A 230,220-nucleotide genomic window follows, 5' to 3' on the forward strand; every position below is an offset into this window, starting at 1 on the left:
TCTGCTTTTTGCGTGTTCCGGGCATGGAGCTACTGGTAAAAAATTACGGCATTATGCTGCGTATCCAGTACAAGCAAAAACTCTCACAGTGGATAACGCCACTGTTGGCACAGGATGAGCATGTCTATCAGTTATCGGGTAATGACTTAGTTTTGCGTTTTAACACTGAGTCGTATCAGGAGCGCATTGAAGCCCTGGACAGGCATATCAAGCAGTTCCGTTTTATTTGGGATGGCATGCTTTTACAGCCGCAGGTGGGGATCAGTTTTTGCTGTGTCCGTTCTCCTGTTAACCATATCTATCTGTTACTGGGAGAGTTAAGCACCATTGCCGAGCTTTCTCTGGCGACCAATTCACCAGAGAACTTGCAGCGCCGAGGCGTCATGCACTTGCAACGTGACCTGAAAGATAAGGTTGCGATGATGAATCGTCTACAGCTGGCGTTGGAGCACAATCGTTTTTTCCTGATGGCGCAGCCGATTTTTGGCGTACGCGGCGACGTTTATCATGAAATCCTGCTGCGCCTTGAGGGAGATGACGGTGAAACCATCCCGCCTGATTGCTTCTTGCCGATCGCGCATGAGTTTGGCTTGTCGTCCAGCATCGATATGTGGGTGATTGAAAATACGCTGAAGTTTATGGCACAGAATCGGGAAAAAATGCCCGCCCGTCGGTTTGCCATTAACTTGTCACCCACGTCGATATGTCGCGCCCGACTTCCGCATGACATCAACCAGCTACTGGTTAAGTACAAGGTTGAAGCGTGGCAGTTGATTTTTGAAGTCACGGAAAGCAACGCCTTAACCAATGCGGAACAGGCACAGGCAACGTTACTGCAGCTGCAATCACTGGGCTGTCAGATTGCGATTGATGATTTTGGGACGGGTTACGCCAGCTATGCGCGGCTGAAGAATGTGAGTGCCGATATCCTGAAAATTGATGGCAGCTTTATTCGCAGTATCGTTTCGAATAGCCTCGACTACCAAATCGTGGCCTCTATTTGCCATCTGGCTCGGATGAAAAGAATGCTGGTGGTTGCAGAGTACGTCGAAAGTGAAGAAATACGCAGTGCGGTAATTTCGCTGGGGATTGACTACATGCAGGGGTACTTGATTGGTAAACCACAGCCATTGCATGAAACGCTGGAAGAACAGGCGCCAGACGCGCTGGCACCTGTTCTGAGTTTATGCGGCGATATCGGGTGAGGTTTCTTCTTCAATTTTGAGACGCCAGCCGGTTACGCCCTCCCAGTATTGCTGCTCTTTTTCCAGATCGAGCAGCACCAGCGCATTTTGGCTAAACCAGTCATGCGGGAAACGTAAGGTCCAGTGGTTGTCGTCGGTTATCAGAGTCAGGGTTGGCGGCGTGGTGGTCGCCTGACGCTGATTATTCAGCAGCACGCCCAGGCGTAACAGTTGAATTAACGGCAGAAACTGTTTTTTCTTGAACAGTGTAAAGCGGGGCAAGTCATCCAGTTTCACCGCTTTGCGATGATAACGAACTAATGTTGCCATCATCAGTTGTTGTTCCTGATTAAACCCCGGTAAATCGCTGTTTTGTAAGATATAAGCAGAGTGGCGATGTAAGCCGCTGTGGTTGATGTTCAGCCCAACCTCATGCAGCATCGCTGCCCAGCGCAGTAATGCTTCCAGTTGAGGATTGGCCAGTTTGGGCTGTTGCGTATGCCACTGGTCGTACATTTGCATCGTTGTTTCCAGCACGCGCCGGGCCTGTTCACTGTCAATGTTGTACTGGTTCGCCAGACTACTGGCGGTACGACTACGAACGTCCTGGTGGCGAAAACGTCCTTCCATCTCGTACAGTACGCCTTCGCGTAGCGCGCCATCAGAAAGGCGAAGTTCGCGGATAGCCAGCGCGTCAAAAACGCCGCACAGAATCGCGAGCCCAGGAACAAATACCGCTTTTCGCTCCTCTGACAGCCCCGGCAGGCTGAGCGCATCAAATGACGCATGCTTCAGCACTTCAGATGTCAGTTTGTCCAGGCGTTCGGGGGTGATAAAACCGTCTTTTTCACCCATCTCCAGCAGCACTTCGTGTGCCGCTTTAATCGTGCCTGACGCGCCCATTGCGACGTTCCAGCCCTGAATGCGAAACTGCCACGTTAAAGTTTCAAGCTTTTGCGCTGCCGCCATGCGGGCACGCTGGAAGTTTTCCCGGCTGATAACACCGCCCGGGAAATACATCTGGGCAAAACTGACGCAGCCCATACGGCGGCTTTCGACCAGCTTGGGTTCGAAATCTTCGCCGATCACCAGTTCTGTTGAGCCACCGCCGATATCGATAACCAGCTTGCGGCCTTTTTCCGGCTGAGTATGCTCCACGCCCATAAAAATCAGTCGGGCTTCTTCGTTACCGGAGATAATCTCAATCGGGTAGGGGATGACTTTTTCCGCTCGCTTGAGAAAATCGGTCGCATTCAGCGCCTGACGCAAAGTATGGGTTCCCACGATGCATACGCTTGACGGGGGAAAGCCCTGCAGGCGTTCGGCGAACAGCGACAGGCAGCTTAATCCGCGTTCCATTGCCTCTTCGCTCAGCTTGTTATCTTCGCCGAGACCATCCGCCAGATGAACGCGCTGTTTCAGCCGCCCGATAATCTGCATTGCGCCATCAACCACGCGGGCAATGACCATATGGAAACTGTTTGAACCAAGGTCGACCGCAGCAAATTCCTGCGGTCGTGGAGTCTTGTCGTGTATTGGCATATCTTTAGTCAGGTTGCTCGAGTGATTTGATGTAGTCGTAAATCGCCAATTGTGACTGAACCTTACGGCGGTTTCCGCGTGGTACGTAGCGATTACTGAGTTCTTTATCGATGAAGCGGGCCTTCACCGTGTCGCTGAACAGGATATCGATAATATCCAGCACGCGCTGCTTAAGGCGCGGGTCAAGAAGCGGTGTAGCAACTTCGATACGATAATCGATGTTTCTTGTCATCCAGTCTGCGGAGGAGAGATACACCTGCTTGTCGCCCCCGTTCTCGAAGATGTAGACCCGGTCATGTTCAAGATAGCGATCAACGATGCTGATAACACGAATATTGTCGCTAATGCCTTCCAGGTTCGGGATCAGAGAGCACATACCGCGAATCAACAAATTAACCGGTACGCCTGAGCTTGAGGCCGCATAGAGACGATCAACCAGGCCTTTATCGACCAGGTTGTTCAGTTTTAGCGTGATACCGGAAGGCTGGCCTTGCTGCGCATTGGCGATCTCTTTGTCGATCATCGCGTACAGCAGACGGCGTGAGTTCTGCGGAGAAACCAGCAGATAATCGAACGTCACCGGACGATACGGGTTTTCGATGAAGTTGAACACCCGACGCACTTCGTTGGTGATGCGTGAATCAGCGGTCAGCAACGAGTAGTCGGTGTACAGCCGCGCCGTTTTTTCGTTGAAGTTGCCCGTCCCGATATGCGCATAGCGCACGACTTCATCACCTTCTTTACGCGAGATAAGGAACAGTTTGGCGTGAATTTTCAGACCCGGCGCGGAGAAGATGACGTGAACGCCCGCTTCGGTCAGACGCTTGGCCCAATGAATGTTGGCTTCTTCATCAAAGCGCGCCTGCAATTCCACTACCACGGTGACTTTTTTACTGTTATGCGCGGCATGGATCATCGCGTCGATGATGCGCGAGTCTTTTGCCACACGGTAGATGTTGATCTTTATCGCCAGCACGCTCGGGTCGAAAGACGCCTGGCGCAACAGTTCAAGAACGTGCTCAAAGGTGTGATACGGGTAATACAGCAGCACATCGCGCTCGCGGATTGCATCAAATCCGTTACGGAATTTCTCATTGTCGAACCAGATGTGGCGCAGACGCGGCAGCGGCTTATTAACCAGGTTGGCTTTGCCAACGTTGGGGAAGTTAATAAAGTCTTTGAAGTTATGGTAACGCCCGCCGGGAACAATTGAGTCGTAGCGAGAAATCGTCAGTTTTTCACGTAGCACCTCGACCAACGCATTGGGCATGTCGCGCTGATAGACAAAGCGTACAGGTTCTGCGGTCAGACGCTGTTTCAGGCTGGAGGACATCAGCTCCATCAGGCTCGATTCCATCTCGTGCACCAAATCGTATTCGGCGTCACGGGTCATTTTCATCGAATAGGCGTTAAGTGCGTCGTAATCAAAGAACCCTTTGAAAATATCGTCAAGGCAATAACGTAAAATGTTGTCCAACAGGATCATCGGCTTGCGACGACGCGGAGTTTCCGGCGGCAGATTCACAAAACGGGGAACCTTGTCAGAAGGGATTTCCAGCAGCGCGTAGCGGATTGTATCGCCGCGGATAATCTCTACCGCCAGATATGTGTAGTCATCTTTCAAAAACTGGACTAAATCCGTCTCGCGGTTAATCAGGATCGGCGTGATGTGCTGGCGAAGATATTGCTTGAAGTAATGACGCAACCAGCTCTGCTGATTGGCCGATAGCTGGCGTTCATTGATTAAGAAAATCTGATTGCGCGCCATCTCCAGCAGCAACTCGTTGTACAGACCGTCAAATTCCTGATCGGCTTTTAATACGCGGGCCTGGATTTTGCCTAACAGATGGCGGGAGTGAGAGTTTGAACCCTGTTCTTCGCTAATAATGATTCGGCGCTTCAGTTCGGCAAAACGAACCTTATAAAACTCGTCGAGGTTATTGGAATAGATGCCTAAGAAACGCATCCGTTCGATCAACGGGTTTGACTTATCAGCAGCTTCCTGGAGTACGCGTTCGTTGAACGCTAACCAACTGAGTTCTTTCTCGATGTATAGCTTTTCCTGACCCATTACCACTTTTACTCCGTTTCATTCACGGGACACTACCGATTTATTATGGCGAGCATTGCTCTCAGATGTCCAACTGTGCCAGAAAAATATGACAATAAACCGTCTGATAGCAAAGAGAAAGGGGGAGCGTAGATGAATACCGGTGGTATTAACCGGAAAAGGTAGTTATGCCTGTAAGCCGGATGGTGACATGCGGCTTACAGGTTGAATTTTATTATTCGTCGGCGGCGTAGCCTTGCGGCGGTAGGCGGATGCCATCCAGCCATGCAGCGTTATCACGCATTTTCAGGCGACCATCAATAAACCAGCTTACCACCAGTGGGTAAATGGTATGTTCCTGAGCCTGAACCCGCGCCGTGACATCATCTTCGCTGTCGCCTTCAAATACCGGAACTTTGGCCTGGAGAATAACCGGTCCGCCGTCCAGTTCATCAGTGACGAAGTGGACGGAGGTACCATGCTCTTCATCGCCGTTTTCCAGTACCTGGCGGTGCGTATGCAGGCCGGGATATTTTGGCAATAAAGACGGGTGGATATTCAGCAATCGTTCAGAATAGTGCGCGACAAACGCCGGGCTGAGGATGCGCATATAACCGGCCAGCACCACTACATCCGGCGCCCAGGCGTCAATTTCTTGCATCAGTTGGCGGTCGAAGGCTTCGCGACTGGCAAACTGGGCGGCTTCCAGCGAGTGTGCCGGAATATTCGCTTCGCGTGCGCGCTCAAGGCCGAACGCATCGGCCTTGTTACTGAATACTGCACGTATGGTGCCATTGATTTTTTTCTGTTCACAGGCGTCTATTATCGCCTGCAAATTGCTTCCGTTACCGGAAATGAGCACCACAATGTTTTTCATTCAATGACCACACGCTGTTCGGAATCAGAAGCTTTGATGATACCGATTTTCCATGCGTTTTCACCTTTCTCATTGAGCAAAGTCAGGGCTTTGTCCACTTCCGGAGCTGGCAGGGCGATAACCATACCTACGCCGCAGTTAAAGGTGCGATACATCTCATGCTGGCTGACGTTACCCGCCGTTTGCAGCCAGTTGAAGACGGCTGGCCACTGCCAGGAAGACTCGTCGATCACGGCCTGCGTGTTGTCTGGCAGAACGCGTGGAATATTTTCCCAGAAGCCGCCGCCGGTCAGGTGGGCAATGGCGTGCACATCAACCTTCTCGATCAGTTCCAGAATGGATTTTACGTAAATGCGGGTCGGAGCCAGCAAGTGATCGGCCAGCGACTTGCCTTCAAGCTCGGTGGTTTCCGGGTCACAACCGCTGACTTCAACGATTTTACGCACCAGAGAGTAACCGTTAGAGTGTGGACCGCTGGAGCCGAGCGCAATCAGTACGTCGCCGTCAGCCACTTTAGAACCGTCGATAATCTCTGATTTCTCGACGACGCCAACACAGAAACCTGCCACGTCGTAATCTTCGCCGTGGTACATCCCCGGCATTTCAGCTGTTTCCCCACCGACCAGCGCACAGCCAGACTGCAGGCAGCCTTCGGCAATCCCGTTAATGACGCTGGCTGCGGTGTCCACATCCAGTTTGCCGGTTGCATAGTAGTCGAGGAAGAACAGCGGCTCAGCGCCCTGAACCACGAGGTCGTTGACGCACATTGCGACGAGGTCAATGCCGATAGTGTCGTGGCGTTTCAGATCCATCGCCAGACGCAGTTTTGTACCAACGCCATCAGTGCCGGAAACCAGTACCGGTTCACGATATTTTTGCGGCAATGCGCACAGCGCACCGAAGCCACCCAGACCACCCATAACTTCCGGACGACGCGTTTTCTTTACTACGCCTTTGATTCGATCAACCAGAGCATTACCTGCATCAATATCAACACCGGCATCTTTGTAGCTAAGAGAGGTTTTATCGGTCACTGCCTGCTTCCCCACATGTTTACTTGCAGTAAAAGTTAAATTCGGCGCAATTCTAACAGGGAAAGCAAACGTTTGCGAGCCTGCTCTGCATCAAGTTTTATCTGCTGGTTTTTTCAGCATTTTACAATCATTTATCTATTTGTTTGAACTGCGCCACGAAAATGAAACCGGGTACAGTCTTGTGCTTGAAACCTACCAGCCGAATGCACAGTATCGTACTGAAACCGGTTTCTGTTTTTTGTTGCGGGCCTCATTTGGAGTGTTTTGCGCAGAGTCATCACGATAGGGGAAGGGGATGTCAGGATTTAAAGCAGATTTCATGTGGGGTGGCGCTGTCGCCGCTCATCAACTGGAAGGTGGCTGGCAGGAGGGCGGTAAAGGAATTAGCGTTGCCGATGTCATGACGGCGGGGGCGCATGGCGTGGCGCGTGAAATTACTGACGGTGTGATTGCCGGTAAAAACTACCCTAACCACGATGCCATCGATTTTTATCATCGCTATAAAGACGACATCAAGCTGTTTGCCGAAATGGGGTTTAAATGTTTTCGCACTTCTATTGCCTGGACGCGGATTTTCCCTTTAGGTGATGAAGCGCAACCCAATGAAGCTGGCCTGCAGTTCTATGATGATCTGTTCGACGAATGTCTGAAATATGGCATTGAACCGGTGATTACGTTGTCGCACTTCGAGATGCCCTACCATCTGGTGACGGAGTACGGCGGCTGGCGCAACCGTAATCTTATCGACTTTTTTGTCCGTTTTGCCCGGGTGGTTTTCACTCGTTACCAGCACAAAGTGAAGTACTGGATGACGTTTAATGAGATTAACAATCAGGCAAATTATCACGAAGACTTCGCGCCCTTTACTAACTCTGGCCTGAAATATCTGCCTGGTGAAGACCGCGAGCCGGTCATGTACCAGGCGGCGCACTACGAGCTGGTGGCAAGCGCGCTGGCGGTGAAGCTCGCGCGTGAAATTAACCCGGCGCTGCAAATTGGCTGCATGATTGCGATGTGCCCAATTTATCCGCTGACCTGTGCGCCGAACGACATGATGATGGCGATGAACGCTATGCACCGGCGTTACTGGTTTACTGACGTCCATGTGCGCGGCAAATACCCGCAGCATCTTCTCAATTACTTTACCCGTCGTGGCTTTGAACTGGATATCACCGAGGAAGACCGTCAGGCGCTGACCGAGGGCTGCGTTGATTACATCGGCTTTAGCTATTATATGTCTTTCGCGACCCAGGCAACGGCGGACAACCCACAACTGGATTACGACGAGTCGAAAAGCCTGGTTTCTAACCCGTACGTGCAGAAGTCGGACTGGGGCTGGCAGATTGATCCCGTCGGTCTGCGCTATTCGCTGAACTGGTTTTGGGATCATTATCAGTTGCCGCTGTTTATTGTTGAAAACGGCTTTGGGGCGATTGACGTGCAGCAGGCCGACGGCTCGGTGGATGATTCCTATCGTATTGACTATATGGCCGCACATATCCGCGAAATGAAAAAAGCGGTGGTGGAAGATGGCGTGGATCTGATGGGTTATACCCCGTGGGGCTGTATTGATTTAGTCTCGGCCGGGACGGGGGAGATGAAAAAACGCTACGGCTTTATCTATGTTGATAAAAATAATGACGGGAGTGGGACATTAGCACGCTCGCCGAAGAAATCTTTTTCATGGTATCAAAACGTCATCCAGAGTAATGCTGAAAATCTATAAAATTCATAGCATTGATAACAACCCCCGCACTTATTGTGGGGGTTGTTTTATACTCATCATCCAGACGCAAACGATTTTGGTTGATCCATATCAAGCGTATGCAGTGTTGCGCCAGAGACGAAAAGCGGTATAATCCGGCGATTTTTTTTGTGGTTGCCACTCGTCTGAGGAAAGGAGAAGAGTATGAAGATCGTGGAAGTCAAACACCCACTCGTCAAACACAAGCTGGGACTGATGCGTGAAAACGACATCAGCACTAAACGCTTTCGTGAACTCGCCTCGGAAGTTGGCAGCCTGCTGACTTATGAAGCAACCGCCGGTCTGGAAACCGAAAAGGTGACCATCGAAGGCTGGAACGGCCCGGTTGAAGTTGACCAAATCAAAGGTAAAAAAATCACCGTTGTGCCAATCCTGCGTGCGGGCCTGGGCATGATGGAAGGCGTTCTGGAAAACGTTCCGAGCGCGCGTATCAGCGTGGTCGGTATGTACCGTAATGAAGAGACGCTGGAGCCGGTTCCGTACTTCCAGAAGCTGGTTTCTAACATTGATGAGCGTATGGCGCTGATCGTTGACCCGATGCTGGCAACCGGCGGTTCCGTTATCGCTACCATCGACCTGCTGAAAAAAGCAGGCTGCAGCAGCATTAAAGTCCTGGTGCTGGTTGCAGCGCCGGAAGGTATCGCGGCGCTGGAAAAAGCGCACCCGGATGTTGAGCTGTACACTGCCTCCATCGATCAGGGACTGAACGAGCACGGATACATTATTCCGGGGCTCGGCGATGCCGGCGATAAGATTTTTGGTACCAAGTAAACGAATAAGTGAAAAGAAGCCGACTTTAAGAGTCGGCTTTTTTTTGAATAAAACAACCCAATCGCTAATAACAAACAACACTCAGAGGAAAACACTATGACGCGCCGTGCTATCGGGGTGAGTGAAAGACCGCCGCTTTTACAGACAATCCCGCTTAGTTTACAGCACCTGTTCGCCATGTTTGGCGCAACGGTACTGGTGCCAGTCCTGTTTCATATCAACCCAGCTACCGTTCTGCTGTTTAACGGTATTGGTACTTTACTGTATCTCTTTATTTGTAAAGGTAAAATTCCGGCTTACCTCGGTTCAAGCTTTGCGTTCATTTCCCCAGTTCTGCTGCTGCTGCCGCTAGGGTATGAAGTGGCGCTGGGCGGTTTCATTATGTGTGGCATCCTGTTCTGCCTGGTTTCGTTCATCGTTAAGAAAGCCGGTACTGGCTGGCTGGATGTAATGTTCCCGCCTGCGGCGATGGGCGCAATCGTTGCCGTTATCGGTCTGGAGTTGGCGGGTGTCGCTGCGGGTATGGCGGGATTGCTGCCTGCGGAAGGACAAGCGCCAGACTCAACAACCATCATCATCTCAATGGTGACGCTGGCGGTGACGGTATTTGGTTCCGTGCTGTTCCGTGGCTTTATGGCGATTATCCCGATTTTGATTGGGGTGCTGGCCGGGTACGCGCTCTCCTTCGTGATGGGGGTCGTGGACACCACGCCGATAGCGCAGGCTCACTGGTTTGCTCTGCCGACGTTCTACACACCGCGCTTTGAATGGGTCGCTATTCTGACTATTCTGCCTGCGGCGCTGGTGGTTATTGCTGAACACGTCGGCCACCTGGTGGTAACGGCGAATATCGTGAAAAAAGATTTGATTCGCGATCCTGGCCTGCATCGTTCTATGTTTGCTAACGGCCTGTCGACGGTGATCTCCGGCTTCTTCGGTTCTACGCCGAACACCACGTACGGCGAGAACATCGGCGTCATGGCGATTACCCGCGTTTACAGTACCTGGGTTATTGGCGGTGCGGCGATTTTCGCCATTCTGCTCTCCTGCGTGGGTAAACTGGCTGCGGCGATCCAAATCATTCCGCTGCCGGTCATGGGCGGTGTATCTCTGCTGTTATACGGCGTGATTGGCGCTTCCGGTATTCGCGTGCTGATCGAGTCAAAAGTTGACTACAACAAAGCACAGAACCTGATCCTGACCTCAGTCATTTTGATCATCGGCGTCAGCGGCGCGAAAGTTCACATCGGTGCTGCTGAGCTGAAAGGCATGGCGCTGGCGACCATTGTGGGTGTCTGTCTGAGCCTGATTTTCAAAGTTATCAGCCTGCTGCGTCCAGAGGAAGTGGTGCTCGACGCCAAAGATGCCGACACTGAGCAACAGTAAACCTTTGACCGGGTGGCGATGCTGCCCGGTTCTATCGCGACGCATTTCTGTGTTAAACTCAACGCGATTTTATGAAATCCTGGGTTGAGGTATCTCTGAACACACCGGCACAGCTCTCTTTGCCACTTTATCTTCCTGACGACGAAACTTTCGCAAGTTTCTGGCCGGGGGATAACTCCTCTTTACTGGCTGCACTGCAAAACGTGCTGCGTCAGGAACATAGCGGGTATATTTATCTTTGGTCGCGTGAAGGCGCAGGCCGTAGTCATTTGCTGCATGCTGCCTGTGCGGAACTGTCCGCGCGCGGCGATGCGGTAGGCTACGTGCCGCTCGACAAACGCACCTGGTTCGTACCCGAGGTGCTCGACGGGATGGAGCATTTATCGCTGGTATGCATCGATAACATCGAATGTGTGGCCGGTGATTCGCTGTGGGAAATGGCGATCTTTGATCTCTACAACCGTATCCTGGAGTCGGGGAAAACACGCCTGCTGATCACCGGCGATCGTCCACCAAGACAGTTGAATCTGGGATTGCCGGATCTCGCTTCGCGTCTGGACTGGGGGCAAATCTACAAGCTGCAACCACTTTCCGATGAAGATAAGCTGCAGGCGTTGCAATTACGCGCCAGACTTCGCGGATTTGAACTGCCGGAAGATGTGGGCCGCTTTCTGCTTAAGCGTCTGGATCGGGAAATGCGTACGCTGTTTATGACGTTGGATCAGCTTGATCACGCATCGATTACCGCCCAGCGTAAGCTGACCATTCCGTTCGTAAAAGAAATTCTGAAGCTGTAAGCGCCGCAGCCAAATAACTGCGGCAGGTTTCGGTTAACCGACGATTTCCAGTACCTGCTCCGGCGGACGTCCAATTCGAGCCTGACCTTTGGCAACTACGATCGGGCGCTCCATCAGTTTTGGGTTTTCCACCATTGCCTGAATCAGCGCATCTTCACTCAGATTTTTGTCCGCCAGGTTAAGCGATTTATAGAGATCCTCTTTCTGGCGCATCAGCTCACGCGCGCTGGACATACCCAGCATCTGCAGAAGTTCACGCAGGGTCGCGGCGTCAGCCGGGGTTTCCAGATACAGCACCACTTCCGGGTCCACGCCATTGGACTTCAGTAATTCCAGCGTTTCACGGCTCTTGGAGCAGCGTGGGTTATGGTAGATTTTAATCGCGTCTGACATTTTTCTTTCCTGTTACATCTTGGTGTACGGTTTAAAGCGCTCTTGCAGCTGGCGTAGCTGGTCGATACGAGCATCGTATCTGGCCTGCTGCTGGCTACCCAGTTTCACCTGAGAGCTTGCGCTGCTGAGCATCGAAATCGCCTGATCCAGACGTCCAGCGAGGGCATATCCCTCCGCCCGCGCCGCCAGCTCCTGATCGCGGTTGTTCAGGTTGGCTTCCGTTTGCGCTAACAGATCCCAGCCGTTAGGGTCGTCCTTATGGTTAAACGTATAGCGATTCAGGATGGTTGCCGCCTCTTTGGCTTGTCCGCCCTGTAGATACGCATTCGCCAGGTTGAGCTGCAGTACCGGGTTAGTGCGCAGGTCGCGGGCGTTTTTCAGGCGGTTAATGGCATCACTGGTTTTCTTCTGGCCGAGATCGATATCCGTTGCCAGGTCGAGATACCAGGCATTGTTCGCGTCTGCAGCCAGCAGCGGTTGCAGCGCTTTACGCGCCTCGTCATATTTGCTGGCTTCCATCGCCTGCAATGCCCGGCCATATTGCGCCGCACGTTGCTCACGTATGTTGCCTTTCGACCAGTTACTCAGCAGGTCATCGGTCAACTGGTTACGACCTGAGTTGTACATGCCCAAGGTTCGTGCCTTAGCCAGATAAAAATCTTCTGACGACTGGACGACCACCGGACGCATTTGGTTGGCGCGGTTACGGGCATCCGACAGGCGGCTTTCAGGCAGGGGGTGAGTCAGCAAAATTTCCGGCGGACGCGAAGAGTAACGGGCCTGATCGAGCAGTTTTTCGAGGAACGTCGGCATGGCCTGGGGATCGAATCCCGAGCGTTGCAGCACCTGAATACCGATGCGGTCTGCTTCCTGTTCATTTTGTTGCGTAAAGCTAATCATCCCCTGGCGTGTACCCGCCAGCGTACCGGTCAGCGCCGCCATACCCGCCTGCGGGCTAGCCATCGCTAATAAAATTGAACCTAGCGCACCTACCCACGTTAGCGGCGCACTGCGTTTCTGATCTTCCATTGCACGCGCCAGGTGGCGCTGAGTGACGTGGGAGATTTCATGCGCCATGACCGATGCTAACTGGCTTTCGTTGTCGGAATAGCGGAACAGTGCGGAGTGCAAGACAACGTTGCCGCCAAAGAAAGCAAAGGCGTTGATTTCATCGTTGTTGATCAAAAAGAATGTGAAGGGTGTTTTTACCGAGTCGGCGTGCGAGACCAGACGCATCCCCAGCGCATTAATGTATTGGGTGAGCAATGGATCATTAATTAATGGCGCACTGCCGCGCAGTTGGCGTACGTAATAATCGCCCATCTGCATTTCCTGTCCTATGGAAAGCGTACTGCCTGCCGACGTTCCCATATCAGGCAGGGTGTCCGCAGTATCAGCAAATGCGGGCGCAACCTGACCGATAGTCAGTGCGGCAATGAGGGTAGCAACCAGGTTTTTTTTCAACTGCCTGAACATAACCTCTGTCCTGTATTCTTTTTTGAGATAGCCATTTGACCAATGCTGTGAAGTATCGTTCACACTCCGCAAGCTTACGGAGTGTAACTGCGAAACCTGACGATGAACACCCAGGAAAAATGTCTTTTCACTTTGCGTAATCAGCCATAAAAAGCGAAGTCTTTTTTGTGACATTTCGATACAATTCGGGATCGCAATCCCGCTATTGGGTTCATGGAAGGGTTTTATGCTCGAAATGTTGATGCAATGGTATCGTCGCCGCTTTAGCGACCCCGAAGCCATCGCCCTGCTGATTATTCTGGTTGCCGGTTTTGGCATCCTGTTCTTTTTTAGCGGTCTTCTGGCGCCGCTACTGGTCGCCATAGTGCTGGCGTACCTGCTTGAATGGCCGACTGTGCGGCTGGAACATATTGGGTGTTCACGGCGTTGGGCGACATCGATTGTGCTGGTGGTGTTTGTCGGTATTTTGCTGCTGATGGCCTTTGTGGTGATGCCCGTTGCGTGGCAGCAGGGTATTTACCTGATCCGCGACATGCCCGGTATGCTCAATAAATTGTCTGATTTTGCCGCCACCTTGCCAAGACGTTATCCGGCGCTGATGGATGCGGGCATCATTGATGCGATGGCGGAAAATATGCGCTCGCGAATGCTCACCATGGGCGATTCGGTGGTGAAATATTCGTTAGCCTCACTGGTTGGATTACTGACCCTGGCGGTCTATCTGGTTCTCGTCCCGTTGATGGTGTTCTTCCTGATCAAAGATAAAGGACAGATGCTGAACGCCGTGCGCCGGGTGCTGCCGCGTAATCGTGGGCTGGCGGGGCAGGTGTGGAAAGAGATGAACCAGCAAATCACCAACTATATTCGCGGAAAGGTGCTGGAAATGGTGGTGGTCGGCGTGGCGACCTGGCTCGGCTTCCTGCTGTTTGGTCTCAACTATTCGCTGCTGCTGGCGGTGCTGGTAGGGTTCTCTGTGCTGATCCCGTATATCGGCGCTTTTGTGGTGACGATTCCGGTGGTCGGCGTGGCGCTGTTTCAGTTCGGGCTTGGCACCGAGTTCTGGAGCTGTTTTGCCGTGTACCTGATAATCCAGGCGCTGGACGGCAATCTGCTGGTTCCCGTGCTGTTCTCCGAGGCGGTCAATCTGCATCCACTGGTGATTATTCTCTCCGTGGTGATTTTCGGCGGTCTGTGGGGATTCTGGGGCGTATTCTTTGCGATCCCTCTGGCGACGTTAATCAAAGCGGTAATGCACGCCTGGCCGGATGGTCAGGTCGTTGACGAACCCTAATCTGCAAGATCCGGCGATATCATGTCGCCGGATCCGAACTTGTCTGACCTCTATCCACACTTTCTGAATAATCTCTTCTGCTGTCGTTTTTCTCCGCATTTGTCTTTAACTTGACCTGCGTGATGTCTTTCTGTCACGCAAGGAATAAGACCAACAGGAGAACAAAATGGGTCACAACACACACACGCAGCAAAAGGTGGGATGGGGCGGTTATCTCGCTTTTTTTATTACGATTATTCTTTTTTCCGGCATGTTTGCGAAAAGTACCGAATGGTGGCGGGTCTTTGACTTCACCGTCCTCAACGGCGCCTTTGGGCAGATTAATGCCGCAGGCGATACGGCGGTCTCTTTTCGCGGCTCTGGAGGGATGGGAGCCAAAGACGGCTTCTTATTCGCGCTTGAGCTGGCACCTTCCGTCATTCTTTCACTCGGGATTATTTCCGTCACCGAAGGGCTAGGTGGTTTACGTGCGGCACAACAGCTGATGACGCCGGTCCTGCGCCCGTTACTCGGTATTCCGGGAGTTTGTTCGCTGGCGCTAATTGCGAATTTGCAAAATACCGATGCCGCGGCCGGGATGACCAAAGAGATGGCGGAAGAGGGCATTATTACTGAACAGGAGCGTGCCATTTTTGCCTGCTGGCAAACCAGCGGCAGCGCGTGTATTACCAACTATTTTTCCTCTGGCGCTGCGCTGTTTACGGTGGTTACCGTTCCGGTGATTACGCCGCTGGCGGTGATCCTTGTCTTCAAATTTGTGGGTGCGAACCTGCTGCGTTTGTGGATTGCGCAGTTGGAAAATCGCCGTCTGCAGCAGGAGGTCTGAGATGACAACGCAGGTACGTAAAAACGTCATGGATATGTTTATCGATGGCGCGCGGCGCGGGTTTACAATTGCTACAACCAGCCTGTTACCTAACGTGGTGATGGCTTTTGTGATTATTCAGGCGCTGAAGGTGACGGGATTGCTCGAGATTGTCGGGCGGGTGTGCGAACCGGTGATGGCGTTGTGGGGGCTACCAGGGGAATCTGCCACCGTGCTGCTGGCGGCGGTGATGAGTATGGGAGGCGGCGTCGGCGTTTGTGCCAGTCTGGTTGTTGCTGGTACGCTTTCGGGACATGATGCGACTGTATTGCTACCGGCAATCTACCTGATGGGCAATCCGGTGCAAAATGTGGGACGCTGCCTGGGAACTGCGGGGGTCCATCCCCGTTACTACCCGCTGATTATTGCGGTATGCGTCATTAATGCGCTGCTCTCTATTTGGGTTATGCAGGTAATTGCCTGACAAGGAAGGTTATGAACTGTTCAATTCTTAATTTGACGTTGTTCCAGCAGGGACACGTGTACGCACCGGAAGATTTAGGGCGACAGGATATACTGGTCTCCGGCAGTAAAATTGTTGCCATCGCCCCGTCAATTTCTCCTGAAGACTTTCCCGGTTGCGAGTGTATCAATCTTGACGGCGCGATTGTGTGCCCAGGATTTATCGATCAACACGTCCATCTGATTGGCGGAGGCGGGGAAGCAGGGCCGCATACCCGCACGCCGGAAGTGCGCTTGTCACGCCTGGTTGAAGCTGGTGTAACTTCGGTGGTGGGTTTGCTGGGTACCGATGGCATTACCCGTCATCCGGAATCGCTGCTGGCAAAAACCCGCGCGCTGGAGTTTGAAGGCATCAGCGCATGGATGCTTACTGGGGCGTATTCTCTGCCTTCCCCGACGATCACCGGCAGCATCGATCGTGACGTGGCGCTGATCGATAAAATCATTGGCGTGAAATGTGCGATTTCGGACCATCGTTCCTCAGCCCCAGATACCTCGGTGCTGGCAAACATGGCAGCGCAGTCGCGCGTCGGTGGATTGTTAGGACGCAAACCGGGGATCAGTGTATTCCATATGGGCGATAGCCCGCGCATGCTGGAACCGTTGTACCAGATCCTCAACTGCTGCGATGTGCCGATTACTAAACTGTTGCCGACACACGTTAACCGTGCGGAACCGTTGTTCCAGGCGGCGCTGGAGTATGCCCGTAAAGGCGGTTATATCGACATTACCAGCAGCATTGAGGAGCCCGTCGACCCCGCCACGGCTATCGCCACGGCGCTGCGGCAGAACGTGCCACTGTCGCGCATTACGCTTAGCTCGGATGGCAACGGCAGCCAGCCGGAATTTGATGAGTTAGGTAATCTCATCGGTATCGGTGTCGCGGGGTTTGAATCACTGGCTGAAACGGTGCGCCAGTTGGTGAAAGTTCATGCCATACCGCTGGAACAGGCGCTCTGTCCGCTGACGAGTACGGTTGCAGAATTTTTGGGGCTCGAACATAAGGGGCGCCTGGCGGTGGGATGCGATGCGGACATTCTGGTGCTTAACGATGCGTTGGAGGTTAATCACCTTTGGGCGAAGGGAAAAGCCGTGGTCAGAGAGAAGAAAGCCAGCGTAAAAGGGACGTTTGAATAAACGCTTATGCGGATGTCAGCCTGAAAAGTACAGATTTACGTTTATGCCGGGTGGCGGCTACGCCTTACCCGGCCTACAAGTTTCGCAATATTAATAAGCTGCGTAGGCCTGATAAGCGAAGCGCCATCAGGCTTTTTCCAGCAAAACGTAAATCAGGCGTTCTCTTTCAGCCAGTTCAGTACCACGTCGTGGTGATTGCTGGTTTTGAAGTCATCGAACACGTGCTCAATTTTGCCTTCGGCATCAATCAGGAAGCTGATGCGGTGGATGCCATCGTAGGTTTTGCCCATAAATGATTTCTCACCCCAGACGCCGAACTGCTCGCAAACCTGATGATCTTCATCGGACAGGAGCGTGAAATTCAGGACTTCTTTCTCCGCGAATCGGGAAAGCTTCTCTGGTTTGTCGGTGCTGATCCCCAGCACTTCAACACCAGCTTTTTTTAACTCATCCATGTTATCGCGCAAGCCGCAGGCCTGTACGGTACAGCCGGGTGTCATGGCTTTCGGGTAAAAATAAACCAGAACACGCTGTCCCTGGAAGTCGGTTAAATTTACTTGTTCTCCGTCTTGATCCGGCAAGCTAAATTTCGGTGCGATATCACCGGCTTTCAGTGGGTTCATTACTTAACTCCATCCTGTTCATCATGCTGTGAGTAATTGACGACGTTAATACTGCCTTGCGCATTGAGTTCTGTACAGAGTGCTTTAAACGCATCTTCAATATTTGCCGAATCATGTGACGCAGGACTATGTGCGGTAATTTGAATAAACAACTGCGCCGCCTTTCCATTCTCAGCCGGTTGCGTGCGTGAAACCAGTTCCGCAATATTCATTTGGTGGCTGTCAAACAGTGCGGTGAAGCGTTCAATCAAATGGGGAGAATCAGGGACATCGACCTGCACCCATACCGTAGCAGGCATCGCCGGACGAGGGCGCGCGGTCGTGCGCTTCATCACAATGAGTAAATCCAGCTCTGCGCCTTTTAATGGCAGGGTTGATTCAATCAGGGTGATGGCATTCCAGGTGCCCGACAGCAACATGATAAACGTGAACTCATCACCCAGCATGGCCAGTCGGCTGTCTTCGATGTTACAGCCGCAACTGCTGACATGACGTGTGATGGTGTTCACAATTCCTGGGCGGTCGGCACCCAGCGCAGTAATGACCAGATAGTGTTGCGATGACGATGTCAAACCTGTTCTTCCTTTGAGCGGTGAGGTAATCATAAGGAAAGCATAAAAAAAACATGCATACAACAATCAGAACGGCTCTGGTCGCTTGCTTTTATTGTCGTACCAAACGTACCATTGAGACACTTGTTTGCACAGAGGATGGCCCATGTTCACGGGAAGTATTGTCGCGCTTGTTACGCCGATGGATGAGAAAGGTAAAGTCTGCCGGTCGAGCCTGAAAAAACTGATTGATTATCATGTCGCCAGCGGCACCTCGGCGATCGTTTCTGTTGGCACCACCGGTGAGTCCGCCACCCTGAGTCATGATGAACATGGCGATGTGGTGATGATGACGCTGGAGCTGGCTGACGGGCGTATTCCGGTTATTGCCGGAACCGGCGCCAATGCGACCGCGGAAGCCATTAGTCTGACGCAGCGTTTCAACGACAGCGGTGTTGTTGGCTGCCTGACGGTGACGCCTTACTACAACCGCCCAACCCAGGAAGGTTTGTTCCAGCATTTCAAAGCCATCGCTGAGCATACTGACCTGCCGCAAATTCTGTATAATGTGCCGTCCCGTACTGGCTGCGATATGCTGCCGGAAACCGTTGGTCGTCTGGCGAAAGTTAAAAATATTATCGCTATTAAAGAGGCCACGGGGAACTTAAGTCGCGTTCACCAGATCAAAGAGCTGGTTTCGGACGACTTTATTCTGCTCAGCGGTGATGACGCGACCGGACTGGATTTTATGCAGCTCGGTGGTCATGGCGTGATTTCCGTAACGTCTAACGTTGCGGCACGTGATATGGCTGAAATGTGCAAACTGGCGGCAGCCGGGCAATTTGCCGAGGCGCGGGTGATTAACCAGCGTCTGATGCCGTTACACAACAAACTATTTGTCGAACCCAATCCTATTCCCGTGAAATGGGCGTGTAAGGAGTTGGGACTTGTGGCGACCGATACGCTACGTCTGCCGATGACGCCAATCACGGACAATGCTCGTGAAATCGTCAAAGCGGCGCTTAAGCATGCCGGTTTGCTGTAAAGTTTAGGGAGATTTGATGGCTTACTCAGTACAAAAGTCGCGCCTGGCCAAGGTTGCGGGTGTTTCGCTTGTTATGTTGCTCGCGGCCTGTAGCTCTGACTCGCGCTATAAGCGCCAGGTGAGCGGTGATGAATCCTATCTGGAGGCCGCACCGCTTGCTGAGCTTCATGCTCCAGTTGGGATGATTTTGCCGGTTATGTCGGGCGACTATAATATCCCGGTAACCAACGGCAGTGGTGCCGTGGGTAAAGCGCTGGATATTCGTCCACCGGCTCAGCCGTTAGCGTTAGTCACTGGCGCTCGCACGCAAATCGCAGGCGATACCTCAACGTTGCTGGTGGAAAATGGTCGTGGCAACACGCTGTGGCCGCAGGTCGTGAGCGTCATTCAGTCTAAAAACTACACGATCACCAAACGTGATGATGCCAGCCAGACGCTGACCACCGACTGGGTTGACTGGAACCGTCTGGATGAAGACGAGCAGTACCGTGGACGTTATCAAATCTCGGTTAAACCGCAGGGCTATCAGCAAGCGGTAACGGTGAAACTGGTTAACCTCGAGCAGGCGGGTAAACCCGTAGCCGATGCGGCATCAATGCAGCGTTACAGCGCTGAGATGATGAACGTTATCTCTGCTGGTCTGGATAAGAACGCCACCGACGCCGCGAATGCCGCGCAGAATCGCTCTGCAGCCACCATGGACGTTCAGAGCGCAGCCGATGACACCGGTTTACCAATGCTGGTGGTACGCGGGCCGTTCAACGTGGTGTGGCAGCGTTTGCCAGCAGCGCTTGAGAAAGTGGGGATGAAGGTAACCGACAGCACCCGTTCTCAGGGTAGCATCGCGGTGACCTATAAACCTCTGTCTGATAGCAGCTGGCAGGAGCTGGGCGCAAGTGACCCAGGTCTGGTATCCGGCGACTATAAACTGCAGGTCGGTGATTTAGACAACCGCAGTAGCTTGCAGTTTATCGATCCGAAGGGGCATACCCTGACGCAAAGCCAGAACGACGCGCTGGTCGCTGTCTTCCAGGCAGCGTTCAGTAAGTAAAAATAAAGGGCTGGATAACTCCAGCCCTTTTTTTCTGATATGATACGCAAACGTGTGCGTCGGCAGAAAAACGCAATATTTATCGTTAATTCACACCCAGGAGTAATAAAGATGCAAAAGCAAGCTGAGTTGTATCGTGGTAAAGCGAAGACCGTATACAGCACGGAAAACCCGGACCTGTTGGTGCTCGAATTCCGCAATGATACGTCAGCAGGGGATGGCGCGCGCATTGAACAGTTTGACCGTAAAGGCATGGTGAACAACAAATTCAACCATTTCATTATGACTAAACTGCAAGAAGCGGGTATTCCTACCCAGATGGAGCGACTGCTTTCTGATACCGAATGTCTGGTGAAAAAGCTGGATATGGTACCGGTTGAATGTGTGGTACGTAACCGCGCAGCAGGCTCTCTGGTTAAGCGTTTAGGCGTTGAGGAAGGTATTGAACTGAATCCGCCGCTGTTTGATCTGTTCCTGAAAAACGATGCTATGCACGATCCAATGATTAACGATTCCTATTGCGAAACTTTTGGTTGGGTGAGCAAAGAGAATCTGGCACGTATGAAAGAGCTGACCTACAAAGCTAACGACGTGCTGAAAAAGATGTTTGATGATGCTGGTCTGATTCTGGTCGACTTCAAACTTGAGTTTGGTTTGTATAAAGGTGAAGTCGTCCTGGGTGATGAATTCTCACCGGACGGTAGCCGCCTGTGGGACAAAGAAACGCTGGATAAAATGGACAAAGATCGCTTCCGCCAGAGTCTGGGCGGCCTGATCGAAGCCTATGAAGCCGTCGCGCATCGCCTGGGTGTGAAGTTAGACTAATCTTCCCCTGAGCCGGCGATCGCTCTCCGGCTCATTAACCCCACCTGATTTGATTACTATTTCTTATGGTAATCCTGTTCCGAACCGCCTACGATCATCATCATAATGAATAAAAAGTTGAGGTGATTATGCGCTGGCAAGGGCGTCGTGAAAGTGACAACGTGGAAGACAGACGAAACAGCTCTGGCGGCGGCCCCTCTATGGGTGGGCTTGGTTTTCGTCTGCCCAGTGGTAAAGGCGGTATCATCCTGCTGATTGTGGTGCTGGTGGCGGGTTATTATGGCGTGGATCTCACCGGATTAATGACCGGCCAGCCGGTCTCCCAACAACAATCATCACGCTCCATCAGCCCAAACGATGATGAAGCGGCAAAATTTACCTCGGTGATTCTGGCTACAACAGAAGATACCTGGGGACAGCAGTTTGAAAAAATGGGCCGCACCTACCAACAGCCGAAGCTGGTGATGTACCGGGGTGCGACGCGCACCGGCTGCGGCGCGGGCCAGTCCGTGATGGGGCCGTTTTATTGTCCGGCAGATGGTACGGTATATATCGACCTTTCATTCTATGATGACATGAAAAACAAGCTGGGCGCTGATGGTGATTTTGCGCAGGGCTATGTTATCGCCCATGAAGTGGGTCACCACGTGCAGAAACTGCTGGGTATTGAACCGAAAGTTCGCCAGATGCAACAAAATGCTTCACAGGCAGAAGTGAACCGTCTTTCCGTTCGTATGGAACTGCAGGCGGACTGCTTTGCCGGTGTCTGGGGCCACAGCATGCAGCAGCAGGGCGTGCTGGAGTCTGGTGACCTGGAAGAGGCACTAAACGCCGCACAGGCCATTGGTGACGATCGTCTGCAACAGCAGGGGCAAGGACGCGTCGTACCGGACAGCTTTACTCACGGAACCTCTGAACAGCGTTTTACCTGGTTCAAACGCGGTTTTGATAGCGGCGATCCGGGACAATGTAATACTTTTGGTAAAGGTATTTAAGATACAGAGGCAGGGATGTCCGATAACACGGCGCTGAACGCGTTAACCGAACAGATGGCTCGTGAGGGGATCCGTCGTTTGCTGATTATCAGCGGCGAGGAGAACTGGTGTCAGGGGCAGGCGTTAGCGATACGCGACATATTACCCGGCGACTGGTTGTGGGTAGGGGCGAATGCCCCGGCTGAACCGAACTGTACGCCGCAGGCGCTGCAAACGTTACTGGGGCGCGAGTTTCGTCATGCAGTCTTCGACGCCGGGCAGGGATTTGACGCTGCGGCGTTTGCCGCCTTAAGCGGTACACTGCTTGCCGGCAGTTGGCTGGTTTTGCTGACCCCACCCTGGCATTCCTGGCACACGCATCCGGACGTGGATTCACTACGCTGGAGCGATTGTGCTGAGCCCATTCCCACACCGCACTTTGTTGAGCACGTCAAACGGGTGATTTCCCTCGATAGACAGGCTCTGCACTGGCAGCAGCATCAGCCGGTTTCCTGTCCGCACTTTCCTGCTCGCGCAGCCTGGCTCGCGGCAACCGGCGAACCCCAACCAGAACAGGCGATGATATTAAATCATTTGCTGGCTATGTCTCCCGGTGTGGTTGCGGTGACGGCCGCACGGGGTCGGGGCAAATCCGCTCTGGCAGGGCAACTCATAGCGCGGATTAACGGCACTGCGATTGTGACCGCACCTGCCAAAGCTGCAACGGATGTGCTGGCACAATTTGCTGCAGAGCGTTACCGCTTTATGGCGCCGGATGCACTATTAAGCAGTTCTGAAACCGCAGACTGGCTGATTGTGGATGAAGCCGCCGCGATCCCCGCGCCGCTGCTACACCAACTGGTGGCGCGTTTTCCTCGTACGCTGTTAACCACTACAGTACAAGGCTACGAGGGAACGGGTAGAGGCTTCTTGCTGAAATTCTGCGCCCGCTTCCCCAATCTTCGACGCTATGAGTTGCAACAACCCGTACGCTGGGCGCAGGGATGTCCGCTGGAGCAAATTGTCAGCGATGCGCTGGTGTTTGATGATGAAACGTTCACGCATGCCCCATTGGGGGAGCTTCACTTCTCGGCATTTGAGCAACAGTCCTGGGATGCTAGCCCGGCGCTGCCGTTAGCGGTATACCAGTTGCTCTCCGGAGCGCATTATCGCACCTCGCCATTAGACCTGCGGCGAATGATGGACGCGCCTGGTCAGCATTTTCTTCAGGCATCAACCGCTGACTCAGTGGCGGGTGCTGTCTGGCTGGTCGATGAAGGGGGACTATCCGCAGAATTAAGCCAGGCCGTCTGGGCCGGATATCGTCGACCGAGGGGGAATCTGGTTGCACAGTCGCTGGCGGCGCACGGTGGTGACCCGTTGGCGGCGACGCTCGTCGGGAGACGAGTCAGTCGAATTGCGGTTCATCCTGCGCGCCAAAGAGAAGGTATTGGGCAACAGCTGATTGTGCTGGCCCACCACTATTCCACATCGTGTGACTATCTCTCGGTCAGTTTTGGGTATACGGCTGAACTATGGCGTTTCTGGCAGCGCTGCGGTTTTGTGCTGGTGCGAATGGGAAATCACCGGGAAGCCAGCAGCGGCTGTTATACCGCCATGGCGTTGCTGCCCATCAGCGAAGCGGGAAAGCGCCTTGCCGAGCGGGAGCACCAGCATTTGCGGCGTGACGCGGAAATCCTTGCGCGATGGAACGATGAGAGCATTCCGCTGGTCCCGCTGAAAGAGACTACGCTTAATGAGGATGACTGGGCTGAGCTGGCTGGGTTTGCCTTCGCGCATCGGCCATTATTAACGTCACTAGGCTGTCTGAGTCGTCTGCTTGAGCACAGTGAATTACCTCTTCCGGCATTGCGCGGATGTATACAGGCTAAACGCAGCGACGCCGAATTGTGCCAACAGCTGAAGATCTCAGGTCGTAAAGCGCTGCTGGTCGTTCAGCGCGCCGAAGTGGCACAAGCGTTAAATCAGCTGGATGCTGAACGTGAACAGCGGCTACATAATCGCATTATGCAATGGCAATTTTTTCACTAACATCTTCAATTTCCTGGCATGGTCATTGCGGTTAAGCGGCGTAGAATGATTCTCATCAGTTAAGGAGATCGCCATGAAACATGACCATTTTGTTGTTCAAAGTCCCGATAAACCCGCTCAACAGCTACTGCTGCTGTTTCATGGCGTCGGCGATAACCCGGTTGCCATGGGTGAAATTGGCTCCTGGTTTGCGCCGCTGTTTCCGGATGCGTTAATCGTCAGCATTGGCGGGGCAGAGCCTTACGGTACGACTTCCGGACGTCAGTGGTTTTCGGTACAGGGCGTAACGGAAGAGAACCGCCAGGCGCGTATCGACGCGATTATGCCGGTGTTTATCGAAACCGTGCGCTACTGGCAGAAACAAAGCGGTGTTTCACCGCAGGCCACCGCGCTGATTGGTTTTTCTCAGGGTTCGATTATGTCGCTTGAGAGCATCAAAGCCGAGCCGGGGCTGGCGTCGCGGGTCATTGCCTTCAATGGTCGCTATGCCACCTTACCGGAGGTTGCAACTACCGCAACGACGGTGCATTTGATTCACGGTGGTGAAGACCGGGTGATAGAGCTCTCCCATGCCGTTGCCGCGCAGGAGGCATTAATTGCTGCGGGTGGGGATGTGACGCTGGATATCGTCGAAAATCTGGGGCACGCCATTGATGAACGCAGCATGCAGTTTGCGCTCGATCATCTGCGTTTTACCGTACCGAAGCACTATTTTGATGAAGCGCTGAGCGGTGGTAAGCCTCACGATGATGATGTGATTGAGATGATCTGATTGATAACCGTAGGCCGGATAAAACGCGAAGCGTTGCCATCCGGCACTTAACGCCCGGTGGCGCTAACGCTTACCGGGCCTACGTGACTTATCGGCCTGGAAATTATTTCTTCGGTTGATCCTTGTTCGGCCAATCGTCGTCGTCATCCCATTTATCGTTAAAGTCACGATGCGGGGGAAGCTCCGGTTTGTTGGCCAGATATTTCTTTGGATCGACGCGCTTGAGATCTTTGATAACGTTAAGCAGCACGCCTACCAGAAACACCAACACCAGAATCCACCAATATTTTGCTAGCCAGTCCATGTATTTTTCCTCTTGCAGGAACACTCATCAGGCGACGAGTTGCTCCATGATACGTTGATACATACGGGCAAGCAGCTGCAGGTCGGCGGCATTAACACATTCATTTATTTTATGAATAGTGGCGTTGACCGGCCCAAGTTCGACTACCTGTGCCCCCATGCGGGCAATAAAGCGCCCGTCGGACGTCCCGCCTGTAGTCAGTAACTGCGGTTTAATCTCATTATAGTGCTCAATGGCGTTCACTACTGCATCCACCAGTTTACCGCGTTCAGTCAGGAACGGCTGACCGGAAAGCCACCAGTCGACGGTATAGCGCAACTGATGTTTCTCCAGCAGCGCGTGAACCCGTGCTTTAATCATCTCATCGGTCAGCTCAGTGCTGAAACGGAAGTTGAACTGGATAAACAGTTCTCCGGGGATAACGTTGTTGCTGCCGGTACCTGCCTGAATATTGGCAATCTGCATGCTGGTCGCTGGGAAGAACTCGTTACCCTGGTCCCACTCAATCGCCACCAGTTCGTTGAGCATTGGCGCCGCGCGGTGTACCGGATTATCGGCCAGATGCGGATAGGCTACGTGCCCCTGCACGCCATGAATGGTCAGGTTGCAGGTCAGTGAACCACGACGTCCATTCTTGACTACGTCGCCAACGATTTCCGTGCTGGACGGCTCGCCAACCAGACAATAATCCAGTCGCTCATTACGCGCCATCAGTGCTTCAACCACCTTTACGGTGCCGTTTTTGGCGCTGGCTTCTTCGTCGGACGTTATCAAAAATGCCAGACGACCCTGATGGTTTGGATGCTGGGCGACAAAACGCTCTGCGGCCACGACCATCGCTGCCAGTGAGCCTTTCATATCGGCAGCGCCACGCCCGAACAGCATGCCATCGCGAATGGTCGGTTCGAACGGTGGATTGATCCAACGATCGACATCGCCGGCGGGCACTACGTCGGTGTGACCGGCAAATGCCAGGGTCTCACCTTTACCGCGCCATGCCCAAAAATTCTGTGTGTCACCAAAATCCATACGCTCAACGGTAAAACCTACCGCGCGCAGGCGTTCAATCATTAACGCCTGGCACCCGGCATCATCCGGGCTCAGGGAAGGACGGCGAATAAGCTGCTGTGTCAGCTCAATAACCGGGCACGACATAGACTACACCTCATTAAAAAACAGAGTATAACTGGATTCACTGAAACCAAGCAGCATAGGCTTACCCGGCGCGCAGAGCAATGGGCGTTTGATAATTGCTGGCATTTCAATCATCAATGCGGCGGCGGAAGCCGCATCGGTGATTTGACTGCGCGTGGATTCATCGAGTTTACGCCAGGTGGTTCCACGTGTATTGAGCAGCGCTTCCCAACCTAATTCGCTGATAAAGGACTGTAATAGCGTATTGTCAAGACCGTCGACGCGATAATCATGAAAGCGATAATCAATACCTTGTGCTTCCAACCAGCGTCTGGCTTTTTTAATCGTGTCGCAATTCTTAATGCCGTAGAGGGTGATCATTTGAATCCTTATTGACGTAATTTGAATATTTATTCTTTTATTATGTGGCAATGAATAATACATATTGTCATTCAATCGTTATAGAAAAATATAACATTGTTGAACAACAGTGAATAATGATTCCTGAAAGCTCCAAAAATACCGTATAACTAAAAATCAGAATCTGCCTGTTTGCATCAGCCTGTTTTTCCATCAGAATTGCAAAAGTAGTAGATGATGTATGAATATTTCAAAATATTGCAGTAAGTCACATAAAATTTATGGGTATGGCGCATAGTGATCACATAAACCCCAAACAAGGGAGGATGTAATCACAACCATCGGTTAAATGTTCTTCTTTTGATGATGATGATTTTGTAGAATGCTCATAATAATAAGAGAGGTTGTTATGATTGAACGTGAACTGGGGAACTGGAAAGACTTTATCGAAGTGATGCTTCGTAAATAATTTTCTGGAAGAAATTCATATCCTGTAAAGGATAAAAAAAGGCGACTCAACGTAAGTCGCCTTTTTTGTGCCCGATTATTCCGGGCGCGGTTTCAACGGGAAGCGTCTGCGTACCAGCACAAAGAACAGGGGCACGAAGTAAATCGCCAGGATAGTGGCTGAAATCATTCCACCCATTACGCCTGTCCCCACCGCATGTTGACCGCCAGAACCTGCGCCACTGCTGATGGTCATCGGCAGAACCCCAAAGATAAACGCCAGCGAGGTCATCAGAATCGGACGCAAGCGCTGGCGACAGGCGTGGAGCGTGGCATCGAGCAGATCGTGTCCTTTCTCGTTCATCTCATTGGCGAATTCAACAATCAAGATTGCGTTCTTCGCCGATAGCCCGATAACGGTAAGTAACCCGACCTGGAAGTACACGTCGTTTTCCAGACCGCGCATCCAGGTCGCCAGCAGAGCACCAATGACCCCCAGCGGCACAACCAGCATGACGGAGAAGGGAACTGACCAGCTTTCATACAGGGCCGCCAGACACAGGAATACCACCAGCAGAGAAATGGCGTACAGGGCGGGGGCCTGAGAACCCGACAGCCGTTCCTGATAAGACATCGCAGTCCATTCGAGGCCGAATCCGGTCGGCAACTGGCGCACCAGCGATTCCATTATGTCCATCGCTGTACCGGTACTGACGCCGGGCGCGGCTTCTCCGACAATCTCGACCGCGGAGTAGCCGTTGTAGCGTTCCAGACGCGGTGAACCGGTTTCCCAACGCGACGTGGCAAAGGCCGAGAAAGGCACCATGCCACCGTTGTTATTACGGACGTACCACAAATTGATGTCGTCAGGGAGCATGCGATATTTTGCTGCCGCCTGTACGTAAACCTTCTTCACGCGACCGCGGTCCATAAAGTCATTGACGTAGCTGGAACCCCAGGCCGTTTGCAATGTATCGTTGATGTCGTCGATGGAAACGCCCAGTGCCTGGGCTTTGCGCTGATCGATATCAATTTGCAACTGCGGGCTGTCGTCCAGACCGTTATGACGAACGCGGGTCAGGGAAGAATCCTTCCCGGCCAGCTCAATCAGCTTGTCGCGCGCGGCCATTAACGCGTCATGCCCCGCACCAGCGTGATCCTGCAGCTCCATATCGAAACCGGCAGAGCTTCCGAGGCCACTGATAGCCGGAGGGCTACTGGCGAAGACGCGGGCTTCTTTAATCTTATTAAAAGCTTTGGTCGCACGTTCAATGATGGCGAAAGAGGTTCCGGTGGTGGTGTCGCGCTCATCCCAGTCTTTTAAACGGACAAACATACGCGCCACGTTTTGACCGTTCCCGCCAGGGCCTGAACCGACCGTAGAAAAGACCGACATAATGTTGTCTTTCTCATGGGTGAAGTAATACTTCTCTACTTCCTCAACCACTTTCAATGTTTGCTGCTGTGTGGAGCCGCTGGGCAGCTGTACCGAGGTGGTAAACATGCCGCGGTCTTCCAGCGGCAGGAAGGAGGTTGGCAGGCGCAGGAACAGGAAAACCATTCCGCCGAGCAGCAGGCCGTAGATCAGTATCCAGCGCAGGCTGCGGTGCAGGATCCTGGCAACGCCTTTTTCGTAGCGCTCGGCGTTGCGATTAAACATTCGGTTAAACCAGCCGAAGAAACCGGTTTGTCCGTGATGCTCGCCCTTATGCAGCGGTTTGAGCAGGGTGGCGCACAGAGCAGGAGTGAGGATCATCGCCACCAGAACAGACAGCACCATTGCGGAGACGATAGTAATCGAGAACTGGCGGTAAATAGCCCCGGTAGTGCCGCCGAAGAAGGCCATCGGGATAAACACCGCCGACAGCACCATGGCAATACCAACCAGCGCGCCCTGGATTTGCCCCATCGATTTCCGCGTCGCTTCCCGCGGTGTGAGCCCTTCCTCACTCATAATACGCTCGACGTTTTCCACTACCACTATGGCGTCATCGACCAGCAGGCCGATCGCCAGCACCATCGCAAACATCGTCAAGGTGTTAACGCTATAGCCAAAGGCGTAAAGCACGGAGAAGGTACCCATCAGGACGACGGGAACGGCGATGGTGGGAATCAGCGTGGCGCGGAAGTTTTGCAGGAACAGGTACATCACGAGGAATACCAGCGCGATCGCTTCCAGCAGGGTTTTTACCACGTCGATGATTGAGGCTTTGACAAAGGAGGTGGTTTCATATGCCACCTTATATTCCAGCCCATGTGGAAAATACTGTGACAGTTCGTCAAGGCTGTTGAGCACCAGTTCCGCCGTCGCCATTTCATTGGCGCCTGAAGCCAGTTTCACGCCCAGACCGGAAGCCGGGTTGCCGTTAAACCGGCTGAGGTAGTCGTACTTCTCGGCCCCCATTTCGACCGTCGCCACATCACCCAGTTTAACTTCTGATCCATCCTGGTTGACACGTAGAGTAATGGCGCGGAATTCATCCGGAGTCTGCAGTAGCGACTGGGCGTTGATCGTCGCGTTCAGCGCCTGCTTGTCCACCGAAGGCGTACCGCCAAGTTGTCCGACCGCAATCTGCGCATTCTGTGACTCGATAGCGTCGGTCACATCTTTAGCGGTCATCTGGAAACTGTTCAGTTTGGCCGGGTCAAGCCAGATACGCATGGAGTACTGTGAGCCGTAAGCGTCAATATCCCCCACGCCGTTAATACGGCTGAGCGGATCCTGAATGTTACTGGCGACATAGTCGGCGATGTCCTGCTTATCCATTGAGCCATCGGTGGAGACAAAGGCGATTGTCAGAATATTGGTGTCCCCGGTCTTACGCACCGTGACCCCCTGATCCTGTACCGCCTGCGGCAGTTTACGCATTGCCGATTGCAGCTGGTTTTGCACCTGCTGGACGGCCTCGTCAGGATCGGTTCCGGCGACAAAGCTCAGCGTAACTGATGCCTGACCTGTCCCGCTGCTCTGTGACGACATGTACATCAGGTTATCGAGACCGGTCATGTTCTGCTCGATCACCTGGGTGACGGTGTTTTCCAGAGTCTGAGCCGAGGCGCCAGGATAGTTGGCGGTGACCCGTACGTTTGGCGGCGCCAGATCGGGATATTGCTCAACGGGTAGTGAAAAAATAGCCAGGGCTCCTGTCAGGCACAACAGGATAGCTAACACCCAAGCAAAAATGGGGCGATCGATGAAAAAATTCGCCATTAAAAGAGGACCTCGTGTTTCTGCGTATCGTTATGGGTATGGCTTGCTTCACTTTAGCGGCAAGGTACGGGTCAAACGTGGAGAAAAAAAGAAGATAATGTAAATTATCATGCCCGTTTACAGCATACCTTTCGTGCCAACGCCGTCAGGCCAGGATCCAGACCCGACGGCGCTTTGTGGTTCTTTACGTTAGATAACTGTCTGATTCAGCCGATCGGAAACTGATGCTTACCAACGTTCCTCCTCCGGAAGGTTGAGAGAAGGTCAACGTGCCGCTTAGTCTTTCCGCCCGCTCACGCATAATATTTAGTCCATAGTGCCCTGTAGGCTCATGCGGCTCGCCAATGCCGATGCCGTTATCGCGGATATAAACCGTGTGGTTGCCGTCCGGAGCCGTTACGCAACTGACGGCAATTTCGCTCGCACTGGCATGCTTAATGGCGTTCAGCACCGCTTCGCGGATGATCTGCAACAGGTGCACTTGCATTTGCGCATCCAACGCCAGCGTGGGTAACCGACAGTCGAGTGTGAGTTTAGCTGAGGTTTGATTTTGCAGCGTTTCCAGCATTTCATGCAGGGCGGAGGGTAAGTCTGCCTGTTGTAAGGTCAGACGGAAGGTGGTGAGCAGTTCGCGTAGCTGACGGTAGGCATCGTTCAGCGCCTGGGAGAAATCCGCCATGATGCTTTGCGCTGGGGCGTTATCTTCCGGAATTGAACGCTTCAGCAGCGTCAACTGAATGCGTAAATAAGAGAGCACCTGTGCCAGCGAGTCGTGCAGTTCGCGTGCAATCGTCGCTCGCTCCTCCATTAACAACAGTTGCTGAAAATGTTTTTGTGCCTGGTTGAAGTACAACCCGCGTCCCAGCATTGAGGAAACGCTGTTAAGCAGCGGAGTAGAAGCATTGACGTTTGGACTTTGCCAGTGCAGTTCGCCGTAGACGGTTTCCTGCATAGTGACCGGCAGGATCTGCATCGGCAGCTCCAGGCTTTTAGTCCCTTCGCTAATCCGCCAGTTATCACCGACGGTGAGCTCAAGGAAATACGCGGCGTCATGTTCGCGGACGATCTGTAAAATATGGCGGAAGCAGTGCACGTCAATCTGGCTGGTATTTAACGCCTGGGAGCACTGATACAACACCTCCAGACGGCGATTGGCTTCATGGAGATCGTGAGTTTTCTCGGCAACAGACGCTTCCAGCGAGCGATACAGCTTGTGTAATTCACTCGACATCTGGCTAAACGTTTTGCCCAGCAACCCCAGTTCATTGGGCAAACCGGTATCCAGCGGTGGGATATTAAACTGACCGTGTTCAATTTGCTGACTGGCCATCACCAGTTTATTCAGCGGACGCACTACCTGCTGGCGAATGCGCCGCAGGGTAAAGAAGACGAGGGTGAATATGCCGATCCCGCCAGCCAGCGAGATGCCAAATACCAGCATGACTTTACGCTCGGCATAATGTTGCAACGCCAGCACGAAGAGATCGATTTGATCGACGTAGTTGTTGATATTGGCCTGGTACCATTTTAAATCGCCGTCGATCAGGCGGGCATTCATTTCCAGCCAGTTAGCATGCAGACGTCCATAGCGGCTTTTTACCGCTTGTGGCACATACCACGCATTCAGATTCTGTAATGCTGGTGCGTTTAGCGCCTGCTGGAAAAGCTGGCGGTGGGCGTTAAGCTGCGGGCTCTGGCTTTGCAGATCGTAACCCAGACGGTAGCTTTGCATGCGCAATGAGCCAGCAACGTTGATGGCTTCGGCATCTCGCAAGCTGCTGGTCAGCGTGAGCAGCGCAATACCTGTTGAGAGAATTGACAGCAGCACTATGTAGAAAAAAGCTTTAGCCAGACTGGCCGAGACCGGACGCTTTACCGTCACTTGTGCATCCTCACACAATACACGTCGCGCCTGAAAACAGCGTGAACGATGCGGTGTATTTGATAAAGGTTAATAAAACGCCATGAAACTGGATGGTAACTGAAACACAATTTCATATGCGATGAAATAAATTGATCTGCCACAGGTTCTGCATAAATAGTTGTGCTTCCTGGGCAAATGAACATTGCCGCTTCCTTCCGTGTCGGTTAATAACACTCTTATAAAGAATAAGGTTTTTGCAACCAAAAAAGAAGGAAGCCATGAATCGTTTTATTATGGTCAATAGCCAGCAGTGCCTGGGATGCCATGCCTGTGAGGTCGCCTGCGTCATGGCTCACAATGGCGAACAGCATGTCCTGAGCCAACGGCATTTTCAGCCCCGAATTACCGTCATTAAACATCAGCAGCAGCGCAGCGCGGTGACCTGTCACCACTGCGAAGATGCACCCTGCGCCAGAAGTTGCCCAAATGGGGCAATTAGCCATGATAACGACAGCGTTCAGGTGAACCCGCAAAAGTGCATTGGCTGTAAATCGTGCGTCGTTGCCTGTCCTTTCGGCACGATGCAGATCGTACTCACTCCCGTCGCCAAAGGGAAGGTGAAAGCCACCGCGCACAAATGCGATCTGTGCCAGGGGCGTGAGCAGGGGCCCGCCTGCGTAGAGAACTGCCCGGCGCAGGCGTTACAGTTGGTGACGGAAAATTCGCTTACCGGTCTGTCAAAAGCGCGCAGGCTGCGTACCGCAAGTCTGGAAAGCCAGCCATGGCACGCCAGTACTACCGATTTTGTTCCACATGTCATCACCAAACGTGAGCAAATGCAGGCGACGCCTGCGCGTGGTGAACCGGATAAACTGGCGATTGATGCCCGGAAAACCAGCTTTGAAGAGATCTATCTGCCGTTTCGTACGGCACAGGCGGAGCGGGAAGCCTCTCGCTGCCTGAAATGCGGCGACCACAGTATTTGCGAATGGACCTGTCCGTTGCATAACCACATTCCGCAGTGGATTGAGCTGGTCAAAGCCGGAAACATCGATGCCGCGGTTGAGCTTTCACATCAAACCAACTGCTTGCCGGAGGTGACCGGGCGTGTATGCCCGCAGGATCGACTCTGCGAAGGGGCATGCACGGTGCGTAGTGAGCAAGGCGCAGTCACCATCGGTAATATTGAGCGTTACATCTCCGATCGGGCGCTGAGTAAAGGGTGGCGACCGGACTTAAGCCATGTGCAGAAAGTGGACAAGCGTGTTGCCATTATTGGCGCGGGTCCGGCGGGTCTGGCCTGCGCGGATGTGTTGGCGCGTAGCGGTATCAGTGCCACCGTTTACGATCGCCATCCTGAAATTGGCGGTTTGCTGACGTTCGGTATTCCGGCCTTCAAACTGGACAAATCGCTGCTGACGCGTCGCCGTGAAATCTTCAGCGCTATGGGGATTCATTTCGAACTTAACTGTGAAGTGGGTAAAGACGTCGCACTTGAAAAGTTGCTGGAGGATTACGATGCCGTGTTCGTGGGGGTGGGAACCTATCGTTCCATGAAGGCGGACCTGCCAAATGAAGACGCGCCAGGCGTATATGATGCGCTGCCGTTCCTGATTGCCAACACCAAGCAGGTGATGGGGCTGGATGAGTTGCCTGAAGAACCGTTTATCGATACCGCCGGACTGAACGTGGTGGTTCTGGGCGGAGGCGATACGGCCATGGACTGTGTACGTACCGCGCTGCGCCACGGTGCAAGCCAGGTGACCTGCGCCTATCGTCGTGATGAAGCCAACATGCCGGGTTCGAAAAAAGAGGTGAAGAACGCCCGGGAAGAGGGGGCAAACTTCGAGTTTAACGTCCAGCCGGTTGAGCTGGTGTTGCATGCCGATGGGCGAGTCAGCGGCGTGCGTTTCTTACGTACCCAACTTGGCGAACCTGATGCGCAGGGGCGTCGTCGCCCTGTTCCCATCGCCGGGAGTGAGTTTGTGATGCCCGCAGATGCGGTGATCATGGCGTTTGGTTTTCACCCACACGGCATGCCGTGGCTGGAGTCGCATGGCGTTAAGGTCGATAACTGGGGGCGCATTGCCGCCGATGTTGAAAGCGCATACCGCTACCAAACCAGTAACCCGAAAATCTTTGCCGGTGGCGACGCGGTACGCGGTGCGGATCTGGTGGTGACGGCCATGGCGGAGGGGCGGCACGCCGCCCAGGGGATCGTCGACTGGCTGGGCGTAAAATCAGTCAAATCTCACTAATCGGCGTCCAGGCCGGATAAAACGCGTTAGCGTTGCCATCCGGCAATGTGCCGCATGAATGCCTGATGGCGCTTTGCTTATCAGGCCTACATTGTTCCAAGACAAACCCGGTTTCACGGCGTAGTATTATTTCTCACTTCTTGCTGTGGAGCCGGTATGTCGCAAAAAATTACCCTCATCAAAGATAAAGTCCTCTCCGATAACTACTTCATCCTGCGCAATATCACTTATGACCTGACCCGTAGCACTGGGGAGGTGATTCGTCATAAACGCGAGGTTTACGATCGCGGTAACGGTGCCACAATCCTGCTGTATAACCCGGAGAAGAAAACGGTGGTCTTAATTCGCCAGTTCCGCGTCGCCACCTGGGTCAACGGTAATGAAGATGGTCAACTGATTGAAACCTGCGCCGGGCTGTTGGATAACGACGAACCGGAAGCATGCATTCGCAAAGAGGCCATTGAAGAGACCGGCTTTGAAGTGGGCGAAGTGCGCAAACTGTTTGAGTTATACATGTCGCCGGGCGGCGTGACGGAAATAATCCACTTCTTCATTGCACAATACAGTGACAGCCAGCGAGCAAACGCTGGTGGCGGTGTGGAAGATGAAGATATTGAAGTTCTGGAACTGCCGTTCACACAGGCGCTGGAAATGATCAAAACGGGTGAGATCCGTGACGGTAAAACGGTGCTATTGTTGAACTATTTGCAGTCGTCGCATCTCATGGACTAATGCGTGGGATTTATATTTCTTTACAAATTTACGGCCAATCCGACAATTCTTATTGAGCCACATCAGTCGCGCAAGGAAGATACCGCTTAGGCTGTGTGTTTTGACTTCGGGGTTGTACCGTCCATGCGCTATCGCGTTATTCTCCTTTTCCTGCTTGGGTTGCTACCAGCCCGATTGCTCTGGGCTGCGCCCGCGCAACAGGCGTTTTCTGACTGGCAGGTGACGTGTAATAACCAAAATTTTTGTGTGGCGCGCAATACCGGAGAGCACCACGGCCTGGTCATGACCTTGAGCCGCAGCGCCGGGGCACATACTGACGCCGTGTTGCGTATTGAGCTGGGCGGGCTGGAATCGTCCAACGTCAAAGAGAGCGATATTGCGCCGCGTCTGTTGTTGGATGGTGTGCCGCTCTCGCTGAGCGGCGAGCACTGGCGTGTTACCCCATGGCAACTGATGACCGATGATCCCGCCACCATTAGCGCATTTTTACAAACCGTACAGGACGCGAAGGCGATTACCCTGCAAAAAGGTGCGCAAAATCTTTCGCTGGTCGGGCTAAAAGCCGCATTGTTGTTTATCGATGCCCAGCAAAAACGGGTTGGCAGCGAAACCGCATGGATCGAAAAAGGTGACGAGCCTCCGCTCAGTGTACCTCCTGCCCCCGCGCTGAAAGGCGTAGCGGTCATTAACCCAACACCAACGCCTCTCACACAGCAAGAGCGCAGTGAACTGCTGGACTATGGTAACTGGCGAATCAACGGTATTCGTTGCTCTATCGATCCGCTGCGTCGCGAGATGCGCGTCACGGCCCTAACGGATGATAAAGCGCTGCTGATGATTGGCTGTGAGGCCGGAGCGTATAACACTATCGATCTGGCGTGGGTGGTTTCACGTACAACCCCGCTGACTTCACGCGCGGTACGGTTAAGCCTGCCTTTTAAAACGGATGCGGAAAGTCGCGATATGGAGCTGACCAACGCTACGTTTGACGAAAAGTCGCGGGAGCTGGTTACCCTCGCTAAAGGACGAGGGTTGGCAGATTGCGGTATCCAGACCCGCTGGCGCTACGATGGTCAGCGTTTTCGCCTGGTGCGCTATGCCCAGGAGCCAAGTTGTGATAACTGGCATGGGCCAGATGCCTGGCCCACACTGTGGATCACACGTTAAGCACCTTGTGTGCTTTGTCGACGATGTTATCTACCGTAAAGCCGAAGAACGGGAACAGCTTGTCTGCCGGTGCCGACTCCCCATAGCCCGTCATCCCAACAATCGCCCCTTTCAGCCCAACATATTTGTACCAGTAGTCGGCAATACCGGCTTCTACCGCCACGCGCGCGCTGACGTTTGCCGGCAGGACCGACTCCCGGTACGCCTCATCCTGGGCGTCGAAGATATCGGTTGAAGGCAGAGAAACTACACGTACGTTACGGCCTTCGCCGGTCAGTTTTTCCGCTGCCAGCAGTGTGATTTCCATTTCTGAACCGGTAGCAATCAGGATAACATCCGGCTTACCGCCGCCGTCCTTCAGCACATAGCCGCCGCGGGCAATTTGCTGCACCTGCTCAGGTGTGCGCTCAACCTGCGCCAGATTCTGCCGCGAGAGGATCAGCGCCGTTGGCCCGTCATGGCGTTCGACCGCTAGCTTCCAGCCTACTGCCGCCTCAACCTGATCGCACGGTCGCCAGGTACTGAAATTAGGTGTCAGGCGTAGGCTGGCGAGTTGTTCGACGGCCTGGTGCGTGGGACCATCTTCCCCCAGGCCAATCGAGTCGTGGGTATAAACCATGATTTGTCGGGCTTTCATCAGCGCCGCCATGCGCGCGGCATTACGAGCATATTCAACAAACATCAGGAACGTGGCAGTGTAAGGTACGAAGCCCCCGTGGTGCGCGATACCATTGGCAATGGCGGTCATGCCAAATTCCCGCACGCCGTAGTGGATGTAGTTTCCTGCATGATCCTCTTTAAGAGAGGAGGAGCCTTTCCAGATGGTCAGGTTGCTGGGTGCCAGATCCGCCGAGCCGCCGAGCAGTTCTGGCAGTATCGGCCCATAGGCGTTCAGGGTATTTTGCGAAGCTTTACGGGTGGCTATTTTGGCTGGGTTGGCTTGCAGGTCGGTAATATATTTCTGGGTTGTTGCTTCCCACTCCTTAGGCAGTCCGCCGCTCATCCGGCGAGTAAACTCTGCCGCCAGTTCTGGGTAGGCTTGTTCGTAAGCTGCGAATTTTTCCTTCCAGCCCTGTTGCGCTTTTTCGCCTTTCTCGCGTGCGTCCCACGCCCGGTAAATCTCTTTGGGGATTTCAAAAGCAGGATGATGCCACCCCAGTTTCTGCCGGGTCAGCGCCACCTCTTCTTCGCCCAGCGCAGCGCCGTGCGCTTCCTCTTTCCCGGCTTTATTCGGTGAGCCAAAACCAATCACCGTGCGGCAGATAATCAGCGACGGTTTATCGGTAACGCTTTGCGCTTCCTGAATGGCTTTTTTCACCGCCTCAGGGTCATGACCGTCAATATCGTGCACTACATGCCAGTGGTAAGCCTCAAAGCGTTTTGCAGTATCGTCGGTAAACCATCCTTCGGTTTCGCCATCAATTGAGATGCCGTTGTGATCGTAGAAGCCGATGAGTTTGCCAAGCCCCAGTGTGCCCGCCAGCGAACAAGCCTCGTGTGAAATACCCTCCATCAGACAGCCGTCGCCCATAAAGACCCAGGTAAAGTGGTTAACAATCTCATGGTCCGGCTGGTTAAACTGCGCTGCCAGCGTGCGCTCGGCAATGGCCATGCCGACGGCGTTGGCCAAACCCTGGCCCAGCGGTCCGGTGGTGGTTTCCACGCCCGGCGTGTAGCCAATTTCCGGGTGACCTGGCGTCTTCGAATGGAGCTGACGGAAGTTCTTTAATTCTTCGATCGGCAGGTCGTAACCGGAAAGATGCAATAGGCTGTAAAGCAGCATTGAGGCGTGGCCGTTGGACAGAATAAACCGGTCACGATCGTACCAGGTGGGATCGGTCGGGTTATGGCGTAGAAAATCGTTCCACAGCACTTCGGCGATATCGGCCATCCCCATTGGTGCTCCTGGGTGGCCGGAGTTAGCTTTTTGGACGGCATCCATACTCAGCGCACGAATGGCATTGGCAAGCTCTTTACGGGTCATAGGAAATACTCCTTGAAAAGTAAAGTGTTAGATGCGTGTTGTGATTCACACTTTTGGGAAAATTGCGGGCGTTGTCAGCAAAAAGCATAGCAGACAAGCATGGTATTGCTGGATTAAGCAGGTAACATGGCTGTTATAAATTGATAACAAATTCTTTCTTTGAATGGTGAGAGTTTGGGGACCTTCAAAGTTTGTGCCGTTGACTGAGGTGATAATGTGCGGCTCAGTAGAATGGTTACCCGCGCCACTTTTTTGATAGATACGTGAAAGGAACAACAAGATGGATGACCAGTTAAAACAAAGCGCCCTCGATTTCCACGAATTTCCAGTACCCGGTAAAATCCAGGTTTCTCCGACCAAGCCTCTGGCAACGCAGCGCGACCTGGCGCTGGCCTACTCGCCGGGCGTGGCTGCACCGTGTCTTGAAATTGAAAAGGACCCGCTGGCAGCCTACAAATACACCGCGCGCGGCAACCTGGTTGCGGTTATTTCCAACGGTACGGCGGTGCTGGGCCTGGGCAATATTGGCGCACTGGCCGGCAAACCGGTGATGGAAGGTAAAGGCGTTCTGTTTAAGAAATTCGCCGGGATCGACGTGTTCGACATTGAAGTCGATGAACTCGATCCGGATAAATTTATCAATGTGGTTGCGGCCCTGGAACCCACGTTTGGCGGTATCAACCTCGAAGATATCAAAGCGCCGGAGTGCTTCTACATTGAGCAAAAACTGCGCGAACGCATGAATATTCCGGTCTTCCACGATGACCAGCACGGTACAGCAATCATCAGTACTGCCGCAATTCTGAACGGTCTGCGGGTGGTTGAGAAAAATATCTCCGACGTGCGCATGGTGGTGTCTGGCGCAGGCGCGGCGGCGATTGCCTGTATGAACCTGCTGGTAGCGCTGGGTATGCAGAAACACAATATTGTGGTCTGTGACTCCAAAGGCGTGATTTACAAAGACCGCGAACCGAACATGGCGGAAACCAAAGCGGCTTATGCGGTGGTGGATGACGGTAAGCGTACGCTGGATGATGTCATTGACGGCGCAGATATTTTCCTCGGTTGCTCCGGTCCGAAAGTGCTGACGCAGGAAATGGTTAAGAAGATGGCGCGTGCGCCAATGATTCTGGCACTCGCTAACCCGGAACCGGAAATCCTGCCGCCGTTGGCAAATGAGGTGCGTTCCGACGCAATCATTTGTACTGGTCGTTCAGACTACCCGAACCAGGTTAACAACGTCCTGTGCTTCCCGTTCATCTTCCGCGGTGCGCTGGATGTCGGTGCAACGGCCATCAACGAAGAGATGAAACTGGCGGCGGTGCACGCCATTGCTGAGCTGGCGCATGCCGAGCAGAGTGAAGTGGTGGCCTCTGCTTATGGCGATCAGGACCTGAGCTTCGGCCCGGAATACATCATTCCGAAACCGTTCGACCCGCGTCTGATCGTCAAAATCGCCCCTGCTGTGGCGAAAGCGGCGATGGACTCTGGTGTGGCAACGCGTCCGATTACCGACTTTGACGCTTACATCGATAAGCTGACTGAATTCGTCTACAAAACCAACCTGTTCATGAAGCCAATTTTCTCCCTGGCACGCAAAGCGCCGAAGCGTGTGGTGCTGACGGAAGGGGAAGAAGCGCGCGTACTGCATGCTACCCAGGAGCTGATTACTTTAGGGCTGGCAAAACCAATCCTGATCGGTCGTCCGAGCGTTATTGAAATGCGTATCCAGAAACTGGGGCTGCAGATCAAAGCGGGCGTCGATTTTGAAATCGTCAACAACGAATCCGATCCACGCTTTAAAGAGTACTGGAGCGAGTACTACCAGATTATGAAGCGCCGTGGGATCACCCAGGAGCAGGCGCAGCGTGCGGTGATTGCCAACACTACGGTGATCGGTGCAATCATGGTGCAGCGTGGCGAAGCGGATGCGATGATCTGCGGTACGATTGGTGACTACCATGAGCACTTCAGCGTGGTGAAAGAGGTGTTTGGTCATCGTGACGGCGTGCATACTGCCGGGGCGATGAACGCCTTGCTGCTGCCAAGCGGTAACACTTTTATCGCCGATACTTACGTCAACGACGATCCTACGCCTGAGCAACTGGCGGAAATCGCTGTGATGGCGGCAGAGACTGTGCGTCGCTTTGGTATTGAACCGAAGGTGGCGTTGCTGTCGCACTCCAACTTTGGTTCCTCTGACTGCCCGTCGGCCAGCAAAATGCGCGAAGCGCTGGAGCTGATTAAGGCGCGCGCGCCAGAGTTGATGATTGACGGCGAAATGCACGGCGATGCCGCGCTGGTGGAAAGTATCCGTAATGACCGCATGCCGGACAGTCCGCTGAAAGGCTCAGCGAATATTCTGGTGATGCCGAATATGGAAGCGGCCCGTATTAGTTACAACTTACTACGCGTTTCCAGTTCTGAAGGCGTAACGGTTGGCCCGGTGCTGATGGGGGTTGCGAAACCTGTTCATGTATTAACGCCGATCGCCTCTGTTCGTCGTATCGTTAATATGGTGGCGCTGGCGGTTGTAGAAGCACAGACTCAGCCGCTGTAATTTCACTTTAATTAATTTCCGGCGCGGGTTTCTCTCGCGCCTTTTTATTTTCCCTTTCTTAGTGATCTACTTCACCTTTTAAACCTGGTTGCCGAATTTTGTTATTTACTCTGACAAAAAATTGCCACGATAAGGGCAGTTTTAGCGGAGGCGGTGAGCAATGGAAAAAGAACGCATTATTCAGGAATTTGTGCCGGGGAAACAGGTCACGCTGGCGCATCTCATTGCGCACCCCGGCGAGGAATTAGCGAAAAAGATCGGCGTTCCCGAAGCGGGCGCTATCGGCATCATGACGCTGACGCCAGGCGAAACCGCGATGATTGCCGGTGACTTAGCCATGAAGGCGGCGGATGTACATATCGGTTTTCTCGATAGATTCAGCGGCGCACTGGTGATCTACGGCTCGGTAGGCGCAGTAGAAGAAGCGTTATTACAGACGGTAAGCGGTCTGGGTCGATTATTAAATTTCACTTTGTGCAACCTGACAAAAAGTTAATCAGAGGCGGCGATGAAACGTATTGCGTTTGTCGGTACGGTGGGGGCGGGGAAAACAACGCTCTTTAATGCACTACAGGGGAATTATTCCCTCGCCAGAAAAACACAGGCCGTGGAGTTTAATGAAAATGGCGATATCGATACGCCAGGGGAATATTTTAGCCATCCGCGCTGGTACCACGCCTTAATTACCACGCTGCAGGATGTCGATACGTTGATTTATATACACGCGGCAAATGATAAAGAAAGTCGCTTACCTGCCGGACTGTTGGATATCGGTGCCAGTAAACGACAAATCGCCGTTATCAGTAAAACGGACATGCCGGATGCCGACGTCGCCGCAACGCGACAACTACTTCGCGGGATGGGGTTTCAGGAGCCGATTTTTGAGCTCAATAGCCATGACCCGCGCAGTGTGCAGCACCTGGTGGATTATCTGACTGAGCTCAGCCAAAAGGAGGAAAGGGCAGGTGAAAAAACTTATCACAGCTAACGATATTCGTGCGGCCCACGCACGCGGCGAACAGGAAATGTCGGTTGTTCTGCGCGCCAGCATCATCACCCCGGAGGCGCGCGAAGTGGCGGAGCTGCTGGGCGTTACCATCAGTGAATGCGATGAATCCGCACCAACTGCCGCCGCTGCTGCACCGTCTGCGGTGGATGATGGCAAAACGGAAAGCCAGCGCATTCGTGAAACCATCATTGCGCAATTGCCAGAAGGGCAATTTACCGAAAGCCTGGTCGCGCAGCTGATGGACAAAGTCATGAAGGAAAAGCAGTCGCTGGAGCAGGGCGGAATGCAGCCGAGCTTTAACTCGGTGACCGGCAAAGGCGGTGTGAAAGTCATCGACGGCAGCAGCGTGAAGTTTGGTCGTTTTGACGGCGCGCAGCCGCACTGCGTGGGCTTAACCGATCTGGTGACCGACCAGGACGGTAGCAGCATGGCCGCCGGGTTTATGCAGTGGGATAACGCCTTTTTCCCATGGACGCTGAACTACGACGAAATCGACATGATTCTGGAAGGAGAGCTGCATGTTCGCCACGAAGGCGAAACCATGATTGCAAAAGCCGGGGACGTGATGTTTATCCCGAAAGGCTCCAGCATCGAATTTGGTACGCCATCGACGGTGAAGTTTCTGTATGTGGCCTGGCCTGCGAACTGGCAGTCCTGCTAAGGCGGATGTATGAAGGATTTCATTACCGAAGCATGGCTCAGAGCGAATCATACGCTCAGCGAAGGGGCTGAAATTCATCTCCCCGCTGACGCTCGCCTGACGCCGTCTGCCCGGGAATTACTGGAAAGCCGACATCTGCGCATTAAGTTTATTGACGAGCAGGGCAGCCTGTTTATTGATGACGAAGAACAGCAGCCGCAGCCGGTGCATGGGTTAACCAGCAGTGATACGCATCCACAGGCCAGCTGCGAACTGTGCCATCAACCGGTGGCGAAGAAACCGGACACCCTGACGCATCTGACGGCGGACAAGATGGTCGCCAAAAGTGACCCTCGGCTGGGATTTCGCGCCGCGCTGGACAGCACCATCGCCCTGGCCGTGTGGTTGCAGATTGAGATGGCAGAACCGTGGCAGCCGTGGCTGGCGGATATCCGCTCGCGCCTGGGCAATATTATGCGCGCAGACGCCATGGATGAGCCGCTGGCAGCACAAGCTGTCGTGGGTTTAAGTGACGAAGATTTACACCGTCTTTCGCATCAACCGCTGCGCTATCTGGACCACGACCATCTGGTGCCTGAAGCCAGCCATGGACGTGATTGCGCGCTGCTTAATCTGCTGCGTACCAAAGTCCGTGAAACGGAGACGGTGGCGGCCCAGGTATTCATCACTCGCAGTTTTGAGGTTATACGACCGGACATTATGCAGGCGCTCAACCGCCTTTCCAGTACGGTCTACGTGATGATGATTCTGAGTGTTGCAAAGCATCCGCTGACGGTTAGTCAAATTCAACAGAGACTGGGGGAGAAGCAATGATCATTGAACGTGCTCGTCAACTCGCCCAACGCTCACCTGCACGAGTAGTGTTCCCGGATGCGCTGGATGTCCGGGTGCTGAAGGCGGCGAATTACCTGCATCAGCACGGTCTGGCACGCCCCATTCTCGTCGCCAGCCCGTTTGCGCTACGCCAGTTTGCGCTCAGCCATCGCGTAGCCATGGATGGTATTCAGGTTATTGATCCACAAAGCAATGTACAGATGCGTGAAGAGTTTGCCCTGCGCTGGCGGGCAACGGCGGGTGAAAAAACGCCGCCGGATGCGCGGGAGAAGCTCAACGATCCGCTGATGTTTGCCGCCGCGATGGTCAGTGCCGGTAAAGCCGATGTGTGTATTGCGGGCAACCTGTCATCAACGGCAAACGTGCTGCGTGCAGGATTGCGCATTATTGGGTTACAGCCTGGTTGCAAAACGCTGTCGTCAATTTTTCTGATGCTGCCGCAGTATCTCGGGCCGTCATTAGGATTTGCAGACTGTAGCGTTGTGCCGCAGCCCACCGCTGCACAGCTGGCGGATATCGCCATCGCCAGCGCTGAAACCTGGAAGGCGATCACAGGTGAAGAGCCGCGCGTGGCCATGCTGTCGTTTTCAAGTAATGGCAGTGCTCGCCATCCTAACGTCGCTAACGTGCAGCAGGCGACCGAGATCGTTCGTGAGCGTGCCCCGCAGCTTATCGTGGACGGTGAACTGCAATTTGATGCCGCCTTTGTTCCGGATGTCGCTGCGCAAAAAGCGCCAGCAAGTCCGTTAAAGGGCAATGCCAATGTGATGGTCTTCCCATCGCTGGAGGCGGGCAATATTGGCTACAAAATCGCTCAGCGTCTGGGAGGGTATCGCGCAGTAGGGCCATTGATTCAGGGGCTTGCCGCACCGCTTCATGATCTCTCTCGTGGCTGTAGCGTACAGGAAATTATCGAACTGGCGTTGGTGGCAGCAGTGCCGCGCCAGACTGACATGAGTCGTGAAAACGCCTCGCACACACTGGTTGTATAAGGTCCCGTTCAGGACCCCTTAATGAGAGGAAAACACAATGGAAGCATTAGGAATGATTGAAACCCGGGGCCTGGTTGCACTGATTGAGGCTTCTGACGCAATGGTTAAAGCGGCACGCGTGAAACTGGTTGGCGTGAAGCAGATCGGTGGCGGTCTGGTCACTGCCATGGTCCGTGGCGACGTAGCGGCATGTAAAGCTGCAACGGACGCAGGTGCTGCGGCAGCACAGCGTATTGGCGAGCTGGTTTCAGTGCACGTGATCCCGCGTCCGCACGGCGATCTGGAAGAAGTGTTCCCGATCAGCTTTAAAGGCGACAGCAACGACATGTAAGTCGTCCATGTGACGCCACAGACTTCATTGCTGGCGTCACCCTCTCTCCTTTTCACATTACCTTCTGCGGAGGGTAGGGGGAGGTTTTACCTGAAATATGCCACGGAGGCGCGTATGAAACTGGCAATCGTTACAGGACAAATTGTTTGTACCGTACGCCATCAGGGGCTCGCGCACGACAAGTTGCTGATGGTGGAAATGATTGACGCCCAGGGAAATCCCGACGGGCAATGTGCTGTTGCTATCGACAGCATCGGGGCGGGAACCGGAGAGTGGGTGCTGCTGGTCAGCGGAAGCTCCGCCCGTCAGGCGCACCGGAATGAATCATCGCCTGTCGATCTGTGCGTGATTGGCATTGTCGATGAAGTGGTGGCAGGTGGTCAGGTGATCTTCCATAAATAAGGCAGAAAATCATGAATCAACAGGATATTGAACAGGTCGTGAAAGCGGTACTGCTGAAAATGAAAGACAGCAGCCAACCCGTCAGTGCCGTTCAAGAAATGGGCGTTTTTGCCTCCCTGGATGACGCAGTGGCGGCAGCAAAACTGGCCCAGCAGGGGCTGAAAAGCGTCGCCATGCGCCAACTGGCTATCACGGCGCTACGTGAGGCGGGCGAAAAGCACGCCAGAGAATTAGCGGAACTTGCCGTCACTGAAACCGGCATGGGACGCGTCGAAGATAAATTTGCCAAAAACGTGGCGCAGGCGCGCGGCACGCCGGGTGTGGAATGCCTGTCTCCACAGGTTCTGACCGGCGATAACGGTCTGACGCTGATTGAAAACGCGCCGTGGGGCGTGGTGGCCTCGGTAACCCCATCCACCAACCCGGCCGCGACCGTTATTAACAACGCCATCAGCCTGATTGCCGCTGGAAACAGCGTGGTTTTCGCACCGCATCCGGCGGCGAAAAAAGTCTCTCAGCGCGCTATCACTCTGCTTAACCAGGCGGTAGTTGCCGCAGGCGGTCCGGCAAACCTGTTGGTGACAGTTGCCAACCCAGATATCGAGACTGCCCAACGTCTGTTCAAGTACCCAGGTATCGGCCTGCTGGTGGTGACCGGTGGTGAAGCCGTAGTAGATGCCGCGCGTAAGCACACCAACAAACGTTTGATTGCCGCTGGCGCAGGTAATCCGCCGGTGGTGGTTGATGAAACGGCTGACCTGGCACGCGCGGCGCAGTCGGTAGTTAAAGGTGCATCGTTTGACAACAACATCATCTGCGCTGACGAAAAAGTGCTGATCGTGGTCGATAGCGTCGCTGATGAACTGATGCGTCTGATGGAAAGCCAGCATGCGGTGAAACTCACCACGGCCCAGGCCGAACAGCTGCAGCCGGTGCTGCTGAAAAATATCGATGAGCGCGGTAAAGGCACGGTCAGTCGTGACTGGGTAGGTCGTGACGCAGGCAAAATCGCTGCGGCGATTGGTCTGAACGTACCGGAGCAAACCCGTCTGTTATTCGTCGAAACCTCCGCGACGCATCCGTTTGCCGTCACCGAACTGATGATGCCGGTTCTACCGGTCGTGCGGGTCGCTAACGTCGATGAAGCCATTGAACTGGCGGTCAAGCTTGAAGGCGGTTGCCACCATACGGCGGCGATGCACTCGCGCAATATCGACAACATGAACCGTATGGCAAACGCCATTGATACCAGCATCTTCGTTAAGAACGGACCGTGCATTGCCGGTCTTGGACTGGGCGGTGAAGGCTGGACCACGATGACCATTACCACACCAACCGGGGAAGGGGTGACCAGTGCGCGTACGTTTGTGCGTCTGCGTCGCTGTGTGTTGGTAGACGCCTTCAGAATTGTATAAGGAGTAAATGAGATGGCGCACGACGAACAACGTTGGTTGACACCCAGACTGCTAAAAGCGGCAACGCTATGTAACCAGACGCCCACTAAGAGCGATTCACCGCTGTGGTTGGGCATTGATTTGGGAACGTGTGATGTGGTGTCGATGGTTGTGGACAGTGACGGACAGCCGGTCGCGGTTTGCCTGGACTGGGCCGATGTCGTGCGCGATGGCATCGTCTGGGATTTCTTTGGTGCGGTGACCATCGTTCGTCGCCATCTCGATACGCTCGAACAACAGTTGGGTTGCTGCTTTACCCATGCGGCAACCTCATTTCCACCGGGAACTGACCCTCGCATCTCTATTAACGTGCTGGAGTCTGCCGGGCTTGAAGTGAGCCATGTGCTCGACGAACCGACAGCGGTGGCGGAGCTGTTGCAGCTCGATAACGCCGGCGTGGTGGATATTGGTGGTGGCACTACCGGGATTGCGATCGTTAAACAAGGCAAGGTGACCTACTCCGCTGATGAAGCAACCGGTGGGCATCATATCTCTCTGACGCTGGCCGGGAACCGTCGTATCCAGTTAGAAGAAGCCGAGCAGTACAAGCGTAGCAACGGCAAAGAAATCTGGCCGGTGGTGAAGCCTGTCTACGAAAAAATGGCGGAAATCGTGGCTCATCATATTGCGGGTCAGGGCGTTACCGATTTATGGCTGGCCGGTGGTTCCTGCATGCAGCCGGGCGTTGATGAGCTGTTCCGTAAGCGTTTCCCGGAACTGCAGGTGCATTTACCCCAGCACAGCCTGTTTATGACCCCGCTGGCGATTGCCAACAGCGGAAAAGAAAAAGCGGAAGGAATCTATGCAAGCTGAATTGCAGACCGCGCTCTTTCAGGCATTCGATACCCTGAATCTGCAACGCGTAAAAACGTTTAGCGTTCCACCGGTCACCCTTTGTGGGCTGGGAGCGCTCAGTACCTGCGGACAGGAAGCACAAACGCGCGGATTGACGCATATGTTCGTCATGGTGGACAGCTTCCTGCATCAGGCGGGGATGACCGCCGCACTGGAGCGCAGTCTGGCGATGAAAGGCGTGGCGATGACGCTGTGGCCATGTCCGGTGGGCGAACCGTGCATTACAGACGTCTGCGCGGCGGTCGCGCAATTGCGTGAATCGAAGTGCGATGGCGTTGTGGCCTTTGGTGGTGGCTCCGTACTGGATGCCGCCAAGGCGGTGGCGTTGCTGGTGACCAACCCCACCCAGACGCTGGCAGACATGGACGAGCGCAGCGCGTTACGCCCACGTCTGCCGCTGATTGCCGTACCGACTACCGCCGGAACGGGCTCAGAAACCACCAACGTCACGGTAATAATCGACGCCGCGACTGGACTCAAAAAAGTGCTGGCCCACGCAACCCTGATGCCGGATGTGGCGATCCTGGACGCTGCATTGACGGAAGGCGTGCCTGCACATGTAACGGCGATGACCGGGATTGATGCACTGACGCACGCCGTTGAAGCGTATAGCGCGCTGAACGCGACGCCGTTTACCGACAGCCTGGCGATTGGCGCGATTGCGATGATCGGTAAATCGCTGCCGAAGGCTGTCGGCTACGGTCAGGATCTAGCGGCGCGCGAAAGCATGCTGCTGGCTTCCTGTATGGCCGGGATGGCGTTTTCCAGCGCAGGGCTGGGCCTGTGCCATGCGATGGCGCACCAGCCGGGAGCGACGTTGCATATCCCACACGGACAGGCTAACGCCATGCTGCTTCCTACGGTAATGGGGTTCAACCGCATGGTGTGTCGTGAGCGCTTCAGCCATATCGGACGCGCGTTAACCAACAAGAAATCGGACGATCGTGATGCTATCAACGCGGTCAGCGAGTTGATTAGCGAAGTGGGCCAGACCAAACGGCTCTCAGACGTTGGAGCAAAACCCGAGCATTACAGCGCATGGGCACACGCCGCGCTGGAGGATATTTGTATTCGCAGTAACCCACGCACCGCCACGCAGGAACAGATTATCGACCTGTACGCGGCTGCCGGGTAATGCCTGTAGGCCGGATAAGGTGCTCGCACCACCATCCGGCAATAACACGGCGTTAATGCCGGAGGCGACGTAAACGTCTTATCCGGCCTACAAATCACAAATGACAGGGAGTAGGGGCTATGGGAATTAACGAAATCATCATGTACATCATGATGTTCTTTATGCTGATTGCCGCCGTGGACAGGATCCTGTCGCAGTTCGGCGGTTCGGCGCGCTTCCTCGGTAAGTTCGGTAAGAGCATTGAGGGATCGGGCGGTCAGTTTGAAGAAGGCTTTATGGCAATGGGCGCGCTGGGTCTGGCGATGGTCGGTATGACCGCGCTGGCGCCAGTACTGGCGCATGTGCTCGGGCCGGTAATTATTCCGCTGTATGAAATGCTGGGCGCGAACCCGTCGATGTTTGCCGGAACGCTGCTGGCGTGCGATATGGGCGGCTTCTTCCTGGCGAAAGAACTGGCGGGCGGCGACGTGGCGGCATGGTTGTACTCTGGCCTGATTCTCGGCGCGATGATGGGGCCGACGCTGGTGTTCTCCATTCCGGTTGCGCTGGGAATTATTGAACCGTCTGACCGTCGTTATCTGGCGCTGGGCGTGCTGGCCGGTATTGTCACCATTCCGATTGGCTGTATTGCGGGTGGTCTGGTCGCGATGTACTCCGGTGTGGAAATCAACGGTCAGCCGGTGGAGTTCACCTTTGCGTTGATCCTGATGAACATGATCCCGGTGCTGATCGTAGCCGTGCTGGTGGCGCTGGGACTGAAATTCATCCCGGAAAAAATGATCAACGGCTTCCAGATCTTCGCCAAGTTCCTGGTAGCGCTGATCACCCTCGGTCTGGCTGCGGCAGTCATCAAGTTCCTGCTCGGCTGGGAGCTGATCCCAGGTCTTGATCCTATTTTCATGGCGCCAGGCGACAAGCCGGGTGAAGTGATGCGCGCCATCGAAGTTATCGGTTCTATCTCCTGTGTGCTGCTGGGTGCCTACCCGATGGTGCTGCTGCTGACCCGCTGGTTTGAAAAACCGCTGATGAGCGTCGGCAACCTGTTAAAAGTCAATAACATTGCGGCTGCGGGTATGGTGGCAACGCTTGCCAATAACATCCCAATGTTCGGCATGATGAAAAACATGGATACCCGCGGCAAAGTGATCAACTGCGCCTTTGCGGTTTCCGCGGCCTTCGCTCTGGGTGACCACTTAGGTTTCGCCGCTGCCAACATGAACGCCATGATCTTCCCGATGATTGTCGGCAAGTTGATCGGCGGCGTGACGGCGATTGGCGTGGCTATGCTGTTAGTACCGAAAGACGAAGATGTTCCGGCACCAGCAGAAACCAATCCGGAGGCGCAATCGTGAATACTCGCCAGCTACTCAGCGTCGGTATCGATATCGGCACCACCACCACTCAGGTGATCTTCTCGCGCCTTGAGCTGGTTAACCGTGCGGCAGTGTCGCAGGTGCCGCGCTACGAATTCATCAAACGCGAAATTAGCTGGCAAAGCCCGGTGTTCTTTACCCCCGTTGATAAGCAGGGCGGGTTGAAAGAGGCCGAACTGAAAGCACTGATCCTCGCCCAGTATCAGGCGGCGGGGATTGCGCCAGAGACCGTCGATTCCGGCGCGATCATCATTACCGGGGAAAGTGCCAAAACGCGCAACGCGCGCCCGGCGGTGATGGCGCTCTCCCAGTCGCTGGGGGATTTCGTGGTTGCCAGCGCCGGTCCGCATCTGGAATCGGTGATTGCCGGTCACGGTGCGGGGGCACAAACCCTTTCCGAGCAGAAGTTGTGCCGCGTACTGAATATCGACATCGGCGGCGGTACGTCGAACTACGTTCTGTTCGATGCCGGAAAAGTCAGCGGATCGGCCTGTCTGAACGTCGGCGGACGGCTACTGGAAACGGACGGTCAGGGGCGCGTGGTACATGCGCATCAGCCGGGACAAATGATTGTGGATGACGTATTTGGTCCAGGCACTGATGCCCGAACCCTCAATGCGGCGCAGCTTGTTCAGGTGGCCCGACGGATGGCGGCGCTGATTGTGGAGGTGATTGACGGCAAGTTATCACCGCTGGCACAGGCGCTGATGCAAACCGCTCTGTTACCGGCGGGCGTGAAGCCGGAAGTGATTACGTTGTCCGGCGGGGTGGGCGAGTGCTACCGCAACCAACCTGCCGATCCGTTCTGTTTTTCCGACATTGGGCCGCTGTTAGCGACGGCGCTGCATGAACATCCGCGCCTGCGTGAGATGAACGTGCAGTTTCCGGCGCAAACCGTGCGCGCCACGGTGATTGGCGCCGGTGCGCATACGCTGTCGCTTTCGGGCAGCACTATCTGGCTGGAAGGTGTGGCGCTTCCGCTGCGCAATCTGCCAGTGGCGATTCCGGTTGATGAGGCTGATCTGGTGGCCGCCTGGCAACAGGCACTAATGCAGCTCGATCTGGACCCGCAAACGGACGCCTACGTGTTGGCGCTGCCCGCTTCTCTGCCGGTGCGCTACGCCGCGCTGTTAACGGTGATTGATGCGTTGCTGGCCTTTGTCGCGCGCTATCCGAATCCGCATCCCCATCCCCTGCTGGTGGTAGCCGAGCAGGATTTTGGTAAAGCCCTGGGCATGCTGTTACGCCCACAGTTACAGCAACACCCGCTGGCGGTCATCGATGAGGTGGTTGTCCGGGCGGGGGACTATATCGACATTGGTACGCCTCTTTTTGGCGGATCGGTTGTGCCGGTGACGGTGAAATCACTCGCATTTCCTTCCTGAGGGAACGACTTATGAAACTAAAGACCACATTGTTCGGCAATGTTTATCAGTTTAAGGATGTTAAAGAGGTGCTGGCAAAAGCCAACGAACTGCGTTCGGGGGATGTGCTGGCAGGTGTCGCTGCAACCAGTTCGCAGGAACGCGTGGCGGCCAAGCAGGTGCTGTCGGAAATGACTGTAGCGGATATCCGTAATAACCCGGTGATTTCCTATGAAGAGGACTGCGTGACGCGTCTGATTCAGGATGACGTCAACGAAACGGCCTATAACCGCATCAAAAACTGGAGTATCAGCGAGCTGCGCGAGTACGTGCTGAGCGATGAAACCTCTGTTGATGATATTGCGTTTACGCGTAAAGGGTTAACGTCGGAAGTGGTCGCTGCGGTAGCAAAAATCTGCTCTAACGCGGACCTGATCTACGGCGGTAAGAAAATGCCGGTGATCAAAAAGGCGAACACCACCATCGGTTTACCGGGCACCTTTAGCTGCCGTTTGCAGCCGAACGATACCCGTGACGATGTACAGAGTATTGCTGCGCAAATCTATGAAGGACTGTCCTTCGGAGCGGGCGATGCGGTGATCGGTGTCAACCCGGTCACAGATGACGTGGAAAACTTAAGCCGCGTGCTCGATACCGTGTATGGCGTTATCGACAAGTTCAATATTCCGACCCAGGGCTGCGTACTGGCGCACGTCACCACCCAGATTGAAGCGATTCGTCGCGGTGCGCCGGGCGGGCTGATTTTCCAGAGTATCTGCGGTAGCGAAAAAGGCTTAAAAGAGTTTGGCGTTGAGCTGGCCATGCTGGATGAAGCGCGTGCAGTGGGTGCTGAGTTCAACCGTATCGCCGGGGAAAACTGCCTGTACTTTGAAACCGGGCAAGGGTCTGCGCTCTCCGCTGGCGCTAACTTTGGTGCCGATCAGGTGACGATGGAAGCGCGTAACTACGGGCTGGCGCGTCACTACGATCCGTTCCTGGTGAACACCGTGGTGGGCTTTATCGGGCCGGAATATCTCTACAACGACCGTCAGATTATTCGCGCGGGCTTAGAAGATCACTTCATGGGCAAACTGAGCGGCATCTCAATGGGCTGCGACTGCTGTTACACCAACCATGCTGATGCTGACCAGAACCTCAATGAAAACCTGATGATTCTGCTCGCCACCGCTGGCTGCAACTACATCATGGGCATGCCGCTCGGTGACGACATCATGCTCAACTACCAGACCACCGCCTTCCACGACACCGCGACCGTGCGCCAGTTGCTGAACCTGCGCCCGTCGCCGGAGTTTGAACGCTGGCTGGAAACCATGGGCATTATGGCAAACGGTCGCCTGACCAAACGGGCGGGCGATCCGTCACTGTTCTTCTGATGACGCGGGGATGACACACGATGGATCAAAAACAGATTGAAGAAATTGTACGCAGCGTAATGGCGTCAATGGGAGAGCCGCAGGTTCAAGCGCCATCAGCGGAAGTGAAATGCAGCACTACGCAGTGCGACGCGCCGACCGGTGAAAGCTGTGCGATGGACTTAGGTTCAGCTGAAGCGAAAGCGTGGATTGGCGTTGAGAATCCGCATCGTGCAGAGGTATTGACCGAACTGCGCCGTAGCACCGCTGCGCGTGTATGTACCGGTCGTGCCGGTCCACGTCCGCGTACCCAGGCGCTGCTGCGCTTCCTTGCTGACCACTCGCGTTCGAAAGATACGGTATTGAAAGAAGTGCCGGAAGAGTGGGTAAAAGCCCAGGGACTACTGGAAGTGCGCTCGGAAATCAGCGACAAAAACTTGTATCTGACGCGCCCGGACATGGGACGTCGTCTGAGTGCGGAAGCCATTGAAGCACTGAAATCACAGTGTGTAATGAATCCGGATGTGCAGGTGATTATTTCTGATGGTCTGTCTACTGACGCCATCACCGCCAACTACGAAGAGATCCTGCCGCCGTTGTTGTCGGGCTTAAAACAGGCCGGATTGAAGGTCGGGACGCCGTTCTTTGTTCGCTATGGGCGCGTGAAAATTGAAGATCAGATCGGCGAACTGCTGGGTGCAAAAGCGGTGATCTTGCTGGTTGGTGAGCGTCCGGGCCTCGGCCAGTCGGAAAGTCTTTCTTGCTACGCCGTCTATTCGCCGCGTGTGGCAACCACCGTTGAGGCTGACCGTACCTGCATCTCGAACATTCACCAGGGCGGTACGCCACCGGTTGAAGCGGCGGCGGTGATTGTGGATTTGGCCAAGCGCATGCTGGAGCAAAAAGCATCCGGCATCAATATGACCCGTTAAGGAGGCATCATGCCAGCATTAGATTTGATTAGACCTTCAGTCACCGCGATGCGTGTGATTGCCTCGGTAAATGACGGTTTTGCCCGCGAACTTAAATTACCGCCACATATACGTAGCCTCGGACTCATCACAGCAGACTCTGATGACGTGGCGTATATTGCCGCAGATGAAGCGACAAAACAGGCGATGGTGGAAGTGGTTTATGGCCGCTCGCTGTATGCCGGTGCGGCGCACAGTCCCTCTCCAACCTCGGGCGAAGTGCTGATTATGCTCGGTGGACCAAACCCGGCCGAAGTTCGCGCGGGTCTGGACGCGATGGTGGCCAATATTGAAAGCGGTGCGGCATTCCAGTGGGCGAATGACGCAGAAGATACCGCCTTCCTGGCGCATGTGGTTTCGCGTACCGGTTCGTATCTTTCCGCGACCGCGGGATGCCGACTGGGCGATCCGATGGCGTATCTGGTAGCACCGCCGCTGGAAGCGACATTTGGTATTGATGCCGCGCTGAAATCTGCCGATGTACAACTGGTAACCTATGTACCACCGCCGTCAGAAACCAACTATTCAGCAGCGTTTTTGACCGGTAGCCAGGCCGCTTGTAAAGCCGCATGTAACGCCTTTGCCGATGCCGTTCTGGATATTGCCCGTAATCCAATCCAGCGCGCGTAAGAGAGGTAGTGATGATCAATGCACTGGGATTACTGGAAGTGGATGGCATGGTGGCTGCCGTGGACGCGGCCGATGCCATGCTGAAAGCCGCGAATGTGCGCCTGCTTAGCCACGAAGTGCTCGATCCTGGTCGGCTGACGCTGGTGGTGGAAGGCGATCTGGCGGCATGCCGAGCAGCGCTGGATGCTGGCAGTGCAGCTGCAGCGCGTACAGGCCGTGTTATCAGCCGTAAGGAAATAGGCCGGCCGGACGATGACACCCAGTGGCTGATCGGCGGTTTTAAACGCCAGCCGAAGAAACCAGAACCGAAGAAACCAGAGCAGAAGCCTGAAGTGAAGTCAGATGTGGCCCCAGAGAAGACGCAGGAAGCACCTGTGTCATCTGAATCCTCTGATGAATTACTGGCGCTGTTAACATCGGTCCGTCAAGGAATGACGGCAGGGGAAGTGGCTGCCCACTTTGGCTGGTCACTTGATGAAGCCAGAAATGCGCTGGAACAGCTCTTTTCTGACGGAGCGTTGCGTAAACGCAGTAGTCGCTATCGCTTAAAAAATTAACCTGTCGGAGGGCCGGGGGCTTCGTTGAAGCTTCCGGCTTAAAAGATCATGAAAAAGAACCGTACTGCAAACTTGCACCATCTTTATCATGAAGTATTACCCGAAGACGTTAAATTGACGCCGAAAGTGGAAGTGGACAACGTTCATCAACGGCGAACAACGGATGTGTATGAGCACGCGCTGACGATTACAGCCTGGCAGCAGATCTACGACCAGCTGCATCCGGGAAAATTTCATGGCGAGTTCACGGAAATCCTGCTCGATGATATTCAGGTGTTCCGTGAATACACCGGACTGGCGCTGCGTCAGTCATGCCTTGTCTGGCCAAACTCATTTTGGTTTGGCATTCCGGCCACGCGCGGCGAGCAGGGATTTATTGGTACCCAGTGTTTGGGTAACGCTGAAATTGCCACCCGCCCAGGCGGGACGGAGTTTGAACTAAGTACGCCGGATGACTACACCATTTTGGGTGTCGTCATTTCTGAAGAGGTCATTGCCCGTCAGGCCAACTTCCTGCATAACCCGGAAAGGGTGTTGCATATGCTGCGCAACCAGTCGGCGCTGGAAGTGAAAGAACAACACAAAGCCGCGCTATGGGGCTTTGTGCAGCAGGCGCTGGCGACGTTTAGCGAAAACCCGGAAAACCTTCGCCAACCTGCGATACGCAAAGTGTTGGGCGATAACCTGCTGCTGGCGATGGGGACTATGCTGGAAGAAGCACAGCCGATTATGACTGCGGAGAGCATCAGCCATCAGAGCTATCGTCGCTTGCTGTCGCGTGCGCGCGAATATGTGCTGGAAAATATGTCAGAGCCGCTGACCGTGCTCGACTTATGCAATCAACTGCACGTTAGCCGCCGGACGTTGCAAAATGCCTTTCACGCCATCCTCGGTATTGGCCCGAATGCCTGGTTGAAACGTATTCGCCTAAACGCCGTGCGCCGTGAGTTGATAAGCCCGTGGTCGCAGAGTGCGACGGTGAAAGACGCCGCCATGCAGTGGGGATTCTGGCATTTAGGGCAGTTTGCTACCGACTACCAGCAACTGTTTGCGGAGAAACCGTCGTTGACGCTGCATCAGCGTATGCGCCAGTGGGCGTGATGGTATAGCTTGAGTAGGCCTGATAAGGCGTTAGCCGCCATCAGGCAATTGTGCTTGCTGCGCTGCCGGATGGCGACGCCTTGCGTCTTATCCGGCCTACGACCTACGAATTGTGTCGCTATCAGGCCATTACACCCAGTCGCGGACCTGAATAAACTCGCTAAGGGCGGCTTCCGGGCTGTTCGCTTCTGGCTGCCAGTCATACTCCCAGCGTACCAGCGGCGGCATCGACATCAGAATCGATTCCGTGCGCCCGCCGGTTTGCAAACCGAATAATGTGCCGCGATCCCACACCAGGTTAAATTCCACATAGCGTCCGCGACGATAAAGCTGAAAATTGCGTTCACGCTCGCCCCAGCTCATTGCTTTGCGGCGCTCGACGATGGGCAAATACGCCTCGGTATAACCCTTTCCAACAGCCTGCATAAAGGCGAAGCAGTGGTCGAAATCTGGCGTATTCAAATCATCGAAGAACAGCCCGCCAATGCCGCGCTGCTCGTTACGGTGCTTGAGGAAGAAGTAGTCATCGCACCACTTTTTGTAACGGGGATAAACGTCATCGCCGAACGGCTGGCATAGATCCCGCGCCGTGCGGTGCCAGTGAACTGCATCCTCATCAAAGCCGTAGTAGGGCGTTAAGTCAAAGCCGCCGCCAAACCACCACACCGGGTCGGCGCCCGGTTTCTCCGCGATAAAAAAACGTACGTTGGCATGGCTGGTCGGAATGTAAGGATTCTGCGGATGCACCACCAACGAGACGCCCATCGCTTCAAAGCTACGCCCGGCAAGCTCCGGGCGATGCGCAGTAGCCGAGGCCGGCATTGCATCGCCATGGACATGAGAGAAGTTGACGCCTGCTTGCTCGAAAATACCGCCGTTACGCAACACTCGACTGCGCCCGCCGCCGCCCGCTTCGCGTTGCCAGTTATCCTCAACAAATTCGGTGCCGTCTACGGTGGATAACTGCTGACAAATCTCATCCTGCAGGCTGAGCAGGAACTGTTTTACGCGTTGTACATCGGGCTTCATGGTTAACGTTTCTTCGAGTGTGCTTTCTGGTTATCAAACCAGTGGAAATAGCTGATGATGCCATTGGCGATAGCGGTGGCGATTTTCTGACGAAACGCAGCCGTCCCCAGTAATCGTTCTTCTTCCGGGTTGGTGATGAACGAGGTTTCGACCAGGACCGACGGAATCGAAGGTGATTTTAGCACCACGAAGGCGGCTTGTTCCGTGCTGCGACTGTGCAGACGGTGTACCGGCTTGATCTTCTTAAGAATATGCGAGCCTAACGTCAGGCTGTTTTTTATGGTGTCAGTTTGCACCAGATCGAACAGCACCTGCTGCAACAAATGATCTTTGTCGGTGGCCTTCTTCCCGGCGACTTCATCGGCCCGGTTTTCACGATCGGACAAATATTTCGCCATGGCGCTACTGGCACCGCGATTGGATAAGGCAAAGACCGAAGCACCCGCAGCGCTCGGATTGGTAAAACCGTCGGCGTGGATCGACATGAAAAGATCTGCGCCATGTTTGTGGGCGATCTCGACGCGATCGTAGAGCGGAATAAACGTATCGCCGGAGCGGGTCAGGCGTGCATCAATCCCCTGGTTGCGTAGGATTGAGCGCACGTTTTTGGCAATCGCCAGCACCACGTGCTTTTCTTTCGATCCGTTGCGACCAATTGCGCCGGTATCAATCCCGCCGTGCCCCGGATCAAGAACAACAACACGCTTAGCGCCTGATTTTTTCGCTTTCGGTTTGCTGTGTCCATTACTGGTCTTTAGCGCTTCTTCTTTAGCGATGGCTTGCGACATGCCTGACAGCGTCAGGGCGGCCAGCCCGGCTTTCAGCACCTGGCGGCGCGATGTGAGTGTTTTTAGTGGTTTAAAAGTGCTCATACGGCCTGAGTTGTAAAAAAAAGGTTCTAAACGTTATATCGTATCGCGTAGTCCGTTGCGACGGATCGAGATAAGAATTGTTTTACTTTTCATTTCAATACGTGACAATTCCGTATTATGCCATTTTTTCCGCCGCTTCGCGTCAGATATTGGCTAAATCAGCCGTTCGCGCCATAATCGCTTTTTAACGTCCTGAAAAGGTAACCAATACCATGGAAATACGCGTTTTTCGCCAGGAAGATTTCGAAGAGGTGATCACCCTCTGGGAGCGTTGTGATTTGCTGCGTCCATGGAACGACCCTGAAATGGACATCGAACGTAAAGTCAATCATGACGTCAGCTTATTCCTCGTCGCTGAAGTGAACGGTGAGGTGGTCGGTACGGTGATGGGCGGATACGACGGGCACCGCGGTTCCGCCTATTACCTGGGCGTGCATCCTGAGTTTCGCGGTCGCGGTATCGCTAATGCGCTACTCAACCGGTTGGAGAAAAAGCTCATTGCCCGCGGTTGCCCGAAGATTCAAATCATGGTGCGTGACGATAATGACGTTGTACAGGGCATGTATGAACGTCTGGGCTATGAACATGCGGATGTACTCAATCTGGGCAAGCGTTTGATTGAAGATGAAGAGTACTGAGTTTCATCCGGCCGACTATGACGGTCATGGGCGTCTGCGCCTGCCTTTTCTCTTCTGGTGCGTACTGTTGTTGCAGGCACGCACCTGGGTTTTGTTTGTGATTGCCGGTTCTTCCCGTGAGCAGGGCAACACATTGCTGAATCTGTTTTATCCCGATCATGACGCATTCTGGCTGGGTTTGCTCCCCGGCGTTCCCGCCGTGTTGGCGTTTTTACTCAGCGGGAGACGCTTTGCGTTTCCGGGAATCTGGCGCTGGCTGCGCGGATTATTGATTCTCGCTCAACTGGTGCTGCTGTGCTGGCAGCCGGTGATGTGGCTGGCAGGCGATCCGCTCAACGGTGTCGGGCTGGCGCTGCTGGTGGCGGATATCGTCGCACTGATCTGGCTGTTAACCAATCAACGTCTGCGGGCCTGTTTTTCCCTTGAGAAAGAATGACGGCACTTTTTGGGGAAACCGGACTCCAAGCAACGTTGATAAATAAGGAAGGAAGTGAAATGAAATCACTGCGTTTGACTTTATGCGCGATGCCGCTGCTACTGGCCGGGTGTTCAACGTTGTCCTCGGTGAACTGGTCTGCCGCCAATCCGTGGAACTGGTTTGGTTCTTCAACGCAGGTCACAGAGCAGGGCGTCGGAGCGTTAACGGGCGCGACACCGCTGGATGAAAAAGCCATTGCTGATGCGCTGGACGGTGATTACCGCCTGCGTAGCGGGATGAAGACTGATAACGGAAATGTGGTGCGCTTCTATGAAGCGATGAAAGACGACAAGCTGGCGATAGTCATCAATGGTAGCCAGGGAACCATTAGTCGTATTGATGTGTTAGACCACGATATTTCGTCAGTCGCGGGTGTCGAAATCGGTACACCGTTTAGCGACCTTTACACTAAAGCTTTCGGTAATTGCCAAAAGGCAACCGGCGATGACAGCGCGGGCGTTGAGTGTAAAGCTGAAGGAAGTCAACATATTAGCTATATTTTTTCCGGTGAATGGAGCGGGCCTGAAGATATAATGCCATCTGACGACACGCTGAAAGCGTGGAAAGTAAGCAAAATTATCTGGCGGCGTTAATTTGCGTCTGAACAAATCGGCTTGTTAAAAAAACAGGTAGAATAGCGCCCATCAATGCCACGATGTCGTGGCATCTTTTTTTCAGGAGGAACAATGTCTCAGGTTCAGAGTGGCATTTTGCCAGAACATTGCCGTGCGGCGATTTGGATTGAAGCCAATGTTAAAGGCGACGTTGAGGCCCTGCGTGCGGCCAGCAAAACCTTCGCCGATAAGCTGGCGACCTTTGAAGCTAAGTTCCCGGATGCGCATCTGGGCGCGGTTGTCGCTTTTGGCAACAACACCTGGCGTGCATTGAGCGGCGGCGTCGGTGCTGAAGAATTAAAAGACTTTACCCCTTACGGTAAAGGTCTGGCACCAGCAACCCAATATGACGTGTTGATCCATATTCTCTCTTTGCGTCATGACGTGAATTTCTCCGTTGCGCAGGCGGCAATGGAAGCATTTGGCGACTGTATTGAAGTCAAAGAAGAAATCCACGGTTTCCGTTGGGTCGAAGAGCGCGATCTCAGCGGCTTTGTTGACGGTACGGAAAACCCGGCAGGCGAAGAAACGCGCCGTGAAGTCGCCGTTATCAAAGATGGTGTGGATGCCGGTGGCAGCTATGTGTTTGTGCAGCGTTGGGAACATAACCTGAAGCAGCTTAATCGCATGAGCATCCATGACCAGGAAATGATGATTGGCCGCACCAAGGAAGCCAACGAAGAGATCGACGGTGATGACCGTCCGGTCACCTCTCACCTGAGCCGTGTTGACCTCAAAGAAGACGGTAAAGGGCTGAAAATTGTGCGCCAGAGCCTGCCATACGGCACTGCCAGCGGCACGCATGGTCTCTATTTCTGCGCCTACTGCGCCCGTCTGCACAACATTGAACAACAGTTGCTGAGCATGTTTGGTGACACCGACGGTAAGCGTGATGCAATGCTGCGCTTCACCAAACCGGTAACCGGCGGCTATTACTTTGCACCGTCGCTGGACCGTTTAATGGCGCTGTAATGGCGATCTGATCCTGTTATCGGCCACGAAATAGACATCCCCGCATCGTCGGGGATTTTTTTTACCTGAGATTAACCTGATTTAGTGAGCTATTCCTCAGCACTAATTTGTTATTGCTGTATCTTCTGCGTGAATGAAGCGAAGGCTTCATATTCAAAAGGAGAATATTGAAATGGGAAAACTCACGGGCAAAACAGCATTGATTACGGGCGCATCTCAGGGTATTGGCGAGGGTATCGCCAGAACGTTTGCCCGCCATGGTGCGAACTTAATTCTGCTGGATATCTCCGATGAGATTGAAAAACTGGCGGATGAGTTGGCTGGGCGAGGGCACCGTTGCACAGCCGTTCACGCTGACGTCAGAGATTTTGCGTCGGTCAAGGAAGCGGTGATGCGCGCGAAGCAGATTGAAGGCAAAATCGATATTCTGGTGAACAATGCCGGCGTATGCCGCCTCGGCAACTTCCTTGATATGAGCGATGAAGATCGCGATTTCCACATTGATATCAACATTAAAGGCGTCTGGAATGTGACGAAAGCCGTTCTGCCGGAGATGATTGCGCGCAAAGATGGGCGCATCGTGATGATGTCATCGGTGACCGGCGATATGGTTGCCGACCCGGGCGAAACGGCCTACGCACTGTCGAAAGCCGCAATCATCGGTTTGACCAAATCCCTGGCGGTAGAATATGCGCAGTCAGGCATTCGCGTTAATGCCATTTGCCCAGGCTACGTTCGTACGCCGATGGCGGAAAGCATTGCGCGTCAATCTAACCCGGAAGATCCTGAATCCGTTTTAGTCGAAATGGCGAAAGCGATCCCGATGCGTCGTCTGGCCTGTCCGCTTGAGGTCGGTGAACTGGCGGCGTTCCTGGCCTCGGATGAGTCCAGTTACTTAACTGGCACGCAAAACGTGATTGATGGCGGTAGCACCCTGCCTGAAAGCGTTAGCGTCGGCGTCTGATTGATGCCGGTCTCCTCCTCACTCGGTGTGGGGAGGGATTCTCTTATTCTCTTTTCAACTTTCAAATCATCAAACGGTATATAAAACCGTTACTCCTTTAGCACTGGTTATAAATATGATGACCATAAGAAAGTCATTAAATTTATAAGGGTGCGCAATGGCCGTTAACTTACTGAAAAAAAGAACACTGACGCTGGCAGCCATGCTGTTGCTGGTGGGGCAGGCGCAGGCAACGGAACTGCTGAACAGTTCATACGATGTTTCCCGTGAGCTTTTTGCCGCCCTTAATCCGCCGTTTGAACAGCAATGGGCGAAGGATAACGGCGGTGACAAACTGACGATTAAACAATCTCATGCCGGGTCATCAAAACAGGCTCTGGCGATTCTGCAGGGGCTGAAAGCCGATGTGGTGACCTATAACCAGGTCACCGACGTGCAGATCCTGCATGACAAAGGCAAACTGATCCCCGCCGACTGGCAAAGCCGCCTGCCGAATAACAGCTCGCCGTTCTATTCCACCATGGGTTTCCTGGTGCGTAAGGGGAACCCGAAAAACATTCATGACTGGAATGACCTTGTGCGTTCTGATGTGAAACTGATTTTCCCGAACCCAAAAACCTCCGGTAACGCGCGCTATACCTATCTGGCTGCGTGGGGTGCTGCGGATAAAGCCGACGGTGGTGATAAAACCAAAACCGAACAGTTCATGACCCAGTTTCTGAAAAACGTCGAAGTGTTTGATACCGGCGGTCGCGGTGCTACCACCACCTTTGCAGAGCGCGGTCTGGGCGATGTGCTGATCAGCTTCGAATCAGAAGTGAACAACATTCGTAAACAGTATGAAGCGCAGGGTTTTGAAGTGGTTATCCCGAAAACCAATATCCTCGCCGAATTCCCGGTGGCCTGGGTAGATAAAAATGTGCAAGCCAACGGTACTGAAAAAGCAGCTAAAGCGTACCTGACCTGGCTGTACAGCCCGCAGGCGCAAACCATTATTACCGATTTCTACTACCGCGTGAATAACCCGCAGGTGATGGACAAACAGCAAGATAAATTCCCGCAGACCGAATTGTTCCGTGTGGAAGATAAGTTTGGTTCGTGGCCTGAAGTGATGAAAACACACTTTGTCAGCGGTGGAGAGCTGGACAAACTGCTGGCGGCGGGGCGTAAGTAAATGTTTGCTGTTTCTTCCCGACGCGTGCTGCCCGGCTTCACTTTAAGCCTGGGCACAAGCTTACTGTTTGTCTGCCTGATATTGCTGCTGCCGCTGAGCGCGCTGGTGATGCAACTGGCGCAAATGAGCTGGGCGCAATACTGGGATGTGATTACCAATCCGCAGGTGGTGGCGGCTTATAAAGTGACGCTGCTGTCGGCGTTTGTGGCGTCGATTTTTAACGGCGTGTTCGGTTTGCTGATGGCGTGGATCTTAACCCGCTATCGCTTTCCTGGCCGTACGCTGTTGGATGCACTGATGGATCTGCCGTTTGCGCTGCCTACGGCGGTGGCGGGTCTGACGCTGGCGTCGCTGTTTTCGGTTAATGGCTTCTACGGCGAGTGGCTGGCGAAGCTGGATATCAAGGTGACCTACACCTGGCTTGGTATCGCGGTGGCGATGGCGTTTACCAGCATTCCGTTTGTGGTGCGTACCGTCCAGCCGGTGCTGGAAGAATTAGGTCCCGAATATGAAGAAGCGGCGGAAACGCTCGGTGCTACGAGCTGGCAGAGTTTCCGTAAAGTGGTGCTGCCGGAGCTGTCCCCCGCGCTGGTGGCGGGCGTTGCGCTTTCGTTTACCCGCAGCCTCGGTGAGTTTGGCGCGGTTATCTTTATCGCTGGGAACATCGCATGGAAAACGGAAGTGACCTCGCTGATGATTTTTGTTCGCTTGCAGGAGTTTGACTACCCGGCCGCCAGCGCGATTGCTTCTGTGATCCTCGGGGCTTCGTTGTTGCTGCTGTTTTCAATTAACACCCTGCAAAGTCGCTTTGGTCGACGTGTGGTAGGTCACTGATGGCAGACATTACCCAATTGAAACGCTATGGCGCACCCCGCATCAACTGGGGGAAATGGTTTCTGATCGGCACGGGCATGCTGGTCTCCGCGTTTATTTTGCTGGTGCCGATGATTTACATCTTCGTGCAGGCGTTCAGCAAGGGATTAATGCCGGTATTACAGAACCTGGCAGACCCGGACATGCTGCATGCCATCTGGCTGACGGTGCTGATTGCGCTGATTGCGGTGCCGGTGAACCTGGTGTTTGGTGTGTTGCTGGCCTGGCTGGTGACCCGTTTTAACTTCCCAGGACGCCAACTTCTGCTGACGTTACTGGATATTCCGTTTGCCGTCTCGCCGGTGGTTGCCGGCCTGGTGTATCTGCTGTTTTACGGCTCTAACGGTCCGCTGGGTGGATGGCTGGATGAGCATAATCTGCAAATTATGTTTGCCTGGCCGGGGATGGTGCTGGTGACGGTATTCGTGACCTGTCCGTTTGTGGTGCGCGAGTTGGTGCCGGTGATGTTAAGCCAGGGCAGTAATGAAGATGAAGCGGCTGTGTTGCTGGGCGCGTCCGGCTGGCAGATGTTCCGCCGCGTTACGCTGCCGAATATTCGTTGGGCGCTGCTGTACGGCGTGGTGTTGACCAACGCCCGTGCGATTGGCGAGTTTGGCGCGGTGTCGGTGGTATCCGGCTCGATTCGCGGCGAAACCCTATCGCTACCGCTACAAATTGAATTACTGGAGCAGGACTACAACACGGTCGGCTCTTTTACCGCCGCGGCGCTATTAACGCTGATGGCGATTATTACCCTGTTTTTGAAGAGCATGTTGCAATGGCGTCTGGAGAACCAGGAGAAACGCGCGCAGCAGGAGGAAAATCATGAGCATTGAGATTGCCAATATTAAGAAGTCTTTTGGTCGCACCCAGGTGCTGAACGATATCTCGCTGGATATTCCTTCAGGTCAGATGGTCGCGCTGCTGGGGCCATCCGGCTCGGGCAAAACCACGCTGCTGCGCATTATTGCCGGGTTGGAGCATCAGTCCAGCGGGCATATCCGTTTTCACGGCACCGACGTCAGTCGTTTGCATGCTCGCGACCGTAAAGTGGGATTCGTATTCCAGCACTATGCGCTGTTTCGTCATATGACCGTTTTCGACAATATCGCGTTTGGTCTGACGGTCCTGCCACGGCGTGAGCGTCCAAATGCGGCGGCCATCAAAGCAAAAGTCACCAAACTGCTGGAGATGGTTCAATTGGCTCATCTGGCGGACCGCTTCCCGGCGCAGCTTTCTGGTGGGCAAAAGCAGCGTGTGGCGTTGGCGCGTGCGCTGGCGGTAGAGCCGCAGATCCTGCTGCTCGATGAGCCGTTTGGCGCGCTCGATGCGCAGGTGCGTAAAGAGCTGCGTCGTTGGCTGCGTCAGCTGCATGAAGAGCTGAAGTTCACCAGCGTGTTTGTTACCCACGACCAGGAAGAAGCGACGGAAGTTGCCGATCGCGTGGTGGTGATGAGTCAGGGTCATATCGAGCAGGCTGATGCACCGGATCAAGTCTGGCGCGAACCGGCTACCCGTTTTGTGTTGGAGTTTATGGGGGAGGTTAACCGCCTGCAGGGGACGATTCGCGGCGGCCAATTCCACGTGGGCGCACACCGCTGGCCACTGGGTTATACGCCTGGTTATCAGGGACCGGTTGATCTGTTCCTGCGTCCGTGGGAAGTGGACGTGAGCCGTCGTACCAGCCTGGATTCGCCGTTGCCGGTACAGGTACTGGAAGCCAGCCCGAAAGGACACTACACCCAATTAGTTGTGCAACCGCTGGGGTGGTATAACGAACCGCTGACGGTCATCATGCAAGGCGATGATTCCCCAAGCCGCGGCGAGCGGCTGTTTGTCGGGCTGCAAAATGCGCGTCTGTATAACGGTGACCAGCGTATTGAAACGCGTGAAGAGGAACTTGCTCTGGCGGAATCTGCCTGATAGGTTAATTTGCAGGTTTATCGCCCGGTGGCGCTATGCTTACCGGGCCTACCGCATATGCCGTGATTTTGTAGGCCGGGTAAGCGCAGCGCCACCCGGCTTTTTATTGGACAGCACTCATGAACACATTAGAACAAACAATTGGCAATACGCCTCTGGTGAAACTACAACGTCTGGCGCCGGATAACGGCAGTGAAATTTGGGTCAAGCTGGAAGGGAATAATCCCGCGGGTTCGGTGAAAGACCGGGCTGCGCTGTCGATGATTGTCGAAGCGGAAAAACGTGGAGAAATTAAGCCTGGTGATGTGCTGATCGAGGCTACCAGCGGTAATACCGGAATTGCTCTGGCAATGATCGCCGCGCTGAAGGGCTACCGCATGAAGCTGCTGATGCCAGACAACATGAGCCAGGAGCGCCGAGCGGCGATGCGTGCTTACGGGGCTGAACTGGTTCTGGTGACCAAAGAGCAGGGGATGGAAGGCGCGCGTGACTTAGCTCTTGAAATGGCGCAGCGCGGAGAAGGTAAACTTCTCGACCAATTTAATAATCCGGATAACCCATACGCGCATTACACCACCACCGGACCGGAAATCTGGCAGCAGACGTCAGGTCGTATTACCCACTTTGTCTCCAGTATGGGAACAACAGGCACCATTACCGGTGTGTCGCGTTTTCTGCGTGAGCAAGAAAAAGCGGTTACCATCGTTGGCCTGCAGCCGGAAGAGGGCAGTAGTATTCCGGGAATTCGCCGCTGGCCTGCGGAATATATGCCGGGCATTTTTAACGCCTCGCTGGTGGATGAGGTATTGGATATTCATCAGAACGATGCGGAAAACACCATGCGCGCGCTGGCGGTGAAAGAGGGTGTGTTCTGCGGCGTCAGTTCCGGCGGCGCAGTAGCCGGAGCGATTCGCGTGGCCGAACAAAATCCGGGAGCGGTGGTGGTGGCGATCATCTGCGATCGCGGCGATCGCTACCTTTCAACCGGCGTGTTTGGCGAAGAGCACTTTAACCAGGGATCAGGGATTTAGTTTGTAGGCCTGATAAGCATAGCGCCATCAGGCAAACGTACGGCACGATCGCCGGATGACGACGTAAAGCGTCTTATCCGGCCTGCCATAATCAATCGTTACGTTTTTCCACAAGCTTATCAAGGAATTGCCACAGCTTCTCATTCATCTGCTGATAATCCCATGCGCGCATCTCTTCAACGGAGCGGATGAAGCGCTTGCCTTTAGCTTCCGCCAGTTCTTGTTCGGAGTGTTGAATAAGCCCTTCTATAGCATCAGCCGTAAATTCCATATGGCACTGAAAACCATAGACGAAATTACCGTATTGTACGATTTGTCGCGGGCAGCCCTCGCTTGTGGCGAGAATTGTCGCCTGGTCGGTTAATCCAGGCATATCGTTGTGCCAGTGACCGACGGTAAGCGGTGAACCAAAATGGCTGAACAACGGATGCTGTTGGCCTGCTTCGGTCAGGGTGATCGGGTAGTGACCAATCTCTTTTTCCGGACTCTGGCACACCTTCGCACCCAGCGCTTCGCCGATTAACTGTGAACCCAGGCAGATCCCCACCACAATTTTACGTGCCGCAATCGCCTGATTGATCAGATGCTGCTCAGCCTGAGAATCAAAGTACGGGCACTCTGCCAGCGTGGTTCGTGGTGACTGCGGACCGCCAAACACCACCAACATATCGAAGCCATCCGCGTTCGCAGGGACCGCTTCCCCGGCGTAAACGTGCGACCAGGTGATGGTATAGCCGCGTGATTCAGCCCACGGCAGATACGCGCCAGCAGATTCAAAAGACTCATGAATAACAAAATGAACTCGCACTTTTTCTCTCCTGTTAGCGCTTTAGCGCCTGATGGATATCAGTCGCCAGCTTATCAATGTCGCTGTCTGATAATGTTGACAGCGTAATGCGCAGGCCGTGCGCAGGCGTATTGACGCCAAACACTTCGCCTTCGCGTACCAGCCAGCCGGACTTTGCCAGCGCAAAAGCGATCGCCTGGCTGTTATCTTCCAGCGGTAGCCACATATTCAGACCGTCACCAACGGGCAACTCAATGCCATGTCGCCGCAGAGCTGCCGTCAACTTTTGCTGCTGGGCGGCGTAAAATTGCTGAGTTTGCGCCAGCGTGTGTTGGTAAGTCTCGTCATTCAGGCAGGCGCAGGCCAAATCCTGCAGCAGATGGCTGACCCACTGACTGCCGGAGTTAAGCCTTAAACGTAGCTTCCCTGAAGTGAGCGGATCGCTGGCCACAATGGCCAGGCGTAAATCTGGTCCTAACGTTTTTGACATCGAGCGGACAACCGCCCAGTGCGTGGTTTCCTTCGCAATCACCGGATACCAGTGGCAAGCAGATAGCAGCGCAAAGTGGTCGTCGACAATCACCAGCGTCTGCGGATAGCGGGCCAGAATTTCCTGCAATTGCGCCGCGCGTGAGGCGCTCAGGCTGCATCCTGTCGGGTTATGCGCGCGCGGTGTCAGAATTACTGCCCGCGCGCCTTTCTGTAGCGCGAGTTCCAGCTGGTCCGGCAGCATGCCTTCGCGGTCAACGCTGGCCGGGTTTGCTGAGAACCCGGCATAGCGCAGCATGTTGATGCTGCTTAAAAAGCATGGATCTTCTACGACAACGCTATCACCAGGCAGCAAATGGGCGCACAGTAGCCGTTCGATAGCATCAATGGCACCGCTGGTAATATCAATTTCCCCTTTGCCGGGCATTGCATTTTGCATCCATTCTGATGCCCACGCCTTAAGTCCAGGTGACACAGCGGCATCGCCGTACAAGCGCGGACTCTTATTTATCTTCGCAAAATAATTACTCAGGTCAGGAAGTCGCGAGGGCGCTGGATTACCGCCGGAAAGATCGATAAGCGGGGTATCCGGATTACCACCTTCCAGTGCTACGGGGGCAGTAATCCCCTTAATCACCGTACCGTTGCGTCCCAGGCTCTGTGCCAACCCGGAGGTGACCAGGCGTTTGTAAGCCGCCGCGACAGTATTGCGGTTCACGTTTAATTCCGTTGCCAGTTCCCGCACTGGCGGTAACGTTTCTCCCACTGCCAGCGTGCCTGTAGTGACATGTTGACGGATACTGTCAAAAATTTCGTTAGCGGTTTTTCCGTCGATCATTATTGACCTATGACAAAATGAATTTTAGCATATGACGATAATAGTGAGGCGTAGACCCGCTGTCCAGCGAGAGGAGAAATTTATGGAGCAGGAGAGTGATATCCAGTCAGTGCTCTTCGACGACACGCATCGGGCGTTACAGACCGATATCGTCGCCGTTCAGTCACAGGTGGTTTATGGCAGCGTAGGTAACAGCATCGCCGTCCCGGCCATTAAAGCGCAGGGATTACGCGTGACGGCAGTACCTACGGTGCTGTTCAGTAATACCCCGCATTATGAAACCTTCTACGGCGGCGTTATTCCAGCAGACTGGTTTAGCGGTTATCTCCGCGCCTTAAACGAGCGTGATGCCTTGCGCGAGCTAAAGGCGGTGACTACAGGTTACATGGGCAGCGCGGAACAAATCGCCTTGCTGGCACAGTGGCTGAAAACCGTTCTGACCACGCATCCGGACCTGTGCATTTTGGTCGACCCCGTGATTGGCGATACGGATAGCGGTATGTATGTTAAAGCCGAAATTCCGGAGGCTTATCGTCAGCACCTGCTGCCGCTGGCTCAGGGGCTGACTCCAAATGTGTTTGAGCTGCAAATGCTGAGCGGAAAGCCGTGTCGTACGCTTGATGAAGCCATTACGGCGGCACAATCACTGCTCACCGACACCCTCAAATGGGTGGTGATCACCAGTGCGCCGGGGGATACGGAAGAGATTATTCATGTTGCGGTGGTGACGGCTGAAACGGTTGAGGTGTTAGCTCATCCGCGAGTGAAAACGGATCTGAAGGGGACTGGCGATCTGTTCTGTGCCGAGCTGGTGAGCGGCCTTGTGATGGGGAAAGCGCTGACGACCGCGACGCACGATGCTGCACAGCGGGTGCTGGACGTGATGACGTGGACGCACCAGTGCGGTTGTGATGAATTAATTCTGCCACCGGCAGGGGAGGCGCGATGAAGAGTTACCGGCTGGTGGTTCGTCAGAATGGGCGTATGGTTGGACACTTTGATACCTGCGGGACAGCGGCACTGGAAGATATCTGCGTGGCGCGGGCTATGTTCGGCATTGCGGGTGGTTACGACTGTGAGTTGTTAGTGGCGGATTCGGAACGACGGATGCTGGAGAGCGGGCCGGAAGGGATGAAGATCCTGATGCGCGAGGCGTGTTATCGCCCGGTGACTGCACACATTTAATTGCGGATGGCGCTACGCTTATCCGGCCTACGATACGAGATTCTTTGTAGGCCGGATAAGCGTAGCGCCATCCGGCAAGGTACTGCCTGATTGCCGGATGGCGGCGTAAACGCCTTATCCGGCCTACGCAAGAATTACTTCTTGATGCGGATAACCGGGGTTTCACCCACGGTCACGCTACCGGACAGTTTGATCAGTTCTTTGATTTCGTCCATGTTGGAGATAACAACCGGAGTCAGGGTAGACTTGGCTTTTTCTTCCAGCAGCGGCAGATCGAATTCAATAACCGGGTCGCCCACTTTCACGCGCTGACCTTCTTCAGCGATGCGTTTGAAGCCTTCGCCTTTCAGTTCAACGGTATCAATACCGAAGTGAACAAACAGCTCAATGCCGCTGTCGGATTCGATAGAGAAAGCGTGGTTGGTTTCAAAGATTTTGCCGATGGTGCCGTCAACAGGAGCAACCATTTTGTTACCGGTTGGTTTGATAGCGATGCCATCACCAACGATTTTTTCAGCAAAAACTACATCCGGCACGTCTTCGATGTTGACGATCTCGCCAGAGAGCGGAGCAACAATCTCAATAGTTCCGGTGTCTTTCTTATCATCAGAAACCAGAGATTTCAGTTTATCGAACAAACCCATGATCTTCTCCTAAGCAGTAAATTGGGCCGCATCTCGTGGATTAGCAGATTGTTTTTTCTTCAATGAACTTGTTAACCAGCGTCATTAACTCGTCCGTTGTCGGTTGAGCAAGAGCCTGCTCTGCTAACACCTTCGCATCTTCGAAGTTCGTGTTACGGATAATCTTCTTAATGCGCGGGATAGAAATGGCGCTCATAGAGAATTCGTCCAGACCCATCCCCAGCAACAGAAGTGTAGCACGTTCGTCGCCTGCAAGCTCACCACACATGCCAGTCCATTTGCCTTCAGCATGAGAAGCATCAATAACTTGCTTGATCAGCGTCAGCACAGATGGCGACATCGGTTGGTAAAGGTGTGAAATCATATCATTACCACGGTCAACTGCCAGGGTGTACTGCGTTAAATCATTGGTGCCGATACTAAAGAAATCAACTTCTTTGGCTAAATGACGCGCAATTGTTGCCGCAGCCGGTGTTTCCACCATCACGCCAATCTCAATGCTCTCGTCAAATGCTTTACCTTCGTCGCGCAGTTCCTGTTTGTAGATTTCAATCTCTTTGCGCAGTGCACGCACTTCTTCAACAGAGATGATCATTGGGAACATAATGCGCAGTTTACCGAAAGCAGAGGCGCGCAGAATCGCGCGAACCTGGTCACGCAGGATCTCTTTACGATCCATGGCGATACGCACGGCACGCCAGCCCAGGAACGGGTTCTCTTCTTTCGGGAAATTCATGTACGGCAGTTCTTTATCGCCGCCGATGTCCATGGTGCGAACGATGACCGCCTGAGAGCCACAGGCTTCAGCAACGGCTTTATACGCAGCAAACTGTTCTTCTTCAGTTGGCAGCGATTCACGGTCCATGAACAGGAATTCGGTGCGGTACAGACCCACACCTTCAGCGCCGTTACGTTCAGCGCCTTCAACGTCACGAACGGTACCGATATTGGCGCAAACTTCAACCTGATGTCCGTCCAGCGTGATAGCCGGCAGATCTTTCAGCTTAGCGAGTTCCGCTTTCTCGGTTGCAACCTGCTCCTGAACGGCACGCAGTTGCTCGATAACGTCGTTGGTCGGATTGACGTAAACCTGATTGTTTACGGCATCCAGAATCAGATAGTCGTCGTTTTTAACCTGAGAGGTGACGCTACCCGTACCGACGATGGCAGGCAGTTCCAGAGAACGCGCCATGATAGAGGTATGGGAGGTACGTCCGCCCGCGTCAGTAATGAAACCCAGCACCTTGTTCAGGTTCAGCTGTGCGGTTTCTGACGGGGTCAGGTCTGCGGCTACCAGGATAACTTCTTCCTGAATAGCGCTCAGGTCGATAATTGCCAGACCCAGGATGTTACGCAGCAGGCGTTTACCGATGTCACGTACGTCAGCCGCACGTTCTTTCAGGTATTCATCATCCAGCTCTTCCAGGGCTGTGGCCTGACCTTCAATAACTTCATGCGCGGCCGCATCAGCCGTCATGTGCTTATCTTTAATCAGGGCTATGATTTCCTGCTCCAGCTCCTCATCTTCGAGCAGCATGATATGCCCTTCAAAGATGGCTTCTTTTTCTTCACCGAACGTTTCACCAGCTTTGGTTTTGATCGCTTCCAGTTGCGCAGATGCCTTGGCACGACCGCTCAGAAAACGTTCAACTTCCTGATCAACCTTGTCGGCAGAAATTTTTTTCCGGTCAATGACGATTTCGTCTTCTTTCAGTAGCAATGCTTTACCGAAAGCGATACCCGGGGATGCTAAAATGCCTGAAATCATAACCCTACCTTACTTGTGACTGATATTTAAAAGAACTCGTTGAACTTACTCGAGTTCAGCCATCAGTTTAACCAGATGCTCAACTGCTTTCTGCTCGTCTTCACCTTCTGCGGACAGGGTAACAACGGTACCCTGAGTCAGGCCCAGAGTCTGCAGTTTAAACAGGCTTTTGGCGCTAGCGCTTTTGCCGTTGGAAGTCACAGTAATATCAGAAGTAAAGCCTTTTGCTTCTTTAACAAACTGAGCAGCAGGGCGAGTATGCAGACCGTTCGGAGCGGTAATGGTAACTTCTTGCTGGAACATTATATTTCCCCAACTTATAGGTTTAGTGTTGTGGAACTAAAGTCTAGCCTGGCGGTTCAACTTTAGCCTGTATTGTTAGCATCGGCGTAAACTGGACGCGACACAAAAGGAGTTCGGTGCAATCCGTTGCTGGCAACTTCTTGCCGCTGACGTTTCGTTCGTCATTAAACATTATGCCGCGAAAGGAAGAGTTGAACCAAATCATAAAATCGATTCAGCTAGCGCTTTTCCTGTAACGATTAATTTCGCGCATCAAAATAATTAGCTTGGTTAAATACCAGTTCTGGTGGGTTGAATCAATGCCAGGCGAGTTGAAACTTTGAAGCAGGCCACAAAAAAGCACCCAAATGGGTGCTTTTTTACGCGTTTTTAACATGCTGGCATTACTGTTGCAGTTCTTTCTCTGTGAAGAGATCGGCAAACAGTGCAGTGCTCAGATAACGCTCACCCGATGACGGTAGAATAACCACTATATTCTTATTGGTAAAGGTTTCATCTTCCTGCAGCTTAAGCGCGGCAGCAACAGCAGCGCCGGAAGAAATGCCCGCCAGAATACCTTCTTCTTCCATCAGGCGACGCGCAGTAGAGATTGCTTCATCATTGGTGATGGCGACGACTTTATCGATAAGTTTCAGATCAAGGTTGCCTGGAATGAAACCCGCGCCAATCCCCTGAATTTTATGTGGGCCCGGTTTAAGTTCTTCACCCGCCAGCGCCTGGGCGATAACCGGGGAGTCGGTAGGTTCAACCGCGACGGTGATCAGATCGGTTTTGCCTTTAGTGCCTTTGATATAACGGGTCACACCAGTCAATGTACCGCCGGTACCTACGCCGGAAATAAAGACATCAACCTGGCCATCGGTATCTTCCCAGATTTCCGGGCCGGTGGTTTTTTCGTGAATTTCCGGGTTCGCCGGGTTGCTGAACTGCTGCAGCAGCAGGAACTTCTCCGGATCGCTGGCGACAATTTCTTCCGCTTTCTGGATTGCACCCTTCATCCCTTTTGCGCCTTCGGTCAGCACCAGATTCGCACCCAGAGCTTTCAACAGCTTGCGGCGCTCAATGCTCATCGTTTCCGGCATGGTCAGAGTCAGTTTGTAACCGCGGGCTGCGGCAACGTAGGCTAGCGCAATCCCCGTGTTGCCGCTGGTCGGTTCTACCAGCTCAACACCCGGTTTAAGTACACCACGTTTTTCGGCATCCCAAATCATATTGGCACCGATACGGCATTTGACGCTAAAGCTCGGGTTACGAGATTCCACCTTCGCCAGAATGCGTCCGTTACCGATACGGTTCAGTCGAACCAGCGGCGTATGACCGATAGTCAGCGAGTTGTCTTCAAAAATCTTACTCATGGCCTGTCCTTAACTGTATGAAATTGGGATACCGCTTCAGCATACCTGTTGAGAAAGTATGGGGAAGTAAGGAAATCGCATATCTATATGCTGATGGGAAATAATGCCTTGCAGTATGGAATAAGAGCGGGCATAAGCCAGCCCGCTTTTACACATTTTTGCATTACTTCCATAACGCGTGCTTAGCACGATAGCAGTCTACCCACATCGCCGTGGCACCACAAACCGCGACCGGCATGATGAACAGATTGAGCACCGGAATCATGGTGAACAGGCTGGTCAGCGCGCCGAACTGCATATTGGTGACCTTGCGTGTACGCAGCGCGACGCGCATCTCCTTAAAAGGCACCTTATGGTTATCAAACGGATAATCGCAGTACTGAATGGCCAGCATCCATGCGCTGAACAGGAACCACAGCACCGGGGCGACGGTCTGCCCAATACCCGGAATGAAATAGAGGATCAGCAACACGATGGCGCGCGGGAGATACCACGCCAGCTTTTGCCATTCACGTTTCATAATACGGGGAACATCTTTCATGATGCCGAGAACACCGGTGTCAGGCGGTGTTGCGCCAGTTAAGCGCGCTTCCAGTTGTTCAGCCAGCAGACCGTTAAACGGCGCGGCAATCCAGTTGGCTATGGTGGAAAACAGGTAGCCGAACACCAGTAGTACGGAGATAGTGACAATCGGCCACAGCAAGTAGCTGAGCCACTGAAGCCAGTCAGGGACGTGACTCATCAGCGCGGGGATCCAGCTATCGAGTTGTGTGAATAGCCACCAGAATGCGCCGCCCATCAGCAGGATATTCACCAGCAAAGGCAGGATGACAAAGCGACGAATGCCCGGTTGGGTGATGAGCTTCCATCCCTGTGAAAAGTAATAAAGGCCGCTGCGAGGTACGACTGCAGATGATGAAACCATGGTCAGGACATACTCCTTGTTATATAAGCTCTGGTAAACTTTGCGTATCTTACCGGGTTGTTGAGCGTTAAGCTGTTCAGAAATGTTCGAAAAAACAGCAAAAAGCACAATTTTGTTCATCTTTATGCCGTGAAAGCCAAGAGTGCACTTGCACTTGGCGTAATCGACAAATACTCTTAGTGAGTAAATGTTTGCCGTGGTGGCAAGGTGTTAGAACAACAGAGAATATAATGATGCAGGATTTGCGTCTGATATTAATCATTGTTGGCGCGATCGCCATAATCGCTTTACTGGTACATGGTTTTTGGACTAGCCGTAAAGAGCGGTCTTCTATATTCCGCGATCGCCCACTGAAACGCATGAAGTCTAAACGTGAAGACGAGGATTCGTTCGACGACAACGTCGAGGAAGACGAAGGCGTGGGCGAAGTTCGCGTTCATCGTGTGAATCATGCTCCCGGTAACGCGCAGGAACATGGTGTTCCTCCTCAGTCGCCGCAACACCAGTACCAGCCGCCTTATGCGTCGGCTCAGCCGCGTCAACCCGCGCAGCAGCCTGCACAAGCGCCGGTACCGCCGCCGCATGCTCAGCCGCAGCCTGTACAACCGCAGCGGCCGGTGCAACATCAGCCTGTTCAGCAACAACCTGTACAGCAGCCGATGCAGCATCAGCCCGTTGCTCCGCAGGTTCAGCAGCCCGTGCAGCAAGCACCGCAACCTGCGCCGCAGACTTTCCAGCCCGCAGAGCCTGCCGTTGAACATCAACCGCAGCCTGAGCCGGTAGTTGAAGAAGCGCCTGCTGCTGAAAAACCGCAGCGTAAAGAAGCGGTCATTATTATGAACGTTGCGGCGCATCACGGTAGCGAGCTCAACGGTGAAGTGCTGCTCAATAGCATTCAGCAAGCCGGCTTTAAATTTGGCGATATGAATATTTTCCATCGTCATTTGAGCCCGGATGGCAGCGGTCCGTCGCTGTTCAGTCTTGCCAATATGGTTAACCCAGGAACGTTTGACCCCGAAATGACGGGTGATTTCAGCACCCCTGGCGTAACTATTTTTATGCAGGTTCCGTCCTATGGGGACGAGCTGCAAAACTTTAAGCTGATGCTGCAGTCCGCACAGCACATCGCCGATGAAGTGGGTGGTGTGGTGCTTGACGATCAACGTCGCATGATGACGCCGCAGAAACTGCGCGAGTATCAGGACCGCATCCGCGAAGTTAAAGAATCTCGCGCCTGATTCTCCTTTGGCGTGACATCTCCTTGCTAAACCCCCGCCTGTCGGGGGTTTTTTATCATTGATGGTGCGATATGGAATCAATCGAACAACAACTGACAGAACTGCGAACCACGCTTCGCCATCATGAGTATCTCTACCATGTGATGGACGCGCCGGAAATTCCCGATGCGGAATACGATCGTCTGCTGCGCGAACTCCGCGAGCTGGAAGCGCAGCATCCGGACCTTATTACCCCTGACTCGCCAACCCAACGCGTTGGCGCCGCCCCGTTAACGGCGTTCAGTCAGATTCGCCATGAAGTGCCGATGCTGTCGCTGGATAACGTGTTTGATGAAGAGAGTTTTCTCGCCTTTAACAAGCGCGTACAGGACCGACTGAAGAGTACGGACAAACTAACCTGGTGCTGTGAGCTGAAGCTTGACGGGCTGGCGGTGAGTATTCTCTATGAAAACGGCGTGCTGGTTAGCGCCGCAACGCGCGGCGATGGCACCACCGGGGAAGACATTACCTCGAACGTGCGCACCATTCGTGCGATCCCGTTAAAACTGCGCGGCGATAACATTCCGACGCGTCTGGAAGTGCGCGGCGAGGTGTTCCTCCCGCAGGCCGGGTTTGAAAAAATCAACGAAGAGGCCCGCCGTACTGGCAACAAAGTGTTTGCTAACCCGCGAAATGCGGCGGCTGGGTCATTACGCCAGCTCGATCCGCGTATCACAGCGAAGCGACCGCTTACTTTCTTCTGCTATGGCGTTGGTGTGCTGGAAGGTGGTGTGTTGCCCGATACCCATCTGGGCCGTCTGCTGCAATTTAAAGAGTGGGGATTGCCGGTGAGCGACAGAGTGGCGCTTTGCGACTCTCCGGAGGAAGTACTTGCTTACTATCATAAGGTTGAAGAAGACCGACCGACGCTGGGCTTCGATATCGACGGTGTGGTGATCAAAGTCAACTCCATGGCCTTGCAGGAGCAACTGGGTTTTGTTGCCCGCGCGCCGCGTTGGGCGGTGGCCTTTAAGTTCCCGGCACAGGAGCAGATGACCTTTGTCCGCGATGTTGAGTTTCAGGTTGGACGTACAGGGGCGATTACGCCTGTCGCCCGCCTTGAGCCAGTTCAGGTTGCCGGGGTGTTGGTCAGTAACGCCACCTTGCACAATGCGGATGAAATTGAGCGTCTTGGTTTGCGTATTGGCGATAAAGTCGTCATTCGCCGTGCGGGCGATGTCATCCCGCAGGTAGTGAACGTCGTGATTTCCGAGCGTCCGGACGATACCCGCGAAATCGAGTTTCCCACCCACTGTCCGGTATGCAACTCTGACGTTGAGCGTGTGGAAGGCGAAGCGGTTGCTCGCTGTACCGGAGGTTTAATCTGCGGGGCACAGCGGAAGGAATCATTGAAACACTTCGTTTCCCGCCGTGCGCTGGACGTCGACGGCATGGGAGACAAAATTATCGATCAACTGGTCGAGAAAGAGTATGTCCACACGCCAGCGGATCTCTTCACGCTGACCGCAGGTAAGCTGACCGGTCTTGATCGCATGGGGCCGAAGTCGGCGCAAAACGTAGTGAATGCGCTGGAAAAAGCGAAAGAGACCACGTTTGCCCGTTTCCTCTATGCGCTGGGTATTCGTGAAGTTGGCGAAGCGACGGCTGCAGGTCTGGCTGCATATTTCGGCACGCTCGACGCGCTGGAAGCCGCCTCTGTTGAAGAGCTGCAAAAAGTGCCGGATGTCGGCATCGTGGTGGCGACCCACGTGTTTAATTTCTTTGCCGAAGAGAGTAACCGCGAGGTGATCGTCCAGCTTTTGGAGCAGGGGATTCACTGGCCAGCGCCGGTGGTTATCAACGCTGAAGAAATCGATAGCCCCTTCGCGGGTAAGACGGTGGTGCTGACCGGGAGCCTGAGCCTGATGTCACGCGATGATGCCAAAGCACGACTGACCGAGCTGGGGGCAAAAGTGGCCGGTAGCGTGTCGAAGAAAACCGATCTAGTGATTGCGGGGGAAGCGGCGGGCTCTAAACTGGCAAAAGCGCAGGAGTTGGGCATTGAAGTGATCGACGAAGCTGAAATGATCCGCTTACTGGGTGCCTGAGATGGAAAAAGAGCAGCTGGTTGAAATCGCCAATACCGTGATGCCCTTTGGCAAATATAAAGGGCGTCGGCTGATTGATGTACCGGAAGAGTATCTGCTGTGGTTTGCCCGTAAGGATGAATTCCCGCCGGGCAAGCTCGGCGAACTGATGCAAATCACGCTGCTGATTAAAACTGAAGGGCTGACGCAACTGGTGCAGCCCCTGAAACGCCCACTTTAAGCCTTTGCGGCGCGGCTTTTCTGCTGCGCCTGTAATGCGTCCGTCTGTTGCTTGTAGCGACGTGCCAGCACCGCACAAACCATCAACTGAATTTGATGGAAGATCATCAGCGGCAGCACCATCATTCCTATCACTGACGTCGGGAACAGAATATTTGCCATTGGGATCCCATTCGCCAGGCTCTTTTTCGATCCGCAAAAGACAATGGTGATCTCATCGGCCTTGTTGAAGCCGCATTTACGCGCAACAAAGACGTTGATGCCAATCACGATTGCCAGCAATACGATGCTGACCACCACGATAAACAGCAGTGAGCCAATCCCCACTTTGTGCCAGATCCCGTTAACCACGGCTTCACTGAAGGCGGAGTAAACCACCAGTAAAATGGATGATTGATCCGTTTTTGCAATCCATTTTTTATGTCGGGACACCCAGTTACCAATCCACGGACGCGAAAGATGTCCCAGTACGAACGGCAGCAGCAGCTGCAGCATGATTTTCCCCACCTGCTCCAGGCTGCCTTCTGCGCCATGCATATTCATGACCAGGCCAACCAGCAACGGCGAGAGAAAAATACCCAGCAGGCTGGAGGCCGAAGCGGAACACACGGCGGCGGCAACGTTACCCCCCGCCAGCGACGTAAAGGCGATTGCCGACTGCACCGTGGCTGGCAAAATACACAGGTACAGAAAACCGGTGTACAGCATCGGATCAACATTAACTGGTGCCCACCAGGCGAACAGAACGCCCAGCACCGGGAAAACAACAAACGTGCTGCACATCACCCACAGATGCAAACGCCAGTGACTACCGCCGGCAATAATTGCCTCACGAGAGAGCTTGGCCCCGTGCATAAAAAACAGCAGGGCAATGGCGGCGGTGGTTAAGCCTTCAAAGAAAGGCACAAAGCCACCTTCGGCTGGGAAAAAGGACGCCAGTAATACGACCGTAATCAACGTAATCGTGAACGGATCAAGGATACGAAAAAGTTTCATAAAAGCTCCTGAAATTCAGTAGCAACATTTTGCGTTTTTCCATTTGAGAAATAAAATTGATTTATTGCATCCATATATGAATCGAATAGATGAATTACTCTCTGCGTCAGCTCCGTATCTTTGTTACCGTCGCTCAGGCCAAAAGCTTTAGCCGGGCGGGGGATATTATTGGCTTAAGCCAGTCTGCGGTCAGCCACAGCGTTAAAGAGCTTGAAGCTCAGACGGGGGTGCGGTTGTTAGATAGAACAACGCGGGAAGTGGTTCTGACGGAAGCGGGGCACCAGTTGGCGACGCGGCTGGAACGTATTCTGGATGAACTGCACAGCACGCTGCGTGAAGCAGGCCAGGTGGGGACACAGTTAACCGGAACGGTGCGTGTTGCCGCCAGCCAGACAATCTCTGCTCACCTTATTCCACAGTGTATTGCCCAGAGTAATGAGCTTTATCCTGCGATCGATTTTGTGCTGCACGACAGGCCCCAGCAGTGGGTGCTGGAAAGTATTCGCCAGGGAGAAGTCGATTTTGGCATTGTGATTGATCCCGGAGCGGTGACCGACCTGCAATGTGAAGCCGTACTGTCCGAACCGTTCCTGCTGCTGTGTCGCGAGGATCATCCGTTAGCCCAACGTGAGTGGGTGAACTGGCAGGATTTGTATCACGAACGTTTGGTGTTACAGGATTACGCTTCCGGTAGTCGACCGCTGATCGATGCGGCGTTGGCCCATTTTTCCATTGATGCCAACATCGTTCAGGAGATTGGTCATCCCGCCACGCTGTTCCCGATGGTGGAGGCGGGGATTGGCATCAGCGTGCTGCCCGCACTGGCGCTTCCCTTACCGCAGGGCAGTCACTTGCAGGTTAAGCGCCTGACGCCGGTAGTTGAACGGCAACTGATGCTGGCTCGACGTAAAAACCGCTCTTTATCAACCGCGGCTCAGGCGCTGTGGGACGTGGTGCGTATGCAGGCCAGTGAATTAACCGCCGGTCGTGCCCGCGATCCGTTGTATCAGATATAAATATCGACCTGATGTTGGTCGGAAACCGTGTTGATGCCCTCCGCTTTTCTCTGATCGGCGCTTTGCTTTTGCTGTGACTCCTCGGCCTGCCGTCGCAACAGTTGAGCCAGCTGCGCTTGTAACATCTTGATTTGTGTCTGAATAAGTTCCTGCTGTTCGCGCTTCTGCTCAACACTGCCACTACTATTGGGAATATCTTTGAGCTGCTGAGTTAGCTTGGTTATCTTTTGGGTGACTTGTGCAATCTGAGCGGAGATGTCATTCCCGGCTGGGGCTTTTCCACCACCACTACTGCTTTGAACAGTTGGGGTGGAAACGTTAATCGTTGTCATACGGATTCCTCACGCCATAAAACATGAGTATCGGCATTAGTGAACAGAACTTCAGTTACAATATGGCGGAGCGGAGTTTAATAATAAAAGTTCCAAATCTTCATGTATCTCTATTCCTGTGCCATTTCTGGCCCGAAAAAAATGTGATTTCAGGCTGGTTTAGGGCGACTCATCGATACCGATTTACTATCGGTTGTCGGGATAAACGGTATTGGTAATCGATTGCGTAGTCTCGCTATAACAGTGCGGTACGCGACATTATTTTCGACTACTCAGTATTAAGGATATCTCATGAGTCACTCTCTTTTCTCGCAAAATCCCTGGTATAGCGCCGACATCATTCGTAGTTACAAACCCGATTTCACCCCGCGCGTAGCCTTTATTCTTGGCTCTGGCCTCGGTGCTCTGGCGGATCAAATCGAGGATGCAGTGGCCATCTCTTACGAAAAATTGCCGGGATTCCCTGTCAGTACTGTACATGGTCATGCCGGTGAGCTGGTGCTGGGAAATCTGGCGGGTATTCCGGTGGCTTGTATGAAAGGGCGTGGGCATTTTTATGAAGGTCGCGGCATGACGGTGATGACCGACGCCATTCGCACCCTGAAGCTACTGGGCTGCGAACTGTTATTTTGTACTAATGCCGCAGGTTCTTTGCGCCCCGAAGTCGGACCAGGTAGTCTCGTTGCGCTTAGCGATCACATTAATACGATGCCAGGTACACCAATGGTCGGACTAAACGATGAGCGTTTTGGTGAGCGATTCTTTTCGCTGGCGAATGCCTATGATGCTGACTATCGTGCGATCCTGCAAACCGTCGCCGCAGAAGAAGGGTTTCCGCTGAACGAAGGGGTGTTTGTTTCTTATCCGGGACCGAACTTTGAAACGGCGGCAGAAATCCGCATGATGCAAATTATTGGCGGTGACGTGGTGGGGATGTCGGTGGTGCCTGAAGTTATTTCTGCGCGCCACTGCGGTCTGAAAGTGGTTGCGGTGGCTGCCATCACCAACCTGGCGGAAGGTTTGGGGGATGTGAAGTTATCTCACGCGCAGACGTTGGCTGCAGCGGAACTCTCCCGGCAGAACTTCATCAATCTGATCTGTGGCTTCTTGCGCAAACTGGCCTGAATAATTAAAACATGACCCCGCTTGCGGGGTCTTACTTTATGGCAAGGAACGGAAAAATGGGTATCGCATCTCGCTTAAAGCTCATGTCGTTTTTGCAATATTTCATCTGGGGAAGCTGGCTGGTAACCCTGGGTTCTTACATGATTAATACCCTGGATTTTACCGGCGCGAATGTGGGTATGGTCTACAGCTCGAAAGGGCTGGCAGCGATTATTATGCCGGGCATTATGGGGATCATCGCCGATAAGTGGCTGCGTGCCGAGCGCGCTTATATGCTGTGCCATCTGGTGTGTGCTGGCGTGTTGCTGTACGCCACAACCGTTACCGATCCACAGACCATGTTCTGGGTAATGTTGGTTAACGCGATGGCGTATATGCCGACGATTGCGTTATCGAACAGCGTCTCATATTCATGCCTTGCACAATCGGGTCAGGATCCGGCCTCCGCGTTCCCGCCAATTCGTGTATTTGGCACGATAGGTTTTATTGTGGCGATGTGGACGGTCAGCTTAATGGGACTGGAACTGAGCAGCGCACAGCTTTATATCGCTTCAGGCGCATCGCTGCTGCTGGCTCTGTATGCGCTGACGTTACCAAAAATACCGGTTGCGGAGAAAAAAGAGTCCGCCACGCTGGCCAGTAAACTGGGGCTGGATGCGTTTGTTTTGTTTAAAAATCCGCGTATGGCAATTTTCTTTTTGTTTGCCATGATGCTGGGGGCGGTGCTGCAAATTACCAACGTCTTTGGCAATCCGTTCCTGCATGATTTTGCCCGTAACCCTGAGTTTGCCAACAGCTTTGTGGTGAAATATCCCTCCATTTTGCTGTCAGTTTCGCAGATGGCGGAAGTGGGTTTTATCCTCACTATTCCATTCTTCCTTAAACGCTTTGGCATTAAAACAGTGATGCTGATGAGTATGCTGGCGTGGACGCTGCGCTTTGGCTTCTTTGCCTTTGGCGATCCGTCTCCGTTTGGCTTTGTGCTGCTGCTGATGTCGATGATCGTTTACGGCTGCGCGTTTGATTTCTTCAACATCTCCGGATCGGTATTTGTCGAGCAGGAGGTTGACTCAAGCATTCGCGCCAGCGCCCAAGGATTGTTTATGACGATGGTAAATGGCATTGGTGCGTGGGTGGGTTCAATCCTGAGCGGGATGGCGGTGGACTATTTTTCTGTCGATGGCGTCAAGGATTGGCAAACTATCTGGCTGGTGTTTGCCGCTTACGCGCTGGTCCTGGCGGTTATCTTTGCATTGTTCTTTAAATATAAGCATGAGCCTGAACGACTAGCGCAGAAATCACTGGCACATTAATGCTCCTTTAGCGGCGGGTTCTGATACCCGCCGTTTCATTTTCTGCGATGCAATGTGGTAACTTTGCGCATTAATATTCACTCAGGAGCGCATTATCCATGGAACGCACGCACCGCATCGATCTGAAGTTACTGCGTTATTTTCTTGCCGTCGCAGAAGAACTGCATTTTGGACGCGCTGCTGCTCGCCTGAATATGTCGCAACCGCCCCTCAGTACGCATATTAAAGAGCTGGAACAACAGCTCGGCACGTTGCTATTTATCCGTCATTCCCGCAGCGTGGCGTTAACCCACGCCGGAAAAATTTTGATGGAAGAATCGCGCAGACTGTTATCCAGTGCTAATCAGGCGCTGGCACGAGTGGAACAGATTGGTCGCGGTGAGGCAGGGCGAATTGAGCTAGGCGTCATTGGTACCGCAATGTGGGGAAAAATGCGTCCGGTGATGCGGCGTTTTCTGAAGGAAAATCCCAACGTTGAGGTGCAGTTTCGCGAGAACATGCCCGCAATGCAGATGACGATGCTGGAAAGACGTGAACTGGATGCGGGGATTTGGCGCATGGCTACTGAACCCTCTCCCGGATTTACCAGCCTGCGCTTACATGAATCCTCATTTTTGGTGGCCATACCGGAAGAACATGCTCTTACCGCCTGTGAATCCGTACCGCTGGAAGCGTTGAGAAATGAATATTTTGTCACGATGCCCTCCATTCATACCGACTGGGCATTTTTGCAGCGAGTTTGCCTAAGCGCTGGATTTTCCCCGATGATTATCCGTGAGGTGAGGGAGCCGCAAACGGTGCTGGCGATGATCAGCATGGGGATTGGTATTACGTTAATTGCTGACAGTTATGCGCAGATGAGTTGGCCAGGCGTGGTATTCCGACCGTTAGAGGAACGTATTCCGGCGGATTTATATATTGTGTATGACCAACAGCAGGCGACACCCGCGCTGGAGAAACTGGTAGCGGCATTGACGATGTGATATCTGTGCCGGATGGCGACTAACGTCTTATCCGGCCTACGAGGGGAGTATTGTCGGTAGGCCTGATAAGCGTAGCGCATCAGGCAGTTGTATAAATCGCAGATAGCAAAAAGGCGCCGCCAGCGCCCTTTTTACATTGGTGGGTCGTGCAGGATGACTCGCTTCGCTCGCCCTTCGGGCCGTCGCCGTAACCGGCTCCGTTGTTTCGCTGCGCTCAACACCGAACCTGCCGCAGGTTCGAATCTTACAAATCGCAGATAGCAAAAAGGCGCCTTTAGGGCGCCTTTTTACATTGGTGGGTCGTGCAGGATGACTCGCTTCGCTCGCCCTTCGGGCCGTCGCCGTAACCGGCTCCGTTGTTTCGCTGCGCTCAACACCGAACCTGCGGCAGGTTCGAATCTTACAAATCGCAGATAGCAAAAAAGCGCCTTTAGGGCGCTTTTTTACATTGGTGGGTCGTGCAGGATTCGAACCTGCGACCAATTGATTAAAAGTCAACTGCTCTACCAACTGAGCTAACGACCCGAAGTGGTGGGTGATGACGGGATCGAACCGCCGACCCCCTCCTTGTAAGGGAGGTGCTCTCCCAGCTGAGCTAATCACCCCCGCTGTGTGGAGTCGCATTATAGGGAGAGTTGAAAATGAGTCAACGCATTTTCTAAAGAATTTGTTCGTTCGTCGTAAATTTAAACAAAACGATCGCAAATCAATCCATGCAGCATGATTTGTATACGAAAATGGCAAAGCGTGATGTTCCAACCTGAACAACATTGAGGAATCAGACCACAGTGATAGAATACGAGCCTGATAATCTTCCCAGGATTTGCCGGTTGTCGGCATCTTTATAAACGTAAGGCCATTTCATGAAAATCAAAACTCGCTTCGCGCCAAGCCCGACAGGTTACCTGCACGTCGGTGGTGCGCGTACTGCTCTATATTCCTGGCTTTTTGCACGTAACCATGACGGTGAGTTTGTGCTGCGTATTGAAGACACCGATCTCGAACGCTCCACTCCGGAAGCTATTGAAGCCATTATGGATGGCATGAACTGGCTGAATCTGGAATGGGATGAAGGCCCGTACTTCCAGACCAAACGTTTTGATCGCTACAACGCCGTGATTGATGAGATGCTGGAAGCCGGTACCGCGTATAAATGCTACTGCTCCAAAGAACGTCTGGACGCGCTGCGTGAAGAGCAGATGGCAAACGGTGAGAAGCCTCGTTACGACGGTCGCTGCCGCCACGGTCATGAACATCATGCTGATGATGAACCATGCGTGGTGCGTTTTGCCAACCCGCAGGATGGATCCGTTATTTTTGATGACCAGATCCGTGGGCCGATCGAATTCAGCAACCAGGAGCTGGACGATCTGATCATCCGCCGTACCGACGGTTCCCCGACCTACAACTTCTGTGTGGTGGTCGACGACTGGGATATGGAAATCACTCACGTTATTCGTGGTGAAGACCATATCAACAACACTCCGCGTCAGATAAACATCCTGAAAGCGCTGAATGCGCCGGTGCCGGTTTATGCACACGTGTCGATGATCAACGGCGACGATGGTAAAAAACTTTCTAAACGTCACGGTGCGGTCAGCGTTATGCAGTATCGCGACGACGGTTACCTTCCGGAAGCGCTGCTGAACTATCTGGTGCGTCTGGGCTGGTCCAGCGGCGATCAGGAAATCTTCACCCGTGAAGAGATGATCAAACTATTCTCCCTTGGTGCGGTGAGCAAGTCTGCCAGTGCGTTCAACACCGAAAAACTGCAGTGGCTGAACCATCACTACATTAATGCGCTGGCACCGGAATATGTGGCAACGCATCTGCAATGGCACATTGAGCAGGAAAATATCGATACTCGCGTCGGCCCGCAGCTGTCTGAGCTGGTTAAACTGCTGGGTGAGCGCTGCAAAACGCTGAAAGAGATGGCGCAGAGCTGCCGTTACTTCTACGAAGATTTTGCTGAGTTCGACGCGGACGCCGCGAAGAAACACCTGCGTCCGGTAGCACGTCAGCCGCTGGAAGTGGTTCGCGATAAACTGGCTGCTATCAGCGAGTGGACGGCAGAAAACGTGCACCACGCGATTCAGGCGACCGCTGATGAGCTGGAAGTGGGTATGGGTAAAGTTGGGATGCCGCTGCGCGTAGCCGTAACCGGTGCGGGTCAGTCTCCGGCGTTAGACGTCACAGTGCATGCGATTGGTAAATCCCGCAGCATTGAGCGTATTAATAAAGCGCTGGCGTTTATTGCTGAGCGTGAAAGCCAGCAGTAAGCTCGGTTGAGCGATGAAACAACGGCAGGAGCGCATCCTGCCGTTGTTTTTGCCTGTTATTCAGACTCATCAATACCCAGACGGGTAAGGAAAGTGCGAATACCTTCGCGAGAAATATACATTGCCAGCTTTTCTTGTTCCGTTGGGGACATGTTGTCCAGTGCGCTAATTATCTGGCGACAGGCGTGGCTACGCACCACGTGGTTGTATTCTGCCAACGGTTCCTCTGCCTGATAAATTTCAGGTACTTTGCGAAAAGCCGGAATATTGAGCAGAAACGTGCGGACGCTGGAGTCGATATGAATCAGCCTTGCACGACCCCCTTTAACGCCGGGAAACTTTTCGGTGGTCCAGTTTTGTTCTCTGATCCAACGATTGACGGTTTGTTTGGCAACTCCGAGACAGTCCGCCAGTTCTTCGGTCGTCATTTTGCTGCGTAATTTTTTCATATTATTTGTTGTCGCGGATCCCTAAGCGTTGTAATAAACCCGTAATGCCTTCACGCAGGATCAGTGACGTAAACATTTTCTGTTCTGACGGAGTCATCTCTTTGGCGAGCCTAATCAGTAGAGCTTCGATAGAGGTATCGCCTGATAACGATAAATTATCTGATAAACCTTCGGCTGAACGCTCAGCGCTGCGAATGTATTCACGAACTTGTTCGGTGACGTGAACCAGACGCGCTTTACCGCCCTGTACGCCTGGTTTTGGTGATGTAGCCCAACCCTCCTTGCGCACCCATTTATTGATGGTCTGTCGGCTGTATCCGGTCAGATTAGCAAGTTCTTCTGGCGTCATCCGTTCCTTGAACATAACGATTCCCTGAATAGTCGTGGGGTTAATTAGTGGCTCATTTTATAGCACCATTTTAGTAGAAACCGTGACGCGTTTAACTACTGAATGCGAGTTGTTGCGCAATGTTCTTCATTTGACTGCTTTTTCAGCGATTGAATTCTATGAGTTAATTTTGCCGTTGACACACGCGAAGGGAATTCATATGATGCCGCCCGTCAACTCGACAAGCTTTACGTAATGGGGCTATAGCTCAGCTGGGAGAGCGCTTGCATGGCATGCAAGAGGTCAGCGGTTCGATCCCGCTTAGCTCCACCAAATTTTATCCCAACGAATTTGGTATATACGTAAAAGCATCGTGGGGCTATAGCTCAGCTGGGAGAGCGCTTGCATGGCATGCAAGAGGTCAGCGGTTCGATCCCGCTTAGCTCCACCAAAATTTAAACCCTCGCTGAAAAGCGGGGGTTTTTTGTTTCTGCATCCTGTCGATTCTTACCGATATCTCCCTGCTCTGCTGAATAGCAGGCATAAAAAAGCCGGGGAAATTCCCCGGCCTTATCACTACGACGTTGTCTTACGCTTACAGCACCAGTGCTGCGATAGATGCAGACAGTACGCTCACCAGCGTAGAGCCGTACACCAGCTTCAGACCAAAGCGGGAAACTACGTTACCTTGCTCTTCGTTCAGGCCTTTAATCGCACCGGCGATAATACCGATAGAAGAGAAGTTAGCGAAGGAGACCAGGAACACAGAGATGATGCCTTCAGCGCGCGGAGAGAGCGTAGAGGCGATTTTCTGCAGGTCCATCATCGCAACGAATTCGTTGGAAACAAGTTTTGTCGCCATGATACTGCCCACCTGCAGCGCTTCGCTGGACGGAACACCCATTACCCATGCAACCGGATAGAAGATGTAACCCAGGATGCCCTGGAAGGAGATGCTGTAGCCAAACCAGCCGGTCACGGTGGCAAACAGGGCGTTCAGGGCAGCAATCAGCGCGATGAAACCAATCAGCATCGCCGCAACGATAATTGCCACTTTGAAACCTGCCAGGATGTATTCACCCAGCATTTCGAAGAAGCTCTGACCTTCATGCAGGTTAGACATCTGGATATTTTCTTCGCTGGCATCAACGCGGTAAGGGTTGATCAGCGACAGCACGATAAAGGTGCTGAACATGTTCAGTACCAGCGCCGCAACAACGTACTTCGGCTCCAGCATGGTCATGTACGCGCCGACGATAGACATGGAAACGGTAGACATCGCCGTTGCAGCCATGGTGTACATACGGTTGCGAGACATTTTGCCGAGAATATCTTTATAGGCGATAAAGTTCTCGGACTGACCCAGGATCAGAGAGCTGACGGCGTTGAAGGATTCCAGCTTGCCCATACCGTTCACTTTGGAAAGCAGGTAACCAATTGCGCGGATAATAACCGGCAGCACACGGATATGCTGAAGGATACCGATCAGGGCGGAGATAAAGACGATAGGGCACAGCACTTTCAGGAAGAAAAATGCCAGGCCTTGATCATTCATGCTGCCGAAGACGAAGTTCGTCCCCTCGTTGGCAAAACCGAGCAGTTTTTCGAACATTTCGGAGAAGCCTTTTACGAAGCCCAGGCCGACGTTGGAGTTCAGGAAGAACCACGCCAGTAACACTTCAATAACAAGCAGTTGAATAACATAACGAATGCGAATCTTTTTACGGTCACTGCTTACCAGCAGCGCAAGGATCGCAACAACGGCCAATGCCAATACAAAATGAAGGACGCGGTCCATATTTGCTCCAAATATGAGGCAGGTTTAGTTTTCGTGCACATTCTATGTAACAACCATAAAGAAAACGAGATCAAACACACACTATAATAAGGACCTGTGACGAGATTCAAAATTAGTGATCGGTGATACACTTCCGTTATGCTTTGTATCGAAGTGAAAAGTTATGTCATTGTGCTAATCTATAACAATAATTAAACATCTTACCGTTTTTCCCAGAATCCTTATCGATCCATAGACAAACACTATCAGAGAAATCAACTTCACCCATCAAAATGAAGTTGATAATCATTCTCAATAGGCGTAGCTTGAAACATAGCAAAGGCTATGTTTCTGAGGCACTAAAATGACTAACGATCGCGTTGAGAGTAGCAGTGGACGGGCAGCGCGCAAGTTGAAGCTCGCATTAATGGGACCTGCGTTCATCGCAGCGATCGGCTATATCGATCCGGGCAACTTCGCCACCAACATCCAGGCAGGGGCCAGCTTTGGCTATAAACTGTTGTGGGTGGTGGTCTGGGCAAACCTGATGGCGATGCTGATCCAGGTGCTATCGGCAAAGCTTGGCATTGCCACGGGTAAAAATCTGGCGGAACAAATTCGCGATCACTATCCTCGTCCGGTGGTGTGGTTCTACTGGGTGCAGGCCGAAATTATCGCCATGGCGACAGACCTTGCTGAATTCATTGGTGCCGCGATTGGCTTTAAGTTGATCCTCGGCGTGTCGTTATTGCAGGGGGCCGTGCTCACCGGTATCGCGACTTTTTTGATTCTGATGTTGCAGCGCCGCGGGCAAAAACCGCTGGAAAAAGTGATTGGCGGCTTGCTGCTGTTTGTGGCTGCGGCTTACATTGTGGAATTGATCTTTTCTCAGCCGAACTTCGCGCAACTTAGCAAGGGGATGGTTATCCCGAGCCTACCTAATTCCGAAGCGGTGTTCCTCGCCGCTGGCGTGCTCGGCGCGACTATCATGCCGCATGTCATTTATCTGCACTCTTCCTTAACCCAGCATCTGCACGGCGGAACACGTCAACAGCGCTATGCGGCCACGAAATGGGATGTGGCTATCGCCATGACGATTGCCGGATTTGTCAATCTGGCGATGATGGCGACGGCTGCCGCTGCATTTCATTTTAGCGGGCATACCGGTATTGCCGATCTCGATCAAGCCTATCTGACCCTTGAACCGCTGTTGAGTCACGCTGCGGCGACAGTGTTCGGTTTAAGCCTGGTGGCTGCGGGACTTTCTTCTACTGTGGTCGGTACGCTGGCGGGGCAGGTGGTGATGCAAGGGTTTATCCGTTTTCACATTCCGCTTTGGGTTCGCCGTACGGTCACCATGATGCCATCCTTTATTGTGATTCTGATGGGATTAGATCCAACGCGTATTCTGGTGATGAGCCAGGTGTTGCTCAGTTTTGGTATTGCACTGGCGCTGGTGCCGCTGTTGATTTTCACCAGCAACAGTCAGCTGATGGGCGATTTGGTGAATACCCGATGGGTAAAACAGGTAGGCTGGGTGATTGTTGTGCTGGTGGTGACGCTCAATATCTGGCTGTTGGTAGGAACCGCGCTCGGTTTGTAAAAACAAAAGGGCCCGCGGGCCCTTTTGTTACATTAATGGTGGTGTCCGTGACCTCGGCCCTTTCCGCGACCGCGGTGGTCGTCACGGTCATTCCAGCCTTCACGGTAGCCGCGCTCATAAGCTTTGCGTTTATCCCAACCGCGATGATAGCCATTGTCATGACGCCACCAGCGATTTTTGCGCCACTCATAGTTATGGTGCCAGTAATCCCGGTCGCGCCAGCGGCCGCCATCCCAGTAGTTACCGTAGTTATCGCGATCGCCAATTTGCAATTTTATTGATGGCAGCAGGGTGATTTCGCCAGCGTTCGCGGCCAGCGGTGTAAAAGCCAATAAGACTGCCGCCAGAATCAGTGACCTGAACATGTTTTCTCTCCTTCACGATCGAGCCGTAGCCGGCCTGTTAATACAATATTACGGGGCAGTAAAGCCCCGTTTCATCGCCTTAACTCTTAAATCGCAAGTGAGAGCACTTTTTGTTAATAAATGTGTCTTTATTTCAATCAACTCAGGATAGCATCAATCTCCGCGCACTCTTCAGACGTAAAGTGACGGTTTGCCAGCATGCCGACAGCGTCTTCAATCTGCGCCGTTTTACTCGCGCCAATCAGCACTGACGTGACTTTGTCATCCCGTAACACCCATGCCAGCGCCATCTGGGAAAGCTTTTGCCCGCGTTGTTCTGCCAGCGCATTCAGCGCCCGCACCTTCTCCAGTTTCTCTGGCGTAATGTGATCCGGGTTCAGGAAACGGCTGCCGCTTGCCGCACGAGAATCCGCAGGAATGCCGTTCAGGTAGCGGTCGGTTAACTGTCCGCCAGCCAGCGGTGAGAAGGCGATACTGCCGACACCTTTTTCCTGTAGCAACGACAGCAGACCGCCTTCGACCCAACGTTCAAACATGGAATATTTGGGCTGGTGAATAAGGCATGGCGTACCTAAATCGTCGAGTATTTCAATCGCCTGCCTGGCAAGATCTGCCGGATAGTTAGATAACCCGACGTACAGGGCTTTGCCCTGACGGACGATGTGATCCAGTGCGCGCATGGTTTCTTTGAGTGGTGTTTCAGGGTCGGGGCGATGGTGGTAGAAAATATCGACATACTCCAGTCCCAGGCGCTTCAGGCTTTGATCGAGACTGGCAATCAGATATTTGCGTGAACCCCAGTCACCGTAGGGACCTTCCCACATGGTGTAGCCCGCTTTAGTGGAGATAATAAGCTCATCTCGCCACGGTAAAAAATCTTCCTGCAGGATCCGACCAAAATTCCGTTCTGCCGAACCCGGCGGTGGACCATAGTTATTTGCCAGATCAAAATGGTTGATCCCCAGATCGAATGCGCGCTGTAACAATGCCCGACTGTTTTCGACCTGTGTGGTATCGCCAAAATTGTGCCACAAACCCAGCGAGACAATCGGCAGTTTAAGGCCGCTCTGACCGCAGCGGCGGTACTCCATTGTCTGATAACGATTTTCATCTGCGTGATAAACCATGTCACCCCCTTCCACAATGCGTGTGTCTTTCAGTGTATACGGTTACACCGTCTATTCTTCAATGAATTTTTACCGCCAAAACTGTAAATCCTGCTTTCCACCCCTTCACAGCGACTTTCCTGGACAGTCATCACAGTTCTTCGATACTCAACATGAGGTTACCGTCAGAAGGATAGCTGTCATGCAAACCCCGTATTCCGTTGCTGATTATCTGCTGGACAGGCTGGCAGGCTGTGGCGTCGGCCATCTCTTTGGTGTGCCAGGCGATTATAATTTGCAGTTTCTTGACCACGTGATTGAACATCCCAACGTATGTTGGGTCGGGTGTGCGAACGAGTTGAATGCGGCTTATGCGGCAGATGGCTATGCACGGGTCTCCGGGGTAGGGGCGCTGCTCACCACGTTTGGTGTGGGCGAGTTAAGTGCGATTAACGGTATTGCAGGAAGTTATGCGGAATATGTTCCTGTTTTGCATATTGTTGGCGCACCCTGTCGCGGTGCACAGCGTCGTGGGGAGTTGATGCATCACACGCTGGGTGATGGTGACTTTCAACATTTTTACCGTATGCAGCAGGCGGTGTCGACGGCGAGCGCGGTACTGGATGAACAAAACGCCTGTTATGAAATTGACCGCGTGTTGCGAGCAATGCTCATCGAACGCAGGCCGGGCTATCTGATGTTGCCTGCTGATGTGGCAAAACAGCCCGCTACACCACCGAATGACATCCTGATTGTTCCTCTGAGCGAGCCGGAGAGCAGTGTGGCAGAAGCGTTTCGCTATCATGCCCGTGAACGATTGCTGGACAGCCCGCGCGTCGCGCTGCTCGCGGACTTTCTCGCGCTACGTTTTGGTTTGCAGCCGGTTTTACAGCGCTGGATGGCGGAAACGCCGATGGCCCACGCCACGTTGTTGATGGGCAAAGGGCTGTTCGATGAACGTCATCCGGCGTTTGTTGGCACATACAGTGCCGGAGCCAGTAGCGATTATGTTCGTCTGGCTATCGAAGATGCCGACACGATATTTTGTGTCGGCACACAATTTGTCGACACCCTGACCGCCGGGTTTACGCAACAGCTACCGCAGGAGCGCACCATTGAGGTTCAGCCACATGCCTCACGGATTGGAACCAGCTGGTTTAACATCCCGATGGAGCAGGCGGTCACCACATTGCGGGAGCTGTGTCTGGAAATGTCGTTTTCACTGCCGCCAGAACGTCCGTCAGTTGCGCGCATTCAGGTTGAGAAGGGGCCTCTGACGCAGGAAAACTTCTGGCATACGGTGCAGCAGTATCTGGCGCCTAATGACATTATCCTCGTCGATCAGGGAACCGCCGCCTTTGGCGCGGCTGCGCTCTCATTACCTTGCGGGGCGGAAGTACTGGTTCAACCGTTGTGGGGATCTATTGGCTACGCGCTACCGGCGGCATTCGGCGCGCAAACGGCCTGTCCGGACCGTCGGGTGATCCTGATTATTGGCGATGGCGCGGCGCAGCTCACCATTCAGGAGCTGGGCTCCATGCTCAGAGACGGGCAATCACCCGTTATTTTACTCCTCAACAATGACGGCTATACCGTGGAGCGGGCCATACACGGGGCAAATCAGCGCTATAACGATATCGCCGCCTGGAGTTGGACGTTGGTGCCGCAGGCGTTTAGTCGTGAATGCCAGGCGGAATGCTGGCGGGTGACGCAGGCGGTACAACTGGAGGAAGTTTTGGCCAGGCTGTCCCATCCGCAACGATTGTCGTTAATCGAGGTGGTGCTACCGAAAGCCGATCTTCCTGAATTATTGCGCACGGTGACCCGTGCGCTGGAATCTCGCAACGGCGGATAGCTATTTATCAGAGCGTTCAGCGACCATCAACGGCTTGCCTGCCAGCAGCAGCCAGGCGGGCAGCATAACGATGCACAGCAGCGGCAGCAGGGTGGAATCTGGTACCACCACTGCTGCCATAAACAGACTCAGCCAGGCGTCGCGGGTGACGACCAGCACCAGCCCGAGGATAGAGCAAGAAACCGTGATGGCAGCCGGCACCGCTTCAACATGGGCGTGCAGCATCAGACCCAAGGCGACACCAACGAATACCGCCGGGAAGATTCGCCCTCCGCGAAAACCACTCGCTGCCGCAACTACTAACGCCGCCAGCTTAATTACGGCGAGCATGAAATAATCCGATGTCCCCAGCGTTTGGCTAAACGCCATCTGCTGCATTTCGTCCAGTCCCTTAAACAAGGTAAGCGGCCCGCCGATAACACCCAAAATTCCAAGGATAAAACCGCCTGCCCCGAGGATCAGTACCGGGTGTTTTAATCGATGCATTAAATGGTGCAAACGTGGCAGACACCAGACGGCTACCATTCCGGCAGCAATAGCGATTGCGGCAACAACCGCGCCGCTGAGGATATCGATCAAGTGCATCTGCGTGTAGTGCGCGATGGGCAGTGAAAAATGGGGGTGAAAAAACAGGCTGGTGGTTAGCGAACCCGCGGCCGCGGCCATTAACGGCGCGAACAGGCGATCCCACAAGGGCACATCGTTTGAGCTATTCAGCGTTTGCGAAAATATCAGCGCAGCGGCAACGGGGGTGCCAAATAGCGCGCCGATGGTGCCGGCAGAGGCGAGAATGGTCCAGTCCAGTTTCGCAATGCGGGGAAACATGCGGCTACCAAGTGCCACTGCCAGAGCGATATTTACGGTCATGATGGGGTGTTCCGGACCCAGACTGACGCCACCCGCGAGGCCAAGGATTAGCGCTGCCAGCAGGCCCGGTAGTGCTGACGTTGGCACCGGCATACCAATTAACGGTTCACAGGCCGGATCCGGACCTGCGTGACCATGGCTGTAACGGATAACTAACCCGACCATGATCCCCGTGAGCGTCAGCATACCGATAATCCAGACCGGAGAGTCCTGGGCTATACCGATGCTAACAGGCAGACGTTCCCACAAAAACTGCTGTAAAACGGAAGCCACTTTCATCACAACGATCAACACCAGGCTGGACGCTATGCCAATGATTAGCGCTGGGGTTGATAGCAAGAGCATCGTTCTGGCTCGCGGATGGAGCATTTTCTATTCCTTAAAACAGAGTCATAGACATAGTTTGCACAGCCTGCCTGACGACATCGCTGCAAATGGTGCTGAAACGATAAAGTAATTGTGTGATCTGGATCGATTTTCCACGGGCATCAGCCTTCAGACCGTTGTTGTTATGTCCCCATGAATTTACAGTGTGGCAAAGATTTAATCTGACTTTAGCGGAGCAGTGGAAGAATGACAAAATATGCTTTAGTAGGGGATGTTGGCGGCACCAACGCGCGTCTTGCTCTGTGCGATATTGCCAGCGGCGAGATTTCGCAGGCAAAAACCTATTCCGGGCTGGATTACCCTAGTCTGGAAGCCGTGGTGCGCGTGTACCTGGATGAGCATAGCGTCAGCGTCGAAGATGGTTGCATTGCCATTGCCTGTCCGATTACTGGCGACTGGGTGGCAATGACCAACCATACCTGGGCATTCTCTATTGCTGAGATGAAAAAAAATCTGGGCTTTAGCCATCTGGAAATCATCAATGATTTCACCGCCGTGTCGATGGCGATCCCGATGCTGAAAAAAGAGCATTTGATCCAGTTTGGTGGCGCGGAACCTATTGAAGGTAAACCGATAGCCGTCTATGGCGCAGGAACCGGGCTCGGTGTGGCGCATCTGGTGCATGTGGACAAACGCTGGGTAAGCCTGCCCGGTGAAGGCGGTCATGTAGATTTTGCGCCTAACAGCGAAGAAGAAGGAATTATCCTTGAAGTCCTGCGCGCCGAAATTGGCCATGTTTCCGCAGAACGTGTGCTGTCCGGTCCGGGGCTGGTGAATCTGTATCGCGCCATCGTCAAATCAGACGGGCGGTTGCCGGAAAATCTGCAGCCGAAGGATATCACCGCACGGGCGCTGGAAGATTCCTGCATTGACTGTCGTCGGGCGCTGTCGCTGTTCTGCGTCATTATGGGGCGTTTTGGTGGCGATCTGGCGTTAACCCTTGGGACGTTTGGCGGTGTGTACATCGCCGGTGGTATCGTACCGCGCTTCCTCGACTTCTTTAAGGCTTCAGGCTTCCGCGGTGGTTTTGAAGATAAAGGCCGTTTTAAAGCCTACGTGCAGGATATTCCGGTGTACCTGATTGTGCACGATAACCCTGGACTACTTGGCGCAGGTGCGCATTTGCGTCAGACGCTGGGCCATATTCTTTAATTCTTCAATCAGAAATCTGCAAAACCGCGTAAATCACGCGGTTTTTTTTTGCCTGCCGCCCACCTTTCCGACCTTCGTCACACTTCCTGATTGCTGGATTATTTGTCCAGAAAAAGCATTATTTGTCTGATAACGGTTGTTACTTTCCTCGGACCATAATTTCACTCGTTAACTATTACGAGGAAATGATTATGAGCAAAAAATTAATTGCCGTCTGCGCGTGCCCAATGGGGCTGGCTCACACCTTTATGGCGGCTCAGGCGCTGGAAGAAGCCGCGGTTGAAGCCGGTTATGAAGTGAAAATCGAAACCCAAGGCGCTGACGGAATACAAAATCGCCTGACGGCGCAGGATATTGCTGAGGCGACGTTAATCATCCATTCAGTTGCCGTAACTCCAGAAGATAACGAGCGTTTTGAGTCGCGTGATGTCTACGAAATTACGCTACAGGACGCGATAAAAAATGCTGCCGGCATCATTAAAGAGATCGAAGAGATGGTTGCCGCTGAACAACAATAATCATCGACAGGGAATTACATATGGCCATTAAAAAACGCAGTGCAACCGTTGTGCCTGGCGCATCTGGTGCGGCAGCGGCAATAAAAAATCCACCGGCCTCCCGCAATAGCTTCTGGGGCGAACTTCCGCAACATGTGATGTCGGGTATTTCACGCATGGTGCCGACGTTAATTATGGGCGGGGTAATTCTCGCCTTCTCGCAACTGATCGCCTATAGCTGGCTCGATATTCCTGCTGACACTGGCATCATGGATGCGCTGAACAGCGGAAAATTTACCGGTTTTAATCTCTCATTACTGAAGTTTGCCTGGCTGTCGCAATCTTTTGGCGGCGTGCTGTTTGGTTTTGCTATTCCGATGTTTGCCGCGTTTGTCGCCAACTCCATCGGCGGCAAGCTGGCGTTTCCGGCGGGGTTCATTGGCGGGCTGATGTCTACTCAGCCGACACAGATACTGAATTTTGACCCATCAACGCTGCAATGGGTAACCAGTGCTCCGGTTCCGTCAACCTTTATTGGTGCGCTGATTATCTCGATTGTCGCCGGGTATCTGGTGAAGTGGATGAACCAAAAAATCCAGCTGCCTGATTTCCTGCTGGCATTCAAAACCACCTTTTTACTGCCCATTCTCTCCGCCATTTTCGTCATGCTGGCGATGTATTACGTGATAACGCCGTTTGGCGGCTGGATTAACGGCGGGATCCGTACTTTGCTGACGGCGGCTGGCGAGAAAGGCACGCTGATGTACGCGATGGGAATTTCCGCGGCAACGGCGATTGACCTCGGCGGCCCGATTAATAAAGCCGCAGGTTTTGTCGCCTTCAGCTTTACTACCGATCACGTTCTGCCGGTCACCGCGCGCTCTATTGCGATTGTCATTCCGCCGATTGGCCTCGGGCTGGCCACGCTTATTGACCGTCGCTTAACCGGCAAACGCCTGTTCAGCGCACAGCTTTACCCACAGGGGAAAACGGCAATGTTCCTCGCATTTATGGGCATCAGCGAAGGGGCGATCCCGTTTGCACTGGAAAGTCCCATCACCGCAATTCCTTCTTATATGGTTGGCGCCATTGTCGGGTCGACGGCTGCCGTCTGGCTGGGGGCCGTGCAGTGGTTCCCGGAATCCGCTATCTGGGCGTGGCCGCTGGTCACTAACCTCGGCGTTTATATGGCGGGGATCCTGTTAGGCGCGGTGATTACGGCGCTGATGGTGGTGTTCCTTCGCCATCTGATGTATCGCAAAGGCAAGTTGCTGATTGAAAGCCTCTGATTAAAAGGATTGTAACTATGAGCTTACTTGCTTCACTGCGCGACTGGTTAACGGCGCAACAACTCGACGCGATGCTGTTGTCATCACGGCAGAACAAACAGCCGCATATGGGGATCTCCAGCAGTTCAGGGTTTGTGTTTATCAGCCATGAAAGTGCGCATATCCTGGTTGATGCCCGTTACTACACCGATATTGCCACGCGTACTCAGGGCTATCAGATCCATCGGCTCGATGGAGCGCAGACGCTATTTTCGCAGGTGAATCACATTATTGCGCACGAAAAGCTGCAGACGGTGGGATTCGAAGGTGAGCAAGTAAGCTGGGAAACGGCGAACGCGTGGGCGGACAAACTGCGCGCCCGACTGGTGAGCGCCGTACCGGATGTGCTCCGGCAGGTGAAAACGGCGCAGGAAATAGCCTGCATCCGCGAAGCCTGCCGGATAGCTGATCTCAGCGCGGAACATATACGACGCTTTATTCAACCCGGTCTCAGTGAGCGCGAAATTGCCGCTGAACTGGAGTGGTTTATGCGCACGCTCGGCGCAGATAAAGCTTCTTTTGACACCATTGTCGCCAGCGGCTGGCGCGGTGCGCTGCCACACGGCAAAGCCAGCGACAAACGTGTTGAGGCGGGTGAGTTCATCACGCTGGATTTTGGCGCGCTGTATCAGGGTTATTGCTCGGATATGACGCGAACCTTTCGCATCCCCGATGCGAACCAGCCAGCGGAAGAAAGCGCGCTGTTTGCCGTGTACCAGATTGTCCTTGCGGCGCAGCGTGCCGCGGTGGCGGCAATTCGACCAGGTGTGCGATGCAATGAGGTAGACGCCGCAGCCAGGCGGGTCATTACCCTGGCGGGCTATGGTGATGGGTTTGGTCACAACACCGGACATGCTATCGGCATTGAAGTGCATGAAAACCCACGTTTTTCCTCCGATGACACAACACCTCTGGTCGCTGGCATGCTGCTCACCGTTGAGCCGGGTATTTATCTGCCGGGGCAGGGGGGTGTGCGTATTGAAGATGTTGTGCTGGTTACGCCTGACGGCGGCGAGGTGCTCTATACCATGGCGAAAACATTGCTACACACGGGAGAGGCGTAATGGATTTATCGTTACTAAAGGCGCTGAGCGAGGCGGACGCGATCGCCTCGTCAGAACAGGAAGTGCGGCAGATCCTGCTTGAGGAGGCGGATCGTCTTAATAAAGAGGTGCGCTTCGATGGTCTGGGATCGGTGCTGATCCGTCTCAATGAATCAACCGGTCCGAAGGTGATGATCTGCGCGCATATGGATGAAGTGGGATTTATCGTGCGTAGTATTTCCAGCGAAGGGGCGATCGATGTATTGCCGGTGGGAAATGTGCGTATGGCGGCCAGACAACTGCAGCCGGTGCGGATCACCACCCGTGAAGAGAGCAAAATTCCCGGTCTGCTCGACGGAGAGCGCTGCGGTAATGAGGTCAATACGCTGCGGGTAGATATTGGCGCGCGATCTTATGATGAGGTACTCCAGGCCGGCGTACGCCCCGGCGATCGCGTCACATTCGACACAACCTTTCAGGTCTTGCCGCACCAGCGAATCATGGGCAAAGCCTTTGATGATCGTCTTGGATGTTATTTGCTGGTGGCGCTACTACGTGAATGGCATAACGCCATACTTCCTTGCGAGGTCTGGCTGGTGGCCAGTTCCAGTGAAGAAGTGGGACTGCGCGGAGGACAAACGGCTGCACGCGTTGTCGCACCGGATGTGGCGTTTGTGCTGGATACCGCCTGCTGGGCCAAAAATTTTGATTACAGTGCGGCCAACCATCGGCAGCTCGGCAAAGGTCCGATGCTGGTGCTGAGCGATAAATCGCTGATTGCACCGCCAAAGCTGACGGCGTGGGTTGAAAGCGTGGCCGCTGACGCGGGTATTTCCCTGCAGCTCGATATGTTCAGTAACGGCGGCACCGACGGCGGGGTGGTGCACGTAAGCGGCACAGGGATCCCAACGGTTGTCATGGGACCCGCCACACGGTATGGACATTGCGCGGCGTCGATTGCCGACTGCCGGGACATCATCCAGACGCAGCAGCTGTTGTCGGCTCTTATTTCACATCTTACGTGCGAAACCGTGGCTCATCTGACGGATTTCAGGTGCTGATTTCGCGCTAATCAGGAGTTGTTATGCTAACGATTCAATTTCTTTGCCCGTTACCCAATGGTCTGCATGCGCGTCCGGCGTGGGAGCTGAAAGAACAGTGCAGCCAGTGGCAAAGTGAGGTGATATTTATTAATCATCGCCAGAATGCGCGGGCGGATGCGAAAAGCTCGCTGGCGCTGATAGGTACCGGAACGCTGTTTAACGACAGTTGCAGCCTGTCCATTACTGGCCGCGATGAAGAACAGGCCCGGCGAGCGCTGGAGGAGTACCTGCAGCACCGGTTTATTGACAGCGATAGCGTTCAGCCGACCCCGGCGGAACTGGCGGCGCACCCGTTGCCACGTTCGCTGATTCGCCTCAACCCGGACCTGCTGTACGGCAGCGTGCTGGCAGGGGGCGTAGGAGCAGGTACGCTCACGCTTTGGCAGAGTGATAACCTGGAAAGTTATCGTGCGATTGCGGCGAGTGCGGAAGACAATACCCGGCTGGAGCATAGTCTGGCGACGCTTGCCGAACAGCTCAATCAGCAGCTGCGCGAGCGCGACGGCGAGAGTAAAACCATCCTTAGCGCGCATCTGTCTCTGATTCAGGATGACGAGTTTGCCGGGAATATTCGCCGCTTAATGCTGGAGCAACATCTGGGGCTAGGGGCGGCAATCATTGCCAATATGGAGCTGGTGTGCGACAAGCTGTCGGCCTCCGGTAGTGATTACCTGCGCGAACGCGTTAGTGATATCCGTGATATCAGCGAACAGTTGCTGCACATCACCTGGCCTGAAAGACGGCCGCGTAATGCGCTGGTGCTGAATAAACCGACAATTCTGGTTGCTGAGGATTTGACGCCCAGCCAGTTTTTAAGCCTCGATTTGCAGCATCTGTCTGGCATGCTCCTGGAGAAAACGGGGCGCACTTCGCATACCTTGATCCTTGCCCGTGCGTCAGCTATTCCGGTACTTAGCGGCTTGCCGCTGGCGGCCATTAACCGGTATTCCGGGCAGCATGCGGTACTGGATGCCCGATGTGGGGTATTAGCCATCAATCCAGACGATGCCGTTCGCGGCTATTACGCGATTGCGCAGAAGCTGGCCGATGAATGCCAGCGGCGGCAGGCGCTTGATGCCGCCCAGCCTGCGTTGACCAAAGATCATCAGCGTATTGACGTTGCAGCGAATATCGGTACCGCGCTGGAAGCGCCGGGAGCGTTTGCCAATGGTGCGGAAGGGATTGGGCTGTTTCGTACTGAAATGCTGTTTATGGATCGCGACAGCGCACCTGATGAGCAGGAACAGTTTGAAGCCTACCAGCAGGTCTTACTGGCCGCGGGCGACAAGCCGGTTATCTTTCGCACCATGGATATCGGTGGCGATAAGAACATCCGCTATCTTAATATTCCGCAGGAAGAGAATCCGTTCCTGGGCTATCGCGCGGTGCGGATTTATCCGGAGTTTGCCGGGCTTTTTCGCACTCAGTTGCGCGCGATTTTACGGGCGGCGACCTTCGGCAATGCGCAACTGATGATCCCGATGGTGCACAGCCTCGACCAGATTTTATGGGTAAAAAGCGAACTGCAAAAAGCGTTGGTGGCGCTGAAAGCGGACGGCTTACGTCATGCTCCGACAATCTCATTGGGGATTATGGTTGAAGTCCCTTCGGTGTGTTACATCATCGACCATTTCTGTGATGAGGTGGATTTCTTCAGTATTGGCTCAAATGACATGACCCAGTATTTGTACGCCGTTGATCGCAATAACCCGCGCGTTTCGCCGCTGTACAACCCGATTACGCCGTCGTTCCTGCGCATGTTGCAGCAGATTGTTCGCGTGGCGCACGAACGCGGTAAATGGGTGGGTATTTGCGGCGAACTGGGCGGTGAAGGACGTTATTTACCGCTGCTTCTGGGCCTCGGGCTGGACGAGCTGAGCATGAGCAGCCCACGTATTCCGGCGGTAAAAAGCCAGCTTCGTCAACTGGACGGTCGGGCATGTCGTGAGCTCGCCATGCAGGCCTGCGAATGCCGTAGCGCTCAGGAGATAGAAGATCTGCTAAACCAGTTTGCACCGCAGAAAGATGTGCGTCCGCTGCTGGCGCTGGAGAACATCTTTGTCGGCGAATCTCTGAGTAACAAAGAGCAGGTGATCCAGTTCCTGTGCGGCAATCTTGGCGTTAATGGACGGACTGAACATCCGTTTGAACTGGAAGAGGATGTCTGGCAGCGCGAAGAGATCGTCACCACCGCCGTCGGCTTCGGTGTGGCTATTCCGCACACGAAATCCCAGTGGATCCGCCATTCCAGCATCAGCATTGCCCGGCTTCTGCAGCCCGTTGACTGGCAGTCTGAGATGGGTGATGTAGAACTGGTGATCATGCTGACGCTGGGTGCCGATGAAGGCATAAACCACGTGAAGGTCTTCTCGCAGCTGGCGCGCAAGCTGGTGAACAAGCAGTTCCGCCAGTCGTTGTTTGCCGCTGAAAATGCTGAGAGCATTCTTGCGCTGCTGGAGGCAGAACTGACGTTTTAAGTTTGATAGCAAGAGTGGATAAGCGGGTCAGAAAGGGAAATTATCAATCAGAGAACGGTAGTTTCCCGGCCCTCAACAGCGTCATCTCTTGCTTGCAGAGCAGAACTACCGCCTGGCGACCTTTAACACGGCGGGAGGTCAGGGCTCTTTTCACGGTCCGACGATCCGCACCTGATTCCAGCATCTGAAAACACATCAGGGAGAGTGCACGTCTGTTCTTCATCGTATATTCACTTTATTGAGTAAGCCTGCAGGGTTTAGCTAAAGGCCGTTATTTTACAACGATCCTGGCTGAGATTACGAATCGTACAATAAATGACCGCTGCTGATATAATTTAAGAGCGGCCATGCGCGTAATCAACCTAAGGAGGTGCGCAATGGACAAAGCAGAAGTGAAGTCATTTGGTCTTCCAGACGAAGTTCGTGAGTTCCCTCACGGGCGACTGGAGCTTCTCGATGTGGGAGGTGCAATCGTCGGCCGTGCTGTCCTGGAGCCAGGCTGGCGGTGGTCTACGTCAGTTCAACCTATCGCTGGAACGAAGAGTTGCGAAGCCCCTCATTTTCAGTACCACGTTTCCGGTGTGCTGCGGATAAAAATGGATGATGGCAGCGAATTTGATTGTAAGCCCGGTGAGCTGTCGCGCATTCCTCCAGGCCATGATGCCTGGGTGGTTGGCGATGAATCCGTGGTGATTGTTGATTTCCAGGGAATGGTCAATTGGGCTAAACACACAGACATCGGCTGTAACGACTCACCATAAAGCAAAGATGCGGCGGCCTTGGCAGGTGTTGACATAATCAACGCGCTGACTGAAAACGCGCGCCGTACTCTCCCGGCGTCAGGCCAAACTGACGCCGGAACAGGCGGCAGAAATAATCACTGTCATGGTATCCACACCGCTGTGCGACTTCGCTAATCGACAGATGGTATTTCTGCAAGATAATGCGCGCCTTCGCCATTCTTACCCACCGCAGATACTCGACGAACCCCATAGTGCCGTGCTGGGCAAACACTTTTGACAGGTGATTGGGTGTGATATTAAAAAACTGCGCCACGCTTTCGCGAGTCAGCGGCTGGGCATAGTTATCTTGTATCCAATTACACATACTATGATAGAGAAATTCAGCGCGTGGGCGCTCAGTGTCTGGGCGGGTATTCACCACGCTACGACACAGATGCAGCAGACTAAGCACCAACGGCTGAATGATATCCTGGGCCTGAGGAGAGCGGCTTAAATGCGTTAATGCGGTGAGCATCGCCTCGCCTTCGCCGCGCTGTGGATGGGGTAACTCAATACGGCGTACCGGACGAAGCAGCGATGCGGTTCGATTATCGTAAAAAGAGAGTCCCAGCCATGCCGGAGAAAAAACCAGGCTCAGCAGCATCACGGGTTTGTCGCCGCCGGGCAGATTGGCCGCTTTCGCCGGGATAAACAGCATGTCGCCTTCTGCCAGGTTATGCTGCTGTTTTTGCAGTTGGTTGCTGTATTCCCCACGTAGCACGATATCAAGGCGCGGAAGATCAATACATAAACTGCCGGTCGGTAACGTGGTGGGCTGGGTTGCGAACCACACGTGCCCCAGACGCTGTGGGTTTAACACCAGGCCACTGAACAGATCGGCGAAAAACTGTTGGTCTGCGGGAAGGCCTGGCTCTTTCATCGCTCTTTCTCTGCGCTATAAGTGCATTAACTGTCTGAACTCTTTCACTTTACTCCGACTAACCGGGATTTCAAATTCCAGATCTTTTAAGCGCAAAATATAGGTATTGTTAAACCAGGGTTCGATCTCGCGGATTTTATTCAGATTCACGCAGAACGAGCGGTGGCAGCGGAAGAAATGCGAAGCCGGCAGTTTGCTGCAAAATTCGGTGATGTTCATCGGCATCACGTACGATTCGCGCCGGGTGTAGACAAACGTCATCTTTTCATGGGCTTCTGCGTAGTAGATGTCGTTGATCGGGGTCACGATGATCCGCTCATCTTTGATCAGGTTGATCGTATCGTTTTCGCGGGCCACCGGACTGGCGGGCGAAGTTCCCGTTTGCTGCTGTTGCCAGGCGGCTTCCAGCTTTTGCAGCATGCTGACAATGCGTGATTCCTGGTACGGCTTCAGAATGTAGTCAAAAGCTTCCAGTTCGAAGGCTTCAACGGCGTGCTCTTTCCACGCGGTAATAAACACAATAAAGGGTTTATGCGCGAACTGGCTGATATTTTGTGCCAGCAATACGCCGTCCAGCGAGGGAATATTAATATCCAGAAAAATGGCGTCAACGCGGTTGTGCTGGAGATATTTCAGCACGTCCAGACCATCGTCAAACGTGCCGACAATCTCCATCTGGCTGTGCTCTTTTATCAGCCAGCTCAGTTCCTGTTGGGCCAGGAATTCATCTTCAACAATGATGACTTTCACGACTTCACTCCTGGTTAAAGCAACAATGTGGCCGGTGCGGCTGCGGGCGAATGCTGATTCGGTACATAAAAGGCAATCTCAGTGCCTGGCTCCAGACGGCGGATATGTAATCCCTCACCGTAGAGCAGCTTAACGCGATGGTGCACATTCAACAGACCAATTTTATTGCCCGGCATTTCATTGGATTCGACCCGTTCAATCACTTTTGGATCGATACCGTGGCCCGTATCCCGCACAGCAATACGAACCCGGTTACCACACTCCGCCACGCTGATGGTAACCACGCCTTTCCCTTTGCAGGGCTGAATCCCATGGACGATAGCGTTTTCTACCAGCGGCTGAATCAGCAGGCTGGGGATATAACAGCTTACCTCTTCATCGATATCATAAATAACCGTTAGTTTGTCGCCAAAACGCGCTTGTTCGATGGCGATGTAATCCTTGATTTGATACAGCTCTTTTTTGATGTCGATCTGCTCATCGTCTTTTAATTCGATATTGTAGCGAAGATAACGCGACAAATTAAAAATGAGCTGGCGTGCGGTGTCCGGGTTAAGTCGCACCGACGACGAAATTGCGTTCAGGGCGTTAAACAGGAAATGGGGATTTATTTTACTTTGTAGTGCGCGTAGCTCTGCCTTATTTGCCATTTCACGTAGCTGTTCCGCCCGGGAAACTTCAAGCTGAGTCGAGATAATTTGCGACAGGCCAATAGCCATTTCCTGCAGCGAGGAGGTTATCTGGTGGGCGTGACAGTAGTAGATTTTTAGCGTACCGGTGACAACACCTTTCTCCCACAGCGGGATCACCAGCATGGAGTGTATTTCCGGTGTGCGATGCGCTTCATCATTGTTTTTAATGATGATTTTTCCGTAATTGATCGCCTGCTGCGTGGTAGGACTGACGAAATCATCGTTATCACGGTAGTTAAGTTCCCCCACGCCAACGTAGGCCAGAACGTGCTGGGTATTGGTAATTGCGACGGCGTCCGCATGGATGTCATGGCGAATAATTTCGCATACCTGGCGGAGCGACTCGCTGTTAACCTGCCGAAAAAGCGGCAAGGTTTTGTTGGCAATATCCAGCGCCAGCTTGGCCTGCTTCGCGGCGCTGGCCTCTTTCTCGCCCTCCACGCTTTGCACTAGCATGACGATAAAGCCAATGCAGACGCTGCCCAGGATCATTGGGATACCGATTTTTGAGACAATATCCAGTCCCAGTGCGGTAGAGGGGGCCCAGACGACGACGAGGATCATCGTCAGGGATTCGCACAGCATTCCGCCTAAAATGCCTGCTCGCCAGTGCTGCGCTTTAGGGATCTTACGGTTGATCCACCCGGCAATACAGCCTGCCAGAATACTGGTGATAAAACAGGGCAGGGCGGTGACGCCGCCGATGTCGATCAGATAGCGGTGGGTACCCGCGATGAGGCCCGTAATGATACCGACCCACGGGCCAAACAGAATCCCCCCTGACATGACCGCGATAATACGCACGTTAACCAGTGAGCCTTCAACCGGTACGCCGGACCAGGTACTGAACAGGGCAAACATTGAGAAAATCGCGGTAACGGCGAGCAGCTCTTTTGGGGAGTGGGCTGATTTGTGCAACAGTTCGCGGAACAGGCGGATACGAATCAGGAAAAACAGACAGAACAGCATCAGTGCTGCCCGGTCAAATACCGCCAGCAGCATATTGAATATTTCGTGCACGGGTGACTCTTGCGCAAGGGTTAAACCTCTATGATAGGTAACCTGGGCCAGGATGACCAGCACCCACGCAGCCTGTGCCTAATGAGGAAAAACCATAACATTAAAAGGGGATTGTTGCATGATTGTTGTATTTACAATACCTGTCCTGTCAGCGCTGCATTCAAGGTAATGTATTTAACAACAAAATGTTAAATGATGGTAATTTTAAGCAGGTTGTGAAAATGAATATTTCCTCATTTTACTATGTTGTTCCTCTTTTTTGTCAGGAAAAAATATTTTGTTTTGCCTCTCGACAGAAGGAAATTATTCAGGCTATTTTCTAAACGTGCCACCATCGTGGCAGCGTCGCTCGGACGGTCCGGGCGCTAACGTTAATCTGAGGATATTATGGCTGACTCCCGCCCTGAACGTCGCTTTACGCGTATTGATCGCCTTCCCCCGTACGTTTTTAACATCACGGCTGAACTGAAGATGGCTGCGCGTCGGCGCGGCGAAGATATTATCGACTTCAGCATGGGGAACCCGGATGGGGCCACGCCTCCTCACATTGTTGAAAAACTGTGTACCGTGGCGCAGCGCCCGGATACGCACGGTTATTCCACCTCTCGCGGTATTCCGCGTCTGCGTCGGGCGATTTCCCGCTGGTACCAGGAACGCTATGACATTGAGATCGATCCTGAATCCGAAGCCATTGTGACCATCGGTTCCAAAGAGGGACTTGCGCACCTGATGCTGGCAACGCTCGATCACGGTGATACGGTCCTCGTACCCAACCCAAGTTATCCCATCCATATTTATGGCGCGGTGATTGCCGGCGCGCAGGTACGATCTGTGCCGCTGGTCGAAGGCGTCGATTTCTTTAATGAGCTGGAGCGCGCGATTCGCGAAAGCTATCCGAAACCGAAGATGATGATCTTAGGTTTCCCGTCGAACCCGACGGCACAATGCGTCGAGCTGGAGTTCTTCGAAAAAGTTGTGGCTCTGGCTAAACGCTATGACGTGCTGGTGGTTCACGACCTGGCCTACGCTGATATTGTTTATGACGGCTGGAAAGCGCCATCGATTATGCAGGTACCGGGCGCTCGCGATGTCGCAGTTGAATTTTTCACTCTGTCGAAAAGCTACAACATGGCGGGCTGGCGTATCGGTTTTATGGTGGGCAATAAAACGCTGGTGAACGCGCTGGCGCGAATTAAGAGCTATCACGATTACGGAACCTTTACACCGTTACAGGTTGCGGCCATCGCCGCGCTGGAAGGCGATCAGCAGTGCGTGCGAGATATTGCAGAGCAGTATAAACGTCGTCGTGATGTGCTGGTCAAAGGGCTGCATGAAGCTGGCTGGATGGTCGAGATGCCCAAGGCCTCGATGTACGTTTGGGCGAAAATTCCAGAGCAATACGCCGGGATGGGGTCACTTGAGTTTGCCAAGAAACTGCTGAACGAAGCGAAGGTATGCGTTTCGCCGGGGATTGGGTTTGGTGATTATGGTGATACGCATGTGCGTTTTGCGTTGATTGAAAACCGTGACCGTACCCGCCAGGCTATTCGCGGTATCAAAGCAATGTTCCGTGCAGATGGCCTGTTACCGACCAGTGCAAAATCGGCTTCTGAAAGTACCGACTGACCGAATGTTCCCCCAAAATGCAAACAGGAGCCTTATGGCTCCTGTTTTTTGCTGCGTCTTTTAATTTAGATCATCAGGGCGAAAGTACCGGCCCAAACGATGACCATAAAAGAAATGCCCATAAAGAAATATTTCACTTTTCATCTCTCCGCATACCTTGGGTATGTCTAAATGAACATATGCTTACCTGACAGAGAGCTGATGCACGCATAAACGAAATGGAGAATTCCCCTCGTTTACTTGGCTGCATCACCTCAGAATTCTGAGCTTTAATGCTCCAGACGGCGCTAATGTACGCCTAAAAATGAGGTGAGACAAGAGGCATTTTTTTATTTAATTTTAATAACTTACAAGTGTCGTGATTCGGCGACAGTTTAATTTCTCTCGGTAATAAATTGCTATTGAGCGACGGAATGCTTACTCGGATAGTTCTCATATCGCCATGATGTTAATGCGGTTAATTTTTCGCGGAATTTAATAATGAAAAGGTTAAAAATGACCAGGTTAATGATGTTAGCACTCGCTCTTACGCCGTTGACGTCGATGGCGGCCTCGCCGCTGGCGTTCAATTTCAGCTGCGCAAGTATTGGTGGTGTGAATAGTGATGGTAAAGGCAATGTCTGGATCGATGGCGCGAAGGCGACGGTGAAGGCTTTCAATGAAAACTATTGGGAGGCGACAAGTGGTAAAAATACCGTTTCTATCTCCCGCAAAGATGACGGAAATCCGGACGTATCCTGGACTGGACCTAATCGTAAGCACGGGGTTTGCCTGCCGGAGGACAATATTGATTACTCTCCAGCGAAAAAATCGACCAACGCTGGTCCGTCTTACTCCTGCTCTGCTGTTCAAAAGGGAAGTGCGGAAGATATTATTTGCCAGAGCCCATCGCTCTCTGCAATGGATCTGAAATTGAACGAAATTTTTAAACAGGCACTGGCTAAATCGAAGAATGATCCGATGTTAAAAGCAGAGCAGCGCGGTTGGATCAAAGGACGCAACGAGTGCTGGAAGGAGAAGGATGATGAGCCAGCCTGCATTGCCCGAAGCTATAGCGAACGAATGACTGAACTCCACAATAAATGGGGCGTGAAGTAATTCAGCCGTAGAAAAAAAGAAAGGCCTTGCGGCCTTTCTTTTCAGATATACAACGAGGCTTCACCCATCGGGCGCGTTTTGAAGCGACGGTGGATCCAGAGATACTGCTCGGGGGCGCGCATGATCTCTTTTTCGATAATTTTATTCATATAGGCCGCTGCCTGGCACTCATCAGCCGGGTAACCTTCCATTTCAGGCGTGATGAACAGGCGATAACCTGAGTTATCTGCTTTTCTCACCATGGTTACGGTCAGCATCGCTGCACCCGACAAACGCGACAGCACGTAAGTACCGTTGGTGGTTGCCACATCTTTGACGGCAAAGAAGGGGGCAAATGAGCTTCCTTTACGACCGTAGTCCTGATCGGGGGCAAACCATACGGCTTCTCCTTTTTTGAGAGCGCCGACAATACCACGCAGATTATTTCTGCCGATCATCGCCTTGTTGGAGCGCATACGACCGCGGGTTTGGATCCACTCCATCAACTTATTGTTGTGCGGGCGATAGGTCGCCATCATTGGCTGACAAAGTCCCATTACGCGGCCACCCAACTCGAGCGACATAAAGTGTACGCCTACAACCATCACACCACGATTTTGCAACTGGGCGCGTTTCAGGTTGTCCAGTCCTTCTACATCAAACCATTTACGCACTCGACGGTCCGGCCAGAACCAGGCCATACCTGTTTCAAGTAGCCCCATGCCGAGTGAACGGAAATTCTCATCGACCAGTTTGTCTCTTTCTTCCTGCGACAAATTTGGGAAACAGAGTTCGAGATTTTTACGTGCAATAGATTCACGGCGTTTTAAAAATGGACGAGCCAGCGTTCCTGTACGGGTACCAAGAAAACACAATACGGGATAGGGAAGCTGTACCAGTAACCAGAGCACTCCAACACCAAACCACGTGAGCCAGTAGCGCGGATGCAAAAACGCGCGTGAAAATTTACATTGGGGGAACATAAGCACCTGTTGTTGATACGAAATAGATGTATCGCGAAGATTCTTTGTCTTTCGCTTTACTCTCTTTACTGATCGTTAGGCCGCCATGAACGACATTGGTTCCTGTAAAGAGTGTAAAACTGAGTCAGGACAAAACCACGAGGGGGCATGAATGATCGGACGCACAATGTACACCCGAAAATTAATGTCAGCCAGAAATAATTACTCAAGATTCGTAAATGTTTTTAAGGCGATTAAGAACAAAAATTAACCTATATATAATCCGTTGTTTTTATGCAGATTAAATAAATGTCTGCCCGAGAGAGTAATAGTATGCAGGTGAAGGATTTTTGTAACTAAGATGTTGCTGAAATTGCACGAGGATAGGAATTGTCTTAGAATATAAAGTTAAGGGAGTGTAAGGACTTACGTTAAGTTTACGGCAAACAGGAGGTATCGCTATGCTCTATTTCTGGATCTTTCTCGCTCTGAGCATTTTGTGCGTCAGTTGCTATATCTGGCAGGTTATGGGCGCTGCGGCGTCAATCAGCGCTTTTCTCGGCATGGCCATCCTTACGGCATTAATTTACTTTTTTACTATGCGATTGACCAATGGTAACGAAATGGTAACCGGGTTATTCCTGTTTCTTGCTCCTGCTTGCGGTTTGATTATTCGCTTTATGGTGGGTTACGGTAAGCAATAATTTGGAATGTTACGTTTAGCAATAAATTATCACGTTGAGCTTTTTTATTTATCTGAGTTATTGAAGTGCCAGCATCGCTGGCACTTTTTTGTGAGAGCGAAATGAATTACCGGGCATCCGCCAACTGGAGTGAGGCTTCCTCGTGCTGAGCATTTTTTCGCTGCTGTTCGAGCTCCAGCGCGCCACGATGAGAGAGGTAGCAAAACAGGATGCAGCAGACAATCCCACCCATCAACAGATAGAATCCGCCATGCCATCCCATTTTGTCGACCATTACGCCAAACAGGCTGGTTCCCAGCGACGCGCCAAAAATGTAGCTCATAAATCCGCGTAAACCTACCGCTGACCCCACTGCGAAGCTGGGGACGATTTCCATCGTCTGAACAGAAGCGAGGAACTGTGGAACATAGATCAGGCAACCCACAATGGCGGCAAAAATAGTGACCATCAGCAGGGATTCACTTTTCCAGTAGCCGATCAAACAGACGAAAATCAGCGCCATACAAATCATGGCCAGCGGCATGCGACGGCCTTTAAACAGTTTATCGGTAAGCCAACCCGCCAGTAATGTGGAAGGGATTGCTGCCCATTCAAAAAACAGAAAAGCGATGCTCATTTGCTCTTTCGAAAAATGTTTTTCGGTTAACAGATAAATAGGCAACCAGCTAATCATGCCAAAACGCACCATATAGACGAAGACATCTACCAGTGAAACATACCAGGCATTCTTATTACGCAGCACATAAGTGCAGAAGATCTGGAAGGCACTCATATTTTCTGGCGCCTGGACAGCGTGTCGGGAATTTAATACGACTTTTTCTTCCGGCATCATTTGTTCCAGAGCCGGTAAGCCTTCCTGGCGCGGTGAACCTTTCCCGAGCATTAGCACAATAAAAGCGAACAGGACGGCCACACCGGCCGGAACAATATAGCTAGCACTTTGCCAGTGCTCGCTCCCCAAAATGGCAAAGGCGGTACCCACGATCGGGGCAACAATACCACCGCCAACATTGTGAGAGATATTCCAGAATGCGCCAACGCGTCCACGTTCTTTACGCGGAAACCAGTTGGCAATGGTAATAAATGAAGGGCCAACGCCCATACCCTGGAACAAACCATTGAAAACGACCAGAGCGGCAAAAATCCAGAATCCGGTACTGAATCCTAACCCGACGTTTACAATGGCGCACAGAATCAGGCCGCATGCCATAAAGACCTTAGGGCTGGCCTTGTCTGCCAGGCTGCTCATAATGCCTTTACTGATCCCATAAGCAATAAGCATGCAGCTGCTGAGTAGACCAATTTGTGTGGCACTGAGATCCAGATGTTCCTTCAGGTACGGTGTTGAGAGCGTGAAGTTATTGCGCACAATATAGTACGCAAGATAGCCAAGAAATACGCTGAGTAATGCCTGAATGCGGTATCGGCCATAAGTTTCCTGGACTTTCTCCGCCGGGACTTTATTTGCCGCTGGCCCTGCTTTAAATATTGATAACATATCATCACCTAAATTTATATTGATGTGAATATCAGGATTTTTCGCAGTGAAGAGTGAAATAAACGGCAGAGAAACTCAAGTTGATGAAATGAGTCACTATTGACACAATTTGTGGATTGCGTAGCTGATTTTGACTCTTTTTAAATAATGGATTTTAAATTCTATTCTTTTACGGACGTTTTTATCATCAGCGTGTGCGGATATTAACAAATTCAGGCTGCATTTTCGGGTATTCTTTACCGATGCCGTCACTTTCCGTTTGGTTATTCTACGAATAACCTTATTCTTAACTCTGGCAGTGATAAACGGGTAAGTTTTGTCTCAATATTATTTTTTGCACATGTTGGTATTTATGAACGGGATCACAAACAGACTTTTGGACCGGGGGCGTTGTTGGGCGATCTCGCTCTGTTTTATGTCGCTGTCGGTGAGTTGTCTGGCGCAGGGTAAAGAGCTGGTAATGGCAACAACCTTTTCACCGGGGGCAACGGCCTGGATTATTCAGCGTTGGCAGACGGAACCGGGGTCGGTGATGATTCGCACATTAAACCGGACCAGCAGTTCACTGGAACAACTGCTTGATACTGCCAATGCGGAGAACGTCGATTTGATTTTGACCTCGTCGCCCATGCTGTTGCAGCATCTTCAGGAGCATCAGAAGCTGGCGCCCTTCGATAATGTGCTGCCGGAAAGCCAGCGGCTGGTGCCGGACTCGATTCGTTCTACCTCCGTGGCTGTTGCGATATCTGGTTTTGGCCTGTTGATTAACCGTTCTGCGCTGGCGGCGCGTCATTTGTCGCCTCCTGCTGACTGGGGGGATTTAACGCATCCTAAATATCAGAACGCTTTGTTAATGAGTAGCCCATCGCGTTCCGATACCAACCATCTGATGGTTGAATCGTTGCTACAGCAAAAAGGGTGGGAAGAGGGCTGGGCGACATTACTGGCGAGTGCTGGAAATTTGGTGACGATTTCATCACGCAGTTTTGGCGTAGCCGACAAAATTAAGAGCGGCCTAGGCGTTGCGGGGCCGGTCATTGATAATTATGCCAACTTGCTGCTTAACGATCCTCACCTGGCATTTACCTATTTTCCACGCTCGGCGGTATCGCCAACCTATGTTGCTGTTCTCAATAACAGCCAGCACCCCAATGAAGCGCGTCGTTTTATCCGCTATTTGTTAAGCCCGGAGGGACAGCGGATCCTTGCGGATGCGAATACGGGGAAATACCCGGTAACGCAGCTCGCATCTGATAATCCCCGCGCTGCTCAGCAGGCCATTTTAATGAACCAGCCTGCGCTTAATTATCGGCTGATCCTTAAGCGGCAACAGTTGGTGCAGCGGATGTTTGATACCGCCATCAGTTTTCGTCTTGCGCAACTAAAGGATGCATGGCGGGCGCTATACAGTGCGGAAGCTCGCCTGAAACGCCCGCTACCCGAAATCAGAGCCTTACTGACCAGCGTTCCGATAGATGCCAAAAGTAGTGAAGATGAAGCCTGGCTTGCGCAGTTTGATAATAAAAGCGTTGCCGAACAGCAGATGATGGAGTGGCAGCTCTGGTTTCTTAAAAATCAGCGTCAGGCGATATCAAAACTGGAAGAATTAAAATGAAAGGGGGATCGATACTGCACCGTCTGCGTCAGCTCAGCATCAGCAGCAGTCTGCGAGGAGCCTTTCTGACGGGCGCATTACTGACGTTGAGCGTAAGCTGCGTCAGTTTGTACTCCTGGCATGAACAGAGCTCGCAGATACGCTATTCGCTTGATGATTACTTCCCGCGCGTGCATTCCGCTTTTTTGATTGAAGGGAATCTCAACCTGGTTGTGGACCAACTTAATGAATTCCTGCTGGCTCCCAATACGACGGTAAGGCTGCAACTGCGCAATCAGATAATCTCGCATCTGGATAAAATCGAAGTGCTGAGCAGGGGGTTGCAACCAGCAGAACAGCAGCAACTGGCGGTGATTTTGCAAGACAGCCGGGCGCTGATGGCGGAACTGGATCGGGTGCTCTACAACATGTTCCTTGTACGCGAAAAAGTGAGCGAACTTTCCGCGCGCATTGATTGGCTACATGATGATTTTACTACTGAGCTGAATTCACTGGTGCAGGATTTTACCTGGCAGCAGGGGACGTTGCTGGATCAAATCGAGGCCAAAAATGGTGATGCGGCGCTGTATCTCAAACGTGCCCGAGAGGTGCAAAACGAGCAGCAGCAGGTTTACACCCTGGCAAGAATTGAAAACCAGATCGTTGATGATTTACGCGACAGGCTTAATGAACTGAAATCGGGTAGCGACGACGGAATGCTGGTGGAGAATCACATCCGCTACCTGGAAAATCTGAAGAAAACGGCGGATGAAAATATCCGTACCCTTGATGACTGGCCCAGCACTATCACACTGCGACAAACTATCGATGAGCTGCTGGAAATCGGGATGATGAAAAATAAAATGCCCGATACCATGCGCGATTATGTCGCAGCGCAAAAAGCGCTCGTTGATGCCAGCCATGCCAGAGAGGCCACACTTGGGCGCTTTCGAACACTGCTTGAAGCGCAACTGGGGAGCAGCCATCAGCAAATGCAGACGTTTAACCAACGGCTGGAACAAATTGTTCGTGTCAGCGGTGGACTTATCCTGCTGGCGACGCTGCTGGCGCTACTTCTCGCCTGGGGGCTTAATCACTTTTTCATTCGTTCGCGTCTGGTGAAACGTTTTACTGCGCTCAACCAGGCCGTGGTGCAAATTGGTCTTGGCAGAACGGATGCCACTATCCCGGTATATGGACGCGATGAACTGGGGCGTATCGCAGGCTTGCTGCGCCATACTCTGGGCCAGTTGAGCGCGCAAAAAAATCAGCTGGAGCAGGAAGTGACAGAGCGCAAAGAGATTGAATCCGATCTTCGCGCAACGCAGGATGAGCTGATCCAAACCGCAAAACTGGCAGTGGTCGGCCAGACTATGACCACGCTGGCGCACGAGATTAATCAACCGCTGAATGCGCTGTCGATGTACCTGTTTACGGCGGGGAGGGCAATTGAACAGGGGCAATCCGCTCAGGCCAGAAGCACATTAACCAAAGCGGAGGGACTGATTACTCGCATTGATGCCATTATCCGTTCGCTGCGTCAGTTTGCGCGCCGAGCCGAGCCAGGTACGCCTCTGCATCCGGTCGATCTCCGACAAACGTTCAATGCTGCCTGGGAACTGTTGTCCATGCGGCATAAGCCACAGCAGGGTACGCTGACGCTCCCAGATCGGAGCGTGTGGGTGGCTGGTGATGAAGTGCGTATTCAGCAGGTGCTGGTAAACGTCCTGGCAAATGCGCTGGATGCCTGTCCGGTAGCGGCGAAAATAGATGTTCACTGGCAGGCCGAAGGCAGCCGGTTGTGCGTATTTATCAGCGATAACGGCCCCGGCTGGCCAGGGGCATTATTACCATCACTGTTAAAACCGTTTACCACCAGTAAGGATGTTGGCCTCGGTATTGGCTTATCGATTTGTGTATCGTTAATGATGCAAATGAACGGCGAACTGCGCCTGGCGTCAACCCCGGGGCGCAATGCCTGCGTCGTTCTGCAATTTAATCTGACGGATGTAAACGATGTTGAGTGATGAATATTCTGTTCTGCTTATTGATGATGATGCCGATGTTCTCGACGCTTACACCCTGTTACTTGAACAGGAGGGATATCATGTATTCGCATGCAGTAACCCTTTTGATGCCCGAAATTGGTTGCAGGCCGACTGGCCAGGGATTGTCCTGAGCGATGTGTGTATGCCTGGCTGTAATGGAATCGACCTGATGACGTTGTTTCATCAGGATGACAATCAGCTTCCGATCCTGTTGATCACCGGGCATGGCGATGTTCCGATGGCGGTGGACGCGGTGAAGAAAGGGGCGTGGGACTTTCTGCAAAAACCGGTTGATCCTGGCAAACTGCTGGTGTTGGTAGAGGATGCGTTGCGTCAGAGAAAATCTGTGATTGCACGTCGTCACTATTGCCAGCAAAAGCTACAAGTTGAACTGGTCGGCTACAGTGACTGGGTTAATCAGTATCGCCAGCGTTTACGGCAACTGGCGGAAACGGATATTGCCGTCTGGTTTTATGGCGAGCCGGGAACCGGGCGTATGACCGGGGCCCGTTATTTACATCAACTTGGGCGCAGCGCTGAAGGCGCGTTTATTCGCGGTGAACTGACGCCCGGGAACTCGGAACAACTCAATGACCTTATTGCCCAGGCGCAAGGGGGAACGCTGGTTCTGAGCCATATTGAGTGCCTGACGCGTGAACAGCAGCACCATCTGGTGCATTTGCAAAGCCAGGAGCGACGTCCGTTTCGCCTAATTGGCATTGGCGCCACTTCGTTGGTGGAACTGGCGGCAACCAACCAGATTGTGGCCGAACTCTATTACTGTTTTGCGATGACGCAAATTGGTTGCCAGCCGTTGTCTCAGCGCCCGGATGATGTTGAACCGCTGTTTCGCCATTATCTGCAGAAAGCCTGTCTGCGTCTGAACCATCCTGTGCCTGAGATTGACGGGGAATTACTAAAAGGTATGCGGCGTCGCGTGTGGTTAAGCAATGTTCGGGAACTGGCCAATGCCGCCGAGCTTTTTGCCGTTGGGCTATTGCCACTGGCTGAAACCGCGAATCCGCAACTGCATTTGCCTCAACCGACACCGCTCGATCGTCGGGTCGACGAGTACGAGCGGCAGATCATTACTGAAGCGCTAAATATCCATCAGGGGCGTATTAATGAAGTCGCGGAGTATCTACAAATCCCGCGTAAAAAACTCTATTTACGCATGAGAAAATACGGACTGAGCAAAGAACACTATAAGTTTTAGCAGGCGGAATGTGGGGATGAAGAGACGTTGACAGTATTTCGGTGGCAGCGTGAGCGTTCACCGAAATATGTGACGAAATTCCGGGTGATTATTGAGGGGTTTTGCTTACCACATCAGATCATCAGGAATGACAAAATCAGCATACGGATCGTCTTCATCCTTAGCTTCCTGGCTCAGTTCGCAATTAAGCACGATATAGCTTGCATCGCGCTGGGCAATCTTGTCGGCGACGACTGCCGGAATGATGGCGTATTCGCTCTCGCTACCACTTTCAGCCGTCAGACGGGCAATAGCCAGACGGCCCTTGATCAACTGAGACTGAGTCACCTTATCAACATAGACTTTTTTGATCAGATTATTGTCAGTAAAGTTGTAACCAATATCGCCACGGGTAATGGTGATTTTATTCATTTCAATTAGTTGCTTGATCTGCGCTTTATACTCTTTAGACAACGTGGCCTGCTTCTGTTGTTCGCTGAGTTGCTTATCACGCTCGATCTGCGCTTTTTTATTCTCTTCAACCGCTTCTCTGGCTTCACGAGCCTGAACGCGCGATTTTTTCGCCGTTCTCTGCACTTTCGCCATTTTTTTGCTGCTGACCAGACCCGCTTTAAGCATCTGTTCTTGTAGGGTAAGTTTTGTCATTGTCGCTTCTAATCCAAAAAATCATTGTAAGGATTATAACCTTAACGTTCGGTGGGACGCCAGAATGATGGCCGTAGTCACGGCTGTTATCTCGGCTGCTATCACTGTCCTGAGTCTCTCTCCCTTGCTGAATCAGTTGATGATTACCTGATTTTTTTAATAAAAAATAATATGCCGAATAAGTTAATAAGATGGAGCATAGGTTTGCAGATTCACATTAGACAGCGTTTTATTCTGATTGAAGTAATTAAATAGAGTTATCCTGGTAAATATTTAATCTAAAAAACAAACAGTTGCCCATTGCTCAAATTTAAAGAGCCGCTTCTTTACGCCGATAACCATAATGAAAATATGGACAATGGAGGGAAGTGGCATGTGGTGGGTTTATCGAATGCCGATGAAAATGAAGTTAATAATCGCGCTACAACCACTATTACTGGCGTTGTGTTGGTTTGCAGGTTCAGGAATATTGACGCGTATTGAGACAGAACGGCAGATGGAGAATATTGCCCAACTGACAGCGCTCGCACGCAGTGCTGGAAATGTGGTGCATGAACTGCAAAAAGAACGGGGAATGAGTGTCGGATTTCTGGGGGCTGCAGGGACTACGTTCAAAGATGAGTTAAACGCACAGCGGGCTTTGACCGATCGCGAGATCGAGGTATTCGTGCGCTCGTTGTCCGATACTGCATTACCGGAAGGGGATGTTGCTACCTCTGTCGCTGCGTTTAAGAAAAACATTCTTTCGCTCGCCACCATCCGGGAAAATGTCACGCAGTTGGGGCTTCCAGCCGCAGATGTGGTCAAGTTTTACACCAACGTCATTGCTGATGTGCTGAGTTTTGTCGGTAAGTTGGGGCAGTTGACGGATTCTGGCGAAATGGCAAACGCATTCGCCGCCTACTACAATCTGCTGAATTTGAAAGAACAAGCGGGTATTGAACGGGCACTGTTATCAAATATCTTTTCCTCCGGTCATTTCGCCGACGGACAGTTACATCAGCTCAGTGATGTCGTCAGTAAACAGAACGTCTGGCTGGCACAATCGTTGCGCCTGAGCTCGCCTGAACAGGCGGCCATGTTGAAAAATCGCTTACAATCTGCAGAAGCGTCAAAAGCCCTCTCATTTCGTGAAACCGCGTTTAATCATGTCGAGAACGGTGGATTTGGTGTCGATCCTACTACCTGGTTCAAAGTACAAACTCAGCGTATTGAAGTGATGCGGCAGATAGAAAATGTGACGGCGAATTTTCTGTTGGCGAATGCAGAAAAACTCGCGCAGGATGCACGAAAAAACTGGCAAATATATATGGTCGTCAGCTTGTTAGCGCTACTGGCATCATTGACCTTCGCTGGAGCCATCGCAATCAATATGCATCGACAATTCAGCGACACGCTGCGCAAGATTGCGGGGATGAATGGCGATCTGACTCAACGTCTGGCGACGCCGGGTAAAGATGAGCTTTCCTCACTTAATCGTGCCTATAACACGATGCTGGAAAGTATTCAGCATATCGTACAGGAGATTAAACAAGGCGCCGTGGTTTTGTCCGATGCCAGCAGCAGTATTACGGTGGGAAATCAGGATTTGGCTCAACGTACAGATGAACAGGCTGCATCAATAGTACAAGCCGTGGCCAGTATGGAGCAGCTATCAACTGCGATTACGCAAACAGCGGATAATGCCCGCGAAGCGGAGCATCTGACAATCAGGTTGGAAAAAGAGGTCCGACAGGCCAGTAACGTTGCCACTGCGGCGAACCAGAGTATGGGGGATATTCGCGCTTCCAGTGAGAAAATATCGAATATTGTGACCTCAATTGATGATATCTCGTTTCAGACTAACTTACTGGCGCTGAATGCGGCAGTGGAAGCTGCGCGGGCAGGAGAGATGGGCAGGGGGTTTGCGGTTGTGGCCAGTGAAGTGCGGAATCTTTCCCAGCGTTGCGCCAAAGAAGCTAACCAGATCCGCGAGCTGGTTGCGCAGAACATGGTTAAAATTAGTGAGGGCGTTGAGCGGGTCACGGCATCAGCTACCGCGCTGGAAGCGGCAGCGGACAATACCACCAGTATGAAGCAATATATTGCGGATATCGCGCGCGTGGCGACGGAACAGTCGCAAGGGGTAACCCAGATAAACCAGGCTCTGCGACCGATGGAGCAGGTTACGCAGCAAAATGCGGCGCTGGTTTCTCAGGCCGCGAGCGACAGCCAGCGGCTGGACAATCTGTCGGTCACCATGAAGGGGCTGGTCAATCGTTTTGTTGTCTGACATGACGCCGCTGTACCGATCCGGTAAACGCGCCGGATCGGTCAGTTGTCGTCATCTTAGTGTGATGGTATGAAGCAAATATTGGGCGGGTTAAGCAAAGATTCCTGACATAGCAATCTTGTCGCTGGTAAAGTGAACAACCGATACCGAGATGTGGCCAGAAGGGAATTCCGTGTGACTGAACGTATTGATTATGAGACTGAAAAATACAGCTTTACTGAGGCGACTGAGAGTTCCCGCCTTACCGGCCAGTGGGCTGATGTTATTACTGAATGTCGCGAATTGAAGGCGGGACCGCAAGAGCGTCTGCGTATTGCTTTATTGAATGTGGACTACGTGACCAGTTTTGAGTTGCCTTTCCGCCTGTTATTACTCCGTACCCCGCAACTGATTGCCAGCGTGCGTGAAGAGCTGCAGCTTAGTCAGAAAAACGTCATCTTTAACGGCAAACGCTTTGGTTGTGTTTACAGCCTGAAAGCGAGTCTCGGTGGGATACCGGATGAATTTCAGTACCGCCTGTCGCATCGAATCCGGCGCATTAGCCCTGCAGGTTCAAGCGAAGCGCCATATCAGCAGATTGCTAAAACAGTAAAAGCACCACGCGAACGTCTGAAGCTGGCACTTGAATCAGGCCTTGATGTCACTGCACTGGACGGGCTTTTCTGGTTTGGCAGCCAGCGTATTGCCGCTGATGTGTTGAGGCTGAGAAAAGCAGGGATGCGGATAGCTACCAAGCAGACAATGGTGTCCGACAATCTTACTGCAACAGTGAGGAATGTGCCGTTCTACCGCCTGGCCCAGTGATGAACTGGCTGGTAATTGATTGGATTTAAACAGGATGCATTAATTTCAGAGTGTCCCCTGCAGGAATCGAACCTGCAACTAGCCCTTAGGAGGGGCTCGTTATATCCATTTAACTAAGGGGACGAAGCGGCACGAGTATAGCGTTTTTTACTCACAACGGTAAGTCTCAGGCCGCCCGACTGCTCAAACAGTCACCATTCAGGCCTGTTTTTTCTGGTTTTTCTGCGTTTGCTCATCACGCTTTGCTTGTAACCGGGCTTCTTCCTTGCGTTTGTTGCTCATATCATTGCGGATCTGCGCATGGCTCATCAGCGCGAAAATAAACGTTCCGCCACAGATATTCCCGGCGAGCGTTGGTAGCGCAAAGGGCCAGAAAAAATCACTCCAGTGCAGCGTGCCATTAAAGACCAGATAGAGAATTTCCACCGAGCCAACGACGATATGCGTGGTATCGCCTAACGCAATCAGCCAGGTCATCAGAATAATGACCACAATTTTTGCCGCCCCGGCGGCGGGGAACATCCACACCATCGTGGCAATTAACCAGCCAGAAATGATGGCGTTGGAAAACATCTCCACAGGAGAGTTTTTCATCACATCCATGCCAATCTTGACGAAAGCATCGCGGGTCTCTTCATCAAAAATCGGCATATGTTCAAACGCCCATGCTGCAACCCCGGTGCCAATAATATTACCCAGCAGTACCACGCTCCACAGGCGCATCAACAGGCCAAAATTGCCGAGGGTAGGGTTTTGCATCACCGGCAGTACGGCGGTGACGGTATTTTCGGTAAAGAGTTGTTGGCGGGCCATAATGACAATAATAAAGCCGAAGGTATAACCGAGGTTCTCGAGTAAAAATCCCCCTGGCACACCTTCCAGCTGTACGTGAAAAATCCCTTTAGCCAGTAGCGAGGCACCCATCGACAGTCCTGCTGCGATGGCTGACCACAGCAGGGCCATTGCGTCGCGCTCCATCTCTTTCTCCCCATCCTGGCGAATATGTTCATGGATCGCCATGGCGCGGGAGGGGAGTCTGTCCTCATCAAGCTCTATCTTTTTCCCTGTTAGTTTTTCATCGCTTTCCACTTCGAGTTCGTCGCTGTGTCGATCAATCTTATCTTTCTTGATGTCATTCATGGCCGAATCCTGAATAAGCACGTATTGCTAAAGCGTAGCGGCTTTTCTCTGAAAATCAGCGGGAGAAAGTCTGAGATAGCAAAAATAGTAACGTTTGTTTTTATCGGGTTAGTTAGAATAGAACCGCCGCGGAGTGCGTATTACCAGGCTATGATCAAATCAGTAAGACAGGGTATATAGACATCATTTGACGTGCTGTTACAATCGCTCACATCTAAACAGGCGGATACGTCATCGTTCCGTCATGGATGGCAATCAGCGATAGCCATAAAACACAGGGAGATACTTATGAAGCTTCGCCTGTCGGCGCTTGCGCTGGGAACCACACTTTTGGTGGGGTGTGCGAGCTCCGGTACTGAACAGCAGGGGCGTTCGGACCCATTTGAAGGGTTCAACCGTACCATGTACAACTTCAACTTTAACGTGTTGGATCCCTATGTTGTTCGACCGGTAGCAGTGGCCTGGCGTGATTATGTTCCGCAGCCGGCGCGTAATGGTTTAAGCAACTTTACGGGGAACCTTGAAGAACCGGCCGTCATGGTCAACTATTTCCTGCAAGGCGATCCTTATCAGGGGATGGTGCACTTTACTCGTTTCTTCCTGAATACCCTGTTAGGTATGGGCGGCTTTATCGATGTGGCAGGTATGGCTAATCCGAAGTTGCAACGCGTTGAACCACACCGCTTTGGCAGTACGTTAGGCCACTATGACGTGGGTTACGGGCCGTATATGCAGCTTCCGTTCTACGGTAGTTTCACACTGCGTGATGACGGCGGCGATATGGTCGATACCCTGTATCCGGTACTGTCTTGGCTGACCTGGCCGTTGTCGATAGGCAAATGGACGGTTGAAGGGATTGAAACTCGCGCGCAATTGCTCGACTCTGACGGTCTGCTGCGTCAGTCTTCCGATCCTTACATTATGGTGCGTGAAGCTTACTTCCAGCGTCATGACTTTATTGCGAACGGTGGGAAACTCAAACCAGAAGAAAACCCGAACGCGAAAGACATTCAGGACGATTTAAAAGAGATCGATTCTGAGTAAGGAATTGGGCAAATAAAAAGGTGAGCTAAAAAGCTCACCTTTTTTACGTCTGAAGAAAATCAGAATGCGTAGTTGAAGTTTGTACCAAACAGCCAGGCTTTACCTTCAGAATCGAAAGTATACGGGCCTTCTTTAACGGTCACTTTCTGGCCGTGCATATAAGAAACGCCGACGTCAATGGATGCGTCATCATTGAATGCGTAAGTCGTACCCGCACTCAGCCACAGACGATCCTGGTCCGGAATGGAGATGGAACGCTTGCTTGCTGGAACCGGGCTATCGTCATAAGCAATACCGGTACGGAACGTCCAGCTTTTATCCATATAGTAAGTTGTACCCAATGCAATGCGGTAAGAATCTTTGAAGCCTTCTTCTTTATAGAACAGTGTCTGTCCATTGGAACCTGTGGCTTTCAGCTCCTGGAACTGACTCCAGCTGGTATAGGCCATGCTGTAGTGGATAGCCCACTGTGGTGCAATACGGTTATAACCTGACAATTCCCACATTTCAGGCAGGTTAAGTGTCAGAGAACCCGGGACGGTGGCATTGGTCGTTCCCCATGGGAATGTAGTGCCAGCGCCAGGTATGGCGTTCGCCTGGGTACGGATGCCACTCTTATAATCGCCATCAAAATCAATTTTAACTTCAGAACGGTACGTTAAACCATAACGGTTATTTTTATCCAGTTCGTACAAAATCCCGGCGTTCCAGCCGTAGCCCCATTCGTCCCCTTTCAGGCTGGCAATTTTGTTGCTGACCTTCGGTAATGCAGCCGTTTGCTCACCAGAATAACGTTCAATTTTTGCATCAGCATAAACGGCGTTAAAACCGAGACCGAAGCTCCAGCTATCATTCAGACGGTAGGCGCCGCTCAGGTTAAGGTTGACCGTTTTAAGGTCGGTCTTACCGCCGTATTCACCAACGATGTAGCTGTCGTTAAATTCGGTAGCCAGACCATAGTTTGAGGTAACGGAAGCACCCCAACCAAACTGTTCGTTGATAGGCATCACGAAGTGAGCATTGGGAACCCACGCCGTAGGCGCGATGTTGTCCGCATCAGTGCTGCGTCCGGTGTATGGCGATTTACCGGAAATATTAACGTCTGGATCGATATACACCGCACCTGCTGAGAAAGTAGGGCGATCGAACATCATAATCAGTGCCGGGTTACGACTGGCGTTTCCTGCATCATCCGCAATTGCGCCTTCACCCGAATATGCCCGGCCAAGGCCAGAGGAAGAAAATTCGTTTAACTGAAAGCCTGCAGACCAGGCCTGTGTGGAGATAATTGCCACTGCGACTGCGAGAGCAGACTTTGTAAACAGGGTTTTCTGGCTCATGACCATAACCTCATAGATTTATTTTTATACAAACAATGTTACATACCGTAACAGGAGCGCGAAGTGTAGGGTCTGAGGTACGACTTAGAAATCAGACCAGTGGCGTGAGTATAGGTCGGACCAGCTGGAATGTTGCAAGTATGTTTATAAATATTTTCAAATTTGATCAGAGAAACGCGATCCAGCTGGCAAAATTGCGGAGGTGCGCACTCACCTGTTTGGGCGATTTTTGTTTTAGATCATTTTTAAGTGTGATTTCGGTCACTTATCGCATTTCGTACAATTAACGACTGGAGAGGCGAATAATGGGAGCGTAAAATATCCCCATCGTTTATCTGGCACCTCAGGTGCGAATACAGAGGAAATCTACAATGAGTAAATGCAGTGCTGATGAAACCCCGGTTTGCTGCTGTATGGATGTTGGCACCATCATGGACAACTCCGATTGCACCGCGTCCTACAGCCGTGTGTTCGCGAATCGCGCAGAGGCAGAAGAAACACTGGCCGCTCTGACTGAAAAGGCACGTGGCGTGGAATCTGAGCCTTGCCAAATAACTTCGACCTTTACTGAAGAGTCAGAAGGTGTGCGTCTGGATATCGACTTTGTTTTTGCCTGTGAAGCTGAAACGCTGATTTTCCAGCTGGGCCTGCGTTAATCCCCTCTGCAAAAGCCCTTGCTATCTGATAGCAAGGGCTTTTTCGTAACTGTCAGTGATTATTCACTGTGTCTTAGCTCCCACTTTCTTTTCTCCCCGCTTGGCTAAATGTAAAAAATTGGTTAAGACTATGATCAGGTCAGACCACTTATTTTATTTTTTTACAGGGGAGTGTTATGAGTCAGGCTTTACCGCTGGTTACCCGCCAGGGCGACCGTATTGCCATTGTAAGTGGATTGCGTACGCCATTTGCTCGTCAGGCTACCGCGTTTCATGGCATTCCCGCCGTTGATTTAGGTAAAATGGTCGTCGGTGAGCTGCTGGCGCGCAGCGAAATTCCTGCCGATGTGATCGAGCAACTGGTTTTTGGTCAGGTGGTGCAAATGCCTGAAGCACCAAATATTGCTCGTGAAATTGTGCTGGGAACCGGCATGAATGTACATACCGATGCATACAGCGTGAGCAGGGCCTGCGCGACCAGTTTCCAGGCGGTGGCGAATGTCGCGGAAAGCCTGATGGCGGGGTCTATTCGTGCTGGAATTGCGGGTGGTGCGGACTCCTCGTCAGTCTTGCCTATTGGCGTTAGTAAAAAGCTGGCGCGGGTGCTGGTGGATGTCAATAAGGCCCGGACAACCGGTCAACGCCTTAAACTCTTTTCCCGATTGCGCTTACGTGACCTGATGCCTGTGCCGCCGGCCGTCGCCGAGTATTCCACCGGTTTGCGTATGGGGGATACGGCTGAGCAAATGGCCAAAACCTATGGTATTACCCGAGAGCAGCAGGATGCTCTGGCGCACCGCTCTCATCAGCGTGCCGCTCAGGCATGGGCTGAAGGAAAGCTGGCAGATGAGGTAATGACTACCTACGCGCCACCGTTTAAAGATCCTTTTTCAGAAGATAACAACATTCGCGGTAACTCTACGCTGGCCGATTACGCCAAACTACGTCCGGCGTTTGACCGCAAGCACGGCACCGTCACCGCGGCAAACAGTACCCCGCTAACGGACGGCGCTGCCGCCGTGATCATGATGACGGAGTCGCGTGCGAAAGAGTTGGGGCTGGTGCCGCTGGGGTACTTGCGTAGTTTTGCTTTTACCGCCATCGATGTCTGGCAGGACATGCTGCTGGGACCGGCGTGGTCAACACCGCTTGCCCTGGAGAGAGCCGGTCTGACGATGGCAGATTTAACCCTGATCGATATGCATGAAGCCTTTGCCGCGCAAACGCTGGCGAATCTTCAGCTGTTGGGTAGCGAACGTTTTGCCCGCGACGTGCTGGGCAGGAGGCATGCCACTGGCGAGGTTGATGACAGTAAATTTAACGTGCTGGGCGGATCGATTGCCTATGGACACCCCTTTGCTGCCACCGGTGCGCGCATGATCACTCAAACCCTCCATGAGCTGCGTCGTCGTGGCGGCGGTTTTGGTTTAGTGACAGCCTGTGCAGCTGGTGGTCTGGGTGCGGCAATGGTTCTGGAGGCGGAATAATGGAAATGACATCGGCTTTTACACTAAACGTACGTCTGGATAACGTTGCTGTTGTCACCATTGATGTGCCCGGAGAGAAAATGAACACCCTGAAAGCAGAGTTTGCTTCTCAGGTGCGGGCCATTCTGAAACAAATCCGCGATAACAAAGCATTGCGTGGTGTGGTGTTTATTTCGGCTAAACCCGATAACTTCATTGCCGGGGCGGATATCAACATGATTGGTAGCTGTCGCAGCGCGCAGGAAGCCGAAACGCTGGCCCGTCAGGGGCAGCAGATGATGGCGGAAATTAATGCTTTACCGATCCCGGTTATCGCCGCGATTCATGGTGCATGCCTCGGCGGTGGCCTGGAGATGGCGCTGGCGTGCCACAACCGTATTTGTACCGATGATGCTAAAACCGTACTGGGTTTACCGGAAGTACAACTTGGCTTGTTGCCCGGCTCCGGTGGTACGCAGCGGCTGCCGCGCCTGATTGGCGTCAGTACCGCACTGGATATGATCCTCACCGGAAAACAATTACGCGCAAAACAGGCGCTGAAAGTTGGTTTAGTGGATGAAGTTGTACCGCATTCCATTTTGCTGGAAGCGGCCGTTGAACTGGCTAAAAAGGACAGTTCTGCGCAACGAACACTGCCCGTAAGAGAGCGAGTGTTGGCGGGGCCGCTGGGGCGGGCGCTGTTGTTCCGCATGGCCAGTAAAAAGACGGCGCAAAAAACGCAAGGTAACTACCCTGCAACAGAACGTATCCTTGAGGTCATCGAAACCGGGCTAGCGCAAGGCAGCAGTAGTGGTTACGACGCAGAGGCCCGCGCGTTTGGTGAGCTGGCGATGACATCCCAGTCTCAGGCGCTACGGCACATCTTTTTTGCCAACACCGACGTGAAAAAGGATCCGGGAAGCGATGCGAAGCCCGGTCCGCTGGACAGCGTTGGCATTTTGGGCGGCGGTCTGATGGGGGGCGGTATTGCTTATGTGACGGCCTGTAAAGGCGGCTTGCCTGTGCGCATCAAAGATATAAATGCTAAGGGAATCAATCATGCGCTGAAGTATAGCTGGGATCAGCTTGAAACGAAGGTTCGCCGCCGTCATATCAAAGCCAGCGAACGCGATAAACAACTGGCGCTGATTTCGGGAGCGATCGACTACCGTGGCTTTGCGCATCGCGATTTGATTATTGAAGCCGTGTTTGAAGATCTGTCGCTAAAACAACGGATGGTGGCAGAAGTTGAGCAAAATTGCGCACCTCATACCGTTTTTGCTTCTAACACCTCATCTTTGCCCATTGGCGATATTGCTGCGAATGCTACCAGGCCTGAACAAGTGATTGGTTTACACTTTTTTAGTCCGGTGGAAAAAATGCCGTTGGTCGAAGTGATCCCACATGCCACGACCTCGGAGCAGACGATTGCAACTACCGTTAAGTTAGCGAAAAAACAGGGCAAAACGCCGATAGTGGTCAGAGATAAGGCCGGCTTTTACGTTAACCGCATTTTAGCGCCTTACATTAACGAAGCGATTCGTATGTTGACCGAGGGCGAGCGGGTCGAAACCATAGACGCCGCGCTGGTTAAGTTTGGTTTTCCAGTTGGGCCAATCCAACTTTTGGATGAGGTCGGAATTGATACGGGCACTAAAATTATACCAGTGCTTGAGGCTGCATATGGAGAACGTTTTAGCGCGCCTGCAAATGTTGTTGCTTCAATTTTGAATGACGATCGCAAAGGTAGAAAAAATGGTCGGGGTTTCTATCTTTATGGTGTGAAAGGGCGTAAAAGCAAAAAACAGGTCGACCCTGCAATTTATACGCTTATTGGCGTTCAGGGTCAGGGCCGACTTACCGCTGCACAGGTAGCAGAGCGGTGCGTCATGTTAATGCTCAATGAAGCTGCTCGTTGTTTCGACGAGAAGATAGTCCGTAGCGCACGTGATGGCGACATCGGCGCTGTATTTGGTATTGGTTTTCCGCCATTCCTCGGCGGCCCGTTCCGGTATATGGATTCACTCGGCGCGGGAGAAGTGGTTGCGACTCTGCAACGGCTGACCACGCAATACGGCTCGCGGTTTGCGCCGTGTGAACAGTTATTGCAGATGGCGGCACACAGTGAAAAATTCTGGAATATTGGGGAAACTGACCTGAATTCATGAGGTCAAAGGTAGGATGAATCCGCACTGAATGTATGGCTCGCGCTCAAAATGTAAACAGAGATTGACTATACTTACGCCGTTGAGGTAAAAAACAGCGTTTCATTCGGTGAATGGATAAGGCACAATGCCGGCCACCATATCGTTAGCACGGCCAATAGGGGCTGTGAATAAAGGTATTGGTGATTCTGGTTAACAAAAGCGGTGCAATATGCAAGTTTTTATCATGCGTCACGGCGACGCGGCCCTCGATGCCGCCAGTGATTCGGTTCGTCCCTTAACCTCCTGTGGTTGTGACGAATCTCGCCTGATGGCGAACTGGCTGAAAGGTCAAAAAGTGGATATCGAACGTGTTCTGGTGAGCCCGTTCCTACGAGCCGAACAAACGCTGGATGTGGTGGGGGAGTGTATGAACCTGCCAACCGGTGTGGATGTTTTGCCGGAGTTGACTCCTTGCGGCGATGTCGGTCTGGTCAGTGCCTATTTACAGGCTCTGGCCAATGAAGGTATCGCCACGGCACTGGTTATCTCTCACTTGCCTTTAGTGGGGTATCTGGTGTCTGAGCTTTGCCCAGGTGAAACACCGCCGATGTTTACCACATCAGCGATTGCCAGCGTAACGCTTGATGAGAGCGGGAAGGGGACTTTTAACTGGCAGATGAGCCCGTGTAACCTGAAAATGGCAAAAGCGATTTAAAAAGGTTGGTATCGGATAAGGCGCAGCCGTCATCCGAAAATGCAAAGAGCCGCAAACGCGGCTCTTTCTGTTTTTCTGCATCACGGAAGTTCGGGCGGTAGCCACTCTTCTACTTCAATTAGCACCAGCAGCGCGGCGTCGCCACCGTACTCTTTCGGTGCCTGATGAAAAGCCATCACGTGCGGATGCTGGACCAGCCAAAGCGGCGTTTGCTGTTTCAAAATATGTTTTCCGTGGCCATGCATCACGCAGGCGCAAAATACATGCTCACGACGACAGGCGGCAATCAGCGCGCCTAACTCTTGTTTGGCCTGCTGCTGGGTCAGCCCATGCAGATCGAGAAACAGCTCCGGAGAGTAATCGCCACGGCGCATTTTCTTCAGTTCGAAATGGCTGACGTCGGCACGCAAGTATCTTACCGGGCCGTCCGTATTCAGCAGCGGCTGAAACTCATCCGAGAAATAGTGGCTGGCATCAGCCTGCTCCTGTAGCAGTCTTTTAACCGGAACCTCGGCAATTTTTTTACGTGGAGGTCGGTGAACAATGGTGTCCTGTTTAATTTTACGCGTGCCGGTCATCAGCTGGCGAAACAGCGTCTGATCCTCCTCGCTGAGCGATGTTTTCTTTTTCATTCGAGAGTCTCAACTTTTATTTTCCATTAGTTTAACCCGACTCGGCGGGCATCCGATCGCTTAAAACGCAATTTTCGCGCTCAGGCCCTGTGTGAATGCTGATTTATCGCCGTCTTCGTGGCAAACTAGCCGCCGAAATTAATACGAGCATGCCCTGGAGGAATACGTGGATAAAATTTTCGTCGATGAAGCAGTGAGTGAACTGCATACCATTCAGGACATGTTGCGTTGGGCGGTCAGCCGTTTTAGCGCGGCGAACATCTGGTATGGCCATGGCACGGATAACCCATGGGACGAGGCCGTACAACTGGTGCTGCCGTCACTTTATTTGCCGTTGGATATTCCGGAAGACATGCGTACAGCGCGTCTGACCTCCAGCGAGCGTCATCGTATTGTTGAACGCGTGATTCGCCGCGTCAACGAGCGCATTCCGGTTGCTTATCTGACCAACAAAGCCTGGTTTTGCGGGCATGAGTTTTATGTTGATGAACGCGTGCTGGTTCCGCGTTCACCGATTGGCGAGCTTATCAATAACCGCTTTGCGGGCCTTATTAATGAGCAGCCGCAGCATATCCTCGATATGTGTACCGGCAGCGGTTGTATTGCCATTGCCTGCGCGTATGCCTTCCCGGAAGCCGAAGTTGATGCGGTGGATATCTCCACTGACGCGCTGGCGGTGACCGAACACAATATTGAAGAACACGGCCTGATCCATCACGTCACGCCGATCCGTTCCGATCTGTTCCGCGATCTGCTGAAAGTCCAGTATGACCTGATTGTGACCAACCCGCCGTATGTCGATGCGGAAGATATGTCCGATCTGCCAAACGAATATCGTCACGAACCTGAGCTGGGTCTGGCGTCCGGCAGTGATGGGCTGAAACTTACCCGCCGCATCCTGGGGAACGCCCCAGACTACCTGTCAGATAACGGTATTCTGATTTGTGAAGTCGGAAACAGCATGGTACATCTGATAGAGCAATATCCGGATGTACCGTTCACCTGGCTGGAGTTCGACAACGGCGGTGACGGCGTATTCATGCTGACCAAAGAGCAGTTAGTTGCTGCTCGTGAGCACTTCAGCATTTATAAAGACTAATTACACGCGCAAATACACAACACTCATAACGGAGCCGTGATGGCAGGAAACACAATTGGGCAACTCTTTCGCGTAACCACTTTCGGCGAATCACACGGGCTGGCGCTCGGTTGTATTGTCGATGGTGTTCCGCCGGGCATTTCTCTGACAGAAGCTGACCTGCAGCACGATCTCGACAGACGGCGTCCAGGCACATCGCGCTACACTACGCAGCGTCGTGAGCCGGATCAGGTGAAAATCCTCTCCGGGGTGTTCGAGGGCGTTACCACTGGCACCAGCATTGGCCTGCTGATCGAAAATACCGATCAGCGTTCACAGGATTACGGCGCGATTAAGGACGTTTTTCGTCCAGGACACGCCGACTATACCTATGAGCAGAAATATGGCCTGCGCGACTACCGTGGTGGCGGACGTTCGTCCGCACGTGAAACAGCGATGCGCGTGGCGGCCGGAGCGATTGCCAAAAAATATCTGGCGGAAAAGTTCGGCGTTGAGATTCGCGGTTGCCTGACGCAGATGGGGGATATTCCGCTGGAGATAAAAGACTGGTCCCAGGTGGAACTTAACCCGTTCTTTTGTCCGGACCCGGATAAACTCGAAGCGCTGGACGAACTGATGCGCGGGCTGAAGAAAGAGGGCGACTCCATCGGGGCGAAGGTGACCGTTGTTGCAAGCGGTGTGCCTGCGGGTCTTGGCGAACCTGTATTCGACCGCCTGGATGCCGACATCGCCCATGCGCTGATGAGCATTAACGCCGTTAAGGGCGTTGAGATTGGCGACGGATTTGACGTTGTTGCGCTGCGTGGCAGCCAGAACCGAGATGAAATCACCAAAGAAGGTTTCCAGAGTAACCATGCGGGCGGCATTCTGGGTGGGATCAGCAGCGGGCAACAAATCATTGCTCATATGGCGCTGAAACCGACGTCCAGTATTACCGTTCCAGGGCGCACCATTAACCGCTTTGGTGAAGAAGTCGAAATGATCACTAAAGGTCGTCACGATCCGTGCGTTGGGATCCGCGCCGTACCGATCGCCGAGGCGATGCTGGCGATCGTATTGATGGATCACCTGCTGCGTCAGCGGGCGCAAAACGCGGACGTGAAGACCGATATTCCACGCTGGTAAGAGATGAAAAAAACGGCACTTGCGGCGCTGGCTCTGTTTGCCAGTACCGCCTGTCTGGCGGCGACGCCCTGGCAGAAAATTACCCATCCGGTTGCGGGCAGCGCGCAGTCTATCGGTGCGTTTTCCAATGGCTGTATTGTTGGCGCAGATACGCTGCCTGTACAGTCAGAACATTATCAGGTGATGCGCACCGATCAGCGTCGTTACTTTGGCCATCCGGATCTGGTGAGGTTTATCCAGCGTCTGAGTAATCAGGCTAATAGTCAGGGGCTGGGCACGGTGTTAATCGGCGATATGGGTATGCCGGCCGGTGGGCGATTCAATGGCGGTCACGCCAGCCACCAGACGGGACTGGATGTTGATATTTTCCTGCAACTGCCGAAAACGCGCTGGACCCAGTCGCAACTGCTGCGGCCGCAGGCGTTAGATCTGGTCTCACAGGACGGCAAACGTGTTGTGCCATCACTGTGGAAACCGGAGATTTTTAGCCTGGTAAGGCTGGCTGCAAAAGATAATGAAGTAACGCGTATTTTCGTGAATCCGGCGATTAAGCAACAACTTTGTCTGGATGCAGGGACCGACAGGGACTGGTTGCGTAAAGTGCGGCCATGGTTCCAGCATCGTGCGCATATGCACGTGCGGTTACGTTGCCCTGCCGACAGCCTTGAGTGCGAAGATCAACCGTTACCGCCACCGGGTGACGGCTGTGGCGTGGAGCTGCAAAGCTGGTTCGAACCTCCAAAACCTGGAACCACCAAGCCTGAGAAGAAGACACCGCCGCCGTTGCCGCCTTCCTGCCAGGCGCTACTGGACGAGCATGTACTCTAATGGATCATTTTGCCTCTCTGTTTATGGTGTCGCCACTGCTGCTAGGTGTGCTGTTTTTTGTGGCGATGCTGGCAGGTTTTATTGATTCTCTGGCCGGAGGCGGTGGTCTACTCACCATCCCGGCATTGATGGCGGCCGGGATGCCACCTGCGCAAGCGCTGGCGACCAATAAGCTGCAGGCCTGCGGGGGATCTATCTCTTCCTCCCTCTATTTTATTCGTCGTGGCGTGGTTAATCTGGCGGATCAGAAGCTCAATATCTTCATGACGTTTGTCGGATCAATGAGCGGGGCGCTATTGGTTCAGCACGTGCAGTCAGATGTTCTGCGCCAGATCCTGCCGGTTCTGGTTATCTGTATTGGCCTTTACTTTCTGTTGATGCCGAAAGTGGGGGAAGAGGACCGACAGCGTCGATTGCACGGTTTACCTTTCGCGCTGGTGGCGGGAGGCTGCGTCGGTTTTTACGATGGCTTTTTTGGTCCGGCGGCAGGGTCGTTCTACGCGCTGGCCTTTGTCATGCTGTGCGGATACAACCTGGCGAAATCGACGGCCCACGCCAAAGTATTAAATGCCACATCGAATATCGGTGGGTTGTTGTTGTTTGCCCTCGGCGGCAAAGTGATTTGGGCGACAGGTTTTGTGATGCTCATTGGCCAGTTTATTGGCGCACGGATGGGCTCTCGACTGGTGCTCAGCAAAGGACAAAAACTCATTCGGCCAATGATCGTTATTGTCTCCGCCGTGATGAGCGCCAAGCTACTTTATGATAATCATGGACAGGAGATTCTCCACTGGCTGGGGATGAATTAATGAATAATACGCATCACTACGAACAGTTAATTGAGATTTTTAACGGCTGCTTTGCCGATGAATTTAATACCCGTCTGATTAAAGGCGACGACGAACCGATCTATCTTCCTGCGGATGCGGAATTACCGTATCACCGTATCGTTTTTGCGCATGGTTATTACGCCAGTGCGTTACACGAAATTTCACACTGGTGCATCGCCGGTAAAGCTCGTCGTGAGCTGGTCGATTTTGGTTACTGGTACTGCCCGGACGGACGCGACGCGAAGACACAATGCCAGTTTGAAGATGTGGAAGTGAAGCCGCAGGCGTTTGACTGGTTGTTTTGCATGGCGGCGGGGTACCCGTTTAACGTCAGTTGCGACAACCTCGAAGGGGACTTTGAACCAGACCGCGTGGTATTCCAGCGCCGTGTTCATGCTCAGGTAATGGAGTACCTGGAAAAGGGGATCCCTGAACGTCCGGCGCGTTTTATTAACGCGTTACAGAATTATTATCACACGCCTGAACTTACGGCGGAACAATTCCCGTGGCCCGAAGCGCTCAACTGAAGCCGCTGCCACGTTTACAATGAGGAAAGAAGATGATCGCGGAGTTTGAATCACGCATTCTGGCATTAATCGACGATATGGTAGAGCACGCCAGCGATGATGAGTTGTTTGCCAGTGGCTATTTGCGTGGGCACCTGACGCTGGCTGTGGCTGAGTTGGATGCTGGCGAGGACCATTCCGCTGAGGCATTGTACGCCAATGTGACCAGCAGCCTGGAAAAAGCCATCAGCGCAGGCGAACTCTCGCCGCGTGACCAGGCGTTAGTGAAAGAGATGTGGGACACTTTATTTCAAAAGGCAACGCAATAATAATTGCAGTGGATTGTGCCGGATGGCGACGCGAAGGCGTCTTATCCGGCCTACGTGGACGGGGGGGGTTGGCCTGATAAGCGTAGCGCCATCAGGCAATGATGAGATGGTATCTTATTTCACCGCTTTACCCTTCAATAACTTCCTTACCCACAGACGATTCGGATTCAGCGCAGCCAGCGTGCTGGCATCCATAGGGATAGGTTCATCGCTCATTTGCGATGCCAGAATTTCTGCACACAGCGGGGCAGTACACAGCCCGCGCGAGCCCAGCGCACCCAACATAAATAAATCGGAATAAACCGGGGCGTTTACGGCGTGCTCTCTGTCTTCGGCAAGAGTGGCATACTGGCTGAGCGTGGCGTCATAATCCGCGACGTTGCCGACCATTGGCATGTGATCGCGCGTGGCGCAGCGCACTCCACAACGGGCGGCATTGCCACTAACGTCTACTTCTTTTGCCCACGCGGCATTCGGGAAACAATCTATTAAGCGCTGACGGTTTTGCTGCTGATCGTCAGCACGATACACCGTTTCTTCACTTCCGCGATGATAACTGGCGCCAATGCAGTGCTGCTGATTTTGCGGGTTGTGCGGCGTGAGGTAGCCGTCATAGCACAGCACCTGACGCAGCGCTGAAAGCGAAGGCGTAGTAGGAATGTGACTCACCTGACCGCCTACGGAGTACACCGGTAGCGACTGCGTCTGTTCAACGCTGTTAATGCGATGCCCGTTAGCCAGAACTACCGCAGCGTGAGTGGCGGTTGCTCCACTGGCAAACGCCAATTTCCAGTTTTCTGTCTGTCGAGACAGTGAGGCCAGCGTATGTTGATACCGGGGGCGTAATCCCAGCGTTGCGGCATAGTCGAATACGGCGGCGGTTAGCTCTGCCGGACATAGCCATCCTCCGGCGGGGTACTGAATCCCGCCGCATCCGGTTTTTACGCCTGTCGTTTGTAAAACCTGCTCTGCGTCAACCCCGACGGCGAGCGCATTGGGCAACTCAAGGGACAACATTTGGTCGATTTTTTGCTGGCTTTTCTCATCCCACGCCAGTTGCGTCACGCCGCACCAGTCATGCGCGAACTCAACGGGGAGGGCGTCATACAGCCGGCGGGCGAAAGTAAACGCGGAGGGGAAAAAGAGATTAATGGCCGCGTCATGCTTGCTCAGTAGCGGATAAAGAGCGCCCTGGCGATTGCCGGATGCACCCCCGGCTGGGTTATCGTCGGCGCAATAGAGCGTGACCTGCCAGCCGCGGCGCAGTAACGCCAACGACAGCAATGCGCTGGCAATCCCCCCGCCAATAATGGCGGCTTCGCGTTTATCTGTTCCGGTACGTGCAAACCAGGGTGCTGAGGAGGGGAGCGCCAGCGTCTTATCCATTACGCCACAAAGCATTTCTCGTTTGCGACCAAAGCCTTTGCATTTTTGCATCGTAAACCCGGCTTCCTGCAATCCCCGACGCACAAAGCCTGCTGAGGTGAAGGTCGCCAGCGTGCCGCCGGGGCGAGCCAGACGGGCCATTGCGTTAAACAGCGTTGGCGTCCACATATCCGGATTTTTTGCCGGCGCGAAACCGTCCAGAAACCAGGCATCCACTTTTTGATTCAGGGAGTCATCCAGCTTGCTGGTCAGTTCGTTAATATCGCCAAACCACAGATCCAGCGTGACGCGTCCTTCATCAAGGAGCAGGCGATGGCATCCCGCCAGCGGCAGCGGCCATTGCTCTTGCAGCGCCGTGGCCCACGGGGCAAGTTCTGGCCAGTGCTGATGGGCTAAGGTCAGATCTTCACGCGTCAGCGGAAATTTTTCAAAACTGATGAAATGTAATCTTTCCAGGGTAGCGTCAGGGTGGGTATCGCGGAATTCGGCAAACGCCTGCCAGAGTGTCAGGAAGTTAAGTCCGGTGCCAAACCCACTTTCTGCTACTACGAAGAGGGGACGTGAATGTGCAGGGAATCGCTGGGCGAGATGATTCCCGCCGAGAAAGACGTAACGTGTCTCTTCCAGCCCGTTATCATTAGAAAAATAGACATCGTCAAAATCTCGGGAAACAGGTGTACCCTCAGCGTTGAATTCAAGGTTGGCAGGTTGTATAGCGTATTGTTTCACGTAAGTTACTCGTCTGGCAGGCTGTGCCCCGATCTTAGCGATGAGTGCCTGGCTGCGCAAATTTCCACATTAAATGGCTGATCGGACTTGTTCGGCGTACAAGTGTACGCTATTGTGCCACTCGAAACTTTAAAATAGTGCGACTTACAGAGGTATTGAATGAAACGTGCAGTGATTACTGGCTTGGGCATCGTTTCCAGCATCGGTAATAACCAGCAGGAAGTCCTGGCATCTCTGCGTGAAGGACGTTCAGGGATCACTTTCTCTCAGGAGCTGAAGGACTCCGGCATGCGTAGCCACGTATGGGGCAACGTAAAACTGGATACCACTGGCCTCATTGACCGCAAAGTAGTGCGCTTCATGAGCGACGCATCCATCTATGCATTCCTTTCTATGGAACAGGCAGTGGCTGATGCCGGCCTTGCAGCAGAAGATTACCAGAATAACCCGCGCGTTGGCCTGATTGCAGGTTCCGGCGGCGGCTCCCCGCGTTTTCAGGTGTTCGGTGCTGACGCAATGCGTAGCCCGCGTGGCCTGAAAGCGGTTGGCCCGTATGTGGTCACCAAAGCGATGGCGTCCGGCGTTTCTGCCTGCCTCGCAACGCCGTTCAAAATCCACGGCGTAAACTACTCTATCAGCTCTGCCTGTGCGACATCTGCGCACTGTATCGGCAACGCAGTAGAACAAATTCAGCTGGGCAAGCAAGACATCGTTTTCGCTGGCGGCGGCGAAGAGCTGTGCTGGGAAATGGCGTGTGAATTCGACGCCATGGGCGCGCTGTCTACCAAATATAACGACGATCCATCCAAAGCTTCCCGTACCTATGACGCACACCGTGACGGTTTCGTTATTGCTGGCGGCGGCGGTATGGTCGTGGTCGAAGAGCTGGAACACGCGCTGGCACGTGGCGCGCACATCTATGCGGAAATCGTCGGTTATGGCGCAACGTCCGATGGCGCAGACATGGTTGCTCCGTCTGGCGAAGGCGCAGTACGTTGCATGCAGATGGCGATGCACGGCGTAGACACGCCGATCGACTACCTGAACTCCCACGGTACCTCTACTCCGGTAGGCGACGTGAAAGAGCTGGGTGCGATTCGTGAAGTGTTTGGCGACAACAGCCCGGCAATCTCCGCAACCAAAGCGATGACCGGTCACTCACTGGGCGCGGCTGGCGTTCAGGAAGCTATCTACTCTCTGCTGATGCTGGAACACGGTTTTATCGCGCCAAGCATCAACATTGAAGAGCTGGACGAGCAGGCGGCAGGTCTGAACATCGTGACCAAACCGACCGAGCAGGCGCTGACGACTGTAATGTCCAACAGCTTCGGTTTTGGCGGCACCAACGCCACGCTGGTTATGCGTAAGCTGTAAGCGTAAGACTGAAAGATTATGCAAGAGGGGAGCCTGATGGCTCCCTTTTTTATATCGTTGACAACCGCTCTGGTTTACAGGCAGACTCCAGCTTCAACATTATCCTCTTGATAATGCGTAAGCGTTTAACGTTATCCAACGCACCTTAATCCTGATAGTCAGGTAGAGGGGGCGTGGGTATTCCTCGCCTTACTCTGCATTTTGGAGTAACGCATGACAGCTGTAACCCAACAAGAAAAAACACCTTCGGCGAACTTTTCGCTGTTTCGCATCGCTTTTGCGGTTTTCCTGACCTATATGACGGTCGGTTTACCTTTGCCCGTCATTCCTCTGTTTGTGCACCAGGAACTGGGCTATGGCAATACCATGGTCGGCATCGCCGTCGGCGTACAGTTTCTGGCGACGGTATTAACACGCGGCTACGCCGGGCGGTTAGCCGATCAATATGGTGCCAAACGCTCGGCGCTACAGGGGATGTTTGCCTGTGGGCTGGCGGGTGCGGCGTGGCTGTTAGCCGCGCTATTGCCCGTTTCTGTTCCCGTAAAATTTGCGTTGCTAATCGTCGGTCGTTTGATCCTCGGTTTTGGCGAAAGCCAATTGCTCACCGGAACGCTGACCTGGGGGCTGGGGCTGGTCGGCCCAACACGCTCCGGTAAGGTGATGTCATGGAACGGAATGGCGATTTACGGCGCGCTGGCCGCCGGTGCACCGTTGGGACTTCTGATCCACAGCCACTTTGGCTTCGCGGCGCTGGCGGGAACCACGATGGTATTACCGCTGCTGGCATGGGCATTCAATGGCACCGTACGTAAAGTGCCTGCACATGCAGGAGAACGCCCTTCGTTATGGAGCGTGGTAGGGCTTATCTGGAAACCGGGCCTGGGCCTTGCGCTGCAGGGCGTTGGCTTTGCGGTGATCGGTACGTTTATTTCACTCTATTTTGTCAGCAACGGCTGGACGATGGCGGGGTTCACCCTGACCGCGTTTGGCGGGGCGTTTGTGCTGATGCGCATTCTGTTTGGCTGGATGCCGGACCGGTTCGGCGGCGTGAAGGTTGCCGTTGTCTCTTTGCTGGTGGAAACCGCAGGACTGATTCTGCTGTGGCAGGCCCCAACAGCCTGGGTTGCACTGCTTGGAGCGGCATTAACCGGGGCCGGGTGTTCGCTTATCTTCCCGGCCTTGGGCGTCGAGGTGGTGAAGCGAGTACCCGCGCAGGTTCGCGGTACGGCGCTGGGCGGGTACGCCGCATTTCAGGATATCTCCTACGGCATAAGCGGGCCGGTCGCCGGGGTGCTGGCCACCGCGTACGGTTATCCCTCAGTGTTCCTTGCCGGGGCGATATCCGCCGTGGTGGGGATTATTGTAACGTTGCTTACGCTGCGTAAAGGTTAAGCGACCAGCCAGAAAATGGCTAACGCAATCATCAATGCAACAAACAACAGTCCCGGTCGTGCCGACAGAGATTTAACCGTTTCAATCATCGGCGCGAACGGGCTGTAAATGGGCTGCAGATGACGCGGATCGCTGAGCTCGCGTTCTCGTTCCACGCGACGCAGGAAAATTTGATTGAGCAAGTCCTGCACCTGCACCGTGGTCAGAATCGATTGTGGTTGGATCTGATACGTCTGCTGCGCGTACTCTTTTATTGCTGTCAGCTCATTCGGCTCTAATGGCAGCTTCAGCGCAGCCTGGAGCGTTTGTAGCGTCGGGGCGCTTTGCAGGCTGAGCGTCTGGCGCGCCTGCAGCCAGGTGACCAGGTGCGTAAACTGTTTGGCAGGGATCAGCTCACCGCTTTTTACGCCAGACAACTCCAGCATCGACTGCCAGATCATCTTCCCGGATTCTCCCGTGGCCGCCGCCAGTTTGGTAACTAACTGGTTCAGCGTATTGTGCTCTGCGGGGAGCAACGGGCGATCGGTTGCCGGGCGCTGCTGCGGCTGTGGTATCGACAGCTGCCCTTGTTGCAGCAGCGTGAGCACGTTTTTCAACTGCTCAGGCGTGAGCTGGCTGAGCGCCGTTTGCCCATACTGCTGACGGATAAAATCACTCACCGCCTGGCGATTATTTCCCTGGCTCAGTAATTCAGTGAGCTGCGAAAGCACCTGACGATTAACATGATTTTGCTGAGCAACTCCCAGCCGTTGGTTAAGGTTTTGCTCAGCGGCTGGAAAGTGACGTGACTGCAGCGGAGTATCACTTTTGACGCCCAGATCGTGCTTCATTCCGGCCCACACCTCAGCACTTTGCTGCTGGGTGAGTGAAATCAAACGGGTAATTAGTCGTTCCAACACAGTACGTTGTTGTGTGGATAACGGTTGTTCACCCGCAGCGGAAGGGGCATTTTGGCCTTCGCCGGGAGGGCGTGCGGGCGTACCTGAAATGGGCTGCATCATCTCTGTTCCTTAAATCTGTGCTGACCAGGTCTCGCAGTATGCCTGGCGGCGAGATTATGGCACACTTGCCCGGTTAACTCTCGTTCTCAAACAGGTGCGAAAGACGTGAAAATCCTCGTTGATGAAAATATGCCCTATGCCCGCGAACTGTTCAGTCGTTTGGGGGAGGTCAAAGCGGTTCCCGGTCGTCCGATTCCCGTTGCTGAACTGGATGATGCGGATGCTTTAATGGTGCGCTCGGTGACGAAAGTAAATGAATCACTGCTTGGAGGAAAACCGGTTAAATTTGTCGGTACGGCAACCGCTGGCACAGACCATGTGGATGACGCCTGGCTTGCGCAGGCTGGGATCGGTTTTTCCGCCGCGCCCGGTTGTAACGCGATAGCGGTCGTAGAATATGTTTTTTCAGCGTTGCTGATGCTGGCGGAGCGTGACGGGTTTTCGTTACGCGATCGTACCGTAGGCATTGTGGGTGTGGGCAACGTGGGTGGGCGTTTGCAGGCGCGTCTGGAAGCGCTGGGGATCCGCACGCTGCTGTGCGATCCACCGCGAGCCGATCGCGGTGACGAGGGCGATTTCCGCTCGCTGGACGAACTGGTAGAGCAAGCCGATGTGCTGACTTTCCATACGCCACTGTTTAAAGACGGACCCTACAAAACGCTGCACATGGCGGATGATGCGCTGATTAGCCGACTGAAGCCGGGCACTATTCTGATCAATGCCTGCCGTGGGCCGGTCATCGACAATACAGCATTGCTGAACCGGTTGAATGCCGGTCAGTCGCTGAGCGTTGTGCTGGATGTCTGGGAAGGAGAGCCGGATCTCAATGTGGCGTTGCTGGAGAAAGCCGATATCGGCACGGCGCACATTGCCGGGTATACCCTCGAAGGAAAAGCGCGTGGCACCACGCAGGTCTTTGAGGCCTATAGTAAGTTTATTGGTCACGAGCAGCACGTTGCGCTCAGTACCCTGTTACCCGCGCCGGAATTTGGTCGTATCACCCTGCATGGCCCGTTAGATCAGCCAACGCTGAAAAGGCTGGCGCATTTAGTGTATGATGTGCGCCGCGATGATGCGCCGCTGCGTAAAGTCGCTGGAATTCCGGGTGAGTTTGATAAACTGCGTAAAAATTACCTTGAGCGTCGTGAATGGTCGTCTTTATATGTGATGTGTGACGACGCAACGGCTGCTGCCTTATTGTGTAAGCTGGGTTTTAACGCTGTTCATCATCCGGCACATTAATGTCTTCTTAATGCTCCCTGTCGAATAATGCGACAGGGACGCTTACGTATTTCTTGGAGTAAATCACCATGTCTGAAGGCTGGAATATTGCCATTCTGGGCGCAACGGGCGCCGTAGGCGAAGCCCTGCTCGATACGCTGGCTGAACGCCAGTTCCCGGTCGGTGAAATTTATGCGCTGGCGCGTAATGAAAGCGCCGGTGAGCATCTGCGTTTTAACGGTAAATCGGTCATAGTGCAGGACGTTGCAGACTTTGACTGGACGCAGGCACAGTTGGCATTTTTTGTTGCGGGCACTGAAGCCACCGCCGCATGGGTAGAAGAAGCAACAAATGCGGGTTGCCTGGTGATTGACAGTAGCGGTCTGTTCGCGCTTGAGCCAGACGTTCCGCTGGTGGTTCCGGACGTTAACCCGTTCGTGCTGGCGGATTACCGTAACCGCAATGTGATTGCGGTACCAAACAGCCTGACAAGCCAGTTGCTGTCTGCGCTGAAACCATTGATTGATGACGGCGGGCTGTCACGGATTACGGTGACCAATATTATTTCGGCTTCCGCTCACGGCAAAAAAGCCGTAGACGCACTGGCCGGACAAAGCGCGAAATTGCTTAACGGCATCCCGATTGACGAAGATGATTTCTTTGGTCGTCAGCTGGCGTTCAATATGCTGCCGCTGCTGCCCGATCGCGAAGGCAGCGTGCGTGAAGAGCGTCGTATTGTTGATGAAGTGCGCAAAATTATGCAGGATGACGGTCTGCTTATCTCAGCCAGCATCGTGCAGTCCCCGGTGTTTTATGGCCATGCGCAGATGGTGAATTTTGAAGCCCTGCGCCCGTTGGCGGCGGAAGAAGCACGTGATGCGTTTTCACGCGGCGAAGATGTGGTGTTGTCGGAAGAGACCGACTTCCCGACTCAGGTTGGCGACGCGTCAGGTACTCCGCACCTTTCTATTGGCTGCGTGCATAACGATTACGGTATGCCGGAGCAAGTTCAGTTCTGGTCTGTGGCAGACAACGTACGCTTTGGCGGCGCGTTAATGGCGGTGAAAATTGCGGAAAAACTGGTGCAGGAGTACCTGTACTAATGTCTGACCAGCAACAGCCGTCAACCCATAAAATTGCGCTGGGCATTGAGTATGACGGCAGCAAATATTATGGCTGGCAGCGCCAGAACGAAGTGCGTAGCGTTCAGGAAAAACTGGAAAAAGCGCTTTCTCAGGTGGCGAACGAACGCATTAATGTTTTTTGTGCAGGTCGCACGGATGCGGGCGTTCATGGCACTGGGCAGGTTGTGCATTTTGAAACCACTGCTCAGCGTAAAGATGCGGCCTGGACACTGGGGGTAAATGCGAATTTACCTAGTGACATCGCCGTGCGCTGGGTGAAAGCTGTACCTAATGATTTTCATGCCAGATTTAGCGCTACGGCTCGCCGTTATCGCTACATCATCTACAATCATCGGTTGCGCCCTGCGGTTTTGGGTAAAGGGGTAACCCATTATTATGAACCGCTGGACGCTGAGCGTATGCATCGTGCAGCCCAGTGTCTGATTGGCGAAAATGATTTTACCTCGTTCCGTGCGGTACAGTGCCAGTCGCGCACACCGTGGCGTAACGTGATGCACATTAACGTCGAACGTTTCGGTGCATATGTGGTGGTGGATATTAAAGCGAATGCCTTTGTACATCATATGGTCAGGAATATTGTCGGCAGCCTGATGGAAGTTGGCGCCAACAACCAGCCGGAGAGCTGGATAGCAGAACTGTTAGCGGCAAAGGACAGAACGCTGGCAGCGGCAACGGCGAAAGCGGAAGGACTGTATCTGGTTGCAGTAGATTACCCGGACCGGTTCGACCTGCCAAAACCGCCTATGGGCCCGCTATTTCTGGCGGACTAATTTGAGTCGTATAAAGGCATAACTATGGACCTGATTTACTTTCTTATTGATTTTATCCTGCACATTGATGTGCACCTGGCGGAGCTGGTTGCGGAATACGGTATCTGGGTATACGCCATTCTGTTTCTGATCCTGTTCTGTGAAACCGGGCTGGTGGTGACACCATTCCTGCCAGGGGACTCGCTGCTGTTTGTTGCTGGTGCGCTTTCTGCGCTGCCGACCAATGATCTCAATGTTCATCTGATGGTAGCACTGATGATTGTGGCGGCGATTGTGGGCGATGCAGTGAACTACACGATTGGCCGATTGTTTGGGGAAAAACTTTTCAGTAACCCGAACTCCAAAATTTTCCGCCGCAGCTACCTGGATAAAACCCATGCGTTCTACGAGCGTCATGGCGGTAAGACGATTATCCTGGCGCGTTTCGTGCCTATCGTGCGCACATTTGCGCCGTTTGTTGCCGGTATGGGACATATGTCCTACCGTCACTTTGCGATGTATAACGTCCTAGGTGCATTGCTGTGGGTATTGTTGTTCACCTACGCAGGCTACCTGTTCGGCGATCTGCCGATTGTCCAGGAAAACCTGAAATTACTGATTGTGGCGATTATCGTCCTTTCCGTATTGCCGGGGGTGATTGAAGTAATTCGCCATAAACGTGCTGCGTCACGGGCTGCAAAATAGAAAGTAACTCAGCGGTTCGACCACTTTTTTATCCAAAGTTTCGGGCTGTTATGTTTTAATGTGCAACATTCATGGTCTGTTAGGGGCAAAAATGGCATTATGCGCCCCTTATAACAAAGCTGACTAGGGTTCAGGCAGAAAGGTCACCAATGAGCTGGATTGAACGAATTAAAAGCAACATTACTCCCACCCGCAAGGCAAGCATTCCTGAAGGGGTGTGGACCAAGTGTGATAGCTGCGGTCAGGTTTTATACCGTGCTGAGCTGGAACGTAATCTTGAGGTCTGTCCGAAGTGTGACCATCATATGCGCATGTCGGCGCGCAATCGCCTGCATAGCCTGTTAGATGAAGGTTCTCTTGTGGAACTGGGTAGCGAGCTTGAGCCGAAAGACGTGCTGAAGTTTCGTGACTCCAAAAAATACAAAGACAGACTGGCTTCTGCGCAGAAAGAAACCGGCGAGAAAGATGCGCTGGTGGTGATGAAAGGCACGCTGCATGGTATGCCGGTCGTCGCTGCGGCATTCGAGTTCGCGTTTATGGGCGGCTCCATGGGCTCTGTGGTCGGTGCGCGTTTTGTCCGTGCCGTTGAGCAGGCGCTGGAAGACAACTGTCCGCTGATCTGCTTCTCCGCTTCTGGCGGGGCGCGTATGCAGGAAGCGCTGATGTCTCTGATGCAGATGGCAAAAACCTCTGCTGCGCTGGCGAAAATGCAGGAACGCGGTTTACCGTATATTTCTGTACTGACCGACCCAACAATGGGTGGTGTTTCCGCAAGCTTCGCGATGCTGGGCGATCTCAACATTGCAGAACCGAAAGCACTGATCGGCTTCGCGGGTCCGCGTGTTATCGAGCAAACCGTACGTGAGAAACTGCCGCCGGGATTCCAGCGCAGCGAGTTCCTGATTGAAAAAGGCGCTATCGATATGATCGTCCGCCGTCCGGAAATGCGCCTGAAACTGGCAAGCATCCTGGCGAAGCTGATGAATCTTCCTGCGCCGAATCCGGATGAGCCGCGTGAAGGCGAGGTGGTATCTCCGGTACCCGATCAGGAATCAGAAGCCTGATAACTTACTCTATGGATTTCGAGTTGCAGGAAGACGGCAAGAGAGTGAACCCTGATGAGCTTGCACGGGCAAGTGATTCGGGTGAGCGAGAGCAGCCAACACACCTGCAGCTTGAAAGACGACGAGTAAAAAAGGGCAGGGCCAACTGGCGCTGCCTTTTGCTTTAATCTACGTAATAAAATTACAGGCATCATGGACAATAAACGTATTCCTCAAGCCGCGTCGCCCCTGGCGTCGTGGCTTTCTTATCTGGAAAACCTGCACAGTAAAACCATCGATCTTGGCCTTGAGCGCGTAAGCCAGGTAGCGCGCAAACTGGGTGTATTGAAACCCGCGCCATTTGTGTTTACGGTGGCAGGAACCAACGGAAAAGGCACGACCTGTCGTACGCTGGAATCTGTGCTGACTGCGGCAGGATATAAAGTTGGGGTATATAGTTCGCCTCATCTGGTGCGCTACACGGAACGCGTACGCGTGCAGGGGGAGGAACTGCCGGAATCAGCCCATACCGCCTCGTTTGCTGAGATTGAAGACGCTCGTGGTGATATTTCCCTGACTTACTTTGAATACGGTACGTTATCGGCACTCTGGCTGTTTAAACAGGCCCAACTGGATGTCGTTATTCTGGAAGTGGGATTAGGCGGCCGCCTTGACGCCACCAATATCGTCGATGCCGATGTTGCTGTAGTCACCAGTATTGCGCTTGACCATACTGACTGGCTGGGCCCGGATCGCGAAAGTATTGGTCGTGAGAAGGCGGGCATTTTCCGTGCAGAGAAACCGGCTATCGTCGGCGAGCCTGAAATGCCTTACACCATCGCGGATGTCGCGCAAGAGTGCGGGGCGATTTTGCAACGCTGCGGCGTAGACTGGCGCTATGCGGTTGCTGAGAACGACTGGTCGTTTACGGATGCTCATGGAACGTTGGCGCATTTGCCGTTGCCGCAGGTGCCACAACCTAATGCTGCTACCGCGCTGGCCGCGCTGCGCGCAAGCGGGCTGAACGTTAGCGAGCAGGCGATTCGTGACGGCATCGAACGCGCGATTTTACCGGGGCGCTTCCAGATTGTGAGCGAGTCGCCGCGAGTGATTTTCGATGTTGCCCATAACCCGCATGCGGCAGAGTATCTGACCGGACGTCTGAAAAAGTTAGTGAAAAGCGGGCGTGTACTTGCGGTTATCGGTATGCTACATGATAAAGATATTGCCGGTACGTTAGCCTGGTTAAAAAGCGTGGTTGACGTCTGGTACTGTGCGCCCCTGGAAGGGCCGCGTGGCGCAACGGCAGAACAACTGCTGGAGCACTTGGGCAAAGGCAACGCTTATGACAGCGTGGCGCAGGCATGGTCTGCAGCACTTGCTGAGGCGAAGCCAGAAGATACCGTGTTGGTGTGTGGATCCTTTCACACTGTCGCACATGTCATGGAAGTAATAGACGTGGGGAGAAGCGGTGGCGAGTAAGTTTCAGAATCGATTAGTCGGCACAATTGTGCTAGTCGCGCTCGGGGTAATTGTGCTTCCCGGGCTGCTTGACGGGCAGAAAAAGCATTATCAGGATGAATTTGCAGCGATCCCACTGGTGCCTAAACCCGGTGATCGCGATGAACCAGACATGATGCCTGCAGCAACGCAGGCGCTGCCGACTCAGCCGCCGGAAGGGGCGGCAGAAGAGGTGCGTGCGGGTGATGCTGCCGCGCCATCGTTGGATCCATCACGTTTGACGACGACAAACAGCGCGGAATTAGATCCTGTCCCTGCGCCTGTGGAACCACCGAAACCTAAACCGAAACCGCAGCCTGTTGCCGTCTCTCCGACGCCGACACCGACTCCTGCGCCGAAACCGGCCGCTGAAGAAGCGCCAGCCCCAACCGGCAAAGCGTACGTTGTACAGCTCGGTGCACTGAAAAATGCGGATAAGGTCAATGAGATCGTGGGTAAACTTCGTGGCGCGGGCTTCCGGGTATATACTTCCCCGTCGACGCCGGTGCAGGGTAAAATAACCCGCATTCTCGTGGGGCCGGACGCCTCCAAAGATAAGCTAAAGAACTCGCTGGGCGAGCTGCAGAAGATCTCTGGTCTGAGTGGCGTCGTGATGGGGTACACCCCTAATTAAGGGATTGCGCTGTTTACGGCGCAGCTCTGATTCAGGCCGGATACGGTGTTTTCACCGCTATCCGGCAGTGCCCGAAGAGGCATAAAACGGTATGGCGTTGAAGATTTTTTCAGCGCCATTTTTATTTACGCGTGGAAAGGAAATCCCTACGCAAACGTTTTCTTTTTCTGTTAGAATGCGCCCCGAACAGGACGACAGGGCGTAAAATCGTGGGACACATATGGTCTGGATTGATTACGCCATTATCGCGGTGATTGGTTTTTCCTGTCTGGTTAGCCTGATCCGTGGCTTTGTTCGTGAAGCATTATCGTTGGTGACTTGGGGTTGTGCTTTCTTTGTCGCCAGCCATTACTACACTTACCTGTCTGTCTGGTTTACGGGCTTTGAAGACGAACTGGTTCGAAATGGGATTGCTATCGCGATACTGTTCATCGCGACACTTATCGTCGGCGCTATCGTTAACTTTGTGATAGGCCAACTGGTAGAGAAAACAGGACTGTCGGGTACCGACAGGGTGTTGGGGATCTGCTTCGGTGCTTTGCGTGGAGCGTTGATCGTTGCCGCCATACTGTTCTTTCTCGATACCTTTACCGGTCTGTCGAAAAGTGAAGACTGGGGTAAGTCGCAGCTGATTCCGCAGTTCAGTTTCATCATCAGATGGTTCTTTGACTATCTGCAAAGCTCGTCAAGTTTCTTGCCCAAAGTATAAACTTTGGGTCGTTGCTGAACGAGGAAAAGACGTATGTGCGGTATTGTCGGTATCGCCGGTGTTATGCCGGTAAACCAGTCGATTTATGACGCGTTAACGGTGCTCCAGCATCGTGGTCAGGATGCTGCGGGCATCATCACCATTGATGCCAACAACTGCTTCCGCTTGCGTAAAGCAAACGGAATGGTGAGCGATATTTTTGAAGCGCGCCATATGCAGCGTTTGCAGGGCAATATGGGCATCGGTCATGTGCGTTACCCAACGGCTGGCAGCTCCAGCGCCTCCGAAGCTCAACCTTTTTACGTCAACTCACCGTATGGCATCACGCTTGCCCATAATGGCAACCTGACCAATGCGCATGAGTTGCGTAAAAAGCTGTTTGAAGAAAAGCGCCGCCACATCAATACCACTTCAGATTCTGAAATTCTGCTGAATATTTTCGCCAGCGAGCTGGATAACTTCCGCCATTACCCGCTGGAGGCCGACAATATTTTTGCTGCCATTGCGGCAACCAACCGCCAGATTCGCGGCGCCTATGCCTGCGTGGCGATGATTATCGGTCACGGTATGGTTGCCTTCCGCGACCCTAACGGTATCCGTCCGCTGGTAATGGGCAAACGCGATATTGGCGATGGCCGTACCGAGTACATGGTGGCGTCTGAGAGCGTAGCGCTGGACACGTTGGGCTTTGAATTCCTGCGCGACGTAGCCCCTGGCGAAGCGGTGTATATCACCGAAAAAGGCCAGCTGTTTACCCGTCAGTGTGCTGATAACCCGGTGAGCAATCCGTGTCTGTTTGAATACGTTTACTTCGCTCGTCCTGACTCCTTTATCGACAAGATTTCCGTCTACAGCGCCCGTGTGAATATGGGGACTAAGCTTGGCGAAAAAATTGCCCGTGAGTGGGAAGATCTGGACATCGACGTAGTAATCCCAATCCCGGAAACCTCCTGCGATATCGCGCTGGAAATTGCCCGTATTCTCGGTAAGCCGTACCGTCAGGGGTTTGTGAAAAACCGCTATGTGGGACGCACCTTTATCATGCCGGGCCAGCAGTTGCGCCGTAAATCAGTGCGCCGTAAGCTGAACGCTAACCGTGCGGAATTCCGTGATAAAAACGTGCTGCTGGTGGATGACTCCATCGTGCGCGGCACCACTTCAGAACAGATTATCGAGATGGCGCGTGAAGCCGGAGCGAAGAAGGTGTATCTGGCCTCTGCCGCCCCGGAAATTCGCTTCCCGAACGTTTATGGCATCGATATGCCTACCGCGACGGAGCTGATTGCGCATGGTCGTGAAGTGGACGAGATTCGCCAGATAATCGGCGCAGATGGTCTGATCTTCCAGGACCTGAACGATCTGATTGAAGCTGTCCGTGCTGAGAATCCGGATATTCAGCAGTTTGAATGTTCAGTGTTTAACGGTGTGTACGTCACCAAAGACGTCGACCAGCAATATCTCGATTTCCTCGACTCCCTGCGTAATGATGATGCTAAAGCGGTATTGCGTCAGAACGAAGCGGAAAACCTTGAAATGCACAACGAAGGTTAATGTTTGCTCGCAAGCAAGGGCGCAACCTGCACCCTTGCTTGCAACTCACAGTAATTTCCTGCAAAGTCGGCCCTGAGCAAGTAAGGGCGATTACACATGAAACGACTCATCATTGGTATTTCTGGCGCAAGCGGGGCAATTTACGGCGTGCGCCTGCTGCAGGTTTTGCGTGACGTTACCGATGTGGAAACCCATCTGGTGATGAGTGCCGCTGCCCGGCAGACGCTGGCACTGGAAACGGACCTCTCTGTGCGCGACGTGCAGGCGCTGGCAAATGTGAATCATGATACGCGCGATATCGCCGCCAGTATCTCCTCCGGCTCTTTTCAGACCGCCGGCATGGTTATCCTGCCGTGTTCAATCAAAACCCTTTCCGGCATTGTCCACAGTTACACCGATGGGTTGCTTACCCGTGCGGCAGATGTGGTGTTGAAAGAACGTCGTCCGCTGGTGCTGTGTGTACGCGAAACGCCGCTGCATCTGGGGCATCTGCGCCTCATGACCCAGGCGGCAGAAATTGGCGCAGTGATTATGCCACCAGTCCCGGCGTTCTATCATCGTCCACAAACGCTCGATGATGTGATTAATCAAACGGTTAATCGCGTGCTTGACCAGTTTGATATTACCCTTCCGCAGGACCTGTTCACCCGCTGGCAAGGGGCGTAAGCCGTTCCATCAGCGTGCAAAGAAACATCCGTTGCCCTGTTTCAGGGCAATTTTGTAACCGCGATCATATCCTCAACATTTAATTCGTTAAAACTCAACGAAACGCTGCGGTTCGACCGTCAGACCTGCTATCTTCAAAATCAGGACATTATTGCAACGTTTTATTAACATATTTAACGTCGAATATCCTCATCGACGCGAAAATGGCATAAGACCTGCATGAAAAAGTCTGCAAACACACAACACAACGTAAAACATAATAAAATTACGCCACTTGAGGGTTATGTATGAAGAAGACGGTTCTTGCTTTGTCTTTGCTGGTAGGACTCTCCGCCACCGCGGCCAGCTACGCAGCACTTCCGCAGACGGTTCGTATTGGTACAGATACAACGTATGCACCTTTTTCCTCTAAAGATGCCAAAGGCGACTTTGTCGGCTTTGATATCGATCTGGGAAATGAGATGTGTAAGCGCATGCAGATCAAATGTACCTGGGTTGCCAGCGACTTTGATGCGCTGATCCCGTCGCTGAAAGCGAAAAAAATTGATGCCATTATCTCCTCGCTTTCTATCACCGAGAAGCGTCAGCAAGAGATTGCATTCTCAGACAAACTTTACGCAGCAGACTCACGGCTGATCGCCGCGAAAGGTTCCCCAATTAAACCGACTCTGGACTCCCTCAAGGGTAAACACGTTGGCGTGCTGCAAGGCTCTACTCAGGAAGCGTATGCCAATGACAACTGGCGTAGCAAAGGCGTGGATGTGGTGGCCTATGCGAACCAGGATCTTATCTATTCTGACCTGACGGCGGGTCGTCTCGACGCAGCACTGCAGGATGAAGTCGCGGCCAGCGAAGGCTTCCTGAAGCAACCTGCCGGTAAGGACTACGACTTTGCAGGTCCTTCGGTGAAAGATAAAAAATACTTTGGCGACGGAACCGGGATTGGCTTGCGCAAAGATGATGCAGAGCTGAAAGCCGCTTTCGACAAAGCGCTGGGTGAACTGCGTAAAGACGGCACCTACGACAAAATGGCGAGCAAATATTTTAATTTTAATGTCTACGGCGATTAATACAGCGGCGTGGGGAATTGACTGCACCATTGCGGGTAACCATTACGGTGCATAATACATTCAGTGCACTGTTTTGGTGCTTTTATCGCTGACTTAATAAGCATGAGTGCATACTTAAGCGCTTTTCATGCAAATAAATACCGCCGGCAGGGTAGAATACTTTGCCTTGTCGGCCTGATTAATGGCACGATAACTGCACCTGGTCCTGTAAAGATCCCCTATAAAAGACAGTCTGTTGAGGATAGTTATGAAAAAACTGGTGTTGTCTCTTTCTCTGGTTCTGGCTTTCTCCAGTGCTACCGCAGCATTTGCAGCCATTCCGCAAAAAATTCGTATCGGTACTGATCCTACTTATGCGCCGTTCGAATCGAAAAATGCACAGGGTGAATTAGTCGGTTTTGATATCGATCTGGCTAAAGAGCTGTGCAAACGTATTAATACGCAATGTACTTTCGTGGAAAACCCGCTGGACGCGCTGATCCCTTCGCTAAAAGCGAAGAAAATCGATGCCATCATGTCCTCGCTTTCCATTACTGAAAAACGTCAGCAGGAAATCGCTTTTACTGACAAGCTTTATGCAGCCGACTCGCGTCTGGTTGTCGCTAAAGATTCAGCTATTCAGCCGACCATTGAGTCGCTGAAAGGTAAACGTGTTGGTGTGCTGCAGGGCACCACCCAGGAAACGTTCGGCAACGAACACTGGGCGCCAAAAGGTATTGAGATTGTCTCTTATCAGGGGCAGGACAATATCTATTCTGACCTGACTGCCGGGCGTATTGACGCCGCGTTCCAGGATGAAGTCGCGGCCAGCGAAGGCTTCCTGAAACAGCCAGTCGGTAAAGATTACAAATTCGGCGGTCCGTCTGTGAAAGACGAGAAGTTGTTCGGCGTGGGTACCGGGATGGGGCTGCGCAAAGACGATAACGAGCTGCGCGAAGCGCTGAACAAAGCCTTTGCCGAAATGCGAGCTGATGGGACTTACGAGAAGCTGGCGAAAAAGTACTTCGATTTTGATGTTTACGGCGGTTAATTACCGCAGGTGCTGATAAAGCCCGTAGATTTTTGACGCGTTGAATTTATGCCTGATGGCGCTGCGCTTATCAGGCCTACGGTGATTTTGTAGGCCGGATAAGGCAAAGCCGCCATCCGGCATTTAACGGTTAGTCTGAAATCAAAAGAGGCTTACTACTCCACCACACACGACAGGACAGGCAGCATGTTGTATGGCTTTTCAGGTGTTATTTTACAGGGCGCAATTGTTACGCTGGAGCTGGCACTCAGCTCGGTGGTACTGGCGGTTCTGATAGGTCTTGTCGGCGCAGCAGCAAAGCTGTCGCAAAGCCGGGCAATGGGGCTTATTTTCGAAGGGTACACAACGCTAATCCGCGGCGTGCCCGATCTGGTCTTAATGCTGCTCATCTTCTACGGATTACAAATCGCGCTGAATACCATTACCGATGCCATCGGTATCGGCCAGATTGATATCGATCCGATGGTCGCGGGCATTATCACCCTTGGATTTATCTACGGTGCCTACTTTACCGAAACTTTTCGCGGTGCGTTTATGGCTGTACCAAAAGGCCATATTGAAGCCGCGACGGCGTTTGGCTTTACCAGCTCACAAATATTTCGTCGCATTATGTTCCCGGCGATGATGCGTTATGCCTTACCGGGAATAGGTAATAACTGGCAGGTTATTCTTAAGGCTACGGCACTGGTGTCGCTGCTCGGCCTGGAAGACGTGGTGAAAGCGACCCAGCTTGCCGGGAAGAGTACCTGGGAGCCGTTCTATTTTGCCGTCGTGTGCGGGGTCATCTATCTGGTGTTTACCACTGTTTCTAATGGTGTGCTGCTGTACCTTGAGCGCCGCTATTCCGTGGGTGTAAAGAGGGCTGACCTGTGATCGAGATTATTCAGGAATACTGGAAGTCCCTGCTGTGGACCGACGGATATCGCTACACTGGCGTCGCTATCACCCTGTGGCTTTTGATTTCGTCAGTAGTGATGGGCGGAATACTTGCGCTCTTTTTGGCTATTGGCCGCGTTTCCAGTAATAAATTTATCCAGTTTCCTATCTGGCTGTTCACCTATATTTTTCGTGGCACGCCGCTGTACGTTCAGCTACTGGTGTTTTATTCCGGGATGTATACGCTGGAGATCGTCAAAGGCACGGACTTCCTCAACGCGTTTTTCCGCAGCGGGCTGAATTGCACCGTGCTGGCGTTGACGCTGAATACCTGCGCCTATACCACTGAGATTTTCGCCGGGGCTATCCGTTCTGTGCCTCACGGTGAGATTGAGGCTGCTCGCGCATACGGTTTCTCGTCATTCAAACTGTATCGATGCATTATTTTACCTTCCGCGCTGCGTATTGCGTTGCCGGCTTACAGCAATGAAGTCATTTTAATGCTGCACTCCACGGCGCTGGCGTTTACCGCAACGGTACCTGACCTGTTGAAAATCGCCCGCGATATCAACTCGGCAACGTATCAGCCGTTTACCGCCTTCGGTATTGCCGCTGTACTGTATTTGATTATTTCGTATGTCCTGATCAGTCTGTTCCGTAAAGCGGAAAAACGCTGGTTGCAGCATGTATCCTCTAAATGATTCGAGTAACACGATGTCTGAAAATAAATTAAACGTTATCGATTTACATAAGCACTACGGCGAACATGAAGTGCTGAAAGGGGTGTCGCTGCAGGCCAACGCGGGTGATGTTATCAGTATTATTGGCTCGTCAGGTTCCGGTAAAAGTACCTTCCTGCGCTGCATTAACTTTCTTGAGAAACCAAGCGCCGGGTCGATTGTAGTCAGTGGTCAGAATATTGGTCTGGTGCGCGACAAAGACGGTCAGCTCAAGGTTGCGGACAAAAATCAGCTGCGCCTGCTGCGCACGCGTCTGACGATGGTCTTTCAGCACTTTAATCTGTGGAGCCACATGACGGTGCTGGAAAACGTCATGGAAGCGCCGATCCAGGTGTTGGGGCTGAGCAAACAGGAAGCCCGCGACCGTGCGGTGAAGTATCTGGCTAAAGTGGGCATTGATGAGCGCGCGCAGGGCAAATATCCGGTGCATCTGTCCGGTGGTCAGCAGCAGCGTGTTTCCATTGCCCGTGCGCTGGCGATGGAGCCGGAAGTGTTGCTGTTTGATGAACCTACGTCGGCACTAGATCCTGAACTGGTGGGTGAAGTGCTGCGCATTATGCAACAGCTGGCCGAAGAGGGGAAAACCATGGTGGTGGTGACTCACGAAATGGGGTTTGCCCGTCATGTTTCCACGCACGTGATTTTCCTGCATCAGGGGAAAATTGAGGAAGAGGGCGACCCGGAGCAGGTATTCGGTAATCCGCAAAGTCCACGTTTGCAGCAGTTCCTCAAAGGTTCGTTGAAGTAAATCACCTGCCCGGAGGCGTTACGTTTTCCGGGCTTACAATTTTAGCGCGTCGCGCTCCAGCCGAAACACCCAGTCGTCGTAGGCGATGCCATCAATCTCATACGCCTTTTCCAGTACCTGCGTACGCACAAACCCCGTTTTTTCCAGAATACGAACAGAACCCTTATTCTCCGCGAGTGCGTAAGCGTTTATCGCCGTGACGGCCGTGCGCTCGAAAGCGTACTGGCACACTGCCGTCACGGCTTCGCTGGCAATCCCTTTCCCCTGAGCTTCTGGCAAAATGGCGTAGCCGAGGTCGGCCTCGTGTGGGTATAAATGGCTGATTTGCAGGCCAATATCACCGAGAGGCGTTGATTTGTTATGCTCGCGGATGACAAAAGTATGCTGTGCAGCCAGACGTCTGGCGAATAACAGACGCGTGTCTTTCGCTGGGGCAATATCACCCATATAGCGCATGACTTCCGGGGATTCACGTAATCTCTGGAAAAATGACCAGTCAGAAAATTTAAATAAGGAGAGGGTAAGTCGGGGAGTCGAAATTATCGCCATAACGTCGCCATTGCGGAAATCTGGCCTATAACCTTACCACCACAACAGCGACCGTGAATAGAGCTACGGGATTATCGGATCACATCCGCCAGCGCTTCTTCTAAATCGTACCAGCGAAATGCAAAACCGGACGCTTCCAGGCGTTTGGGTAATGCGCGTTGACCACCAAGGACCAGTACTGAAGACTCGCCCATCAGCAGCCGCATAGCGGTGGCGGGAATGCGCAGAATGGCAGGGCGGTTTAGAGCGTGTCCCAGCGCGTGGGCAAACTGCTCATTGTGCACCGGGTATGGCGAAACCATATTGAAGGGACCGCGTAGATCATTATTCAGCAGCCAGATAATTCCGTTGACCATATCATCAACATGGATCCAGGCCATATACTGTCGTCCGTTACCGATTGGGCCGCCTAAGCCAAGACGAAACGGCGGGACCATTTTCGCCAGAATACCGCCAGCAGAGGCTAGTACCACGCCGGTACGCAGCATACACACGCGGGTTTTGTCGCTTTGCGCAGTGCTGGCAATTTGCTCCCAGCGGGCGCACAGCTTATGGGTAAATTCGTTATGCGGTGGCTCTTCTTCCGTAACCACAACTTCGCCCAAATCGCCGTAGTAACCGGTAGCGGAACCGGAGATTAACACTGAGGGCGGCGTCTCGCTGGCATTGATTAAATCGACCAGTTTCTGCGTAATGCCCCAACGGCTCTGGCACAGGCGTTCCTTTTGCTGTGCGCTCCAGCGCTTATCTGCAATAGGTTCTCCGGCAAGGTTAATCACGGCATCAATGTCATTGAGATGTTGCCGCTCTTCCAGTCCTTTCCATAACGTGACCCGAGAGTCGAGAATCTGACGAGCCTTATCAGGGGTACGTGTCACTACAATTATCTGATGCCCCAGTTCCAGCAGGCAGGGGATCAGATGACGTCCAATCAGGCCAGTACCGCCGGTAATCAGAATCTGCATGTCGCCTCCCGGGTTACGTTTTAGCGCTGCCAGCTCAGTGTCATAGAAACTGAGTCGGCGTAACGCAATGCGTGAAGTTTATCTATCTCCACTTCAGCATAAGTGACCCAGTGATGTTCGCGTGCGATATCGAGCACATCTTGAGTTAATTTTTCTAACAATGAGAAGCGGTTACCCTCCACGTGGGCAATGATGCTCTTGGTTATTGTGCGATAATTCAGCGCGTCGTTGATATCTTCGCTGGTACGGGCTTTGTCTGCCGGATAGTGAATGGCAATGTTGATGACGATATCCTGGCGGTTAAGGATCTCCTCTTCTTTGATGCCGATAAAAGTGCGCAGACGAAGGTTTTTTATACGAATAATAGCGTCAGGTTGTGACATTGCAGGTTTCCTCCATGTATGAACCTTTGCATGATACACGAGAACCGAATTGCGTCATCGCTTCTCGCTTTGTGCGTGCTGCATGGCGCGTTCAGTCGCGGGACGTGTACGAATGCGTTCATGCCAGTTATTGACCGCCGGATAGTTGTCGAGGTCGATGCGCTGACGCTGATGGGCGTGGATCCACGGCCAGCTTGCAATGTCGGCAATGCTGTAGTGATCGCCTCCCAGCCAGGGTGACGATTCCAGACGTTTATTCATCACGTTGTACAGGCGCTGGGTTTCAACCTGGTATCTTTCAATGGCGTAAGGGATCGTTTGCGGAGCGTAATGACTGAAATGATGATTTTGCCCCAGCATAGGACCCAGACCGCTGACCTGCCAGAACAGCCACTGCAGCGTGGTGTGGCGTTCGCGTAATTCACCGCTGAGCAGCTTACCGCTCTTTTCTGCCAGATAGAGTAAAATTTCTCCGGACTCAAACAAGCTGATGGGCCTTCCGCCGTCCACCGGGGCATGATCGATAATGGCCGGGATTTTATTGTTCGGCGAGATCTGCAGAAAATCGGGGTGAAACTGGCTACCTTTGCTGATATCGACATGAATCAGACGGTATTGCAGCTGCGCCTCTTCAAGAAACAACGTGATTTTGTGACCGTTTGGCGATGGCGTGTAATAGAGATCGATCATTTTCAGCATCCGTTTTGTCATGAACCGGGTCATAACAAGTATAGAGCCTGTTGGCGTGCTTGAGTTTTCATCAAGTGACAGCGAGAGAAAGACTCTATATTTTGAAGGCAAGCTAATACACTTCAGAGGACATTATGAGCAAACCTGCAATTACGCTGTGGTCAGATGCCAATTTTTTCTCCCCTTACGTGCTGTCTGTTTATGTCGCTCTGCAAGAGAAAGGGCTGCCTTTTACGCTGAAAACCGTTGATCTCAACAGTGGAGAACATTTGCAACCTTCATGGCAAGGTTACGCCTTGACGCGCCGCGTACCGGTTCTTGAGATCGATGGTTTTGAACTGAGCGAATCATCAGCGATTACGGAATTCCTGGAAGAGAGCTTTGCGCCGCCACAGTGGGAGCGTATCTATCCGCACGATGTGCAAAAACGCGCGCGGGCGCGCCAGGTTCAGGCGTGGATCCGCAGCGATTTAATGCCTATCCGTGAAGAACGCTCAACGGATGTCGTTTTTGCTGGCGTGAAGAAAGGACCGTTAAGCGAAGCGGGAAAAGCCAGTGCGGAAAAATTGTTCGCTACTGCCGGAAGTTTACTGAGCCACGGTAAGCAGAACTTATTTGGCGAATGGTGTATTGCTGACTGTGATTTAGCGCTAATGCTTAATCGCCTGGTCCTGAATGGCGATGAGGTTCCGGAAGCGCTTGCGGAATACGCCACCTTCCAGTGGCAGCGCGCTTCAGTACAGCGTTTTATCGCGCTTTCCGCGAAGCGTTCCTGCTGAAAAACGGGCCGTAATCCAGTATCATTACAAGGTACTTTTCAACGAGGAGTGAGTGATGAAACTGATGTTCGCATCGGACATTCATGGTTCGTTGCCAGCCACGGAACGCGTGCTCGAACTGTTTAACGCAAATGGTGCGCAATGGCTGGTGATATTGGGTGATGTTTTAAACCACGGGCCGCGTAATGCGCTTCCAGAAGGCTATGCACCTGCACAGGTTGCAGAACGGCTGAATGAACAGGCATCGCGAATTATTGCGGTGCGTGGTAATTGCGACAGCGAAGTGGATCAGATGCTCCTGCATTTTCCGATGACTGCGCCGTGGCAGCAAATTCTGACAGAAAACCAGCGACTCTTTTTGACGCACGGACATCTTTTTGGCCCGCAAAATATGCCGGCGCTCAATGCGGGCGATGTTCTGGTTTATGGGCATACTCATCTGCCGGTTGCTGAGCGGCGCGAGGATATCTATCATTTCAATCCCGGCTCGGTAAGCATCCCTAAAGGGGGCTTTGCGGCAAGTTACGGGATTCTGGATGATAATGTTCTCAGCGTAATGGCACTCAATGATCAAAGTGTTATTGCACAGGTCGAGATTAATCCGTAATTTACCCCACAAACATAAACGCGCCGTAAGAGCGCCAGAAAAAAGAAGGTTTCCTGATGGTGGAACAGCGTCGTTTGGCAAGTACTGAATGGGTGGATATTGTGAATGAAGACAACGAAGTCATTGCACAGTCCAGCCGGGAACAAATGCGGGCGCAACGCTTACGCCATCGTGCAACGTATATCGTTGTGCATGATGGTATGGGCAAAATTCTGGTTCAACGTCGCACTGAGACAAAAGATTTTTTGCCCGGTATGCTGGATGCCACCGCAGGCGGTGTGGTTCAGGCTGACGAGCAGATGCTGGAATCAGCGCGTCGTGAAGCAGAAGAGGAACTGGGGATTGCGGGCGTGCCGTTTGCCGAGCATGGTCAGTTTTACTTTGAAGACCAGAACTGTCGCGTATGGGGCGGGCTGTTTAGCTGTGTTTCCCACGGACCGTTCGCGCTGCAGGAAGAAGAAATTAGCGAAGTTTGCTGGCTGACGCCGGAAGAAATTACCGCGCGCTGCGACGAATTTACACCGGACTCCCTGAAAGCCCTGGCGCTGTGGATGACCCGCAACGCCAAGAATGAAGGTGCGAAAGCCGAAAAGCAGGAAGAAGCTGAGTAACCTCTGTTCATCCGGCCTACTGCGTCGAGAAATCGAGTAGGCCGGACGCGCGCTTTTTAATGGTAACCCATTATCTGCGCACCAATCACCACCACGCTGGACATAATAAACAGCAGCCCCAACAGCGTAGCACCTACCTTCAGCCAGTTACGAAAATCCACCCGACAAACACCTAACGTAGCCATCAGAGATGCCGATGTCGGATAGATAATATGGCTGAATCCGTCGCCAAACTGGAAGGCCAGCACGGTAACCTGACGGTTGACGCCAACCAGATCGCCCAGCGGCGCTAACAGCGGCATGGTCAATGCTGCCTGACCGGAGCCGGAGGTGACGAAGAAATTAAACACCGCCTGGAACAACAGCATAAACCACGCCGCTATGGCGTTATCCAGCCCGCTAATGCCGTTGGCAATACTGTGCAGCAGAGTGTTTAACACGCTGGCTTCACCCGCCTCTCCATTACCGACCAGCAGTAAAATGCCCTTGGCAAAACCAACCAGCAGGGCAGGGGCAATCATCATTCGTGCTCCCTCAGTGAATGAGGAGGCCATGATGTTGACCGTCATGCCGTTGAGCCGAAACACGACGCCGATAATGCCAATCACCAGGCCCATCGTGAAGAACTGACTGGCGATCTCAGGAATAAACCATGCGTGGACGATAACGCCCCAAATGACCCACACGATCACGCCCGTCAACACCATCAGTACCAGCCAGTCACCGAGCGTGAAGCGTCGTTCCACGACCTCGTCCTGCTGCTCGCGAAAGAAGCGGTCGGATTCATGTACCCGGGACAAAAGCGGATTCTTTTTGATGCGTGCCGCATAGGCCAGCGTGAAGGTTAGTCCTATTAGCGTAGCGACCACCCAGACCACGATGCGCAGACCGGAACCAGAGAGCACTGGCACCCCCGCAATACCTTGCGCGACCACCACGCAAAATGGGTTCATCCATGAGCTGGCGAAACCAATCTGAGTCGCGATATAGGTAACCAGAACGGTGGTGATACTGTCGTAACCTAGCCGGACCATCAGCGGCGCGATGATAATGGCAAAGGCAACCGCCTCTTCCCCCATGCCAAACACCGCGCCGCCTAAGGAGAAGAGAATAAACAGCACTGGGATAAAGAGGACCTCGTTGCCCCGCGTATGGCGGATGAGCGCCAGGATGCCGTTATCAATGGTGCCGGTACGCATAACGATGCCAAATGCGCCGCCAATGACCAGCATAAACATAATGATGCCGACCGCAGTGCCGAATTTCGAGCCGGAGGTTAAGCCTTCGAACGGAAAATTCATCAGGCCTGGGCGCTCATCTCCGGTGGTAAAGAACTTAACCGGGTGATACTGCTCTTCACCGGCTTCATTGGTCAGAATGCGGAAAGAGTGGGGATCAACGACTTTACGGGTTTTGGTTTGTCCATCAACCTGATATTGCACTTCCTGGCTGTCGAACATCCCGACGGGAACAACCCATGTCGCCAGACTGGTTAAAATGGCGACGAAAAAAATAATCACCAGCGTGTCGGGCATCGCCCATTTTTTGGCTGGCTGTGATTCTGTTACTGCTGACATGAAAGACTATCCCTGTTGCAATGCAAAAGAGGGTAAGTATGCGAACAGAAGAATAGTTATTCATTGATGCAGCGCATTCAGGCAAATATTTCAGATTATGCCAAAGGGGAAACAGACATAAAAAAACCGGAAATATCAGCTATTTCCGGTTTGATAAGTAGATATGTTGCCGGATAAGAGATCCGGCACACTCGGCAGATTACTGCTGCTGCTGGGAAGACTGGATCGCGGTCAGTGCGATGGTATAGACGATATCGTCTACCAGCGCGCCACGAGACAGGTCGTTCACCGGCTTGCGCATACCCTGCAGCATCGGCCCGATGGAGATCAGGTCGGCAGAACGCTGTACCGCTTTGTAGGTGGTGTTACCGGTGTTCAGATCCGGGAAGATGAACACGGTAGCGCGACCTGCAACCGGAGAGTTCGGCGCTTTGGATTTCGCAACGTCAGCCATAACGGCGGCGTCGTACTGCAGCGGTCCGTCGATCATCAGGTCAGGACGTTTTTCCTGCGCCAGACGAGTCGCTTCACGAACTTTCTCTACGTCGCTACCTGCACCAGAGGTACCGGTGGAGTAGGAGAGCATCGCAACGCGCGGTTCGATACCGAAGGCAATCGCGGATTCAGCGGACTGAATAGCGATTTCTGCCAGCTGTTCTGCGGTTGGATCCGGGTTGATCGCGCAGTCGCCGTAAACGTAAACCTGATCCGGCAGCAGCATGAAGAACACAGAAGACACCAGGGAACTACCCGGTGCAGTTTTGATCAGCTGCAGCGGTGGACGAATGGTGTTCGCAGTAGTGTGAACGGCACCGGAAACCAGACCGTCAACGTCGTCCTGTTCCAGCATCAGGGTACCGAGAACGACGTTGTCTTCCAGCTGTTCGCGGGCAACGGTTTCGGTCATGCCTTTGTTCTTACGCAGTTCGACCAGACGAGCAACGTAGCTTTCGCGAACCACATCTGGATCAACGATTTCTACGCCAGCGCCAAGTTCAACGCCCTGAGAGGCCGCAACGCGGGTGATCTCATCCGGGTTACCCAGCAGTACGCAGGTTGCGATACCACGTTCAGCACAGATGGCTGCCGCTTTAACGGTACGCGGTTCGTCGCCTTCCGGCAGAACAACGCGTTTGCCCGCTTTACGTGCCAGCTCGGTCAACTGATAACGGAACGCTGGTGGAGACAGACGACGGCTGCGCTCAGATGTTGCGGTCAGAGATTCAATCCAGTCAGCGTTGATGAAGTTAGCAACGTATTCCTGAACTTTTTCGATACGCTCGTGATCGTCAACCGGAACTTCCAGGTTGAAGCTCTGCAGGCTCAGAGAGGTCTGCCAGGTGTTGGTGTTTACCATGAATACCGGCAGGCCGGTTTCGAATGCACGTTCGCACAGTTTGGTAATGCGCGCGTCCATTTCGTAGCCGCCGGTCAGCAGCAGGGCGCCAATTTCTACGCCGTTCATCGCTGCCAGGCATGCAGCAACCAGCACGTCCGGACGGTCAGCGGAGGTCACCAGCAGGGAACCTGCGCGGAAGTGTTCCAGCATGTGCGGAATGCTGCGTGCGCAGAAAGTCACAGACTTCACGCGACGGGTATTGATATCGCCTTCGTTTACGATGGTGGCGTTCAGGTGACGCGCCATATCGATTGCACGGGTAGCGATCAGATCGAAGCTCCATGGCACCGCGCCCAGAACCGGCAGCGGGCTGGATTCTTGCAGTTTAGCCGGATCAACTTTGATCACTTTCGCTTTGGAAGAGTCGTCGAAAATCTCGGACAGATCCGGGCGAGTACGGCCCTGCTCATCAACCGGTGCGTTCAGTTTGTTAACGATTACGCCGGTGATGTTGGTGTTTTTCGCGCCACCGAAGCTGCTGCGAGTCAGTTCAATACGCTCGTTCAGTTGTTCCGGGGTATCGGTGCCCTGAGACATAACGAAGACGATTTCTGCATTCAGCGTTTTCGCGATTTCGTAGTTCAGAGACTGCGCGAACTGATGTTTACGGGTTGGGACCAGGCCTTCAACCAGGACAACTTCAGCGTCTTTAGTGTTCGCGTGGTAGTTCGCGATGATCTCTTCCATCAGCACATCTTTCTGATTGCTGGACAGCAGAGATTCAACGTGGCTCATCTTCAGCGGCTCAGCGGCTGGCAGAGAAGAGTTAGCACGGACGATGCTGGTAGTCTGGTCTGGCGCATCGCCACCGGCACGCGGTTGAGCGATCGGCTTGAAGACGCTCAGACGAACGCCTTTGCGTTCCATTGCGCGGATCACGCCAAGGCTGACGCTGGTCAGACCGACGCTGGTTCCGGTAGGGATCAGCATAATAATACGGGACACGGTTTATCCTCTTTCGTTACCGCCCGTTTCAGGCGGGTTACAAAACAGCACCGCCAGCTAGGCTGGCGGTGTGAAATCAGGCGGTCAGACGGCTCGCGTCTTGCGCGATAACCAGTTCTTCGTTGGTTGGGATAACCAACGCAGGACGGGTACCTTCTTTGTTGATGAAACCAGATTTGCCGAAACGCGCGGCCAGGTTACGTTCGTGGTCTACTTCAAAGCCCAGAACGCCCAGTTTGCCCAGAGACAGTTCACGAACCATCGCGGCGTTTTCACCGATACCACCGGTGAAGACAACGGCATCCAGACGACCATCCATCAGCGCAGTGTAAGAACCGATGTATTTCGCCAGACGGTGGCAGTAAACGTCCATTGCACGTTTAGCGTCTTCTTTAGTCGCGTAGTTATCTTCAACATAGCGGCAGTCGCTGGTGACTTCGGTCAGACCCAGCAGGCCGGACTCTTTGGTCAGCATTTTGTTGATCTGGTCAACGCTCATGCCCAGGGTGTCGTGCAGGTGGAAGATGATCGCCGGGTCGATGTCACCGGAACGCGTACCCATCACCAGACCTTCCAGTGGGGTCAGACCCATGGAGGTATCAACACATTTACCGTTACGGATAGCAGATACAGAACCGCCGTTGCCCAGGTGGCAAGTGATGATGTTCAGCTCATCAACCGGTTTGTTCAGCACTTTAGCCGCTTCCTGAGTAACGAAGAAGTGGCTGGTACCGTGCGCGCCGTAACGACGAACGCCATGTTCTTTGTACAGGCTGTACGGCAGGGCGTAGAGGTAAGATTCTTCCGGCATAGTCTGATGGAACGCGGTGTCGAATACGGCCACGTTTTTGTCTTTCAGATTCGGGAAGGATTTCAGCGCTTCAGCGATACCGATCAGGTGTGCAGGGTTGTGCAGCGGTGCAAAAGAGGCTGCATCTTTGATACCCTGAATAACGGAATCGTCGATAACTACAGAGCCGGTGTATTTTTCGCCGCCGTGAACAACACGGTGACCAATCGCAGTCAGCTGAGCAGACAGTTCTGGTTTTTGTGCCAGAATAGTATTAACGATAAAATTCAGCGCTTCACTGTGAGCGGCGCCTGCACCTAAAGCCGCTTCTTGTTTACCGCCATCCATTTTCCATTTGATACGTGCTTCTGGGAGATGGAAACATTCGGCTAAACCAGAAAGGTATTCTTCACCGTTTACTGCATCGATGATGGCAAATTTCAGTGAGGAGCTACCGCAGTTCAGAACCAGTACTAACTTACTCGACATGGAAGTACCTATTTATGATACGTGGCTAAAAAAACGTCAGGGAGTCATAGAGCGTAGCGCATGATGACACCGACGTTTATGATTAACATCATGCGCCATGGTCTTTTTGGGCACGATGGAATAAATACCTTTGAGTCTATGTCATTTTGCGTATTTTTCAGCCAATGGCATACTATGTGTCAATTTGACGACTCAATGATTTTGGACTAAAGGCCTTACAGGCCGGCACAGGATACCTGAATGTGGGTATCAAAGACAAAATGTTTTGAACGATGTCCCTTGTAGTTGTTGTTTTGCACAAATTTTTTAATTTTTATATGTGAAGTTGAGGTAACCGCCATGTCGACACCGGATAATCGTTCCGTCAATTTTTTTAGCTTGTTTCGCCGGGGGCAGCACTACGCGAAGACGTGGCCAATGGAAAAGCGCCTCGCGCCCGTGTTTGTAGAGAACCGCGTGATCCGTATGACACGTTACGCAATCCGTTTTATGCCGCCTATCGCCGTCTTCACCTTATGCTGGCAAATTGCGCTAGGGGGACAGTTGGGACCGGCCGTGGCGACCGCGCTGTTTGCGCTCAGCCTGCCGATGCAAGGCATGTGGTGGCTGGGTAAACGTTCCGTAACGCCGCTGCCGCCTTCAATACTCAACTGGTTCTACGAAGTTCGGGGTAAATTGCAAGAAGCCGGGCAGGCGCTCTCTCCGGTAGAAGGAAAGCCGGATTACCAGGCGCTGGCTGACACGCTTAAGCGCGCCTTCAAACAACTGGATAAAACTTTCCTTGATGATTTGTAATTGACCCCTGATTACGCATATAAAAGAAGGCACAAGATGCCTTCTTTTTTTTCATCGCAGTAGTAGTGATACAGGAGTCCCAAATGGAAATGACCAACGCTCAACGTCTGATTTTGTCGAATCAGTACAAAATGATGACTATGCTCGACCCAACTAACGCCGAGCGTTATCGTCGTTTGCAGACGATTATTGAACGCGGTTACGGCTTGCAGATGCGTGAGCTGGATCGTGAGTTTGGTGAACTGACGGAAGAAACCTGTCGTACGATTATCGATATTATGGAGATGTATCACGCATTACATGTGTCCTGGACTAATCTTAAGGATGCACAGGCTATTGATGAGCGCCGCGTGACTTTCCTCGGTTTTGACGCCGCAACGGAAGCCCGTTTCCTCGGATACGTTCGCTTTATGGTGAATGTGGAAGGTCGCTATACCCACTTTGATGCGGGTACGCATGGCTTCAACGCCCAGACCCCGATGTGGGAAAAATATCAGCGTATGTTGAACGTCTGGCACTCTTGCCCGCGCCAGTATCACCTGAGCGCGAATGAAATTAACCAAATCATTAATGCCTGAGGGGGCGAGCGTGCAGTGCAAAGGTTTTCTGTTTGATCTGGATGGAACGCTGGTCGATTCCTTACCCGCAGTAGAACGTGCGTGGTGCAACTGGGCCGATCGTTTTGGCCTCGATCACGCCGAGGTGCTCGGCTTTATTCATGGCAAGCAGGCCATTACCTCCCTGCGACACTTTATGGTGGGCAAATCTGAGGCAGAGATCGCCGCGGAGTTTACCCGTCTGGAGCAGATCGAAGCGACGGAAACCGCCGGGATCACTGCGCTGCCTGGGGCTGTTGATTTACTCAACCATCTCAATAAAGCGGGTATTCCATGGGCGATTGTGACCTCCGGCTCTATGCCGGTCGCACGGGCGCGCCATCGTGTTGCTGGGCTTCCTGCTCCTGAAGTGTTTGTCACCGCCGAGCGGGTAAAAAGAGGGAAACCAGAGCCAGACGCGTATCTGTTAGGCGCTCAGCTTCTGGGCCTGGCACCGCAGGAATGTGCCGTGGTGGAAGATGCCCCCGCCGGGGTGCTTTCAGGACTGGCAGCTGGGTGTCATGTCATCGCGGTCAACGCGCCAGCGGATACGCCGCGTCTGAACGAGGTTGATTTTTCGCTGACCAGTCTGGAACATATTTCTGTGACCAAACAACCCAACGGAAATGTGGTCGTTATAAGAAATACCTGATCATGATTTAGCCCCAGATTGTTGGGGCTTTTTTATGGCAGAATCAGTCCATCCCTCTCATTTAACAAGGATATGTTGTGAACGGTGAATTGATATGGGTTCTCTCATTGCTGGCGATTGCCGTCGTCTTGTTTGCAACTGGCAGAGTGCGTATGGACGCGATCGCTTTGCTGGTCATTATTGCCTTTGTTCTGAGTGGAACATTGAGCATCACAGAGGCTTTTTCCGGGTTCAGCGATCCTAACGTTATTTTGATAGCGGCTTTATTCATTATCGGTGACGGTCTCGTGCGTACCGGTGTGGCGACAGTAATGGGCGCCTGGCTGGTGAAGGTCGCCGGTAGCAGTGAAGTTAAAATGCTGGTGTTGCTGATGATAACCGTAGCTGGACTCGGTGCATTCATGAGTTCGACCGGTGTGGTCGCCATCTTTATTCCGGTTGTCTTAAGTGTTTCCATGCGCATGGAAATTTCCCCTTCACGCCTGATGATGCCGCTAAGTTTTGCCGGCTTGATAAGCGGCATGATGACGCTGGTGGCAACGCCGCCAAACCTGGTCGTCAACAGTGAACTGTTACGTGAAGGACTTAATGGTTTTAGCTTTTTTAGCGTAACCCCACTGGGATTGGTGGTGTTGGTACTTGGCATAATTTATATGCTGGTGATGCGTTTTATGCTGAAGGGTGAAGACTCCGGGCAGCCGGGCGACGGCTGGAAGCGCCGGACTTTTCGCGATCTGATTAAAGAATATCGCCTGACCGGGCGCGCGCGTCGCCTGGCGATTCGCCCGGGTTCTCCTATGATAGGCCAGCGTCTGGACGACCTGAAACTGCGTGAGCGCTACGGGGCAAACGTGATTGGCGTGGAGCGCTGGCGTCGCTTTCGTCGCGTGATCGTTGACGTAAACGGGGTTTCTGAGTTTCGTGCTCGTGACGTATTGCTGATTGATATGTCTGCGGCCGATGTCGACCTGCGTGAATTTTGCGCTGAGCAACTGTTGGAACCGATGGTGCTGCGTGGAGAATACTTCTCCGAGCAGGCGCTTGATGTGGGCATGGCCGAAATCTCTCTGATCCCTGAGTCGGAATTGATCGGCAAAACGGTACGGGAAATCGCTTTTCGTACGCGTTACGGGCTGAATGTCGTTGGGCTGAAGCGCGATGGTACGGCGCTGGCCGGGGCGGTGGTTGATGAGCCGCTGTTGATGGGCGATATCATTTTAGTGGTGGGCAACTGGAAGCTGATCACGCTGCTTGGACAAAAAGGGCGCGATTTTGTGGTGCTAAATATGCCTGTGGAAGTCAGTGAAGCTTCTCCGGCGCACAGCCAGGCGCCGCATGCGATTTTCTGTCTGGTACTGATGGTCGCGTTAATGCTCACCGATGAAATCCCTAATACGGTTGCCGCGATTATCGCTTGTTTGCTGATGGGAAAATTCCGCTGCATCGATGCCGAAAGCGCCTACAAAGCCATTCACTGGCCAAGCATTATTTTGATTGTCGGGATGATGCCTTTTGCGCTGGCATTACAGAAAACGGGCGGCGTCGATCTGGTGGTGAAAGGGCTAATGGACGTTGGTGGTGGGTACGGCCCGTATATGATGCTGGGCTGCCTGTTCGTGCTGTGCGCGACCATTGGGTTATTTATCTCTAACACCGCAACGGCGGTACTGATGGCGCCGATTGCGCTGGCGGCGGCAAAGTCGATGGGCGTTTCGCCGTATCCGTTTGCGATGGTGATTGCGATGGCGGCTTCCGCAGCCTTTATGACGCCAGTGTCTTCCCCGGTAAACACACTGGTGCTCGGGCCGGGTAACTACACCTTTAGCGACTTCGTGAAGATTGGCGTACCGTTTACGGTGATTGTCATGGCAGTGTGCGTGGTGATGATCCCGATGCTGTTCCCGTTTTGACCGCCGCAGTAAACGCCTGATGGCGCTGCGCTTATCAGGCCTACGGATATCACGTTACCTGTAGGCCGGATAAGGCGTTAGCCGCCATCCGGCAAAATCGTTTAAAGCGGTGAATCCTGGCTGATTTCATCTAATGAAAGGTGAAAGCTTGGGACAAACACGTCCATAAAGTAGTCCATCTCTTCGCTGCGTCGTGACTCCAGCGTTTTTTCCAGACGTGTTTTCGCCAGCAGAAATTCGTTGTTACCGGCGGAGAGTTCTTCCAGGCACTTCAGATACGCGCACAGGGCATCGGCCTGTTTAACAATCGATCTTTCTTCTTCACTTAAGGCATGTTCATCAATGAGCGGTGCAAAAATATCGCGCAACTCATCGGGAACCATATCGACCAGTTTTTGCTGGGCAATTTTCTCTATCGCTTTATATTCCTGAGCAATCTGCGAGTTGAAATATTTCACTGGGGTAGGGAGATCGCCGGTTAACACCTCTGACGCATCGTGGTACATAGCCAGCAGGGCAATACGCTCAGCATTTACCTGACCACCAAATTTACGGTTTTTGATCGCGGCCAGCGCATGAGCAACCATGGCAACCTGCAGACTGTGTTCGGACACGTTTTCGGTGCGCACGTTGCGCATCAGCGGCCAGCGGTTAATGAGTTTCAGACGGGAGAGGTGGGCAAAAAAGTGGCTCTGCTTCATAACGACCCTTACTCAGTGACTTCAGTAACGGTATTTTGCGCAGAGAGTGCTACCGGATGCAAACCCGGTAGCACTTTGCGTGGTTACAGCTGGCGATACCCTGACAGGAAACGCTCAAATTTACTCAACGACATTTCGATATCATCAATTCGCGGCAGCGTAACGATGCGGAAATGATCCGGCCACGGCCAGTTGAATGCTGTCCCCTGGACCAGCAGTACTTTTTCCTGCAACAGGAAGTCGAGCACCATCTTCTGGTCGTCATGAATATTGAAGCGCTTGGCGTCAATTTTCGGGAACATATACAGTGCACCGCGCGGTTTTACGCAAGAGACGCCAGGGATATCATTGAGCAGTTCCCAGGCGCGGTTACGTTGCTCATACAGACGTCCGCCAGGCATGATGAATTCGCTGATGCTCTGATATCCACCCAGCGCGGTCTGAATGGCATGTTGTGCCGGGACATTCGCACACAGGCGCATAGAAGCCAGCATCTCAAGGCCTTCGATATACCCTTTGGCATGTTTCTTCGGTCCGTTCAGTACCATCCAGCCCTGACGGAAACCGGCAACACGATAGGTTTTTGACAGGCCGTTAAAGGTAATAGTCAGCAGATCCGGGGCCATTGCCGCAATCGAGTGGTGCTCGGCGTCATCGTAGAGAATTTTGTCGTAAATCTCATCTGCAAAGATGATGAGGTTGTTCTGGCGAGCAATCTCAACAATCTCCATCAGCAGCTCTTTAGAATAAACAGCGCCGGTTGGGTTGTTGGGGTTGATGATGACGATCCCACGCGTACGCGGCGTAATTTTGGCGCGGATATCATCCAGGTCCGGGAACCAGTCTGACGATTCATCACACAGGTAGTGCACGGCATTACCACCAGAGAGCGAAACCGCCGCCGTCCACAGTGGATAATCAGGTGCAGGAACCAGCATTTCGTCCCCACTGTTCAGCAATGCCTGCATGGCCTGCACAATCAATTCGGATACGCCGTTACCGATATAGATATCTTCTACGGTTACATCGCGCATCCCGCGGGCCTGGTAATGCTGCATGATTGCTTTGCGGGCTGAATAAAGGCCTTTGGAATCGCAATATCCTTGCGCAGTTGGCAAATTGCGGATCACATCCACTAAAATTTCATCTGGTGCTTCAAACCCGAAAGGCGCAGGGTTGCCGATGTTCAGTTTCAGAACTTTGTTGCCTTCTTCTTCCAGGCGCTTTGCTTCCTTCAGAACCGGGCCGCGAATGTCATAACAGACGTTTTCTAATTTGCTGGATTTTTCAATGGGGGACATGAACGTTGACCTTTTTAGCTGTGAATGCCACTCCCTGCCGTGGAAGTCAGCCCAGCACAATGTACTCCCACGACGGTGAGTTTTGAAGGGTCTTTAGTAGAAGATTTTGGAAAGCAGGAGGACGATAATTAACTTTTAATAACTAAATTATGCAATTATTACAGTGTAATAATCTGGATTGTTGTGTTTTTTATGGTTTGTGTTTTGCTTTGTTGGCTTTGGTATGGTGATTTGTCTGGTCGAAAAAAGTTACCCCTATAAAACAAAATGCAGTCGATATCTGTGTGATACGGCGCGATTCGAAAATACTGAGGTTTCATCAACGAATTCTGTTATCGGTCTGATCCCTACGTGATACGGTGTGAATCCATTGTTAAGCATAATTAATGAATTGAGAGATTCTTAATTAATTATTATTTATTATTTAAACGACATCAAATTGAGTGGGCTAATAATACGAAAACCGTTGCACTGACATAACACCAATTCGCCCGGAATTATTCGCAATAACACTTATAAATATAGTGGTTTTAGGTTAAGATAACGCCTATGAAATGGTTTGTAGTACGAGTTTTACGATAATTCAAATGTTTGTTGGTTGTTCATAACATACTGAAAAGTTAGTTTTTAATGTGTAAATTATTGTTCGTTAACTATTTTTTAAATTTACAAAATTTACATGTTTTCCATTAGTCAGAATCATACGGCAGCTAAAAATACGGCTCTTTCTCGTTGCTATATTCCGATGAATATCACGGGTTTTAAAATAGCTCAGAAAGAGAATTGTTTCGTTTGTTAAACCAAATACATCCTTATTTTCACTTGGTTACACTAAGCGAAACTGAAGGGAGGCACATTACAAATGGAGTTGTTTGATTCTGAATGCACAGCATTAACCCGGTATGACCCGCGAGTAAGTGAAAAACTATGATAAATGCAAATCGTCCGATAATTAACCTCGACCTCGATCTGCTGAGAACCTTTGTTGCTGTTGCCGACCTAAATACCTTCGCGGCTGCGGCAGCTGCGGTATGTCGAACTCAGTCTGCGGTAAGTCAGCAAATGCAGCGCCTTGAGCAACTTGTGGGGAAAGAGTTGTTCGCGCGTCATGGACGCAACAAACTGCTGACCGAACATGGTATCCAGCTGTTGGGTTACGCCAGGAAAATACTGCGATTTAATGATGAGGCATGCTCATCATTGATGTTTAACAATCTTCAGGGGGTGTTAACTATCGGTGCTTCTGATGAATCCGCCGACACCATACTCCCATTTCTGCTTAACCGCATTAGTTCGGTTTATCCGAAACTTGCGCTTGATGTAAGAGTGAAACGCAATGCTTACATGGTGGAGATGCTTAAGTCGCAAGAAGTGGATTTAGTGGTCACCACGAATCGCCCTGACGATTTTGAATGCCTGAATTTGCGGACTTCACCGACGCACTGGTATTGCGCAGCCGAATATATCCTGCAAAAAGGCGAACCGGTGCCGTTAGTTCTGCTGGACGATCCCAGCCCGTTTCGCGATATCGTGCTGGCGACGTTGAATGCCGCACAGATCCCGTGGCGTCTGGCTTATGTCGCTTCAACATTGCCTGCGGTCCGCGCGGCGGTAAAAGCAGGGCTTGGCGTCACTGCGCGTCCTGTAGAAATGATGAGCCCGGATTTACGCGTACTGGGTGCGGCGGACGGATTGCCACCTCTGCCTGATACCGAGTATCTGTTGTGCAGCGATCCGGCCACGCAAAATGAATTAGCTCAGGCTATCTTTAAGTCGATGCAGACATATCAAAATCCTTGGCAATACAATCAGTTTACCCCTGAAGGGGGAGATGACTCGCTGATTGTTGAAGGCGACTTTGAGTAAAGCGTCACAGAAAAACGTTTAAAAATGTAAGTGTAAAAAAGGGCCACTGATGATGAAAAAACATCCAGCGGCTCTTTTTTTATGCAAATATTACTGCTTTCTGTTCATTCATATACTAAAACTTAACAAAATCAGCAGGTAAAAAAACAGACTGACAATAGGGTGAAAAATAATCAGCCGCGTTGCTAAATGTTTCCATGTTAAAAAACTAGAGAAATTGTTGCTGTTTTTTATGGTGAATTAACAAAAGCGTGTCACAGATCAAGAAAATACTCCCATTTAGGGGGAGGCATCTGGGTGAATTCCTGTCAAAATAGACGTGTATTATCTTTTTTACTTCACTACGGACACGATTCAACAACATTAAAAATGACCGATGATGCAATCGAAATGGGTCTAAAGAGCACTTTATGTTAATGAAGTTAGGGTAGTGTAAAATAATGTGAGGAAACTTTTGTTAAAGTTGACAAAAGGTTATAGAAAGGAGTAAAAAACCCCATCAATTAGCTGTATAAAATGATTTTCCACAGTGATTGTAAGGTTTTTTTTATTCCTCCCCATGAATCGATGTGGCGTTCATCTGCCGAAAAGAGCAGAGAATTTGGCGCTACTTTTGATGAGTAAGCAATGAGTATGTCAACATCCACTGAAATCATCGCTCATCACTGGGCATTCGCTATCTTTCTTATCGTTGCCATTGGCCTGTGCTGCCTGATGCTCGTCGGCGGCTGGTTTTTAGGGGGTCGCGCACGCGCGAGATCTAAAAACGTGCCGTTTGAATCAGGTATCGACTCGGTCGGCACCGCCCGCCTGCGCCTGTCTGCCAAGTTTTATCTGGTAGCCATGTTCTTCGTTATCTTCGACGTTGAAGCGCTGTATCTGTTCGCATGGTCAACTTCTATCCGTGAAAGCGGTTGGATTGGCTTTGTGGAAGCTGCAATTTTTATTTTTGTGTTACTGGCAGGTCTGGTTTATCTGGTGCGTATTGGCGCGCTGGACTGGACGCCCGCGCGTTCACGCCGCGAGCGTATGAACCCGGAAACGAACAGTATCGCTAATCGTCAACGCTAACCGCGAGGCATTAAGATGGATTATACGCTCACCCGCATAGATCCTAACGGTGAGAACGACCGTTACCCCCTGCAAAAACAGGAGATCGTAACCGACCCCCTGGAACAAGAAGTTAACAAAAACGTGTTCATGGGCAAACTGCATGACATGGTTAACTGGGGCCGTAAAAACTCAATTTGGCCATATAACTTTGGCCTTTCCTGCTGCTACGTTGAGATGGTGACCTCGTTTACCGCCGTGCACGATGTGGCCCGTTTTGGTGCAGAAGTACTGCGTGCATCGCCGCGTCAGGCTGACCTGATGGTCGTAGCCGGAACCTGCTTTACCAAAATGGCGCCAGTTATTCAGCGCCTCTACGATCAGATGCTGGAACCGAAATGGGTTATTTCCATGGGCGCATGCGCCAACTCCGGCGGGATGTACGACATCTATTCTGTAGTGCAGGGCGTTGATAAATTTATTCCGGTCGATGTGTACATCCCGGGATGTCCGCCGCGCCCAGAAGCGTATATGCAGGCTCTGATGCTGCTGCAAGATTCCATTGGCAAAGAACGCCGTCCGCTCTCCTGGGTGGTTGGCGATCAGGGCGTTTATCGCGCCAATATGCAGTCAGAACGCGAGCGTAAACGCGGCGAACGTATTGCTGTAACGAATCTTCGTACACCAGACGAGATTTAATTTGCGCCTGTCGGCAGCAGCACTTCCTTCGCTTATCACTACATAAATAGCGCGAAGCACTGCCGACCACCACGGACCATTTGCAATGGTGAACAATATGACCGACTTAACCGCGCAAGACGCCGCATGGCAAACACGGGATCACCTTGATGACCCGGTCATTGGCGAACTGCGCAACCGTTTTGGGCCGGATGCCTTTACCGTTCAGGCGACTCGCACCGGGGTACCCGTTGTTTGGGTCAAGCGTGAACAATTACTGGAAGTTGGCGATTTCTTAAAGAGACTGCCGAAACCTTACGTCATGCTGTTTGACTTACACGGCATGGACGAACGTCTGCGTACGCACCGCGAAGGGTTACCCGCCGCGGATTTTTCCGTTTTCTATCACCTGATCTCCATTGAACGCAATCGCGATATCATGCTCAAGGTGGCTTTGTCTGAAAACGATCTGCGCGTACCGACTTTCACCAAACTGTTCCCGAACGCCAACTGGTATGAGCGTGAAACCTGGGAAATGTTTGGCATCGATATCGAAGGTCACCCGCACCTGACGCGTCTGCTGATGCCGCATACCTGGGAAGGTCATCCGCTGCGTAAAGACTACCCGGCGCGTGCAACCGAATTCGACCCGTTTGAGCTGACTAAAGCCAAACAGGATCTGGAAATGGAAGCGCTGACCTTCAAACCTGAAGATTGGGGCATGAAGCGTAGCACCGAAAATGAGGACTTCATGTTCCTCAACCTCGGTCCTAACCACCCGTCTTCCCACGGTGCGTTCCGTATTGTGCTGCAGCTTGATGGCGAAGAAATCGTCGACTGCGTACCTGACATCGGCTACCACCACCGTGGCGCTGAAAAGATGGGCGAACGTCAGTCCTGGCACAGTTACATTCCGTACACCGACCGTATCGAGTACCTCGGCGGCTGCGTTAACGAAATGCCTTACGTACTGGCGGTTGAGAAACTGGCAGGCATCACCACGCCGGATCGCGTCAACGTGATTCGCGTCATGCTGTCTGAATTGTTCCGTATCAACAGTCATCTGCTGTATATCTCCACGTTCATTCAGGACGTCGGCGCGATGACCCCGGTATTCTTCGCCTTTACTGACCGTCAGAAAATCTACGACGTCGTGGAAGCGATCACCGGTTTCCGTATGCACCCGGCCTGGTTCCGTATCGGCGGTGTGGCACACGATCTGCCGCGCGGTTGGGACAAACTGCTGCGTGATTTCCTCGACTGGATGCCAAAACGTCTGGATTCTTACGAGAAAGCCGCGCTGCGTAACACCATCCTGAAAGGCCGTTCGCAGGGTGTTGCCGCTTACGGTAAGAAAGAAGCGCTGGACTGGGGTTGTACCGGTGCTGCGCTGCGTGCGACCGGTATTGATTTCGACGTGCGTAAAGCGCGTCCGTACTCTGGCTATGAAAACTTTGACTTTGAGGTCCCGGTTGGCGGCGGTGTGTCCGACTGCTATACCCGCGTGATGCTGAAAGTTGAAGAGCTGCGCCAGAGTCTGCGCATCCTTGAGCAGTGCCTCAATAACATGCCGGAAGGCCCGTTCAAAGCGGATCACCCGCTGACGACGCCGCCACCGAAAGAGCGCACGCTGCAACATATCGAAACCCTTATCACCCACTTCCTGCAGGTTTCGTGGGGTCCGGTTATGCCGGCAAACGAGTCCTTCCAGATGGTGGAAGCGACCAAGGGTATCAACAGTTACTACCTGACCAGCGATGGCAGCACCATGAGTTACCGTACCCGTATCCGTACCCCGAGCTATGCGCACCTGCAGCAGATCCCGGTAGCGGTACGTGGCAGCCTGGTGTCCGACCTGATCGTCCATCTGGGTAGTATCGATTTTGTTATGTCAGATGTGGACCGCTAATTATGCACGAGAATCAACAACCACAAACCGAGGCTTTTGAGCTGAGTGCGGCTGAGCGTGAAGCGATTGAGCACGAGAAGCACCACTACGAAGACCCGCGTGCGGCGTCCATTGAAGCGCTGAAAATCGTTCAGAAACAGCGTGGCTGGGTGCCGGATGGGGCGATCTATGCGATCGCTGATGTGCTGGGTATTCCGCCAAGCGACGTAGAAGGTGTTGCTACGTTTTATAGCCAGATCTTCCGCCAGCCGGTAGGTCGCCACGTGATCCGCTATTGCGACAGCGTGGTGTGCCATATCAACGGCTACCAGGGGATCCAGGCCGCGCTTGAGAAAAAACTCAACATCAAGCCGGGGCAGACGACTTTTGATGGTCGCTTTACGCTGCTGCCGACCTGTTGCCTGGGGAACTGCGACAAAGGGCCAAACATGATGATCGATGAGGATACTCATGCTCATCTGACCCCGGAAGGCATTCCCGAACTGCTGGAGCGGTATAAATGAAAGACATTATCCGTACTCCCGAAACCCATCCGCTGACCTGGCGTCTGCGTGATGACAAACAGCCGGTCTGGCTGGATGAATACCGTAGCAAGAACGGCTACGAAGGTGCGCGTAAGGCTCTGACCGGGCTGTCACCGGATGAAATCGTTAATCAGGTAAAAGACGCTGGCCTGAAAGGGCGCGGCGGCGCGGGCTTTTCCACCGGTCTGAAGTGGAGTCTGATGCCGAAAGACGAATCCATGAACATCCGTTACCTGCTGTGTAACGCCGATGAAATGGAGCCGGGCACCTATAAAGACCGTCTGCTGATGGAACAGCTGCCGCACCTGCTGGTGGAAGGCATGCTGATTTCCGCGTTTGCGCTGAAAGCGTACCGTGGTTACATCTTCCTGCGCGGTGAATATATCGAAGCAGCCGTGCATCTGCGTCGCGCTATCGCCGAAGCGACCGAAGCCGGTCTGCTAGGCAAAAACATTATGGGCACCGGTTTCGACTTCGAACTGTTTGTCCACACTGGGGCAGGGCGTTACATCTGCGGTGAAGAAACCGCGCTGATCAACTCCCTCGAAGGTCGCCGTGCTAACCCACGCTCCAAGCCGCCGTTCCCGGCAAGCTCTGGCGCATGGGGTAAGCCGACCTGCGTAAACAACGTCGAAACCCTGTGTAATGTACCGGCTATCCTCGCGAACGGCGTGGAGTGGTACCAGAACATTTCGAAGAGCAAAGACGCGGGCACCAAGCTGATGGGCTTCTCCGGTCGTGTGAAGAACCCTGGCCTGTGGGAACTGCCTTTCGGTACTACCGCGCGTGAGATCCTCGAAGATTACGCGGGCGGCATGCGCGATGGCCTGAAGTTCAAAGCCTGGCAACCTGGCGGCGCGGGGACTGACTTCCTGACCGAAGCACACCTCGATCTGCCGATGGAATTCGAAAGCATTGGTAAAGCAGGTAGCCGTTTGGGCACCGCGCTGGCAATGGCTGTCGATCACGAGATTGGCATGGTTCCTCTGGTGCGTAACCTCGAAGAGTTCTTTGCCCGCGAGTCCTGTGGCTGGTGTACGCCGTGCCGTGATGGTCTGCCGTGGAGTGTGAAAATTCTGCGCGCGCTTGAGCGTGGCGAAGGCCAGCCTGGGGATATCGAGACACTTGAGCAACTGTGTCGTTTCCTCGGCCCGGGTAAAACCTTCTGTGCACACGCACCGGGTGCAGTGGAACCGCTGCAGAGCGCCATTAAATATTTCCGCGAAGAATTCGAAGCTGGCATCAAGCAGACCTTCAGCAATACCCACGCTATTGGTGGTATTCAGCCGAACCTGCTGAAAGAGCGCTGGTGATCACAGGGTTAGCCCTGTGTCGCGATAAGAAATTCGATTAACGCTCGGTTACGACCGAGCCAACTGGAAGCATGCTGACTATGGCTACGATTCATGTAGACGGCAAAGAATATGAGGTCAACGGAGCGGACAACCTGCTGGAAGCTTGTCTGTCTCTTGGCCTTGATATTCCGTACTTTTGCTGGCACCCGGCGCTGGGAAGCGTCGGTGCTTGCCGCCAGTGTGCGGTGAAGCAATATCAGAACGCGGAAGACACGCGTGGTCGCCTGGTGATGTCTTGTATGACACCGGCCACCGAAGGCACCTTTATTTCTATTGATGACGAAGAAGCGAAGCAGTTCCGCGAAAGCGTCGTGGAGTGGTTGATGACTAACCACCCGCACGACTGTCCGGTCTGTGAAGAGGGCGGCAACTGCCACCTGCAGGATATGACCGTCATGACCGGTCACAGCTTCCGTCGCTACCGCTTCACGAAGCGTACTCACCGTAACCAGGACCTGGGGCCGTTCATCTCTCACGAAATGAACCGCTGCATCGCCTGCTATCGCTGTGTACGTTACTACAAAGATTACGCCGATGGTGCGGATCTGGGCGTGTATGGCGCACATGACAACGTCTACTTCGGTCGTCCGGAAGACGGTACGCTCGAAAGCGAATTCTCTGGCAACCTGGTCGAAATTTGTCCAACCGGCGTCTTCACCGATAAAACGCACTCCGAGCGTTATAACCGTAAATGGGACATGCAGTTTGCGCCGAGCATCTGCCAGCAGTGTTCCATCGGCTGTAACACCAGCCCGGGCGAGCGCTACGGTGAACTGCGTCGTATCGAAAACCGTTATAACGGTACCGTTAACCACTACTTCCTCTGCGACCGTGGTCGTTTCGGCTATGGTTACGTGAACCTGAAAGACCGTCCGCGTCAGCCGGTACAGCGTCGTGGCGATGACCTGATCACGCTGAACGCCGAGCAGGCGATGCAGGGCGCGGCAGATATTCTGCGTCAGTCGAAGAAAGTGATTGGTATCGGCTCCCCGCGCGCCAGCGTTGAAAGTAACTTCGCGCTGCGTGAACTGGTCGGTGCGGATAACTTCTATACCGGTATCGCTCAGGGCGAACTGGATCGTCTGCAACTGGCGTTGAGCGTACTGCGTGACGGCGGGATTCATACTCCGGCTCTGCGCGAAATCGAATCTTATGATGCGGTTCTGGTGCTGGGCGAAGATGTCACCCAGACCGGCGCACGCGTTGCGCTGGCGGTGCGTCAGGCGGTGAAAGGTAAAGCGCGTGAAATGGCGGCGGCACAGAAAGTGGCTGACTGGCAGATCGCAGCAATCCTTAATATCGGCCAGCGTGCTAAGCATCCGCTGTTCGTTACCAACGTCGATAACACCCGTCTGGACGATATCGCCGCTTGGACCTATCGCGCACCGGTTGAAGATCAGGCGCGTTTAGGTTTCGCTATCGCCCACGCGCTGGATAACAACGCGCCGGCGGTTGACGGTATCGACCGTGACATGCAGAACAAAATTGACGTTATCGTTCAGGCACTAGCCGGGGCGAAGAAACCACTGATTATTTCCGGCACCAACGCCGGTAGCGCCGAAGTGATTCAGGCGGCTGCCAACGTGGCGAAGGCGCTGAAAGGCCGTGGCGCAGACGTTGGCATCACCATGATTGCTCGCTCGGTTAACAGCATGGGCCTCGGCATGATTGGCGGTGGTTCCCTTGACGATGCGCTGACCGAGCTGGAAACAGGCCGCGCTGACGCTGTTGTGGTGCTGGAAAATGACCTGCATCGCCATGCTTCAGCCGCTCGCGTTGATGCCGCGCTGGCGAAAGCGCCGCTGGTACTGGTCGTTGACCATCAGCGTACGGCAATTATGGAAAACGCCCATCTGGTGCTTTCCGCTGCAAGCTTCGCCGAAAGCGATGGTACGGTGATTAACAACGAAGGCCGCGCCCAGCGTTTCTTCCAGGTCTATGACCCATCCTACTACGACAGCAACACCGTAATGCTGGAAAGCTGGCGCTGGCTGCACTCGCTGCACAGCACCGTGCAGAGCCGTGAAGTGGACTGGACGCAGCTCGACCACGTTATCGACGCGGTCGTTGAGAAGTTGCCGCAGCTGGCGGGCATTAAAGATGCCGCGCCGGACGCAAGCTTCCGTATCCGTGGACAGAAGCTGGCGCGTGAACCGCACCGCTACAGTGGGCGTACCGCAATGCGCGCCAACATCAGCGTACACGAACCGCGTCAACCGCAGGACAAAGACACCATGTTCGCTTTCTCTATGGAAGGGAACAACCAGCCGTCTGCACCGCGTTCACAAATTCCGTTTGCCTGGGCTCCGGGCTGGAACTCCCCACAGGCGTGGAACAAGTTCCAGGATGAAGTGGGCGGTAAACTGCGTCATGGCGATCCGGGCGTGCGCCTGATCGAAGCTTCTGCGGATGGTATGGATTACTTCACTACCGTTCCGGCGAGCTTCCAGGCTCAGGATGGTCAGTGGCGTGTCGCGCCGTACTACCATCTGTTTGGTAGTGACGAAATGTCCCAGCGTGCGCCGGTCTTCCAGACCCGTATGCCGCAGCCGTACATCAAACTCAACCCGGCTGATGCCGCGAAGTTGGGTGTTAATGCCGGTACGCGCGTTTCTTTCAGCTACGATGGCAACACGGTTACGCTGCCGGTTGAAATCGCTGAAGGATTAACGGCAGGGCAGGTTGGTTTGCCGATGGGCATGCCTGGCATCGCGCCGGTTCTGGCAGGTGCGCGTCTTGAGGATCTGCAGGAGGCACAACAATGAGTTGGATTACACCCGATCTGATTGAGATCCTGCTGAGCATTCTCAAAGCGGTGGTGATCCTGCTGGTGGTGGTCACCTGCGGGGCATTCATGAGCTTTGGCGAACGTCGTCTGCTGGGTCTGTTCCAGAACCGTTACGGACCGAACCGTGTTGGCTGGGGCGGTTCGCTCCAGCTGGTTGCGGACATGATCAAGATGTTCTTTAAAGAAGACTGGATCCCGAAATTCTCGGATCGCGTCATCTTTACCCTGGCACCGATGATCGCCTTCACCTCGCTGCTGCTGGCTTTCGCCATCGTGCCGGTGAGTCCGAACTGGGTGGTTGCTGACCTGAACATCGGGATCCTGTTCTTCCTGATGATGGCGGGCCTCGCGGTATACGCAGTGCTGTTCGCCGGCTGGTCCAGTAACAACAAATACTCCCTGCTCGGTGCGATGCGTGCGTCTGCGCAGACCCTAAGCTACGAAGTGTTCCTCGGACTTTCCCTGATGGGCGTGGTGGCGCAGGCCGGTTCATTTAACATGACCGACATCGTCAACAACCAGGCTGATATCTGGAACGTTATTCCGCAGTTCTTTGGTTTTGTCACCTTTGCCATCGCGGGCGTGGCGGTGTGTCACCGTCACCCGTTTGACCAGCCAGAAGCCGAGCAGGAACTGGCCGACGGTTACCACATTGAATATTCCGGTATGAAATTCGGTCTGTTCTTCGTGGGTGAATACATCGGTATCGTCACCATTTCTGCACTGATGGTTACCCTGTTCTTCGGTGGCTGGCATGGCCCGTTCTTACCGCCATTCGTCTGGTTCGCGCTGAAAACCGCGTTCTTCATGATGATGTTCATTTTGATTCGTGCGTCGTTACCGCGTCCTCGTTATGACCAGGTAATGTCCTTCGGCTGGAAAGTCTGTCTGCCGCTGACGCTCGTCAACTTGCTGGTAACTGCGGCTGTCATTCTCTGGCAGGCGCAATAAGGGACACAAAGACCATGACCTTAAAAGAATTGTTCGTAGGTTTCGGCACCCAGGTACGCAGTATCTGGATGATCGGCCTGCATGCGTTCGCGAAACGCGAAACGCAGATGTACCCGGAAGAGCCGGTCTATCTACCGCCCCGTTTTCGTGGTCGTATCGTTCTGACTCGTGATCCAGACGGTGAAGAGCGCTGCGTTGCCTGTAACCTGTGTGCGGTAGCGTGTCCGGTAGGCTGTATCTCTTTGCAAAAAGCAGAGACCAAAGATGGCCGCTGGTATCCGGAGTTTTTCCGCATTAACTTCTCACGCTGCATTTTCTGCGGCCTGTGCGAAGAAGCCTGTCCGACAACGGCTATTCAGCTGACTCCAGATTTCGAGCTGGGTGAGTACAAGCGCCAGGACCTGGTTTACGAGAAAGAGGATCTGCTGATCTCCGGTCCGGGCAAATACCCGGAATATAACTTCTACCGGATGGCAGGTATGGCAATCGACGGCAAAGATAAGGGCGAAGCAGAGAACGAAGCCAAGCCTATCGACGTCAAGAGCCTGTTACCGTAAGGAGAGGGGCAATGGAGTTCGCTTTTTATATCTGTGGCCTGATAGCCATTCTCGCAACCTTGCGGGTAATCACCCACACCAATCCGGTACACGCGCTGCTGTATCTGATTATTTCGCTGCTGGCGATTTCCGGGGTGTTCTTCTCGTTAGGCGCTTACTTCGCCGGTGCGCTGGAAATTATCGTCTACGCGGGCGCTATCATGGTGCTGTTCGTATTCGTGGTAATGATGCTCAACCTCGGTGGTTCTGAAATTGAACAGGAACGCCAGTGGCTGAAACCTCAGGTGTGGATTGGTCCGGCGATTCTGTCGGCCATCATGCTGGTGGTCATTGTTTACGCCATTCTGGGCGTAAACGATCAGGGCATCGACGGGACGCCAATTAGCGCGAAAGCAGTCGGTATTTCCCTGTTCGGACCGTATGTACTGGCGGTCGAACTGGCTTCGATGCTGCTGCTGGCGGGCCTGGTTGTGGCCTTCCACGTGGGGCGCGAAGAGCGTTCAGGTGAAGTGCTGAGCAATCGCACTGATGACCGCGCGAAAAGAAAAACGGAGGAGCACGCATGATCCCCTTACAACATGGACTGATCCTCGCTGCGATTTTATTCGTCCTGGGTTTGACCGGTCTGGTTATCCGCCGCAATCTGCTGTTTATGCTGATCGGGCTGGAAATCATGATTAACGCCTCCGCGCTGGCCTTTGTGGTCGCCGGAAGCTACTGGGGCCAGACCGATGGTCAGGTGATGTACATTCTCGCCATCAGCCTTGCGGCTGCGGAAGCGAGCATTGGACTTGCGCTGTTGCTGCAACTTCATCGCCGTCGCCAGAACCTGAACATCGATTCAGTAAGTGAGATGCGTGGATGAACATGCTTGCCTTAACCATTATTCTGCCATTTATTGGCTTTGTATTACTGGCGTTTTCCCGTGGTCGTTGGTCAGAAAATCTGTCCGCTACCGTGGGTGTCGGGTCGATTGGTCTGGCCGCGCTGGTGACTGCGTTTGTTGGCGTTGATTTCTTTGCCAATGGCCAGCAGGCTTATAGCCAGCCGCTGTGGACCTGGATGTCAGTCGGCGACTTCAACATCGGTTTTAACCTGGTGCTGGATGGCCTGTCGCTGACTATGCTCTCCGTGGTGACCGGCGTTGGTTTCCTGATCCACATGTTCGCCTCCTGGTATATGCGCGGAGAAGAGGGCTATTCTCGTTTCTTCGCCTACACCAACCTGTTTATCGCCAGCATGGTGGTTCTGGTGCTGGCGGATAACCTGCTGCTGATGTACCTCGGCTGGGAAGGCGTGGGCCTGTGCTCCTATCTGCTGATTGGTTTCTACTATACCGATCCGAAGAATGGCGCTGCGGCAATGAAAGCCTTTGTGGTAACCCGTGTTGGTGACGTATTCCTGGCGTTCGCGCTGTTCATCCTCTACAACGAGCTGGGCACGCTGAACTTCCGCGAAATGGTGGAACTGGCGCCTGCGCACTTTGCAGATGGTAACAACATGCTGATGTGGGCAACCCTGATGCTGCTGGGCGGTGCGGTCGGTAAATCTGCGCAGTTGCCGTTGCAAACATGGCTTGCTGATGCGATGGCCGGCCCGACGCCTGTCTCTGCGCTTATCCACGCTGCGACGATGGTTACCGCCGGTGTCTACCTGATTGCACGTACGCACGGCCTGTTCCTGATGACCCCAGAAATCCTGCACCTGGTGGGGATTATCGGTGCCATCACTCTGGTGCTGGCGGGTTTTGCTGCGCTGGTACAGACCGACATCAAACGCGTTCTTGCGTACTCCACCATGAGCCAGATTGGTTATATGTTCCTGGCTCTCGGTGTACAGGCGTGGGATGCGGCGATTTTCCACCTGATGACGCACGCCTTCTTTAAAGCGCTGCTGTTCCTGGCATCCGGCTCGGTTATCCTGGCTTGCCACCACGAACAGAACATCTTCAAGATGGGCGGACTGCGTAAGTCAATTCCGCTGGTGTATCTCTGCTTCCTGATCGGTGGCGCGGCGCTGTCGGCTCTGCCGCTGATTACCGCTGGCTTCTTCAGTAAGGATGAGATTCTGGCCGGTGCAATGGCGAATGGTCATATTAATCTGATGGTTGCAGGTCTGGTCGGTGCGTTCATGACCTCTCTGTATACCTTCCGTATGATTTTCATCGTGTTCCACGGTAAAGAACAAATTCACGCTCATGCAGGGAAGGGGATTACCCATCATCTGCCGCTGATTGTGCTGATGATCCTGTCCACCTTCGTTGGCGCGCTGATTGTGCCGCCGCTGCAGGGTGTACTGCCTGCGACGACCGAGCTTGAGCATGGTCGCGTCATGACGCTGGAAATTACCTCCGGTATCGTAGCGATTGCGGGCATCCTGATTGCAGCATGGCTGTGGCTGGGTAAACGCCAGCTTGTGACATCGATTGCCAACAGTGCGCCGGGCCGCCTGCTGGGTACCTGGTGGTATAACGCCTGGGGCTTCGACTGGCTGTATGACAAAGTGTTCGTCAAGCCGTTCCTGGGTGTTGCCTGGTTGCTGAAACGCGATCCGCTCAACTCAATGATGAACATTCCGGCGATCCTTTCCCGCTTTGCAGGTAAAGGCCTGTTGTTGAGCGAGAACGGTTATCTGCGCTGGTATGTCGCATCAATGAGCATCGGCGCCGTCGTTGTGCTGGCACTGTTGATGGTACTTCGTTGAGTTTGAGGATTGTGGGGTTGATGTCGGATGGCGCTCGCGCTTATCCGACCTACGGGAATCTGTAGGCCCGGTAAGCGTTCGCGCCGCCGGGCAAAAAAAGCCGCAATCCGAAGTGAATTTTCTGTTTGAGAATTCGTTGAAAATCAGGTCCTGATGGGACTTTAACAAGGAATAAAGATCGCCATGTTACTACCCTGGCTAATATTAATTCCCTTTATTGGTGGCTTCCTGTGCTGGCAGACCGAACGCTTTGGCGTGAAGGTGCCGCGCTGGATCGCGCTGATTACCATGGGATTGACGCTGGCGCTTGGCCTGCAACTGTGGTTGCAGGGCGGCTATTCACTGACGCAATCCGCTGGCATTCCGCAGTGGCAGTCTGAGTTTGTCCTGCCGTGGATCCCACGTTTTGGCATCTCTATTCATCTGGCTATCGATGGTCTGTCGCTGCTGATGGTAGTGCTGACCGGTCTGCTCGGTGTTCTGGCGGTACTTTGCTCCTGGAATGAAATCGAAAAATACCAGGGCTTCTTCCATCTGAACCTGATGTGGATCTTAGGCGGCGTGATCGGCGTGTTCCTTGCCATCGACATGTTCCTGTTCTTCTTCTTCTGGGAAATGATGCTGGTGCCGATGTACTTCCTGATCGCGTTGTGGGGGCATAAAGCCTCTGACGGTAAAACGCGTATCACGGCGGCGACCAAGTTCTTCATTTATACCCAGGCGAGTGGTCTGGTGATGTTGATTGCCATCCTGGCGCTGGTGTTTGTGCACTATAAAGCGACCGGTGTGTGGACCTTCAACTATGAAGAGCTGCTGAATACCCCGATGTCCCACGGTGTGGAATATCTGCTGATGCTGGGCTTCTTCATCGCCTTCGCGGTGAAAATGCCGGTGGTTCCGCTGCACGGCTGGTTGCCGGATGCACACTCCCAGGCGCCGACCGCAGGTTCCGTTGACCTGGCGGGGATTTTGCTGAAAACCGCAGCCTACGGTCTGCTACGCTTCTCCCTGCCGCTGTTCCCGAACGCGTCGGCGGAGTTTGCACCTATCGCAATGTGGCTGGGTGTTATCGGTATCTTCTACGGCGCGTGGATGGCCTTTAATCAGTACGATATCAAACGTCTGATCGCATACACCTCCGTATCGCACATGGGCTTCGTGCTGATTGCTATCTACACCGGCAGCCAGTTGGCTTACCAGGGTGCGGTTATTCAGATGATCGCGCACGGTCTGTCCGCAGCCGGTCTGTTCATTCTGTGTGGTCAGCTGTACGAACGTCTGCACACGCGTGATATGCGTATGATGGGCGGCCTGTGGGGCAAAATGAAATGGTTGCCTGCGCTGTCAATGTTCTTCGCCGTGTGTACGCTGGGTATGCCGGGTACAGGTAACTTCGTTGGCGAATTTATGATTCTGTTCGGCAGCTACCAGGTAGTTCCGGTCATTACCGTGATCTCGACCTTTGGTCTGGTGTTTGCCTCTGTTTACTCGCTGGCGATGTTGCATCGCGCTTACTTCGGTAAAGCGAAGAGCCAGATTGCCAGTGTTGAACTGCCAGGGATGTCGCTGCGTGAGCTGTTTATCATCCTGTTGCTGGTCGTGCTTCTGGTACTGCTTGGCTTCTATCCGCAGCCGATTCTGGATACCTCGCATTCTGCGATGAGCAACATCCAGCAGTGGTTTGTTAATTCCGTTACTACTACAAGGCCGTAAATCGCCATGACAATAACTCCACAACACCTGATTGCGCTGCTACCGCTGCTGATCGTCGGCTTGACGGTGGTGGTTGTGATGCTCTCCATTGCGTGGCGACGCAATCACTTCCTCAATGCCACGTTATCGGTCATTGGGCTTAACGCCGCGCTGGTTTCGCTCTGGTTTGTTGGCCAGGCGGGCGCCATGGACGTCACCCCGCTGATGCGGGTTGACGGTTTCGCCATGCTCTACACCGGACTGGTGCTGCTGGCGAGTCTTGCCACCTGTACCTTTGCTTACCCGTGGCTGGAAGGCTACGACGACAACCGGGAAGAGTTCTACCTGTTGGTGCTGATTGCCGCACTCGGCGGTATTCTGCTGGCTAACGCTAACCATCTGGCGGCGCTGTTCCTTGGTATTGAGCTGATCTCTCTGCCGCTGTTTGGTCTGGTTGGCTATGCGTTCCGTCAGAAACGTTCGCTGGAAGCCAGTATCAAATACACCATTCTGTCTGCCGCAGCGTCTTCCTTCCTGCTGTTCGGTATGGCGCTGGTGTACGCGCAGTCTGGCAATCTGTCGTTTGTTGCGCTCGGTAAGAGCCTCGGCGACGGCATGCTGCACGAACCGCTGCTGCTGGCGGGCTTCGGTCTGATGATTGTTGGCCTCGGCTTTAAACTTTCGCTGGTTCCGTTCCACCTGTGGACGCCAGACGTTTACCAGGGCGCTCCGGCTCCGGTTTCCACCTTCCTGGCGACGGCGAGCAAAATCGCTATCTTCGGCGTGGTGATGCGTCTGTTCCTGTACGCACCGGTAGGGGATAGCGAAGCGGTACGTATTGTACTGGGCGTGATTGCCTTTGCTTCCATCATCTTCGGTAACCTGATGGCGCTGAGCCAGACCAATATTAAACGTCTGCTCGGTTACTCTTCTATCTCTCATCTCGGCTACCTGCTGGTGGCGCTGATTGCTCTGCAGAGCGGCGAGATGTCGATGGAAGCGGTTGGCGTTTACCTGGCCGGTTACCTGTTCAGCAGCCTCGGCGCGTTCGGTGTGGTCAGCCTGATGTCCAGCCCGTACCGTGGCCCGGATGCGGACTCTCTGTTCTCCTACCGTGGTCTGTTCTGGCATCGTCCGATCCTCGCGGCAGTGATGACGGTAATGATGCTGTCTCTGGCCGGTATCCCGATGACGCTGGGCTTTATCGGTAAGTTCTACGTACTGGCAGTCGGTGTGCAGGCTAACCTGTGGTGGCTGGTTGCCGCTGTGGTGGTCGGTTCGGCGATTGGTTTGTACTACTACCTGCGTGTTGCCGTGAGCCTGTACCTGAGCGCACCGCAACAGCTGAACCGCGATGCGCCATCCAACTGGCAGTACAGCGCGGGCGGTATCGTGGTGCTGATTTCTGCCCTGCTGGTACTGGTGCTGGGTATTTACCCGCAACCGCTGATCAGCATTGTGCAGTTAGCGACTCCGCTGATGTAAGGCTACATGCAGTAACGAAAAAACCCGCCTCGGCGGGTTTTTTTATGCGTGAAATACGGGTCAGTTCAATAGCTGACGGCTTACCAGCGGACCGCTGATGCCTTTTGCTGTGCGATCCATCACTTCCTGGATCACTGAAGAAAGCTCATTGACTTCGAATTTGGCCACGTAGCCATCCGCTTTTACTCGGCGAACGTGATCTTCGTTCGCACTACCGGAAAGCGAAGAGTGGATAACGACCGGGATCTTCTTCAGGCGTTCGTCGGTTTTTATTTTGCGGGTAAGCGTAAAACCGTCCATCTCCGGCATTTCGAGATCGGTGAGTACCAGGGCGATCTTCTCGCTAATAGGCTTGCCCTCCGCCAGTGCTTCTGCGGAAAGCTGCTGTATTTTTTCCCACGCATCCTGGCCCGTTACATGCATCAGATGCGGGATTTCCATGGCGTTAAGCCCTTTTTCCAGCATTGCGCGGGCCACTTTTGAATCATCTGCCACAATCGCCACCGCACCCGGCGTGATGTTGAATTTATTGGTTTTCAGATCGGTTGCGCGCAGGTCGTGGTTCGCCGGTACGATGTCGTACAAGATCTGCTCAACGTCGAGCACCAGCGCCAGGTTGTTGGTCTCTTTGTTGTCGTCCAGGCAAGCGATACTGGTGATATAGCGACCATTGACGGCTTTCTCGGCGGTATGCACCTGTTGCCAGTCCAGGCGCATAATGTTTTCCACTGACTCCACCGCAAATGCCTGGACGCTGCGGGCATATTCTGTGATCAACAGGATGTTGAGTCCGGTCTCTGGTTTACAGCCCGCGACGGCGGGCAGGTCAATCACCGGGATCACCTGATCGCGAATATTAACCATACCCAGCAGTGGTGCTTTCATACCAGCCGGACGTGTAAAGGTCGGCATCGGCACGATTTCACGCAGCTTGAATACGTTGATGCCAAATAGCTCTGATTTCTGCTCCTCAACAGATTTGCCGAGGCGAAATAGCAGTAGTTCAAAACGGTTAGACAGGGTTAGGTTTGTCCTGTCATCAATATCTTTCTGGAAATTGTTCATCCTGTCCTCAGTGTGAAAGCCAGCCTTTCCACTGTTATCGGCACTGAGGCGGAAAAATAAAGCGTTAAACGCTGAAAATGGCGAAATCGTGAGCCAGTTCCGTGTCTGGAAAAATCGCTTTGCACTCTTCAAGCAAACGCTGACAGCCTTTTTCATCATAGCGTGAGCTAACGTGGGTCATGATCAGGCGTCCCACTCCGGCATCCAGCGCCAGCTGTGCGGCTTGTCGGGTTGAGCTGTGCCCGCGACTGTTCGCTTTCTCCTCCATTGAGGCATCCAGCGTGGTTTCGTGTACCATGACATCTACACCTCGAGCCAGTTCAATGGCGGACGCGCAGGGTCCTGTGTCACCGAAAATAGCGACTGATTTTCCCCTGGTGGCCGGGGCGAGGAAGTCGGCGCCGTGGATCGTACGTCCATCCTCCAGCACGATAGTTTTCCCGGCTTTCAAATCCTGAAACCACGGGCCTGCTTTAACACCTGCCGCCTTCAGAGCGTTAGCGTCAAGCGCACCGGGTTTGTCATGCTCTTGAATGCGAAAACCGTAGCACTCCAGCGGATGCGCCAGCGGGTACGCCGTGACTTTACGCAGGCCGTCATCGACAATCTCACCTGCGGTGATTTCCACAATTTCCATCGGATAATCGGTCCAGGAGCCGCTCAGACGTAATGCGGTTTCGGTAAACTCTCGCAACCCTTTTGGCCCGTAAAGCGTCAGAGGCTGGACATTGCCGGCCATTGAGCGACTGCACAGTAGTCCCGGTAAACCAAACAGGTGATCGCCGTGCAGATGGCTGATAAAAATACGATCGAGTTTTCCTGGATTGAAAGGGGTGGTGAGCATCTGATGCTGCGTCCCTTCACCGCAATCAAAAAGCCACAGCCCCGCCTGAGTCGGGTGTTGCAGATTCAGTAAAATTGCCGTTACATTGCGTGAGCGAGTGGGGACTCCCGCTGACGTGCCTAAAAATAGTAATTCCATCTTCGCGTTACACTTTTCGCCATCAATAAGGCAGGGTGTTCAGGTTATCACAACATAGGGGCAGACAATGATTCACTGGCAAGATCTCCACCATGCAAAGCTGAGTACCCAACAACTGTACGCACTACTTCAGTTGCGATGCGCGGTGTTTGTAGTTGAGCAACAGTGTCCGTACCAGGATGTGGATGGCGATGACCTGGTTGGAGAGAATCGCCATATTCTGGGCTGGCATAACGATGAGCTGGTGGCGTATGCGAGGATTCTGAAAAGCGATGACGAGCTGGAGCCGGTGGTGATTGGTCGGGTAATTGTAAGCGAAGCGCTGCGCGGTGAAAAACTGGGGCAACAGCTGATGGCCCAGACGCTGGCATCCTGCGCGCAACACTGGCCACACAAGGCGTTATATCTGGGCGCGCAGGCGCATCTGCAATCGTTCTATGCGCGCTTTGGCTTTGTTCCGGTAACGGATATCTATGACGAAGACGGTATTCCACACGTCGGAATGGCGCGGGAAGCACATCAGGCGTAAACAGGCGCAAACAGTCCAGGTTGTCTATAGTTAGCGGGTACGTCAATAGAAAGGGAGAATATAATGTCTTTTCATTCTTATGAATCACGTGTCGATGATGATCTGGAATTATTAAGTGAAACGCTGGAAGAGGTGCTGCGTTCTTCTGGCGATCCAGCAGATCAAAAATACCTTGAGTTAAAAGCGCGGGCAGAACGGGCGTTAGAAGAGGTGAGAAATCGCGTCAGCCATGCTTCTGACAGCTACTATTACCGTGCGAAAAAAGCTGTTTGTCGGGCGGATGACTATGTGCACGAAAAACCCTGGCGCGGGATCGGCGTTGGCGCCACAGTCGGTTTAGTGATGGGATTATTGTTAGCACGGCGATAAATTCCGTTCTGTCATCGCATTTGTACGTACTCCCTAACTGGGGGTACTGCTTTTTCTGCTCAGTACCCCGTATAATGTGAGGTTTTTAACAGGGAGAGGTCCGCGTGCATTCAATCACTACTGCGCTGGAAAGTCTGATGCGTCATTTATCGCAAGAGATGCCAGCAGCACCTGGAATTCGTATTTACGATATACCTTTCCCACTGAATGATGCGTTTGACGCTTTAGGATGGCTGGCCAGTCAACCCGTCTGGCCCCAGTTTTACTGGCAGCAGCGTAACGGCGACGAAGAGGCCGCCGTATTAGGGGCCGTCGCCGCATTTTCCTCGCTGGAATCGGCCCAGCAATTTTTACACCAGCATGATAATCATCCCGACCTGCGCATCTGGGGCCTGAATGCCTTTGAGCCACAGCGTGGCAATTTGCTGCTGCCGCGGCTGGAGTGGCGACGTTGCGCCGGAGTGGCGAGCTTACGCTTACATCTCTATAGCGACGTGTCGCTACGTGAAGACGCTGCACATGCGATTGCCTTTATCTCATCGCTTGCTCCTGTAAAACCGCTTCCTGCATTGCGCTTGAATTTGACGGGAGAACAGAACTGGCCGGATAAAGCTGGCTGGACAAATCTGATAAAACTCGCCACGCAAACAATCGCAGGAGAAGACCTCGATAAGGTTGTGCTGGCACGGGCGACCGACTTACAGTTTTCTCAGTCGGTTAATGCCGCGGCCGTGATGGCTTCCAGCCGTCGCTTAAACCTGAACTGCTACCATTTCTTTATGGCATTCTCTGCCGACTCCGCTTTCCTTGGCTCTTCCCCTGAGCGTCTGTATCGGCGGCGAGACACGGCGCTGCGCACCGAGGCGCTGGCCGGAACCGTGGCCAATCATCCAGAGGATCATCGCGCCTGGCAGTTGGGTGAATGGCTAATGAAAGATGATAAAAACCAGCGTGAGAATATGCTGGTGGTTGAAGATATTTGCCAGCGCCTGCAAGGCTGTACGCAAACTCTTGATGTGCTGCCGCCACAGGTGCTGAGACTGCGTAAAGTGCAGCACTTGCGCCGTTGCATCTGGACGGAACTGAATCAGGCCGACGATATGCTTTGCCTGATGCAACTCCAGCCCACGGCGGCTGTCGCCGGTATTCCGCGAGAGCTGGCACGTGAATTCATCCAACAAAATGAACCCTTTGAACGTGAGTGGTATGCCGGTTCTGCGGGTTATCTTTCACGGCGCCAAAGTGAGTTTTGCGTGTCACTACGTTCGGCGAAAATTAGCGCAAACGTGGTGCGCCTGTATGCCGGGGCAGGGATCGTACGTGGTTCAGATCCTGAGCAGGAATGGCAAGAAATAGACAACAAAGCGGCGGGTTTACGTACTTTATTACAGATGGAAGCCTAATGAGTCACACATTACCGACTCATATCAAAAATCCATTTATTCGATTCTTTATACTGTGTCGCAATATTGATACCGGACAATCTCATGTCAGTAAGCGCATTTAACCGACGCTGGGCGGCGGTCATTCTGGAAGCACTCACTCGCCACGGCGTCAGGCATGTCTGCATTGCCCCTGGCTCTCGTTCTACACCGTTGACGCTGGCGGCAGCGGAAAACCCCGCATTCATCCACCACACCCATTTTGACGAGCGTGGTCTTGGGCATCTGGCCTTAGGTCTGGCAAAAGTTAGCCGTCAGCCTGTCGCCGTGATTGTGACGTCCGGTACCGCGGTGGCGAATTTATATCCCGCGTTGATTGAAGCGGGGCTGACCGGTGAAAAACTAATTTTACTTACGGCAGACCGACCGCCAGAGCTTATCGACTGTGGCGCGAACCAGGCGATTCGTCAGGCCGGAATGTTTGCCTCGCATCCATCGCAAACGCTCTCTTTACCGCGTCCGACTCAGGACATTCCGGCAAGCTGGCTGGTGTCCACTATTGATAATGCGTTAGCAACCCTGCATAGCGGGGCGGTTCATATCAATTGCCCGTTTGCGGAACCGCTGTATGGCGATATGGACGAAACGGGGATTGCCTGGCAGCAGCGCCTCGGCGACTGGTGGCAGGACGATAAACCCTGGCTGCGAGAAGCGCGTCGGCTGGAAAGCGACAAACAGCGCGACTGGTTTTTCTGGCGACAAAAACGCGGCGTAGTCATTGCGGGCCGCATGAGCGCAGAAGAAGGTAAGAAGGTTGCGCAGTGGGCGCAGACGTTAGGCTGGCCGCTGATTGGTGATGTTCTGTCGCAAACCGGACAACCGCTGCCGTGCGCCGACCTGTGGCTGGGAAATGCGAAAGCGGTAGCTGAGTTACAGCAGGCGCAGATTGTGGTGCAGCTTGGCAGCAGCCTGACCGGAAAACGACTCCTGCAATGGCAGGCCAGTTGCGATCCGCAGGAATACTGGATTGTCGATAATATCGAAGGCCGCCTCGATCCGGCTCACCATCGTGGCCGCAGGCTGGTGGCGAAAGTTGGCGACTGGCTGGAGCTGCATCCGGCGGAGAAACGTCAGCCCTGGTACGTGGAAATCCCTCGCCTGGCACAACTGGCCTGGCAGGCGGTAGAAGCCCGTCGTGAGGCGTTCGGTGAAGCGCAATTAGCCCACCGTATTCGCGAATACTTGCCGGAGCAGGGGCAGCTGTTCGTGGGTAACAGTCTGGTGGTACGCCTGATTGATGCGCTGTCGCAGCTTCCGGCTGGTTACCCGGTCTATAGCAACCGTGGCGCGAGCGGTATTGACGGCCTGCTGTCAACGGCAGCAGGTGTACAGCGTGCCAGCGCGAAATCGACGCTGGCGATTGTTGGCGATTTATCTGCATTGTATGACCTGAATGCGCTAGCGTTATTGCGCCAGGTTTCTGCACCGTTTGTCCTGATAGTGGTCAACAATAACGGCGGACAGATTTTTTCTCTGCTGCCGACGCCAGCCAGCGAACGCGAACGGTTCTATCTGATGCCGCAGAACGTACATTTCGAGCATGCTGCCGCCATGTTTAACCTTAAATACCAGCGCCCGGAAAACTGGGAGCAACTGGAGAGCGCGTTGACTAACGCCTGGCGTACTCCTGCGGCCACGGTGATTGAGCTGGTGGTGAATGAAACTGACGGGGCGCAAACCTTGCAGCAACTGCTGGCGCAGGTAAGTCATCTATGATCCTGCATGCGCAGGCGAAAGAGGGCCAGACGGGATTTCCCTGGCTGGTTTTCCTGCACGGTTTCTCTGGCGATTGTCGGGAATGGCAGACGGTCGGCGAAGCGTTTCAGGATTATTCGCGGCTATACATCGATCTGCCGGGACACGGTGGCTCTGCTGACATCAGCGTGAGCGGATTCGATGACGTAAACGTTTTGCTGCGTAACACTCTGCTTAGTTACAACATACACAACTACTGGCTGGTGGGATACTCTCTTGGTGGCAGAGTCGCGATGATGGCGGCCTGTCAGGAGATGCCTGGGCTTTGTGGTCTGGTGGTTGAAGGTGGACATCCAGGCTTGCAAGGCGAAGAGGCGCGCGTTCAGCGTCGTCTCTCGGATGGCCGCTGGGCTGCGCGTTTTCGCGCAGAGCCGCTACGTGAGGTGTTTAATGACTGGTATCAACAGCCCGTTTTTTCCTCGCTGAACACGGCACAAAGAGAGGCGCTGGTCGCTCTGCGTAGCCAGAATAATGGGCAAACGCTGGCGGCAATGCTGGAGGCCACCTCGCTTGCCGTACAACCTGATTTACGTGCGCAACTCACGACGCGCACATTTCCGTTTTATTATTTATGTGGTGAACGTGACGATAAATTCCGCGCTCTGGCGGCGGAAATATCAGTACCAAACCATGTGATTCGTAATGCCGGACACAACGCGCATCGGGACAACCCCGCGGGTGTAGTGGACTGTCTGGCTCAGATTCTGCGTCGCTGACTATAGGACATTTTATGATCTATCCTGATGAAACAATGCTTTACGCACCGGTAGAATGGCACGATTGCTCTGAAGGCTATACCGACATTCTTTACGAGAAATCCACCGACGGTATCGCAAAAATCACCATTAATCGTCCGCAGGTACGCAATGCCTTCCGTCCGGTCACCGTGAAAGAGATGATCCAGGCGCTGGCGGATGCTCGCTATGATGACAACATCGGCGTAATTATTCTGACCGGTGCGGGCGATAAAGCGTTCTGTGCAGGCGGCGATCAGAAGGTACGTGGCGACTACGGCGGATACCAGGATGACTCCGGTGTGCATCACCTGAACGTACTGGACTTCCAGCGTCAGATTCGTACCTGTCCGAAACCGGTAGTAGCGATGGTTGCAGGTTTCTCCATTGGCGGCGGTCATGTGCTGCACATGATGTGTGACCTGACCATTGCGGCTGAAAACGCCATCTTCGGTCAGACCGGTCCAAAAGTCGGTTCCTTCGACGGCGGTTGGGGCGCTTCCTATATGGCGCGCATCGTCGGTCAGAAAAAAGCGCGTGAAATCTGGTTCCTGTGCCGTCAGTACGATGCGAAACAGGCGCTGGATATGGGGCTGGTCAACACCGTGGTTCCGCTGGCGGATCTGGAAAAAGAGACAGTACGCTGGTGTCGCGAAATGCTGCAAAACAGCCCAATGGCGCTGCGCTGCCTGAAAGCTGCACTGAACGCCGACTGTGATGGTCAGGCAGGTCTGCAGGAGCTGGCAGGTAACGCCACTATGCTGTTCTACATGACGGAAGAAGGTCAGGAAGGCCGTAACGCCTTTAACCAGAAACGTCAGCCTGATTTCAGCAAATTCAAACGGAATCCGTAATGCGTAGCGCGCAGGTATACCGCTGGCAGATCCCCATGGACGCGGGGGTGATTCTGCGCGACAGGCGGTTAAAAACGCGTGACGGGTTATACGTATGTCTTCGTGACGGTGAGCGTGAAGGGTGGGGAGAAATCTCCCCGCTGCCGGGCTTCAGTCAGGAAAGCTGGGAAGAAGCGCAAACCGAGTTGCTGGCCTGGGTGAAAGGCTGGCTGCAAGGGGATGTCTCCTTACCGCAACTGCCTTCGGTCGCCTTTGGCGTAAGCTGTGCGCTGGCCGAACTGGCTGGCGTATTGCCACAGGACGCAGACTATCGTGCTGCACCGCTGTGTACGGGCGATCCTGACGATCTGGTACTGCAACTGGCGGACATGCCGGGCGAAAAAGTGGCGAAGATTAAGGTCGGTCTGTATGAAGCGGTTCGCGACGGCATGGTAGCCAATCTGTTACTTGAGGCGATCCCGGAGCTGCATTTGCGACTTGACGCCAACCGGGCCTGGACGCCGTTGAAAGCTCAGCAGTTCGCGAAATACGTTAATCCGGAGTACCGCGGACGCATTGCCTTCCTCGAAGAACCGTGCAGAACCCGTGATGATTCTCGTGCCTTCGCGCGTGAAACCGGCATTGCCATCGCCTGGGATGAAAGTCTGCGTGAAGCGGATTTCACCTTCGAAGCCGAAGAGGGCGTCAAGGCTGTGGTTATCAAACCTACGCTGACCGGCAGTCTCGATAAAGTCCGTGAACAGGTGGCAGCGGCGCATGCGCTTGGTCTTACTGCCGTTATCAGTTCGTCAATCGAGTCGAGTCTGGGCTTAACCCAGCTGGCGCGAATTGCCGCCTGGTTGACGCCGCAAACCATCCCGGGTCTGGATACCCTGAGCCTGATGCAGTGCCAGCAGGTACGCACCTGGCCCGGTAGCGCGTTGCCGTGTATCGACGTTGATGCGCTGGAACGTCTGCTATGACCCAGCAGGAAAGGCCCGATAGCGTGAGCTTATCGGGCCTGATACAACCCAGTGACTGGCCGTGGCGTCACTGGCGACAGGTTCGTGCGAAGGCGCCAGCCTTACGCCTCAACGATGAGGCATTAAGCTGGAGCGAGCTCTGCGCGCGCATCGACCATCTGGCCTGCGGTTTTGCCGCTCAGGGCGTGGAAGAAGGCGATGGCGTCCTGCTTCGCGCCTGGAATCATCCGCGCGCTTTGCTGGCCTGGCTCGCGCTGCTGCAGTGTGGGGCGCGGGTTTTACCTGTGAACCCACAGTTGCCTCAGTCGCTGCTTGATGCGCTGGTCCCGGACTTAACGCTACGTTTTGCGCTGGATCTGGAGGCTGCTATCGCACTCCCGGAACTCAGTCCGTTACAGATGCAGTCGTTGCCAGGCTATCACGCCGCCGCATGGTTGCCCGAGCGTTTGAGCACGATGACGTTAACCTCAGGTTCTACCGGATTACCAAAGGCGGCGCTGCATACATGTCAGGCGCATCTGGCAAGCGCGCAGGGCGTACTGTCATTAATGCCGTTTGGTGCTGAGGATGACTGGCTGCTCTCATTGCCGCTGTTTCATGTTTCCGGGCAGGGCATTTTGTGGCGATGGTTGTTCGCCGGGGCGCGAATGACCGTGCGCGACAAACAGCCGCTGGATCAAATGCTGGCTGGATGCACTCACGCTTCACTGGTGCCCACGCAACTGTGGCGCTTACTTGTTAATAACACGCCAGTCACGCTAAAAGCGGTGCTGCTGGGCGGTGCGGCAATTCCTGTTGAGTTGACGGAACAGGCGCGTGAACAGGGGATTCGTTGCTGGTGCGGTTACGGATTGACGGAGTTTGCTTCTACGGTTTGTGCGAAAGAGGCAGATGGCCTGGCGGATGTGGGCTCTGCTTTACCGGGGCGGGAAGTCAGGATCGTTAATGACGAAGTTTGGCTACGAGCCGCCAGCATGGCGCAAGGTTACTGGCGTAACGGACAGCTTATGCCTTTAGTGAACGCGGAAGGCTGGTTTGCAACCCGCGATCGCGGCGTGTTGAAGGACGGCAAGTTAACCATTGTCGGCCGTATGGACAATCTGTTCTTTAGCGGCGGGGAAGGCATACAGCCGGAAGAGGTGGAACGCGTGATTGCCGCACATCCACATGTTCTGCAGGCCTTTATTGTGCCGATAGAAGACAAAGAATTTGGCCATCGCCCGGTGGCGGTCGTTGAGTATGACGCTAATGCTGGAGAAACTAATCTGGCAGAGTGGGTAAAAGATAAGCTGGCCCGCTTTCAGCAACCGGTATGTTGGTTGACATTGCCACCCGAGCTTAAAGCCGGAGGGATAAAAATCTCGCGTCGTGCGTTGTCGGATTGGGTAAGTGCTTCATCATTAACATTAAGAAAGCATTAATTACATTTCTCATTTTTGTCATTCCGCAGCTATTGTCCTTTTGTTTATCTGCTGAAGTGTAACCTATTGTGAAATTTTTTAACAAAAGGTGCGCTATGGAATGGCATGTGAAGAAGTCTTGCTGTCACAAGAAAGCAGAGAGGCTCTATATCGTACTTTGCGATAGTGGTGGTTCGCTTAAGATGCTCGCTGAGGCGCAATCTTTCGAGCGGGTTAAACCTGGCGATCTTCTTTCACCGCTGAAAGATGCGCAGTATTGTGTTAATCGCGATGTATCCCGCGTGATTAAAATAATCGATGCCAGACAGTACATATGTGACGAATGGGAGCGCCTGTTACGACTGTCGGCAGATAAATGAGCTCAGCGCCGGTGCTTGTCTGCAGGCAGAAAAATCGTCATTAAACCCGCCATGATGCACAGTACCCCAACCAGCGCCTTTACTGAAAATGTTCCCTGCCAGCCGGGCAGAATCATTGATGCAACCCAAACCAGCACATAGCTCAGGCTGAGCAGGGCATAAGCTTTGCTCAGCGCGAGCTGGTGCAGGGCTTTATGCCAGCAAATAACCGACAGCAAATAGCCTGCCAGCCCGGCAGATAAAGCAAACGCTCCAATACTGAGAGATAATACGACGGAGATGAACTCCAGCGGCTGCATCATTGGCGGCAGATTATCCATTGCGAAGCCGAGGCTCAACTGGGCTGCAGAGGTGATAATAACGCTACATAATCCCCAAAAGATGCCCATTACACTGCGCTCCCAAGAATAAAGATGCCGGTAATGATCAGCCCAACCCCCAGCCAGTGGCGTGTAGTGACGGGTTCGCGCCAGATTTTCCACGCGGCCAGCGTCACCCATACAAAGTTAAGACTCAGCATGGGGTAGGCGATACCGACAGGAATGTTCTGCAGTACCGCCAGCCATAGCAGCATGGCCAGACCGAGGCTTGCCAGAGCAAGCCCAATCCATTGCGTGACGTGGCGTTTTCGCGCACGAACGGACACCGGTCGGGTCGCCTGCTTCTGGCATAGCTGGCCGCAGACGCTGAGCAGGCTGGCGAGAACTAAGGCTATCCAGATCATTTTGGCCGATACTGAATCAGGACCAGTCGCCCCTGATTATCAATGTAATCAGCGGGAGGGATAGCGAGTTGATTAATATCTTCATCCTTATCAATCGTGAGCACGAGCGTAATATTTCCTTGCTGACGATGTTGCGCTAACCAGTCGGCAAAGTCTTCCCGACTGACAAAGCGCCCCTGAGCATCCGGGTAGTTGAGGCCATATTTTAACTCGCCCGTTTGGCCGTACATCATGATGTCGTCACGCTTCAGGCTCCAGGCCAGCCCTGCGGCAACGCCAACGTTGTCGGTGAGAATGTAACGGCTCGACTCCAGCGACTCTTTAGTCATCTCGACAAAAAACTGCGGCTGTTTAGACTCCATCACCCGGTCAGGGACTGAGAAACCAAACAACAGCGCGAGTCCCAGCGGACACAGCGCGGCGAATTTCCAGTTCTTCTCGCGGTTATTTAGCGTATACCAGCCGAACAGTGCCCAGGTGATAAAAATGCCCCACGCGCAAAACACCTTATACGTTTCGATATGCGACCAGACCGGCGTCTTTAACGGACCCAATGTGGAAACAATAAATGTGGCGACAATGCCGGTCACGCCGAACAGCACGTTGATCCAGCCATTCACACGCAGTGCGGCGGAGCCTTTTTCCGCGGCCTGCAGGCCGAAACGCGCCGTTAATATCGCCAGCGGGGCGAAGCAAGAAAGAATATAGGTCGGCAGTTTTCCTTTGGCGATGCTGAAAAACAGGATTGGCATGACAATCCAGCTTAACAGGTACAGCGCGCTGCGCGGAACATCCCGCTCACGCCAGCCCGTACGCAGCGCGCCGGGGAGCAGCCCGAGCCATGGTAATGCGCCAGCCACGAATATCGGAATGTAGTACCAGATGGGAGCCTTGTGTTGGGCATCATCCTGTGCGAAGCGTTGAATATGTTCAACCCAGAAGAAGTAATGCCAGAAATCCGGCTCACGCTGGGCAATCGCTATTCCCCACGGTAGCACAATCACGACGCAGCCGATAACCGCCAGCAGACCGTAGAGTATGAGATCTTTCCAGCGTTTTTGTGCGAAAACCCACGGCAGTACGCTGAGCACAGGAACGGCAAGCGCAAGGAAGCCCTTGGTCATCACGCCCATGCCGCAGGTTAACCCTAACAGCAAAAAAGCGATGATTTTGCGCGTTCTGGTGGTGGCCTGCATGCCTTCCCAAAAACAGCACATGCCCGCCATCAGCCAAAGCGCAATTATGGGATCAAGTACCGCGTAGGTGCCGATGCTGTAAACCGAGAAAAACGTTAAAAAGATAGCAGAAGAGAGTACGGCGGTACGCTTATCCTGCCATAACCGCATGGCAAGCCAGGCTACCAGTAGCGCCGTCAGCAAGGTGGCAAATATAGCCCCCGCTCTGACGCTAAAATTATTAGCGCCAAATAGCCATTGCCCGATGCTGTTTAACCAGTATCCGGCAATGGGTTTTTCAAAGTAACGAAGCCCTAAAAAGTGCGGCACGATCCAGTCGCCGGACGTCAGCATTTCCCGACTGATTTCGGCATAGCGCGTTTCATCAGGCTGCCAGAGCAGGCGACTGTTGATAGGGAGAATAAAATACAGCGCAATAAACGCGATACAGGCCAGAGTGTAGCGGGCAGCAGGTTTCATTGTGTCGCACTCACCGGTTGTTGGCAGCCGAGCCATCCCTCTCTGCCCGGTATTTTTCCCCGCACGATCTGCCCTGTTGGCAGCGTGCTGATATCGTCTGGTAACAGCTCGCCAAGCGGGCAAAATGTCATCCCCATGTCGGCGGCGCGAGTAAGCAGCTCGTCAAAATTCTGATGAAAGGCGATGCCTTCAACTTCCGCATGAATGGTGTACACCGGTGTTCCTCTGCTCATCTGGATGTGGGAGAGAATATAAGCGTTGAAGTCCACCGCCTGGACCTCCTGACCAACCACTTCATCCCATGTTGGTAACGTGACGGGAATTTGCGGCGTACCTGTTTTCCCGGACGCCAGTACAGGACGAAATAAAGACGTTCCCCGACAGTCGCTGTTATAGCGTAAATGGAACATTTCTTTTGCCTCGACGACGCGGTTGTCGGCACGCCATCCGGCAACCGCAGAACAGGTAACCGGTTGTCCGATGATGGCTTCAAGGGCGGTAATGCCTCGTGAAATATCATCAATCAGCTGTTTATCATTCCAGTTTCCGCTTCGCGCTTGCCAGGCATGGTGATCCCAGGCATGCAAACCGGTTTCATGAATCAGGGCGGTTTGCGCAATGATCGCCGCATTGGCCTGGCCAATCTCTTTTCCCGGCCACGCGGTTCCCGCGAGCAATATATCCCATCCGTAGAGCGATGCTGCGTTTGAGCGCAGCATTTTCCACAGAAATTGTGGCTTCACAAGACGCCAGAGATGGCGCCCCATGTTGTCAGGTCCAACGCTAAAGAAAAAACTTGCCCGAACGTTATGCCGGTTCAATGTCTCCAACAGGCGGGGCACACCTTCGCGCGTCCCCCGGAAAGTATCGACATCAATGCGCAAGCCTACTTTGGTCATGATGTGTGTTCCGTGATATCCACACTGCGTAAGAAGAAGTCCAGCGTCTCTTCTACCGTTTCCTGCATCTCAATGGCGGGCTCCCAGTTCAGGCAGCGTTTTGCATTACGAATGTTGGGCTTACGATGCTCAACGTCCTGATAACCTTTACCATAGTAGCTACTACTTTCGACGTCACGGAAACCGGCAAACGGCGGGAAGTGGTTGCGTAATGGGTGTTTTTCAAAGCAGGTAAGCAGCATTTCTGCCAGTTCCTGAATACTGGCCTCATTCTCCGGGTTACCGATGTTGATAATTTCGCCATCGCAGCGTCCGCCTTCGTTTTCAATGATGCGGTACAGGGCTTCGATACCATCGCGAATATCAGTAAAGCAGCGTTTTTGCTTACCGCCTTCAATCAGCTTAATCGGTGAACCTTCCACCAGATTGAGGATCAGTTGGGTAATGGCGCGTGAGCTGCCGATACGCGCGGCGTTAAGGCTGTCCAGACGCGGTCCCATCCAGTTAAACGGACGGAACAGGGTGAAGCGCAATCCCTCTTTTTCGCCGTATGCCCAAATTACGCGGTCCAGCAACTGCTTGGAAACGGAGTAGATCCAGCGTGGTTTATTCACCGGGCCGACGATCAGGTTCGAGCTGTCTTCATCAAAAACTTTGTCGGTACACATGCCGTAGACTTCGGAGGTTGACGGGAAAATGATGCGCTTACGGTATTTCACGCAGTAGCGAATGATTTTCAGGTTCTCTTCAAAATCGAGCTCAAACACGCGCAGCGGGTTGCGGGTATATTCGATTGGCGTGGCGATCGCTACCAGCGGCAGCACGACGTCGCATTTTTTCACATGATATTCAATCCATTCGGAGTGAATGCTGATATCGCCTTCGACGAAATGGAATCGTGGATGCTGCAGAAAACGACTAATGGCGTCGCTGCCAATGTCGAGTCCATACACTTCGTAATTGTCTTCTTGCAACAGGCGTTCGGTCAGATGGTTACCAATGAAGCCATTGACGCCAAGGATCAGCACGCGAGTACGGCGTTTAGCGGTAGTAACTGACTGGCTGTTCAGGCGAGAACCTGGTACCAGGCCCAGAACCTGCGCCAGCTGTGACCCCTGCATGGCAATACCATCGCCAGCTTGCCCGGTAATAATCTCCAGTGCGCCATCAGCGCAGGCGATCAGCAAAGGCGAAACGGAGATGACGGTTCCTGGCTGGGCTGCGCGGTCATTTTTGCAAACACGTGACGACCAGACGGTGAATTTTTGCGTACCAACATAGCTAAATGCGCCCGGCCATGGATCGCTGACGGCGCGTACCTGGTTATGCAACTCTGCGGCTGGTTTGTTCCAGTCGAGGAAGCTATCTTCCGGCGTACGGCGACCAAAACAGGTCGCTTCTGCTTCCTGTTGGGGGTGTTCTGCATAATCTCCCGTTTTAATCGCGGGCAGCGCCTCTTCCAGTAACTGACGCGCAGCCTGGCACAACTTATGGTGCAGCGTTAACGCCACATCATCGGGCGAAATAGCAACCCGCTGCTGGGCAACAATGGCACCGGCATCCGCGCGTTTGACCATCCGGTGAAGCGTGACGCCGGTTTCGGTTTCACCATTGACCAGTACCCAGTTCAGCGGTGCGCGGCCACGGTATTTGGGCAGTAGCGAGCCGTGCAGATTAAATGCACCCTTAGGGGCAATGCTGAGGATCTCATCACTCAGTAAATGGCGATAGTAGAACGAGAAGATAACATCAGGTGCCAGTTGGCTAATGCGCTCAATCCACAGGGGATGATTAACCTCGTCAGGGGCGTAAACCGGAATACCGGCGCTGGCCGCGAGGCGGGAAACAGATCCAAAAAACGCTTTTTCACCCGGATTGTCGGTGTGCGTAAAAATGGCAGCGATTTCATAACCTGCATCCAACAAGGCCTGGACACCCTGACATCCCATATCGTGATAGGCAAATACGACGGCTTTCATGCGCGGTTTTCCTCGGTTGACTGCGTGGTTTGTGGGCGGATAACGTGTTGAACAAAATAGCGGGGGCGGGCGCGGACATCGTTATAGATGCGACCGATATATTCGCCGAGTAAACCCATGCCAATAAACTGTGCGCCGATAAAGGTAAACAGGACGGCAAACAGCATGAATACCCCTTCCGCAGCCCACTGTGGGCCGAGCGTCAGGCGCAGAACAACAAGCAAGACTGATAAGGTAAAGCCCGTGGCGGCGATCACGCTGCCCAACAGACTCAGCATGCGAAGCGGTGTTGTGGTAAGGCAAGTCACCAGGTCATACATCAGGTTGATCAGACGCATGAAGCTGTATTTGGAATCACCAAATTCGCGCTCTGCATGATGTACCGGGATCTCCGTCGCGCGACGGGCAAAAATGTTGGCCAGAATAGGGATAAAGGTGCTGCGCTCCTGGCAATGCAGCATGGCATCGACGATGTGACGGCGATAGGCGCGTAGCATGCAGCCGTAGTCACCCATCGCTTTTCCGGTGGTGCGCTGAATCAGATGGTTGATCATGCGTGAGGCGGTCTTACGAAATACGCTGTCCTGACGATTCTGACGTACCGTTCCCACCACATCGAAGCCTTCATCTGCGGTGGCAACCAGCCGTGGGATCTCCTCCGGCGGGTTCTGCAAATCGGCATCCAGTGTGATGATCAAGTCGCCAGTGACATGGCTGAAACCGGCCATAATCGCCGAGTGTTGCCCGTAATTGCGATTCAGCAAAATAGAAACAATATGGCTGTTTGGTGCCTGGGAGGCGTTCATCATCAACTGAGCGGAATTGTCACTGCTACCGTCGTCGATCAGCAGAATTTCATAGTCTTTACCCAATTTCTCGCAGGCGGCGCTGGTGCGTCTGATTAACTCTGGCAGGCTTTCCTGTTCATTAAAAACGGGAATGACCACCGAGACTTTTTTGATTGGTGCTGCTTCAAACATGATTATTGTCCTGCAATCTCGCGAAGTGCCGTAATGACCCGCTGGGTATCCGCTTCGGTCATGTCTGGGAATAACGGCAGCGAGCAGATGCGCGCGCTGTTCCATTCAGTATTTGGGAGCGAAAGGGTAGTGAAGCGTTCGCGATAATATTTTTGCGTATGGGCTGCACGAAAATGCAGACCGGTGCCGATATCTTTAGTCTTCAGCGCTTCCATCAGGGCATCTCTGCTCAGCCCGCAGCGGGTTTCGTCAACACGAATGATGAATAAGTGCCAGGCATGAACGTGCGGCCACCGGGGCAGGTCCAGCGGTTGAAATGGCGTATCAGCCAGCGCCTGCTGATATTGCTGGGCAATTTGCGCCCGGCGTGAATTCAGTTGCTCCAGCTTATTCAGCTGTACCAACGCAATAGCGGCATTGATATCAGTCAGGTTGTATTTGTATCCTGGCGCAAGCACTTCGGCCTGCGGTGCCCGGCCATAGGTTTGTCGATCAAAAGCATCAACGCCCAGACCGTGAAACTTCAGGCTGCGAAGCCGCTGGGCAAGCTGGCTGTCGTCGGTAACAATCAGTCCACCTTCTGCGCAGGTGATATTTTTGATGGCGTGAAACGAGAAGATTGCCGTACCGCGCGCCCCGACATGACGGCCCTTATACAATGTCCCTACGGCATGGGCCGCATCTTCTATTACCGGGATGCCATAACGCTCGCCAATGGCATAAATTGCGTCAAGATCGGCGGGGGCGCCTGCGTAATGTACTGGAACAATGGCTTTGGTTCGTGGGGTAATGGCGGCTTCAATTTGCTCAGGTGTGACCATAAGTGTATCGCGGTCGACGTCGACCATGACTGGCGTCGCACCCAGCAAGACAATCATGTTGAGGGTGGAAACCCACGTCATTGACGGCGTAATGACCTCATCGCCTGCACCTATGCCCAACGCCATCAGTGTGATGTGCATACCCGCCGTGGCAGAGCAGACGGCGACGGCGTGTTGATTTCCTGTGAGCTGGCAGAAGGCTTCTTCCAACTGTTGGTTCTTCGGGCCAGTGGTTATCCATCCAGAGTCCAGCACCGCTTTTACAGCGGCAAGCTCTTCAGCACCCATTGCCGGGCGAGAGAAAGGCAAAAAGTCAGACATCATTATTCCTTCAAGCCATTTAACGCTACCTAAGTTTTATTTTTAGGACTAAACAGGGGCGTCGTTAATTATTTCATCAGGCTACAAAGGTTAATGGCCGAAGGTTAATTTATCCTTAAGGGTTTAAGGTTTGGGAGATAATAACAAAGACAGTGGGGAGTGGTTTATTTGTTTGAATATAAAGAGTTTTTAGTCATTATGGCGGTATTGTTCTCTGTTGCTGAATGCTGAGAGCAATACCGCTAATGTGATCATTGTTTATATTACGTTTAAACTCGGGGGACTTACAGTAACCCTTTCAAGGTTAACGTTTTACGTGTGGCGATATTTAAGTCGTAGGTGCCAAGATCTTCCGCTTTAACCCAGGCGAACGCCTGGAACTCTTCGTTAATGTTCACTTCACGATTAGCTGCCACACAATCGAAGATGAGATAAATCATATAAATCTCTTCCTGGCTGCCATCCGCGTACGTTTTAGTACGAATATCGTCACTGAAAGTCCATGGCGTAATTTCTGATAACACCAGCTGCTCGCCCAGCTCCTCTCTCACTTCCCGGCGCAAAGCTTCTTCGATGCGCTCACCCGGCTCAACGCCACCGCCAGAAAGCGCCCACTGACCGGGAAACACACCGCGGTCGTCAGCCATTTTGCAGAGTAAATAGCAGCCATCGTTTTGAATTAATGGGCAAACAATTGTTCTTTGGCGCATAGGTCAAGTCCTTGCAGGGGCGGGTATTAAGAATTCCATCATCCACCTATCTTACCTTTTGCTGGCTGGAGAAAAAACGCTTCATCGACGATTAAGTCCGTACGGGCGAGGAAAAATTGATTGTTGTTGAAAATGGCGTTCAGGGATGCAAACGATAGATTACATACAAAAATTTAACCTTATCTAATCTCATTAAGTAGTATTTAGTTACAATATGGTCTTGCATCGCTTTTTTAGCTCATTGATTCCTCGTCATCTGACAGTACAATTCACCGGTTTTGGGGCTATGTTTTGATTCTTGCAGGAAAGGATAGAAAATGAAAAAAAGTTTACTGTTGGGTTTTGCCGGAATGCTGTTTGTTTCCGCTTCGGCAAACGCGATTAGCATCAATGGTCAGGCTGGCGAAGACTACACCAACCTTGGATTCGGTATGGGTACTGAGACCACTGGTCTGGCCGTCAGCGGCAACTGGATGCATAATGATGACGACGGCGATGTTGCTGGGCTGGGCCTGGGTTTGAATATCCCGCTGGGTCCACTGTTGGCGACCGTTGGTGGTAAAGGTGTTTATACCAATCCAAACGATGGCGATGAAGGTTATGCTGCGGCTGTCGGTGGTGGTTTACAGTGGCCGATCGGCGACAGCATTCGTCTGTTTGGTGAGTACTATTACTCTCCTGATTCGCTTTCCAGCGGTATCGACAGCTATGAAGAAGCAAATGCCGGTGCGCGTTTGACTATTATGCGTCCGCTGAGCATCGAAGCCGGTTATCGTTACCTGAACCTGGCAGGTAAAGACGGTAACCGTGATAACGCAATTGCTGATGGCCCGTACGTTGGGGTTAACGCCAGCTTCTAACATTTCTGGCGCGGCGTTCAGTCGCGCCTTCCCCCCTCCATGCGTTATAGTGTTTTCATCATAAAAGCAGGAGAACACGATGTTAAACGTGGAGATGCTATCCACCGGGGATGAAGTGTTGCACGGACAAATCGTCGACACCAATGCCGCCTGGCTGGCCGATTTTTTCTTTAATCAGGGTTTACCGCTAACACGCCGCAACACGGTAGGTGACAATCTTAACGATTTAGTCTCTGTTTTGCGTGAGCGTAGCGAACACGCCGATGTACTGATCGTTAATGGCGGTTTGGGGCCAACCAGCGATGATTTGAGCGCGCTGGCAGCGGCAACGGCAAAAGGCGAAGGGTTGGTGTTGCATGAAGCATGGCTCGCCGAGATGGAACGATATTTTCGCGATCGTGGCCGCGTGATGGCGCCAAGTAACCGCAAACAGGCTGAACTTCCCGCCAGCGCGGAGTTTATCAATAATCCGGTGGGTACCGCGTGCGGGTTCGCCCTGAAGCTTAACCGCTGCCTGATGTTCTTTACACCGGGTGTACCGTCAGAATTCAAAGTCATGGTTGAGCATGAGATTCTGCCGCGTTTGCGTGAGCGTTTCTCTTTGGCTCAGCCCCCGTTATGCCTGCGATTAACCACCTTTGGCCGTTCTGAAAGCGAGCTGGCACAAAGCCTGGATCCGCTGACTTTGCCACCGGGCGTAACAATGGGATATCGCTCCTCAATGCCGATTATTGAGCTGAAGCTGACCGGGCCGGATTCCCAACGTGAAGCGATGCTGGCGCTGTGGCCAGAAGTTAAGCGAGTTGCCGGACAGAATATGATTTTCGAAGGTACGGAAGGCTTGCCCGCACAAATTGCCCGCACGTTACAGGAACGGCAATACAGCCTGACGCTGAGCGAACAATTTACCGGTGGTCTGGTCGCGTTGCAGCTTTCTCGCGCTAATGCTCCGTTGTTGGCGAGTGAAGTGGTTCCGCCCCAGGAAGAAACGCTGGCGCAAACGGCGCATTGGGTAACAGAGCGACGTAGCAAACATTATGCCGGGCTGGCTTTAGCGATATCAGCTTTCGAAAACGAACATATTAACTTTGCGCTGGCAACGCCTGATGGAACGCATGCCTTACGCGTACGGTTGAACGCTAATCGTTATAGCTTGTCGATTCGTCAGGAAGTGTGCGCAATGATGGCGCTAAATATGCTGCGCCGTTGGCTTAACGGGCAGGATATTGCCAGTGAGCACGGCTGGATCGACGTAGTGGAATCTCTGATGCTACCTGCCTGATTTATTCTCTCTCTACTTCTCGTAACGGGAAGGCATGCAGGCCTTCCCATTATCAGTCCAACCTGTTGTACTCCCTGTAAAAAAATCTGTGCATTAGTTCACAATTGCACTCGTTTTTTCTCCAGCCTACTGGAAGAGCGGGATGGTTTGATGCACTTCACAATTTAAACCACCTTAACCCACCACACTGATTCCAGTATCTCAGACTGGAGTCCAGTATGTTGGAATCAAGTAAAGTTCCCGCTCTCACCAGGGCGATTGAAATACTCAATCTCATTGCGCGTATCGGCCCATGCAGTGCCGCCACCATCATAGAAACGCTGGGTATTCCAAAAAGTACCGCGTATCTGTTACTGAACGAACTGAAACGTCAACGCTTCATCAGCATTGATCATCAGGAGAATTACTGCCTGTGGACCAAGCTGGTTGAACTGTCGGGACATGCCCTGAGCAAGATGGATTTACGTGAACTGGCCCGTCCACGGTTGACACAACTGATGGATGAGACCGGACTGCTTTGCCATCTGGGGATCATCGACCACGAAAGCGCGTATTACATCCTGAAAGTAGAGTCATCATCGACTATCAGCGTGCGCTCCCACGAAGGGAAAAGTCTTTCGCTCTATCGCTCGGGTATCGGCAAATGTCTGCTGGCCTGGCAACCTGCCGCCGTACGTAAAGCCATTATTGAACAACTGATATGGGAACAGGCAACGCCGACCACTATCACCAAACCACAGCAGTTGAAGGACGAGCTTGAGCGTATTCGTCAGCGTGGATGGAGCTTTGATAATGGCGAAGATTATCCCGATGTTCGCTGCGTCGCAGCGCCAGTTTTTAACGCTAGCAATGAGCTGACCGCCGCGATTTCAGTGGTTGGCACGCGTCTGCAAATTAACGAAGAGAACCGTGATTATCTGGCTGGTAAAGCGATTTCCTGCGCCAAAGATATTTCACGCCTGCTGGGATGGAAAAGTCCCTTCGACTCACTTGCTTCATAAAAAGGAGAACATCATGACCCTACCTAAAATTAAACACGTCCGCGCCTGGTTTACCGGTGGTGCCACGGCGGAAAAAGGCGCTGGCGGTGGTGACTATCACGATCAGAGCGCTAACCATTGGATTGACGATCATATCGCCACGCCAATGAGTAAATACCATGAATACGAGCAATCGCGTCAGTCTTTTGGTATCAACGTGTTAGGAACGCTGATTGTTGAGGTAGAAGCTGAGAACGGGCAGACCGGTTTTGCCGTGTCGACGGCAGGGGAGATGGGTTGCTTTATTGTAGAAAAGCATCTCAATCGTTTTATTGAAGGGAAATGCGTTAGCGATATCAAACTCATTCATGACCAGATGCTCGGCGCAACAATGTATTACTCCGGTTCTGGCGGTCTGGTGATGAACACCATCTCATGCGTAGATCTGGCACTGTGGGATCTGTTCGGCAAAGTGGTGGGTTTACCGGTCTACAAGCTGTTGGGTGGCGCGGTACGAGACGAAATTCAATTCTACGCGACGGGCGCGCGTCCGGATCTGGCAAAGGAGATGGGCTTTATTGGCGGCAAAATGCCAACTCACTGGGGGCCGCAAGATGGGGATGCCGGGATCCGCAAAGATGCAGCAATGATCGCTGATATGCGCGAAAAATGTGGCCCTGATTTTTGGCTGATGCTCGACTGTTGGATGAGTCAGGATGTGAACTATGCCACCAAACTGGCTCATGCCTGCGCGCCGTATAATCTGAAGTGGATCGAAGAGTGTCTGCCACCGCAGCAGTATGAAGGCTATCGCGAACTGAAACGCAACGCCCCTGCAGGGATGATGGTCACCAGCGGTGAACACCATGGAACGCTACAATCTTTCCGCACCCTATCTGAAACCGGCATCGACATCATGCAGCCGGATGTAGGCTGGTGCGGTGGGTTAACCACGTTAGTAGAAATTGCCGCTATTGCAAAATCACGCGGACAGCTGGTGGTGCCGCATGGCTCATCGGTCTACTCGCATCATGCGGTGATTACGTTCACCAACACCCCATTCAGTGAGTTTTTGATGACCAGCCCGGATTGTTCAACGATGCGTCCACAGTTTGATCCGATCCTTCTGGACGAACCCGTACCCGTCAATGGCCGCATTCATAAGTCGGTGCTCGACAAACCGGGATTTGGCGTCGAACTTAACCGCGACTGCAATCTGAAGCGCCCTTATAGCCACTAATGACCTGTGCGTTGCCATTGCCACGGCAACGCCCTCATTTCTTTGAGGATCTTGCGATGAGTACCACGTTACTTGACGGTGTGGTGAAGAAAAACCGCGCCCGTTTGATTCCCTTTATGCTGGCGCTGTATGTGCTGGCGTTTCTTGACCGCTCGAACATCGGTTTTGCCAAAGAGACCTATCAGATTGATACCGGCCTGAGCAATGAGGCTTATGCGTTGGGGGCGGGGATTTTCTTTGTGGTTTACGCCTTTCTGGGCGTTCCTGCCAACCTGTTGATGCGTAAATTTGGCGCCAGAGCCTGGATTGGCACCACCACGTTACTGTGGGGATTTCTCTCCGCGGCGATGGCATGGGCGGACACAGAAGCAAAGTTTCTGGTCATCCGTACTCTGCTGGGTGCGGCAGAAGCAGGCTTCTTCCCCGGTATGATATACCTGACGTAGCGTAATCGCGCCAGCATCATGGGGCTATTCTACATGGGTGCGCCGCTGGCATTAACCTTGGGATCGCCGCTTTCAGGTGCACTGTTGGAGATGCACGGTTTTATGGGACATCCGGGGTGGTTCTGGATGTTCGTTATCGAAGGTTTACTGGCTGTAGGTGCAGGCGTTTTTACCTTCTTCTGGCTTGACGACACGCCACAGCAAGCGCGTTTCCTTAGCGCCGAGGAAAAGGCTGCACTCATTAGCCAACTGGCGAGTGAAGAGGAGAAAAAGGTCACTTCGCGCCTGTCGGACGCGTTGCGTAATGGCCGCGTCTGGCAACTGGCGATCATCTATCTGACGATTCAGGTCGCGGTGTATGGTTTGATCTTCTTCCTGCCCACTCAGGTTGCCGCATTGTTGGGAACAAAGGTCGGCTTTACGGCTTCAGTCGTGACGGCGATACCGTGGGTAGCGGCGTTGTTTGGCACCTGGCTTATTCCGCGTTATTCCGATCGCACTGGCGATCGACGTAACGTTGCTGCGCTGACACTGCTGGCGGCCGGGATTGGCATTGGCTTGTCCGGGCTGGTTTCACCGGTACTGGCGATCGTGGCGCTTTGCGTCGCTGCGGTTGGTTTCATCGCCGTACAGCCGGTGTTCTGGACGATGCCAACGCAGCTTCTTTCCGGGACTGCTCTGGCGGCGGGGATCGGCTTCGTCAACCTGTTTGGTGCCGTAGGCGGCTTTATTGCCCCCATTCTGCGCGTCAAAGCAGAAACGTTGTTTGCCAGCGATGCGGCAGGTCTGCTGGTCCTGGCGGGCGTCGCGATGATTGGCTCGCTTATCATCTTTACGCTGAGTGTGAACCGTTCGGTTTCACAAGCAGGCGCTGTGCATTATTAATTGTAAGGATCGTTATGAACGCATTGTTATCAAACCCCTTCAAAGAAGGATTGCGGAAAGGGGAAGTCCAGGTTGGCCTGTGGCTCAGTTCGACCACCTCCTACATGGCAGAGATTGCCGCGACGTCGGGCTACGACTGGCTGTTGATTGATGGTGAACATGCGCCGAATACGGTGCAGGATCTCTACCACCAGCTCCAGGCGATTGCGCCTTATGCCAGTCAGCCGGTAGTCCGTCCCGTTGAGGGCAGTAAAGCGTTGATCAAGCAAGTGTTGGATATTGGTGCGCAGACGTTGCTGATTCCTATGGTCGACAGTGCGGAGCAGGCGCGTCAGGTGGTTTCTGCGACTCGTTATCCACCACTCGGGGAGCGTGGCGTTGGTGCCAGCGTGGCGCGGGCGGCGCGCTGGGGACGTATCGACAATTATATGGAACGGGCCAATGAATCACTGTGCCTGCTTGTGCAGGTCGAGAGTAAAGCCGCACTGGATAATCTGGATGCGATTCTGGACGTTGAAGGTATTGACGGTGTCTTTATCGGCCCGGCGGATCTTTCTGCATCACTGGGCTATCCGGATAACACCGGACACCCGGAAGTACAAGAGATCATCGAGCAAAGCATTCGCCGTATCCGCGCAGCCGGAAAAGCCGCCGGTTTCCTCGAGGTCGATCCGGCAATGGCGCAAAAATGTTTGCAGTGGGGCGCGAATTTTGTCGCTGTAGGCGTCGATACCATGCTTTATACCGAAGCGCTGGATCGCCGGTTGGCAATGTTTAAGCCGGAGAAATCAGCACAAACGTTAAAAAGCAGTTACTAATATCAGGCCCGATGGTATAAGGCTATCGGGCCTGAGATCTGTGCTAATGGTTGCTAGCCGCCCCGTCGTCAGCAGAAAAACCGGTAATGCCCAGTACGATTTCACGATCAATACCATGTTCCAGCATCATGCGAGCGATCCGTGTTGCTTCTTCTTGCGTACCTTTTTGTACTCCTTGTTCTAATCCTTGTTGTAACCCTTGTTGCAGCCCATCGTGGTGACCTTCTTGTCTGAGCCTCTCTGCGATTGTCATCAGCCTCTTCTTGTTATGAGGGGAACGTTCGGCAACTTTATGGATAAATTCGTTGACGTGAGAAACGTCGCCGTACCGTAGCAGGTAATTTAATAGCGTTTGTAGCTGGCTGTCATTAGCGGTGCTTGTAACTAATAACGAGACCAGTCGGTCCACTAATCCCATCAAATCACGATCGCGGATATGTTTTTGCATCAACTCAAGCAGCGCAACACGCCGATGTTGCACGATTTCATCGTCAGGTATCACGGTAATATCGACCAGCGGAAAGGCTTCTGAATAAAGCTGTCGTGCCAGCTGTGGATTGTCAAATTCATCCAGCCAGTTGAGTGACCAGGGATAGGGGCTTTGTTGACCGTGATAAAACAACATTGGGATCACCAGCGGCAGCGTTTTATTCCCGGCATCAAGATGATGCTGCATCGCAGCGGTGGCATAGCGCATCAGGCGGAATGCCATGTGCTGCACGGCTGTACTCTGATGTTCGATGACACAATAGATATAGCCGTCACCTTCGTGGGTTTTTAGCGACCACAATACGTCGGAGTAGTACGCGCGGAGATCCTGTTCGATAAAACTGGTGGACTCCAGCTTCAGCGTTTGCAAATTGCATATCTCACGTAATGTCGCGGGGAGGTGAATCTCCATAAAATCCCGGGCCATCTCAGGATAAGAAATGATCTTTTTAAAAACCGCATCATGCGGTGTAGATGTAGTGGATTTAGCCATGGTAGTCCGTCACCAGAAAGAGAAGATGGCGTGACGGTATCCACTTTTAATATGCGCTGCATGCGGGAAATGGGGTCTTTGCGTGGATGAATCAGAGATAAATATGTCCGACTGCAACGTATTCAATCAAGCGGAACGGGCTACGCAAAAAATGCCCGGTAGCAAATACCACCGGGCAACAGGTTTAACCCAACGCTTTGGCAAGCAGGGTGATGGGATGTTCGCAACGCTTACTGGTAGACATCTCAATCTGCCATTTACAGGTTTCGCAGTCGGTGACGACGATATCAGCGCCGCTTTCTTCAATTTGGCGGAATAACGGTGCGCCAATAGACTGTGAAGTCGGATAGTTTTCCTTTTTAAAGCCGTAAGTCCCGGCAATCCCACAACACTGAGAGTCCAGCACTGTCAGCTCCAGCCCCGGAATTTGTCGCAGTAGCTCCAGCGTGTAGAGCGTCCAGCCCATTTTCTCCATATGGCATGGCGTGTGATAGACCACCTTCAGCGGCAGCGTTTTCAGCGGCAGCGTTTTACCTTCATCCAGCTTGCGCCACAGCCAGCGGGTTGCCAGTTCAATGTGTTCTCGCAGGCCTGAGTTGTCGACATCCAGCACTTCTGGATATTCATCACGTAGCGCAAAGGTACAGGTTGATGAGGTGGCGATCACCGGAATGCCTTTGCCATCAATCGCTTCCCGGAGTGAGGCCACGTTGCTGACCGCCTGCTTACGCGCTTTATCTGTAAATCCGTTAGCAATCAGCGGTACGCCACAGCATTTCTCTTTACTCAGCAGTTGCACGCCGGTTCCCATCGCATTCAACACCTTGATCAGGTCTTTGCCAAGCTGGGGATGGTTGTAATTCACAAAACAGCCGTGGAAAAAGGCGACCTGATCCTGATACTGCGCCTGCTGTGCGGCAATGCTGCGATACCAGCGGCGGAAGGTGCCAAAGGAGTACTTCGGCAGCGTACGGCGATGATCGATTTTTAGCGCGTAATCCAGCAACTGACGTACCGGTTTTAGTGAGGTGGCGGTATTCACTATTGGGGCGAAGGGGGTGGAAACGCTACCCATTAAATCGGTATGGCTTAAGACGAAGTTACGCAGCGATGGGCGCGTCGTGTCGTATTTGGCGCGCGCGCGCTGGATGATATCGCCGATTTTCACGTCTGACGGGCAGGCCACTTCGCAGCGCTTACAGTTGATGCAGTATTTCAGCGCATCGTCATATAGCGCGCCATCTTTCAGGCGCAGACGTTCACCGTCCGGGCCGGCCTGCTTAGGGCCCGGGTAGCTAGGGTTGACGCGGCTTACCGGGCAGGCGGTGGTGCACACCGTACATTTGATACAACTTTCAAAACGTGTGTCGCTCATTGCTGTCCTCCTGCACGTTTCGCAATATGATGTGCGGCATGTAAGGCGCTGACTGCGCACACGCCGCCTCCGCAACCCTGGGCGATAGGGTCGAATCCGCCGAGGACGGAACCGATGGCGTACATGTTCTCTATCGTTTTTCCCGCCAGTGATGGGCGCAATGTGGCATCGGTTGTGACGCCAAACAGTTGCCACGGTTGTGGATCGAAAACATCACGCTGATACCACTCGGCGCGGGTAGCTGTTTGCTGTACATCCAGTCCCAGGATTGGTTCGTGGATTGCCTCACGCGTGGCGACCAGCCCGCTGCTGAAAAAACTGCCGCTGGCGAGCACGGCGAAACGTGGCCGCAACGGGATATCGGCATGATTTCGGGTCCAGATTTCGCTGACCACGCCGTCCTGACAGGTGATTTTCTTCACTTCATCACCCGGCATCCACACACCACCCTGGCGCACAAACTGGCGCTGCAATTTGTTGTGTAAACGCATGCCCAGTACCGAAGGAGGTAGGGTCGGTAACAGTGTCAGCGAGCAGGGGAGGCGCTCGTTAAGCCACTGCCAGAGCCGCTCATCTGCCAGACCAAAGCAGGCCGGCATGATTATCATGTCGCAGGTTTTTGCCATTGGCAGCAATGCGTCATAGAGCAGCGACCATTTATCTTCGTTATCCAGCAGGCGCGCAATATTAACGGCGCGAAACTCGGTTGGGTTATCACGCAGGACATCCAGTTCCGGCAGTTCGATTTCTGCCGTCTCGACGCTGAGATTACGTTGGCGTAATGACGCCGCGGCGAGATGCGCCTGAAAATCCAGTAACCCGCTAATCCCTACAACGCATATACGCTGCGCGGACAGCGGCCAGACCGGCACTTCCGGGGAGCTTAACCAGGTTGAGCGCAGGGTGCCCAGCGGGGTAACACGTTGATGTGCCTGATGCACGTTGCCTTGCAAATGCGTTCCGCATTCTTCCAGTAAATTTTGCGCCTGCTGGGCCAGTTCCAGAACGTTCTGCGTTCCGATGGTGCTATACGGATGTGCGGGTGCCTGAGTGTGCAGTGCATTCAAACCCGCTTCTATATCCGTCACCGGTTGACCATCGGGTAAGCTGCTGAGCAAATCCAGTGAGCCGGAGGAAAAATGCAGGGCGCTTTGGCCGCGGGTAACAATCGTGCAGCGCAGTCCGCTTTTTTGCAGTTGCAGGCCACATAGCAGTCCAGCGAGGCCGCCGCCGATAATGACGGTATCAAATTTCATCCTGGTGCTCCTTCTCCAGACCACACAACCCTTGATAAACCCAGCGAGTGAATTCGCTTTCGCGCAGTGCATCTCCCCAGGCGATAGGCTGCACACCTTTCCAGCGTTCGTTGAGGAAGTCGGAAAGCTGAGTAATGGATTGTGCTGCGGTAGTGACATTAAAACGTTGCAGCAAACCTGCGGCGCGACAGGCACACAATTCGCCCTGGCAGGTCCCCATTCCGACGCGGGTACGGCGACGTAAATCGAGCAGACTGTTGACGGTTAAATTCTCGACGGCGTATTGCACTTCGCCTGCGGTGACCGCTTCGCATTCACAGACCAGGCTGCGATGTTGACGGCCTTCGCTCAGCCACGCTGGGGTACGATCGCCGTGACGGTAGACTGCCGAGCCGCGCAGTGGCGCGGGCAATGAGATCACGCGTTTAAGCGTATGCTCGGTAGATTCCTGTGAGCCAGGCAACGCGGTGTCTGCGGTTGTGCAAGGCTGGGTATTGCCCAGCTTACGGCAAACGGCATCGGTGGCCCACTCCGCCATCAGGCGGTAGGTCATCAGTTTGCCGCCGGTAATGGTGATAAACCCTTCCAGTCCGTCACGCTGGGCGTGATCGAACAGTACAATCCCACGGCTGACGTTACGCCCGGTGGGATCGTCGTCGCTGGCCACCAGCGGACGTACGCCGGAGTAGGCGCGTAAAATGCGCGTTTTCGCCATAATCGGCGCCAGCTTCTCGCCCTCACGCAGCAGAATGTCAACTTCTTCTGCGGTGACGCGGTTGCTGTCGATATCATCGTAATCAATGTGCTGCGAGGTGGTACCGATCAATGAGATGGTATCGCCTGGCACCAGAATATCGGCGTCAGACGGTTTACGGCAGCGGTTGATGACATGCTGGTTAATGCGATGATCCATAATCAGCAACGAACCTTTGGCCGGGAACATACGGATGCTCAGATCGGCATATTCCGCAATGCGTTGACCCCAGATCCCGGCGGCGTTGACGACAACTGGTGCATGCAGGGACTGCATTTCGCCCGTCAGATGATTGCGCACGTTAACGCCGCAAACCGTTGCCCCTTCACGGATAAGTCCCGTGACTTCATGCGCCGTTAAGATAACCGCGCCATGCTCACGCGCATCCAGCATGTTGGCGGCGGTTAAGCGGAAAGGATCAACCGTGCCGTCCGGCACTTTTACCGCACCAATCAGCTGTGGATTCACGGAAGGTTCGATAATACGTGCCTGCTGAGGGTCAATCGCTTCTGCGCGAATCCCTGCCTCTTCACAGGCGCGAATAAAGGTCGCCTGAAAGGAGAGCTCATCCTCCGGCAGGGTAATAAACAGACCGTCCGTTGGCTCAACGCAATGGCGGGCGATACGTTTCAGAATTTGGTTTTCGCTGATGCACTCACGGGCAGATTCAGCATCGGTGACGGCGTAGCGTGCACCGCTGTGCAGCAGGCCGTGGTTGCGCCCGGTCGCACCTGTGGCGATATCGTGGCGTTCCACTAAGATGACGCGCAACCCGCGCAGCGCACAATCGCGTGCGATCCCTGCACCTGTTGCTCCTCCACCAATGATAATCACGTCACTTGTTTGCGAGTCGCGAGTTTTCATTGTTTTTCCTCACAGTTCGTTTTTTATCATTTAGCCACATAAAAAACATGGATTGTTTGATTTCGCGCATAATCGCTCATTATTCGAAAATGAAACGTGATTTCGTGCGCCTTTATGAACATTTGTCATAAATCTGTAACAATATGTGCTGCGTTTCACATTTTTGTTATGTATCTTTCCTTAACATCGCGGCCACACTGGGAGCGGTAGGGTAGTAATGACGAACTGCAGTGTTTACTTCGAATGAAAGACGGCCACGGAGGCTACACTATGTTGAGCATTTTTAAACCAGCGTCACACACGGCGCGTTTGCCTGCAGCGGAGATCGACCCGACATATCGTCGATTACGTTGGCAGATTTTTCTGGGGATTTTCTTTGGTTATGCCGCGTACTATCTGGTACGTAAGAACTTTGCCCTTGCGATGCCGTATCTGGTTGAGCAGGGATTCTCGCGTGGCGATCTGGGTTTTGCGTTGTCCGGTATCTCCATTGCTTACGGATTTTCGAAATTCATCATGGGGTCCGTTTCGGATCGCTCGAATCCGCGCGTTTTCCTGCCTGCGGGTCTGATACTGGCTGCGGCAGTGATGTTGTTTATGGGCTTTGTACCGTGGGCGACATCGAGCATTGCGATTATGTTTGTGCTGCTGTTCCTCTGCGGATGGTTCCAGGGGATGGGATGGCCGCCGTGTGGTCGTACCATGGTGCACTGGTGGTCGCAGAAAGAGCGTGGCGGCATCGTTTCCGTTTGGAACTGTGCGCATAACGTGGGTGGCGGTCTGCCTCCTCTGTTGTTCCTGCTGGGTATGGCCTGGTTCAATGACTGGAAAGCGGCGCTGTACATGCCTGCTTTCGGTGCGATCGTTGTCGCGCTGTTTGCTTTTGCTTTGATGCGTGATACGCCGCAGTCCTGTGGTCTGCCGCCAATCGAAGAGTACAAGAACGATTATCCGGACGATTACAACGAGAAAGCGGAAGAAGAGCTTACTGCGAAGCAGATCTTCATGCAGTACGTACTGCCGAACAAACTGTTGTGGTACATCGCTATCGCTAACGTGTTTGTTTATCTGCTGCGCTACGGCATCCTGGACTGGTCGCCGACTTACCTGAAAGAAGTGAAGCATTTTGCACTGGATAAATCATCCTGGGCCTACTTCCTGTATGAATATGCGGGTATTCCGGGCACGCTGCTGTGTGGCTGGATGTCGGATAAAGTCTTCCGTGGAAACCGTGGCGCGACCGGCGTGTTCTTTATGACGCTGGTGACGATTGCGACCATCGTTTACTGGATGAACCCGGCAGGCAACCCGAACGTAGATATGGCTTGCATGATTATCATCGGCTTCCTGATCTACGGCCCGGTCATGTTGATTGGTCTGCATGCGCTGGAACTGGCACCGAAAAAAGCGGCAGGTACGGCGGCTGGCTTTACTGGTCTGTTCGGTTATCTCGGCGGTTCTGTGGCTGCGAGCGCCATTGTCGGCTACACCGTTGACTTCTTCGGTTGGGACGGCGGCTTTATGGTGATGATTGGCGGTAGTGTGCTGGCGGTTATTCTGCTGGTAGTCGTCATGATTGGCGAAAAACGCCATCACGAAGAGATCCAGCTCAAGCGTAACGGGGGCTAATAGATGAAAACCACATTGAAAAGTCTCAGCGTGGCGCTGATGCTGGCAGGTATGGTTGTGAGCAGCGCGGCGGTTGCCGCAGATAAAGTCGTGATTGCGCACCGTGGCGCCAGCGGTTATCTACCGGAGCATACGTTACCTGCGAAAGCGATGGCCTATGCTCAGGGAGCGGATTACCTGGAACAGGATTTGGTGATGACTAAGGACGACCATCTGGTCGTCCTGCATGACCACTATCTTGACCGCGTCACCGATGTTGCCGAACGTTTCCCGGATCGCGCGCGTAAAGATGGGCGTTACTACGCTATCGACTTTACGCTGGATGAGATCAAGTCGCTGAAGTTTACTGAAGGCTTTGATATCGAAAATGGCAAAAAGGTCCAGACCTACCCAGGGCGTTTCCCGATGGGTAAATCTGATTTCCGTGTGCACACTTTCGAAGAAGAGATTGAGTTCGTTCAGGGATTAAATCATTCAACCGGTAAAAACATCGGCATCTACCCGGAAATGAAAGCGCCGTGGTTCCATCATCAGGAAGGGAAGGACATTGCGGCTAAAACGCTGGAAGTACTGAAAAAGTACGGGTACACCGACAAGAACGATAAGGTCTATCTGCAGTGTTTTGATGTCGCAGAGTTAAAGCGCATTAAGAATGAACTGGAACCGAAGATGGGGATGGATCTCAATCTGGTACAGTTGATTGCATATACAGACTGGAATGAAACTCAGGAGAAAAAGCCAGACGGCAGTTGGGTTAATTACAACTACGACTGGATGTTTAAACCGGGTGCCATGAAGCAGGTTGCGCAGTATGCGGACGGCATTGGGCCGGACTACCACATGCTGATTGATGAGAAGTCGAAGAAGGGCAATATCTCGTTAACTGGCATGGTACAGGACGCACATCAGAATAAGATGGTGGTGCATCCGTATACCGTTCGCGCCGATCAACTGCCGGATTACACCACTGACGTAAACCAGCTGTATGACATTCTTTATAACAAAGCGGGTGTTGACGGGCTGTTCACCGACTTCCCCGACAAAGCAGTGAAATTCCTGAATAAAGAGTAATGGCATAAGGCCTGTGATGCACCTCCGGTCACAGGCCTTATTGGACGAAACGTGATTAACTGCTAGATAAGGCCGTCTGCTGTTAACGTTTTCCTACATGCCAACAGGAGAAATAAAGGGCTGCCGTTCATCGGCGGCTCTTTTGCCAGTAACAATTTTTATCCCGCCTTGCGTTACAGCTCTATTTCAATATCGCCTTTTGCCCGGCAACAGCAGGGCAATATTTCACCCGGTTGAATGAAGGCCAGAGGTTCGGCAATCCAGTCAACCTGTCCCGCCACCAGGCGGGTACGACAGGAGCCGCAGTAGCCTTCACGACACTGATATTCGACTTCAACATCGTGCGACTCGAGTGCGGCAAGTAGGGAAGGATGTTCATCCTGGCACAGCAGTTGTGTGCCAGAGATGCGCAAAGTCACGCGGCCCATCAGAGCTGGAAGTTACTCAGGTCGTCGGTATCAACTTCCGAATCGATCTGGCCGACCAGGTAAGAGCTGACTTCCACTTCCTGCGGTGCGACCTGGACGTTGTCAGACACCAGCCAGGTATTGATCCAAGGGATCGGGTTAGAGCGGGTTTGGAAAGGCAGATCGAGTCCGACAGCCTGCATACGGATGTTGGTGATGTACTCAACGTACTGGCACAGAATGTCTTTGTTCAGGCCAATCATTGAGCCATCACGGAACAGATAGTCCGCCCACTCTTTTTCCTGCAGCGCGGCCTGTACGAACAGGTCGTAGCATTCTTGTTTGCACTCTTCGGCAATTTCCGCCATCTCCGGATCGTCTACACCGCTGCGCAGAAGGTTCAGCATATGCTGAGTACCGGTCAGATGCAGGGCTTCGTCGCGGGCGATCAGACGAATAATTTTCGCGTTGCCTTCCATCAGTTCACGTTCGGCGAATGCGAAGGAGCAGGCGAAGCTGACATAAAAGCGGATCGCTTCCAGCGCGTTGACGCTCATCAGGCACAGATACAGCTTCTTCTTCAGCTCACGCAGGTTTACGACAACCGTTTTGCCATTAACGGTATGCGTACCTTCACCGAGCAAATGCCAGTAGCTGGTCATCTCGATCAGTTCGTCGTAGTAGCTGGAAATACCTTCTGCGCGTTTCTGGATTTGCTCATTAGTGACGATATCGTCAAACACCACCGCCGGATCGTTAACGATATTGCGAATAATATGAGTGTAGGAGCGGGAATGGATAGTTTCAGAAAACGCCCACGTTTCCACCCAGGTTTCCAGTTCAGGGATCGAGATTAACGGCAGCAGCGCGACGTTTGGACTACGTCCCTGAATGGAGTCCAGCAGCGTCTGATACTTCAGGTTGCTGATGAAGATATGTTTTTCATGTTCCGGCAATGCCTGGAAATCGATACGATCGCGAGAAACATCGACCTCTTCCGGACGCCAGAAGAAAGAGAGCTGCTTTTCGATCAGTTTTTCAAAGATGTCATATTTTTGCTGATCGTAGCGGGCGACGTTCACCGGCTGGCCGAAGAACATCGGTTCCAGAAGCTGATCATTTTTCGTCTGTGAAAAAGTGGTGTATGCCATTGATGTGAATCCTGTCTGGAATGTACTGCCGGATGCGCTTTGCTTATCCGGCCTACAATACCGCGAATTAATTTGTAGGCCGGGTAAGCGCTACGCCACCCGGCAAAAGATTAAATCTTACATGCGCCGCTTTCGCAGCCATCGTCCTGAATGGACGGTACCAGATCGTCCTGAGAGTCTTCCGCACCGTCACGGGTGTTCTGATAATACAGCGTTTTGACACCAAATTTGTAGGCGGTGAGCAGGTCTTTCAGCAACTGCTGCATCGGTACTTTTCCGGACGGGAAGCGCGACGGATCGTAGTTGGTGTTGGCAGAAATCGACTGATCGATAAATTTCTGCATGATACCTACCAGCTGCAGATAGCCGTCGTTGTTCGGCATTTCCCACAGCAGTTCGTATGCGTCGTGCAGGTGTTCGTAGTCCGGCACGACCTGACGCAGAATTCCATCTTTCGATGCTTTGATGCTCACGTAACCGCGTGGTGGTTCAATACCGTTGGTGGCGTTGGAGATCTGCGAAGAGGTCTCGGACGGCATCAGAGCGGAGAGCGTGGAGTTACGCAGACCGTGAGTTTTAATTGATTCGCGCAGGCTTTCCCAGTTGTAATGCAGGGATTCGCTGACGATAGCATCCAGGTCTTTTTTATAGGTATCGATCGGCAGAATGCCTTTCGCATAGGTGGTTTCGTTAAACCACGGGCATGCGCCTTGCTCTTTCGCCAGCTCGTTAGACGCTTTCAGCAGGTAATACTGAATCGCTTCAAAGGTTTTGTGAGTCAGGTTATTGGCGCTGCCGTCAGAGTAGCGTTTACCGTTTTTCGCCAGCCAGTAGGCATAGTTGATAACGCCAATACCCAGCGTACGACGCCCCATCGCACCGCGTTTGGCGGCCGGAATCGGATAATCCTGGTAATCGAGCAGCGCATCCAACGCACGTACCGCCAGTACGGCCAGCTCTTCCAGTTCGTCCAGACTTTCGATAGCGCCCAGGTTAAATGCGGACAGCGTACACAGCGCAATTTCGCCGTTTTCATCGTTAACGTCGGTCAGCGGTTTGGTCGGCAGGGCGATTTCCAGGCACAGGTTGGACTGGCGTACCGGCGCGACAACCGGATCAAACGGGCTATGGGTGTTGCAGTGGTCAACGTTCTGAATATAGATACGACCGGTAGAGGCACGTTCCTGCATCATCAGTGAGAACAGCTCAACCGCTTTCACGCGCTGTTTGCGGATGCTGTCGTCGTTTTCATATTGGGTGTACAGACGTTCGAACTCATCCTGATCGGCGAAGAACGCGTCATACAGACCCGGGACGTCGGACGGGCTAAACAGGGTGATGTCGCCGCCTTTCAGCAAACGGGTGTACATCAGTTTGTTGATCTGTACGCCGTAGTCCATGTGACGAACGCGGTTGCCTTCGACGCCACGGTTGTTTTTCAGGACCAGCAGGCTTTCAACTTCCAGGTGCCACATTGGGTAGAACAGCGTGGCTGCACCGCCGCGTACGCCACCCTGAGAGCAGGATTTCACCGCAGTCTGGAAATGCTTGTAGAACGGAATACAGCCGGTGTGGAACGCTTCACCGCCGCGAATCGGGCTACCCAGCGCACGGATGCGACCGGCGTTAATGCCGATACCGGCACGCTGAGAAACGTATTTCACAATCGCGCTGGAGGTTGCGTTGATGGAGTCAAGGCTGTCGCCGCACTCGATCAGAACGCAGGAACTGAACTGACGCGTTGGGGTACGCACGCCGGACATAATCGGCGTCGGCAGCGAGATTTTGAACGTAGAAACGGCGTCGTAGAAACGTTTTACATATTGCAGACGTGTTTCACGCGGATAGTTAGAAAACAGGCAGGCTGCTACCAGAATGTAGAGGAACTGTGCGCTTTCATAGATTTCACCGGTAACACGGTTTTGCACCAGATATTTGCCTTCTAACTGCTTCACCGCAGCGTAGGAGAAGGTCATATCACGATCGTGTACGATGAACGAGTCCATCTGCTTGAACTCTTCTTCCGTGTAGTCTTCCAGCAGATGATTGTCGTATTTGCCCATTTCAACCATTTTCACGACATGGTCAAAAAGTTTTGGTGGTTCAAACTCGCCGTAGGCTTTTTTGCGCAGATGGAAAATCGCCAGACGGGCGGCCAGATACTGATAATCCGGCGCTTCGCGGGAGATCAGGTCGGCGGCAGCTTTGATGATTGTTTCATGGATATCGGAGGTCTTGATACCGTCATAAAACTGAATGTGGGAGCGCAGCTCGACCTGAGAGATCGATACGTTATTCAGTCCTTCTGCCGCCCAATCCAGAACTCGGTGGATTTTGTCGAGATTGATGCGCTCTGTACTACCATCACGCTTTGTCACCAGCAGACTCTGATTCATGTGGTTTTTTACCTGTCCGTGAAAGAAAAAATATCCCCCATATTATCCACAGAGTCATGTTGTGACTAAGTCTGTGGATAAATACTATATGTAGGGGTTGTTTGATAAAATAGACGCTATATGGTGAGTATTCTAGTAGGGATTCTTTTCAGCACAAGAGTTGATTTTGAGGTTAAATTGAGGTTGCAAAAGGGTGAGAATCGCTAAGTGCGCGTCTTATAAGGCCTGGCGGGGATGTCAATAATTGAGAAAAAAAATAGAAATTTTGATCGAGTGCTGATTTCTTCATCTAAGGTAAGGAAAGTTCTTATGATCTGGCGCAAAAATTGCTGTACCGGTACTACTCAGGATTGGTAGGCGATGCGTAATAACGTAGGCCTGATAAGCGAAGCGCCATCAGGCGTTAAAGCCCGGAGTCGTGCCGGATGGCGGCGCTGGCGCGCTTTATCCGGCCTACAATCCAGCGTCATAAGGCCATGAGCGCTGGTTTATTCGCTTTTGGCGGTGGTATGCACCATATAGTTCACATCAACGCCCGGACCGAGTTTGAAGGTGTTAGTGATGGGGTTGTAGTGCAGGCCGGTCATATGACGCTCTTTCAGCACGGTCTGGTCAACCCACTCTAACAGTTCAGCGGGCTTAATGAATTTTTTCACATCATGCGTGCCTTTCGGCACCATCCGCAGAATATATTCCGCTCCGACCACCGCCATCAGCCAGGATTTGCCGTTGCGGTTAAGCGTGGAAAAAAAGACTTCGCCGCCCGGTTTAACCAGCCTGGCGCAGGCCCTGACCACCGACTGCGGATCTGGTACGTGCTCCAGCATTTCCATGCAGGTCACAACGTCATACTGATGCGCATGCTTATCCGCATGTTCTTCGACAGTTTCTTGTACGTACTCCACCTGGATGCCGCTCTCCAGCGCATGCAGTTTTGCGACCTGTAACGGTTCAAAGCCCATGTCCAGCCCGGTGACGGTTGCGCCTTCGCGCGCCATGCTTTCCGCCAGAATGCCGCCGCCGCAGCCGACGTCGAGAACCTTTTTACCAAACAGGCCGCCTGAGCGTTCAGTAATGTAGCCCAGACGCAGCGGGTTAATACGGTGCAGTGGCTTAAATTCACCCTCAAGATCCCACCAGCGTGACGCGACTGCTTCAAACTTGGCAATTTCTTCATGGTCAACGTTGTGAGTAACCGGGGGTTTTTCGGCATTCATTGGGGCTTCTACTCCTAAATTTGCGATGCAAATGAGTATATCAGCCTGACGGGATGAATAAAGCCTCTGTCAGGGGGAATCCATTTACCTGAATCTTCACGTATGTGTTATAATTTGCGACCTTTGAATCCGGGATACAGTAGAGGGATAGCGGTTAGATGAGCGACCTTGCGAGAGAAATTACACCGGTCAACATTGAGGAAGAGCTGAAGAGCTCCTATCTGGATTATGCGATGTCGGTCATTGTTGGCCGTGCGCTGCCAGACGTCCGAGATGGCCTGAAGCCGGTTCACCGTCGCGTACTTTACGCCATGAACGTATTGGGCAACGACTGGAATAAAGCCTATAAAAAATCTGCCCGTGTCGTTGGTGACGTAATCGGTAAATACCACCCTCATGGTGGTATCGCCGTTTACGACACCATTGTTCGTATGGCGCAGCCATTCTCCTTGCGTTACATGCTGGTAGATGGTCAGGGTAACTTTGGTTCTGTCGATGGCGACTCCGCAGCGGCGATGCGTTATACGGAAATCCGTATGTCGAAAATCGCCCATGAGCTGATGGCTGACCTGGAAAAAGAAACGGTTGATTTCGTCGATAACTACGACGGCACCGAACAAATTCCTGACGTCATGCCGACCAAAATTCCTAACCTGCTGGTGAACGGTTCGTCCGGTATCGCGGTAGGTATGGCGACCAACATTCCGCCGCACAACCTGACTGAAGTGATCAACGGCTGTCTGGCATATATTGACGATGAAGACATCAGCATTGAAGGGCTGATGGAACATATTCCGGGTCCGGACTTCCCGACTGCAGCGATCATCAACGGTCGTCGTGGTATCGAAGAAGCCTACCGTACCGGCCGTGGCAAAGTGTACATTCGCGCACGCGCGGAAGTCGAAGCGGATGCCAAAACGGGTCGTGAAACCATCATCGTCCACGAAATTCCGTATCAGGTAAACAAAGCGCGCCTGATTGAGAAAATCGCCGAACTGGTAAAAGACAAACGCGTAGAAGGCATCAGCGCGCTGCGTGACGAGTCTGACAAAGACGGTATGCGCATCGTGATTGAAGTGAAACGCGATGCGGTCGGGGAAGTGGTTCTGAACAACCTTTACTCCCAGACCCAATTGCAGGTTTCCTTCGGTATCAACATGGTTGCATTGCACCATGGCCAGCCGAAGATCATGAACCTGAAAGATATTATTGCCGCGTTCGTACGTCACCGCCGTGAAGTCGTAACTCGTCGTACTATCTTTGAACTGCGTAAAGCCCGCGACCGTGCGCACATCCTTGAAGCGCTGGCGATTGCGCTGGCGAACATCGATCCGATCATCGAACTGATCCGCCGTGCGCCGACCCCGGCAGAAGCGAAAGCCGCGCTGGTTGCGCGTTCGTGGGAACTGGGCAACGTTTCCGCCATGCTGGAACGTGCTGGTGATGACGCCGCGCGCCCTGAGTGGCTGGAGCCGGAATTTGGCGTGCGTGACGGTCAGTACTACCTGACTGAACAGCAGGCTCAGGCTATTCTGGATCTGCGTTTGCAGAAACTGACCGGCCTTGAGCACGAAAAACTGCTCGACGAATACAAAGAGCTGCTGGAACAGATCGCTGAACTGCTGCACATTCTGGGCAGCGCAGATCGTCTGATGGAAGTTATCCGTGAAGAGATGGAGCTGATTCGTGAACAGTTCGGCGACGCGCGTCGGACCGAAATTACCGCGAACAGCGCTGACATCAACATCGAAGATCTGATTAACCAGGAAGATGTTGTCGTGACCTTGTCTCATCAGGGCTACGTGAAATATCAGCCGTTAACCGATTACGAAGCGCAGCGTCGTGGCGGTAAAGGCAAATCTGCAGCACGCATTAAAGAAGAAGACTTTATCGACCGCCTGCTGGTGGCCAACACCCATGACACGATCCTCTGCTTCTCCAGCCGTGGTCGTCTGTACTGGATGAAGGTTTATCAACTGCCGGAAGCGAGCCGTGGTGCGCGTGGACGTCCAATCGTTAACCTGCTCCCGCTGGAAGCGAACGAACGTATCACCGCAATTCTGCCGGTACGCGAGTACGAAGAGGGCGTCAACGTCTTCATGGCAACCGCCAGCGGTACCGTGAAGAAAACGGCATTGACCGAATTCAGCCGTCCGCGTTCTGCCGGTATTATCGCCGTCAACCTGAACGAAGGCGACGAACTGATTGGCGTTGATCTGACGTCCGGTAATGACGAAGTTATGCTGTTCTCTGCTGCCGGTAAAGTGGTGCGTTTTAAAGAGAACGCAGTTCGCGCGATGGGTCGTACGGCGACCGGTGTTCGCGGGATCAAACTGGCAGGTGAAGACTCCGTTGTTTCCCTGATCGTTCCACGCGGTGAAGGGGCAATCCTGACCGTCACGCAGAACGGTTACGGTAAGCGTACAGCGGAAAGCGAATACCCAACCAAGTCTCGTGGCACGCAGGGCGTTATCTCCATCAAAGTCACCGAGCGTAATGGCTCCGTTGTTGGCGCAGTACAGGTTGAAGATACCGACCAGATCATGATGATCACTGATGCAGGTACGCTGGTACGTACTCGCGTGTCGGAAATCAGCGTGGTAGGGCGTAATACCCAGGGCGTTATCCTTATCCGTACTGCGGAAGACGAAAACGTTGTGGGTCTGCAACGCGTTGCTGAACCGGTTGATGATGAAGAGCTCGACTCCATCGACGGAAGTGCAGCTGAAGGTGACGAGGATATCGCGCCTGAAGCGGAAAGCGATGACGATGCAGCGGATGACGCTGAAGAGTAATTAAAACGTAATAAGAAGGGCCGGAGAACTCCGGCCCTTTTTTTAATGGCATTGCGACAAAAGACATTTACCGCTACCTTAACCACACTCTATTAATGCCCTGAGGCGGAGCTTCGCCCCTTTGAAATACCTTGCTTCCGTTCATTCAACCCTAAAAGTCTCACGCTACCTGTTCAGAGCGCTGGCGCTCGTTATCTGGTGTCTGATTGCGTTTGCCTCCGTGTTCTACATTGTGAATGCGCTGCACCAGCGAGAGTCTGAAATCCATCAGGAGCTTAATCTCAGCTCCGATCAGGCCCAACGTTACATTCAGCGCACCTCTGATGTGATTAAAGAGCTGAAATATATTGCCGAAAATCGCTTAACGGCGGAAAACGGCGTGATGTCGTTGCGGGCGCGAGACGATAAAACCGTCGTGCCTAATTTTGAGCCGCTGTTTGCCGACTCCGACTGTTCCGTAATGGGCAACGCCTGGCGAGGTTCTC

The 230,220-nt window shown here is 53.1% G+C and carries 213 protein-coding genes, 5 tRNA genes, 2 other RNA genes and 2 pseudogenes (2 of these 222 running past the window's edge); 145 read left to right on the top strand and 77 right to left on the bottom strand.

The window, feature by feature from the left end:
* Positions 1–1,205: the 3' portion of a bifunctional diguanylate cyclase/phosphodiesterase gene (locus OGV57_RS17130; RefSeq protein WP_008319753.1), read on the top strand. 1,066 nt of this gene lie to the left of the window's left edge; only the last 1,205 of its 2,271 coding nucleotides appear in the window; its start codon lies beyond the left edge, outside the window; it ends in the stop codon at positions 1,203–1,205.
* On the opposite strand, the gene ppx is transcribed toward OGV57_RS17130, so the two are convergent.
* From ppx to purM, 4 genes are all read right to left on the bottom strand, one after another.
* On the bottom strand, positions 1,185–2,726 hold the full coding sequence (ppx, locus tag OGV57_RS17135) for an exopolyphosphatase (protein ID WP_003037914.1): 1,542 nt from the start codon (positions 2,724–2,726) through the stop codon (positions 1,185–1,187). The genes OGV57_RS17130 and ppx overlap by 21 nt on opposite strands.
* A gap of 4 nt (positions 2,727–2,730) precedes the next feature.
* Entirely contained in the window at positions 2,731–4,797 is a 2,067-nt protein-coding gene (gene ppk1 / locus OGV57_RS17140; protein WP_003037917.1) for a polyphosphate kinase 1, read from the bottom strand.
* 214 nt (positions 4,798–5,011) lie between these two features.
* Positions 5,012–5,653, bottom strand: a complete 642-nt coding sequence (gene purN, locus OGV57_RS17145; RefSeq protein WP_003838482.1) for a phosphoribosylglycinamide formyltransferase — start codon at positions 5,651–5,653, stop codon at positions 5,012–5,014.
* The gene (purM, locus tag OGV57_RS17150) at positions 5,650–6,687 is read right to left on the bottom strand and encodes a phosphoribosylformylglycinamidine cyclo-ligase (RefSeq protein WP_048233767.1); all 1,038 of its coding nucleotides are present in this window, start codon (positions 6,685–6,687) and stop codon (positions 5,650–5,652) included. The genes purN and purM overlap by 4 nt, the downstream gene beginning before the upstream one ends.
* A 295-nt stretch (positions 6,688–6,982) precedes the next feature.
* Here purM and OGV57_RS17155 point away from each other — a divergent pair, with 295 nt between their 5' ends.
* The 4 genes from OGV57_RS17155 (at position 6,983) to OGV57_RS17170 (ending at position 11,406) form a co-directional block, all read left to right on the top strand.
* Positions 6,983–8,413 carry a 6-phospho-beta-glucosidase gene (locus OGV57_RS17155; protein WP_048232505.1) on the top strand — a complete coding sequence of 477 codons (1,431 nt, stop codon included), beginning with the start codon at positions 6,983–6,985 and terminating at the stop codon, positions 8,411–8,413.
* Between the two features lie 183 nt (positions 8,414–8,596).
* A complete protein-coding gene (upp, locus tag OGV57_RS17160) occupies positions 8,597–9,223 on the top strand; it encodes a uracil phosphoribosyltransferase (protein ID WP_003037929.1) in 627 nt (208 codons plus the stop codon).
* Between the two features lie 96 nt (positions 9,224–9,319).
* The gene (uraA, locus tag OGV57_RS17165; protein ID WP_003037932.1) at positions 9,320–10,609 is read left to right on the top strand and encodes a uracil permease; all 1,290 of its coding nucleotides are present in this window, start codon (positions 9,320–9,322) and stop codon (positions 10,607–10,609) included.
* 95 nt (positions 10,610–10,704) lie between these two features.
* Positions 10,705–11,406: a DnaA inactivator Hda gene (locus OGV57_RS17170; RefSeq protein WP_211924219.1), complete on the top strand. Its 702-nt coding sequence runs from the start codon at positions 10,705–10,707 to the stop codon at positions 11,404–11,406.
* 33 nt (positions 11,407–11,439) lie between these two features.
* Here OGV57_RS17170 and arsC read toward each other — a convergent pair whose 3' ends face one another.
* Positions 11,440–11,799, bottom strand: coding sequence for an arsenate reductase (glutaredoxin) (gene arsC / locus OGV57_RS17175; protein WP_003037937.1), 360 nt, complete (start codon positions 11,797–11,799; stop codon positions 11,440–11,442).
* Between the two features lie 12 nt (positions 11,800–11,811).
* Positions 11,812–13,275 carry a beta-barrel assembly-enhancing protease gene (gene bepA / locus OGV57_RS17180; RefSeq protein WP_044701785.1) on the bottom strand — a complete coding sequence of 488 codons (1,464 nt, stop codon included), beginning with the start codon at positions 13,273–13,275 and terminating at the stop codon, positions 11,812–11,814.
* Between the two features lie 226 nt (positions 13,276–13,501).
* On the opposite strand from bepA, the gene OGV57_RS17185 reads away from it, so the two are divergent.
* The 4 genes from OGV57_RS17185 (at position 13,502) to iadA (ending at position 17,030) form a co-directional block, all read left to right on the top strand.
* A complete protein-coding gene (locus OGV57_RS17185; protein ID WP_003037941.1) occupies positions 13,502–14,566 on the top strand; it encodes an AI-2E family transporter in 1,065 nt (354 codons plus the stop codon).
* A gap of 166 nt (positions 14,567–14,732) precedes the next feature.
* Positions 14,733–15,392 (top strand): nucleoside recognition domain-containing protein, encoded by a 660-nt coding sequence (locus OGV57_RS17190; protein WP_003847228.1) that lies wholly within the window; start codon positions 14,733–14,735, stop codon positions 15,390–15,392.
* A 1-nt stretch (position 15,393) separates the two neighbouring features.
* Positions 15,394–15,855: a YjiG family protein gene (locus OGV57_RS17195; RefSeq protein WP_003037948.1), complete on the top strand. Its 462-nt coding sequence runs from the start codon at positions 15,394–15,396 to the stop codon at positions 15,853–15,855.
* Positions 15,856–15,866: 11 nt separating this feature from the next.
* Positions 15,867–17,030, top strand: a complete 1,164-nt coding sequence (gene iadA / locus OGV57_RS17200) for a beta-aspartyl-peptidase (protein WP_016150747.1) — start codon at positions 15,867–15,869, stop codon at positions 17,028–17,030.
* Positions 17,031–17,182: 152 nt separating this feature from the next.
* Here iadA and bcp read toward each other — a convergent pair whose 3' ends face one another.
* The gene (gene bcp, locus OGV57_RS17205; RefSeq protein ID WP_003037951.1) at positions 17,183–17,653 is read right to left on the bottom strand and encodes a thioredoxin-dependent thiol peroxidase; all 471 of its coding nucleotides are present in this window, start codon (positions 17,651–17,653) and stop codon (positions 17,183–17,185) included.
* Entirely contained in the window at positions 17,653–18,225 is a 573-nt protein-coding gene (locus OGV57_RS17210) for a glycine cleavage system transcriptional repressor (RefSeq protein WP_003037954.1), read from the bottom strand. The genes bcp and OGV57_RS17210 overlap by 1 nt, the downstream gene beginning before the upstream one ends.
* 145 nt (positions 18,226–18,370) lie before the next feature.
* On the opposite strand from OGV57_RS17210, the gene dapA reads away from it, so the two are divergent.
* From dapA to ypfH, 6 genes are all read left to right on the top strand, one after another.
* Positions 18,371–19,249, top strand: a complete 879-nt coding sequence (dapA, locus tag OGV57_RS17215; RefSeq protein ID WP_003037957.1) for a 4-hydroxy-tetrahydrodipicolinate synthase — start codon at positions 18,371–18,373, stop codon at positions 19,247–19,249.
* Positions 19,250–19,265: 16 nt separating this feature from the next.
* Complete coding sequence (gene bamC, locus OGV57_RS17220; RefSeq protein ID WP_054528642.1) at positions 19,266–20,300, top strand: outer membrane protein assembly factor BamC; 1,035 nt, start codon at positions 19,266–19,268, stop codon at positions 20,298–20,300.
* A gap of 111 nt (positions 20,301–20,411) precedes the next feature.
* Positions 20,412–21,125, top strand: a complete 714-nt coding sequence (purC, locus tag OGV57_RS17225) for a phosphoribosylaminoimidazolesuccinocarboxamide synthase (RefSeq protein WP_003037964.1) — start codon at positions 20,412–20,414, stop codon at positions 21,123–21,125.
* 128 nt (positions 21,126–21,253) lie between these two features.
* The gene (ypfJ, locus tag OGV57_RS17230; protein WP_286531468.1) at positions 21,254–22,120 is read left to right on the top strand and encodes a KPN_02809 family neutral zinc metallopeptidase; all 867 of its coding nucleotides are present in this window, start codon (positions 21,254–21,256) and stop codon (positions 22,118–22,120) included.
* Between the two features lie 15 nt (positions 22,121–22,135).
* Positions 22,136–24,151, top strand: coding sequence for a tRNA(Met) cytidine acetyltransferase TmcA (locus OGV57_RS17235; RefSeq protein ID WP_054528641.1), 2,016 nt, complete (start codon positions 22,136–22,138; stop codon positions 24,149–24,151).
* 73 nt (positions 24,152–24,224) lie between these two features.
* On the top strand, positions 24,225–24,923 hold the full coding sequence (gene ypfH, locus OGV57_RS17240) for an esterase (RefSeq protein WP_003037972.1): 699 nt from the start codon (positions 24,225–24,227) through the stop codon (positions 24,921–24,923).
* 103 nt (positions 24,924–25,026) lie between these two features.
* Here the strand turns inward: ypfH and OGV57_RS17245 are convergent, their stop codons facing one another.
* From OGV57_RS17245 to OGV57_RS17255, 3 genes are read right to left on the bottom strand one after another with little or no spacing between them, the layout of a single operon-like run.
* Positions 25,027–25,227 (bottom strand): membrane protein, encoded by a 201-nt coding sequence (locus OGV57_RS17245; RefSeq protein ID WP_003037974.1) that lies wholly within the window; start codon positions 25,225–25,227, stop codon positions 25,027–25,029.
* 27 nt (positions 25,228–25,254) lie between these two features.
* Positions 25,255–26,382 (bottom strand): succinyl-diaminopimelate desuccinylase, encoded by a 1,128-nt coding sequence (gene dapE, locus OGV57_RS17250; RefSeq protein WP_003037976.1) that lies wholly within the window; start codon positions 26,380–26,382, stop codon positions 25,255–25,257.
* A 3-nt stretch (positions 26,383–26,385) separates the two neighbouring features.
* On the bottom strand, positions 26,386–26,742 hold the full coding sequence (locus OGV57_RS17255) for an ArsC family reductase (protein ID WP_003835078.1): 357 nt from the start codon (positions 26,740–26,742) through the stop codon (positions 26,386–26,388).
* 388 nt (positions 26,743–27,130) lie between these two features.
* On the opposite strand from OGV57_RS17255, the gene ypfM reads away from it, so the two are divergent.
* Positions 27,131–27,190, top strand: coding sequence for a protein YpfM (ypfM, locus tag OGV57_RS17260; RefSeq protein ID WP_001386977.1), 60 nt, complete (start codon positions 27,131–27,133; stop codon positions 27,188–27,190).
* Between the two features lie 75 nt (positions 27,191–27,265).
* On the opposite strand, the gene acrD is transcribed toward ypfM, so the two are convergent.
* Both acrD and narQ read right to left on the bottom strand, forming a co-directional pair.
* Positions 27,266–30,379 (bottom strand): multidrug efflux RND transporter permease AcrD, encoded by a 3,114-nt coding sequence (acrD, locus tag OGV57_RS17265; protein WP_054528640.1) that lies wholly within the window; start codon positions 30,377–30,379, stop codon positions 27,266–27,268.
* 184 nt (positions 30,380–30,563) lie between these two features.
* On the bottom strand, positions 30,564–32,261 hold the full coding sequence (narQ, locus tag OGV57_RS17270) for a nitrate/nitrite two-component system sensor histidine kinase NarQ (RefSeq protein ID WP_046670135.1): 1,698 nt from the start codon (positions 32,259–32,261) through the stop codon (positions 30,564–30,566).
* A gap of 260 nt (positions 32,262–32,521) precedes the next feature.
* On the opposite strand from narQ, the gene aegA reads away from it, so the two are divergent.
* From aegA to OGV57_RS17285, 3 genes are all read left to right on the top strand, one after another.
* Positions 32,522–34,501, top strand: a complete 1,980-nt coding sequence (gene aegA / locus OGV57_RS17275) for a formate-dependent uric acid utilization protein AegA (RefSeq protein ID WP_054528639.1) — start codon at positions 32,522–32,524, stop codon at positions 34,499–34,501.
* A 156-nt stretch (positions 34,502–34,657) separates the two neighbouring features.
* On the top strand, positions 34,658–35,233 hold the full coding sequence (gene nudK / locus OGV57_RS17280) for a GDP-mannose pyrophosphatase NudK (RefSeq protein WP_003838513.1): 576 nt from the start codon (positions 34,658–34,660) through the stop codon (positions 35,231–35,233).
* A gap of 123 nt (positions 35,234–35,356) precedes the next feature.
* Positions 35,357–36,400: a DUF1176 domain-containing protein gene (locus OGV57_RS17285; protein WP_003838515.1), complete on the top strand. Its 1,044-nt coding sequence runs from the start codon at positions 35,357–35,359 to the stop codon at positions 36,398–36,400.
* On the opposite strand, the gene tkt is transcribed toward OGV57_RS17285, so the two are convergent.
* Complete coding sequence (gene tkt, locus OGV57_RS17290) at positions 36,390–38,384, bottom strand: transketolase (RefSeq protein WP_054528638.1); 1,995 nt, start codon at positions 38,382–38,384, stop codon at positions 36,390–36,392. The genes OGV57_RS17285 and tkt overlap by 11 nt on opposite strands.
* Before the next feature lie 280 nt (positions 38,385–38,664).
* Here tkt and maeB point away from each other — a divergent pair, with 280 nt between their 5' ends.
* The 18 genes from maeB (at position 38,665) to eutR (ending at position 55,986) form a co-directional block, all read left to right on the top strand.
* On the top strand, positions 38,665–40,944 hold the full coding sequence (maeB, locus tag OGV57_RS17295; protein WP_054528637.1) for an NADP-dependent oxaloacetate-decarboxylating malate dehydrogenase: 2,280 nt from the start codon (positions 38,665–38,667) through the stop codon (positions 40,942–40,944).
* A gap of 160 nt (positions 40,945–41,104) precedes the next feature.
* A complete protein-coding gene (eutS, locus tag OGV57_RS17300; RefSeq protein WP_003037995.1) occupies positions 41,105–41,440 on the top strand; it encodes an ethanolamine utilization microcompartment protein EutS in 336 nt (111 codons plus the stop codon).
* A gap of 12 nt (positions 41,441–41,452) precedes the next feature.
* The gene (eutP, locus tag OGV57_RS17305; protein ID WP_003838521.1) at positions 41,453–41,932 is read left to right on the top strand and encodes an ethanolamine utilization acetate kinase EutP; all 480 of its coding nucleotides are present in this window, start codon (positions 41,453–41,455) and stop codon (positions 41,930–41,932) included.
* Positions 41,910–42,614, top strand: a complete 705-nt coding sequence (gene eutQ, locus OGV57_RS17310; RefSeq protein WP_048217282.1) for an ethanolamine utilization acetate kinase EutQ — start codon at positions 41,910–41,912, stop codon at positions 42,612–42,614. The genes eutP and eutQ overlap by 23 nt, the downstream gene beginning before the upstream one ends.
* Before the next feature lie 9 nt (positions 42,615–42,623).
* Positions 42,624–43,427 carry an ethanolamine utilization cob(I)yrinic acid a,c-diamide adenosyltransferase EutT gene (eutT, locus tag OGV57_RS17315; protein ID WP_003838524.1) on the top strand — a complete coding sequence of 268 codons (804 nt, stop codon included), beginning with the start codon at positions 42,624–42,626 and terminating at the stop codon, positions 43,425–43,427.
* Positions 43,424–44,440 carry a phosphate acetyltransferase gene (gene pta / locus OGV57_RS17320; protein ID WP_054528636.1) on the top strand — a complete coding sequence of 339 codons (1,017 nt, stop codon included), beginning with the start codon at positions 43,424–43,426 and terminating at the stop codon, positions 44,438–44,440. The genes eutT and pta (OGV57_RS17320) overlap by 4 nt, the downstream gene beginning before the upstream one ends.
* Positions 44,441–44,477: 37 nt before the next feature.
* On the top strand, positions 44,478–44,771 hold the full coding sequence (gene eutM, locus OGV57_RS17325; RefSeq protein WP_003835054.1) for an ethanolamine utilization microcompartment protein EutM: 294 nt from the start codon (positions 44,478–44,480) through the stop codon (positions 44,769–44,771).
* Positions 44,772–44,885: 114 nt separating this feature from the next.
* Positions 44,886–45,173 carry an ethanolamine utilization microcompartment protein EutN gene (eutN, locus tag OGV57_RS17330; RefSeq protein ID WP_003038011.1) on the top strand — a complete coding sequence of 96 codons (288 nt, stop codon included), beginning with the start codon at positions 44,886–44,888 and terminating at the stop codon, positions 45,171–45,173.
* A gap of 11 nt (positions 45,174–45,184) precedes the next feature.
* Complete coding sequence (locus OGV57_RS17335; protein ID WP_003038014.1) at positions 45,185–46,588, top strand: aldehyde dehydrogenase family protein; 1,404 nt, start codon at positions 45,185–45,187, stop codon at positions 46,586–46,588.
* 12 nt (positions 46,589–46,600) lie between these two features.
* Positions 46,601–47,440: an ethanolamine utilization protein EutJ gene (gene eutJ / locus OGV57_RS17340; protein ID WP_048232494.1), complete on the top strand. Its 840-nt coding sequence runs from the start codon at positions 46,601–46,603 to the stop codon at positions 47,438–47,440.
* Positions 47,430–48,617: an ethanolamine utilization ethanol dehydrogenase EutG gene (gene eutG / locus OGV57_RS17345; RefSeq protein WP_003038020.1), complete on the top strand. Its 1,188-nt coding sequence runs from the start codon at positions 47,430–47,432 to the stop codon at positions 48,615–48,617. The genes eutJ and eutG overlap by 11 nt, the downstream gene beginning before the upstream one ends.
* 119 nt (positions 48,618–48,736) lie before the next feature.
* Positions 48,737–49,969 (top strand): ethanolamine utilization protein EutH, encoded by a 1,233-nt coding sequence (gene eutH, locus OGV57_RS17350; RefSeq protein ID WP_003038023.1) that lies wholly within the window; start codon positions 48,737–48,739, stop codon positions 49,967–49,969.
* On the top strand, positions 49,966–51,375 hold the full coding sequence (gene eutA, locus OGV57_RS17355; RefSeq protein WP_286531485.1) for an ethanolamine ammonia-lyase reactivating factor EutA: 1,410 nt from the start codon (positions 49,966–49,968) through the stop codon (positions 51,373–51,375). Before eutH ends, eutA begins: the two co-directional genes overlap by 4 nt.
* An 11-nt stretch (positions 51,376–51,386) precedes the next feature.
* On the top strand, positions 51,387–52,748 hold the full coding sequence (gene eutB, locus OGV57_RS17360; protein ID WP_003038029.1) for an ethanolamine ammonia-lyase subunit alpha: 1,362 nt from the start codon (positions 51,387–51,389) through the stop codon (positions 52,746–52,748).
* A gap of 20 nt (positions 52,749–52,768) precedes the next feature.
* Positions 52,769–53,659, top strand: coding sequence for an ethanolamine ammonia-lyase subunit EutC (gene eutC, locus OGV57_RS17365; protein WP_054528634.1), 891 nt, complete (start codon positions 52,769–52,771; stop codon positions 53,657–53,659).
* A 9-nt stretch (positions 53,660–53,668) separates the two neighbouring features.
* Entirely contained in the window at positions 53,669–54,328 is a 660-nt protein-coding gene (gene eutL / locus OGV57_RS17370; protein WP_003838537.1) for an ethanolamine utilization microcompartment protein EutL, read from the top strand.
* 11 nt (positions 54,329–54,339) lie between these two features.
* Complete coding sequence (locus tag OGV57_RS17375) at positions 54,340–54,885, top strand: ethanolamine utilization microcompartment protein EutK (RefSeq protein ID WP_003838538.1); 546 nt, start codon at positions 54,340–54,342, stop codon at positions 54,883–54,885.
* Positions 54,886–54,933: 48 nt separating this feature from the next.
* A complete protein-coding gene (gene eutR / locus OGV57_RS17380) occupies positions 54,934–55,986 on the top strand; it encodes an HTH-type transcriptional regulator EutR (RefSeq protein ID WP_054528633.1) in 1,053 nt (350 codons plus the stop codon).
* A 129-nt stretch (positions 55,987–56,115) separates the two neighbouring features.
* Here eutR and hemF read toward each other — a convergent pair whose 3' ends face one another.
* Positions 56,116–57,015, bottom strand: coding sequence for an oxygen-dependent coproporphyrinogen oxidase (gene hemF / locus OGV57_RS17385; RefSeq protein WP_054528632.1), 900 nt, complete (start codon positions 57,013–57,015; stop codon positions 56,116–56,118).
* Between the two features lie 2 nt (positions 57,016–57,017).
* Positions 57,018–57,887: an N-acetylmuramoyl-L-alanine amidase AmiA gene (gene amiA / locus OGV57_RS17390; protein ID WP_003038046.1), complete on the bottom strand. Its 870-nt coding sequence runs from the start codon at positions 57,885–57,887 to the stop codon at positions 57,018–57,020.
* A gap of 212 nt (positions 57,888–58,099) precedes the next feature.
* Between amiA and OGV57_RS17395 the strand changes: the two genes are divergently transcribed.
* The 10 genes from OGV57_RS17395 (at position 58,100) to cysM (ending at position 66,554) form a co-directional block, all read left to right on the top strand.
* Complete coding sequence (locus OGV57_RS17395; protein ID WP_003038048.1) at positions 58,100–58,525, top strand: GNAT family acetyltransferase; 426 nt, start codon at positions 58,100–58,102, stop codon at positions 58,523–58,525.
* Positions 58,512–58,961, top strand: a complete 450-nt coding sequence (locus OGV57_RS17400) for a DUF2919 domain-containing protein (protein WP_003847269.1) — start codon at positions 58,512–58,514, stop codon at positions 58,959–58,961. Before OGV57_RS17395 ends, OGV57_RS17400 begins: the two co-directional genes overlap by 14 nt.
* Before the next feature lie 59 nt (positions 58,962–59,020).
* Positions 59,021–59,596, top strand: coding sequence for an RpoE-regulated lipoprotein (locus OGV57_RS17405; RefSeq protein ID WP_016150735.1), 576 nt, complete (start codon positions 59,021–59,023; stop codon positions 59,594–59,596).
* A 93-nt stretch (positions 59,597–59,689) separates the two neighbouring features.
* The gene (yfeX, locus tag OGV57_RS17410) at positions 59,690–60,589 is read left to right on the top strand and encodes a porphyrinogen peroxidase (RefSeq protein ID WP_049014878.1); all 900 of its coding nucleotides are present in this window, start codon (positions 59,690–59,692) and stop codon (positions 60,587–60,589) included.
* 172 nt (positions 60,590–60,761) lie between these two features.
* Entirely contained in the window at positions 60,762–61,553 is a 792-nt protein-coding gene (gene ucpA, locus OGV57_RS17415) for an SDR family oxidoreductase UcpA (protein WP_003038057.1), read from the top strand.
* Positions 61,554–61,710: 157 nt separating this feature from the next.
* Positions 61,711–62,727 (top strand): thiosulfate/sulfate ABC transporter substrate-binding protein CysP, encoded by a 1,017-nt coding sequence (gene cysP / locus OGV57_RS17420; protein WP_003038059.1) that lies wholly within the window; start codon positions 61,711–61,713, stop codon positions 62,725–62,727.
* The gene (cysT, locus tag OGV57_RS17425) at positions 62,728–63,561 is read left to right on the top strand and encodes a sulfate/thiosulfate ABC transporter permease CysT (RefSeq protein WP_054528631.1); all 834 of its coding nucleotides are present in this window, start codon (positions 62,728–62,730) and stop codon (positions 63,559–63,561) included.
* Positions 63,561–64,436, top strand: a complete 876-nt coding sequence (gene cysW / locus OGV57_RS17430) for a sulfate/thiosulfate ABC transporter permease CysW (RefSeq protein WP_003038064.1) — start codon at positions 63,561–63,563, stop codon at positions 64,434–64,436. The genes cysT and cysW overlap by 1 nt, the downstream gene beginning before the upstream one ends.
* Positions 64,426–65,523 (top strand): sulfate/thiosulfate ABC transporter ATP-binding protein CysA, encoded by a 1,098-nt coding sequence (cysA, locus tag OGV57_RS17435; protein ID WP_003847288.1) that lies wholly within the window; start codon positions 64,426–64,428, stop codon positions 65,521–65,523. Before cysW ends, cysA begins: the two co-directional genes overlap by 11 nt.
* A 119-nt stretch (positions 65,524–65,642) precedes the next feature.
* Positions 65,643–66,554, top strand: a complete 912-nt coding sequence (gene cysM / locus OGV57_RS17440) for a cysteine synthase CysM (RefSeq protein WP_003838552.1) — start codon at positions 65,643–65,645, stop codon at positions 66,552–66,554.
* Between the two features lie 91 nt (positions 66,555–66,645).
* On the opposite strand, the gene OGV57_RS17445 is transcribed toward cysM, so the two are convergent.
* Positions 66,646–67,362, bottom strand: a complete 717-nt coding sequence (locus tag OGV57_RS17445; protein ID WP_003838553.1) for a type 1 glutamine amidotransferase — start codon at positions 67,360–67,362, stop codon at positions 66,646–66,648.
* Positions 67,363–67,375: 13 nt separating this feature from the next.
* Positions 67,376–68,668, bottom strand: a complete 1,293-nt coding sequence (gene ptsJ / locus OGV57_RS17450) for a MocR-like B6 salvage transcription factor PtsJ (protein WP_016150734.1) — start codon at positions 68,666–68,668, stop codon at positions 67,376–67,378.
* Between the two features lie 82 nt (positions 68,669–68,750).
* Here ptsJ and pdxK point away from each other — a divergent pair, with 82 nt between their 5' ends.
* Complete coding sequence (gene pdxK / locus OGV57_RS17455) at positions 68,751–69,617, top strand: pyridoxine/pyridoxal/pyridoxamine kinase (protein ID WP_003838557.1); 867 nt, start codon at positions 68,751–68,753, stop codon at positions 69,615–69,617.
* Positions 69,614–69,853 carry a hypothetical protein gene (locus tag OGV57_RS17460; RefSeq protein WP_003038077.1) on the top strand — a complete coding sequence of 80 codons (240 nt, stop codon included), beginning with the start codon at positions 69,614–69,616 and terminating at the stop codon, positions 69,851–69,853. Before pdxK ends, OGV57_RS17460 begins: the two co-directional genes overlap by 4 nt.
* 134 nt (positions 69,854–69,987) lie before the next feature.
* Here the strand turns inward: OGV57_RS17460 and crr are convergent, their stop codons facing one another.
* The 5 genes from crr to cysZ all read right to left on the bottom strand — a co-directional run bounded on the left by crr (position 69,988) and on the right by cysZ (position 74,848).
* Positions 69,988–70,497 (bottom strand): PTS glucose transporter subunit IIA, encoded by a 510-nt coding sequence (gene crr, locus OGV57_RS17465; RefSeq protein WP_000522253.1) that lies wholly within the window; start codon positions 70,495–70,497, stop codon positions 69,988–69,990.
* Positions 70,498–70,537: 40 nt separating this feature from the next.
* Positions 70,538–72,265: a phosphoenolpyruvate-protein phosphotransferase PtsI gene (gene ptsI, locus OGV57_RS17470; protein ID WP_003038080.1), complete on the bottom strand. Its 1,728-nt coding sequence runs from the start codon at positions 72,263–72,265 to the stop codon at positions 70,538–70,540.
* A 45-nt stretch (positions 72,266–72,310) separates the two neighbouring features.
* The gene (ptsH, locus tag OGV57_RS17475; protein WP_003038086.1) at positions 72,311–72,568 is read right to left on the bottom strand and encodes a phosphocarrier protein Hpr; all 258 of its coding nucleotides are present in this window, start codon (positions 72,566–72,568) and stop codon (positions 72,311–72,313) included.
* 383 nt (positions 72,569–72,951) lie between these two features.
* On the bottom strand, positions 72,952–73,923 hold the full coding sequence (gene cysK / locus OGV57_RS17480) for a cysteine synthase A (protein WP_003038091.1): 972 nt from the start codon (positions 73,921–73,923) through the stop codon (positions 72,952–72,954).
* Positions 73,924–74,086: 163 nt separating this feature from the next.
* Positions 74,087–74,848 (bottom strand): sulfate transporter CysZ, encoded by a 762-nt coding sequence (gene cysZ / locus OGV57_RS17485; protein ID WP_003838567.1) that lies wholly within the window; start codon positions 74,846–74,848, stop codon positions 74,087–74,089.
* A 230-nt stretch (positions 74,849–75,078) separates the two neighbouring features.
* Here cysZ and zipA point away from each other — a divergent pair, with 230 nt between their 5' ends.
* From zipA to OGV57_RS17500, 3 genes are all read left to right on the top strand, one after another.
* Positions 75,079–76,086 (top strand): cell division protein ZipA, encoded by a 1,008-nt coding sequence (gene zipA / locus OGV57_RS17490; RefSeq protein ID WP_048232484.1) that lies wholly within the window; start codon positions 75,079–75,081, stop codon positions 76,084–76,086.
* 71 nt (positions 76,087–76,157) lie between these two features.
* Positions 76,158–78,173: an NAD-dependent DNA ligase LigA gene (gene ligA, locus OGV57_RS17495; RefSeq protein WP_003838570.1), complete on the top strand. Its 2,016-nt coding sequence runs from the start codon at positions 76,158–76,160 to the stop codon at positions 78,171–78,173.
* A 1-nt stretch (position 78,174) separates the two neighbouring features.
* On the top strand, positions 78,175–78,393 hold the full coding sequence (locus tag OGV57_RS17500; protein WP_003038102.1) for a DUF3820 family protein: 219 nt from the start codon (positions 78,175–78,177) through the stop codon (positions 78,391–78,393).
* On the opposite strand, the gene OGV57_RS17505 is transcribed toward OGV57_RS17500, so the two are convergent.
* Complete coding sequence (locus tag OGV57_RS17505; RefSeq protein WP_003038103.1) at positions 78,390–79,388, bottom strand: bile acid:sodium symporter family protein; 999 nt, start codon at positions 79,386–79,388, stop codon at positions 78,390–78,392. The two genes, OGV57_RS17500 and OGV57_RS17505, sit on opposite strands and share 4 nt — an antisense overlap.
* Positions 79,389–79,477: 89 nt before the next feature.
* Here OGV57_RS17505 and OGV57_RS17510 point away from each other — a divergent pair, with 89 nt between their 5' ends.
* Positions 79,478–80,404, top strand: a complete 927-nt coding sequence (locus tag OGV57_RS17510) for a LysR family transcriptional regulator (RefSeq protein ID WP_046670126.1) — start codon at positions 79,478–79,480, stop codon at positions 80,402–80,404.
* Here the strand turns inward: OGV57_RS17510 and OGV57_RS17515 are convergent.
* Positions 80,395–80,736: a FlxA-like family protein gene (locus OGV57_RS17515; RefSeq protein ID WP_049000830.1), complete on the bottom strand. Its 342-nt coding sequence runs from the start codon at positions 80,734–80,736 to the stop codon at positions 80,395–80,397. The genes OGV57_RS17510 and OGV57_RS17515 overlap by 10 nt on opposite strands.
* A gap of 291 nt (positions 80,737–81,027) precedes the next feature.
* On the opposite strand from OGV57_RS17515, the gene xapA reads away from it, so the two are divergent.
* From xapA to OGV57_RS17530, 3 genes are all read left to right on the top strand, one after another.
* Positions 81,028–81,861, top strand: coding sequence for a xanthosine phosphorylase (gene xapA, locus OGV57_RS17520; RefSeq protein ID WP_054528630.1), 834 nt, complete (start codon positions 81,028–81,030; stop codon positions 81,859–81,861).
* 56 nt (positions 81,862–81,917) lie between these two features.
* A complete protein-coding gene (locus OGV57_RS17525) occupies positions 81,918–83,174 on the top strand; it encodes a nucleoside permease (RefSeq protein WP_054528629.1) in 1,257 nt (418 codons plus the stop codon).
* A 98-nt stretch (positions 83,175–83,272) separates the two neighbouring features.
* Complete coding sequence (locus tag OGV57_RS17530; RefSeq protein ID WP_003838579.1) at positions 83,273–84,157, top strand: LysR family transcriptional regulator; 885 nt, start codon at positions 83,273–83,275, stop codon at positions 84,155–84,157.
* Between the two features lie 137 nt (positions 84,158–84,294).
* On the opposite strand, the gene OGV57_RS17535 is transcribed toward OGV57_RS17530, so the two are convergent.
* The 4 genes from OGV57_RS17535 to OGV57_RS17550 form a co-directional block, all read right to left on the bottom strand.
* A non-coding RNA gene (locus tag OGV57_RS17535) (RtT sRNA) lies at positions 84,295–84,421 on the bottom strand.
* A gap of 29 nt (positions 84,422–84,450) precedes the next feature.
* A non-coding RNA gene (locus OGV57_RS17540) (RtT sRNA) lies at positions 84,451–84,577 on the bottom strand.
* 29 nt (positions 84,578–84,606) lie between these two features.
* Positions 84,607–84,682: transfer RNA gene (locus tag OGV57_RS17545), tRNA-Lys, on the bottom strand.
* Between the two features lie 4 nt (positions 84,683–84,686).
* A tRNA-Val gene (locus OGV57_RS17550) sits at positions 84,687–84,762 on the bottom strand.
* Positions 84,763–85,020: 258 nt separating this feature from the next.
* On the opposite strand from OGV57_RS17550, the gene gltX reads away from it, so the two are divergent.
* Positions 85,021–86,436 (top strand): glutamate--tRNA ligase, encoded by a 1,416-nt coding sequence (gene gltX, locus OGV57_RS17555; protein WP_003845002.1) that lies wholly within the window; start codon positions 85,021–85,023, stop codon positions 86,434–86,436.
* A gap of 56 nt (positions 86,437–86,492) precedes the next feature.
* On the opposite strand, the gene OGV57_RS17560 is transcribed toward gltX, so the two are convergent.
* Complete coding sequence (locus OGV57_RS17560; RefSeq protein WP_003028279.1) at positions 86,493–86,885, bottom strand: MerR family transcriptional regulator; 393 nt, start codon at positions 86,883–86,885, stop codon at positions 86,493–86,495.
* Between the two features lies 1 nt (position 86,886).
* The gene (locus OGV57_RS17565; RefSeq protein ID WP_003028277.1) at positions 86,887–87,249 is read right to left on the bottom strand and encodes a YfeC-like transcriptional regulator; all 363 of its coding nucleotides are present in this window, start codon (positions 87,247–87,249) and stop codon (positions 86,887–86,889) included.
* Between the two features lie 221 nt (positions 87,250–87,470).
* On the opposite strand from OGV57_RS17565, the gene OGV57_RS17570 reads away from it, so the two are divergent.
* Both OGV57_RS17570 and OGV57_RS17575 read left to right on the top strand, forming a co-directional pair.
* A tRNA-Ala gene (locus OGV57_RS17570) sits at positions 87,471–87,546 on the top strand.
* Between the two features lie 42 nt (positions 87,547–87,588).
* Positions 87,589–87,664: transfer RNA gene (locus OGV57_RS17575), tRNA-Ala, on the top strand.
* Positions 87,665–87,808: 144 nt separating this feature from the next.
* Here the strand turns inward: OGV57_RS17575 and nupC are convergent.
* On the bottom strand, positions 87,809–89,011 hold the full coding sequence (nupC, locus tag OGV57_RS17580; protein ID WP_003028275.1) for a nucleoside permease NupC: 1,203 nt from the start codon (positions 89,009–89,011) through the stop codon (positions 87,809–87,811).
* Between the two features lie 272 nt (positions 89,012–89,283).
* Here nupC and OGV57_RS23830 point away from each other — a divergent pair, with 272 nt between their 5' ends.
* The gene (locus OGV57_RS23830) at positions 89,284–89,358 is read left to right on the top strand and encodes a hypothetical protein (protein ID WP_418222155.1); all 75 of its coding nucleotides are present in this window, start codon (positions 89,284–89,286) and stop codon (positions 89,356–89,358) included.
* Positions 89,355–90,593, top strand: a complete 1,239-nt coding sequence (locus tag OGV57_RS17585) for an Nramp family divalent metal transporter (RefSeq protein ID WP_003028272.1) — start codon at positions 89,355–89,357, stop codon at positions 90,591–90,593. The genes OGV57_RS23830 and OGV57_RS17585 overlap by 4 nt, the downstream gene beginning before the upstream one ends.
* Before the next feature lie 32 nt (positions 90,594–90,625).
* On the opposite strand, the gene ypeC is transcribed toward OGV57_RS17585, so the two are convergent.
* Together ypeC and mgrA are read right to left on the bottom strand one after the other, a co-directional pair.
* Complete coding sequence (gene ypeC / locus OGV57_RS17590; protein WP_003839243.1) at positions 90,626–90,958, bottom strand: DUF2502 domain-containing protein YpeC; 333 nt, start codon at positions 90,956–90,958, stop codon at positions 90,626–90,628.
* Between the two features lie 137 nt (positions 90,959–91,095).
* Entirely contained in the window at positions 91,096–92,085 is a 990-nt protein-coding gene (gene mgrA, locus OGV57_RS17595; RefSeq protein ID WP_054528628.1) for an L-glyceraldehyde 3-phosphate reductase, read from the bottom strand.
* A 181-nt stretch (positions 92,086–92,266) separates the two neighbouring features.
* On the opposite strand from mgrA, the gene OGV57_RS17600 reads away from it, so the two are divergent.
* A complete protein-coding gene (locus tag OGV57_RS17600) occupies positions 92,267–93,919 on the top strand; it encodes an alpha-keto acid decarboxylase family protein (RefSeq protein WP_054528627.1) in 1,653 nt (550 codons plus the stop codon).
* Here OGV57_RS17600 and OGV57_RS17605 read toward each other — a convergent pair whose 3' ends face one another.
* On the bottom strand, positions 93,920–95,155 hold the full coding sequence (locus OGV57_RS17605) for an ion channel protein (protein ID WP_046670121.1): 1,236 nt from the start codon (positions 95,153–95,155) through the stop codon (positions 93,920–93,922).
* A 204-nt stretch (positions 95,156–95,359) separates the two neighbouring features.
* Here OGV57_RS17605 and glk point away from each other — a divergent pair, with 204 nt between their 5' ends.
* The 6 genes from glk to ptsP all read left to right on the top strand — a co-directional run bounded on the left by glk (position 95,360) and on the right by ptsP (position 102,773).
* A complete protein-coding gene (gene glk, locus OGV57_RS17610) occupies positions 95,360–96,325 on the top strand; it encodes a glucokinase (RefSeq protein WP_046670120.1) in 966 nt (321 codons plus the stop codon).
* A 191-nt stretch (positions 96,326–96,516) separates the two neighbouring features.
* Positions 96,517–96,843, top strand: coding sequence for a PTS fructose transporter subunit IIB (locus tag OGV57_RS17615; RefSeq protein ID WP_003028254.1), 327 nt, complete (start codon positions 96,517–96,519; stop codon positions 96,841–96,843).
* A gap of 20 nt (positions 96,844–96,863) precedes the next feature.
* Entirely contained in the window at positions 96,864–98,111 is a 1,248-nt protein-coding gene (locus tag OGV57_RS17620) for a PTS fructose transporter subunit IIC (RefSeq protein WP_003028252.1), read from the top strand.
* Between the two features lie 17 nt (positions 98,112–98,128).
* Positions 98,129–99,214 carry an aminopeptidase gene (gene ypdF / locus OGV57_RS17625; RefSeq protein WP_054528626.1) on the top strand — a complete coding sequence of 362 codons (1,086 nt, stop codon included), beginning with the start codon at positions 98,129–98,131 and terminating at the stop codon, positions 99,212–99,214.
* Positions 99,214–100,254 (top strand): aminopeptidase, encoded by a 1,041-nt coding sequence (gene ypdE / locus OGV57_RS17630; RefSeq protein WP_054528625.1) that lies wholly within the window; start codon positions 99,214–99,216, stop codon positions 100,252–100,254. Before ypdF ends, ypdE begins: the two co-directional genes overlap by 1 nt.
* Positions 100,255–100,277: 23 nt before the next feature.
* Entirely contained in the window at positions 100,278–102,773 is a 2,496-nt protein-coding gene (gene ptsP, locus OGV57_RS17635) for a phosphoenolpyruvate--protein phosphotransferase (RefSeq protein WP_230121821.1), read from the top strand.
* Positions 102,774–102,816: 43 nt separating this feature from the next.
* Here the strand turns inward: ptsP and OGV57_RS17640 are convergent, their stop codons facing one another.
* The gene (locus OGV57_RS17640; RefSeq protein ID WP_071524306.1) at positions 102,817–102,996 is read right to left on the bottom strand and encodes a hypothetical protein; all 180 of its coding nucleotides are present in this window, start codon (positions 102,994–102,996) and stop codon (positions 102,817–102,819) included.
* Positions 102,997–103,150: 154 nt separating this feature from the next.
* On the opposite strand from OGV57_RS17640, the gene OGV57_RS17645 reads away from it, so the two are divergent.
* A complete protein-coding gene (locus OGV57_RS17645) occupies positions 103,151–103,534 on the top strand; it encodes a cupin domain-containing protein (RefSeq protein ID WP_080953243.1) in 384 nt (127 codons plus the stop codon).
* Positions 103,535–103,571: 37 nt separating this feature from the next.
* Here the strand turns inward: OGV57_RS17645 and OGV57_RS17650 are convergent, their stop codons facing one another.
* Genes OGV57_RS17650 through OGV57_RS17660 form a run of 3 tightly spaced genes read right to left on the bottom strand, consistent with a single transcriptional unit; the run spans position 103,572 to position 106,897 of the window.
* Positions 103,572–104,435 (bottom strand): AraC family transcriptional regulator, encoded by an 864-nt coding sequence (locus OGV57_RS17650; protein WP_003839254.1) that lies wholly within the window; start codon positions 104,433–104,435, stop codon positions 103,572–103,574.
* Positions 104,436–104,450: 15 nt separating this feature from the next.
* Complete coding sequence (gene ypdB / locus OGV57_RS17655; RefSeq protein WP_032936528.1) at positions 104,451–105,185, bottom strand: two-component system response regulator YpdB; 735 nt, start codon at positions 105,183–105,185, stop codon at positions 104,451–104,453.
* A gap of 14 nt (positions 105,186–105,199) precedes the next feature.
* Complete coding sequence (locus OGV57_RS17660) at positions 105,200–106,897, bottom strand: sensor histidine kinase (RefSeq protein WP_003028239.1); 1,698 nt, start codon at positions 106,895–106,897, stop codon at positions 105,200–105,202.
* Positions 106,898–107,284: 387 nt separating this feature from the next.
* Here OGV57_RS17660 and alaC point away from each other — a divergent pair, with 387 nt between their 5' ends.
* Positions 107,285–108,523: an alanine transaminase gene (alaC, locus tag OGV57_RS17665; protein ID WP_054528623.1), complete on the top strand. Its 1,239-nt coding sequence runs from the start codon at positions 107,285–107,287 to the stop codon at positions 108,521–108,523.
* A 65-nt stretch (positions 108,524–108,588) separates the two neighbouring features.
* Here alaC and ypdK read toward each other — a convergent pair whose 3' ends face one another.
* The gene (ypdK, locus tag OGV57_RS17670) at positions 108,589–108,660 is read right to left on the bottom strand and encodes a membrane protein YpdK (protein WP_010723117.1); all 72 of its coding nucleotides are present in this window, start codon (positions 108,658–108,660) and stop codon (positions 108,589–108,591) included.
* Positions 108,661–109,003: 343 nt separating this feature from the next.
* Here ypdK and OGV57_RS17675 point away from each other — a divergent pair, with 343 nt between their 5' ends.
* A complete protein-coding gene (locus OGV57_RS17675) occupies positions 109,004–109,621 on the top strand; it encodes a lysozyme inhibitor LprI family protein (RefSeq protein WP_046670112.1) in 618 nt (205 codons plus the stop codon).
* A 41-nt stretch (positions 109,622–109,662) separates the two neighbouring features.
* On the opposite strand, the gene lpxP is transcribed toward OGV57_RS17675, so the two are convergent.
* Positions 109,663–110,583: a kdo(2)-lipid IV(A) palmitoleoyltransferase gene (gene lpxP, locus OGV57_RS17680; protein ID WP_003845019.1), complete on the bottom strand. Its 921-nt coding sequence runs from the start codon at positions 110,581–110,583 to the stop codon at positions 109,663–109,665.
* Between the two features lie 440 nt (positions 110,584–111,023).
* Between lpxP and OGV57_RS17685 the strand changes: the two genes are divergently transcribed.
* Positions 111,024–111,266 carry a YfdY family protein gene (locus tag OGV57_RS17685; RefSeq protein ID WP_003028231.1) on the top strand — a complete coding sequence of 81 codons (243 nt, stop codon included), beginning with the start codon at positions 111,024–111,026 and terminating at the stop codon, positions 111,264–111,266.
* A gap of 106 nt (positions 111,267–111,372) precedes the next feature.
* Here the strand turns inward: OGV57_RS17685 and pgtP are convergent, their stop codons facing one another.
* Positions 111,373–112,764 (bottom strand): phosphoglycerate transporter PgtP, encoded by a 1,392-nt coding sequence (pgtP, locus tag OGV57_RS17690; protein WP_054528622.1) that lies wholly within the window; start codon positions 112,762–112,764, stop codon positions 111,373–111,375.
* A 415-nt stretch (positions 112,765–113,179) separates the two neighbouring features.
* On the opposite strand from pgtP, the gene pgtC reads away from it, so the two are divergent.
* The 3 genes from pgtC to pgtA are packed head-to-tail and all read left to right on the top strand — an operon-like array spanning position 113,180 to position 117,622.
* Positions 113,180–114,379: a phosphoglycerate transport regulator PgtC gene (gene pgtC / locus OGV57_RS17695; RefSeq protein ID WP_103790837.1), complete on the top strand. Its 1,200-nt coding sequence runs from the start codon at positions 113,180–113,182 to the stop codon at positions 114,377–114,379.
* Positions 114,380–114,390: 11 nt separating this feature from the next.
* Positions 114,391–116,385, top strand: coding sequence for a two-component system sensor histidine kinase PgtB (gene pgtB, locus OGV57_RS17700; RefSeq protein WP_170926233.1), 1,995 nt, complete (start codon positions 114,391–114,393; stop codon positions 116,383–116,385).
* Positions 116,375–117,622, top strand: a complete 1,248-nt coding sequence (gene pgtA, locus OGV57_RS17705; protein ID WP_003839279.1) for a two-component system response regulator PgtA — start codon at positions 116,375–116,377, stop codon at positions 117,620–117,622. The genes pgtB and pgtA overlap by 11 nt, the downstream gene beginning before the upstream one ends.
* A gap of 105 nt (positions 117,623–117,727) precedes the next feature.
* On the opposite strand, the gene OGV57_RS17710 is transcribed toward pgtA, so the two are convergent.
* Positions 117,728–118,267 carry a DUF2058 domain-containing protein gene (locus tag OGV57_RS17710; protein WP_003839289.1) on the bottom strand — a complete coding sequence of 180 codons (540 nt, stop codon included), beginning with the start codon at positions 118,265–118,267 and terminating at the stop codon, positions 117,728–117,730.
* Between the two features lie 373 nt (positions 118,268–118,640).
* Here OGV57_RS17710 and OGV57_RS17715 point away from each other — a divergent pair, with 373 nt between their 5' ends.
* Together OGV57_RS17715 and OGV57_RS17720 are read left to right on the top strand one after the other, a co-directional pair.
* On the top strand, positions 118,641–120,539 hold the full coding sequence (locus tag OGV57_RS17715; RefSeq protein ID WP_003839290.1) for a methyl-accepting chemotaxis protein: 1,899 nt from the start codon (positions 118,641–118,643) through the stop codon (positions 120,537–120,539).
* 174 nt (positions 120,540–120,713) lie between these two features.
* Complete coding sequence (locus OGV57_RS17720; protein WP_003028217.1) at positions 120,714–121,343, top strand: ECs1377 family protein; 630 nt, start codon at positions 120,714–120,716, stop codon at positions 121,341–121,343.
* Positions 121,344–121,394: 51 nt separating this feature from the next.
* On the opposite strand, the gene OGV57_RS17725 is transcribed toward OGV57_RS17720, so the two are convergent.
* Both OGV57_RS17725 and OGV57_RS17730 read right to left on the bottom strand, forming a co-directional pair.
* Positions 121,395–121,466: transfer RNA gene (locus OGV57_RS17725), tRNA-Arg, on the bottom strand.
* Positions 121,467–121,541: 75 nt separating this feature from the next.
* On the bottom strand, positions 121,542–122,483 hold the full coding sequence (locus tag OGV57_RS17730; protein WP_003839292.1) for a formate/nitrite transporter family protein: 942 nt from the start codon (positions 122,481–122,483) through the stop codon (positions 121,542–121,544).
* Positions 122,484–122,771: 288 nt separating this feature from the next.
* On the opposite strand from OGV57_RS17730, the gene mlaA reads away from it, so the two are divergent.
* A complete protein-coding gene (gene mlaA, locus OGV57_RS17735; RefSeq protein WP_003028190.1) occupies positions 122,772–123,527 on the top strand; it encodes a phospholipid-binding lipoprotein MlaA in 756 nt (251 codons plus the stop codon).
* Between the two features lie 59 nt (positions 123,528–123,586).
* Here the strand turns inward: mlaA and fadL are convergent, their stop codons facing one another.
* Positions 123,587–124,867 carry a long-chain fatty acid transporter FadL gene (gene fadL / locus OGV57_RS17740; RefSeq protein WP_003845058.1) on the bottom strand — a complete coding sequence of 427 codons (1,281 nt, stop codon included), beginning with the start codon at positions 124,865–124,867 and terminating at the stop codon, positions 123,587–123,589.
* Between the two features lie 371 nt (positions 124,868–125,238).
* On the opposite strand from fadL, the gene OGV57_RS17745 reads away from it, so the two are divergent.
* From OGV57_RS17745 to sixA, 4 genes are all read left to right on the top strand, one after another.
* Positions 125,239–125,523 (top strand): YfcZ/YiiS family protein, encoded by a 285-nt coding sequence (locus OGV57_RS17745; RefSeq protein WP_003834838.1) that lies wholly within the window; start codon positions 125,239–125,241, stop codon positions 125,521–125,523.
* 176 nt (positions 125,524–125,699) lie between these two features.
* Positions 125,700–127,010, top strand: a complete 1,311-nt coding sequence (gene fadI, locus OGV57_RS17750; RefSeq protein ID WP_016150715.1) for an acetyl-CoA C-acyltransferase FadI — start codon at positions 125,700–125,702, stop codon at positions 127,008–127,010.
* Positions 127,010–129,157, top strand: coding sequence for a fatty acid oxidation complex subunit alpha FadJ (fadJ, locus tag OGV57_RS17755; RefSeq protein WP_044714073.1), 2,148 nt, complete (start codon positions 127,010–127,012; stop codon positions 129,155–129,157). The genes fadI and fadJ overlap by 1 nt, the downstream gene beginning before the upstream one ends.
* Positions 129,158–129,365: 208 nt before the next feature.
* A complete protein-coding gene (gene sixA, locus OGV57_RS17760) occupies positions 129,366–129,851 on the top strand; it encodes a phosphohistidine phosphatase SixA (protein ID WP_003028179.1) in 486 nt (161 codons plus the stop codon).
* 80 nt (positions 129,852–129,931) lie between these two features.
* Here sixA and smrB read toward each other — a convergent pair whose 3' ends face one another.
* Positions 129,932–130,483, bottom strand: coding sequence for an endonuclease SmrB (gene smrB / locus OGV57_RS17765; protein ID WP_286531502.1), 552 nt, complete (start codon positions 130,481–130,483; stop codon positions 129,932–129,934).
* A gap of 166 nt (positions 130,484–130,649) precedes the next feature.
* Here smrB and prmB point away from each other — a divergent pair, with 166 nt between their 5' ends.
* Genes prmB through OGV57_RS17795 form a run of 6 tightly spaced genes read left to right on the top strand, consistent with a single transcriptional unit; the run spans position 130,650 to position 135,200 of the window.
* The gene (gene prmB, locus OGV57_RS17770; RefSeq protein ID WP_003028173.1) at positions 130,650–131,582 is read left to right on the top strand and encodes a 50S ribosomal protein L3 N(5)-glutamine methyltransferase; all 933 of its coding nucleotides are present in this window, start codon (positions 130,650–130,652) and stop codon (positions 131,580–131,582) included.
* A gap of 39 nt (positions 131,583–131,621) precedes the next feature.
* Complete coding sequence (gene aroC, locus OGV57_RS17775; RefSeq protein ID WP_003028170.1) at positions 131,622–132,707, top strand: chorismate synthase; 1,086 nt, start codon at positions 131,622–131,624, stop codon at positions 132,705–132,707.
* Between the two features lie 3 nt (positions 132,708–132,710).
* The gene (gene mepA, locus OGV57_RS17780) at positions 132,711–133,535 is read left to right on the top strand and encodes a penicillin-insensitive murein endopeptidase (RefSeq protein WP_054528621.1); all 825 of its coding nucleotides are present in this window, start codon (positions 132,711–132,713) and stop codon (positions 133,533–133,535) included.
* The gene (locus OGV57_RS17785) at positions 133,535–134,344 is read left to right on the top strand and encodes a sulfite exporter TauE/SafE family protein (protein ID WP_003028167.1); all 810 of its coding nucleotides are present in this window, start codon (positions 133,535–133,537) and stop codon (positions 134,342–134,344) included. The genes mepA and OGV57_RS17785 overlap by 1 nt, the downstream gene beginning before the upstream one ends.
* Positions 134,344–134,892 carry an elongation factor P hydroxylase gene (locus OGV57_RS17790; protein ID WP_003834819.1) on the top strand — a complete coding sequence of 183 codons (549 nt, stop codon included), beginning with the start codon at positions 134,344–134,346 and terminating at the stop codon, positions 134,890–134,892. Before OGV57_RS17785 ends, OGV57_RS17790 begins: the two co-directional genes overlap by 1 nt.
* A 32-nt stretch (positions 134,893–134,924) precedes the next feature.
* Positions 134,925–135,200 carry a YfcL family protein gene (locus tag OGV57_RS17795; RefSeq protein ID WP_003028163.1) on the top strand — a complete coding sequence of 92 codons (276 nt, stop codon included), beginning with the start codon at positions 134,925–134,927 and terminating at the stop codon, positions 135,198–135,200.
* Positions 135,201–135,314: 114 nt separating this feature from the next.
* On the opposite strand, the gene mnmC is transcribed toward OGV57_RS17795, so the two are convergent.
* On the bottom strand, positions 135,315–137,315 hold the full coding sequence (mnmC, locus tag OGV57_RS17800) for a bifunctional tRNA (5-methylaminomethyl-2-thiouridine)(34)-methyltransferase MnmC2/FAD-dependent 5-carboxymethylaminomethyl-2-thiouridine(34) oxidoreductase MnmC1 (protein WP_054528620.1): 2,001 nt from the start codon (positions 137,313–137,315) through the stop codon (positions 135,315–135,317).
* Between the two features lie 159 nt (positions 137,316–137,474).
* Here mnmC and fabB point away from each other — a divergent pair, with 159 nt between their 5' ends.
* Together fabB and OGV57_RS17810 are read left to right on the top strand one after the other, a co-directional pair.
* Positions 137,475–138,689 carry a beta-ketoacyl-ACP synthase I gene (fabB, locus tag OGV57_RS17805; RefSeq protein WP_003834815.1) on the top strand — a complete coding sequence of 405 codons (1,215 nt, stop codon included), beginning with the start codon at positions 137,475–137,477 and terminating at the stop codon, positions 138,687–138,689.
* Positions 138,690–138,902: 213 nt separating this feature from the next.
* The gene (locus OGV57_RS17810; protein WP_044701208.1) at positions 138,903–140,081 is read left to right on the top strand and encodes an MFS transporter; all 1,179 of its coding nucleotides are present in this window, start codon (positions 138,903–138,905) and stop codon (positions 140,079–140,081) included.
* On the opposite strand, the gene flk is transcribed toward OGV57_RS17810, so the two are convergent.
* Entirely contained in the window at positions 140,078–141,079 is a 1,002-nt protein-coding gene (gene flk / locus OGV57_RS17815; RefSeq protein ID WP_003845068.1) for a flagella biosynthesis regulator Flk, read from the bottom strand. The two genes, OGV57_RS17810 and flk, sit on opposite strands and share 4 nt — an antisense overlap.
* Before the next feature lie 108 nt (positions 141,080–141,187).
* Here flk and pdxB point away from each other — a divergent pair, with 108 nt between their 5' ends.
* From pdxB to hisP, 15 genes are all read left to right on the top strand, one after another.
* On the top strand, positions 141,188–142,324 hold the full coding sequence (gene pdxB, locus OGV57_RS17820; RefSeq protein ID WP_054528619.1) for a 4-phosphoerythronate dehydrogenase PdxB: 1,137 nt from the start codon (positions 141,188–141,190) through the stop codon (positions 142,322–142,324).
* Positions 142,325–142,392: 68 nt separating this feature from the next.
* Complete coding sequence (locus tag OGV57_RS17825) at positions 142,393–143,406, top strand: aspartate-semialdehyde dehydrogenase (protein WP_003028144.1); 1,014 nt, start codon at positions 142,393–142,395, stop codon at positions 143,404–143,406.
* Positions 143,406–144,218: a tRNA pseudouridine(38-40) synthase TruA gene (gene truA, locus OGV57_RS17830; RefSeq protein WP_044701207.1), complete on the top strand. Its 813-nt coding sequence runs from the start codon at positions 143,406–143,408 to the stop codon at positions 144,216–144,218. Before OGV57_RS17825 ends, truA begins: the two co-directional genes overlap by 1 nt.
* Before the next feature lie 24 nt (positions 144,219–144,242).
* Positions 144,243–144,902, top strand: coding sequence for a DedA family protein (locus OGV57_RS17835; RefSeq protein ID WP_044701204.1), 660 nt, complete (start codon positions 144,243–144,245; stop codon positions 144,900–144,902).
* A 149-nt stretch (positions 144,903–145,051) separates the two neighbouring features.
* The gene (gene accD / locus OGV57_RS17840) at positions 145,052–145,966 is read left to right on the top strand and encodes an acetyl-CoA carboxylase, carboxyltransferase subunit beta (RefSeq protein WP_003839317.1); all 915 of its coding nucleotides are present in this window, start codon (positions 145,052–145,054) and stop codon (positions 145,964–145,966) included.
* 192 nt (positions 145,967–146,158) lie between these two features.
* The gene (folC, locus tag OGV57_RS17845) at positions 146,159–147,427 is read left to right on the top strand and encodes a bifunctional tetrahydrofolate synthase/dihydrofolate synthase (protein WP_054528618.1); all 1,269 of its coding nucleotides are present in this window, start codon (positions 146,159–146,161) and stop codon (positions 147,425–147,427) included.
* Positions 147,417–148,079, top strand: coding sequence for a cell division protein DedD (dedD, locus tag OGV57_RS17850; protein ID WP_054528617.1), 663 nt, complete (start codon positions 147,417–147,419; stop codon positions 148,077–148,079). Before folC ends, dedD begins: the two co-directional genes overlap by 11 nt.
* A 220-nt stretch (positions 148,080–148,299) precedes the next feature.
* Entirely contained in the window at positions 148,300–148,788 is a 489-nt protein-coding gene (cvpA, locus tag OGV57_RS17855; RefSeq protein ID WP_003028129.1) for a colicin V production protein, read from the top strand.
* 33 nt (positions 148,789–148,821) lie between these two features.
* Positions 148,822–150,339 (top strand): amidophosphoribosyltransferase, encoded by a 1,518-nt coding sequence (gene purF, locus OGV57_RS17860; RefSeq protein ID WP_003028127.1) that lies wholly within the window; start codon positions 148,822–148,824, stop codon positions 150,337–150,339.
* Positions 150,340–150,435: 96 nt separating this feature from the next.
* On the top strand, positions 150,436–151,005 hold the full coding sequence (locus tag OGV57_RS17865; protein ID WP_003028125.1) for a UbiX family flavin prenyltransferase: 570 nt from the start codon (positions 150,436–150,438) through the stop codon (positions 151,003–151,005).
* A gap of 287 nt (positions 151,006–151,292) precedes the next feature.
* Complete coding sequence (gene argT / locus OGV57_RS17870; RefSeq protein WP_003839327.1) at positions 151,293–152,075, top strand: lysine/arginine/ornithine ABC transporter substrate-binding protein ArgT; 783 nt, start codon at positions 151,293–151,295, stop codon at positions 152,073–152,075.
* A gap of 247 nt (positions 152,076–152,322) precedes the next feature.
* Positions 152,323–153,105, top strand: a complete 783-nt coding sequence (gene hisJ / locus OGV57_RS17875; RefSeq protein ID WP_003028120.1) for a histidine ABC transporter substrate-binding protein HisJ — start codon at positions 152,323–152,325, stop codon at positions 153,103–153,105.
* Positions 153,106–153,291: 186 nt separating this feature from the next.
* Complete coding sequence (locus tag OGV57_RS17880; RefSeq protein WP_003028118.1) at positions 153,292–153,978, top strand: histidine ABC transporter permease HisQ; 687 nt, start codon at positions 153,292–153,294, stop codon at positions 153,976–153,978.
* Positions 153,975–154,682 (top strand): histidine ABC transporter permease HisM, encoded by a 708-nt coding sequence (gene hisM, locus OGV57_RS17885; protein WP_003028116.1) that lies wholly within the window; start codon positions 153,975–153,977, stop codon positions 154,680–154,682. The genes OGV57_RS17880 and hisM overlap by 4 nt, the downstream gene beginning before the upstream one ends.
* A gap of 13 nt (positions 154,683–154,695) precedes the next feature.
* On the top strand, positions 154,696–155,469 hold the full coding sequence (gene hisP, locus OGV57_RS17890) for a histidine ABC transporter ATP-binding protein HisP (protein WP_003028114.1): 774 nt from the start codon (positions 154,696–154,698) through the stop codon (positions 155,467–155,469).
* Positions 155,470–155,502: 33 nt separating this feature from the next.
* Here hisP and OGV57_RS17895 read toward each other — a convergent pair whose 3' ends face one another.
* From OGV57_RS17895 to yfcG, 4 genes are all read right to left on the bottom strand, one after another.
* Positions 155,503–156,018 (bottom strand): GNAT family N-acetyltransferase, encoded by a 516-nt coding sequence (locus OGV57_RS17895; RefSeq protein WP_071684389.1) that lies wholly within the window; start codon positions 156,016–156,018, stop codon positions 155,503–155,505.
* Between the two features lie 71 nt (positions 156,019–156,089).
* Positions 156,090–156,983, bottom strand: coding sequence for a TIGR01777 family oxidoreductase (locus OGV57_RS17900; RefSeq protein ID WP_003028110.1), 894 nt, complete (start codon positions 156,981–156,983; stop codon positions 156,090–156,092).
* A gap of 20 nt (positions 156,984–157,003) precedes the next feature.
* On the bottom strand, positions 157,004–157,366 hold the full coding sequence (gene folX / locus OGV57_RS17905) for a dihydroneopterin triphosphate 2'-epimerase (protein ID WP_003028107.1): 363 nt from the start codon (positions 157,364–157,366) through the stop codon (positions 157,004–157,006).
* A 54-nt stretch (positions 157,367–157,420) separates the two neighbouring features.
* On the bottom strand, positions 157,421–158,056 hold the full coding sequence (gene yfcG, locus OGV57_RS17910) for a GSH-dependent disulfide bond oxidoreductase (RefSeq protein ID WP_003845076.1): 636 nt from the start codon (positions 158,054–158,056) through the stop codon (positions 157,421–157,423).
* A 134-nt stretch (positions 158,057–158,190) separates the two neighbouring features.
* Between yfcG and yfcF the strand changes: the two genes are divergently transcribed.
* Genes yfcF through yfcD form a run of 3 tightly spaced genes read left to right on the top strand, consistent with a single transcriptional unit; the run spans position 158,191 to position 160,053 of the window.
* The gene (gene yfcF / locus OGV57_RS17915; RefSeq protein WP_003839339.1) at positions 158,191–158,835 is read left to right on the top strand and encodes a glutathione transferase; all 645 of its coding nucleotides are present in this window, start codon (positions 158,191–158,193) and stop codon (positions 158,833–158,835) included.
* Positions 158,836–158,890: 55 nt separating this feature from the next.
* Complete coding sequence (gene yfcE / locus OGV57_RS17920) at positions 158,891–159,442, top strand: phosphodiesterase (RefSeq protein WP_032949699.1); 552 nt, start codon at positions 158,891–158,893, stop codon at positions 159,440–159,442.
* Between the two features lie 56 nt (positions 159,443–159,498).
* On the top strand, positions 159,499–160,053 hold the full coding sequence (gene yfcD / locus OGV57_RS17925; RefSeq protein WP_003839343.1) for an NUDIX hydrolase YfcD: 555 nt from the start codon (positions 159,499–159,501) through the stop codon (positions 160,051–160,053).
* Between the two features lie 56 nt (positions 160,054–160,109).
* Here the strand turns inward: yfcD and yfcC are convergent, their stop codons facing one another.
* The 3 genes from yfcC to ackA form a co-directional block, all read right to left on the bottom strand.
* Entirely contained in the window at positions 160,110–161,630 is a 1,521-nt protein-coding gene (gene yfcC / locus OGV57_RS17930; protein WP_016150704.1) for a putative basic amino acid antiporter YfcC, read from the bottom strand.
* Positions 161,631–161,829: 199 nt separating this feature from the next.
* Positions 161,830–163,974, bottom strand: coding sequence for a phosphate acetyltransferase (gene pta, locus OGV57_RS17935; protein ID WP_003028094.1), 2,145 nt, complete (start codon positions 163,972–163,974; stop codon positions 161,830–161,832).
* Between the two features lie 76 nt (positions 163,975–164,050).
* Complete coding sequence (gene ackA, locus OGV57_RS17940; RefSeq protein WP_003839347.1) at positions 164,051–165,253, bottom strand: acetate kinase; 1,203 nt, start codon at positions 165,251–165,253, stop codon at positions 164,051–164,053.
* A gap of 339 nt (positions 165,254–165,592) precedes the next feature.
* On the opposite strand from ackA, the gene yfbV reads away from it, so the two are divergent.
* From yfbV to OGV57_RS17960, 4 genes are all read left to right on the top strand, one after another.
* Positions 165,593–166,048 carry a terminus macrodomain insulation protein YfbV gene (gene yfbV, locus OGV57_RS17945; RefSeq protein ID WP_003028087.1) on the top strand — a complete coding sequence of 152 codons (456 nt, stop codon included), beginning with the start codon at positions 165,593–165,595 and terminating at the stop codon, positions 166,046–166,048.
* 83 nt (positions 166,049–166,131) lie between these two features.
* Positions 166,132–166,626, top strand: a complete 495-nt coding sequence (locus tag OGV57_RS17950; RefSeq protein WP_003028086.1) for a YfbU family protein — start codon at positions 166,132–166,134, stop codon at positions 166,624–166,626.
* Positions 166,619–167,296 (top strand): sugar phosphatase, encoded by a 678-nt coding sequence (locus OGV57_RS17955; RefSeq protein ID WP_085951580.1) that lies wholly within the window; start codon positions 166,619–166,621, stop codon positions 167,294–167,296. Before OGV57_RS17950 ends, OGV57_RS17955 begins: the two co-directional genes overlap by 8 nt.
* A gap of 77 nt (positions 167,297–167,373) precedes the next feature.
* Positions 167,374–169,206: an SLC13 family permease gene (locus OGV57_RS17960; RefSeq protein WP_003845084.1), complete on the top strand. Its 1,833-nt coding sequence runs from the start codon at positions 167,374–167,376 to the stop codon at positions 169,204–169,206.
* 101 nt (positions 169,207–169,307) lie between these two features.
* Here the strand turns inward: OGV57_RS17960 and yfbR are convergent, their stop codons facing one another.
* Entirely contained in the window at positions 169,308–169,907 is a 600-nt protein-coding gene (gene yfbR / locus OGV57_RS17965; RefSeq protein ID WP_003028083.1) for a 5'-deoxynucleotidase, read from the bottom strand.
* A gap of 83 nt (positions 169,908–169,990) precedes the next feature.
* Positions 169,991–171,208 carry an alanine transaminase AlaA gene (gene alaA, locus OGV57_RS17970; RefSeq protein ID WP_003028082.1) on the bottom strand — a complete coding sequence of 406 codons (1,218 nt, stop codon included), beginning with the start codon at positions 171,206–171,208 and terminating at the stop codon, positions 169,991–169,993.
* Between the two features lie 927 nt (positions 171,209–172,135).
* Between alaA and lrhA the strand changes: the two genes are divergently transcribed.
* From lrhA to nuoN, 14 genes are all read left to right on the top strand, one after another.
* Positions 172,136–173,074, top strand: coding sequence for a transcriptional regulator LrhA (gene lrhA, locus OGV57_RS17975; RefSeq protein WP_003028079.1), 939 nt, complete (start codon positions 172,136–172,138; stop codon positions 173,072–173,074).
* 627 nt (positions 173,075–173,701) lie between these two features.
* Entirely contained in the window at positions 173,702–174,145 is a 444-nt protein-coding gene (gene nuoA / locus OGV57_RS17980; RefSeq protein ID WP_003028077.1) for an NADH-quinone oxidoreductase subunit NuoA, read from the top strand.
* Between the two features lie 15 nt (positions 174,146–174,160).
* Positions 174,161–174,823, top strand: coding sequence for an NADH-quinone oxidoreductase subunit NuoB (gene nuoB, locus OGV57_RS17985; RefSeq protein WP_003028075.1), 663 nt, complete (start codon positions 174,161–174,163; stop codon positions 174,821–174,823).
* An 85-nt stretch (positions 174,824–174,908) separates the two neighbouring features.
* Positions 174,909–176,711 carry an NADH-quinone oxidoreductase subunit C/D gene (gene nuoC, locus OGV57_RS17990; protein ID WP_003028072.1) on the top strand — a complete coding sequence of 601 codons (1,803 nt, stop codon included), beginning with the start codon at positions 174,909–174,911 and terminating at the stop codon, positions 176,709–176,711.
* Positions 176,712–176,713: 2 nt separating this feature from the next.
* Complete coding sequence (gene nuoE, locus OGV57_RS17995; protein ID WP_003845087.1) at positions 176,714–177,214, top strand: NADH-quinone oxidoreductase subunit NuoE; 501 nt, start codon at positions 176,714–176,716, stop codon at positions 177,212–177,214.
* The gene (nuoF, locus tag OGV57_RS18000) at positions 177,211–178,548 is read left to right on the top strand and encodes an NADH-quinone oxidoreductase subunit NuoF (protein ID WP_003839356.1); all 1,338 of its coding nucleotides are present in this window, start codon (positions 177,211–177,213) and stop codon (positions 178,546–178,548) included. Before nuoE ends, nuoF begins: the two co-directional genes overlap by 4 nt.
* A gap of 80 nt (positions 178,549–178,628) precedes the next feature.
* Positions 178,629–181,355 carry an NADH-quinone oxidoreductase subunit NuoG gene (gene nuoG / locus OGV57_RS18005; RefSeq protein ID WP_054528695.1) on the top strand — a complete coding sequence of 909 codons (2,727 nt, stop codon included), beginning with the start codon at positions 178,629–178,631 and terminating at the stop codon, positions 181,353–181,355.
* Positions 181,352–182,329 carry an NADH-quinone oxidoreductase subunit NuoH gene (gene nuoH, locus OGV57_RS18010; protein ID WP_003028063.1) on the top strand — a complete coding sequence of 326 codons (978 nt, stop codon included), beginning with the start codon at positions 181,352–181,354 and terminating at the stop codon, positions 182,327–182,329. Before nuoG ends, nuoH begins: the two co-directional genes overlap by 4 nt.
* A gap of 14 nt (positions 182,330–182,343) precedes the next feature.
* Positions 182,344–182,886, top strand: a complete 543-nt coding sequence (gene nuoI, locus OGV57_RS18015) for an NADH-quinone oxidoreductase subunit NuoI (RefSeq protein ID WP_003028062.1) — start codon at positions 182,344–182,346, stop codon at positions 182,884–182,886.
* A gap of 11 nt (positions 182,887–182,897) precedes the next feature.
* Positions 182,898–183,452 carry an NADH-quinone oxidoreductase subunit J gene (nuoJ, locus tag OGV57_RS18020; protein WP_003028059.1) on the top strand — a complete coding sequence of 185 codons (555 nt, stop codon included), beginning with the start codon at positions 182,898–182,900 and terminating at the stop codon, positions 183,450–183,452.
* Positions 183,449–183,751: an NADH-quinone oxidoreductase subunit NuoK gene (nuoK, locus tag OGV57_RS18025; protein ID WP_000612644.1), complete on the top strand. Its 303-nt coding sequence runs from the start codon at positions 183,449–183,451 to the stop codon at positions 183,749–183,751. Before nuoJ ends, nuoK begins: the two co-directional genes overlap by 4 nt.
* Positions 183,748–185,589: an NADH-quinone oxidoreductase subunit L gene (gene nuoL / locus OGV57_RS18030; RefSeq protein WP_003027695.1), complete on the top strand. Its 1,842-nt coding sequence runs from the start codon at positions 183,748–183,750 to the stop codon at positions 185,587–185,589. Before nuoK ends, nuoL begins: the two co-directional genes overlap by 4 nt.
* A gap of 183 nt (positions 185,590–185,772) precedes the next feature.
* On the top strand, positions 185,773–187,302 hold the full coding sequence (gene nuoM / locus OGV57_RS18035) for an NADH-quinone oxidoreductase subunit M (protein WP_003027692.1): 1,530 nt from the start codon (positions 185,773–185,775) through the stop codon (positions 187,300–187,302).
* A gap of 6 nt (positions 187,303–187,308) precedes the next feature.
* Positions 187,309–188,766, top strand: a complete 1,458-nt coding sequence (gene nuoN, locus OGV57_RS18040) for an NADH-quinone oxidoreductase subunit NuoN (RefSeq protein ID WP_003027689.1) — start codon at positions 187,309–187,311, stop codon at positions 188,764–188,766.
* Positions 188,767–188,826: 60 nt separating this feature from the next.
* On the opposite strand, the gene OGV57_RS18045 is transcribed toward nuoN, so the two are convergent.
* Both OGV57_RS18045 and rbn read right to left on the bottom strand, forming a co-directional pair.
* A complete protein-coding gene (locus tag OGV57_RS18045) occupies positions 188,827–189,831 on the bottom strand; it encodes a chemotaxis protein (RefSeq protein ID WP_003839364.1) in 1,005 nt (334 codons plus the stop codon).
* Between the two features lie 64 nt (positions 189,832–189,895).
* Positions 189,896–190,813 carry a ribonuclease BN gene (gene rbn, locus OGV57_RS18050; RefSeq protein WP_032949697.1) on the bottom strand — a complete coding sequence of 306 codons (918 nt, stop codon included), beginning with the start codon at positions 190,811–190,813 and terminating at the stop codon, positions 189,896–189,898.
* A gap of 67 nt (positions 190,814–190,880) precedes the next feature.
* Here rbn and OGV57_RS18055 point away from each other — a divergent pair, with 67 nt between their 5' ends.
* From OGV57_RS18055 to pmrD, 9 genes are all read left to right on the top strand, one after another.
* Complete coding sequence (locus OGV57_RS18055) at positions 190,881–191,342, top strand: GNAT family N-acetyltransferase (RefSeq protein WP_003027684.1); 462 nt, start codon at positions 190,881–190,883, stop codon at positions 191,340–191,342.
* A gap of 63 nt (positions 191,343–191,405) precedes the next feature.
* A complete protein-coding gene (gene elaB, locus OGV57_RS18060; RefSeq protein ID WP_032936574.1) occupies positions 191,406–191,711 on the top strand; it encodes a stress response protein ElaB in 306 nt (101 codons plus the stop codon).
* Between the two features lie 104 nt (positions 191,712–191,815).
* Positions 191,816–193,114: an isochorismate synthase MenF gene (menF, locus tag OGV57_RS18065; protein WP_054528616.1), complete on the top strand. Its 1,299-nt coding sequence runs from the start codon at positions 191,816–191,818 to the stop codon at positions 193,112–193,114.
* A gap of 84 nt (positions 193,115–193,198) precedes the next feature.
* Positions 193,199–194,869: a 2-succinyl-5-enolpyruvyl-6-hydroxy-3-cyclohexene-1-carboxylic-acid synthase gene (gene menD, locus OGV57_RS18070; RefSeq protein WP_054528615.1), complete on the top strand. Its 1,671-nt coding sequence runs from the start codon at positions 193,199–193,201 to the stop codon at positions 194,867–194,869.
* On the top strand, positions 194,866–195,624 hold the full coding sequence (menH, locus tag OGV57_RS18075) for a 2-succinyl-6-hydroxy-2,4-cyclohexadiene-1-carboxylate synthase (protein WP_044701178.1): 759 nt from the start codon (positions 194,866–194,868) through the stop codon (positions 195,622–195,624). Before menD ends, menH begins: the two co-directional genes overlap by 4 nt.
* Positions 195,625–195,638: 14 nt before the next feature.
* Positions 195,639–196,496 (top strand): 1,4-dihydroxy-2-naphthoyl-CoA synthase, encoded by an 858-nt coding sequence (gene menB, locus OGV57_RS18080; protein WP_003027671.1) that lies wholly within the window; start codon positions 195,639–195,641, stop codon positions 196,494–196,496.
* On the top strand, positions 196,496–197,458 hold the full coding sequence (gene menC, locus OGV57_RS18085) for an o-succinylbenzoate synthase (RefSeq protein WP_054528614.1): 963 nt from the start codon (positions 196,496–196,498) through the stop codon (positions 197,456–197,458). The genes menB and menC overlap by 1 nt, the downstream gene beginning before the upstream one ends.
* Positions 197,455–198,879, top strand: a complete 1,425-nt coding sequence (gene menE, locus OGV57_RS18090; RefSeq protein WP_054528613.1) for an o-succinylbenzoate--CoA ligase — start codon at positions 197,455–197,457, stop codon at positions 198,877–198,879. Before menC ends, menE begins: the two co-directional genes overlap by 4 nt.
* A gap of 95 nt (positions 198,880–198,974) precedes the next feature.
* Complete coding sequence (gene pmrD / locus OGV57_RS18095; protein WP_003839377.1) at positions 198,975–199,238, top strand: signal transduction protein PmrD; 264 nt, start codon at positions 198,975–198,977, stop codon at positions 199,236–199,238.
* 2 nt (positions 199,239–199,240) lie between these two features.
* Here the strand turns inward: pmrD and arnF are convergent, their stop codons facing one another.
* The 8 genes from arnF to nudI form a co-directional block, all read right to left on the bottom strand.
* Positions 199,241–199,627, bottom strand: coding sequence for a 4-amino-4-deoxy-L-arabinose-phosphoundecaprenol flippase subunit ArnF (gene arnF / locus OGV57_RS18100; RefSeq protein ID WP_048232433.1), 387 nt, complete (start codon positions 199,625–199,627; stop codon positions 199,241–199,243).
* Positions 199,627–199,962 (bottom strand): 4-amino-4-deoxy-L-arabinose-phosphoundecaprenol flippase subunit ArnE, encoded by a 336-nt coding sequence (gene arnE / locus OGV57_RS18105; protein WP_003027661.1) that lies wholly within the window; start codon positions 199,960–199,962, stop codon positions 199,627–199,629. Before arnE ends, arnF begins: the two co-directional genes overlap by 1 nt.
* A complete protein-coding gene (gene arnT / locus OGV57_RS18110) occupies positions 199,959–201,617 on the bottom strand; it encodes a lipid IV(A) 4-amino-4-deoxy-L-arabinosyltransferase (RefSeq protein ID WP_054528612.1) in 1,659 nt (552 codons plus the stop codon). Before arnT ends, arnE begins: the two co-directional genes overlap by 4 nt.
* On the bottom strand, positions 201,614–202,516 hold the full coding sequence (arnD, locus tag OGV57_RS18115) for a 4-deoxy-4-formamido-L-arabinose-phosphoundecaprenol deformylase (RefSeq protein ID WP_048232431.1): 903 nt from the start codon (positions 202,514–202,516) through the stop codon (positions 201,614–201,616). The genes arnT and arnD overlap by 4 nt, the downstream gene beginning before the upstream one ends.
* Positions 202,513–204,495 (bottom strand): bifunctional UDP-4-amino-4-deoxy-L-arabinose formyltransferase/UDP-glucuronic acid oxidase ArnA, encoded by a 1,983-nt coding sequence (arnA, locus tag OGV57_RS18120; protein WP_054528611.1) that lies wholly within the window; start codon positions 204,493–204,495, stop codon positions 202,513–202,515. The genes arnD and arnA overlap by 4 nt, the downstream gene beginning before the upstream one ends.
* Complete coding sequence (gene arnC, locus OGV57_RS18125; RefSeq protein ID WP_003027648.1) at positions 204,492–205,475, bottom strand: undecaprenyl-phosphate 4-deoxy-4-formamido-L-arabinose transferase; 984 nt, start codon at positions 205,473–205,475, stop codon at positions 204,492–204,494. Before arnC ends, arnA begins: the two co-directional genes overlap by 4 nt.
* Positions 205,476–205,477: 2 nt before the next feature.
* Positions 205,478–206,617: a UDP-4-amino-4-deoxy-L-arabinose aminotransferase gene (gene arnB, locus OGV57_RS18130; protein WP_003027645.1), complete on the bottom strand. Its 1,140-nt coding sequence runs from the start codon at positions 206,615–206,617 to the stop codon at positions 205,478–205,480.
* 284 nt (positions 206,618–206,901) lie between these two features.
* A complete protein-coding gene (gene nudI / locus OGV57_RS18135; RefSeq protein ID WP_003027643.1) occupies positions 206,902–207,327 on the bottom strand; it encodes a nucleoside triphosphatase NudI in 426 nt (141 codons plus the stop codon).
* Positions 207,328–207,644: 317 nt separating this feature from the next.
* Between nudI and OGV57_RS18140 the strand changes: the two genes are divergently transcribed.
* The 6 genes and pseudogenes from OGV57_RS18140 to yfaU all read left to right on the top strand — a co-directional run bounded on the left by OGV57_RS18140 (position 207,645) and on the right by yfaU (position 213,838).
* Positions 207,645–208,187 carry a YfaZ family protein gene (locus OGV57_RS18140; protein WP_003027640.1) on the top strand — a complete coding sequence of 181 codons (543 nt, stop codon included), beginning with the start codon at positions 207,645–207,647 and terminating at the stop codon, positions 208,185–208,187.
* 79 nt (positions 208,188–208,266) lie between these two features.
* Entirely contained in the window at positions 208,267–209,469 is a 1,203-nt protein-coding gene (locus OGV57_RS18145) for a nicotinamide mononucleotide deamidase-related protein YfaY (protein WP_054528610.1), read from the top strand.
* A gap of 218 nt (positions 209,470–209,687) precedes the next feature.
* Positions 209,688–210,470 carry an IclR family transcriptional regulator gene (locus OGV57_RS18150; RefSeq protein ID WP_054528609.1) on the top strand — a complete coding sequence of 261 codons (783 nt, stop codon included), beginning with the start codon at positions 209,688–209,690 and terminating at the stop codon, positions 210,468–210,470.
* 13 nt (positions 210,471–210,483) lie between these two features.
* The gene (gene rhmD / locus OGV57_RS18155; RefSeq protein WP_054528608.1) at positions 210,484–211,689 is read left to right on the top strand and encodes an L-rhamnonate dehydratase; all 1,206 of its coding nucleotides are present in this window, start codon (positions 210,484–210,486) and stop codon (positions 211,687–211,689) included.
* Positions 211,690–211,745: 56 nt separating this feature from the next.
* Positions 211,746–213,020, top strand: a pseudogene (locus OGV57_RS18160) (MFS transporter).
* Between the two features lie 14 nt (positions 213,021–213,034).
* Positions 213,035–213,838 carry a 2-keto-3-deoxy-L-rhamnonate aldolase gene (gene yfaU, locus OGV57_RS18165; RefSeq protein ID WP_054528607.1) on the top strand — a complete coding sequence of 268 codons (804 nt, stop codon included), beginning with the start codon at positions 213,035–213,037 and terminating at the stop codon, positions 213,836–213,838.
* 43 nt (positions 213,839–213,881) lie between these two features.
* Here the strand turns inward: yfaU and OGV57_RS18170 are convergent, their stop codons facing one another.
* From OGV57_RS18170 to glpA, 4 genes are all read right to left on the bottom strand, one after another.
* Positions 213,882–214,820 carry an Rpn family recombination-promoting nuclease/putative transposase gene (locus OGV57_RS18170; RefSeq protein ID WP_054528606.1) on the bottom strand — a complete coding sequence of 313 codons (939 nt, stop codon included), beginning with the start codon at positions 214,818–214,820 and terminating at the stop codon, positions 213,882–213,884.
* A gap of 184 nt (positions 214,821–215,004) precedes the next feature.
* Entirely contained in the window at positions 215,005–216,195 is a 1,191-nt protein-coding gene (gene glpC / locus OGV57_RS18175; RefSeq protein WP_003027620.1) for an anaerobic glycerol-3-phosphate dehydrogenase subunit GlpC, read from the bottom strand.
* Positions 216,192–217,451 (bottom strand): glycerol-3-phosphate dehydrogenase subunit GlpB, encoded by a 1,260-nt coding sequence (gene glpB / locus OGV57_RS18180; protein WP_003839405.1) that lies wholly within the window; start codon positions 217,449–217,451, stop codon positions 216,192–216,194. The genes glpC and glpB overlap by 4 nt, the downstream gene beginning before the upstream one ends.
* Positions 217,441–219,069, bottom strand: coding sequence for an anaerobic glycerol-3-phosphate dehydrogenase subunit A (gene glpA / locus OGV57_RS18185; protein WP_046670096.1), 1,629 nt, complete (start codon positions 219,067–219,069; stop codon positions 217,441–217,443). The genes glpB and glpA overlap by 11 nt, the downstream gene beginning before the upstream one ends.
* A 270-nt stretch (positions 219,070–219,339) precedes the next feature.
* Here glpA and glpT point away from each other — a divergent pair, with 270 nt between their 5' ends.
* Complete coding sequence (gene glpT / locus OGV57_RS18190; protein ID WP_003845119.1) at positions 219,340–220,698, top strand: glycerol-3-phosphate transporter; 1,359 nt, start codon at positions 219,340–219,342, stop codon at positions 220,696–220,698.
* A 3-nt stretch (positions 220,699–220,701) separates the two neighbouring features.
* Positions 220,702–221,769: a glycerophosphodiester phosphodiesterase gene (glpQ, locus tag OGV57_RS18195; RefSeq protein ID WP_003839410.1), complete on the top strand. Its 1,068-nt coding sequence runs from the start codon at positions 220,702–220,704 to the stop codon at positions 221,767–221,769.
* Between the two features lie 62 nt (positions 221,770–221,831).
* Here the strand turns inward: glpQ and OGV57_RS23715 are convergent.
* The 5 genes and pseudogenes from OGV57_RS23715 to ubiG all read right to left on the bottom strand — a co-directional run.
* Positions 221,832–221,921 (bottom strand): annotated as a pseudogene (locus OGV57_RS23715) (hypothetical protein); the annotation flags it as partial.
* A 21-nt stretch (positions 221,922–221,942) separates the two neighbouring features.
* Positions 221,943–222,197, bottom strand: coding sequence for a ferredoxin-like diferric-tyrosyl radical cofactor maintenance protein YfaE (gene yfaE, locus OGV57_RS18200; RefSeq protein ID WP_003027609.1), 255 nt, complete (start codon positions 222,195–222,197; stop codon positions 221,943–221,945).
* Positions 222,197–223,327 carry a class Ia ribonucleoside-diphosphate reductase subunit beta gene (gene nrdB, locus OGV57_RS18205; RefSeq protein WP_003027605.1) on the bottom strand — a complete coding sequence of 377 codons (1,131 nt, stop codon included), beginning with the start codon at positions 223,325–223,327 and terminating at the stop codon, positions 222,197–222,199. Before nrdB ends, yfaE begins: the two co-directional genes overlap by 1 nt.
* Before the next feature lie 110 nt (positions 223,328–223,437).
* Positions 223,438–225,723, bottom strand: coding sequence for a class 1a ribonucleoside-diphosphate reductase subunit alpha (gene nrdA, locus OGV57_RS18210; protein WP_003027604.1), 2,286 nt, complete (start codon positions 225,721–225,723; stop codon positions 223,438–223,440).
* 488 nt (positions 225,724–226,211) lie between these two features.
* Positions 226,212–226,940 carry a bifunctional 2-polyprenyl-6-hydroxyphenol methylase/3-demethylubiquinol 3-O-methyltransferase UbiG gene (gene ubiG / locus OGV57_RS18215; RefSeq protein WP_003027601.1) on the bottom strand — a complete coding sequence of 243 codons (729 nt, stop codon included), beginning with the start codon at positions 226,938–226,940 and terminating at the stop codon, positions 226,212–226,214.
* 158 nt (positions 226,941–227,098) lie between these two features.
* Here ubiG and gyrA point away from each other — a divergent pair, with 158 nt between their 5' ends.
* Entirely contained in the window at positions 227,099–229,735 is a 2,637-nt protein-coding gene (gyrA, locus tag OGV57_RS18220) for a DNA topoisomerase (ATP-hydrolyzing) subunit A (protein ID WP_286531522.1), read from the top strand.
* Positions 229,736–229,856: 121 nt separating this feature from the next.
* Positions 229,857–230,220, top strand: the 5' end (the start) of a protein-coding gene (gene rcsC / locus OGV57_RS18225; protein WP_003027595.1) for a two-component system sensor histidine kinase RcsC. The gene runs 2,483 nt beyond the window's last position; the window shows 364 of its 2,847 coding nt (coding positions 1–364); its start codon is at positions 229,857–229,859; the stop codon falls past the right edge of the window.

It is taken from the genome of Citrobacter sp. Cf087 (assembly GCF_030334285.1).
Classification (GTDB): domain Bacteria; phylum Pseudomonadota; class Gammaproteobacteria; order Enterobacterales; family Enterobacteriaceae; genus Citrobacter; species Citrobacter freundii.

Excerpts from the sequence above, each read along its gene's own strand:
- ppx (WP_003037914.1), bottom strand. The coding sequence starts at position 2,726 with ATGCCAATACACGACAAGACTCCACGACCGCAGGAATTTGCTGCGGTC.
- ppk1 (WP_003037917.1), bottom strand. The coding sequence starts at position 4,797 with ATGGGTCAGGAAAAGCTATACATCGAGAAAGAACTCAGTTGGTTAGCG.
- purN (WP_003838482.1), bottom strand. The coding sequence starts at position 5,653 with ATGAAAAACATTGTGGTGCTCATTTCCGGTAACGGAAGCAATTTGCAG.
- OGV57_RS17155 (WP_048232505.1), top strand. The coding sequence starts at position 6,983 with ATGTCAGGATTTAAAGCAGATTTCATGTGGGGTGGCGCTGTCGCCGCT.
- upp (WP_003037929.1), top strand. The coding sequence starts at position 8,597 with ATGAAGATCGTGGAAGTCAAACACCCACTCGTCAAACACAAGCTGGGA.
- uraA (WP_003037932.1), top strand. The coding sequence starts at position 9,320 with ATGACGCGCCGTGCTATCGGGGTGAGTGAAAGACCGCCGCTTTTACAG.
- arsC (WP_003037937.1), bottom strand. The coding sequence starts at position 11,799 with ATGTCAGACGCGATTAAAATCTACCATAACCCACGCTGCTCCAAGAGC.
- bepA (WP_044701785.1), bottom strand. The coding sequence starts at position 13,275 with ATGTTCAGGCAGTTGAAAAAAAACCTGGTTGCTACCCTCATTGCCGCA.
- OGV57_RS17185 (WP_003037941.1), top strand. The coding sequence starts at position 13,502 with ATGCTCGAAATGTTGATGCAATGGTATCGTCGCCGCTTTAGCGACCCC.
- OGV57_RS17190 (WP_003847228.1), top strand. The coding sequence starts at position 14,733 with ATGGGTCACAACACACACACGCAGCAAAAGGTGGGATGGGGCGGTTAT.
- OGV57_RS17195 (WP_003037948.1), top strand. The coding sequence starts at position 15,394 with ATGACAACGCAGGTACGTAAAAACGTCATGGATATGTTTATCGATGGC.
- iadA (WP_016150747.1), top strand. The coding sequence starts at position 15,867 with ATGAACTGTTCAATTCTTAATTTGACGTTGTTCCAGCAGGGACACGTG.
- bcp (WP_003037951.1), bottom strand. The coding sequence starts at position 17,653 with ATGAACCCACTGAAAGCCGGTGATATCGCACCGAAATTTAGCTTGCCG.
- dapA (WP_003037957.1), top strand. The coding sequence starts at position 18,371 with ATGTTCACGGGAAGTATTGTCGCGCTTGTTACGCCGATGGATGAGAAA.
- bamC (WP_054528642.1), top strand. The coding sequence starts at position 19,266 with ATGGCTTACTCAGTACAAAAGTCGCGCCTGGCCAAGGTTGCGGGTGTT.
- purC (WP_003037964.1), top strand. The coding sequence starts at position 20,412 with ATGCAAAAGCAAGCTGAGTTGTATCGTGGTAAAGCGAAGACCGTATAC.
- ypfJ (WP_286531468.1), top strand. The coding sequence starts at position 21,254 with ATGCGCTGGCAAGGGCGTCGTGAAAGTGACAACGTGGAAGACAGACGA.
- OGV57_RS17235 (WP_054528641.1), top strand. The coding sequence starts at position 22,136 with ATGTCCGATAACACGGCGCTGAACGCGTTAACCGAACAGATGGCTCGT.
- ypfH (WP_003037972.1), top strand. The coding sequence starts at position 24,225 with ATGAAACATGACCATTTTGTTGTTCAAAGTCCCGATAAACCCGCTCAA.
- OGV57_RS17245 (WP_003037974.1), bottom strand. The coding sequence starts at position 25,227 with ATGGACTGGCTAGCAAAATATTGGTGGATTCTGGTGTTGGTGTTTCTG.
- dapE (WP_003037976.1), bottom strand. The coding sequence starts at position 26,382 with ATGTCGTGCCCGGTTATTGAGCTGACACAGCAGCTTATTCGCCGTCCT.
- OGV57_RS17255 (WP_003835078.1), bottom strand. The coding sequence starts at position 26,742 with ATGATCACCCTCTACGGCATTAAGAATTGCGACACGATTAAAAAAGCC.
- acrD (WP_054528640.1), bottom strand. The coding sequence starts at position 30,379 with ATGGCGAATTTTTTCATCGATCGCCCCATTTTTGCTTGGGTGTTAGCT.
- aegA (WP_054528639.1), top strand. The coding sequence starts at position 32,522 with ATGAATCGTTTTATTATGGTCAATAGCCAGCAGTGCCTGGGATGCCAT.
- nudK (WP_003838513.1), top strand. The coding sequence starts at position 34,658 with ATGTCGCAAAAAATTACCCTCATCAAAGATAAAGTCCTCTCCGATAAC.
- OGV57_RS17285 (WP_003838515.1), top strand. The coding sequence starts at position 35,357 with ATGCGCTATCGCGTTATTCTCCTTTTCCTGCTTGGGTTGCTACCAGCC.
- tkt (WP_054528638.1), bottom strand. The coding sequence starts at position 38,384 with ATGACCCGTAAAGAGCTTGCCAATGCCATTCGTGCGCTGAGTATGGAT.
- maeB (WP_054528637.1), top strand. The coding sequence starts at position 38,665 with ATGGATGACCAGTTAAAACAAAGCGCCCTCGATTTCCACGAATTTCCA.
- eutS (WP_003037995.1), top strand. The coding sequence starts at position 41,105 with ATGGAAAAAGAACGCATTATTCAGGAATTTGTGCCGGGGAAACAGGTC.
- eutP (WP_003838521.1), top strand. The coding sequence starts at position 41,453 with ATGAAACGTATTGCGTTTGTCGGTACGGTGGGGGCGGGGAAAACAACG.
- eutT (WP_003838524.1), top strand. The coding sequence starts at position 42,624 with ATGAAGGATTTCATTACCGAAGCATGGCTCAGAGCGAATCATACGCTC.
- pta (WP_054528636.1), top strand. The coding sequence starts at position 43,424 with ATGATCATTGAACGTGCTCGTCAACTCGCCCAACGCTCACCTGCACGA.
- eutM (WP_003835054.1), top strand. The coding sequence starts at position 44,478 with ATGGAAGCATTAGGAATGATTGAAACCCGGGGCCTGGTTGCACTGATT.
- eutN (WP_003038011.1), top strand. The coding sequence starts at position 44,886 with ATGAAACTGGCAATCGTTACAGGACAAATTGTTTGTACCGTACGCCAT.
- OGV57_RS17335 (WP_003038014.1), top strand. The coding sequence starts at position 45,185 with ATGAATCAACAGGATATTGAACAGGTCGTGAAAGCGGTACTGCTGAAA.
- eutJ (WP_048232494.1), top strand. The coding sequence starts at position 46,601 with ATGGCGCACGACGAACAACGTTGGTTGACACCCAGACTGCTAAAAGCG.
- eutG (WP_003038020.1), top strand. The coding sequence starts at position 47,430 with ATGCAAGCTGAATTGCAGACCGCGCTCTTTCAGGCATTCGATACCCTG.
- eutH (WP_003038023.1), top strand. The coding sequence starts at position 48,737 with ATGGGAATTAACGAAATCATCATGTACATCATGATGTTCTTTATGCTG.
- eutB (WP_003038029.1), top strand. The coding sequence starts at position 51,387 with ATGAAACTAAAGACCACATTGTTCGGCAATGTTTATCAGTTTAAGGAT.
- eutC (WP_054528634.1), top strand. The coding sequence starts at position 52,769 with ATGGATCAAAAACAGATTGAAGAAATTGTACGCAGCGTAATGGCGTCA.
- eutL (WP_003838537.1), top strand. The coding sequence starts at position 53,669 with ATGCCAGCATTAGATTTGATTAGACCTTCAGTCACCGCGATGCGTGTG.
- OGV57_RS17375 (WP_003838538.1), top strand. The coding sequence starts at position 54,340 with ATGATCAATGCACTGGGATTACTGGAAGTGGATGGCATGGTGGCTGCC.
- eutR (WP_054528633.1), top strand. The coding sequence starts at position 54,934 with ATGAAAAAGAACCGTACTGCAAACTTGCACCATCTTTATCATGAAGTA.
- hemF (WP_054528632.1), bottom strand. The coding sequence starts at position 57,015 with ATGAAGCCCGATGTACAACGCGTAAAACAGTTCCTGCTCAGCCTGCAG.
- amiA (WP_003038046.1), bottom strand. The coding sequence starts at position 57,887 with ATGAGCACTTTTAAACCACTAAAAACACTCACATCGCGCCGCCAGGTG.
- OGV57_RS17395 (WP_003038048.1), top strand. The coding sequence starts at position 58,100 with ATGGAAATACGCGTTTTTCGCCAGGAAGATTTCGAAGAGGTGATCACC.
- OGV57_RS17400 (WP_003847269.1), top strand. The coding sequence starts at position 58,512 with ATGAAGAGTACTGAGTTTCATCCGGCCGACTATGACGGTCATGGGCGT.
- OGV57_RS17405 (WP_016150735.1), top strand. The coding sequence starts at position 59,021 with ATGAAATCACTGCGTTTGACTTTATGCGCGATGCCGCTGCTACTGGCC.
- yfeX (WP_049014878.1), top strand. The coding sequence starts at position 59,690 with ATGTCTCAGGTTCAGAGTGGCATTTTGCCAGAACATTGCCGTGCGGCG.
- ucpA (WP_003038057.1), top strand. The coding sequence starts at position 60,762 with ATGGGAAAACTCACGGGCAAAACAGCATTGATTACGGGCGCATCTCAG.
- cysP (WP_003038059.1), top strand. The coding sequence starts at position 61,711 with ATGGCCGTTAACTTACTGAAAAAAAGAACACTGACGCTGGCAGCCATG.
- cysT (WP_054528631.1), top strand. The coding sequence starts at position 62,728 with ATGTTTGCTGTTTCTTCCCGACGCGTGCTGCCCGGCTTCACTTTAAGC.
- cysW (WP_003038064.1), top strand. The coding sequence starts at position 63,561 with ATGGCAGACATTACCCAATTGAAACGCTATGGCGCACCCCGCATCAAC.
- cysA (WP_003847288.1), top strand. The coding sequence starts at position 64,426 with ATGAGCATTGAGATTGCCAATATTAAGAAGTCTTTTGGTCGCACCCAG.
- cysM (WP_003838552.1), top strand. The coding sequence starts at position 65,643 with ATGAACACATTAGAACAAACAATTGGCAATACGCCTCTGGTGAAACTA.
- ptsJ (WP_016150734.1), bottom strand. The coding sequence starts at position 68,668 with ATGATCGACGGAAAAACCGCTAACGAAATTTTTGACAGTATCCGTCAA.
- pdxK (WP_003838557.1), top strand. The coding sequence starts at position 68,751 with ATGGAGCAGGAGAGTGATATCCAGTCAGTGCTCTTCGACGACACGCAT.
- OGV57_RS17460 (WP_003038077.1), top strand. The coding sequence starts at position 69,614 with ATGAAGAGTTACCGGCTGGTGGTTCGTCAGAATGGGCGTATGGTTGGA.
- crr (WP_000522253.1), bottom strand. The coding sequence starts at position 70,497 with ATGGGTTTGTTCGATAAACTGAAATCTCTGGTTTCTGATGATAAGAAA.
- ptsI (WP_003038080.1), bottom strand. The coding sequence starts at position 72,265 with ATGATTTCAGGCATTTTAGCATCCCCGGGTATCGCTTTCGGTAAAGCA.
- ptsH (WP_003038086.1), bottom strand. The coding sequence starts at position 72,568 with ATGTTCCAGCAAGAAGTTACCATTACCGCTCCGAACGGTCTGCATACT.
- cysK (WP_003038091.1), bottom strand. The coding sequence starts at position 73,923 with ATGAGTAAGATTTTTGAAGACAACTCGCTGACTATCGGTCATACGCCG.
- cysZ (WP_003838567.1), bottom strand. The coding sequence starts at position 74,848 with ATGGTTTCATCATCTGCAGTCGTACCTCGCAGCGGCCTTTATTACTTT.
- zipA (WP_048232484.1), top strand. The coding sequence starts at position 75,079 with ATGATGCAGGATTTGCGTCTGATATTAATCATTGTTGGCGCGATCGCC.
- ligA (WP_003838570.1), top strand. The coding sequence starts at position 76,158 with ATGGAATCAATCGAACAACAACTGACAGAACTGCGAACCACGCTTCGC.
- OGV57_RS17500 (WP_003038102.1), top strand. The coding sequence starts at position 78,175 with ATGGAAAAAGAGCAGCTGGTTGAAATCGCCAATACCGTGATGCCCTTT.
- OGV57_RS17505 (WP_003038103.1), bottom strand. The coding sequence starts at position 79,388 with ATGAAACTTTTTCGTATCCTTGATCCGTTCACGATTACGTTGATTACG.
- OGV57_RS17510 (WP_046670126.1), top strand. The coding sequence starts at position 79,478 with ATGAATTACTCTCTGCGTCAGCTCCGTATCTTTGTTACCGTCGCTCAG.
- OGV57_RS17515 (WP_049000830.1), bottom strand. The coding sequence starts at position 80,736 with ATGACAACGATTAACGTTTCCACCCCAACTGTTCAAAGCAGTAGTGGT.
- xapA (WP_054528630.1), top strand. The coding sequence starts at position 81,028 with ATGAGTCACTCTCTTTTCTCGCAAAATCCCTGGTATAGCGCCGACATC.
- OGV57_RS17525 (WP_054528629.1), top strand. The coding sequence starts at position 81,918 with ATGGGTATCGCATCTCGCTTAAAGCTCATGTCGTTTTTGCAATATTTC.
- OGV57_RS17530 (WP_003838579.1), top strand. The coding sequence starts at position 83,273 with ATGGAACGCACGCACCGCATCGATCTGAAGTTACTGCGTTATTTTCTT.
- gltX (WP_003845002.1), top strand. The coding sequence starts at position 85,021 with ATGAAAATCAAAACTCGCTTCGCGCCAAGCCCGACAGGTTACCTGCAC.
- OGV57_RS17560 (WP_003028279.1), bottom strand. The coding sequence starts at position 86,885 with ATGAAAAAATTACGCAGCAAAATGACGACCGAAGAACTGGCGGACTGT.
- OGV57_RS17565 (WP_003028277.1), bottom strand. The coding sequence starts at position 87,249 with ATGTTCAAGGAACGGATGACGCCAGAAGAACTTGCTAATCTGACCGGA.
- nupC (WP_003028275.1), bottom strand. The coding sequence starts at position 89,011 with ATGGACCGCGTCCTTCATTTTGTATTGGCATTGGCCGTTGTTGCGATC.
- OGV57_RS17585 (WP_003028272.1), top strand. The coding sequence starts at position 89,355 with ATGACTAACGATCGCGTTGAGAGTAGCAGTGGACGGGCAGCGCGCAAG.
- ypeC (WP_003839243.1), bottom strand. The coding sequence starts at position 90,958 with ATGTTCAGGTCACTGATTCTGGCGGCAGTCTTATTGGCTTTTACACCG.
- mgrA (WP_054528628.1), bottom strand. The coding sequence starts at position 92,085 with ATGGTTTATCACGCAGATGAAAATCGTTATCAGACAATGGAGTACCGC.
- OGV57_RS17600 (WP_054528627.1), top strand. The coding sequence starts at position 92,267 with ATGCAAACCCCGTATTCCGTTGCTGATTATCTGCTGGACAGGCTGGCA.
- OGV57_RS17605 (WP_046670121.1), bottom strand. The coding sequence starts at position 95,155 with ATGCTCCATCCGCGAGCCAGAACGATGCTCTTGCTATCAACCCCAGCG.
- glk (WP_046670120.1), top strand. The coding sequence starts at position 95,360 with ATGACAAAATATGCTTTAGTAGGGGATGTTGGCGGCACCAACGCGCGT.
- OGV57_RS17615 (WP_003028254.1), top strand. The coding sequence starts at position 96,517 with ATGAGCAAAAAATTAATTGCCGTCTGCGCGTGCCCAATGGGGCTGGCT.
- OGV57_RS17620 (WP_003028252.1), top strand. The coding sequence starts at position 96,864 with ATGGCCATTAAAAAACGCAGTGCAACCGTTGTGCCTGGCGCATCTGGT.
- ypdF (WP_054528626.1), top strand. The coding sequence starts at position 98,129 with ATGAGCTTACTTGCTTCACTGCGCGACTGGTTAACGGCGCAACAACTC.
- ypdE (WP_054528625.1), top strand. The coding sequence starts at position 99,214 with ATGGATTTATCGTTACTAAAGGCGCTGAGCGAGGCGGACGCGATCGCC.
- ptsP (WP_230121821.1), top strand. The coding sequence starts at position 100,278 with ATGCTAACGATTCAATTTCTTTGCCCGTTACCCAATGGTCTGCATGCG.
- OGV57_RS17640 (WP_071524306.1), bottom strand. The coding sequence starts at position 102,996 with ATGAAGAACAGACGTGCACTCTCCCTGATGTGTTTTCAGATGCTGGAA.
- OGV57_RS17645 (WP_080953243.1), top strand. The coding sequence starts at position 103,151 with ATGGACAAAGCAGAAGTGAAGTCATTTGGTCTTCCAGACGAAGTTCGT.
- OGV57_RS17650 (WP_003839254.1), bottom strand. The coding sequence starts at position 104,435 with ATGAAAGAGCCAGGCCTTCCCGCAGACCAACAGTTTTTCGCCGATCTG.
- alaC (WP_054528623.1), top strand. The coding sequence starts at position 107,285 with ATGGCTGACTCCCGCCCTGAACGTCGCTTTACGCGTATTGATCGCCTT.
- OGV57_RS17675 (WP_046670112.1), top strand. The coding sequence starts at position 109,004 with ATGAAAAGGTTAAAAATGACCAGGTTAATGATGTTAGCACTCGCTCTT.
- lpxP (WP_003845019.1), bottom strand. The coding sequence starts at position 110,583 with ATGTTCCCCCAATGTAAATTTTCACGCGCGTTTTTGCATCCGCGCTAC.
- OGV57_RS17685 (WP_003028231.1), top strand. The coding sequence starts at position 111,024 with ATGCTCTATTTCTGGATCTTTCTCGCTCTGAGCATTTTGTGCGTCAGT.
- pgtP (WP_054528622.1), bottom strand. The coding sequence starts at position 112,764 with ATGTTATCAATATTTAAAGCAGGGCCAGCGGCAAATAAAGTCCCGGCG.
- pgtC (WP_103790837.1), top strand. The coding sequence starts at position 113,180 with ATGTCGCTGTCGGTGAGTTGTCTGGCGCAGGGTAAAGAGCTGGTAATG.
- pgtA (WP_003839279.1), top strand. The coding sequence starts at position 116,375 with ATGTTGAGTGATGAATATTCTGTTCTGCTTATTGATGATGATGCCGAT.
- OGV57_RS17710 (WP_003839289.1), bottom strand. The coding sequence starts at position 118,267 with ATGACAAAACTTACCCTACAAGAACAGATGCTTAAAGCGGGTCTGGTC.
- OGV57_RS17715 (WP_003839290.1), top strand. The coding sequence starts at position 118,641 with ATGTGGTGGGTTTATCGAATGCCGATGAAAATGAAGTTAATAATCGCG.
- OGV57_RS17730 (WP_003839292.1), bottom strand. The coding sequence starts at position 122,483 with ATGAATGACATCAAGAAAGATAAGATTGATCGACACAGCGACGAACTC.
- mlaA (WP_003028190.1), top strand. The coding sequence starts at position 122,772 with ATGAAGCTTCGCCTGTCGGCGCTTGCGCTGGGAACCACACTTTTGGTG.
- fadL (WP_003845058.1), bottom strand. The coding sequence starts at position 124,867 with ATGAGCCAGAAAACCCTGTTTACAAAGTCTGCTCTCGCAGTCGCAGTG.
- OGV57_RS17745 (WP_003834838.1), top strand. The coding sequence starts at position 125,239 with ATGAGTAAATGCAGTGCTGATGAAACCCCGGTTTGCTGCTGTATGGAT.
- fadI (WP_016150715.1), top strand. The coding sequence starts at position 125,700 with ATGAGTCAGGCTTTACCGCTGGTTACCCGCCAGGGCGACCGTATTGCC.
- fadJ (WP_044714073.1), top strand. The coding sequence starts at position 127,010 with ATGGAAATGACATCGGCTTTTACACTAAACGTACGTCTGGATAACGTT.
- sixA (WP_003028179.1), top strand. The coding sequence starts at position 129,366 with ATGCAAGTTTTTATCATGCGTCACGGCGACGCGGCCCTCGATGCCGCC.
- smrB (WP_286531502.1), bottom strand. The coding sequence starts at position 130,483 with ATGAAAAAGAAAACATCGCTCAGCGAGGAGGATCAGACGCTGTTTCGC.
- aroC (WP_003028170.1), top strand. The coding sequence starts at position 131,622 with ATGGCAGGAAACACAATTGGGCAACTCTTTCGCGTAACCACTTTCGGC.
- mepA (WP_054528621.1), top strand. The coding sequence starts at position 132,711 with ATGAAAAAAACGGCACTTGCGGCGCTGGCTCTGTTTGCCAGTACCGCC.
- OGV57_RS17785 (WP_003028167.1), top strand. The coding sequence starts at position 133,535 with ATGGATCATTTTGCCTCTCTGTTTATGGTGTCGCCACTGCTGCTAGGT.
- OGV57_RS17790 (WP_003834819.1), top strand. The coding sequence starts at position 134,344 with ATGAATAATACGCATCACTACGAACAGTTAATTGAGATTTTTAACGGC.
- OGV57_RS17795 (WP_003028163.1), top strand. The coding sequence starts at position 134,925 with ATGATCGCGGAGTTTGAATCACGCATTCTGGCATTAATCGACGATATG.
- fabB (WP_003834815.1), top strand. The coding sequence starts at position 137,475 with ATGAAACGTGCAGTGATTACTGGCTTGGGCATCGTTTCCAGCATCGGT.
- OGV57_RS17810 (WP_044701208.1), top strand. The coding sequence starts at position 138,903 with ATGACAGCTGTAACCCAACAAGAAAAAACACCTTCGGCGAACTTTTCG.
- flk (WP_003845068.1), bottom strand. The coding sequence starts at position 141,079 with ATGCAGCCCATTTCAGGTACGCCCGCACGCCCTCCCGGCGAAGGCCAA.
- OGV57_RS17825 (WP_003028144.1), top strand. The coding sequence starts at position 142,393 with ATGTCTGAAGGCTGGAATATTGCCATTCTGGGCGCAACGGGCGCCGTA.
- truA (WP_044701207.1), top strand. The coding sequence starts at position 143,406 with ATGTCTGACCAGCAACAGCCGTCAACCCATAAAATTGCGCTGGGCATT.
- OGV57_RS17835 (WP_044701204.1), top strand. The coding sequence starts at position 144,243 with ATGGACCTGATTTACTTTCTTATTGATTTTATCCTGCACATTGATGTG.
- accD (WP_003839317.1), top strand. The coding sequence starts at position 145,052 with ATGAGCTGGATTGAACGAATTAAAAGCAACATTACTCCCACCCGCAAG.
- folC (WP_054528618.1), top strand. The coding sequence starts at position 146,159 with ATGGACAATAAACGTATTCCTCAAGCCGCGTCGCCCCTGGCGTCGTGG.
- cvpA (WP_003028129.1), top strand. The coding sequence starts at position 148,300 with ATGGTCTGGATTGATTACGCCATTATCGCGGTGATTGGTTTTTCCTGT.
- purF (WP_003028127.1), top strand. The coding sequence starts at position 148,822 with ATGTGCGGTATTGTCGGTATCGCCGGTGTTATGCCGGTAAACCAGTCG.
- OGV57_RS17865 (WP_003028125.1), top strand. The coding sequence starts at position 150,436 with ATGAAACGACTCATCATTGGTATTTCTGGCGCAAGCGGGGCAATTTAC.
- argT (WP_003839327.1), top strand. The coding sequence starts at position 151,293 with ATGAAGAAGACGGTTCTTGCTTTGTCTTTGCTGGTAGGACTCTCCGCC.
- hisJ (WP_003028120.1), top strand. The coding sequence starts at position 152,323 with ATGAAAAAACTGGTGTTGTCTCTTTCTCTGGTTCTGGCTTTCTCCAGT.
- OGV57_RS17880 (WP_003028118.1), top strand. The coding sequence starts at position 153,292 with ATGTTGTATGGCTTTTCAGGTGTTATTTTACAGGGCGCAATTGTTACG.
- hisP (WP_003028114.1), top strand. The coding sequence starts at position 154,696 with ATGTCTGAAAATAAATTAAACGTTATCGATTTACATAAGCACTACGGC.
- OGV57_RS17895 (WP_071684389.1), bottom strand. The coding sequence starts at position 156,018 with ATGGCGATAATTTCGACTCCCCGACTTACCCTCTCCTTATTTAAATTT.
- OGV57_RS17900 (WP_003028110.1), bottom strand. The coding sequence starts at position 156,983 with ATGCAGATTCTGATTACCGGCGGTACTGGCCTGATTGGACGTCATCTG.
- folX (WP_003028107.1), bottom strand. The coding sequence starts at position 157,366 with ATGTCACAACCTGACGCTATTATTCGTATAAAAAACCTTCGTCTGCGC.
- yfcG (WP_003845076.1), bottom strand. The coding sequence starts at position 158,056 with ATGATCGATCTCTATTACACGCCATCGCCAAACGGTCACAAAATCACG.
- yfcF (WP_003839339.1), top strand. The coding sequence starts at position 158,191 with ATGAGCAAACCTGCAATTACGCTGTGGTCAGATGCCAATTTTTTCTCC.
- yfcE (WP_032949699.1), top strand. The coding sequence starts at position 158,891 with ATGAAACTGATGTTCGCATCGGACATTCATGGTTCGTTGCCAGCCACG.
- yfcD (WP_003839343.1), top strand. The coding sequence starts at position 159,499 with ATGGTGGAACAGCGTCGTTTGGCAAGTACTGAATGGGTGGATATTGTG.
- yfcC (WP_016150704.1), bottom strand. The coding sequence starts at position 161,630 with ATGTCAGCAGTAACAGAATCACAGCCAGCCAAAAAATGGGCGATGCCC.
- ackA (WP_003839347.1), bottom strand. The coding sequence starts at position 165,253 with ATGTCGAGTAAGTTAGTACTGGTTCTGAACTGCGGTAGCTCCTCACTG.
- yfbV (WP_003028087.1), top strand. The coding sequence starts at position 165,593 with ATGTCGACACCGGATAATCGTTCCGTCAATTTTTTTAGCTTGTTTCGC.
- OGV57_RS17950 (WP_003028086.1), top strand. The coding sequence starts at position 166,132 with ATGGAAATGACCAACGCTCAACGTCTGATTTTGTCGAATCAGTACAAA.
- OGV57_RS17955 (WP_085951580.1), top strand. The coding sequence starts at position 166,619 with ATGCCTGAGGGGGCGAGCGTGCAGTGCAAAGGTTTTCTGTTTGATCTG.
- yfbR (WP_003028083.1), bottom strand. The coding sequence starts at position 169,907 with ATGAAGCAGAGCCACTTTTTTGCCCACCTCTCCCGTCTGAAACTCATT.
- alaA (WP_003028082.1), bottom strand. The coding sequence starts at position 171,208 with ATGTCCCCCATTGAAAAATCCAGCAAATTAGAAAACGTCTGTTATGAC.
- lrhA (WP_003028079.1), top strand. The coding sequence starts at position 172,136 with ATGATAAATGCAAATCGTCCGATAATTAACCTCGACCTCGATCTGCTG.
- nuoA (WP_003028077.1), top strand. The coding sequence starts at position 173,702 with ATGAGTATGTCAACATCCACTGAAATCATCGCTCATCACTGGGCATTC.
- nuoB (WP_003028075.1), top strand. The coding sequence starts at position 174,161 with ATGGATTATACGCTCACCCGCATAGATCCTAACGGTGAGAACGACCGT.
- nuoC (WP_003028072.1), top strand. The coding sequence starts at position 174,909 with ATGGTGAACAATATGACCGACTTAACCGCGCAAGACGCCGCATGGCAA.
- nuoE (WP_003845087.1), top strand. The coding sequence starts at position 176,714 with ATGCACGAGAATCAACAACCACAAACCGAGGCTTTTGAGCTGAGTGCG.
- nuoF (WP_003839356.1), top strand. The coding sequence starts at position 177,211 with ATGAAAGACATTATCCGTACTCCCGAAACCCATCCGCTGACCTGGCGT.
- nuoG (WP_054528695.1), top strand. The coding sequence starts at position 178,629 with ATGGCTACGATTCATGTAGACGGCAAAGAATATGAGGTCAACGGAGCG.
- nuoH (WP_003028063.1), top strand. The coding sequence starts at position 181,352 with ATGAGTTGGATTACACCCGATCTGATTGAGATCCTGCTGAGCATTCTC.
- nuoI (WP_003028062.1), top strand. The coding sequence starts at position 182,344 with ATGACCTTAAAAGAATTGTTCGTAGGTTTCGGCACCCAGGTACGCAGT.
- nuoJ (WP_003028059.1), top strand. The coding sequence starts at position 182,898 with ATGGAGTTCGCTTTTTATATCTGTGGCCTGATAGCCATTCTCGCAACC.
- nuoK (WP_000612644.1), top strand. The coding sequence starts at position 183,449 with ATGATCCCCTTACAACATGGACTGATCCTCGCTGCGATTTTATTCGTC.
- nuoL (WP_003027695.1), top strand. The coding sequence starts at position 183,748 with ATGAACATGCTTGCCTTAACCATTATTCTGCCATTTATTGGCTTTGTA.
- nuoM (WP_003027692.1), top strand. The coding sequence starts at position 185,773 with ATGTTACTACCCTGGCTAATATTAATTCCCTTTATTGGTGGCTTCCTG.
- nuoN (WP_003027689.1), top strand. The coding sequence starts at position 187,309 with ATGACAATAACTCCACAACACCTGATTGCGCTGCTACCGCTGCTGATC.
- OGV57_RS18045 (WP_003839364.1), bottom strand. The coding sequence starts at position 189,831 with ATGAACAATTTCCAGAAAGATATTGATGACAGGACAAACCTAACCCTG.
- rbn (WP_032949697.1), bottom strand. The coding sequence starts at position 190,813 with ATGGAATTACTATTTTTAGGCACGTCAGCGGGAGTCCCCACTCGCTCA.
- OGV57_RS18055 (WP_003027684.1), top strand. The coding sequence starts at position 190,881 with ATGATTCACTGGCAAGATCTCCACCATGCAAAGCTGAGTACCCAACAA.
- elaB (WP_032936574.1), top strand. The coding sequence starts at position 191,406 with ATGTCTTTTCATTCTTATGAATCACGTGTCGATGATGATCTGGAATTA.
- menD (WP_054528615.1), top strand. The coding sequence starts at position 193,199 with ATGTCAGTAAGCGCATTTAACCGACGCTGGGCGGCGGTCATTCTGGAA.
- menH (WP_044701178.1), top strand. The coding sequence starts at position 194,866 with ATGATCCTGCATGCGCAGGCGAAAGAGGGCCAGACGGGATTTCCCTGG.
- menB (WP_003027671.1), top strand. The coding sequence starts at position 195,639 with ATGATCTATCCTGATGAAACAATGCTTTACGCACCGGTAGAATGGCAC.
- menC (WP_054528614.1), top strand. The coding sequence starts at position 196,496 with ATGCGTAGCGCGCAGGTATACCGCTGGCAGATCCCCATGGACGCGGGG.
- menE (WP_054528613.1), top strand. The coding sequence starts at position 197,455 with ATGACCCAGCAGGAAAGGCCCGATAGCGTGAGCTTATCGGGCCTGATA.
- pmrD (WP_003839377.1), top strand. The coding sequence starts at position 198,975 with ATGGAATGGCATGTGAAGAAGTCTTGCTGTCACAAGAAAGCAGAGAGG.
- arnF (WP_048232433.1), bottom strand. The coding sequence starts at position 199,627 with ATGGGCATCTTTTGGGGATTATGTAGCGTTATTATCACCTCTGCAGCC.
- arnE (WP_003027661.1), bottom strand. The coding sequence starts at position 199,962 with ATGATCTGGATAGCCTTAGTTCTCGCCAGCCTGCTCAGCGTCTGCGGC.
- arnT (WP_054528612.1), bottom strand. The coding sequence starts at position 201,617 with ATGAAACCTGCTGCCCGCTACACTCTGGCCTGTATCGCGTTTATTGCG.
- arnD (WP_048232431.1), bottom strand. The coding sequence starts at position 202,516 with ATGACCAAAGTAGGCTTGCGCATTGATGTCGATACTTTCCGGGGGACG.
- arnA (WP_054528611.1), bottom strand. The coding sequence starts at position 204,495 with ATGAAAGCCGTCGTATTTGCCTATCACGATATGGGATGTCAGGGTGTC.
- arnC (WP_003027648.1), bottom strand. The coding sequence starts at position 205,475 with ATGTTTGAAGCAGCACCAATCAAAAAAGTCTCGGTGGTCATTCCCGTT.
- arnB (WP_003027645.1), bottom strand. The coding sequence starts at position 206,617 with ATGTCTGACTTTTTGCCTTTCTCTCGCCCGGCAATGGGTGCTGAAGAG.
- nudI (WP_003027643.1), bottom strand. The coding sequence starts at position 207,327 with ATGCGCCAAAGAACAATTGTTTGCCCATTAATTCAAAACGATGGCTGC.
- OGV57_RS18140 (WP_003027640.1), top strand. The coding sequence starts at position 207,645 with ATGAAAAAAAGTTTACTGTTGGGTTTTGCCGGAATGCTGTTTGTTTCC.
- OGV57_RS18145 (WP_054528610.1), top strand. The coding sequence starts at position 208,267 with ATGTTAAACGTGGAGATGCTATCCACCGGGGATGAAGTGTTGCACGGA.
- OGV57_RS18150 (WP_054528609.1), top strand. The coding sequence starts at position 209,688 with ATGTTGGAATCAAGTAAAGTTCCCGCTCTCACCAGGGCGATTGAAATA.
- rhmD (WP_054528608.1), top strand. The coding sequence starts at position 210,484 with ATGACCCTACCTAAAATTAAACACGTCCGCGCCTGGTTTACCGGTGGT.
- yfaU (WP_054528607.1), top strand. The coding sequence starts at position 213,035 with ATGAACGCATTGTTATCAAACCCCTTCAAAGAAGGATTGCGGAAAGGG.
- OGV57_RS18170 (WP_054528606.1), bottom strand. The coding sequence starts at position 214,820 with ATGGCTAAATCCACTACATCTACACCGCATGATGCGGTTTTTAAAAAG.
- glpC (WP_003027620.1), bottom strand. The coding sequence starts at position 216,195 with ATGAGCGACACACGTTTTGAAAGTTGTATCAAATGTACGGTGTGCACC.
- glpB (WP_003839405.1), bottom strand. The coding sequence starts at position 217,451 with ATGAAATTTGATACCGTCATTATCGGCGGCGGCCTCGCTGGACTGCTA.
- glpA (WP_046670096.1), bottom strand. The coding sequence starts at position 219,069 with ATGAAAACTCGCGACTCGCAAACAAGTGACGTGATTATCATTGGTGGA.
- glpT (WP_003845119.1), top strand. The coding sequence starts at position 219,340 with ATGTTGAGCATTTTTAAACCAGCGTCACACACGGCGCGTTTGCCTGCA.
- glpQ (WP_003839410.1), top strand. The coding sequence starts at position 220,702 with ATGAAAACCACATTGAAAAGTCTCAGCGTGGCGCTGATGCTGGCAGGT.
- yfaE (WP_003027609.1), bottom strand. The coding sequence starts at position 222,197 with ATGGGCCGCGTGACTTTGCGCATCTCTGGCACACAACTGCTGTGCCAG.
- nrdB (WP_003027605.1), bottom strand. The coding sequence starts at position 223,327 with ATGGCATACACCACTTTTTCACAGACGAAAAATGATCAGCTTCTGGAA.
- nrdA (WP_003027604.1), bottom strand. The coding sequence starts at position 225,723 with ATGAATCAGAGTCTGCTGGTGACAAAGCGTGATGGTAGTACAGAGCGC.
- ubiG (WP_003027601.1), bottom strand. The coding sequence starts at position 226,940 with ATGAATGCCGAAAAACCCCCGGTTACTCACAACGTTGACCATGAAGAA.
- gyrA (WP_286531522.1), top strand. The coding sequence starts at position 227,099 with ATGAGCGACCTTGCGAGAGAAATTACACCGGTCAACATTGAGGAAGAG.